The following is a 226,434-nucleotide window of genomic DNA, read 5'->3' as shown; positions in this document are numbered from 1 at the left end:
GCTTACGACCTTGATGCAGTTGGGGCTGGATTCGATGATGCTGCGGCTGAAGGCTTCGCTGCGCTCCAGGGCTTCGCGGCCGGTGCGCAGGTCGGTGATGTCCTCCACCGCCAGGGAAACCATGGAGTCGCCGGTTTCCCCAGACATGGGCGCAAGGGAAAGCCTGGCCCAGAAGATCGAGGAATCCCTGCGGCGGAGCCTGGCCTCGAAGCTTCGTCCTTCCGGTTCCGAATCCCGCGCGGACAGCCGCAATGCCAGGCTCCCCCCGCCTTCGACCATGAAATTGCAAAACCGTTGGCCGAGCAGGCTTTCCTGCACGTGTCCGAGGCAGCGCAGCAACTGATTGTTGGCGTGCAGAACGCGCCCTTCCGCGTCCAGGATGGCCGCGCCCATGGGTGCGTCGCGAAAGAACAGGCGGAAAGGATCGGCCGGGCCCTGCTCGTTTCTGTCTGGCATTTGATCCCCCTGTCAACAGCGGTGCGTCAGCGTGGTCAGCCAATTTACAGTTTAAAGGAAAAGCGCGAAGGAGGAAAGGCGGGTGCCATGAAGGCGGGGAAAGTCACGAAGAAAAAAAACCAAAAAAAACCCCGCCGTAAGGCGGGGTCGGGTGCTGAAAGAATCTTGGGGGATTCTTATTCTGCAATATTATTCAGAGACTTTGGAGACGACGGGCTTGACCACCTTGCCGGAACGAATGCAACGGGTGCAGGCCTTGATGGTCTTGACCTGACCGCCGGCCAGCTGGGTGCGCACGTTCTGCAGGTTGGGCATGAACCGCCTGCGGCTCTTGTTGTGCGCGTGGCTGACGTTGTTGCCGGTGGCAGGGCCCTTGCCGCATATATCGCAAACCTGGGACATGATGAACCTCCTCGCGTCCTTCCCGAAATTGTTCTACTCTCGATCGTGTTCGGGGGCGCGGCAGGGCGCTCCAGACACGAAGGACGCTTTACTTAGCTTCTCCCCCGGGAAAAGGCAAGCGCTTTTCCCTTGACATCGGAAAAATTTCCCATATAGGTATGCGGCCTGCGAGGAAAGCATGAACAACTGGCTGATCAACGTAAGCGATCTCCCGACGGAAGGTCGTGACTTTTCTTTTTCGGACCCGGACTTCTGGTCCGGGCGTTTCGATGCGCACGGCCTGGAAGCCGTGACCGTGAAGCCCTTCGAGGCGGAGGCCCACATCCTCCCGCAGCCCGAAGGCGCGCTGGTTCGAGGAACCCTGCGCGGATCGGTCAGGCTTTCCTGCGACCGCTGCATCGCTGATTTCGAATTCCCGGTGGACACGGACTTCGAGCTTTTCGAGTCGCTGCCCGAAGGTGACGAGCCGGAACAGGACTGCCGCGTCAGCATGGATGACGGCATTCTTTTTCTGGACATGGGGGCGCTGCTCTGGGAAGAATTCGTTCTGACGCTGCCCATCAAGCCCCTCTGCGCCGAGGCCTGCAAAGGCATCTGCCCGGAATGCGGGCAGAATCTCAACGAGGGCTCCTGCGAATGCTCGCGGGACGGGGGCGATCCTAGACTTGCGGTTTTCCGCAATCTTAAGCTAAAGTAGCGAGCTTCGCCCGCAGGGGCGACTCGAGAACAAGGAGACAACCATGGCCTTACCTAAGAAAAGAACTTCCCATTCCCGCAAGGGCATGCGCCGTTCCCACCATAAGGTGGAAACTCCCAACGTGGTCTACTGCGAATGCGGCGAACCGAGCCTTCCTCACCGCGTGTGCCCCTCCTGCGGCACCTACCGGGGACGTCAGGTTCTGAACCAGGATGATGCCTAACACACCGCGCATCGTTGTCGACGCCATGGGCGGGGACTTCGGCCCCCGCATCAACGTTCCCGCGGCGGTCACCGCCGCGGAACGTGGCGTCGACATCATCCTCGTCGGAGACGAGGACTCCATCCGAGCGGAGCTGGACAAGACCCGCGCCCCGGACAGGGACAGAAACCTGAGCATCGACATCGTCCATGCCCCCGAAGTGGTCGGCATGGAAGAAAAGCCTTCCGACGCCCTGCGCAAGAAGAAGGACTCGTCGATCATGGTCTGTTGCCGTCTGGTCAAGGAAGGCCGCGCCGACGGACTCATCTCGGCGGGCAACTCCGGCGCGACCGTGGCCGCGGCCATGTTCACCATCGGGCGCATTCGCGGCGTGGAGCGTCCGGCCCTGGCCGGCGTCATGCCCACGGAGAAGAACCCCATCGTGCTCATCGACGTGGGCGCGAACGTGGACTCCAAGCCTTTTCACCTCGCCCAGTACGGCCTCATGGCCGAAGTGCTGGCCAAGCACGTGCTGCACATTCCCAAGCCGCGCGTGGGCCTGCTCTCCATCGGCGAGGAGGAGGGAAAGGGCAACACCGTGACCAAGGAGGCCTTCGACCTCCTGAAAAGCTCCCACCTCAACTTCATCGGCAACGTCGAGGGACGCGACATCTTCACGGGCGACGTCAACGTCATCGTCTGCGATGGTTTCGTGGGCAACGTGGCCCTGAAAGTCTCCGAAGGCGTGGCCAAGAGCTTCGGCAAGATCCTCAAGGGCGAACTCAAGCGGGATTTCTTCTCCAAGCTGGGAACGCTCTTCCTGCTGCCGACCCTGACCCGATTCGCCCGCACGCTCGACTACGCGGAATACGGCGGAGCCCCGCTCCTGGGCGTCAAGGGCTCGACCATCGTCTGCCACGGCGCTTCCAACGTGAAGGCCATCACCAGCGCCATCCTGATGAGCGCGCGGTATGTCCGCAACAACGCCAACGAGCACATCGTCGAGCAGCTCGAAGCCCACGGCGACCTCTCCCGTTTCGGGCGCGCCAGCCGCAAGAGCAAGAAGAGCGAATCCTCCTGAACCTCCTACCGGGGCCTTTTCCCCCGACCGAGCACACCCCATGAAGCAAAGCGCCGTCATCAAGGGCCTCGGGTTTCACGTCCCGGAGCGGATTCTCAGCAACAAGGATCTGGAACAGCTCGTCGAGACTTCCGACGAATGGATCACCTCCCGCAGCGGCATCAAGACCCGGCACGTGGTATCCGAGGGCGAATCCCTCACCGATCTTTCCCATGGAGCCGCCCTGAAGGCGCTCGATGATGCGGGCCTCTCCCCGGAAGCGATTACCCACATACTCGTGGCGACCTTTTCCCCGGAGTCCTATATCCCCTCCGCCGCCTGCGCGCTCCAGGACCGCCTGGGCCTGCGCGGCCGCGTCGCCTACGACATCTCGGCGGCCTGCACCGGGTTCCTCTACGCCCTGGAAAACGCCCGCGCCATCCTGGCCCTGCACCCGGAATCCAAGATCCTGGTCTGCTCCGGGGACGTGGTCACCAGCCGCGTCAACTGGGAAGACCGCGCCACCTGCGTGCTCTTCGGCGACGGCTGCGGCGCGGCCGTGGTCGCGGCGGAAGACGGCGGACCGCATAGGGCCGTCATCCGCGACGTTTCCCTGGCCTCGGACGGAGCCCTCGGCGACCTGCTGACCATCCGCGGCGGCGGCTCCGGACGCCACTACCGCCTGGGCGAGCCCATCGGCGAGGATTTCTTCGTGCAGATGCAGGGCCGCGAGGTCTTCAAGCACGCGGTGCGCTCCATGACCGAGGTCTGCAACGGCCTGCTGGAAAGGCACGGCCTGACCACGGACGACGTGGACATGCTCCTGCCCCACCAGGCCAACCTGCGGATCATCGAGGCCGTAGGCAAGAAGCTCGGCATTCCGGGCGAGCGCGTGTTCATCAACGTGGACAAGTACGGCAACACCTCCGCGGCCAGCGTGCCCATCGCCCTTTCCGAGGCGGTGCACGGCGGCAGCGTCCAGCCGGGCCAGCGCGTGCTGCTGACCGCGTTCGGCGGCGGGTTTACCTGGGGCGCCTGCCTGCTCGATTTTTGACCGGATAAAAATTTGCAGTCCTCCCCGGATTGGTATATTTCAGCCCCTGTCCGTCCCGGTCTGCAACGAGGTAAGCGAATATGAGCGATCTTCCCAACGTCGCACTGGTCACAGGCGGCTCACGCGGCATCGGCCGCGCCTGCGCCGAGCGTCTCGCGGCCGACGGCTTCGAAGTCTGGCTGACCTACGTCAGCAAGCCGGAAGCCGCCCAGGCCGTTGTCGAAGGCATTGAAAAAGCCGGAGGCAAGGCCCGCGCCGTACGTCTGGACTCCTCGGACCGCGAGGGACTGGCCGCCTTCTTCAAGGACGAGATCAAGGGCAAGGTGCGCCTGGCCGTGCTGGTCAACAACGCGGGCATCACCCGCGACGGCCTGCTCATCCGCATGAAGCCCGAGGACTGGGACAAGGTCATCGACCTGAACCTGACCGGCGCGTTCACCTGCATCCAGGAAGCGGCCAAGATCATGTCCAAGCAGCGCGGCGGATCGATCATCAACATTTCTTCCGTTGTCGGACAGATGGGCAACGCGGGACAGGCCAACTACGTCGCGGCCAAGGCCGGGCTCATCGGACTGACCAAGGCCGTGGCCCGCGAGCTTTCGGGCCGCGGCGTCCGCGTCAACGCGGTCGCCCCCGGATTCATCGACACGGATATGACCAAGGAACTCCCGGAAAAAGCCGTGGAGACCATGAAAGCCATGATTCCGCTCGGCCGTCTCGGAACCCCCGAAGACATCGCGGCCGCGGTCAGCTTCCTGGCCGGCGATGGCGCCGGTTACGTCACAGGGCAAGTGCTGGCCGTCAACGGCGGAATGTATATGTAACCAGAGAACATCAACACGTGGAGGAAATATGTCTGACGTCGCGAGCAAAGTTAAGGATATCATCGTGGACCAGCTCGGCGTGAATGCCGACGAGATTACCGAAGACGCCTCTTTCGTTGAAGACCTGGGCGCCGACTCCCTGGACCTTACTGAGCTGATCATGGCCATGGAAGAAGAATTCGACATCGAAATCGATGACGAGGAAGCTCAGAAGATCGCCAAGGTCAAGGACGCCATCAACTACATCGAAAAGAACAAGTAGCGACCGGCTTTTGCCGATCAACAATAATTCAGGGGCGTTCTATACTCGGCAAGAGTGTAGGACGCTCCGTTTTTCCCGGCATGCACCAGCCGGGCCGAGAGGGAGTTTATGAACAGGGTAGTTGTTACCGGCCTCGCAGCCATCACCCCCCTGGGCAACGACCTGGCGACCAGCTGGGAAAATCTCATCGCCGGCAAGTCCGGGGTCGGGCCGATCACGTCCTTCGACGCGACCGACTTCGACACCAAGATCGCCGCACACGTCAAAGATTTCGATTGCAGCCCGTACATCTCGCACAAGGCGGCCAAGCGCATGGAGAACTTCACGCGCTACGCCGTTTCCTGCGCCCGGATGCTCATGGACGACTCGGGCTGGACCATTTCCGAAGAGGAAGCGCCCCGCGTGGGCGTGACCATCGGCGTTGGTCTGGGCGGCCTGGAAGCTATCGAGGTCTACCACCAGAAGCTGCTGGACAAGGGACCGGGACGCATCTCGCCCTTCTTCATCCCGGTGATGATCGCGAACATGGCCGCCGGTCAGGTTTCCATCGAAGCCGGCGCCCAGGGGCCGAACATCTGCACCACCACGGCCTGCGCTTCCGGCACCCACGCCATCGGCTACGGATTCACCGACATCATGCTCGGACGCATCGACGCGGCCATCTGCGGCGGCGCGGAATCCACGATCACCCCGCTGGGAATGAGCGGCTTCACGGCCATGAAGGCGCTCTCCACGCGCAACGACGCCCCGGAAAAGGCTTCGCGTCCCTTCGACGCCGAGCGCGACGGCTTCATCATGGGCGAGGGCTGCGGACTGCTGCTGCTCGAATCCCTGGAGCACGCCAAGGCGCGCGGCGCGAACATCCTGGCCGAGGTCGTCGGCTTCGGCGCTTCGGGCGACGCCTACCACATGACCGCCCCGCACGAGGACGGCTCCGGCATGGCCCTGGCCATGCGCGCGGCCCTGCGCGAGGCAGGGGTCAACCCCGAAGACGTGGACTGCATCAACGCGCACGGCACCTCGACCAAGCTCAACGACCTCTGCGAGACGCGCGCGCTGAAGACCGTCTTCGGCGACCACGCCTACAAGCTGAACATCTCCGCGAACAAGTCCCAGATCGGCCACCTGCTCGGCGCGGCCGGCGGCGTGGAAGGCGTCTTCAGCGTCAAGACCCTCGCCGACGGCGTCATCCCCGGCACGTGCAACCTGGACAACCCGGATCCCGACTGCGACCTGGACTACTGCGCCTCGGGCCCGCGCGAAAAACAGGCCGAATACGTGCTCTCGAACTCCTTCGGATTCGGCGGCACCAACGGCTGCATGCTCTTCAAGCGCTTCGCGGACTAGGCCCCGGCCCGGTCCCCCGCGCTGAACCGATCGACCTTCTGCCCGGAGATTTTCTCCGGGCATGAACCTTTTCATCAAGAGGGTATCCCCATGGAAGAGATCCTTATCCAAGACCCGGAAGTCGCCGCCGCGATTACCCGCGAAGTGGACCGCCAGGTGGGCAACCTGGAACTCATCGCCTCGGAGAACTTCACTTCCGTCGCCGTCCGGCAGGCCATGAGCTGCGTGATGACCCACAAATACGCCGAAGGCTATCCCGGAAAGCGCTATTACGGGGGCTGCGAGTTCGTGGACCAGGTCGAGGACATGGCCCGCGACCGCGTCAAGGCGCTCTTCAACGCCGAGTACGCCAACGTGCAGCCGCACTCCGGCTCCCAGGCGAACATGGCCGTGTACTTCTCCTGCCTGGAGCCCGGCGACACCATCCTGGGCATGGACCTCTCCCACGGCGGCCACCTGACCCACGGCAGCCCGGTGAACTTTTCCGGCAAGATGTACAACATCGTCTTCTACGGCGTGAACCGTGAGACCGAGACCATCGACTACGACGAGGTCGAGCGCCTGGCCAAGGAAAACCGGCCCAAGCTGATCGTGGCCGGAGCCTCGGCCTACCCCCGCATCATCGATTTCAAGCGCTTCCGCCAGATCGCCGACGAGGTCGGCGCGCTGTTCATGGTGGACATGGCCCACATCGCGGGCCTCATCGCCGCGGGCGAGCACCCCTCCTGCATCGAGCACGCCCACTTCACCACCTCGACCACGCACAAGACCCTGCGCGGACCGCGCGGCGGCCTGATCCTCGCGTCCGAGGAAAACGAGAAGAAGCTGAACTCCTCCATCTTCCCCGGCATGCAGGGCGGCCCGCTGATGCACATCATCGCCTCCAAGGCCGTGGCCTTCGGCGAGGCGCTCCAGCCCGGCTTCCAGGAATACCAGGCCCAGGTGGTCAAGAACGCCAAGACCCTGGCCAGCGCCCTGGCCGAGTCCGGCTTCCGCCTCGTTTCCGGCGGCACGGACAACCACCTGATGATGCTCGACCTCACGGACAAGGGCATCACCGGCAAGGACGCGCAGATCGCCCTGGAAAAGGCCAACATCACCACGAACAAGAACACCATCCCGTTCGACACCCAGTCCCCGTTCGTGACCTCCGGCATCCGCCTGGGCACCCCGGCCATGACCACCCGCGGCATGATCGAGGAAGACATGGTCGTGGTGGCCGAGGCCATCACCGCCGCCCTGGAGAACTGGAACAACGACGCCGTGCTGGCCGAGATCAAGGACGAGGTCGAGGAATTCGCCCGCGAATTCCCGCTCTTCGCCTGGTAGGCTTGCTCGAAACCGCATTTGCGAAGCCCGGAGGACCATCGGTTCTCCGGGCTATTTTTGCTGCGACGGGGAGCGTGATGAGCTGATCATCATGCAATGCAGGTATCATTATTGAGCATCCCCCGGAATTTCGCTCCGGTCGCCTCCCTTGTCATCCGCCCGCCGAACCGCTACCTTCTCCAAAAGCCCGCCACGCAAGGAGTCTCCATGTCCCGCATGCCCTGGCCCGAATATTTCATGAAAATCGCCCATGTGGTGGCCGAGCGTTCCACCTGCCTGCGCCGCAGGGTCGGGGCCGTGGCCGTGCGCGACAAGCGCATCCTCGCCACCGGCTACAACGGCGCGCCCACGAACATGCTCCACTGCGAAGAGGTGGGCTGCCTGCGCGAGCAGCTCAAGGTGCCTTCCGGCGAACGCCACGAGCTTTGCCGCGCGCTGCACGCCGAGCAGAACGTGATCACCCAGTGCGCGGTGCACGGCATCTCCCTCAAGGACGCGGAAATCTACTGCACCACCCAGCCCTGCCTGATCTGCGCCAAGCTGCTCATCAATTGCCAGATCAAGGCCATCTGGTACGCGGAATCCTACCCGGACAAGCTCACCGAACAGTTCCTGACCGAATCCGGCCTGGAGCACGGCCAGCTTCCCTTCGACCCCAAAGGCTAGACCATGCCCGGCAGCCCCGCTCCCAACTCGCGCGACATGGAAGCGCACGAACGGTTCATGGACCGGGCCATGGAACTGGCCCGGCTCGGCAGAGGCCCCACCGCCCCGAATCCCTGCGTGGGTTCGGTGCTGGTGCGCGGCGGGGAAATCGTGGCCCAGGGCCGGCACCGCCGGTTCGGCGGGCCGCACGCCGAGCGCGAATGCCTGGCCGACGCCCGCGCCAAGGGCGTGGACCCGTCCCTGTGCACGCTCTACGTGACCCTGGAGCCCTGCAACCACCACGGCAAGACCCCGCCCTGCACCGAGGCCGTGCTGGAGGCGCGCATTCCCCGCGTCGTGGTGGGCGCGCTGGACCCGAACCCCGTGGCCCAGGGCGGAGCCGAGCGGCTGCGCGAGGCCGGAGTGGACGTGCTCACGGGCGTGCGCGAGCGCGAATGCCTGGACCTGATCCGGGATTTTTCCCTCTGGCGCACTTCGGACAGGGCCTACTGCATCCTGAAGATGGCCTCGACCCTGGACGGGCGCATCGCCGCGCGCACGGGCCGCCCCGAAGCGGTTTCCAGCCCGGAGAGCTTTCAGGACGTGCACCGCCTGCGCGCCTTGGCCGACGCGGTCATCGTGGGCGGCAACACCTTTCTCCAGGACGACCCCAGCCTGACCTGCCGCCTGGCCGGACAAACGGACGCCCCCTCCCCTGAAAAAATGAACAATGATGAACAGCCATACGCCGTGGTCCTGACGACCCGGCTGCCCGGCACGGACTGCGATCTTCAATTGATCCGCAAACGGCCGCACCAGACCATCTTCTGGACCACGGAAGAGGCCGCCGAATCCGACACGGCCCGCGCCCTGGAAGAGATCGGCGTGCGCGTCTGGGGGCTGCCGCACCGTGGTCCCGCCCTGGAAATCGCCGCGGGGCTGACCCGGCTGCACCGAGAACTGGGCGCGCATTACGCGCTCTGCGAGGGCGGGGGCCGACTGGCCATGCGCATGCTGGAGCAGGGCTGCGCGGACGAATTCGTGCTTTACCTTGCGCCGCGCGCACTGGGCGACGAGCGGGGCGTCCCCCTGCTCGCCGGGCGCGATTGTTCCTCCATGGCCCAGGCCCTGAACCTGCGCCTGGGCCGCTGCGAGCCCTCCGGCCCGGACCTGCGGCTTACGTATTATCCCGATTAGCCTGAAGCCCCGTCTCCCGGTCCGAAGAACGCGAGGCCCGGTCCCCTGCCCATGGCGCGCTCCGCGCTGGCGGCCCGGCCCGGCCTCTGCTATGAACGCGGCGTGAGCCAATCCGACCACAGGGCCGCGAACGCGGCCGTCTACGCCTTCACGCCCCAGGGAGCGCTGCTGGGCCGCCGCATTGCCGACGCGCTGGACGCCGAGCTTTTCCTGCCGCGCCGACTGGTCGACGCCCTGGCCGACGGGCCGGACGCGCCGCACTCCTTGCGAGCCGTTCCTTTCGACTCCCTCGCCGCGCTCATGGATGCGCAATTCCACTTCCGGAAGAAGCACGTATTCGTTGCCGCCGCGGGAGTGGCCGTGCGCGCCGCAGCTCCGCATCTGCGCGGCAAGGCCGAGGATCCGGCCGTGGTCGCGCTGGACCAGGAGGGCCGATTCTGCATCAGCCTGCTTTCCGGCCACCTGGGCGGGGCCAACGCCCTGGCCCGCGAAGTGGCGGCCATGGTCGGCGCGCAGCCGGTCATCACCACGGCGACGGATTCGGCGGGGCTGCCCGCGCTGGACGAACTCGGCCCGCGCCTGGGCCTGCGCATCGCGAATCTTCATGCGGCCAAGGCCGTGAGCGCCGCGCTCCTGGCCAAGGGCCGTCCGCAACTGTTCGATCCTCTGGACCTCCTGGCCGGAGCAGGCGTCGATCCCGGACTGTTTCAACTTGTTCCCGCGCCGGAAGCCTGGACCCCGGACCGGGCCGGAGCCTGGGTTCATTGGCGCGCCGCTCCGCCGGGGGCCCTGGGGCTGCACCCGCCCTGCCTGCACGCGGGCGTGGGCTGCCGCCGGGACACTCCGGCCGAGGAAATCCTCGCGCTGATCGAAACGACCTTTGCCCAGCGCGGACTCTCCCTCGCCTCCCTGGCCGGACTGGCCAGCATCGAGGCCAAGGCCGACGAGCCGGGCCTGCTCCTGGCCGCCGAACGGCTGGGCGCGCCCCTGACCTTCTTCACCACGGACCAGCTCGCGGAAATCCGCGTCCCCTCGCCCTCGGCGCTGGTCAGAAAACACATGGGAGTGGACAGCGTATGCGAAGCAGCAGCGATGCTGGCAAGCCGGGGCAGCCTGATCGTGCCCAAGACCAGAATCCCCACGGCCACGCTGGCCGTGGCCGTGTCTTCGTGGTCGGCCTCGGCCCCGGCGGAACGCACCACCTGACCCCGGCGGCGCGCGCCGCCCTGGCCCAGGCCGAGGTAATCGCCGGATACAAGGGCTACATGGACCTCGTGGAACCGGAGCTGCTGGAAGGCAAGGAGCTGATTTCCACGGGCATGACCGGCGAAGTGGACCGGGCGGGCCGGGCGCTCGATGCGGCCCTGGACGGAAAGCGCGTGGCCGTGGTTTCCAGCGGCGATCCCGGCGTGTACGCCATGGCCGGGCTGGTGCTGGAAATGGCCGAGGCGCGGGGCCTGCTCGACGAGATCGGCATCGAAGTCGTTCCGGGAGTGCCTGCATTCTGCGCGGCGGCGGCCCTGCTCGGCGCGCCGCTGATGCACGACTTCGCCAGCGTGAGCCTGTCCGACCTGCTCACGCCCTGGCCGCTGATCGAAAAACGGCTCGACGCGGCCGCATCGGCGGACTTCGTCATCGCGCTCTACAATCCCCGCTCCAAACGGCGCACGGGCCACCTTGAACGCGCCCTGGAGATCGTGTCCCGCCACCGCGACCCGGCCACGCCCGTGGGCGTCGTGGGCCGGGCCATGCGCGCGGGGCAGAGCGTGACGCGGACCACGCTGGACGGTGTGGATCCGGAAATCGTCGACATGCAGACCGTCATCATTATTGGGAATTCTTCGACACGCGCCGCCGGGGGCTTTATGCTGACGCCGCGCGGCTACGAGGGGAAATATGAACTCGGATGAATCCGGATCGCTGCGGGCTGGACAGTTTTCGCCCAAGCCTGCTAATGTCACGAAAATTGAGCACCCAAGCCGCCTAAATCGCTCCCTTGCTTGACACGGCGCGGCTGTTCAGAGTAACGCTGACTATCGAAGAGTGTAACGGTTTTCATCGTTGAAAAGGAGGAGATAGAAGAATGAAACGGACTCTGTTTATCACGCTTCTGGCTGTCGCCCTGCTGGGCGCCTTTACCCTGTCGATCGCCATGGCCGCTGACGCCCCGAAGAACGACGTGGAGATCAAGTTCCCCGGCGACACCAAGTACGGCCCGCTGATGTTCTCCCACGCCAAGCACGCTGCGCAGAAGTGCGAGAGCTGCCACCACAAGATGGCTGAGAATCCCGACATGAAGTGCACGACCTGCCACAAGGACAACAGCGACAAGAAGGCCCCCACGTCCTTTGACAGCGCTTTCCACGCCAAGAAGAGCCCCAATTCTTGCGTCGGCTGCCACAAGGAAATGAAGAAGGGCCCGACCAAGTGTAACGACTGCCACACCAAGAAGTAAGGCCCGGACATCGCGAGGGGGCTGCTTTCAGCCCCCTTTTTTTTCAACATTTTTCAGAGGGATAGCGTATGCCCCCGGCGCCTCCGGACCAGACCTCTCCCGACGACATCCTGGAATTGTCCGATCTCGTAGAAGACAAGGACGGCCACGCGGCCGGACTGGATGCCGCCAGCGTGGACATGACCTTCGAGCAGGAGCTGGAAGAGCTTTTCTCCGAGGACCTGGCCGCGGATGACGATCGGCTGGACCCTGTGCCTCCCGCGCGGGAAGCGCCGCAGGTCCGCGCCGCCGCAGCCGAGGACGAAGCGCCCATGATCCTCGACGACCTCGCCGAAGAGGAAGAAGAGGATGCCCTGCTGCTCGACGATCTCAGCGACGACGATTCTCCCAAAGGCGCATCCGACGACATGCCCATGATCCTCGACGACATGGACGAGGAAGATTCCTCCGCCCTCACCAACGACCTCGACGGCGGCGTTTTCTCCGACGAAGAGGCGGGCGACGACGACATCGACCTGCTCCTGGACGAAGTGGTTCTGGCGGACGACGAGCCCGAGCCCGAAGAGGACGAACCCGCCCTCGACCTCACGGACCTTGCCGATCTCGGCGAGGAGGAAGAGGAAATCCTCGACCTCGGCGACATGCTCGTGGAAGAGGAAACAGCCGACCTTGACGACGAACCTCTTGAACTTTCCCTGGACGACGCCCTGGACACCCCCTCTGATGCCGCCGCTGACAATGCGGCCTCCCAGGACGCGGACGATCTCGATCTCGACATTCCCATGGACCTCGACGACATGCTCGCGGACGAGGACGAACAGCCCGCAGCCGCTCCTGCCGACGGCGACGAGGAAGAGCTGGTGCTGGGCGAGGAACTGATCCTGGACGATTCCGAGTCCCTCGACGCGGACACGCAGGCATCGGCCCTGGACGATCTGGATCTCGGCGACGCCGACGAAAGCGGGCCATCCGGAACGGATCTCGCGGGCCTGGGCCTGGAAGGCTTGGACCTGGACGACATCGACCTGGACGAAGAAGACGACGCCGTGGAAGCCGGCGCTCCCGCCTCGGACGAACCGAAGGCGGCGCAGGACGGCCTGGACCTGGACGACGGCCTGGACCTGGACGGCGACCTGGACCTGGACGGCGACCTGGATATGGACGACGCCCTGGACCTCGGCGAATTCGGCCTGGACGACGAGACAGGCGAAACGGACGAGACTGCCGAGCTTCTGCAGGACGAATTGGACCCAGCCCCCCTTGAGGACAAGGCGGACGACGACATCGACCTGGACGAGCTTGAACTTGGAGACTTTCTGAACGACGTCCCCGCCGAAGAACCTGCCGACAACGCGGTCGACGACACGATCGATGACACGATCGATGACACGATCGATGACACGATCGAAGATGCGCACGCAGAGCAGGGCGGCGACGAGGAAGCCGACGACGATCTCGACTCCGTCCTGGCCTCCACCGGAGAAGACACCGACTTCGATTTCGGCGAGCCGTTCCCCGAAGACGACGAATCCGAGGACATCGAAGCTCTTCTCGACGGAGTGGAAATCGACGTTTCCGGCCTGGACGAGGATCTCGCTCCCCTGGACGACGACCTGCCGCCCCTGGACGGTCCCCTGGATGATCTCGACGAGGATCTGGACGAGGATCTGGACGAAGGCCTCGCGCCCCAGATGGAAACCGACATGGCCGTGGTCATGGAAGGCGACGACGCCGACCTGGACGCGCCCCTGAGCGTCAACGTGGACACCCTGCTCGGCGAGATCGAGGCGGAAGGCGCTCCGGACCAGTGCGACAGCCCGATCGCCCCGGACGTGCTCGCCCGGATCGAGTCCCTGGAGCAGCGGTTCGCCGACCTCTCCTTGTCGCAGACGCCCGCGGACGAGCCAGCCGCCACGCTGCACGCCCGGCTCGACGCCCTGGAAGAACGGCTGGACGGCCTGGAGGCCATGCTGCGCGAGGAAGTGGCTCGAACGGTGCCTTCGGAAGCCGCACGCATCATCCGGGAGGAGATTCAGGCCCTGGCCGAAGACCTTTCCGAATAGACCCCGACGTTTCACGGCGCCCGCGACCCCGTTGCGGGCGTCTTTTTTTTTCGCCCATGCGCCGCTCGACGAACCAGTGCCGCGCATGCTAAAGGCCGCAAAAAAGGAAGGGGCCCTTCCGGTTCCTTTCTGTTTCCCCGCCCGGGGCTCTTGATCACGCGGTCAGGACCATTTCCCACCGGGCGGGTTTTCCAACCCGACCAGGGAGATTCACGTGGAAAAGATCGACAAGAACATTCTCCAGGTGGCCAAGGAAGTGGTGATCAAGTTCATCGAGGTCGGACGCATCTCGCCAGGCAACTTCGGCGAGAACTTCAGCCTGATCTACGACGCCATCCACGAAACCGTGGCCCGGCACGACGGCGAGGAAGCGGAGGAACGTTCCTGACCATGGGACGCCCCGACCGCGGCTTTGAGGCCGCCGCAGAGGACCACCGCACGCATGGCCGCAACGTGGCCGACATGTTCGGCCGCATCGCCCCCTGGTACGACCTGCTCAACCACGTGCTCAGCCTGGGCCAGGACTATCTCTGGCGCTACCGGCTGGCGCGCCTTGTCCGCCCGGTGGGCAGGGGGCCGCTGCTCGATCTCGCCGCCGGCACTCTCGACGTTTCCACGGAACTGCTGCGCCAATACCCGGAAAACAAGGTGCTGGCCCTGGATTTCGCCCTGCCCATGCTCGCCGAGGGCGCGCGCAAGAAAATCAAGGACGCGCGCGAGGGCCGCATCTTTCCCGTGCAGGCCGACGGGCGCTGCCTGCCCCTGCCCGACGCCAGCGTGGACGGAGCGACCATCGCCTTCGGCATCCGCAACATCAAGCCGCGCGAGGATGCCTGGCGCGAGGTGCTGCGCGTGCTCAAGCCCGGCGCGAGGTTCTGCGTCCTGGAGTTCGGTACGGGCAGCCGCCGTGTCTGGAAGGGGCTGTACAATTTTTATCTCGACAAGCTGCTCCCCGGCATCGGCCGGATCGTCTCCGGCGACAGCGGAGCCTATCGCTATCTTGCGGACACGATCAAATCCTTCCCGGACGAGCGCACCCTGGAGGACGAGATCCTCGCGGCGGGATTCGCCCGCGTGACCCACGTGCCGCTCTGCTCCGGCATCGTGTTCATCCACGTTGCGGAAAAGGCGGGCGCGGCGGAAGTGGAGCAGGAATCGAAAATAACGGCGGACTAGCTGCGGACGAGATACAGCAGCAACAGGCCGAGCAGCATGGCGAAAAAGCCCATGCCGCGCAGTGCGCCCGGTCCCTGCTCGGCCAGCATGGCGAGCATGCGGGGCATGCGCTCGGCAAAAAGGAAATAGACGGCTCCCTCCATGGCGAAGGCGAGCCCGACCGCTCCCAGCAGGAATTGCCAATCGATGTGCATTCTTCGAGACTAGCCGGGCCACGCCCGGATGTCCACAGTCAATAACGAAGCGGAGTTACCCATGACATCCATGATCACCTTCGAGGATCTCAAGAACAGGAAAGCCCCGGTGGCCGTGGTCGGCCTGGGCTATGTGGGCCTGCCCCTGGCCGTGGCCCTGTCCCGCCATTTCGACGTCATCGGCTTCGACATCTCCCAGGGCCGCATCCGCGAACTGGAGAAAGGCGTGGACCGCACCAACGAGGTGCTTCCGGCCGATCTCAAGGCCGCGAACGTGCGCTACACCCACGCGCCGGAAGACCTCGCCCAGGCCCGCGTGATCCTCGTGGCCGTGCCCACCCCCATCGACGCCCACCGCAGCCCGGACCTGCGCCCGGTGCGCGGCGCGAGCGTCACCGTGGGCAAGAACCTCCAGCCCGGCACCGTGGTCGTCTACGAATCCACGGTCTACCCCGGTCTGACCGAGGAAATCTGCGTGCCCCTGCTTGAGGAGCACTCCGGCCTGACCTGCGGCAAGGACTTCAAGGTCGGCTACTCGCCCGAACGCATCAACCCCGGCGACCGCCAGCACACCCTGGAAACCATCATGAAGGTCGTTTCCGGGCAGGACAAGACCACCACCGACCTGCTGGCCGACCTCTATTCCAGCGTGGTCAAGGCGGGCGTGTTCCGCGCCGCGAGCATCAAGACCGCGGAGGCCGCCAAGGTCATCGAGAACACCCAGCGCGACCTGAACATCGCCCTGATGAACGAACTGGCCATGATCTTCGACCGCATGGGCATCGACACCCTGGAAGTGCTCGAAGCCGCCGGGACCAAATGGAACTTCCTGCCCTTCCGGCCCGGTCTCGTGGGCGGCCACTGCATCGGCGTGGACCCCTACTACCTGACCTTCAAGGCCCAGTCCCTGGGGCTGCATCCCAAGGTCATCCTCGCCGGACGCGAGACCAACGACTCCGTGGGCAAGTTCATCGTCGAGACGGCCATCAAGTGGCTGATCAAGACCGACCACAAGATCAAGGGCGCGCGCGTGGGCGTGCTCGGCCTGACCTTCAAGGAAAACGTGCCCGACCTCCGCAACACCAAGGTCGTGGACGTGGTCAACGAATTCGAGGACTACGGCGCCCAGGTGCTCGTGCACGACGCCATGGCCGACCCGAACGAGGCCCGGCACGAATACGACATCACGCTCAGCGACCTCGACGAACTGCGCGACCTGGACTGCCTGGTGCTCTGCGTCAGCCACGAGGCCTACGCCAAGCTGCCCCTGGCCGAAATCAAGTCCTGGTTCAGCGATCAGCAAAATCCGTTGATCATCGACGTGAAAGGCTTCTTCGACCCGCGCGAGATGGAGGCCGAAGGCTTCCTCTACTGGCGGCTGTAGCAGCGCAAGACATGCTGCTCTTCGTCACGGCCACGCAGCGCGAAATGCATTCCGCGCTTGCGCCTTTCGGGGCGCTGCCGCCCCTGAGGCAGGGCGTGGCCGAGTCGTGGCGCGTGGCCGGGAGGGAGGCCGCGCTGCTGGTCGCGGGAGTGGGACTGGTCAACGCGGCCCTGGCCCTGGGCCGGGCCTTGGCCCTGCCCGGCCTGGAGGGCGCGGTCAACTTCGGGGTGGCGGGCGCGTTCGACACGGACGCGCTGCCCCTGGGGAGCGCGGCCCTGGCGGTCCGGGAAATCTGGCCGGAATACGGCCTTGCGCGCGAACACGGCGCGGGCGCGGATGCGCGGGCGCTCCGTTTTCCGCTCTGGGGGGACAGAGACGCGGAGGACGCGGTCTGGGACAGGCTGGACCTCGATCCGGACCATGCGGCCAAAGCCATGCGCCTGCGGCCCGACGCCGCCTGGAAGCGGGCCGCCAGCCTGAGCGTCAGCTCCGTGACGACTTCCCCGCAGCGCGCGGCAAGCCTGCGCCGCGAATACGGCGCCGACCTGGAAAACATGGAAGGATTCGCCCTGGCCTACGGATGCTTCCAGGCCGGGCTGCCGTTTCTGGAATTGCGGTCCGTTTCCAACCGGGTGGGCTCGCGCGCGGCGGCCGACTGGAACCTGGCCGGCGCGCTGGAGTCCCTGGGCAGGGCAGCGGCCGGGCTGCTGGGCTGAAAGCACTGGATTTCCACGCCGCGCGCAGGTAGTCTGGGCTCCCGGCTCCCGCCAGAACCACAGCAATGCGACAGGACATGAACCGACTTCTCGCCTACTTCGACGCCGAACTGCCCGGCGTGAACGAATTTCTCGATACGGAAACCGCCAAGCTGAACGGCCTGGTGCGGGATGTCTCGCGCCACGTGCTGCTCGGTCCGGGCAAGCGCATCCGCCCCGTGCTGACCATCTGCACGGCCCGCGCCCTCGGCTACGGCGGGAACATCCTGCCCCTGGCCTGCGCCCTGGAAATGCTCCACTCCGCCACGCTGATCCACGACGACATCCTGGACGACGCGGACCTGCGGCGCGGAAAAACCGCCGCGCACGTGGCCTTCGGCACCACCCAGTCCGTGCTCGCGGGCGACCTCCTCCTGGCCCTGGCCAACCGGCTCGGCGCGCAGTACGAAGTTCCGCGCGTGAGCTGGCTGCTGGCCGAGGGCATCATGGCCACGGCCGAAGGCGAGGTGCTCGAGATCGCCAGCCTTTCGGAACCGATCGTCGATCGCGACCTGTACATGCGCATCATCATCGGCAAGACCGCGCGCCTGATCGAGACGGCCTGCCGCTGCGGCGCCGCCGTGGCCAGCCCGGACCGCAGCGTGGAGGACGTCGCCGGAGCATACGGCCTGAACCTGGGCATCGCTTTCCAGCTCGTGGACGACGCCCTGGACTATGTTTCGCCCACCAGCACCATGGGCAAGCCCGAAGGCGGCGACCTGCGGGAAGGCAAGATCACCTTGCCGCTGATACATCTTTTCGAAGACATGGGGCCGCAGGATGCCGAGCCTCTGCTCGCGAGCATCCGCTCCGGCGGGCTGGACGAGGCGGGCCAGAAGCGCATCCTGGGCATGATCCGCGAAGGCGGCTACGCGGGGCGCACCCGCGACGCCGCCGCCGAGTATGTTGCCAAAGCGAAAGAATCCCTGGCCGGGCTGCCGGACTGCGAGGAGCGCCTCGTGCTCTCCCTGGCCGCGGATTTCGTCCTTTCGCGCAAGAAATAATTGATTCAGCAAACCGGGGAGAGAGCAATGCTGTTCCGGGTGGAAGTGGGACTCAAGCGGCACGTCCGCGACGTGCATGGTGAAAAGGTCGCGCGCAAGGTGCGCGAGGAGTTGGGACGGTCCGTGGAACAGGCGCGCACGGTGCGCGTGTTCACCGTGGAGGGCCTTTCCGAGCGGCAGGTCGCAACGGTGCTGGAAGCGGGCGCGCTGCACGACCCCGTTCTGCACGAAATTTCCCTTTCGCCGCTGGCCGAGGGCTTCGACTGGGTGCTGGAAGTGGGCTTCCGCCCCGGCGTCACGGACAACGAAGGCCGCACCGCCACGGAAACCGTGGCCCTGGTGCTCGGCCTCAAGGGCGAAGCGGCTGCGGCGCTGAAGATCTACACCTCGACGCAGTACCTGCTCTCCGGCGTGGACGGGGAAGAGGCCGTGCGCAGCATCGCCAAAGACCTGCTGGCCAACGAGCTGATCCAGCGCTTCGAATACAAGTCCGCCGCGCAGTGGCAGGCCGAGCCGGGCTTCGAGGCCCGCGCCGCGCGCGTCACGGGCGAATCCTGCGACGAGGTCGCCGTGATTCCCCTCTCGACCATGAGCGACGAGCAGCTCATGGCCTTCAGCCGGGCCAACACCCTGGCCCTCTCCCTGGAAGAACTGCACCGCATCCGCGACTACTACGCGGCCCCCGACATCCGCGCCGAGCGCGCCGCCCTGGGCCTGCCCGCCGACCCCACGGACGCGGAGCTGGAAGTCCTGGCCCAGACCTGGTCCGAACACTGCAAGCACAAGATCTTCACGGCGCGCATCGACTACGAGAACGCCGAACAGGGACGCCGCGGCGTCGTGGACTCGCTCTTCAAGAGCTACATCCAGGACAGCACCAAGGTGCTGCGCAAGGCCAAGGCCGAAAACGGCCCCCACGGCGACTTCTGCCTGTCCGTGTTCAAGGACAACGCGGGCGTGATCAAATTTTCGGACGATCTTTCCGTGTGCGTGAAGATGGAAACGCACAACTCGCCCTCGGCCCTCGACCCCTACGGCGGAGCGCTCACGGGCATCGTGGGCGTGAACCGCGACCCCATGGGCACGGGCCTGGGCGCGAACCTGCTCTGCAACACGGACGTGTTCTGCTTCGCCTCGCCCTTCCATGAAGGCGAGCTGCCGCCCCGGCTGCTGCACCCGCGCCGCGTGTTCGAGGGCGTGCGCGAGGGCGTGGAGCACGGCGGCAACAAGTCCGGCATCCCCACGGTGAACGGTTCCGTGGTCTTCGACGAACGCTACCTGGGCAAGCCCCTGGTCTATTGCGGCACCATCGGCACCCTGCCCGCCAAGGTCACGGGACGGCCGAGCCACGAAAAGAAGGCCGAGGTCGGCGACGTGATCGTCATGTCCGGCGGCCGCATCGGCAAGGACGGCATCCACGGCGCGACCTTTTCCTCGGAGGAGCTGCACGAGGGCTCGCCCGCCACGGCCGTGCAGATCGGCGACCCCATCACCCAGCGCCGGATGTACGACTTCCTGATGCGCGCACGCGACCTCGGCCTGTACAACGCCATCACGGACAACGGAGCGGGCGGCCTGTCCTCCTCCGTGGGCGAGATGGCCCAGGACAGCGGTGGATTCGACATGGACCTGGCCAAGGCCCCGCTGAAGTACGACGGCCTGCGCCCCTGGGAGATCCTCATTTCCGAGGCCCAGGAACGCATGACCATGGCCGTGCCGCCCGAAAAGCTGGACGAATTCCTGGCGCTCTCCGCGGAGATGGGCGTGGAGTCCACGCCCCTGGGCACCTTCGACGACAAGGGCAAATATCTCGTCCGCTACAACGACAAGATCGTGACCTGCCTGGACATGGACTTCCTGCACGACGGCGTGCCCCAGATGCGGCTCAGCGCCCGCTGGGCCAAGCCGGAGATCAAGGACGAGCCCGTGCCCGAGGTCGAGGACCACGGCGCGCTGCTCAAGCGCATGCTCGGCCGCCTGAACATCTGCTCCAAGGAATATCTCGTCCGCCAGTACGACCACGAGGTGCAGGGCCGCAGCGCGGTCAAGCCCATGATCGGCGTCAAGGCGGACGGCCCGTCCGACGCGGGCGTGCTGCGCCCCCAGCTGGACTCGGAGCGCGGCCTGGTCGTGTCCCACGGCATCTGCCCGCGCTACTCCGACATCGACGCCTACTGGATGATGGCCTGCGCCATCGACGAGGCCATCCGCAACGCCGTGGCCGTGGGCGGCGACCTGCGCTACATGGCCGGCGTGGACAACTTCTGCTGGTGCGACCCCGTGGAGAGCGAGTCCACCCCGGACGGACGCTACAAGCTGGCGCAGCTCGTGCGGGCCAACGAGGCCCTGGCGCACTTCTGCCAGGGATTCGGCGTGCCCTGCGTGTCCGGCAAGGACTCCATGAAGAACGACTACAAGGGCGGCGGCGTCAAGATATCCATCCCGCCCACCGTGCTCTATTCCGTCATCGGCGTGATCCCGGACGTGAACAAGTGCCTGACCTCGGACTTCAAGAGCGCCGGGGAGCTGGTCTATGTTCTCGGCCTGACGCGCGGCGAGCTGGGCGCCTCTGAAGTCGCCGGCGAGCTGGGCTTCTCCTCGGCCCGCGTGCCCCAGGTGGACCTGCTTTCCGCCCGCGAACGCTATCTCGCCATGTTCGAAGCGGCCCAGGAAGGTCTGGTCACCTCCTGTCACGACTGCTCGGACGGCGGCCTGGCCGTGGCCCTGGCGGAAATGGCCCTTGCCGGACGCCTGGGCGCGCAGCTCGACCTTACGGACGCGCCCGCCGAAACCGGGCTGAGCGCCACCTCCCTGCTCTATTCGGAATCCGCCAGCCGACTGCTCGTGACCGTGCGCAAGGAGAACCGCTCCGCGTTCGAGGCGCTCTTCCGGGGGCAGGCGCTGGCCTGCCTGGGCGAAACCGCGAACGGCCCCCTGCGGGTGGGTCTTTCGGGCAACGAACTCCTTTCCGAGGATGTGGCGAATTTGGCGCGCGCGTTCAAAGCGACCCTGGATTGGTAGCAAAAACGTAACGGTTTCGCGGTTCGCCCCCTTTACCGATGCCGTTAAAGCGCGTATGCTTGCGCATAATTTCACGAATCAGGAATACTTCTCATCCTGAGCAGGGGAAAATGTTCATGCATACGCATCGCAAAATCCTTGTCCGCGCGGCAGCCACCACTGCCGCGCTGATTTGCGTCCTGCTCCTGCCCGCGGGCAAGGCGCAGACCCAGACCGCCACCTACATCGGATCAACCGCCTGCAAGGACTGCCACGAGCAGGAGTACGAGAACTACAGCAAATTCTCCAAGAAGGCTCATTCGGGCGAATCCGTGAAGGCCATGGCCAAGGATCTGACGCCTGCGGAGCTTCAGGAATGCTACGCCTGCCACGCCACCGGCTACGGCAAGCCGGGCGGCTTCATCAGCTTCGAAAAGACTCCGGAGCTCGGCAACGCGGGCTGCGAGGTCTGCCACGGTCCCGGAAGCATGCATGTGGACGAGGGCGGCGACCCCGCCTTCATCAAGGTCAATCTGGACATCAAGGATTGCGAGACCTGCCACAATCCCGAACGAGTCGCCAGCTTCGGATTCAAGCCCATGCTCTTCGGCGGAGCCCACTAAGGAGGCGACATGGACCTGCTGCACATCTTCCGGCGTTCCCTCGGCATCAAGGTGATGTTCCTGACCACGGGCCTGATTCTTGCGGCCTTCATCGGACTGTTCGTCTACAACTCCTTCTGGGAGTACGACATGATCGTGGAGGACGTGCACCAGACCGCTGCCAAGACCTCGGACCTGCTCCGCCTCGGCGTGGAAAAACCCATGTCCATCGGCGACGACGAAGGCACCGTGGCCCAGTTCAACTCCCTGGGCGCGCGCTACGACGACATCCGGGCGCACATGTTCGACTACCAGGGGGAGATCGCCTACTCCACCGAGCCGGGCGCGGTCCGCAAAAGCATCTACGCCGAGGAGGATCACGACGGACTGGCCGAACTGGTGCGCAAGAGCCTCCAGAACGACATCGCCGAAGGCAAGCTCATCGAGATGAACGGCCAGCGCCTTTTCGTGCAGATCAACACCATCAAGAACGCTCCGGAATGCTACCACTGCCATGGCCGCAGCCGTGAGATTCTCGGCGGCATGGTCGTGGCCCAGCATGTCGACGACCAGTTCAACACCCTGCGCAGCAATCAGGTCAAGGCGGCGGGAATTTCGCTCGTGGGCGGGCTGGCCCTCATCGCCACCCTGCTCCTGTTCATCAAGTTCGCCGTGGTCAACAAGATCCGCGACATCGCCGAGGCCACGGAAAAGGTCAGCGCCGGTAATCTCGACGCCCAGTTCCAGGTCACGGGCGCGGACGAACTGGGCCGCCTCGGCGACGACCTCTCCGAGATGGTCCGCCAGATCAAGGACCAGCTCCAATACAACAAGAGCGTGCTTTCGGGCATCATCGTGCCCATGTTCGTGGCGGACAGCCAGGAACGCATCGAATTCGTCAACGCGCCGCTCAAGGCCATTCTCGGCAAGGGCGACAAGGACGTGCTCGGCCGGACCGTTTCCGAGGTGTTCTTCGGCGAAGGCGGCACCAGCGCCACCAATCAGGTCATCACCTCCGGACAGTCGGACAGCGGCAACATGCGCTACACCCGCGACGACGGAGTGGACTTTCCCCTGCACTACGAAGTCTCGCCCCTGCGCGACGCCAAGAACCAGGTCGTCGGGGCCATCGGCGTGCTCATCGACCTTTCCCAGGAAGAGCGGGACCGCCGGGACATCGAACAGCAGCAGGCCGCCCTGCTCCAGGTGGCCAACGAGGTCACCAGCGTAGCCATGTCGCTGGAAAAGGCCTCGGACGAGCTCCAGCGCCAGATGGACAGCCTGACCAGCGGCGTGGACTCCACGGCGGACCAGACCGGCCGGGTGGCCACGGCCATGGAGGAAATGAACTCCACGGTGCTGGAAGTCGCCCGCAACGCTTCGGAAACCGCGGAAGCCGCGGACAAGGCCAACAAGGTCGCCCAGGACGGCGGCGGCGTGGTCCAGAGCACGGTCCAGGAGATCAACGGCGTCGCCCGCACCACGGAAGACACCGCCAAGACCCTGCACGAGCTGACCCAGCGCGCCCAGAACATCGGCCAGGTCATGGCCGTGATCAACGACATCGCCGACCAGACCAACCTGCTGGCGCTCAACGCGGCCATCGAGGCCGCCCGCGCGGGCGAGGCCGGGAGAGGTTTCGCCGTCGTCGCGGACGAGGTGCGCAAGCTGGCGGAAAAGACCATGCACGCCACCAAGGAAGTGGAAGACGCCGTGGCCCTGATCCAGGAGTCCACCGCCGACGTGGTCAAGGAAATGGACACCACGCAGGGCCGCGTGGTCCGCACCTCCAAGATGGCCGAAGAGGCAGGACAGGTGCTCGGCGAGGTGGTCAGCCAGTCCGACCTCATCGCGGACATGGTCCGCAACATCGCCACCGCTGCGGAGGAGCAGTCCGCCACCAGCGACGAGATCAACAACAACGTCAACGAAATCAGCAACCTTTCCCAGGAAGTGTCGCGCGGCATCCAGGAGGCCAACTCGCGCATCCGCGAAGTGGCGAGCATGGCGACGCAACTGGCAGAACTGGTATCCGGCTTTCGCAAGTAAGCACGCTTGAGGAGTTGGAAATGAGGCCTTCAAGCTCCGCAGAGCGCAGGAAGTACCTGCGCGCCTACGGGTACAACCGCAACTGCGAAATCCGCAGAGCGAACAATTCCTGCAATGCCTCCCTGGTGGACATCAGCCGGGGAGGCATGCGCCTTCTCCTGGCACGCGACATCGCCAATCCTCCCCAGCTTTCACCCGGCGAAGACGTGACCATCCGCGTTCTCGGCATCCCCCGCGAAACAGAGCTTGCCGAGCTCACAGGCAGCGTTCGCTGGAAGGACGGAGACCAGTTCGGCGTGCAGTTCACGGAGCCGCTGCGGCACGGCACCGCCGAATTGCAGGCGCTGATCTCCTTTGAACCCGATCAAGGTTTGTTGATGATCAAACGCAATTCGTATTGAGCCCATCTCTACTTGACAGGTACGCTTAAACGTATTAGGAATTATTCCCACCAATACGGAGAGGTGTACCATGGAAGAACAAACCCAGTTCAGGCTTTCCAAGCAACGCAAAGTCATTCTTGAGGAACTCCGGAAAGTTACCTCCCATCCCACTGCTGACGAAGTCTACGACATGGTTCGGAAGATCATGCCGAGGATCAGCCTCGGAACGGTCTATCGCAACCTTGAATTTCTCTGCGCCCAGGGCCTCGCCCGCAAGGTCGGCCCGGCCGGCGCCCAGAAGCGGTTCGACGGAAACGCCATGCCGCATGCCCATATCCGCTGCAAAACCTGCCACCGGGTCGAGGACGTCCCCGTGCACCTGGAAGCCCCTCTGCTCGCGCAAGAGGACTGCATGGGTTTCGACATCGACGAATGCAACATCGAATTCGAGGGAACCTGCCCGGCCTGCGCTTCCAAGACCTGTTGATTATTTACAGCGAAAAGGTTTCCCCCCTCACGTTCTTATGCTAAAGCATGGGCTTGATCGTCCTTGCTTGAAGGAGACTATTCATGTCGCTCAAAGGAACCCGTACCGAAAAAAACCTGCTGACCGCGTTTGCGGGCGAATCCCAGGCCCGCAACCGCTACACGTACTTCGCCAGCGTGGCCAAAAAAGAAGGCTACGTTCAGATTTCGGCGATCTTCGAGGAAACCGCCGGGCATGAGAAAGAACATGCCAAACGGCTCTTCAAGTTCCTCGAAGGCGGAGAGACGGAGATCACCGCGAGTTTTCCCGCAGGCGTGATCGGCAGCACGCTCGACAATCTCAAGGCCTCTGCGGACGGCGAAGAGCACGAGCACGCAAGCATGTATCCCGAGTTCGCCAAGGTGGCCCGCGAAGAGGGCTTCGCGAACATTGCGGCCGTCTTCGAAAGCATCGCCAAGGCGGAAACCTACCACGAGGAACGCTTCCGCGCCCTGATCCGCAACATAGAGAGCGACCGGGTCTTCAAGAAGGACGAAACCGTAGTCTGGCGTTGCCGCAACTGCGGCTACAACCACACCGGCAGCGCCGCTCCGGAACGTTGTCCCGCCTGCGATCATCCGCAGGCCCATTTCGAGGTCAAAGCGACCAACTGGTAACCACAAGGAGCTAGCTCATGGGTATCAAACTCGGTGAAGTCTACAAGTGCGAAGTTTGCGGCAATATCGTCATGGCCATCCACGCCGGAGACGGCGATCTGGTCTGTTGCGGCGAGGAAATGAAGCACATGACCGAGAACACCGTTGACGCGGCCAAGGAAAAGCACGTCCCCGTCATTGAAAAGGACGGCGACAAGGTCGTTGTCAAGGTCGGCAGCGTGGCTCACCCCATGGAAGAAAAGCACTACATCGAATGGATCGAGCTGACGGTCGGCAACGTCGTGCTGAGCAAGCTGCTCAAGCCCGGCGACAAGCCCGAGGCCGAATTCTGCATCTGCGGACTTTCCGGCCCGCTCAAGGCGCGTGAATACTGCAACATCCACGGCCTCTGGACCGCCACGAAATAACCAGACACTCTCCCTTTCGGGGTCGGCTCATGGCCGGCCCCGTTTTTCCGCCCCTCCGGGGCGATAGACAGGAGCAACTGCAATGCGTTACGTATGTGAAGTCTGCGGCTACGTGTACGATCCCGAAGCGGGCGACCCCGATTCCGGCATCGCTCCCGGCACCAAGTTCGAGGATCTCCCGGACGACTGGGCCTGCCCCATCTGCGGCGCTCCCAAGAGCAGCTTCAGCCCCGAGGAGTAGGATCCGCCGAACGCGCCGAGACACCGTCACCGGCATTGAGGAGCTGCGCCCCTGGCCGGCTCCTTTTTTCGTCTGAGCAATCATACCCCGTAAAGGAAGTGAAGAATGAAGCCCGTCGAACTCATAAAAGACATCTTCTGGGTTGGAGTCGTGGACTGGAACAAGCGCAATTTCCACGGCTATTCCAAGTCCCCGCTGGGAACCACCTACAACAACTTTCTGATCAAGGACGAGAAGGTCACGCTCATCGACACGGTCGAGCGCGAATTCCTCGAAGAAATGCTTTGCAGCATCACCCAGGTGATCGGCAAGGAAGGCAAGATCGACTACGTGGTCGTGAACCACCTGGAGCCGGACCACGCGGGCTGCCTCGACGAGATCGTCAAGCGCTTCAAGCCCGAGAAGATCCTGACCTCGCCCATGGGCGAAAAGGCCATGAAGGCCCACTTCCACTACACGGACTGGCCCGTGGAAGTGGTGCCCACCGGCTCCGAGGTCTCCATCGGCAAGCACACCTTGCAGTTCATCGAGACCAGGATGCTGCACTGGCCCGACTCCATGCTGACCTATGTCCCCGAAGCCAAGATCGCCTTTTCCAACGACGCCTTCGGCCAGAACTGGGCCACCAGCGAACGTTTCGCCGACGAAGTGGACCGCTCCACCCTGGAGAAGCGCATGGCCGAATACTACGCCAACATCGTGCTGCCCTACTCCCCGGTGGTCCAGAAGACGCTGACGTCCCTGGCCGAGAAGGAACTGGAAATCGAGATGCTCTGCCCGGACCACGGCCTCTTCTTCCGGGGCGAGGACGTGGCCTTCGCCATCGACAAATACATGGAATTCGCCCGGCAGGAGCCCAAGAACAAGGCCGTGCTCGTCTACGACACCATGTGGCAGTCCACCGAGAAGATGGCCAAGGCCATCGCCACGGGCCTGGTCGACGAGGGCGTGAGCGTGCGGCTCATGAGCGTGAAGAGCAACCACCACAGCGAGATCATGACCGAGGTCTTCGACTCGGCCGCCGTGCTCGTGGGCTCGCCCACGCACAACAACGGCATCCTGCCCGGCATGGCCGACGTGCTGACCTACATGAAGGGGCTGCGCCCGCAGAACAAGATCGGCGCGGCCTTCGGCTCCTTCGGCTGGAGCGGGGAGTGCGTCAAGGTTCTCAACGAATGGCTGGAGTCCATGAACTTCGAAACGGTCGAACCCGGCTCGGTCAAGGTCAAGCACATCCCGACCCACGAGACGTACGGGGAATGCTACGACCTGGGACGCAAGGTCGGCCAGGCCATCAAGGCCAAGCTCGGCCTGTAGGCCGGCCGCAGCGGCCTTGATCCTGCTCCGCGCCCGGCGCGCGCAGCCCGGCGCCCCCGGACGCAGGAACACCGAAACACGAAAAAGCCCGGCCAACTGGCCGGGCTTTTTCGTGTTTCGTCCGTCTGTCGCGCCCCGCAGGGGAGCCGAGACATGGCGCAAGGGCGCTTGCTATTTCCAGGCGCCGTTCTTGAATTGAAAGATTTCGGAGAAGGCGCGCGCCGTTCCGGAAACCGGCACGAACTCGCCGCCGGTGCACTCCTCGCGGGACTTGCCCACGGCCTCGTAGACCGTGTCCTGGTAGCGCAGGATGCCGCAATAGTGACCGGGCTGGGACGGGGACTCCCGGACCACGCTGCTCCGCTTTTCGATGCGGTGGTAGCGGGCGCGGAACACGCCGCCGTCCTCAATGATGTTCATGTTGTTGAAACCGTTGGAATGGCTGCGGTTCAGCCGCGCAATCCAGGAATCGGAAAAGCGCGAGAAGTCGGAGTGCATTTTCAGCTGCTCCTCTTCCTTCTTCTTGGCCGCGAGTTGCTCCGGCGTGAGCTGTTCGGTGCTTTCCGCTGCGGAAACCTGATCCGCCGCGCCCTTGGCGGCGTCGCCGACCGGCTCCTCGGCAAGGGCCGAACCGGGCATGGCAAAAAGGGCCATCAGGGCGCAGGCAATGATGAATCTGTGCAGACGCATGACGGTCCGTTATGTTTGGGGGTTATTAAACACAATCAAGGTCCGGGGAATGGGCGATCCATCCCCCGGACCCATCGTTGTCTAAATTACCACCCTTTCAGGCGGCCCGCAACTCTATTTGCTGCGGATCTCCACGCGGCGGTTCTGGTAGCGGCCGTCATCCGTGGTGTTGTCGAACTTGGTGGACTCGCCCTTGCCCACGGGCTCCAGGCGGCTCTTGGCGATGCCGTGGCTGGTCAGCCAGGAGGTCACGGAGTCGGCGCGGCGCTTGGACAGTCCCAGGTTGTAGGCGTCGGTGCCGATGGAGTCGGTCCAGCCCTCGACCACGTAGTTCAGCTCCGGGCGCTCCTGCAGCAGCATCTGGGCCTGCTCCAGGATGGGAACCATCTCTTCCTTGATGTTCGACTTGTCGAAGTCGAAGTTCAGGCGGAAGACGATGGTTTCGTCCATGGCCTGCGGCTCGGCGGCTTCGGTGAAGAAGACGTCCTCGACGAACTTGTCCAGAACGGCGGCGTCCGCCACGAGGCCGCTGCCGTCGGCGGGCACGGAGCAGGAGTTCAGAGCGCGGATCTCGTCTACGATCAAGCGGCCCTGGTCCGTGTCGGCGTAGCTGATGACGTGGAAGCAGACCTTGCCCTGGTACTTGGCGTAGAGGGCCTGGGCCTGGGCGACCGGGTCGGCGCCGATGTTGGACGCGCCGTCCGTGACCATGATCACGGCGGTCTTGCCGTCAAGGCTGGCCAGGACGGGGTCGAGGTCGATCAGGCCGTTGCCCATGGGGGTGCGGCGCATGAAGATCTCGTAGTCCGTGTCAATGCCGCTGATGGCCTGACCGATGACCGCGGTCCGGTAGGGAGCGGGCTGCGCATACCCGGCAAAGGGAGCGAAGGTGTACAGGGCTCCGGTGTAGCCGAGCTCGGGGATGGCCGCGTTGAGCTTGTCCATCATGCTCTTGGCCAGTTTGATTTTGGTCTCTCCGCTGCCCATGTACTTCTGGGCCATGGAACCGGAGTGGTCCACGAAGAGAATGAAATTGTCCACCTTGGGGATCTTCTTTCCGGCGAACGCCGCCGTGGAGAAGACCATCAGTGCCGAAAGCGCCGCCAGGCAGGCGATCAGCGTGTACTTTTTGACGTTCACCATTACTTTTCTCCTTCCTTAAGATTTTTCAACTGGGTAAAGGCATTTCTGGTAATCAACCTCATTTTTAAGAGTATCGGATATCCCCCATTGAAGCAAGGGGGTATTTGCTATTTCTCATGTGCTCCGAATGATGCCTTGCCCCACGGAGTTGCATCCGGCTGCGGAAATAAGTAAGAGCCATAGTTTAGGCGCGCTCACTGCGCACAGCACATCGAAACGACAAGCACGAGGAGTGCCCGATGCATATCGTTACCGGCGGAGCCGGGTTCATCGGCAGCGCCATGGTCTGGCAACTCAACCGCATGGGCGTGGACGACATCCTGGTGGTGGACAATCTTTCCACCAGCGAAAAATGGAAGAATCTCGTTGGGTTGAAATATTCCGACTATCTGCACCGGGACGAGTTCCACAAATATCTCGTGCGCGAGCACGACCCCTTCCGCACGGACGCCATCATCCACATGGGCGCCTGTTCCTCCACCACGGAGCTGGACGCCGACTTCCTGATGGAGAACAACTACCGCTACACCCAGCTGGTCTGCCGCTTCTGCCTGAACCACGGCGCCCGCTTCGTGAACGCCTCTTCCGCCGCCACCTACGGCGACGGACGCCTCGGCTTTTCCGACGACCACGCCGGACTGCGCGCGCTGCGTCCCCTGAACATGTACGGCTATTCCAAGCAGCTCTTCGATCTCTGGGCGCTGGAATCCGGCATCCTCGACCACATCGCCAGCCTCAAGTTCTTCAACGTCTACGGACCGAACGAATATCACAAGGGCGACATGAAGAGCGTGATCTGCAAGGCGTACAAGCAGATCGGCGAAACGGGAAAAATGAAGCTCTTCAAGTCCTACCGGCCCGACTACCCCCACGGGGGCCAGAAACGGGACTTCGTCTACGTCAAGGACTGCGTCGATCTGATGTGGTGGCTGCTGGAGCACCCGGACGTGGGCGGCGTGTTCAACGTGGGCACCGGGCAGGCCCGGCCCTGGGTGGACCTCGCCAACGCCGTGTTCGCGGCCATGGACAAGACCCCGGACATCGGCTTCATCGAGATGCCCGAAGCCATCCGCGACAAGTACCAGTATTTCACCCAGGCCGACATGACCAAGCTGCGCGCGGCCGGATACGACAAGCCCTTCACCTCCCTGGAGGAAGGCGCTGCGGACTACGTAAAGAACTACCTGGCAACGGACGATATCCACCTCACAAGCTAGAGGTTTCGATTTGAAGCGCCGCCTGGTTCCGATTCTCGTCTGCACCCTCGCGCTGACCTGCTTCTTCGCAGGCCAGCCCTGGCTGCTGTTCGGCGAGAAGACGCCCATGAGCATGGAGCGGCGCTACGCCTCGGACCGCGACCTGACCTTCAACGAAACGGACCAGGCCCCGCGCGAAAAGGGCGAGTGGACCTTCACCGCGGACAAGATCATTGCGGAGCACGACAGCCAGTATGTGGAGGTCGAGGGCAACGCCACCTTCACGGACGGCACGGAAACGCTCCGGGCCGACTTCGCCCGCTACTACCGCGAAACCGGCTGGCTGCTGCTGCGCGGCAATGTCCGCGCCATGTGGCAGGGGGATTTCCTGGAGGCGGCCGAGGCCGAGTTCGACCTGAAGAAAAAGGAAGGCTGGCTCAAGGACGGCAAGGTCTTCATGGTCAAGCCGCATCTCTATTTCGAGTCTTCCTACATCCGCAAATACAGCGGGGCGAGCTACACCTTCAAGGACGCCAAGGTCACGGCGTGCAGCGGGGAGAAGCCCGCGTGGTCCGTGCAGGCCCAGGAAGGCGACATCACCCTGGACGGCTACGCAACGCTCTGGCACACGACCTTCCGCATACGCGACACGCCCGTGGCCTACCTGCCCTACATGAAGCTCCCCGCTGGCGGGGGCAAGCGGCAAAGCGGCTTCCTCATGCCCGAGGTGGGCAGCAGCTCCCGCTTCGGCTTCCGGCTGAACATGCCCTATTACTGGGCCGTCAGCGAAGAGGTGGACGCCACCTTCTACCAGCACTTCATGAGCAAGCGCGGCTACATGCAGGGCCTGGAACTGCGCCACGCGGACGACTCCTACACCAAGGGCTTCTGGCGCTTCGACTGGCTCAACGACGCCATGACCTACCGCAAGGACAGCAACGAGGACGACCCGGTGGAAGGCGACGGCCTCGTGCGGCCCAACAGCAACCGCTGGTGGTGGCGCAGCAAGTTCAACGGCTACCTCGGAACCCCGTCCTGGCGGGCCATGGTGGACGTGGACCTCGTCTCGGACCAGGACTACCTGCGCGAGTTCTCGGACGGCTACAACGGCTACCGCACCAGCCGCGACGAGATGCTCGACCAGTTCGGCCGCGACATCAACGAGGCGGACGCGGAAACGCGCACGAGCACGGCCATGCTCACCCGCGACTTCCAGTCCTTCGGCGTGGCCGGAAAAATCGAGTACAACCAGAACCCGTCCTACATGAACGGCAACGGCAAGACCGGGGACAACGACTCCCTGCAACGCATGCCCGAGCTGGACGCCTTCGCCTTCAAGGATTCCATCGGCGGAACCCCGCTCGAATTCGAGGGGCAGGCCAAGTACGACTATTTCCAACGCGAGAAGGGCACCACGGGACAGCGCCTGGAGCTGCGGCCCCGGCTGAGCCTGCCCCTGCACACGGACGCCGTGACCGTCATCCCCTACGTGGGCGCGCGCAGCGCATTCTACTCCGTGGACAAGTGGGAAACCGACGGGAACACCACCCTGGCCAACGGACAGGTCGAGGGCAACAACACCTCCGAAGACGAAAACCCCATGAACCTGACCGTGGAGGCGGGGGTTTCGCTCTTCTCCGAGGTCTACAAGACCTACAGCCTGGAATCCGACGCCCTGGCCCTGACCAAGGACAACGTGGGCCATGAGCGCTGGACCGACGTCAAGCACAGCCTCGTGCCGCGCATCGACTATTCCTACGTGCCGCGCAAGACCGGCCAGAGCGACCTGCCCTATTACGACGAACGCGACCGCGTCTTCGGCGAGGATCTCGTCACCTACTCCCTGACCAACGTCTTCGACCGCAAGCGCGAATACGTGACCCTCGGCCCGGACGGCGAAACCCCTACCCTGGCCAACGACTATCTCGACTTCGCCAGGGTGCGCGTCTCCCAGAGCTACGACCGTCTGGAAGCCTCGCGCAAGGACGAACTGGACGAATACGAACGCAGGCCCTTCTCGGACATCATGGCCGAAGTCTCGCTCCAGCCGTTCGCGGGCTGGGAGCTGACCTCCAAGTCGTGGTACTCTCCCTACCTCTCGCAGGTCACCGAGCACGAGCACACCCTGCGCTACACCCGCGAGGGAGTGGGCGACGCCTTCATATCCTACGACCTGCTCCAGAAGGTGGACGAGTACAAACGCCGCCGCGCGAGCGACATGCAGGTGCTGCACCTGGGCGGCAACATCTACGTGATGCAGAACCTGATCCTGGGCATGGAATACCGCACCGACCTCAACGAAGGCGTGGACCTGGAAAAGACCCTGCGCCTGACCTGGGTCGGCGAATGCTACGACGTGGGCCTGCAATTCACGCGGACCGACGACGACACCCGCCTGGGCCTGCATTTCAACCTCTTCAAGTTCTAGGATGCCCGGCAGAAGACCCATACGCGTCCTCCCCCCCGCTCTGATGCACCAGATCGCCGCGGGCGAGGTGGTCGAGCGCCCGGCCAGCGTGGTCAAGGAGCTGGTGGAAAACAGCCTCGACGCCGGCGCCCGGCGCGTGGACGTGCGCATCGAACGCGGCGGCGCGGGCCTCATTTCCGTTCGCGACGACGGCCACGGCATTCCCCCGGACGAACTGGAGCTGGCGGTCACGCGCCACGCCACGAGCAAGATCGCCGACCTCGCCGACCTGGAACGCGTGGCCTCCTTCGGCTTCCGGGGCGAGGCCCTGCCGAGCATCGCCTCGGTTTCCCGCTTTCTGATGAGCTCGCGCAGCGCGGGCCAGGACATGGGCTGGCAGGCCCGCGTCACCCACGGCGAACTGGCCGAGGCAGGCCCGGCCCCGTTGGACAAGGGCACCCTGGTGGAAGTGCGCGATCTCTTTTCCAACGTTCCCGCCCGGCTCAAATTCCTCAAGACCGAGAACACCGAGGCCCGGCGCTGCCAGGACGCGATCATGCGCATGGCCCTGGCCCGGCCCGACGTGCGCTTCACCCTGCACGTCAACGGCCGCGAAGCCCTGAACCTGCCCGAGGGGCAAAGCCTGCGCGAGCGCCTGGCCGCGTTCTGGCCCCCGGCGGTCATGGACGGCCTTCTGGACGTGGACCTGGAGACGCGCGGCCTGCGCGTGTCCGGCCTCGCCAGCCAGCCCCGCACGGCGCAGGGACGCGGCGACCGCATCCTGCTCTGGGTCCGGGGCCGTCCCGTGCAGGACAAGCTGCTGCTCTCGGCCCTGCGCCAGGCGTATTCGGGCCGCCTGCTCTCCAAGGAATATCCCCAGGCCGTGCTCTTTCTGGACCTCCCGCCGGAACAGGTGGATGTGAACGTGCACCCGGCCAAGCTCGAAGTGCGCTTCGCCGAGGAATCCGCCGTATTTTCCGCGGTGCGGGCGGCCGTTGCCCGCGCCCTGGACAGCGGCGGCGCGCTGCTCCGGCCCTCCGGCGTCCAGGTCGCCGGAACGGACGGCGAGACGAGTGCCGAGACGGATGCCGCGCGCCTCTCCCCGCCGCGGGAAGCCGCCTCCCTGCGCGAACCCGGCCAGGGCTTCGGCGCGGCCGGAAAATTCCGCGGCTACTCGGAGTACAAGCGCGGTCCGGGCCGGGACGACGATTTCCGGTCGCGGCAGCCCGACTTTTCCGCGAACAGGTCCGGCAGCCTGCCCCTGCCCACGCCGGAAAGCGAACGAAGCAGCCCCGGGGAGCCGTTTCCCCGTGACCACGGCGCTGACGCCGCGCCGCTCCGGGCCGAGGTGCGCGCGGCGTCGAAAACGGACGCGCCCCTGGTGGGCGGCTTCGCCTACCTCGGCCAGGTCAGCGCCACCTATCTCGTGCTGGCCCAGGGCCACGACATGCTTCTGGTGGACCAGCACGCCGCGCACGAGCGCGTGATTCTGGAGGCCATGCGCGCGCAGCGCACCCGCGGGGATTCCCAGCCCCTGGCCCTGCCCCTGGAGCTGCCCCTGCACCCGGCCGAGGCCGAGCGCCTGGAGGCCCTCTGGGACGACCTGCGCCAAGCCGGATTCCGGCTGGAGCAGCCCGCGCCGGACCGGCTTCTGCTCCGGGGCATCCCGCCCACGCTCGACAGCGGCAGGGCAAAGGAGTACCTTCGGGCGGCCCTAAATTCCGGGGCTTCCGGCCTGGAGGAACTCTGGACCATGCTTTCCTGCAAGTCGGCCATCAAGGCCGGACAGGCCCTGGCCCGCGACGAGGCCCTGGCCCTGCTGGAAACCTGGCTGGCCTGCCCGGACCGGGAATACTGCCCGCACGGACGGCCCGTGGTGCTGCGCTGGACCCCTGCCGAAATGGAAAAACTGTTCAAACGGAAGTGACCCTCCCCATGACCATCCTCTACAACAAGCTGCGCGTGCGCGTGTCCCTGGACGCCATCCGCGAGAACTACCGCATTCTCAATTCCATCAGCGGCAACGCCTTTGCCGTGGTCAAGGCCGACGCCTACGGCCACGGCCTGATCCGCGTGGCCGAGGCCCTGGCCGAGGAAGGCGCGGACACCTTTGCCGTGGGCACGGTGGACGAGGCGGTCTTCCTGCGCAAGTCCGGCTGCCGGGGCCGCATCATCGCCCTGCTCGGCCCCGTGGACGACAACGACTACAAGGCCCTGGTCCCGAACCGGATCATTCCCTTCGTGGGCAACTGGGAACAATTGGCGCGCCTGCGCGAGGCCGTGGCAGGGGCCGAAAAGCCCCTGGAGATCAGCCTCAAGTTCGATACGGGCATGGCCCGGCTAGGCTTCCGGCATTCGGACGTGCCCCGGCTGCTCTCCGTCCTGGGCGAGGAACCGCTCCTGCGTCCGGTCATGGCCAGCTCGCACCTGGCCACTGCGGACGAACCCGGCAACTGGAGCTTCGTTCAGGAGCAGTCGCGCATCTTCCAGGCCGTGCTGGACGCCCTGCGCGAAGGCGGCGTGCCCGTGGAGGGCAACATCGCCAACACGGCGGGCATCCTGGCCCACGGCGCCCTGCACCACCAGGGCCAGAGGGCGGGCATCGGTCTCTACGGCTGCAATCCCCTGGCCGGGACCGAACATGAAGCCCTGGGCGCGAAGCTGCGCCCGGCCATGCAGGTCAGCGCCCCCATCGTGGAAATCCACCCCGTGCGCGCGGGCCAGAGCGTGAGCTACGGCTGCACCTGGCGCGCCCGGCGCGACAGCGTCGTCGCCATCGTGGCCGCGGGATACGCCGACGCCTATTCGCGCGGCCTGTCCAACAAGGGCGGCATGTGCCTGCACGGCGAGCGCGTGCCCGTGGTGGGCCGGGTCTGCATGCAGCTCACCGCCGTGGACGTGACGGCCCTGGCCGAGTCCGGCAAGAGCGCGCAGGTGGGCGACGAAGCATTTCTGTTGGGGGGAGAGGGGCCGGGCCGCATCTCTCCCGAGGATCTGGCCTCGTGGTGGGGAACCATCACCTACGAGGTTTTCTGCCTGCTCGGCCTGAACCGGCGGGAATACGTCTAACAACGAGGAGAACGCCATGAGCTGGACCGTCGTCGAAAGCTACCCGCTCCACGAGATGGAGCACGAAGGGCTCACGCCCGAGAACCTCCAGGGCCGCTGGGAGGAGATCGCAGAGGACATGGCTTTGATCCCCGAACGCAACATCCGCGTGGTCGAGGACAAGGGCATCGTGCGCGTCGAGGTTTCCGAGGAACTCTACGACTGCATGCGCGGCATCTGATTCCCTTCCGGGCGTTGTCCGGCGGGTTGATGCGAAAGGGGCGGGCTTTTCCCGCCCCTTTTCTTTGCACAATAATAATTCAAGGCGCTTGCGCCGACCATGATGGCATGGCATGCTCTTGGGAATCTTATCCCTGCGTCCGCAGGGCAACGACAACCAAGGAGTGCACGATGCGCAGGCAGACACGCATGCAGGGACTGGCCCTGGCCGCGCTGGTCCTGCTGGCCGCCGCGGGATTGTCCTTCGCGGCTCCCGACGGGCCGCCCCCGGACGCCGCGAACCTCTGGAATCACATCACCACGCAGTCTCCCTACACGCAGTGGAAGAACTGGCCCGACCACCAGGGCATGCAGCCCGGAAGCTCGCCCCACGGGGCGCTGCACGTGGTCTACGTCAACGACGCGGCGCTCTCCGTGCGGCAGCCGCCCGTTCCCTACGGCTCCATCGTGGTCAAGGAGAACTACGACGAGGCCAAGACCCTCAAGGCCATCACCGTGATGTACAAGGTCAAGGGCTTCAACCCCGAAGCCGGGGACTGGTTTTGGGCCAAGTTCGCACCGGACGGCACAGTGCAGGCCTCCGGCACGCCCGGCGGCTGCATCGGCTGCCACAGCGCGGTGGCGGGCAACGACTACATCTTCCTGCACGCATTCTAGGCGGTAATCATGCTCTGGATACACCCCCTGCTGGCGGCCTTCACCACGCTGCTGGCCTTCTACGTCCTCGTTCTCGGACTCGTGCGGCTGCACGCGAACCATTTCGGCGGCACCCGCCAGTTCCAATGGAAACGGCACGTCCGCCTCGGCTACGCGGTCTACGGCCTCTGGCTGCTCAGCTTTTTCGGAGGGGCAGCCATGGTCTGGCTGCACTGGCCCGACGCCTTTCTCAAAGGCGACCACACCGAAGGCGCACTGAACATGCTCGTGCTGATCTTCGTCGGACTGGCCACGGGCTGGTACATGGACAGCCGCGCCAAAAAGCGCGTTCTTCTGCCTCTGGCGCACGCCGCCGTCAACGTCTGGCTGCTCGTTCTGGCCGTGGGCCAGGCGCTGACGGGCTGGGGAATCGTGCAGAAAGCTCTCCTGAGTTAGCAAAAGCGCTGTTTTTATGTTCAAAAACCCCGCAATAGCGGGGTTTTTTTGTTCGCCGGCGTGTTTCAACAATGTTACAATTCGGAAACAAACATGTTACAGGCTTTCGCGGACGCGCCAAAACGCCTATGGGCAATGGCGCGAAGGATGGGAGTGCTCCGGAGAATCCACAGCCGTAAGGAATCGCCATGAAATCCCGCTCGGTGTTCACCCGCATGCTGCTCTGGGCCTGGGCCGTCCTGGCCGCGGCCCTGCTGGCTCTGTTCCTGGTCACCACCTACGAGGCCAAGGACGGAGTGCTGCGCGACGCGGAACAGCGGGCGCGGCGGGAGCTGGAAACCGTGAAGTGGCTCGTGGTCAACCACGCGCCCTTCGAGGACGCCAGGGCTTTCGACGACTGGGGCAAGGAGCTTGGCGGACGCATGGGCCTGCGCGTGACCTTCATCGTGGACGGCGTCGTGCGCGCCGATTCCATGGTGCCTTTCGCGGACCTCGGCGGACTGGAGGACCACTCCACCCGGCCGGAGGTGCGCAAGGCCGAAGTCAACGTCGTGGCCACCAGCCGCAGGCACAGCGACACCCTGGACCGCGAGATGATCTACGCGGCGACCCTGCTGCCCCCGGTGAGCGGGCTGCCGCGCGGCGTGCTGCGGCTGGCCGTGCCCTTTTCCGAACTGCGCGAGCGCCTCTCCACGATCCTCAGCCGGGCACTCTGGACCATGGGGCTGGCCCTGGCCGCCAGCGGCGCGCTGCTGCTCATGGGCATGCGCAACCTGGGCAGCTCCGTGTCCGCGTTCGTGGAATTGGCGCGCGAGATCGGCAACGGCGACTTTTCCCAGCGCATCCGCGAGGTGCCGGGAAGGGAGTTCCAGCCCCTGGCCGAGGCGGTCAATGCCATGGCCAGGCGCATCGGCCGCCACGTCGGCACCATCGAGGAGCAGGGCGGCAGGCTGCGCGCCATGTTCCAGGGCATGGGCGAAGGCGTGCTCGTGCTCGACGAGCGCGGGCGCATCGAGTCCTTCAACCGCGCGCTGGAGCACCTTCTGCCCGAAGCCGCCCAGGGACTCGGCCGCCCCCCGCTGGAGGCGGGCCTCCCGCTGGAAATCCAGGACGCCTCCGACCGCGTGCTCGGCATGCGCGCCGCCGCGGCCCAGACTGCGGAGCATCACGGCGACCGGCTGCGCATCACCATGGAAAACGGCAAACACCTCGCCGTTTCCGTGCTGCCGTTCACCGGCTACAAGGGCGGCCACAAGCTCATCCTCGTCTTTCGCGACGTCACGACCGAGGTGGAACACGAACGCGCCCTGCGCGACTTCGTGGCCAACGCCTCGCACCAGTTGCGCACGCCCCTGACCAGCATCAAGGGCTACGCCGAAACCCTGCTCGACTCGCCCCCGGAAGACCGCGAAGCCGCGGCCAAATTCCTGCGCATCATCCAGCGCAACGCGGACCACATGGACGGCGTGCTCACCAGCATGCTCAAGCTCGCCCGCTCGGACCGCACGGCCCGCGCCGACGAAGCGCCCGTTGCCGTGGACGCCAGGGAGATCCTGGACGCCGCCCTCTCGGACCTTGCGCCCCGCGCCGAGGAAGCCGGGCTGCGCATCCGCACGGAGCTGCCGGAAGGTCCGCTGCTCGTGCGCGCCGAGCAGGAGGGGCTGCTGCACGTCTTCCACAACCTGATCTCCAACGCCATGCTCTACGGAGGCGACGGCGGGGTCATCGAGATCCGCGCCGAGGCCGCCCCCGAGGGCTGGGCCTTTTCCGTGCGCGACCACGGCCCCGGCATCCCCGCAGGCTTGGAGGACAAGGTTTTCGAGCGTTTCTTCCGGGGCGACCCCAATGCCATCGACGGACGCGGCGGCGCGGGCCTCGGCCTGGCCATCTGCCGGCAGATCGTCGAGAACTACGGCGGAAGCATCCGGGCAGAACGCCCGGAAGACGGGCGCGGAGCGCGCTTCACCTTCCATCTGGTGCGAGACTGAGCGAGAATGACCAAACCCGTTCGCGCAGGACACCCCCGCGAACCAGGAGCCTGATCCAACCGTCATGGACATCTACGATCTGTTTTTCTACATGTCTCTCGGGGCCGGTTTTCTCATGGCCTTCAACCTCGGCGCCAACGACGTGGCCAACAGCATGGCCTCGGCCGTGGGCGCAAGAGCCATCTCCGTTCGGCAGGCCGTGTTCATCGCCAGCATCCTCAACTTCGTGGGCGCGGTGCTGCTCGGCTCCCACGTCACGGCCACGGTCAGCAAGGGCATCATCAACGCCTCGGCCATCTCCGATCCCAAAGTGATCATGGTCGGCATGTTCGCGGCGCTGCTCGCGGCCGGGCTCTGGGTGCTCATCTCCACGCTGACGTCGCTCCCCGTAAGCTCGACCCACTCCATCGTGGGCGCGATCATGGGATTCGGCATCGTCGCGGGCGGCCCCAGCGTGGTCAACTGGCTGAAGATGGGCGGCATCGTCATGTCCTGGATCATCTCCCCCTTCTTCGCCGCGGGCATCTCCTACTTCATCTTCACGCACATCCGGCGGAACATCCTCTACAAGGCGCACTTCATCGAGCAGGCCCGCAAATGGGCCCCGCGCTGGGTCGCGCTGACCGTCTCGCTGGTGATTTTCTCCTTCCTCTACAAGACGCCCATGGGCCAGAGCCTGGGACTGCACTGGGCCGCCTCCCTGGCCGTGGCCCTGCTCCTGTCCGCGCTGGTCTGGCAGGGGGGGCGCGTCGTCATGCGGCGGCTGGTCATCAACCCCGAGGACGGCGCCGAGGCCGTGGAGGGCGTTTTCCGCAAGATGCAGGTCGGCACCTCCTGCTACGTGGCCCTCTCCCAGGGCGCCAACGACGTGGCCAACGCCATCGGCCCGGTGGCCGCCATCTACCTCATCGCCAAGCAGCACAAGCTCCTGGCCCAGGCCGACGTGCCCCTGGGCATCCTCATGCTCGGCGGGCTGGGCATCGCAGTGGGCATCACCGTGCTCGGCCACAAGGTCATGGCCACCGTGGGCGAAAAGATCACCACCCTGACCAACACGCGCGGCTTCGCCGTGGACTTCGGCGCGGCCAGCACCGTGCTCGTGGCCTCGAACATGGGCCTGCCCGTCTCCACCACCCACGCGGCCGTGGGAGGCGTGGTCGGGGTCGGCCTGGCGCGCGGATTCTCCGCCGTGGACTTCCGCGTGCTCGGAAAGATCGTGATCTACTGGGTGCTGACGGTGCCCATCGCGGCCTTCACGAGCATCGTGATCTTCGTGCTCCTGAAGTGGCTGTTCCTGTAAAAAATCAAGACCTTTCAAGAAGGAGAGAGCATATGTCCCTGCGATTGCCGCTTTTCGGACTGCTGTCCAAGAAGTCCCCCATGGAGGGACTCGTCGAGCACTACGACAAGATCAGCGAGTGCATCAACATCATCAACGAATCCCTGGAATGCTACGTCACGGGCGGCAGCTGCCGGGAGATGGAAGAGCTGGCCGAAGGCATCGCCGAGGTCGAGCGCGAGGCCGACGCCATCAAGCGGCGCATCCGCAACCATCTGCCCAGGCAGCTGTTCATGGCCGTGGAAAAGGTGCTCTTCCTGAACTACACGAACAAGCAGGACAACATCCTCGACTCCGCCGAGGACGCCCTGGAATGGCTGGCCATGCGCCGCCTGGCCGTGCCCCACGCCTTCCAGAAGGATCTCGTGAACCTGCTCGACGGCGTGGACCGCGCCGCAACCCTGCTCGGCCCCGCGCTCAAGGCCACCATCGACCTCGTGGAAGGCCGCTCCATCGACCGCGAAGGCACCAAGGACACCTACCGCCAGGTGCGCAACGTGCGCGCCGAGGTCCGCGAGATGGTCAAGAGCCTGACGCGGAAGATCTACAACTCGGACATGGACTTCAAGGACATCTACCAGCTCGTGCACTTCGTGGACTGCCTGGGCGAGATGTCCCACAACTGCTCCAGCTGCGTGGACGGCCTGCGGGCCATGATCGCGCGCTAGCGTCCTTTCCGGGGGCGCGTCCCGCCCCCGAATGCGCCCGCGGGCTCGAAGCCGCCGGACAATCCGGCGGCTTTTCCTTTTCGGCTTTCCCGCAAGCCCGGATCCGCTTCTCCCGTTCCTTGTTCGTCTTGAGAATATCGTCCCTTCGCTTGTTTTTTCACCCGACTTGTATATTATGAAACCATCCAGCTTCAGCGGCGCGAACCGCTATCCGGCTTCCGAACGCTTGTCCCGGCGTCCGGGCACATCGAGCCGGGCAGCGGCGCCCGCCCAAAGCGGCTCTTTCACACGGGGGGTGAACATGAAAATCGCTCAGGTCGCACCGCTCCACGAGAGCGTACCGCCGAAGCTCTACGGCGGGACCGAGCGCGTGGTGCACAATCTCACCGAGGAACTGGTCCGCAAGGGGCACGAGGTCACGCTCTACGCCAGCGGCGACAGCACGACCAGCGCGCGCCTGCGCCCCTGCTGCGACGAGGCCCTGCGCATGAATCCCGAATGCCAGAACACCGTGGTCCATCACGTCCTGATGCTGGAACGGCTTTTCCAGGACGCCCGCGAGTACGACATCATCCACTTCCACGTGGACTACATCCATTTCCCGCTGCTGCGCCGCCTCGACGTGGCCGGTCTGACCACCTTTCACTGGCGGCTCGACCTGCCCGACTTTCTGCCCATCGCCTGCGAATTCCGCGAACTGCCCGTTACTTCCATCTCCTTCTCCCAGCGCCGCCCCCTGCCGCAAATGAACTGGGTGGGCAACGTCTACCACGGCCTGCCTCCGGAAAGCCTGCGGTATGAGCCGAAACCGGAAGGCTACCTCGCCTTCCTGGGCCGCCTGAGTCCGGAAAAGGGCATCGAGGAGGCCGTGGAAATCGCCAAAAGGACGCGCATGCCCCTGAAGATCGCGGCCAAGATCAACGATTTCGAGCGCGACTACTACGAGGACATCCTCCGTCCGCTCTTTCGGCATTCCCTGGTGGAATTTCTGGGCGAGATCGACGATTCGCAAAAAAGCGGCTTTCTCGGCAATGCCTCGGCGCTGCTCTTCCCCATAAAATGGCCCGAGCCGTTCGGCCTGGTCATGATCGAGGCCCTGGCCTGCGGCACGCCCGTGATCGCCTTTCCCAACGGCTCCGTGCCCGAAGTGCTGCGCCACGGCGTCAGCGCCTGGATCGTGGACGACGTGGACCGCGCCGTGGACGCGGTGGGCTGCCTGGGCATGCTCAGCCGACGGCGCTGCCGGGCCGAGTTCGAGCGGCGCTTCACCAGCGAGGTCATGGCCGAGAACTACCTGCGCATCTACGAACGAATTCTGAGCCAGCGCCAGCAGCGCGCCGGAGGAGGGAAATGGACGAGATCATCAAAGTTGCCGGGGAATACTACGTTCTCGCAACGTCCTCACTAGCGGACGATCGCCGCAGGGTCGTCAAGTACGCGAACACATTCGCCGTGTTCGACCGCTTCGGCGACATCCAGCCCATCGGCCTGAGCGAGCAGGGCCTCTACCACGAGGGCACCCGCTTTCTTTCCAGCCTCGAGTTCCAGATCGAGGGCGTGCGCCCCCTGCTGCTCAGCTCCAACGTCACCCGCGACAACATGCTCGTGACCGTGGACCTGACCAACCCGGACATCCTCCTGGAAGACGGCGGCATGATCCCGCGCGGCGCAATCCACGTATTGCGCGCCAAATTCCTGCACGAGGGCGTCTGCCACGAAAAATACCGCATTTCCAACTACGGTCTCGCCGACCTGGACGTCCGCTTTTCCCTCAAATATCAGGCCGACTTCGCGGACATCTTCGAGGTGCGCGGCGAACGGCGCGAACGCCGGGGCCAGGCGGGCGACGCCCAAACCAACGGACGCGAGGTGATCCTGCCCTACCTCGGCCTGGACAACATCCCGCGCAGCACGGAGATTCGCTTTTCCCACGCCCCGGAAAGCGTCGGGGACGCGCAGGCCGATTTCGTCCTGCGCATTCCCGCGCGCGGCTCCGAGGAATTTCTGGCCACGACGCTCTGCCGCACGCCCAAGCGCGACTGGGCCGTGCCGGACCGCGACGCCGCCTGGGAGGCCGCGTCCTACGAGATGTGGAACATTTTCGAACACGAATGCGTGATCCGCACCTCCAACGAGCAGTTCAACGAGCTGATCAGCCGCTCGGTGTCCGACCTGGCCATGCTGCTCACGCGGGAGAACGGCGCGCTCTACCCCTATGCGGGCATTCCCTGGTACTCCACGCCCTTCGGCCGGGACGGAATCATCACGGCTCTGGAAACGCTCTGGCTCAACCCGGAAGTGGCGCGCGGCGTGCTCGACTATCTCGCGGAGCGGCAGGCCACGGACTTCAACGACGGCCAGGACGCGGAGCCGGGCAAGATCCTGCACGAGGTCCGCTTCGGGGAAATGGCCAACACCGGGGAACTGCCCTACGGCAAGTATTACGGCAGCGTGGACGCGACCCCGCTGTTCGTGGTCCTGGCCGGGCGCTACCTGCGCCGCAGCGGCGACCAGCAATATCTCCACCAGCTCTGGCCGTGCATCGAGCGCTGCCTGGAATGGATCGACAGGTACGGCGACCGGGACGGGGACGGTTTTCTCGAATACCAGCGCCGCACCGAACGCGGGCTGACCAACCAGGGCTGGAAGGATTCCGCGGACAGCGTGTTCCACGCGGACGGGGAGCTTGCCAAAGGCCCCATTGCCCTCGTGGAAGCCCAGGCCTACGCCTACATGGCCAAGAGCGAAGCCGCGCGCATGGCCGAGGAACTGGGCATGCGCAAGCAGGCCATGCAGCTGCACGTCCAGGCCAGGGAGCTGCGCAAGCGTTTCGAAAAGACCTTCTGGGACGATCGGATGGGAGGATACGTCTTGGCCCTGGACGGCGAAAAGCGGCCCTGCCGCGTGCTTTCCTCCAACATGGGCCATTGCCTCTTTTCCGGCATCGTTTCCCCGCGCAGGGCCGAAAGCGTCACCCGCCTGCTCATGGGCCGGGAGTTCAACTCCGGCTGGGGCCTGCGGACCATCGCCGAGGGCCAGCCGCGCTACAATCCCATGAGCTACCACAACGGCTCGGTCTGGCCCCACGACAACGCCATGATCGCCCACGGCATGGCCCAGTACGGTTTCAAGAGCGAGGCGGCGGAAATCCTGCGGATGATGTTCGACACCAGCCAGCAGGTGGACCTGCACCGCCTGCCGGAACTGCTCTGCGGTTTCGAACGGCGGCCGGGCGACGGTCCCACGCTCTACCCCGTGGCCTGCTCCCCCCAGGCCTGGGCCTCGGCCGCGGCCATCTACCTGCTCCAGGCCTGCCTGGGGCTGACCGTGCACGGCGGCCAGAAGCGCGTCTACCTGAACAGTCCCGTGCTCCCGGAATTCCTGGACACGGTGCGCGTCCAGGGCCTCAAGGTCGGAAGCGGCACCTTGGACCTGCTCTTCGAGCGGCACGAAAAGGACGTCTCCGTGCGCATCGAAAACCGCGAGGGCGACGTGGGGCTGACCCTGACCAAATGACCGCCGGCCCCGGCCCGGCACGCGCGCAGCGCCGCGATACGCCGCGATGCGTCGCGATGCGTCGCGATACGTCGCGATACGTCGCGATACGCCGCCAATAGCGGCCTGTCGGTGCGGCTGCTTTCTGCCGCAATTTTATATTGAAAATGAATCTCAAATTCATTAATGTGCCGTTGTCCGCAAGGCGAGGCTCTTTCGCGCGCCGTCCGTTCGCCTGCCCCGAACCAATACCTCCGCAAAGGAATCGACATGTTTCAAGAAAGCCTGACCTGCGCCGCCCCCAAAACCCTGAGCATCGTCACCAGCGCCCTGCACGAGTTCGCCGAATCCCTGGGCGCGGCAGTGGACGCCCGCGACCGCCACACGCGCCAGCATTCCGAGGAGGTGGCCCAGGTGGCCCACGCCCTGGCCCTGCGCCTGGGGCTGCCCGGATGCCAGGCCGACGTGATCCACGTGGCCGCGCACCTGCACGACGTGGGCAAGATCGGCCTGCCGGACGCGGTGCTCTTCAAGCCCGGGCCCCTGGACGCCGCGGAGTGGACCCTGCTCAAGCGGCACCCGGAAATCGGCGCGGACATCGTCCGGCCCGTGCGCGCGCTCTGCGACTGCGGCGTGCGCGAGATGATCCTGCACCACCACGAACGCTTCGACGGCCAGGGCTACCCGCACGGACTGCGGGGCGCGGCCATTCCCCTGGGGGCGCGCATCATCGCCGTAGCCGACAGCCTCTCGGCCATGATGCAGAACCGGCCCTACCGTCCGGCCATGCCTTTTGCCTCGGCCAGGGAGGAAATCCTGCGCTGCTCCGGGAGCCAGTTCGACCCCGGGGTGGTGGCGGCCTTCGAGCGCTGCGCGCCCATGATCGGACAGCTCATGGAAATGCTCGCCGAGTAGCGGCCCGACCCGATCCGCAGACGAGAACGGCCCGGCCTCCCGCAAGGGGAAGCCGGGCCTTCAAGCGAGGAAGGAGGGTAGTAACTCCTAATGATCGCAGGTATTGGCGCCGGTCTGGAGGGTTCCCTCCAGCCAGCTCTTGAGAACCTCTTCCGGATCCACGGACGGCGCGCCCACGAGCACCTGCACGCCCTCTTCCTTGAGCAGGGACTGGGCCTTGGCGCCCATGCCGCCCGCAAGGACGAGATCCACCTTCAGCCCGGCGATCCACTTGGGGAACACGCCCGGCTCATGCGTCGGCGGGGTTTCGTTGGTGCTCGCGACAACGCCCTTGGTCGCGGTGTCGATGTCGTAGACCGCGAACTGCTGGCAATGGCCGAAGTGCTGGCAGAGCTTGCCCTCGGCAACGGGCAGGGCCACGCGCAGGGAGCCGTTGCCCTTGGCGAGCCGCTCCAGGGTGGGCAGCTCGCTCGCGGGCTTTTCCTGAAGGCTGTCGGCCATCTTGAGCATGGGCTTGATGACCCGGTTGAACGCCTGGGCAGCCGGGCTGTCGTGCTCGACCTTGACGTAGGGGAAGCCCTCGTCCGCGGAACGGGCCACTTCCGGCTCGATGGGGATGCGTCCCAGGAAGGGCACGTTCATCTCGCGGGCCAGGGCCTCGCCGCCGCCGGAATTGAAGATGTTGTAGACCTTGCCGCAGTCCGGGCAGGCGAAGCCGGACATGTTCTCCACGATGCCCAGCACGGGGTTGCCCACCTGGCGGCAGAAGGTCACGGAGCGGCGCACGTCGTCGATGGCCACGCCCTGGGGGGTGGTCACGATCACGGCGTAGGCTTCCGGGCCGATGGTCTGGAGCGCGGAAAGAGGCTCGTCGCCCGTGCCCGGGGGGCAGTCCACGATGAGGAAATCGAGGTCGCCCCAGGCCACGTCGCGCACGAACTGCTTGATCAGGCCCATCTTGACCGGGCCGCGCCAGATCACCGCGTCGTCGCGGCTGGGCAGCATGAAGCCCAGGGACATGACCCAGAGGTTCTTGCTCCAGGAAATGGGCTCGATGATCTCGTGGCCGATGTGGGGCTGCTTGTCCTGCATGCTGAGCAGGCGGGGAATGCTGGGACCGTGCACGTCCACGTCGAGCAGGCCGACCTGCTTGCCCGCCAGGGCCAGGCCCACGGCGATGTTCGTGGCCACGGTGGACTTGCCCACGCCGCCCTTGCCGGAAAGGACCACGATCTTGTGCTTGATGCGGGAAAGGGTCTTCGTCAGTTTCTGGTCTTCCGGCTCGCAACCGGAACAGCCGCCAGCGCCCTGGTTGGACGAGCAGCTGCCGCAAGCGTCACTCATGTTCTTCTCTCCCCTTGAAGTGTATTGCAGGTCCGGCCCGCGCCTTTGCGCGGCGTTTCCCGGATTGCTTGAACTAATCACCGCAGCGCGATTGTCAACGCGCGGAATCGGCCTGCGCGGCGTCTACCAGTGGCCTTCCTTGTCCGGACCGTCCGCCGGGGCCAGCTTGCCCGCCTTGTAGGCTTCGAGATTCTCCCCCGCGCTTCCCTGCGCTCCGAGGTAGACCTTGATGCCGCCCTTTTCCAGGGCCAGGAAAGCCTTGGGGCCCATGTGCCCGGTGATCACCGCGGCCGCGCCCGCGCCCGCCACGGTCTGGGCCGACTGGATGCCCGCGCCCTGCGGCAGGCTGAGGTTCTGCTCGTTGTCCACGTATTCGGTCGTCCCTGTTTCCAGGTCGTGGAGCAAAAATCCCGCTGCGCGGCCGAACCGGGGGTCCATCCTGCTCTCCAGGCCCGGTCCCTCGCTGCTGATGGCTACTTTCATGCTTTGTTCTCCTTTTTCCGTTGCGGCGCGAGCCATGCCCTCGGCAAAACGTCGGCAGCGCGGCCCCAGTCCGGGCGGCCTTTTCTGGGATTGTCCCGGATCGGCCCGCCCGTCATCGAAACCGCCGCGACGGCATCGGCAGCCCGGCATGGACAGCCGGTCCAGCTCGTCCTTGCGAAACGCCTCCAGCACCTCGTCCACCCCGCCGCGAAGCCAGGGACGCAGGTCCATGCCGGAGGATTCCAGGGTCTTGCGCACGCCGCCGCAAACCCCGCCGCAGACGAGAAGGTTTACCCCGCAGGCCAATATGGCGGATGTCCTGTCCGTTGGGTCCTTTGAGGGAAGGGATACGTGGCCCGCGGGGTAAATATTCTTCTCGTCGTCGACGCGGTAGAGCCGGAACTCGCTGGCGTTCTCGAAAACCGAGGCTAGTCGGTCCTGATAACAGGCAAGGCATACGATCATGTTTCCGGCTCGTCGGGCTTGGCGCGGCTGCGCCGCTGTTTGGGACAGGCAAAGCATCCCGCGTGCCGCGATTGAATCTTGCAATGATTTCGCGGCGCAAAACAAATACGCCCGCAGAGCGCGGGCGCAAAAAGCTGCAAAATGAGTCGGCCCGAAAGAGGCCAGGGCGAATTATGCGCCCAGCGTGCGGCAGCGGTCGAGCATGCGGCGCAGGGTGTCCTTGGAAATGCCCAGCTCGCGGCAGGTGGCCATCTTCCGGCCCTGGTTGCGCTTGAGCGCGCGCAGAACCGCCCGGCACTTGATCTCCTCCAGGCTGCCGCCCGGCTCGTAGATGCTCTCTTCGGACGGCCGATGCGGCTGGAGGTTTTCCGGCAGGTGCTCCACCTGGATGAAGCCCTCCTGGCAGAGGATGAAGGCGTATTCGAGGATGTTTTCCAGCTCGCGCACGTTGCCGGGAAAGTCGTGGCGCAGGAAGATGGAAAGCACGTCCTCGCTGACGCCCTCCACGTTGCGGCCGAGCAGCGCGTTGTGGCGCTGGATGAAGTGGTCGATGAGCAGGGGCAGATCCTCGCGGCGCTCGCGCAGGGGCGGCAGGCGCAGCGTGACCACGTTCAGGCGGTAGAAGAGATCCTGGCGGAACTCGCCGCCGGCCACGCGCTCTTCCAGGTTGCGGTTGGTGGCGGCCACGATGCGCACGTCCGTGGGCACGGTCTTGGTGCCGCCCAGCGGCTCGAAGGACTTCTCCTGCAAGACGCGCAGCAGCTTGACCTGGAGCTTGCCCGGCAAGTCGCCGATTTCGTCCAGAAAGATCGTCCCGCCCGCAGCCAGCTCGAAACGGCCCGGCTTGTCCTTCTTGGCGTCCGTGAATGCGCCCGCCTTGTAGCCGAAAAGCTCGCTCTCCAGCAGCGTGTCCGGCAGAGCTCCGCAGTTCACGGCCACGAACGGTCCGTTGCGCCGCGAGCTGAGGTTGTGGATCGCGCTGGCGAAAAGCTCCTTGCCCGTGCCGGACTCGCCGAGCAAAAGCACCGTGGCCTCGCTCTTGGAAATCTGCGGCATGATCTGAAACACCTTGGTCAAGGCCTGGCTTTTGCCGACGATGTCCTCGAAGGTGTAAAGATCGCTGACCTTCTTGCGCATGAGGTGGATCTCTGTCAGGTCGCGGAACGTCTCCACCCCGCCGATGTGGCGGCCTTCGTTGTCATGCAGGGCCGAAGCCGAAATGGACACCGGAATCTTCTCCCCGTCGGAACGGAGGATGAACTTGGTCCGGTTGACCACCTGCACGCCCTCCTTGATGCACTCGCCAAGGGCGCAATCCCCGTCGCAAAGCCCGCTTCGCAAGACCTCCCAACACTTCGCGCCCAGGGCGTCCTCCTGGCTCGTGCCCGTGATGCGCGCCGCCGCACTGTTGAAGTAGGTGATGTTCCAGTCGTGGTCCACCGTGAACACGCCGTCCGCCAGGGAGTCGAGCACGGCTTCGCAGGGCAGGTTCTTGGGAAAAGGCATATGCGCTCCATCGGGCCGGGAGCCCGTTTTCATCATGCGGGGCAAACCCGTTGTCTGCTTTCGCGTCTGCCCGTTTGCACCTAGATAAGTGCCCCCGGCAACTTGCGCAAGGCAAAGCAGTACGATTCTCTGCCACCTTAGCGGGAGGAAATGCGGGAGTCCATGAGAATGGGGGGAACGCAAGGATGAAGAAGGAGGCGGCGCGGAGAGATTCCTGCGTCGCCTTTCTCGTTTGGATCGGAGGGAAGCGCCTCGCAGAGCGATTGTGAAACGGCTTGCGCCTTGCAAAATTCTCGACTAGGACGTATTTTCCCATTCAGGGAAACTCCCACCCAAAAAAAGGAGTGGTGAAGATGACAACTCCTCTGCCTGAACACTCCACCATCATTGATGAATTAAGAATCAGATACCACGAAGGCCCTCTGAGCGAATTTGAAATCGCCAAATACCGCTCCATGGCCCAGACGCTCAAAACCGTGGATCCTGCCAAATATCTTTGCGTTCAGGGAATGCTGGCATGCTTTTCTGGGAAATTCGACGAGATGCGGGATTTCCATCAGAGATCTATTCGTATCTCCGAAGGCAACGCCCTTTACATTTTCAACTACGCGTGCTCGTTACGCGCAGCAGGATTTGTAAATGAAGCCCTCCCCCTCGCACTGGATGCGGTGCGTGGAGATGACATGAATTTGCGGTACCTCAACACGGCCATCTGGATCGCCTCCGTCGCTGGAAGCACGTCCCTGGAGGAATTGCTTTCGCGCTGGGAGAAGCTGAATCGCGGCGAAAAGCATGCCGTTCAGGTGGAACAGGAAGAACATAGAGAGGTTACGCGCTTCTGCCTTGAGACTTCTGGACCGTCTCTCGCCCAAATATGGGATACCCCGGAGGAAGACGCTGCGTGGGCTCATTTGCAATAGGTGAAGTCGTTCTCATCCCGTTTCCCTTCACCAATCAGAACGGTTCAAAAGTCCGACCAGCCATAGTCGTCTCCGGAGTCCCAGGGGACGACAATATCCTTTGCGCCGTCACCTCGCAGTGCCCCCATGTCATTCCCGGAGTCGAGATTCTGGAACAGGACTTCGCATCCGGTTCGCTCCGCCTGGAACCAAGTTATGCCCTGCCTTCAAAACTCCTCGTCGCGGAAGACTCTCTTATCAGAAGAGCAGTCGGAACGCTCGAACCACGTAAGATTTCGGAAATCCGCGCGGCCATCAAAACTCTTTTCGAAGATTAATCCCACCAAGCCCAAACAAAAATCGCCCCCCTCCGACCATGCCGAAGGGGGGCGATTCATTCGCTCTTTACGCAAAAACGTCTATTTCTTCGCGGCGCGGGCCTTGCGCAGCCAGTCGTACCACGGCTCCAGGCCCTCGCCCGTGCGGCAGGAAACCGGCAGCACGATGAGATCCTTGTTCAGGGCCGAGGCGTGCTTTTTGGCCACTTCCATGTCGAAGTCCACGTAGGGCAAAAGGTCCACCTTGTTCAGCAGCATCACGGTGGAGATGTGGAACATCAGGGGGTATTTTTCCGGCTTGTCGTCGCCTTCGGTCACGGAAAGCAGCGTGATCTTGTAATCCTCGCCCACTTCGAATTCGGCGGGGCAGACCAGGTTGCCCACGTTTTCCACGAAGAGGATGTCGAGATCCTTGAGGTCGAGGGACTTGAGCGATTCCTTGACCTGGGCGGAGTCGAGATGGCAGCCGCCCTCGGTATTGACCTGCACGGCCTGGGCGCCCGTGGCCGCGACGCGGCGCGCGTCGTTCACGGTTTGCAGGTCGCCTTCGATGACGGCCATCTTGAACTCGCCCTTGAGGTCCGTGAGGGTCCGCTCCAGCAGCGAGGTCTTGCCCGCGCCCGGAGAGCTCATCAGGTTCAGGACGAGGATCTTCTTCTCGGCGAAGAGGGCCTTGAGTTCGTCGGCCACGCGGTCGTTGGCCTCCAGCACATTGCGTACGACGGGAATTTCCATGGTATCCTCCTCGGGCTCTCGGCCCGCTTGGTGTCTGGTCGGCGGCATTTCCGGCCTGCCCGGCCTGGGCAGGGCGGCGCGCCGCGCCTGGCTACTCTTGCCGGGCCGCGTCCTTGTTCGAGCCCTCGTCGGATTCTTCGTCCGAGTCTTCGACCTCGATGTTTTCGATCAGGAATTCCCGTCCCGAAACCACGGCGTGGCCAATTTCCTGCCCGCAGGCCGGGCAGGCGGCGAGCATGGCGCTCTGGGCTTCGAATTCCTTTTGGCAGGAGAAGCAGCGCAGCACGAGCGGCGTATCGTTGACCACGATGTCGCAGCCTTCGAACTGCGTGCCCGGAGTCAGGGCCTCCCAGGCGAAGAGGATCGAGTCCGTGACCACTCCGGCCAACCGGCCGTTCTGGAGCGTGACCTTGGTGATTTTGCCGAGGCTTTTGCGGTCCCGCTCGTCCGCGAGAATATTCATGATGCTTTCTATGAGCGACATTTCATGCATGGCAAACGGGCTTACCGCAAAACCCGCGACGCGGCAAGGCGAATGCGCCGGGAACCTGTCCGGGCGGGAATGCGGAACCGAGATCCCAGGTCCGCCGCCGAGGCTCGAGCGCGCCCGGAGAATCTTTCGATCCGTCTGGTTTTCGGCGCGGCCAAAACAGGTTGGCACGCCTCGCATCCTGGCCCGCGCAAGCCTGCCCGGCCCGGCTTCGGAGCGCTCCCCCCCTTGACTTATAACGCAATTCCGGGTTCATAAGGAATTGAGACCCTGCGAACGCCGTTCACGGGTCGGTTTACGCCGTTTACTGAAAAGAGGTCACGCTCACGCTGGGAAGTCAATAACCGGATCATTGCAGACTCGCGCAAGGAGATACGCCATGTACGTCGGACTCAAGATGCTCAAGAACTTCGTCACCGTCACCCCGAAGACCCTGGTCAAGGACGCCGAGAAGCTATTGGAGGAAAACCGCCTCTGGAAGCTCCTGGTGATGGAGGGCGACAAGCTCGTCGGCTACGTGCGCAAGAACGACATCGCGCGGGCGCTTCCCAGCCTGGTGACGTCGCTGGATCGGCATGAGCTGAACTACCTGCTCTCCAAGCTGACCATCGACAAGATCATGCGCACGAACATCGAAGTCATCTCCCCCGACGTGGAGATCGAGATCGCGGCCAAGCGCATGTCCGACGACGACCTGGCCGGGCTGGCCGTGGTCGATGAGGCCGGGGAACTCCTAGGATACATCAACCGCAACATCATGCTCGACGTGTTCGTCGAGGAGATGGGCATGAACCAGGGCGGCTCCCGCATCACCTTCGAGGTGGAGGACCGCACCGGCGTGCTGCACGAGGTATCCGGCGTCATCAAGGACATGGGCATGAGCATCATCTCGACCGCGACCTTCTACCACGACGGCATGCGCATCGTGGTGCTTCGCGTGGACTCTCCCGATCCCAAGCCCGTGGAGGCGGCCATCGCGGCCAGGGGATTCAGGATCGTGAGGGCGAAGGACTTTGAAAGCGAATGGCAACATTAGAAGACAAACGACCGCTGCTTGAAATAAAAGACGTCACCCTCACCTTTCGCGGCATCGCCGCGCTGGTCGACGTGGGCTTCGAGGTCGAGAGGGGGAGCATCTGCTCCCTCATCGGCCCGAACGGAGCCGGGAAGACCAGCATGCTCAACTGCATCAGCGGCCGGTACACCCCGGACAAAGGTGAAATCCTGCTCGACGGCGGGCCGCTCCTCGGGGTTCCGACCCACGCCCGCACCGCTCGCGGACTTTCCCGCACCTTCCAGAACATCGCGCTCTTCCGGGGCCTTTCCGTGCTCGACAACCTCATGGTCGGCCGCCACAGCCGCATGAAGTACGGCCTGTTCTCGGCCCTGCTCTACTGGGGCCGCTGCTCCCGCCACGAAGACGAGCACCGCCGCCGCGTGGAAGACGTCATCGACTTTCTCGGCCTCTCGCCCTACCGCCACACCCCGGCGGGCAAGCTGCCCTACGGCGTGCAGAAGCGCGTGGAACTGGGACGCGCCCTGGCCGCGGAGCCGGACCTGATCCTGCTGGACGAGCCCATGGCGGGCATGAACCTGGAGGAGACGGAAGACATGGCCCGCTACATCCTGGACATCTGCGAGGAGTGGGGAACCACGGTCCTGCTCGTGGAGCACGACATGGGCGTGGTCATGGACATTTCGGACCGCGTGGTGGTGCTCGACTTCGGGTCGGTGCTCGCCTCCGGCAGGCCCGAAGAGGTGCAGCGGGACGCGGGCGTCATCGCCGCCTACCTCGGCACCCAGGACGCCACCTTCGCGGGGAGATAGGCATGCGCGACTACGAAACCACCCTTCCGGCCCTGCTGCTCGGACAGGCGAGCGAGCGTCCACATCGCGACGCCATGCGCGAAAAGCAGTGGGGCGTCTGGCAGTCTTACTCCTGGGCGGACTACGCCCTCATCGCCGCGGAATTCGCCGAGGGCCTTGCGGCCATGGGCTTCGGCAAGGGCGACATCGTCATCTTCATCGGCGACAACCGCCCCGAATGGCTCTGGGGCGAGCTGGCGATCCAGTCCCTGGGCGGGCTGGCCCTGGGCCTGTACCAGGACTCCGCCGCCGAGGAGGTCGCCTACGTCTTCCAGCTCACCGAGGCCCGCCTGGTCGTGGCCGAGGACCAGGAGCAGGTGGACAAGGTGCTGGAGATGCGCTCCGGCCTGCCCCGTCTCGAACACATCATCTACCACGATCCCAAGGGCATGGCCGCCTACGAGCAGGAAGTGCCGGGACTGCGCTCCTTCGAAGCGGTGCGCGCCCTGGGCCGCGAAAACAGCGACCCGCTGGCGGGCTTCCGGCGGCGGACCGAGGCCCTCTCCCCGGACGACGCCTGCCTCATCGCCACCACGTCCGGCACCACGGGCCGCCCCAAGCTGGCCATGCTTTCCCACAAGAACCTGCTGGCCATGGCCGCGAACCTGGGCAAGGCCGACCCCAAGCGGCACACGGACGAATTCGTGTCCTTCCTGCCCCTGGCCTGGATGGGCGAGCAGATGATGGCCGTGGCCTCCAGCCTGCTTTTCGGCTTCTGCGTGAACTTTCCGGAAGAGCCGGACACCGTACGCGGCGACATGCGCGAGATCGGACCGCACCTGATCTTTTCGCCGCCCCGCGTCTGGGAAAACATGGCCGCGTCCGTGCAGGTCCGGATCATGGAAACCACGCGGCTCAAGCGCGCGCTCTACAATCTCTTCCTGCCCGTGGGCATCCGCTATGCAGACGCCCTCTTCCGGGGCGAAAAGCCCGGTCCCGGCCTGCGGCTCGGCAAGCTTCTGGCGGACGTCTGCCTCTTTCGCGCCCTGCGCGACCGGCTCGGCTTTTCGCGCGTGCGCTCGGCCACCACGGGCGGCGCGGCCCTGGGACCGGATACCTTCAAGTTCTTCCACGCGCTGGGCGTGCGGCTGAAGCAGATTTACGGCCAGACCGAAATCGCGGGCATCAGCTGCATCCACAGGGACGGCGAGGTGGACTTCGATTCCGTGGGCAGGCCCATCCACGAAACCGAGCTGCGCATCAGCGAGGAAGGGGAGATCCTTTCCAAAAGCCCGGCGGTCTTCCTCGGCTACTACAAGAACGAGGCCGCCACCGCCGAGACCGTCGAGGACGGCTGGCTGCGCTCCGGCGACGCCGGGCACTTCGACGAGCTGGGCCGCCTCGTGGTCATCGACCGGCTCAAGGACGTGATGCGGCTCGAGGACGGCACGCGCTTCTCCCCGCAATTCCTTGAAAACAAGCTCAAATTCTCGCCCTACGTGCGCGAGGCCGTGGTTCTCGGCCAGGACCGCCCACACACCGCGGCGATCCTCTGCATCGACATGGACATCGTGGGCCGCTGGGCCGAGTCCAAAATGATCACCTACACCACCTACCAGGATCTCGCGGCCAAGGAGAGCGTCTACGGCTTGCTGCGCGGCGAGGTGGAGGCCATCAACCGGACGCTGCCCCGTGAAATGCGCATCCGCCGCTTCGCCCTGCTCTTCAAGGAGCTGGACGCGGACGACGGCGAGCTGACGCGCACGCGCAAGGTCCGGCGGGGGGTCATTTCCGAGCGCTACGGCGCGCTGGTCCAGGCGCTCTACACCGACGCCTGCGCCCTGAGCCTGGAAACGGAAATCAAGTATCAGGACGGACGCTCGCGCAGCATGTGCGGGGAGATCCGCATCGAAGCAACCACGGGGGAAAGCGCCTGATGGAACAATATCTCCAACTCGTAATCAACGGCCTCGTGGTCGGCTCCATCTACTCGCTGGTGGCCCTCGGCTTCGTGATCATCTACAAGGCCACCAAGGTGGTCAACTTCGCCCAGGGCGAGCTGGTCATGGTCGGCGCGTACATCTGCTTCTCGCTGACCGTGCAGTTCCACATCCCCTTCTTCTGGTCCTTCCTGCTGACCCTCGGCTTTTCCGTGCTGCTCGGCCTGTGCATCGAGCGCCTCGCGCTCCGGCCGCTCATCGGCGAGTCGGGCATCAGCGTGATCATGGTCACCATCGGCCTTTCCTCGGTGCTGCGCTCCCTGGTGCAGCTCGTCTGGGGCCACGACCTCCAGGTCTATCCGCAGGTGCTGCCCACGGACCCCGTATTCATCGCGGGCCTGCCCGTGGCCCCGGTCTACATCGCGGCCCTGGCGCTCTCGGCCCTGCTCTTCGCCGTGTTCACGCTCTTCTTCAAATACTCCCGCCTGGGCATCGCCATGCGCGCTACGGCCCACGACCAGCAGGCCGCCCAGTCCATGGGCATCAGCGTGAAGAACATCTTCGCGCTCTCCTGGTGCATCGCCGCCGTGGTCAGCAGCATCGGCGGGCTGATCCTCGGCAACATCAACGGCATCGACCCGCACCTGGGCCACCTCGGCCTCGCGGTCTTCCCGGCGGTCATCCTCGGCGGGCTGGACAGCCTGCTCGGCGCGGCCGTGGGCGGCCTTTTGATCGGCGTCATCGAAAACGTCTGCGACGGACTGGCCGTGAACCTTTTCGGCCTGGGCGGCTTCAAGGAAGTGGCGGCCTTCGTGGTCCTGGTGATCATTCTCATGATCCGGCCCTACGGCCTGTTCGGAACCGAAGAGATCGAGAGGGTCTAAATGCAGGGCAAATGCGGACTTTACTTCACGACCTATGCGGGCGAACGACAGCTCTTCGCCACCTGGACCTCGCGCGGCTGGCTCGCGGCGCTGCTCCTGGCCCTGGCCCTGCTCCCGGCCTACGTCGGCACCTACTACGTGACCATCGTGAACACGGTGCTCATCTCGGTCATGGCCGCCGCCTCCCTGAACCTGCTCACGGGCGTGTGCGGCCAGATCAGCCTGGGCCACGCCGCGTTCATGGGCGTCGGGGCCTACGGCGCGGCCTTCGCGCTCACGCGGGGCGTGCCTTTCATTCCGGGCGTGCTCTTCGGCGGGCTTTGCGCCGCCGTGGTGGGCATGTTCTTCGGCATCCCCTCCCTGCGGCTCAAGGGCATCTACCTCGCCATCGCCACCCTGGCGGCCCAGCTCATCCTCCAGTTCGTGTTCCTGCACTGGGACGCGGTCACGGGCGGCTCCTCCGGCATCCTGCTCCAGCATCCGGTCATCCTGGGCTTCGACTTCGACACCCATGAAAAACGCTACTATCTTTTCCTGGCGGCCACCGTGCTGGTGCTGCTCCTGCTCTCCAACCTGATGCGCTCGCGCTTCGGCCGCGCCTTCGTGGCCATCCGCGACTACCACCTCTCCGCGGAAATCGCGGGAGTCAGCCTGTTCCGGTTCAAGCTCTACGCCTTCGCGGTCAGCTCGTTCCTGGCGGGCGTGGCCGGGGCGCTGCTCGTGCACCGGACCATGAAGGTCTCCCTGGACAACTTCACCATCGACATGTCCATCTCGTACCTGGCCATGATCATCGTGGGCGGCCTCGGTTCCATTTCCGGCGCGGTCATGGGGGCCGTCTTCCTCGCGCTGCTGCCCGTGGGTCTGGGCATGGCCGCGGGCTCGCTCTCCGGCGTGTTTCCGGACATCACCAGCCAGATCGCGGCGCTCAAGGAAGGCGTGTTCGGGCTCGTGGTCATCCTATTTCTCATCTTTGAGCCTGAAGGGCTGGCCCATCGCTGGCGCCTGGTCAAGGCCTACTGGAAACTCTACCCCTTCGCCCACTAGCGGCGCCAAAGGCGCACAAGGACGAAGGCCGAGATAACAAACATGGCGGACCCGGCGGGCGAAAGACCCGACCGGTCCCGCCCAAACAGCTTCGCCGCAACCCCCAACAAGAGGAGGCGTCTTATGCGTTCCATCTTCAAACGGACGGCCCTTGCCGCCCTGATCGCGGCTGCCACCCTGCTCGTCGCCTGCGGCGGCGGAGAGGACAAACCCGCCGCCAGCGCCGCGGAAAAAGCGGCTGAAGTCATGCCGATCAAGATCGGGGCCATGATCGACCTTTCCGGCCCCACCTCCGAGGTCGGCAACCCCTACGCCGACGGCATCAAAGCCTGCGTGCAGTACCTCAACGACTCCGGCGGCATTGCCGGGCGTCCCCTGGAACTGCTCCTGGAGGACACGGGCTACAAGGCCGAACGCGGCCAGGACATCTACAACCGCTTCGTGTTCCAGGAGAAGGTCGTGGCCATCCAGGGCTTCGGCACGGCCGTGACCCAGGATCTCAAGCAGTCCGTGGCCAGCGACAAGACCCCGAACTTCTCGGCCTCCTACTCCGCGGACCTCACGGACCCGAAGCAGGCGCCCTACAACTTCTTCATCGCCGCAGACTACTCCACCCAGCTGCGCGCGGCCCTGAAATACTTCCGCGACAACTGGACCGGCGAGGGCGCGCCCAAGCTGGCCTTCGTCTATCCGGACCACCCCTACGGCAAGACCCCCATCCCGGCGGGCAAGGAATACGCCGTTGAGCTGGGCTTCGAGATCGTGGGCGAGGAAAACGTCTCCCTCGGTGCCAAGGAAGCGGACGCCAACCCGGCCATCATCCGGCTCAAGGAACTCGCTCCGGACTTCGTCTGGATCGGCGGCACCACCAAATCCACCGCAGCCATCTGCAAGGCGGCCAAGGCCAACAGCTTCGCGCCCACCTTCTTCGTGGACATCTGGGGCGCGGACGAAGACCTCGTGCGGCTGGCCGGAGAGGCGGCCGAAGGCGTTGTTTCGCTCCAGGCTGCGGCTGTCTACGGGCAGGACGTGCCCGGTATGGAAATCATCAAGAAGTACACCGACAACCAGCCCAAGATGACCCACTTCGTGCGCGGCTTCGCTTCCATGCTGGTCATGGCCGAGGGGCTCAAGCTGGCGGCGGCGAACGGCGAGATCACCGGCGAATCGCTGAAGGCTTCGCTGGAAACCCTCAAGGACTTCGACCCCATGGGTCTGACTCCCAAGATCAGCTACACTCCTGAGGACCACCGCCCGAACATGGCCGTGTTCCTCTATCGCATCGAAGGCGGCAAGCTGCACTTCCTGGCCGAGCAGATTCTCGACCGCCGCCCCGAATGGCTCGGCATGTAGGACGGAGGAAATCGTGGACGTATTGCGGGTCGAAAACCTCGAGGTGGTCTACAACGACGTGGTCCTGGTGCTCAAAGGGCTTTCCCTGTCCTGTCCGGAGGGGGAGATAACCGCCCTGCTCGGCGCCAACGGCGCGGGCAAGTCCACCACGCTCAAGGCCGTCTCCGGGCTGCTCGCCGCCGAGGACGGGGAGGTCACGGACGGCGCGATCCACTACGACGGCAGTCCCATCCACGGGCTCGCGCCGGAGAAGGTGGTCCGGCGAGGCGTGTTCCAGGTCATGGAAGGACGGCGCATCTTCGAGGATCTCAGCGTGGAGGAAAACCTGCGCTGCGGAGCCTTCACCCGGCCCCGCAGCGAGTTCGCCGAGAGCCTGGAAAAGGTCTACGGCTACTTCCCGCGCCTCAAGGAACGCCGCAAGCAGCTCGCGGGCTACATGTCCGGCGGCGAGCAGCAGATGCTGGCCATCGGCCGCGCCGTCATGGCCCGGCCTCGGCTGCTGCTGCTCGACGAGCCTTCGCTGGGCCTCGCGCCCCTGCTCGTGGAGGAGATCTTCGGCATCGTCCGGCAGATCAACGAGCAGGAAAAGGTCACCGTGCTGCTCGTGGAGCAGAACGCCCGCGCCGCGCTCTCCGTGGCCGGACACGGCTACATCATGGAGAACGGCCGCATCGTGCTCGACGGCAAGGCCGCCGACCTGCTCACGAACCCGGACGTGCAGGAGTTCTACCTCGGCATGGGCGGGCAGGGCGACAAGCGCAGCTACCGCGACGTGAAGCACTACCGGCGCAGAAAGCGCTGGCTGGGCTAGGCCGAGGCAGGAAGCGGCAGAGAGAGGCAGAGAGAAAAGGAAAAGGCAGGGAGGGAACCTTTCTGAAGAAAGGTTCCCTCCCTGCCTCCCTCCAAAGACTTTCACCGCTCGCGGCTCCCGCCGCTCGACAGAATACGCGCCGAAGCGCAAACGCGGCTCGGCCCAAGGCGCGGCGACACGCTTTCGCCGCTGCATCCCATCTATACGCGGAAGTGATTTTGGCGTATGTTTGCGGCAATCTCGCGATCATACCCGGAGGGAGCCATGTACTACCACGACCTGGAGACCGAGTCCCGAGCGCGGCGGCGCAAGCGCAAATGGCTTGCGCTGGAAACCCTGCTTGAGAAGGCCTGGATGTATTCCAACGAATTCAAGGCCCGCATGGGCGCGGCCGGACTCACGGAAAAGGACATCCGGCACATGGACGACTTTTCCAGAATTCCCGTGCTGCGCAAGAAGGAGATCATCGGGCTTCAGGCCGAGCAGGGCCTGGACTGGATGCTCACACGGGAAATCGGCGAACTGCGGCGCATCTATCAGTCTCCCGGCCCGATCTTCGACCCCGAAGGCGCGGACGCGGACTACTGGGGCTGGGCCGAGGGCTTCTACGCTGCGGGATTCCGACCCCGCGACGTGGTCCAGATGACCTTTTCCTACCACCTGACCCCGGCGGGCCTGATGCTGGAAGAGCCGCTGCGCTGCATCGGCTGCGCCGTGATCCCGGCGGGGCCGGGCAACACCGAGACGCAGATCGACCTGATGCGCCGTCTGCCGGTCACGGGTTTCGTGGGCATGGCCAGCTTCCTGCGCATCATCGGCGAAAAGGCCAAGGCCAAGGGCCTGGACCCGAGAACGGATTTTTCCCTGCGCGTGGCCTTCGTGGCTGCGGAAAAGCTCACGAGCACCCTGCGGCACGCCGTGGAGGAGATGTTCGGCGCAACCGTGCGCCAGGGCTACGGCACGGCGGACGTGGGCTGCATCGCCTACGAATGCGAACACGCCGAAGGCATGCACCTTTCCTCCCGCGCCCATGTGGAGATTTGCGACCCGGCCACGGGCGAGCCCCTGCCCGACGGCGAAACCGGCGAGGTGGTGGTCACGCCCTTTACCGGCGAATACCCGCTGATCCGGCTGGCCACGGGCGACCTCTCGCGCATCGTGGAAGAGCCGTGCGAATGCGGGCGCACCAGCCGCCGCCTTGCGGGCTGGCTGGGACGCGCCGACGACACGGCCAAGGTCAAGGGCCAGTTCATCTACCCGGCCCAGGTGGGCGTGGTCATGGCCGAATTCGAGGAAATCGAATGCTGGCAGATGGTGGTCAGCAACCCGAAAGGCAAGGACACGCTCACCTGCCGACTGAAGCTGCGCTCCGGCGCGGAACTGGACCACGGGGAGTTCGCCCAGGCCTTCCAGGCGCGCTGCAAGCTGCGCCCGGCCGTCGTGCCCGTGGACGAGCTGGACGAGGACGCGCCCCGTCTCGTGGACGACCGCAGCTACGCCGAGTGAACGGGCGAATCGAAAACACGCAAAGGGCGGCCCCGCATGGAGCCGCCCTTTTTTCATGCTGGTAAAATCTTCACCCGTTCGTGATTACCTGCCAGCCTTGACATGATACTCCCGTATCGGTGTATGGTTCTCAATCAACCCGCCAACCGTGCAAAACTTCAAGGAGAGCATATGGCTGCCAAGAAAATCCTCATGCTTGTCGGTGATTTCGTGGAAGATTACGAAGTCATGGTTCCCTTCCAGATGCTGCTCATGGTCGGACACGAGGTCCACGCCGTCTGCCCGGACAAAAAAGCGGGACAGACCGTGCGCACCGCGATCCACGACTTCGAGGGCGACCAGACCTATTCGGAAAAGCCCGGCCACAATTTCCTGCTCAACGCGGACTTCGACAAGGTCGATGCGGACGAGTACGACGCCCTGGTCATCCCCGGCGGACGCGCGCCCGAATATCTGCGCCTGAACGCCAAGGTCATCGAGATCGTGCAGAAGATCGCCGCCGCCAAAAAGCCCATCGCCGCCATTTGCCACGGCCCGCAGATCCTGGTTTCCGCTGGCGTGCTCAAGGGCAAGACCTCCACGGCCTACCCCGCGGTCATGCCCGACGTCGTGGACGCGGGCAGCACCTGGTGCGAGGTCAACGCCACGGCTTCCAACGCCTGCGTGGACGGAAACCTGGTCACTGCCCCGGCCTGGCCCGCCCACCCCGAATGGATGGCCAAGTTCCTGAAGGTGCTCGGCTCCACCATCGAGCCGTAGGCCACGGCTCTTGCGGGTCTTCCTGGCCCGGAAGATAAGAAAAGGCGGCTTCCCGAAGGAGGCCGCCTTTTTGTTCAGCTTCTCGCTATTCCGGTCGGGCCTAGTGGCCGCATCCGGAGGTGGAGCAGGAGCCGCCGGAGCAGCCGCCCCCACCGCCCACGGGATTCTGGGAATCCACGGTGAAGCCGTAATAGGTCATGTCGATGCGGATGTCCCCGGTATTGGCGAAGAGGGATTTTTCGATCACCACTTCAAATCCCTGGGACTCGAACTTTTCGTCGTCGTCGTGCAGCTCATCCAGAGCCAGCGAGAGTTTCGGGCCGGCTCAGCCGCCCGAAGCAAGGTATACCCGGATGGGCTGGACTTCCTTGCCCTCGAAGTAATTGTCGAGCTGCTGCTTTGCAGCGGCGGTGATTTCGATCATGGGAGTCCTCCTTATAGCTGTTGAACCCGTGAAGTAAGGATTCGAATCGGGTTTGTCAATGACGATGCGGGCCGATACGGATTTTCCACTGGTTGACCGTCCATGCCTTGTGCGCTAATTCTGGCCCTCGACGTGCGGCGGGGGCTTACTTCCCTCCCGCCAACCATAAGGAACGAACCGTCATGAAGACCAAAGACAGGATTCTGGACATCGCCCGCACGATGATCTCCGAAATAGGCTACCACGGCACCACCACGGCCGCGCTGGCCAAGCGCGCAGGCATATCGGAAGGCACGATCTATCGCCACTTCGAGAACAAGGAGGACATCCTCCTGCACATTCTCCAGGAGCTGGACGACAAATATTCCGCTTTTCTGCAAACCCTGCGCTTGATCACGGACGGCGACCACGGCACCATCGAACGCATCCTCCGGGGCCACGTCAAGTTCGCCTCGGACAATCTCGCGGACCTCAAGATCGTGCTCAGCTCCTACGCGCTGCTCTCGCCCTCCAAGCAGTCCATGACCACCGTCATCGAACGCATGAACGATTTCTTTTCCGATTGCATGGAACGCTCCATGAAAATGGGCGTCATCCGCGAGGTCAACGTGGAACCCACGGCCAAGGTGCTCGTGGCCATGCTGCTCGGCGTGATGCAGCTCAAGGTCTACTGGCCGGACATGGAGGGCGACCTCGACCCGGAGGCCGTGCTCTTCATCCGCCGCAGCCTGATCAAGGATCTCTAGAAGCCAACCCCAGGGAGACGCCATGGAAGAATGCGGCCTGATTCTCTCCGACAAGGGCATGGAGCGCACGCTCGAACGCCTCGCCTCCGAGCTTTCGGAGCGGCGCGGAGACGACGAGCGGCTCGTGCTGCTGGGCATCCAGCGGCGCGGGGCCGATCTCGCCGAACGCATCAAGACCCGCCTGGACAAGGCGCTGGGTCGGCGCATTCCCCTGGGAAAACTCGACATCAACCTCTACAGGGACGACTGGACCACCCTGAACATCCAGCCGAGCATCAACTGCACCGAGATTCCCTTCGACATCGAAGGCGCCAGCATCGTGCTCGTGGACGACGTGCTCTTCTCCGGACGGACCATCCGCGCCGCCCTGGAAGCGCTCCTCGACTACGGCCGCCCCAAGCGGGTGGAACTGCTGGTGCTCATCGACCGCGCCGGGCTGCGCGAGCTGCCCATCCAGGCCGACTACGTGGGCAAGCGCGTGGTCACCAAAGGCGAGGAACACGTGGACGTGCGCGTGGCGGAGCGAGATGAGGAAGACAAGGTCTGCCTGGTCAAATCCTAGGCCCGCGTCCCGCGGAGCACATCGTGCCTGATATCGATACTGAAACGCGCTGCGTCACCCTCATCGGCATCGCCGGGGCGGGCAAGTCCACCGTGGGCCGCCTTCTGGCCGAGGCCCTGGGCTGGGCGCACGTGGACACGGACAAGCTGCTCGAAGCCTACTACGGCCTGCCGCTCCAGGATCTGCTGGACGGCGTGGGCCTGCCCAAGTTCCTGGAACTGGAGGAACACCAGATCGCCAACCTCGGCGTGCAGCGCAGCGTGGTCTCCACGGGCGGCAGCGTGATCTACGGCCCCCGCGCCGTGGCCCGCATCAAGGCCATCGGCCCCGTGGTCCACCTGCACGTGGAGCCCGAAACCTTTGCCGCGCGCGTGGCCGCCGCCCCGAACAGGGGACTGGCCATCGGCGAGAAGACCAAGGAAGAACTCCACGCCGAACGCCTGCCCCTCTACAGGGCGGCCGCGGACGTGGAATTCGCCACGGACGAGCCCACTCCCGAGGAAACCGTGCGGCAGATTCTCCGCTGGCTCGAAACCGAGCAGGGCATCCTGCCGGGCAAGGGATGCGCGGCATGAAGCTGACCTCCAAAGCCGCCTTCCGCAAACTCGCGGCCCTCTACAAGCGCATGGGCGACGCCTACGCCGACGCCGCGACCAGGGTGGGGCTGAGCTGCGCCGACTGCGAAGACAACTGCTGCACCAGCTATTTTCAGCACCATACCTACGTGGAATGGGCCTACCTCTGGCACGGCCTGAACGCGCTGCCCGAAGCGCGGCGGCAGGACTACCTCGCCCGCGCCGAGGACTATGCGGCCCAGGCCCGGCAGGCCCTGGACGCGGGAGAACGGCCCAGGATCATGTGTCCGCTCAACGACGGCGGCCTCTGCGGCGTCTACGAGCACCGGCTGATGATCTGCCGCATGCACGGCGTGCCCAACGTGCTCGTCAAGCCCAACGGCCAGCGCGTGCAGTTCGCGGGCTGCTTCCGCTCCCAGGCCCTGACCCGCGAGGTGGACGACGTTTTCGTGCTCGACCGCACCCCGCTGTACCGCGACCTCGCCCGCCTGGAGATGGACTACCTGGGATCGAAGCTGCGCCAGCTTCCCCGCGTGGACCTGACCCTGGCGGAAATGCTGGTGGCCGGGCCGCCGAGATTCTGACGCCGTCCGCATGGACGCCGCCCGCATGGACGCGGCCCAGAGCGCGAAAAAGGCCGGACCAGCGAATATGCACGCGGTCCGGCCTTTTTTCGCGTCCCGTGCGCCGGTTCAGCGCAGCCGCAGATAGGAAATGAGATCGTCGATGCCGAGCAGCCGCGCATCCACGTAATTCTCGGCGTAGCGCGCAAAGGTCTTGGCCTTGCCGAAAACCGGATATTCGGTGAACTCGTCCGCAAAGCCGAGCCCCCAGTGCTCGGCCACGCGCGGATGAATGGGCATGCGGAAGTCCGGATACAGCTCGCCCATGAAGGACTCCACGCCCTGCTCCGGCTCGTCCGCATCCAGGTGGCGCAGCACCTCCCGTCCCACATGGCAAAGCAGCCGCCTGCCCGGATGGTTGACCTGATTGAAGAGCATTTCCTCCCGGAACCGCTCCAGGATCAGGTCCACGTACTTGATGGGCGTGCGCGCCTCCTTGGCGCGCTCGTGGGCCAGGGAACGCATGGTCCGCTCCTCCACCTCGGCTCCGGGAACGACGTTGCCGCGCAGGTACACGCGAAGGATCTCGGACTTGGGCAGCTTGGCCGCGATCAGCCGCTCCAGCACCTCGTCCGCGAACCCGAATTTTTCCCCGCCCTGCCAGAAAGGCCAATACCCGCGAAAAAACATGCTCGGAACCGCAAGGCTCCTGGCGGTGGTCGGCAGCTTGGCCAGGAGCCTCGGCGAGGCCAGTTCGCCCCACCGCGGCCCCTCGTCCAGGTGCTGGTAGAGAAACACGTCGCAGCGCGCCAGCTCGTCGTCCGGAATGGGTTCGCGGATGTAGTTGGTGTAGAGCCGGACCTCGTGCTCGTCGCCGAATCCGGGTACGCGGCGCAGAAAATCGGCCAGAGGCTCGCCCTGGCAATTGGCGTGCACGATGCAGAGTTTTTTCGGGGCCATGCCGCCTCCTAGCACAGCCGGGGCCAGGGACTCAACCGCCCGCGCCCGGCGGAGCGCAGCAAGCGTTGTTCAATCATTGCGAAGGATTGAGGTTGCAGCGCCAGGCGCGAGTTTGCATTCGGCCTGCGGCGGGTGTACATATCCGCCACAACAATCCCCAGGAGAATCACGACATGACGGACGATTTCAAGCAGTTGATCGGGCGCATCGCGCCTGTGGACCCGGCCCTGCGCGCTCCGGGCCAGGCCCGCCTCGACAGCCTGACCAAGCCCCAGGGCAGCCTCGGCAGACTCGAAGAGCTGGCCCTGAAAATGTACATGGCCAGCGGGGGCGCAGCCCCCCAGGCAGACCCGGCCCGAATCTACACCGTGGCCGGGGACCACGGCGTCTGCGCCGAGGGCGTGAGCGCCTTTCCCGTGGAGGTCACCCGCCAGATGGTGCTCAACTTCCTGGCGGGCGGCGCGGGCATCAACGTGCTCGCGGGCACGGTCGGGGCGGAGCTTTTCGTGGTCAACGCGGGCGTGGCCGGCGATCTCTTCGAGCCTCATCCGCAGCTGATCCAGAAACGGATCGGCCAGGGCACGGCGAACATCGCCCAGGGACCGGCCATGAGCGAAGCGGACTGCGAGCGCGCCCTGCTCCTGGGCGTCGAGCTGGCGGACCGCGCCCAGGCGGACGGCGTCCGCACCCTGCTCACGGGGGACATGGGCATCGGCAACACCACGCCCTCCACCGCGCTCTACTGCGCCTATCTCGGCCTTCCGCCCGAACAGATCACCGGACCGGGCGCGGGCCTCGGCAAGGAAGGCGTGCGCCGCAAAATCGCCGTCATCGAACGCGCCCTGGCCGCCAATGCCGAAGTCGTGGCAGGCGGCGACCCCTTTGCCGTTCTCGCGGCCCTCGGCGGCTATGAAATCGCGACTCTGGCGGGCCTCGTGCTCGGCGCGGCCAAAAACCGCCAGATGATCCTGGTGGACGGCTTCATTTCCACCGCGGCCTATGCCGCCGCCTGGAAAATCTGCCCGCATGTGGCCGAATACGCCGTGCTCAGCCATGCTTCCGCCGAACTGGGCCACAAGTCCGCCGTGGCCGGCATGGGTCTTTCGCCGTTGCTGGATCTGGGATTCCGGCTCGGCGAAGGCACGGGCGCGGCCTGCGCCCTGTTCCTGCTCCGCTCGGCAGCGGACATCTTCAACAAAATGGCGACATTTGCCGAAGCGGGCGTTTCCGAGGGCGAGTAGCGTCCGAATCCGACGCGGAAAACGAAGCCGCCCGGCCGAAATCTCGACCGGGCGGCTTACCTTGCGTTGGAGCTGCTTCTAGGCTTCACCCAGACTTCCTCCCACGGCCTGAACCAGATCTCCGCTGGCGTTGTAGGTCGCAGTGGACTCCACCGCTACGAGCTTGGCCGCCAGAGACGGGTCGGCCAGCACCTGCCGTTGAAGCCGGGCCTTATGGATGCTCTTCATTGCCTCGGCCTGAGTGGTGCCGCCGGAAGCGGCCTGCTGCACCATGGGGCGATCCATATTCAGTTCCATCAAGACCTCCCTTGCTGGATTTGTCTGATAATCTTCCCTCTGCCTGACCTATCGACGGATATTGACATTTCTTTAGGCTTCATAGTTTCGTCAATATATCCGAATAGTTGCGCTGTGGATAACGAAACAGGAAAGCCGCCGGAAACGAAAAACGCTTCCGGCGGCCGCAAAAATGGCTGCTGCCCGCATTATTTCATGCGGATGTAGCGGCGCAAATCCGATTTGAGGATGGATTCAAGCTCGGAAATATCCGATTCGTCCGATTCGGCGAAGAGGAAGGCGAACGCGGAATAGCGCCGGAAGTCCACGGGGCGCAGCTCCAGGGGCTTGGCGAACGCCGCCCGGAAGGCGTCGTAGTCCACAGACTCGATGGCCGCGCGGTCCACGTCCGGGTGGATGTCCGCCACCACGAGGCTCCAGACCTTGCCTTTGCGTCCCTCAAGCACCGCGTCCCAGTCGGGCCGGGTCTGCTCCAGGTAATGCCGGTACGGGTTCAGGCCGTAGGCGAAATGGGCCAGGTCCGTGCAGCACCAGCCCGCAAAGCGCATGGGATTGATCTCGATGAAGGCGGCGCACTGCTGCCCGGCCCACTTGCACTGCCCGCCGCGCGTGTCCACGCGCAGCTCCGCATGGATGGGGAAGTCGCGCAATCCGGCCCTGCGGCCCACCTCGGCCAGCAAGGCGCGAAACTGCGGCTCCCAGGCCCGGATGATCTTTGAGGAGGTGTAGTAGACCCGGTCGCTGACGTCGTTTTCCGAGGCGAAAAGATGGGTGAAGACGTTCAGGATCACGGGTTCGCCACGGGAATCGAAATAGGCGTCCACGGCGTATTCCTCGCCCTCGATGCATTCCTCGACCACGAAGCGGCCCAGGTCGAGTACCTGCGAGGGATACATGTCGCTGACCTCGCGGACTTCCTCCTGGATGACCCGCACGGTTTCGGGCCAGTCCGCGTCCGCGTGGACCTTGTGCACGCCCAGGCTGAAAAAGCCCACGGAAGGCTTGATCACGAACGGCTTGGGAAAGGTCGCGGGGTCGAACCCGGCCAGCTCGTCCAGGCGCAGTTCCTGGTAGCGGAAATCAGGATACAGGTCGCGGAGCAGGTCGCGGAAGCGGGCCTTGTCCTTGAGCAGGGCGATGCGGCCCGGCAGCTCGGTGTCCGCGAGGTTCTCCTCGATCCACTGGATGCAGTTCTCGGAGTTGGAATACAGCCTGCCCTTGCCCGCACGCAGCAATCCGGCGAACTCGTCCGCAGGCAGCAGTCGGACACCGCTCCCGGCCAGAGCCTCGCGGGCCATGCCGTTGTCGAGCACGGGCGCGCCGCTCTCGACGACGGACCGCTTCAGGAAATCGGACACATAAGGCGCTTCAAGCAGAAACATGCTTCCTCCGGTCCGCTTTTCCGGGTCGCGTCCGCAACCCGTGGGGAACGACGTCCCCGGCTAGCCGCGTGCGTAGACGCGGTCGAGAATGACCTTGCCGCCCGCGGCGCGGACCTTGTCGGCCAGGCGAAGGCCCAGTTCCCAGGCGTTGGCGGCCTCGTCCTCGTCGCTCATGCGGATCGGGCTGGAGCCGTCCACGTCGGCCACGAATCCCGTCAGCCGCACGCGGTCGCCGTCCAGTTCGGACCAGGCCGCGATGGGCACCTGGCAGCCGCCGTCCAGCCCCGTGAGGAAGCCGCGCTCCGCGCGCACCTGCACTGCGGTGGGCTCGTGATGCAGAAAACGGATGGCGTCCAGGACTTCCGGCGCGTCCGCGCGGTACTCGATGCCCAGCGCGCCCTGGGCCACGGCGGGCAGGAACTCGGGCGGTCCCAGCTCCTGCATCTTGGGCGCGGCCAGCTCCAGGCGGAGCAGCCCGGCGGTGGCCACCACGATGGCGTCGTATTGGCCGTCCAGCAGCTTGCCCAGGCGGGTGTCCAGGTTGCCGCGCAGGTTTTCGATGTGCAGGTCGGGCCGCAGGGCCTTGAGCTGGGACTGGCGGCGCAGGCTGCTGGTGCCGACGCTCGCGCCCTGGGGCAGGGCGTCCAGGCCGTCGTATTTCACGGAGCAGAGCATGTCCGTGCAGGCTTCGCGCGGCGGGATGATCCCGACAACGAGCCCTTCGGGCAGCTCCGTGGGCACGTCCTTCATGGAATGCACCGCGATGTGGGCTCTGCCGTCCAGCAGGGCCTCCTCGATTTCCTTGACGAACAAGCCCTTGCCGCCGACCTTGGCCAGCGGCACGTCCAGGATCTTGTCGCCCTTGGTCTTGATCTTGACGAGTTCCACCTCCAGGCCCGCGTGCTTGGCGCGCAGGAGGGCGGAAATGTGTTCGGCCTGCCACAGGGCCAGCTTGCTGCCCCTGGTGGCGATGACGATCTTTTGCATGAATCGGAATCCTTGAAGCTGGAAGGAACCCGCGGCGAATCAGCCGCAGGAGGAGCAGTTGCCGCCCGAGCAGCCGGAACAGCCGGAGCCGATGCCCCTGTACTGCGGCTTGGGCGCGGCGTCCTCGCCGCCTGCCGAGGGCGCGCCCCCGGCGGACTTGTAGCAGCAGCGCGACATCAGCTGTTCCGCCGCCGTGGATTTGCATTTCGGGCAGGTAACGGTCTCATCGGCACCAAGCACGAGTTCCTCGAACTCCGCGCCGCAGTCCTGGCATTTGAATTCATAGATGGGCATGCGAACCTCCGATGCGAATTGCCACCCGGTGGTGTCCACTGAAACAAGGGCTTTGTCAACCGCGCCAGCGGACGCACGACAACGCGGCTGCCGCTGAGATAGGTCCGGCCCGTCGAATGTCAAGGGAACGCCGATTTCGCTTTCCCGTGGACCTTGAGGCACCTTTCGGTGTAAATTGACTTCTCGCAATATCCAGCAGCACGAGGACGACAATGACCAAAGACCGCATCCTGATCGTAGAGGACAGCACCTTCTTCGCCAGCATCGTGAAGAGGGCCATCAGCGAGGAAACCGGGTTCGCCGTGGACCGGGTCGGCTCCTTCAAGGAGGCCCGCGAGTACCTCGAAAACTGCGAACAAGGCCCTTTCGCCGCCCTGCTCGACCTGCACCTGCCGGACTCCCCGCACGGCGAGGTGGTCGATTACTTCGTGGGCAAGGGCGTGCCGTCCATCGTTTTCACGGGCGAGTTCAGCGAAGGCGTGCGCGACGTGGTCATGTCCAAGAACGTGGTCGACTACGTGCTCAAGGAAGGGCCGGACAGCCTCTACGAGCTGATCGCCGCCCTGGAGCGCCTGCGCCGCAATCAGGAGGTCAAGGTGCTGGTGGTGGACGACTCCGGCTCGGCGCGCAATCTCGTGGCCGGACTGCTGCGCTCCCACCAGTATCAGGTTCTGGAGGCAGAGGACGGCGAAACCGCCCTGACCGTTCTCCAGCGCAATCCCGGAACCAAGCTGCTGATCACGGACTTCAGCATGCCCGGCATGGACGGGGTGGAGCTGGTCAAGACCGTGCGCGCCGCGCACGTTCGCGAAAAACTCGCCATCATAGGGCTTTCCGCGGAAAATAATCCGCTCATCTCCGCCCGGTTCATCAAGTCCGGAGCCAACGACTTCCTGCGCAAGCCCTTCCTCGTGGAGGAATTCCACTGCCGCATCCGGCAGAACATGGAACTGCTCGAACACATGGCCACCATCCGCGACATGGCCGAGAAGGACTACCTTACCGGGCTGCACAACCGCCGCCACTTCATCCAGCGCGCGCGGACCATGCACAAGGAAGCCCTGCTGCGGAAGTTCCCCGTCCAGGCCGTGCTGCTGGACATCGACCACTTCAAGCGCATCAACGACACCTACGGCCACGACGCCGGAGACGAGGTGCTGCGCGCACTGGGCAGGAAAATGCATGAACGGTTCGGACGCAACGGGCTGGTTGCCCGCTACGGGGGCGAGGAGTTCGCCCTGCTCCTGCCGGGCCTGCCCCTGGAGCAGACCACGAAGAACCTGACGGCGTTTCTCAAGGAAGTGGAATCCAGCCCGACCATGACCAAATCCGGTCCGGTTTCCTGCACCGTGAGCGCCGGGCTTACGGGCGAGACTGGAGATTCGCTGGAGGCCATGCTCAAGACGGCCGACGAGCAGCTCTACAAATCCAAGCAGCGGGGCAGGAACTGCCTTTCCTGCGCGGAAGACTGATTCGAAGGCGCGCCAGTCTGTGCGGCGTGCGCCGGACGCGGGCGAAAGCTGATCCCGCTCCGCAAATGGCCGCGCCCGGAGATCAGGCCCGGCCCGAAGCGATCAGCTCGCCGAGCCTGCGAGAGGCCTCGGCCAGGTCGGCCACGGCCCGCGCCGAATCGTCCATTTCCTCGGCGATGCGTTCCGCCAGCCCCGTGACCTCGTTGATGGTCGCGTTGATGGAGCCGTGCTCCGCGGTCTGTTCCCGCGAGGCCGCGGCGATGTCCGCAATCTGGGCGGCGGTCTCTTCGGAAAGGCGCGCGATGCGTTCCAGGGAGCTGGCCGTGCGCTTGACCAGCTCCTCGGCCTTGTCCACGGCGCCGGCCGCCTCGCGGGTGCGGCCCACGTTGCGGCGCGACTCCTCCTGGATGGCCGCGATGTCCTGCTCCACGCGGCCCGTGGCCTGCATGGTCTTCTCGGCCAGCTTGCGGACCTCGTCCGCGACAACGGCGAACCCGCGCCCGGCCTCGCCCGCCCGTGCCGCCTCGATGGCCGCGTTCAGGGCCAGCAGGTTGGTCTGGTCCGCAATGTCGTTGATGACCTCGATGATCTCCCCCACGCCTTCCACCTGAATCTCCAAGCGGGACATGTCGTCCCGCAGCAGGTCCGAGAGCTTGCGCACCCGCTCGATGGCCTCGGCGGACTGGTCCATGATCTCCATGCCCTGCCGCGACTCCGCGACGGAATCCCCGGTGCGGCGGGCCGCCTCCTCGGCCATGCCCGAAGCCGCTGTCAGGCTGGCGTGCATCCGGACCATGGCTTCCGAGGCCCGCGCCACGCGCTCGAACTGGCTGGCGGCCCCCTGGCTGGCGGAGCCCACACGCTCGGAGAGCCGCGTGGAACCATCGGAGACGATGCTCGCGGCCTCCGCGGCCCTGGAAGTCAGCTCCACCAGGGCGGCGTTCTGCCTGCCGATGCGCTCCTCCTGCGCCCGGATGTCCGTCAGGTCCGAAACCAGGGCCACCGCGCCGATGTCCCTGCCGTCCAGGTCGTGCAGGGGGGCCGCATCCACCCGCACGCGAATCTCGCGCCCGGAAAGATCCTCCCAGGTGCGCTCCTTGCCCACCAGGGGCCTGCGCTCCTCAACGCAGCGATGGATGACGCTGCGCTCGCCTTGGGGAATGCGCAGCAGCTCGGACACGGGGTGCCCCACCACGCCGTCAGCATCGCCTGCGTATCCCACGAGATCGAGGAAAGGCTGGTTCACGAAGGAGACGCGCATTTCCTCGTCCGCCACGATGCAGGGCACGCTGACGCCCTTGAGGATGCCCTCGCTGAAGCCGAGCCGCTTTTTCAGCTCCTTGAACATGGACAGGATGTTTCCGGCCAGCTCGGCCATTTCGGACTTGAACTCGCCCTCCAGCCGGGCCGTGTAGTCGCCCGCGGCGACCTTGCCCAGAAATCCGTCGATCACCGAAAGCGGGCCCAGCAGCTGACGCCGCAAAATGCGCCAGGTGATCAATGCCAGAAAGACCACGGTCACGAATCCGAGTCCCAGAGCCGCGTAGCGCAGCCGCCAGACCGGGGCGAACGCCTCGGATGCTGAAATTTCCGCCACCAGCGCCCAGGTGGTCCCGCCCAGGGAAAAGGGCATGGACGCGGCCAGGACTTCCTTTCCGGCGTAGTTCTCCGAAACCCTGGCAAGGGTGTTTCCGGCGAGCGCGGCGCGGACCGGCTCCGTATCGACCCGGCCCTTCTCCGGATCGGCGAACGAGGCCCGGACGCCGTGCGCTTCCGGGTCGTTGCGCGTGTCCGAGCGCATCAGCAGATCCGGCCCCACCAGGTAGCACTCGCCGCTCTCGCCCATGCCCGTTCCGGTGCGCATGGCCTTGCCGAGTTCCGCCAGGGGCAGCCGCAGGATGGCCACGCCCTGGACATCGCCCACATGGCTGCGCACGGGCACGGCGATGAAGGCGGCGGGCTGCCCGTTCAGCGGGCCGAAGGGCTCCACGTCCGCGAAGGCCAGCTCTCCCTTGACCGCCTTGGCAAAGGCGCGCCCCAGGTTGCTGTCCTTGAGCGGTCCGGTCTTGAGATTTTGTCCGAGAAGCGTCGACCTGGTGTAGGAAAAAAGCACCCAGCCGTAGTCGTCGGCCAGGATGGCGTCCTCGTAGCCCAGCGTCTTGACGTAGGGCGCGAAGCTGGGACTGACGTATTCGTGGTCGCTGAGGAAGTCCGCGTCCGTGAAGTCGTCGTACATGCGGAGCATGCCGAGGGCGTTGTAGACCTCCTTGACTTCCGCGTAGATCCTGGCCTCCCCTTCCCACTTGTCCGCGAGCGCCTGCACGGCCATCTGCTTGCCGTCGCGCACGGAGAGCAGCTGCCCCAGGGCCTGGGCACGCAGGCTGTCGCTCGCGGTGTTCACGCTGTAGAAGCCCATGAGCAGCAGCGGCAGCAAACCGGCGGACATGCAGAGGACCATCATCTTGTGCTTCAGGGACATGGGGCTGACTCCGGGGGATATCGTTTCAGGGCCTGGGCTCTCCTGCACAACGGAATATCTTACGTAACAATCCCGGCGCATTGTTACGATTCCGTGACGCAGGCGCGTCTTTTCAGTCAAAGCCGGACTTCCCAGCCAACCGGCACAGGGCGCGAAGCGTAATAAAAAAGCCCCCCGCCGAAGCGGAGGGCCTTGTAACGCGAATTGGAAATGCGAACGGGAAACGCGGGACTATTCGCCCTTGGCCAGGGGCCAGATTTCCTCGACCCGCTCCACGAGCTGGATCTTGATCCGGCGGCGCAGCTCCTGGGGGATGTCCTCCAGGTCTTTCTTGTTCTGCGCGGGGATGAGCGCGAGCTTCATGCCCTTGGCCACGGCCGCGAGGATCTTTTCCTTGATGCCGCCCACGGGCAGGACGCGGCCGCGCAGCGAGATCTCGCCGGTCATGACCAGGTCGGGCCGCACGGGAATGTTGGTCAGGGCGGAGATCAGCGCCGTGACCAGGGTCACGCCCGCGGAGGGGCCGTCCTTGGGCGTCGCGCCCGCAGGCACGTGCACATGGATGTCGCGCTCCTCGCTGAACTTGGGGTCGATGCCGTACTGCTCTGCGTGGGCCCGTGCAAAGGAGAGCGCAGCCTGGGCCGATTCCTTCATCACGTCGCCGAGCTTGCCCGTGAGGGTCAGCTTGCCCTTGCCGGGCATGGTCGTGACTTCGACGTGCAGGATGACGCCGCCCACCGGAGTCCAGGCCAGGCCCACGGCCACGCCCGGAGGCAGGTCCGGTTCCTTTTCGTCGTCGAGGTAGCGCGGCACGCCCAGGATCTTGTGCAGGTTGGCCGCCGTGATCTTGAAGGGGCCTTTCTCGTTCTCGGCCTTTTTCCGGGCCATCTTGCGGCAGATGGAGCCGACCTCGCGCTCCAGGTTGCGCAAGCCAGCCTCGCTCGTGTACTCGCGGATGACCTTGGCCAGCACGCCCGGCGCCAGTTGCAGCTCGTCTTCGGTCAGGCCGTTGTCCTTGGCCTGCCGGGGCACGATGTAGCGCTCCGCGATGGTCACCTTCTCATGCTCGGTGTAGCCGGGAATGCGGATGACTTCCATGCGGTCCAGCAGGGGCTGGGGAATGGTGTCCAGCACGTTGGCCGTGCAGATGAACATGACCCTCGAAAGGTCGAAGGGCACGTTCAGGTAGTGGTCCGTGAAGGAATTGTTCTGTTCGGGGTCGAGCACCTCCAGCAGGGCGGAGGACGGGTCGCCGCGGAAGTCCGCGCCGAGCTTGTCGATCTCGTCGAGCATGATCACGGGGTTGCGCGTGCCGCAGAGCTTCAGGGCCTGGACGATGCGACCGGGCATGGAGCCGATGTAGGTGCGGCGGTGGCCGCGAATCTCGGCCTCGTCGCGCATGCCGCCCAGGGACATGCGGTGGAACTTGCGGCCCAGGGAGCGCGCGATGGAGCGGCCGAGGGAGGTCTTGCCCACGCCCGGAGGGCCGACGAAGCAGAGGATCGGTCCCTTCATCTTCGGGTTCAGCTTGCGCACCGAGAGATATTCCAGGATGCGCTCCTTGACCTTGGTCAGATCGTAATGGTCCTCGTCCAGGATGCGCGCGGCTTCCTTGATGTCCAGGCGGTCGCGGGAAATCTTCTTCCAGGGCAGCTCGATCATCCAGTCGAGATAGGTGCGGATGACCGTGGCCTCGGAGGATTCGGAATGCATGCCGTCCAGGCGCTTGAGCTGCTTGTAGGCTTCCTTGCGGACCTCCTTGGGCATGCCCGCACGCTCGATGGCCTTGCCCAGGTCTTCCAGCTCCTCGTTCTCGTTGTCTCCGTCGCCCAGCTCCCGCTTGATGGCCTTGAGCTGCTCGCGCAGGTAGAAATCGCGCTGCGCCCGGTCCATGCCCTCTTTGGCCATGGACTGGATCTTGTTCTGCATCTGCGCGACCTCGACCTCCTTGGCCAGCTGGGCTCCGGCCATGCGCAGGCGCTCCAGCGGGTCCACGCATTCGAGGATGGCCTGGGCCTCGGCCACGCTGATGCGCAGGTTCGAGGCGATCAGATCCGCGAGACGGCCCGGCTCGTTGACGTTGTTGAGCACGGCCATGATGTCCTGGGGCGAAATGCCGCGCAGGGTCAGGATGCGTTCGCTCTGCTCCCGCGAGGAGCGCATCAGCGCCTCGGCCTCGGTGGTGGGCTCGACCTCCACGGGCTCGCGCATGAGCTCGATCTCGGCCTCGTGGTAGGGCGAATCGGAGACGAAGCGGCGCACGCGGGCGCGCGCAAGGCCCTGGACCAGCACCTTGAGGCGGCCGTCCGGCATCTTGAGCATGCGCATGATCATGGCCACGGTGCCGACCTGATAGAGGTCGTCGTGTTCCGGTTCCTCCACGCCCTCGTCCTGCTGGGTCAGGATGAGAATGTGCCGACCGGCGGAAAGGGCCGCGTCCACGGCGTTGACGGATTTTTCCCGCCCCACGAACAGCGGCAGGATCATGTAGTTGAAGACGACGATGTCCCGCACGGGCAGCACGGGCAGCACCTGGGGAATGTTCTGCTCGGCCTGCTGGGAAAGCCCGTCGGCGGCGTCCTGCACGGTGAGGTCGCCGAGCCCGCCCGGCTCGTCAAAGAAATGCTGCTCGTCGATATGGCCGCCCCCTTCCGAGGCGCTGACGCGAGCCGCCTCGCGCACTCGGCGCAACCGCTTCGGCTTGATGGGAGATTTCTTCTTTTTGCTCAAAGGTCGATCCTTTCGTCGGAGTGCGTATGCGGACAGTCTTCCCGATGCGGGAAGGTATTTCCAGTATTATCCTTGATAATGCGTCCTGGCGCTTTGGCAAGAGGGGTGGAATCAATAACGTATTTCAAACGAGGAATACCGCTCGGCACGTTCGCCCGTTTCCCCCTCCACCCGGCTGACCCGCGACAGGGGGGAACCGACCTCCAGCTGGTCGGCAAAGGCCTCCAGAGCCTTGTCCGGCCCCTGGGCCACGGCTTCCACCCTGCCGTCCGGCAGGTTGCGCACCCAGCCCGTCAGCTTCAGGGAGCGCGCCAGATCCCGCGTCCAGGCGCGAAAGCAGACTCCCTGCACCAGCCCGTCCACAACGGCGTGATACGTCTTCATGTCGGCCCTCCTCCGGCTCGGCCGCCGGGCTAGAGCAGCCCGTGGCCCTGAAAGCTGTAGTGCTCGCGGTCCGTGACCACGAGATGGTCGAGCAGGCGCACGCCGAGATCGTCCGCGGCCCGCTTGATGCGCAGGGTCAAGCGCACGTCCTCGTCCGAGGGCTCCGGGCTGCCGCCGGGATGGTTGTGCACCAGGATCATGCCCGCGGCCTGGTGGCGCAGGGCCAGGGACATGACCTCGCGCGGATAGACCGCGGTCTGGTCCACGGTTCCCTTGCTGACGCATTCCCAGGAAATGACGCGGTTCTGGTTGTCCACCAGGGCCACCCAGAACTCCTCGGTGCCCTTGGCCCCGAAACGGGCCTTGGCGCCCTCGGCGACCATTTCCGGGCCGGAAAGCACCTCGCGCCGCAGGGCGGACGGCTCGCGCAGCCTGGCCCAAAGCTCGCGGTAGAGCGCCCAGGACGAAGCCAGCGCCGCGCCGAAGCCCTTGATTTCGGCCAGCTGCGCCTCCGGCGCGTAGAGCGCGCCATGCAGCGAACCGAAACGCCGGAGCAGTTCCTTGGCCAGGGGCTTGGTGTCCTGCCGGGGCAGGGTCCGGGCCAGCAGCAGCTCGAGGATTTCGTAGTCCGCGAGGCCGCGCGGCTCGCGCAGCAGCCGTTCGCGCAGCCGCTCGCGGTGTCCGTGGTAGTGCGGTTTATCCATGCGCTCTCTTCCTCGCGCCCGTGTCCGGGCAGGAGCCGATTATTTTGCCCTATGCCGCGGGGCAGGGTCAACACGCAAGAAGCGGAGTCAGGGCGTCAACCCCGGTAGATGCAGCTCAGGTCGGCCACGAGCTTGTCCAGGGCCTGATCGGTGCGGCGTTCGCCGGATTTCACGCCCAGCTCGGCGGCCATGCAGAGGTCGAAGAGGGCGGCCACGCCCTTGGGTCCAAGCCTGCGGGCCAGACCGGACTTCTTCTTGACTACGAAGGGGTGCACTTTGGCGCGGCTTTCCTCGCCCGCCAGGATCAATCCCAGGATGCGCGCCTCGCGGGCCAGGGAGCCGAGCAGCGGGAAGAGCATCTGCTCCTTGGGCTGCTTGAGGTGGTCCTGAAGCACCCGCCGCCAGACTTCCGCCGCATTCCCGCCCTGGCTGAGGGCGTCGGTGAAGGCGAAAAAGTCCATTTCCTGGCTGGCGGCCACAAGCCCGGCCAGGTCCGGGGTGACGCTGCGCGCGTCCCCGGCGGCCAGTTCGATCTTTTCCAGCTCCAGGGTGGCGGCGCGGGCGTCCAGGGGCAGGACGCGCACCAGAGCCTGCTGCGCTCCGGGAGCGAGCCGCAGGCCCCGCTCGGCAGCCCAGTCGCGCACGAAGTCGGACATGCCCTTCGCGTCCAGTCCGGGCTGCTCCCAGACCCAGCCGCGCTTCTCCGCGGCCTTCCAGAGCGGACGCCGGGCCAGGGCCGCCGGAACCGGAGCCTTCTTCTTCCACTCCCCTTCCAGGCAGAAGAACGGAAGCACGGTTTTGGGCTTGGCGGCCAGGGCCGAGGCAACGCGGTCCCAGTCGTCCACCTTGAGCAGGTGGGCGCGGCGGACCACCACGGCCTTGGGCGTGGCGAAAAGATTCTGGACCGTGATGTCCTTCCAGAAGGCTTCGGGCAGGGGGGGCTCGTCGTCGCCCCAGAAGACCTTGCGCTCGTACTCGCCCACGTCCTTCAGCACGGACTCGATCTTCCGTCCGATGAGCCGTCCGTCCGGGCAGACCAGGAAGAGCACGTCCGGCCTGGCCACGGCTCAGTACCTCTCGCTGAGCTTGTCCACGGCGCGGCGCACCGCCAGCTCGGTCACGGAATCGTCCGCCTCGGTGGAGGACGCGCCGAAGTAGCTCTCGCTGGCCGCGATGGTGCCCGAAGACCAGACCACCTCGTCCGTGGCCCGGGAAACGAACTGCACATGCATGGTCAGGCTGGCCTCGGAGCGCAGCGTCTCGTCCTCCTCGTTGCTGACCTTGGTGCTGTGGCTGAAGCGTTCGATCACGACGCGCACGAGCAGGTCGGCCTCGGACCGCCGCACCCAGCGCGTCCAGCCCCGGCGGTGCAGCTCGTCGCGCAGCTCCGAGCGCAGGCGCGGGCCGAGCCAGGTCTGGAGCGTGGGGTTCTCCACGGAATCCATGCACAAGGTGCGCTGGTCTTCGGGCAGGGCCACTGGCCCCTGGCTCGCGAGCCGATAGCCGCAGCCGGAGACGAGCGCGGCGAGAAGCAGCGCGCCGCCGAGCAGCGCCGCAACGGGGCGGATCGAGATGAAGTTTCGGGCTCCAGTATCGTGCATGGACTCTCCTGACCTGGGCTGGATGGGGTTGCGCCCTGCAAGCGAAAAAACCGGGCCGGGCGCATGCAGCATACGCCCGGACCCGGTTTTTTTAAAGCGCTTCCGGCATTGAAAATGAGCGCGGGCCGCTAGCGGACCACGATGTTCACGAGCCTGCCGGGTACGTAGATGACCTTGACCACCTGCTTGCCTTCCAGATGGCGGGCCACGTTTTCCACGGCCATGCAGGCCGCCTTGACCTGCTCCTCGGTGGCGCCGTTCGGCACGCTGACCTGGCCGCGCACCTTGCCGCAGACCTGGGCCACGACCGTGACCTCGTCCGTGACCAGGGCGGCCTCGTCGTATTGGGGCCAGGGCTGCTCGGCCACGACGCCGCCGTGGCCGATGGCCTGCCAGATTTCCTCGCAGACGTGCGGGGCCATGGGCGAAAGCAGGGTCACTGCCGTGGCCAGGGCCGACGAGAGCTGGCAGCGTCCCTGCTCCGTGCCCGTCAGGGCGTCCTTCAGCGCGTACATCTCGTTGACCAGCTCCATGATCGCGGCGATGGCCGTGTTGAACTGGAAGCTGTTCTCGATGTCGCGGGAGACGCGGCGCACGGTGTCGTGCTCCTTGAGCCGGAGCTGCTTGGCCTCGGCGGAAAGCTCGCCGGGCACGGCGTGGCAGGGCTGCACGCAGACCAGGGAGCTTTCCAGCTCCTCGGCCAGCCGCCAGAGCCTGCCGATGAAGCGGAAAGAGCCTTCGATGCCCCGGTCGGACCACTCCAGCTCCTTTTCGGGCGGAGCCGCGAAGAGGATGAACAAGCGGGTGGCGTCCGCGCCGTATTTCCTGATCATCTCGCCCGGATCGACCACGTTGCCCTTGGACTTGGACATCTTCGAGCCGTTGAGCACGACCATGCCCTGGGTCAGCAGGTGCTCGAAGGGCTCGTCCGCATCCACATAGCCCTCGTCGCGCAGCAGCTTGGTGAAGAAGCGCGCGTAAAGCAGGTGCAGGATGGCGTGCTCGATGCCGCCGATGTACTGGTCCACGGGCATCCAGTAGCGCACGGCCTGGGCGTCGAAGGGCGAGGTGTCGATGCGGGCGTCGGTGTAGCGCAGGAAGTACCAGGAGGACTCCACGAAGGTGTCCATGGTGTCGGTTTCGCGGCGCGCGGGCCGGCCGCAGCGGGGGCAGTCCACCTTGACCCATTCTTCCAGGAAGGGCAGCGGGGACTTGCCGTCCTCGCGCATGGCCACGCCCTCGGGCAGGACCACGGGGAGCTGGTCCTCGGGCACGGGGACCACGCCGCAGCCCTCGCAGTGGATCACGGGAATGGGCGCGCCCCAGTAGCGCTGGCGGGAGATGTTCCAGTCGCGCAGGCGGAAGTTCACGGTCATGGTGCCCAGGCCCTGCCGGTCCAGGTGCTCCACGATGCGCTTCTTGGCCTCCTCGTTGGGCAGGCCGTCGAATTCGCCGGAGTTCACCAGCACGCCCGCCTCGGTATAGGCCTCGGTCAGGGCTTCGGGCTGGAGGTCGCGGTCTTCGGGCCGGATGACCACCTGCATCGGCAGGCCGTACTTGCGGGCGAACTCGAAGTCGCGCTGGTCGTGGGCGGGCACGGCCATGACAGCGCCGGTGCCGTAGCCCATGAGCACGAAGTTGGCCACGTAGATGGGCATTTCCAGGCCGGTGACCGGGTTGAGGCAGTACGCGCCCGTGAACACGCCTTCCTTTTCGGTGTCCTCGGCCGCGCGGTGGAACTTGTCCATGTTCACGCACTTGTGCACGAAGGCGCGGACCTCGTCCGCCCTGTCCGTGCCCGCGATGAGCTTTTCCACCAGGGGATGCTCGGCCGCGAGGCTCATGAAGGTGGCGCCGTAAAGCGTGTCGGGCCGGGTGGTGAACACGTTCACGGACTCTTCCCGGTCCTTGACCCGGAAGGTCAGCTCCGCGCCGTAGCTCTTGCCGATCCAGTTGGACTGCATGGTCAGGACCGGATCGGGCCACTTTTCCTTCATCTTGTCGAGCCAGCCGAGCAGCTCGTCCGCATAGTCCGTGATGCGCAGGAACCACTGCTCCAGCTGCTTCTGGACCACGTGGCTGTCGCAGCGCCAGCACTTGCCGTCCTCGACCTGCTCGTTGGCGAGCACGGTCTGGCAGGTGTCGCACCAGTTCTGCATGGCGTTCTTGCGGTAGAGCAGGCCCTTTTCCAGGAATTTCTGGAAGAAGAGCTGCTCCCAGCGGTAATATTCGGGCCGGCAGGTGGCCAGCTCGCGCCGCCAGTCGTAGGAATAGCCGAGCCGCCGAAGCTGCTCGCGCATCTCCGCGATGTTGGCGTAGGTCCACTTGGCCGGATGGGTCTTGTGCTTGATGGCCGCGTTTTCCGCGGGCATGCCGAAGGCGTCCCAGCCCATGGGGTGGAGCACGTTGCAGCCCTGCATGCGCTTGTAGCGCGCGACCACGTCGCCGATGGAATAGTTCCGCACATGGCCCATGTGGATCTTGCCCGAAGGATACGGGAACATCTCAAGGACGTAGTACTTTTCCCTGGACGGGTCGGCCTCAACCTCGAAGCAGCCGCTCTCGCTCCACTTCTGCTGCCATTTCCGCTCTACGGCTTCGGGTTCGTACTTGCCTAAGGCCATGCGTGGTTCCTTTGCGCGTTAGAATTTCTTGTTCACACCCAGGGCGCCGCTGTCCACGGCCTTGGCCGCGGCGTCCAGAATGCCGTTGATGAAGTTGCGGGAGTTGCCGTCGCCGAACTCCTTGGAAAGCTCGATGGCCTCGTTCATGGCCACCTTGAGCGGAATCTCGGTGTAGAGCATCTCGAAGAGGGCGAGGCGCAGGATGGTCAGCTCCACCTTGGCGATACGCTCCAGCTTCCAGTGTCTGGAGTGCTCGGTGATGATCCTGTCCAGCTCGCGGGTGCGGCAGAACACGCCCTGGGCCAGTTCGTGGGCGAACTCGCGCGCGGCGTCGCTGCTCGTGGCCAGCACCGCCGGATTTTCGGAGAAATCGCGCTCCAGCCCGGAAACGTCGCCGGAAGGCGCGAAGCTCTGGCCGAAGAGAACCTGGAAAGCGAGCATGCGGCCGCTGCGGCGGTTGCTCTTGCGCGCCTTGCCCGCGCCCTTGCGGGGGACTTTGAAGTCTTCAGTCATGCGGCTACAGCTGCTCCATGACGCGGATGGTTTCGAGCACGGCGGAAGCCGCCTCCACGCCCTTGTTGCCTGCCTTGGAACCGGCGCGCTCGATGGCCTGCTCCAGGTTGTCGCAGGTGAGCACGCCGAAGCCCACGGGCAGACCCGTTTCCAGGCCGACCTGGGCCAGCCCCTTGATGCACTCCCCGGCCACGAAGTCGAAGTGGGGGGTGGCCCCGCGGATGACCGCGCCGAGGCAGACGATGCCGTCGTACTTGCCGCTCTTGGCCAGCTTGCGCACGACCACGGGCATCTCGAACGCGCCGGGCAGGCGCACCAGGGTGATGTCCTCCCGGTCCATGCCGTGGCGCACGAGGTAGTCCACGGCCCCGGAGATGAGGCGGTCCACGATGAAGTCGTTGAAGCGGGCGGCCACCAGGGCGAGTTTCACGCCCTTGGCTTCGAGGCGGCCCTCGATCGTCTTGATGTGAGGCATTCTATCCTCCGAAAAAAGGTTTTATCAGCTGTTGGCCTTGCTTGCGGCGTCGTCGTCAAGATGCAGCATGTGGCCCATCTTGTCCTTCTTGGTGCGCAGGTAGTCCATGTTGTAGGCGCAGGCCCCGGTCTCGATGGGCACGCGCTCCACGACCTCCAGTCCGTAGCCTTCCAGGCCGACCATCTTCTTGGGGTTGTTGGTCATCAGGCGCATCTTGGAAACGCCCAGGGCCACGAGGATCTGGGCTCCGGTGCCGTAGTCGCGCAGGTCCGGGGCGAAACCGAGGCGCTGGTTGGCCTCCACGGTGTCCAGGCCCTCGTCCTGCAGGTGGTAGGCGCGGATCTTGTTGCCCAGGCCGATGCCCCGGCCCTCCTGGCGCATGTAGAGCACCACGCCCTGGCCCTCGCGCTCGATCATGCACATGGCGTCCGCGAGCTGGTTGCCGCAGTCGCAGCGCATGGACCCGAATACGTCGCCCGTGAGGCACTCGGAGTGCACGCGTACGAGCACGGGCTGCGTGGGGTCGATCTTGCCCTTGATCAGGGCGATGTGCGTCTTGTTGTCGGCCTCGGAATGGAAGGCCGCGGTGCGGAAATGGCCGTAGCGCGTGGGCAGCTCGGCCTCGGCGGTCTTGGTCACGGTGCCGCCGCCGAAGCGCATGCGGTAGGCGATGAGATCCTTGACCGCGCAGATCTTCAGGCCGTGCTTCTCGGCGAACGGCTCCAGATCCTTCATCCGGGCCATGGACCCGTCGTCGTTCATGATCTCGCAGATCACGCCCGCGGGCTTCATGCCCGCCAGGTTGGAGAGGTCCACGCTGCCCTCGGTCTGGCCGGCGCGCACCAGGGTGCCCCCTTCGCGCGCGCGCAGCGGGAAGACGTGGCCCGGCGTGACGATGTCCGTAGGACGCACGGCGTCGTCCACGGCGGTGAGAATGGTGTGGGCGCGGTCGAACGCGCTGATGCCCGTGGTCACGCCTTCGGCGGCCTCGATGGAGAGGGTGAAGTTCGTGCCGAACTGGGACTTGTTGGACTGGGTCATGAGCGGCAGCTCAAGCCGGTCCACCAGATTGGGGGCCATGGCCAGGCAGATCAGGCCCCGGCCTTCCTTGGCCATGAAATTGATGATTTCGGGAGTGACCATCTCTGCGGCGCAGACAAGATCCCCCTCGTTTTCGCGGTCCTCGTCGTCGACCATGATGACCATGCGACCGGCGCGAATTTCCTCAATGGCTTCTTCTATGGTACAAAGCGGCATTGTCTTTCCTCGCAAACGATTTGCCCGGCGGCGAACGCAACGCTTGCGCCTCCGCCACCGGGAACCCCGTTTCATACCCTAAAGCAACGTTTAAGTTAAGCGGGAATTGTTGGACTGATAAATACAAACATTGCAGATAATTAAGCACAAAAGAAGCTCCGCCGCGTCAAAACGGCCCTGCGATTGCATCGCATTTCGTTTCGCAAACAGCTTCCGGAGGTCCCCCACCCATGTTTCGCAGCAGTTCCTCCCTGGCAACGACTGCCGCCGCCCTGCTTCTTCTTGCCGGGTGCGTCGCGCTCGCGGCCTGGCCCGGAGTTCTGAGTTCAACAAATTTGTCCAGCGGATCCCTGGCCGGTTGGCTTTTTGCCGTCGGATGCGTCGTTCTCGGCGCTCTTTTGCTCGCGCTGGCCCTTCTGCGCGCAGGGCAGGAACGCAGACGCCTGCGCGCGCTCGCAGCCTGGGCCGCGGCGCAAGCCGACAAAGACACTGCCGCAAGTGACGATTTTGCAGACTTTGACATCCTCGCCACCTGGATTCCACAAATTCGTAACCTCGCGGACGAAGTTTCCGCCTTGCGGACGCGCAGTGCGGAACTGGAAGACAAGCTCCAGCAGGAACACCGCAAGGCGCAGGATGCGCGCGGCGAAGCCCACGAAGCGCGCGATCGAGCCGTTCTCCAGCGCGAGCATGGCCTGGCGTCCACGGCCGAGACGTTGGGCGGAGCCGTGGAGGGCATTGAAAAGGCCACGGAAATGCTCCAGATCGCCGCGGCCAGGGCCGGAGACGGCGCCGAAGAGCAGCGCGGCAGGCTGGCCTCGGCCGCCTCGGCCACGGACCAGATGAATTCCACGGTGCTCGAGGTGGCCCGCAGCGCGGACCAGGCCTCGGAGGCCGCTGGCCAGGCGCGCGAACGCGCCGCGCACGGCTCCAAGGTCGTGGACCGCACCGTGCAGGGCATTCTGGCCGTCTCAAGCCATGCGGACGAACTTTCGGAAATGGTATCGGAACTCGGCAGGCAGGCCGACTCCATCAACGACATCATGGGCCTGATCTCGGACATCGCGGACCAGACCAACCTGCTGGCGCTGAACGCGGCCATCGAGGCGGCGCGGGCTGGCGACGCCGGGCGCGGGTTCGCCGTGGTGGCGGACGAAGTCCGCAAGCTGGCCGAGAAGACCATGTCCGCCACCAGCGAGGTGCACCGCACCGTGGACGCCATCCAGGGCGGGGTCACCAAGGCGCGGGCGGGCATGGTGGAAACTTCCCGGCTCGTGGACGACGCCGTGGGCCTGGCCCGCGAATCCAGGCAATCCCTGGACGAGATCGTGTCCCTTTCGGAAAGCAGCTCCAGCCGGGTGCAGTCCATCGCCGTGGCCGCGGACCAGCAGTCCAAGGCCAGCGACGAGATCAACCGGACCATCATGGACGTGAGCCGCATCGCCTCGGAAACGAGCGGGGAAATGGCCAAGGCCGGGGAGGCCGTCGCTGTCCTGGCCAATCAGGTCCGGGAACTGGCCGTAATCAACCAGGTTTTCGAACTGGTGGGCAGCGGAGCGCCGCGCGAGGTCGTCCAGGCCCTGGCCGAAAACCCGGAGATGCTTTCCCTGCGCCGCGAGCGCCAGGAGGCGACCATGCGCCGGGCCATGGAGCGTCACTCCTTCCTGGAGCTGCTCTACGCAACGGACGCCAAGGGCGTTCAGACCGTCAGCAACATTTCCCGCCCGGAACACGCCACCAACGCGGATGCCCGCGCCTACGGCAAGGACTGGTTTGCGCGCCCCTGGTTCACCGGAGCCATGGAATCAGGCGCGTTCTTCCTTTCGAGCGTCTACGTCTCCGAGACTTCGGGCGAGGAATGCATCACGGTGTCCATCCCCATGCGCGACGCGGCCGGGAAGATACTCGGCGTGGTGGCTGCGGATGTGCGTGTCGGCAACTAGTGCACGGGAAGATTTGAAGACGGGCTGACGAGAGAAGACGCGGTCCGCGCCCCTGCCCAGGCCCCGGACGCCTCTACGCCAGCAGGTGCGCGAGCTGGCGCAGATCCGCGCCGGTCAGCGGACGGCCCAGAAAGACGGACACGCCGCGGGCCGCCAGCTCTGCGCGGGGCAGCGCCAGTTCGCCGGAGTGCAGCAGCGCGACGGGCACGGCGCTCCCTTGCAGGGCGTCGAGCATCTCGACCAGGTCGCATCCCGCCAAGTCGTCCCCCAGCAGCACGAGATCAAAGGGTTCGCCCCTGGCCGCTGCGGCTTGCAGTTCCCGCAGAACCGCCGGGCCTTCGGAAACATCCTGCGTGCTCCCGCCCCAGGCCGCTATGCGTTCCGAAACGGCCCTGCGCAGGGTCTTGTTGGTTTCGGCGAAAAGAACCCGCCGCCCGGAAAAGTCCGGCGCGTCGCTCCCGCCCCGCAATTCCGCAAGCTCCAGGACCAGCCGAATGCGGAACAGGCTGCCCCCGCCCGGCGCGGCCTCCGCACGGATATCCCCGCCCATGAGCTGCACCAGCTCGCGGCAGATGGCCAGTCCGAGACCGGTGCCGCCGAACTTTCGCGTGGTGGACGAGTCCGCCTGCACGAAGCTCTCGAAGATGGATTCCCGCAGCTTGTCCGGAATGCCGATGCCCGTGTCCCGCACGGACAGGACCAAAGCGCCGGGGCGTGCGTCCTCCGGGTCGCGCTCCAGGGCCAGCTCGACCTCGCCCTCGGAGGTGAACTTGATCGCGTTGCCCACGAGATTGGCGAGCACCTGCCGCAGCCGGGTGGGGTCGCCCTTGAGCCTGGGGGGAACATCCGGGGCGACCCGGCAGACCAGTTCCAGTCCCTTTTCCCGAACCTGGGCCGTGTAGGCCTTGCAGACCCCGTCCAGCAGGTCGTTCACCTCGAAATCGACCTGTTCCAGCACCAGCTGTCCGGATTCGACCTTGGAAAGGTCGAGAATGTCGTTGATCAGCTTGAGCAGGGTTTCGCCGGACCCCACAAGTATCTTGACGAAACGTTGCTGTTCCTCGTCGAGCTTGGTTTCGCGCAGGAGATCGGCCATGCCCAGAACCGTGTTCATGGGCGTGCGGATCTCGTGGCTCATGTTCGCCAGGAAGGCGCTCTTGAAAGCCGTGGACTGCTCGGCCTGTTCCTTGGCCTGCCGCAATTCCTCCACGGTGCGCTCCAGGGCGTCGTTCTGGCGGTCATACTCCTCGGTGCGCTCCGCGACCTTGCGCTCCAGGGTCCGGCTGTATTCCTCCAGCTGCTCCTTGGCTCTCTGCAGGCTGTCGCGGAGCACCTCCGCGCCCTGCCGCGAGGCCAGCAAATTGGAGATCATCACATTGAAGGCGTCGGCCAGGACGCGCAGCTCGTTGCGGCCCGGCGTGTCCACCTCCACCCTGTGCTGCTCCAGGGTGTCGAGGTTCACGCCGGACACGGCCTCGGTCAGCTCGGCCAGAGGCCGCGAAAGGTAGCGCCGGCTGAACCAGAGAAAGATGATCCAGAGGGCTGCGGCCTTGATCACCGAGTTGATGGCTATGAAAACCATGCTGAACCAGAGCTGGCTGAGCACCACGGAAGGGGAGGACCGCAGGGTCAGCATTCCTATGGCGAACCGGTCGCGCTCCTCGGCGTAGACGATGGGCATGCGCACGGTCAGCCCCTGGATTTCGGGTTCGACCTGGGGATTTCCCTGCTCGCTGAATCCGCCGTAGGCGCTGCCCGCACGGATTTCTCCGGCCGAAAAATCACCCTGGAATTCCGTCTGGACAAGCACGCCTTCCACCGCGGGATCCTGGACCATGCCCAGGAGCATGGAGCGGACCTGCTCCTGGTCCACGTTGTAGATGGCCGTGGCCAGACCAGGGCTGAAGGTGCGTTCCATGGAGGCCAGTCGCCGGACCACGGCATCCCTGGTGTTCAGGTACTCCGCATACATGTGCACCGCTGTCAGCGCCACGGTGATGAGCACGTAGATGGAAAAGACCATCACCAGCAGCCGCGTGGCGATGGAATCCTTGATGGGTACCGTGGAGGCGGCCCTGTTCACTCGCCCTCTCCGGCAAAGTCGTAGTGCGGCAGCGGCTGGTTCCACTTGGCGAAAATGCGCTGCAGTTCCCCGCTCTCGTAGAGACGCCGCATGCCCCGGTCGTAGAGGTCCATGACCTTGGCTCCGCGTTCGCTGATGGCGAACACCGGCATGTATTGCCGGCTGCCCACAGGCTCGATGCGGAACTCGCTCATGTCGAATTGGAGCGTGGTCTTGGAAAGGGAATCGCGGATGAAGCTCTCGTCGTCCACGTAGAAGTCGGCCCGGCCGAGCACGACCATGCCCAGAGCCGCAGCCCCGGACTTGACCTCCTTGACGCGGAAGGGAACCTGGAAATTGCGGATGTCGTAATAGCCGATGCGCCAGACGACCGTGCTGCCGAGCATGCTCTGCTGGCCCTTCCAGTCCGGAAAGCGCACCCGGCTGAAGAAGACGTGGAACTGATTTTCGTACATGGCGTTTTTCGCCAGCACCAGCGGCGGCTCCACCCGGTCGTGGCAGGTCATGAAGTCTGCGCGGCCCTCGCGCACGAGGTCATAGGCCCGCTCGGAAGGCACGTACTGCCGCACGACCTTGATGCCGTAGAGCGCGAAAAGCTTTCCGAGAATCTCGTGGTAAAGCCCGGTGCCGTCACGGTTGGTGAATCCCTCCCAGGAGGGGCCGACCACGACGACCTCGTCGATTCCGTCCGCACCTGCCCAGGTTGGAGTCGCGCACGCCAAAATCAGTAATGCGGCAAGAAATCTGCTCATCCGTTCCCCTCTACTTCATGCCCCCGCACGACGTGAGCGTTCGCTTTTCGAGCAGAGAGTATGCCATGCGCAACGGACTGTCGCAAGCGGCAATGCAAACGACGAGGTCGGATACTCTTTTTTTATGCCTGAGAAAACAGGATATGGTGAGGGAAAACAGGACGACCGGACGGGGAGCGTCGCGGCAAGGCGGAAAAAGTCGTTCCCGGCGCGGTCAGAACCCATGCCTGCGCAGGAAGTCCTCGCTGAGTCCGGAAGCGGCTTCCGGCTTGCCCGTGCCCGAATTCCCGCCCGCGTAGGCTCCGAGCATGCGCTGGACATAGCGGCCGATGATGTCGGTCTCCATGTTGGCCTGGTAGCCGGGCGTCCAGCGCGCAATGGTCGTCTCGTCCTGGGTGGCGGGGATGATGTTCACGCTGAGCCAGTCCGGGCCGCAGCGGTTCACGGTCAGGCTGATGCCGTCCAGGGCCACGGAGCCCTTGTCCACCACGAGCGGCCCGAACTGCGCGGGAAACTTGAGGCGGTATTCCCTGGACTGGCCCGCGGGGCTCACGGACTCCACCGAGGCCAGGCAGTCCACATGGCCGCTGACCATATGGCCGCCGAGCCTGTCGCCCAGGGCCAGGGCGCGTTCGAGGTTGACCAGTCCCCCGGTCCGCAGCGCGCCGAGGTTGGTCACGCCCAGGGTCTCGCGGCTGGCATAGGCTGTGAACCAGCCCTGCCCGAAGGTTTCCACGGTCAGGCAGACGCCGTTCACGGCAATGGATTCGCCCTTGACGATCTCGCGAAGGTCGAAGCGCGCGCGGATGCGGAAGCGGGTTTCCCCGCCGCGCGCCTCGGCGGCCTCGATGGTTCCGACGCCCTGCACCAGTCCTGTGAACATTTCCGCTCCCGTGGAAAACCCCTCGCGGTTCGGGGGAAAGCGCCTTTCGGCGGCCAAACCGCGAGGGTACTCCCTAACGTCTAGAGTTGCGCCCGCCGTGCGGCGTCAAGGGTTTTGGCGTAGTCCTCCTCCGTATGGGCGAAGGAGGTGAACGCGCATTCGAACCCGCTCGGCGCGAGGTTCACGCCCGCCTGGCGCATCTGTCCGTAAAAACTCGCATAGGCCTTCCCGTCCGCCTTGGAGGCGCTGGGGAAGTCGGTGACCGGCCCTTCGGCCAAAAAGAGCGTGAAGATGGAGGCGATGTGGTTCAGGGTCGCGGGCAGGCCCTTGGACTCGATGATGGCCTTGAGCTCGGTGGCGAAGGCCAGGGTCCGGGCCTCCAATGCCGCGTAGTCCTGCCTGGCCAGCTCCCGCAGGGTGGCCAGCCCGGCGGCCATGGCCACGGGGTTTCCGGAAAGGGTTCCGGCCTGATAGACGTCGCCGCAGGGCGCGATGCGCTCCATGATCTCCCGCTTGCCGCCGTAGCAGCCCACGGGGAAGCCGCCGCCGATGATCTTGCCCAGGCAGGTCAGGTCCGGGGTGATGCCGAAGCGCTTCTGCGCGCCGCCGAGGTCCACGCGAAAGCCCGTGATGACCTCGTCGAACACCAGCAGGGCGCCGAACTCGTCGCAGAGCGCGCGCAGCCCCTCGTGCCAGCCCTCGCCCGGAAGCACGCAGCCCATGTTGCCGGCCACGGGTTCCACGAAGATGGCCGCCACCTCGCCGGGATTGTCCTCGAAGAGGCGTCGGACAGCCGGGAGGTCGTTGTAATGCGCGAGCAGGGTTCCGGCCACGAAGCTTTCGGGCACGCCGGGCGTGCCGGGAATGGAAAGCGTGGCCACGCCGGACCCGGCCGAGGCCAGGAAGCAGTCGCTGTGGCCGTGGTAGCCGCCGTGGAACTTGATGATCTTGTCCCGGCCCGTATAGGCGCGGGCAAGGCGCAGGGCGCTCATGGTCGCCTCGGTGCCGGAGTTGACCATGCGGACCATGTCCACCGAGGGCAGAATCTCGCAGAGCAGTTCGGCCAGATCCACCTCGGCCTCGCAGGGCGCGCCGAAGCTGGCTCCGGCCTCGACGGCCTTGATGGCGGCCTCTTCCACCGCGGGGTGGGCGTGGCCCAGGAGCATGGGCCCCCAGCTCATGACGTAGTCCACCAGTTCCTTGCCGTCGGCGGTCCACATCCTGGACCCCTTGGCGCGGGCCACGAAGATCGGGTCGCACCCGACGCTGCGGCAGGCGCGCACAGGGCTGTTCACCCCGCCGGGCAGGACGTTGACGGCGCGTTCGAAAAGGCTCTTGGAATCAGTCATCGCTCGGTTTCTCCCATTTGAAATAACGCATGGAGCTCTTCTTCAGCTCCTTGATGCTGTTGACCATCGTGTACTCCGTGATGCCCGTGATCGCGGACAGCTCCGCGGCGGTCCTGGCGCAGTCGCCGGGATTCTTGCCGTGCATCATGGTGTAGAAATCGTACTGCCATTCCGGATAGGTCCGGCGGCGGTAGACGTGGCTGATCTCGGGACGGGACGAGAACAGCTTGCCCAGCTCGTCCGGATCGCGGTCGCCCGCTTTCCAGGCCACCATGGCGTTGTGGCCGTAGCCCGCCTTCTGGTGGCGCAGGGTCGCGCCGAAGCGGCGGGCGACGCCCTCGTCCTTGAGCCTGCGGAGCAGCTCCACCACCTCGGACTCCTCCACGCCCACGGCGTCGGCGATATCCTTGAAGGGCGCGGCTCCCCGGCCGAGATCACCCCCGGCCAGAGCCAATATCCGTTGTTCGGTTTCCGTGAATTGCGGTCTGGACATGCAGCTCTCCTTACCCGCTTGCCGCCCGCGATGCAACAGCCCGCGCCGCCTTTCGAACGCGGGCGAACGCCGTGCACGGAACGCGCCGCACTTGCGCGCCCTTTCACAGCGAGGTATGCTCGCCGGATGAACACCGAAAACAGCACTGCAAAACGCGTTACCGTCCTCGGCGCCGGAGCCTGGGGAACGACCCTGGCCGACATGCTCGCCCGCAACGGCGTGCCCACCACGCTCTGGGTCCGCGAGACCGACCTTGCCGAGCGCATGCGCGCCGAGCTGGTCAACGACGTGTTTCTGCCGGGCGTCGCGCTCAGCCCCGCCCTGAACGTGGAGAGCGACCCGGCCACGGCCCTGCGCGGCGCGGACGTGTACCTGCTGGTGGTGCCGAGCCAGTTCACCCGCTCGACCCTGGCCGCGTTCCACGACCTCTTTCCGCAGCATCCGGTCATCGTCTGCGCCAGCAAGGGCATCGAGCTGGACAGCCTCGCGCCCATGTCCCGCGTGGTGGCCGAAACCCTTGAGGACAAGGCCCCGCGCTACGCCTCCCTTTCCGGCCCGTCCTTCGCGGCCGAGGTCTGCCGCGACATGCCCACCTCCGTGGCCCTGGGCTGCGCGGACCTGGACCTGGCCCGCGAGCTGCGCGAGCTGTTTTCCACCCCCTTTTTCCGCGTCTATTCCACCCCGGACTTCCGCGGCGTGGAGCTGGGCGGCGCGGTCAAGAACGTCATCGCCCTTGCTGCGGGCATGTCCGACGGCCTCGGCTTCGGCCACGACGCCCGCGCCGCGCTGATCACCAGGGGACTCGCCGAGATGAGCCGCCTGGGCGCGGCCATGGGCGCGCAGGAGCGCACGTTCATGGGCCTTTCCGGCATGGGCGACCTCGTGCTGACCTGCACGGGCGACCTCTCCCGCAACCGCCAGGTGGGCCTGAAGATCGGCCAGGGACGCAAGCTGGACGAGATCATCGGCGAGATGAAGGCCGTGGCCGAAGGCGTCAAGACCGCCGCCTCGCTGCACGCGCTGGCCAAAAAGCTGGGCGTGGAGCTGCCCATCACCGAGCAGGTCCACCGGATTCTCTATGAAGACGTGGAGCCGCGCGCAGCCGTGACGGAACTGATGAGCCGCGCGCTCAAGGACGAATAGCGCTCGACCCGGCATACTTTATAAAATCGCGTCAGTATGGTATGATTCTTGTCGGGAGAGGCCGGATTCGGCCTTTCACGAGGGGAAAACCATGACTTACGACGCAGCAGGACGCCCAGTGCGGGACGTTGCGCCCCTTCAGCAAACAATCCGCTGTTTCGGGGCCGCGGTTCTCCTGCTGTCGCTGTTCCTGCCGGTCCCGGCCTGCCCGGCTGCGGCCCAGGACGCCGAAAACCCGCCCCCAGACTCGGCCGCCCCCCTTGTCCTCGGCGTGGTCAACATCCACTACCCGCCCTTCTTCGTTTTCCGCGGCGACCGGGTTTCCGGCCTTTGCATCGAACGCCTGGACCGCGCCCTGGCCCTGCTCGGCCTGCGCGCCGAGTACCGCCCCCTGCCCTGGAACCGCATCCTGGACCTGGCCCGCAGCGGAGAGATCGACGGCGTGGCCGGGCTGCTGTGGAACCAGGAACGCCAGGAATTTCTGGAATACGTGAATGTGCCCCTGGCCAAGCAATACGACCGGCTCTTCACCCGCAAGGGGCAGAATCCGTTCTGGGACGGCACCCTGGAAAGCCTGGCCGGAGTGCCCATCTCCACGGTGCTCGGCTACTCCTACGGCCAGGAGTTCGACAGCGCGAGCTTTCTCGACAAACACCCTTCCATCAACGACGCCCGCATGGTCCGCATGGTCCTGGAGGGACGCTACCCTCTGGGAATCGGCCCGGCCAGCGTGGTCCGCTCCCATGCCCGGACCCTGAACATGGAAGACCGGCTCGTGTTCCTGGATCCTCCCGTGGCCGAGAACCCCTTGTTTCTGGCCCTTTCCCGCAAGGCCGGACGCAGCGCCCTGCTCCCGGCGCTGTTCCGGGCGCTGCGCCGCGTTTCGGACCCGGATTCGGGCCTGGATTCGGGCCTGGATTCGGGGAGGGATTCCACGGAACTCCCCGCGACTCCCTGAACGCCCTTTTCAAGACTCCCCCGGCAGGAAGCCCGACCCGGCTTCCCCTTGCACGGTTCCCATGCTAGCCTGTCCGAGTCGGCCGGTTTTTCCCGTCCGCAGGAGGATACATGAGCACGGTACTCGTCACTGGAGCGACCGGATACGTGGGCGGCAGGCTCGCGCCGCTCCTGCTGGAACGCGGCCACCACGTCCGCGCGGCGGCCCGCTCGCTGGGCAAGCTGCGGGCGCGGCATTGGAGCGGGCATGAACGCTGCGCCCTGGTCCAGGCCGACGTCTTCGACCCGCAGAGTCTGAAGGACGCCCTGGCGGGCTGCGACGCGGCCTATTACCTCGTGCATTCCATGGGCGCGGCAGGGCAGGATTTCGCCGAGCGCGACCGGGTCGCCGCGCAGAACTTCCTGGAGGCCGCCGAGGCCGCCGGAGTGGAGCGCATCATCTACCTGGGCGGGCTGGGCGACGACTCCCCGGACCTCAGCCACCACCTGCAATCGCGGGCCGAGGTGGGACGCATCCTGCAAAGCGGGACGCCCAGGACGACATGGCTCCGGGCGGCCGTGATCCTCGGCTCCGGCAGCGCCTCCTTCGAAATCATCCGCTACCTCGTGGACCGTCTGCCCGTGATGATAACGCCCCGCTGGGTGAACACGCCCTGCCAGCCCATCGCCATTTCCGACGTGCTCGCCTACCTCGCGGGCTGCCTGGAAAACCCGGCCACCGCCGGGCTGACCCTGGACATCGGCGGCCCGGAACAGCTGAGCTACCGCGAACTGTTCCGCATCTACGCCGAGGAGGCCGGGCTTCGTCCCCGGCTGATCCTGGCAGTGCCCGTGCTCACGCCCACGCTCTCGGCCCACTGGGTCAACCTGATCACTCCCGTGCCGCGCAGCCTGGTCACTCCGCTCATCGAAGGGCTGCGCAACAAGGTGCTCTGCAAGGACGAGCGCATCCTGGATCTCGTGCCCATCGCCCGGACCACCTGCCGCCAGGCCCTGCGGGAGGCGCTGAACCGGCTGGCCATGCAGACCGTGGAAACCTGCTGCTTCGACGCGGGCAATGCCTGCGCCCCGGAGTGGTCCGCCTGCCACGACGCGCCCTTTGCCGGAGGCGACACCCTGGAATCGTCCTGGAGCGTGCGCCTGGGCTGCGGGCCGGAACAGGCCTGGAAACCCGTGGCCCGCATCGGAGGCGACACGGGCTGGTATTTCGGCGACGGGCTCTGGGCCTTGCGCGGATTCTTCGACAAGATCATCGGCGGGCCGGGCCTGCGGCGCGGCAGGAGGCACCCCGTGGAGATCCGCGAGGGAGACGCCCTGGATTTCTGGCGCGTTGCCGACGTGGCCGAGAACGAACGCCTGCTGCTCGTGGCCGAGATGAAGCTGCCGGGCGAGGCCCTGCTGGAATTCCGGCTGCGGCCCGCGAACGCGGAAGAAAACGGCACGGACGCCGCGCAGACCGCCACGGACCTGGAGATGCGCGCCCGCTTCCTGCCGCGCGGACTGGCCGGGCTGCTCTATTGGTGGTCCATGTATCCCTTCCATGTGCTGATTTTCAGGAACATGCTCCGCAATCTGGCCAGGGCGGCCCAGGCCCCCGTGCTCGACGGCCCGACCCCGCTGCCCCCGGCCTCCCGGCGGGGCGGAAAGAACAAGACGGCCGGACGCGAATGAGCGGACTGCGGCAAGGCTTCACCACGGGCACGGCCGCGGCGGCGGCGGCCAAGGCCGCCCTGCTGCTTCTGCTGGAAGGGCGGAATGTGCCGGAAGTGGACACCCCCCTGCCCCGGAGCGCGGCGGTTTCCGGCGATTGCCGCCCGGAAGCGCGGCTGCGGGTGCCCATTGCCCGCGGCCATCTGGAAGACGGCGGGGCGCGGGCCGTGGTCATCAAGGACGCGGGGGACGACCCCGACGTGACCCACGGCGCGGAAATTCACGCCCTGGCGCATTTTTTCCCGGCTGAAACTCCGCTTCGCGTGGAGCTGGACGGCGGGCGCGGCGTGGGCCGGGCGACTCTGCCAGGACTGGCCGCGGCCGTGGGCGAAGCCGCCATCAATCCCGGCCCGCGCGAGCAGATCGAAAGCGCTGCCCGCGAGGCACTGGGCGACCGAAGCGGAGTGGCCCGCGTGCGCATCGAGGTGCCGGAGGGCGAGCGGCTGGCGGCAAAAACCCTCAATCCGCGCCTCGGCATCGTCGGGGGCATCTCCATCCTCGGCTCCCACGGCATTGTCCGCCCCTTCAGCCACGACGCCTGGGCGGCCTCCGTGACCCAGGCCCTGAGCGTGGCCCGCGCCGAAGGCCGCGACATGGCCGTGTTCACCACGGGCCGCAAGAGCGAGCGGCTCTACCTCGATCTTTACCCGGACACGCCGGAGCGCTGCCTTGTCCAGGCCGCGGACTTCTTCGGCCACGCCTGCCGCACCGCCTCGGAAAAGGGATTTCGCCGCATCGGCTGGTCCCTGTTCTTCGGCAAGCTGGTCAAGCAGGCCCAGGGGTTCGACAACACCCACGCGCGGCAGGCAGAAATCGATTTTTCGCTGCTGGCGCACTGGTGCGCCGAGGCCGGAGCCCCGCCGGAACTCGCCCGCGCGACCGCCGCCGCGAACACGGCCCGCCAGGTGCTCGGCCTGCTCCAGTCCGCGGGCGAAGACGCGGCCCTGCAAACGCTGCTGCGCGCCCTGACAGCGCGCGCCGGGGCCGAGGTGCGCCGCCGTGCGCCCAAGGCCGAACCCCACTTCGCGGTTTTCGACTTCAACGGCTCCGTTCTGCTCGCAACAGGGCGGGATTAGCGCCGGATCCGCTCCCGCAGACCCCGCGAATCCGAAAAGGACCGTCACCCCCTTCCCTACCGTGCCGCTTCACGGTACAAGGCCCCCATGCTCGGCCACAACGCCATACACGTCATCGGGATGCGCCCCGGCTCCCTGGAGCTGGGACCGCGCGAATGGTCCATCCTGGAGCGCGCCCAGGTCATCGCCGGAGGCAAGCGCCTGCTGGCCGCCTGCGCCCTGGCGTCCACCCCGGAGCGGCCCATCCGCCCCGAACGGCAGATTCCCATTGCCGGCCCGCTGGACGAGGTGGTCCGGCGCATCAAGCGCGAAGCGCACAAGCGCGTGGCCGTGCTCGCGGACGGCGACCCGCTCTTTTTCGGGTTCGGCAGGATGCTCGTGGACGCCTTCGGCCCGGACAGGGTCGTGGTCCATCCCAACGTGACCACCATGCAGCTCGCGGCCTCGCGCCTGCACCTGCCCTGGCATGAGATCGAAACCGTATCCCTGCACGGTCGGGACGACTTCACCCCGCTCTACGCCGCCATTTCCCGCTCGGAAAAGGTCACGGTCTACACGGACCACGTGCACGGGCCGTCCAGCATTGCCGAGGCGCTGCTCAAGCGCGGAGCCGAAGGCTTCACCCTGACCGTGATGGAAGACCTGGACACCCCCCAGGAGCGCATCCGCAGACTTACGCCCGAACAGGCCTGGGACGCGGAATTCTCGCCCCTGAACGTGGTCCTGCTGGAACGCTGCCACCCGGCGGAAACGCCGCTGCATCTGGGCGTTCCCGACCATCTGTACATGCATGAGAAGAACCTGATCACCAAGCAGGCCGTGCGCGCCACAGGACTGGGGCTGCTGGGCGTCGCCCCCGGACACACGGTCTGGGATCTCGGCGCGGGCTGCGGCTCCGTGGCCATCGAAGCCTCCCACCTGGCGGACCACGGACTGGTCTTCGCCGTGGAAAAGAACCGGCGGCGCGCGGGCATGATCCGCGAGAACGTGCGCCGCTTCAGCGCCTGGCTGGTGGAAGTGGTCCGGGGCGAGGCTCCGGCCTGCCTGGAGAACCTGCCCGAACCGGACCGCATCTTCATCGGCGGCGGGCTCGGCCCGGACTCCGGCGACGGCGACTCCCTTCTGGACACGGCCTGCGCCCGGCTCAAGCGCGGCGGGCGGCTGGTGATCCACTGCATCCTGCTCGAATCGCTGCTGCGGGCCAAGGCCAGCCTGGAAAAGCGGGGCTGGCCCTTCGGCGCCACCCAGATCATGGCCTCCACCACGGACCCGCTCGCCGGCGACCTGCGCTTCAAGGCGCAGAACCCGGTCTTCATTCTCTGGGCGGAGAAGCCCTGAGCGACCACCGGGCCGCACCTGCGGTCCGTCGAAATATCCCGCAGGGCGGGACACGGCCCGGCACCGGGGGGGCAATTCCGGGAGACGGGGTCCGAGCCGGCCTGTCCGCGCATCTTCAAACGCGGCTGTTGGGGGGAATGATGAACAAGGTGTTTTTCGTGGGCGCCGGACCGGGCGATCCCGATCTGATCACGGTCAAGGGGCGCGACCTGATTCTGCGCGCCGACCTCATACTCTACGCGGGCTCGCTGGTTCCGCGAACGCTGGTGGAACAGGCGCGGCCCGACGCCCAGGTCGTGGATTCCTCGGCCCTGGATCTGCAACAGACCCACGAGCTGCTGCGCGCCTGCGTGCGCGCCGGAGGGCTCGCCGTGCGGCTGCACACGGGCGACCCTTCGCTCTACGGCGCGACCCGCGAACAGATGGAAATGCTCGAAGCGGACAACATTCCCTACGACATCGTTCCCGGAGTGACCGCCGCGTTCGCGGCCGCTGCCGAGGCGCGGCGCTCCTTCACCGTGCCGGAGCAGACCCAGACGCTGATCATCACCCGGCGCTCCGGCCGCACTCCCGTGCCGGAGTCCGAGACGCTGCACGCGCTGGCCTCGCACCACGCGGCCATGGCCATCTATCTTTCCGCAGGCGATCCCGAAGGCCTGGAACGCGAGCTGCTCGTGGGCGGCATGGACCCGGCCACGCCCTGCGCCCTGGGCCACAAGATCGGCTGGCCCGGCGGCGAGACCGTGCACTGCGAGCTGCGCGACCTGGCGGCCACGGCCAGGGAATACGGCTTCACCCGGCAAACGGTGTTTCTGATCCTGCCCGGCGAACTGGGCGCGGGCGCGAAGTCCAAGCTCTACGACGCGGGGTTCGCGCACATGTACCGCGACGCCAAAACCGAGAGCGAGGAGTAGCCATGCGCGAATTGAGCATCCGCACCGGCGAACGCGAACAGATGATCGACATCGGCGGCGAGCTGCGCGGCTTGATCCGCGAGCAAGGCTGGAGCGACGGCGCGCTGCTCGTCTACTGTCCGCATACCACGGGGGCGGTCACGGTCAACGAGGGAGCCGACCCGGACGTGGTCCGGGACATGCTGGTCAACATGCGCAGGCTCGTGCCGCATCGCGGCGACTACCGCCACGCTGAAGGCAATTCCGACGCGCACATCAAATCCAGCCTGTTCGGCTGCGATCAGCTCGTCATCGTCGAGGGGGGCGAGCTGAAGCTCGGCACGTGGCAGAAGGTCTATTTCTGCGAGTTCGATGGTCCGCGTACGCGCACGCTCTGGGTGCAGTTCCTGCGGACGGATGCCGAATAGGGTTCGGATCCGGCCCGGCAAGAGCACGCAAAAAAGGCGGGGCCGAAGCCCCGCCTTGCGTTTTCGCGTGCGTTCGTGGTCCGTCAGCGCTGGATGCGTCTGCGCAGGCCGATCAGGCCGAGAAGGCCGGAGCCGAGCAGCCAGACCGCGCCCGGAATCGGGGTGGCCGTGCTGATGTTGTCCACGGCGTAGCCGTCGTTGCCCGCGTCGTGGAAGGTCACGCTGCTGATCAGGCTGTCGCTGCTGAAGGCGAAGTAGTTCAGCGTGCCGTTCTTCTGCGCGCCCACGAGGTCGAAGAGGTTCACGTTCACGTCTCCGCCGGCGGTGCTGAAGGTCAGCACGGTCTGCCCGCCCAGATCCTGCACGTCCGTGCCGTAGAATCCGAAGGCGCTCACCGGATTGGTGAAGGTCAGGGTGAAGGTGTTCTTGCCGCTGGTGCTTCCGGGCGTGCCGTTGCTCCAGTAGTTCAGGTCCGGACCCACGGAGAACTCGCCGGTCCCGGCCTGGGGAGTGGTGTTGTCGCCCACGTAGCCGCCGCCGGTCAGCGTGCCCACGGACAAGGCCAGGGGGCCTTGGTCATTCGCGTTGAAGCCGGAAAAATTCTCGGTGGTCACGGTGGAATACCCGCTGAAGAAGGACGCTTCCAGGTTCGCGGCGTCGGCTGCTCCGGTGGCCCAGGACGGGGTGATCACGCTGGCGGAGGCGGCGTTGCCGAGTCCCAGGGTCGCCAGGCCCGCGACAAGCAGGGCCAGGGCCATATGTTGAATCGTTCTGATGGACATGGTCGCCTCCAATGAATTGACGTTTATTGCGTTAAGGCTCTGTTGAACCTTATCGACATAATAAACATTATCATTAGAGGTGACATACGGTGAAAGTATGAATTCTTCTCATACTAAAGTATGAGATCGGCCCGCGGCCATAAAAAAGGGCGGGGCCGAGGCCCCGCCCTTCAGCGTGGTCGATGGTCCGTCTAACGGCTCATGCGGCGGTAGCCGAGCAGGCCGAGCAGGCCTGTGCCGAGCAGCCAGACCGCGCCCGGAACGGGCGTGTTCATGGCGGAGACGTTGTCGATGCCGTACTGGTCCTGGACGTTGCTGAAGGTGATGCCGGAAATAAGCTTGTCGCCCACGAAGCCGAAGTAGATGGGCACGCCGGCGCCCACGGCGGAGGTGAAGCCGTTGCCCAGATCGAAGGTTTCCACGGAGCCGTCCGCGTAGGACAGCGTCACGTTGAACGACTTGGTGGTGTCAAAGCCGGTGACGTAAAAGCCCACGGCCTCGTAGTCCCCGCCGCCGGAAGGGGTGCCCAGGGAGAAGCTGAAGTTGCGGCTCACGGAACCATTGAAATTACTGGTGAAATAGTTGCTTCCGGAAGTGGCGAACATGCCCCCGGCGGGGGTGTCGGATACGGTGCCGTATCCGCTGAAGGGTCCGACTTCACTGCCGAAGATGGTCACGCTCGACCCTGCTGCGAGCGTGTCGAAAGTTTCGGTCTGGTTCACGTAGAAATGCGTGAGCATATCCGATTCAAGCGTGGCCGCGTCGCCGCCGATGCCGTAGCTGATGACGGTAGCCGAAGCCGAAGCCGCGAAGAGCAGCATCAGCAGTCCCAAGCCAACGATGGTCATGATCTGCTTTCTCATGGACATATCCCCCTTTTGCCCCCTGGCGGTACTTGCCGCCTTGTGCGACAATTGTTGCCGTCGATTCTGATGGATGGTCAAATCTACGACTAATTTCTTATTGACACAACCACCCCCTAGAAATTTGGGGGGAAGTCCTAGGGGGCTGGGAGAGCAGATGCCGCAATGCTTTGCGGCGATCCAGAAGGATTTTTCACCCTACCTTCGTTTTTTTTTGGAGCAGTCGAAAGAAAACAGACGCCGAATCATTGATTCCGTGCCTGAACACGCGAGGAGCAGCATGAGCACCCCCAAGCCGTCCCACCGCTTCGTGAGCAACACGGCCTGCGAGTTTTTTCCCTGCCACCGGACCGACCACCCGGAGCGCTTCAACTGCCTGTTCTGCTTCTGCCCGCTCTACTTTCTGGAGGACTGCGGAGGCCGCTTCACCCTCCTGGCCAGCGGGAACAAGGACTGCTCCGCCTGCAAGCTCCCGCATGCGCCCGAAGGGTACGACTACGTGCTCGCCAAGCTGCGCGAATGCTTCCGAAGGCCCTGCCGCCTGCGCTTCGACGAGGAGCCCGGCCCGGCGGGGGAAGCCGGAACCGAATAGCGGGGGCTTTTCGGGTCAGCGCGCGGCTTCCACCACGACCACGTCCTGATAGTTGTCCGCACGGCGGCCGCACCAGGATCCCGGATACGCGCCGCGCACGCGCAGCCCAGCTCCTTCCAGCACCTTGAACGCGAAGGAGCGCTCATAGCCCACGGCCTCTTCCGGATCGTCGGGATTTTCCAGATGGCACGCGCCGAAGCGGTGCGCGAAGCGCAGGGTGCCGCCCGTCGCGGCCACGAGGCCGCGCGTCTCGTCGTCCAGCAGGAACCATGTCACGTAGGCCCGGCCGCCCTGGTCGAGAACCCGCCCCAGCTCGGCCGCATAGCCGACCACGTCTTCCGGCAGCATGTGCGTGAAGACGGAGTTGAGGATGGCCAGATCAAAGCTGTCGTCGGCATAGGGGAAACGGAAGTCGCGCGCACGCACCGTCCCGAAGGGATTATAGAGCGCGTTGAAGACGTCCGCCGTCTGGAAGCGGAAGTTGGGAAAGGCTGGGGTGATGTGCTCGCGGCACCAGTTCACGCCGAAGGGATAGGTGTCGAACCCTTCGTAGCGCCCGTGATCGGACAGGTAGGACGTCAGGGGCACGGCGGCCCGCCCGGCTCCGCAGCCCACGTCGAGCACGCGCTCGCTGGGAAGCAGCCCGCACCAGTCCACGAGCCGCCGCAGCAGCTTGCGCCCGATCTTGACGAAATCGCCGCCGCCGAAGCAAAGGGCAAGATCCTTGGGGGGCAGCAGCCCCAGGTCTGCGGCTCCGCGCTGGTCCGCGGCGTTGGATTGCAATGCGATCATCTCGGCTCCCGGAAAAGATGTCTCGTTCCTTTCCGAAAGCAGGATTCGTGCCTTTCTGCCGTTGCGCGGACGCTCCCGGCCCGTTTTCCGGCTCAGGAATCAAACACGGGCAGCTGGCCGCTGCCGAGCAGCACGCCGAGCAGATAATCCAAGCGGGACTCCAATGGGGAGTCGAACTCGATGCCCACATGCACCTGCCCTTGTTCCGAACGCGTCCAGACCACGCGGCCGGTCAGGTCTTCCAGGGGACAGCGCCCGCCGTCGTCGCCCGCAGCCACGATGCGCACGCTCGCGTCCTCCTGGAAGTCCTCCAGCACGCCCGCGTCCGGACTCTTGATGCGCATGCCGCCGCCGGAGATGTCCGACACGGCGAACACGTGCGCCCCGGAGCGCAGAGACAATTCACACATGGCCTTCGAGGTGCAGACATAGCGGACGTGCAGCCTGCGCTCCTCGAAGCGTCGTGAAACTTCTTCCGACATCCTCCCTCCTCCCTCCGGATTCGCTGCCGGGCCGGGCCGAGGCCCTAGAAGACCTCGGCTTCGAACCAATAGATGTTCGTGCCCGCCTTGCGCCAGCTGTCCTCGTCCAGCCCGGCCTTGCGGCAGGTCTGCCGCAGGAAGGTCACACGGTCCCAGCCCTGCTCCACGGGCACCTGCGGCAGGAGCAGTCCGGAATTGGACCCCCGCTGCATGATCAGGCCATGCCTGCCGACCACGACCTCGTTCACGTCGCGGCAAGGCTCCAGCGGGCTGAGAATGGAAATTTCGTACTCGATTTTCCCGAACTCCTCCCGGCTCAGAGGCGGGAAGCGCGGATCGGCAAAGGCCGCTGCGCGGGCCATCTCCCAGATGGTGCGCCAGATTTCGCCCGAGCCCTGGATGTTGCCGATGCAGCCGCGCAGGTGGCCGTCCAGGGTCAGGGTCACGAAGGCCCCGAGGGATTCGCGCAGCTTCTCCGTGGGCGGGGCGGGCGGCTCGGCTTCCTCGCCCGCGAGCTTGGAGGCGATGGAAAGGCGCACGAGATCCTTGAGATATGCTTTTTCCGCGTCGGAAAGCAAAAAGACGAATTCACGGGACATGGATTACTCCTTGGTTTGAACCGGGGGACGGATGTCCGCTGCGCGCGGCACGCCGAGCATGACGAGCGCCCCCAGGATATACATCATGATAACGGTGCTCATGCCCCAGCGCTGGCTTCCGGCCAGCAGCGTGACCCAGCCCACGAGCAGCGGGCCCGCAAAGGAGGTCAGCTTGCCCGAAAGCGCGAAGAGGCCGAACATCTGGGCGCGCAGTTCGCCCGGTGCGGTGCGGGCCAGCCAGGAACGGCTCGACGCCTGCACCGGCCCGACGAAGATACCAAGCAACAGCCCGAAAATCCAGAACACGGTCCGGGACTCGGTGAGCAGGATGACCACGCCCGGCAGGATCAGCCCGGCCAGGGACACGAGGATGGTGGCCCGCGCGCCCACGCGGTCGTCCAGCCAGGCGAAGAGCCCCGCGCCCAGTCCCGCGGTCACGTTCAGGCCGATGCCGAAGAGGATGACCTCCTTCGGGGTCATGCCGAAGGTTCCGGCCGCGTAGATTCCGCCGAAGGCGAACATGGTGGCCAATCCGTCGTTGTAGAGCATCCGGGCCAGGAGGAAGCGCACGATATGGCGGTGGGAGCGGACGTCGCGCACGGAGTCGCGGATCTGGGCGAGGGCGGAACGGACGCAGGCCCCCAGGGCGCGGCCCTTGCTCGGGGCGTCCGGGGTCCAGAGAAAGAGCGGCAGGGCGAAGACGAGGTACCAGGCCGCGCCCAGAGGGCCGATGATCCGGACATGCTCGGCCGCGGCGCGCGGCAAGGCGAACCAGGGATTTTCGTTGATGAATCCGTAGAGCGCCAGCAGCAGGCAAAGCAGGCCGCCCACGTAGCCCATGCCCCAGCCCCAGCCGGACCAGCGGCCCATGCGTTCCGGCGGAACCAGGTCGGGCAGCATGGCGTTGTAGAAGATCATGGCCGCCTCGCCGCCGATGGTGCCGAGGCAGACGAGAATCAGGGCGGGCCAGATCCAGGAAGGGTCGGGCAGCACGAACCAGAGCAGGACCGTGGGAACCGCGCAGAGCAGGGTGAAGGCCGCGATCCAGGGCTTGCGCCGCCCGGACTGGTCGGCCACGGCTCCGAGCAGCGGGCCGCCCAGGCCCACGATCAGCCCGGCCGCGCCGAGCATGTTGCCCCAGAGCGCGGTGCCCGTTTCCGGGCTCTCGGCCACGGATCGCGCGAAATAGGCCGCGAAGACGAAGGTCTGGATGGGCGTGAAGAATCCGTTGTTGGCCCAGTCGTAAAGGGCCCAGGACCAGAGCTTGCGTCGCACGTCGCCTCCCGGAAAATTCCGCGTTCTTCCGGGTGCGTAGCCCAATTCCGGGCCAGCGGCAATGCCCGAGGCCGAAGCCCGGCCCGAAGTCGCGGAAATGTCGCGGGAATGTCGCGCGGCGCGCCGCGCGGGGGCGCTACCCGGCCAGCTCGCCGCGCACCAGGGAAAAGGCGATGCTCCACATGATCAGGCAGATGGCGCCGTCGAGCACGCGCCAGGCAGCGGGACGCCGGAAGAGCGGCGCAAGGCGCGCGCCGCCCGCGCTGAGCGTGAAGAACCAAAGCGCCGAGGCCGCGACCGCGCCCAGGCCGAAAAACCAGCGCGCCTGGCCCTCAAAGGTGCCGCTGACCGAACCGAGCAGAACCACGGTGTCCAGCCAGGCGTGCGGATTGAGCAGGGTCACGCCCGTGGTCAGCAGCAGCGCCCGCCCCAGGCTCAGAGGCGCGCCCCCGTCCGCGCGCAGGCTGCCTCCGCGCAGGGCCGAGCGCAACGATCCCAAACCGTACCAGAAGACAAAGGCCGCCCCGCCCCAGGCCGCTGCCGACGCCAGCACCGGATGCGTTGCCACCAGCGCGCCCGCCCCGGCCACGCCAAGGCCGATGAGCAATACGTCGAAAACCAGGCAGAGCGCAGCCACGGGGTAGTGATGCTCGCGGCGCACGGCCTGGCCGAGCACGAACGCGTTCTGCGCGCCGATGGCCACGATCAACCCCGCGCTCATGCCGAATCCCTGCAACATCGCCGTCTGCATTCTCGCCTCCGCCCCGGAGAGGGTGTTTCTGTTGAATTGAGATTCGTTTATCCGAGGCGGCTGTCCGAGTAAAATTAATACTTTTTGAGTTCATTCGATTTTGCTAATACAGCGCATGCTCGATTACAAACTTCTGGAAGCCCTGGCCCTGGTCCTGCGCGAGGGCGGATTCGAAAAAGCGGCCCAGGCGCTGCACCTGACGCAGTCCGCCGTGTCCCAGCGGGTCCGCCTGCTGGAGGAGCGCGTGGGCAAGCCCCTGCTCGTGCGCGGCTCGCCCCCGCGCCCCACGGGAGCGGGCAAGGCGCTCTTGCGCCACTTCCGGCAGGTCCGCCTGCTGGAGGACGACCTGGCGCGCGGGCTGGAACCGGAAACAGACGCCTTCCGCACCCTGCCCCTGGCCGTGAACGCGGACAGCCTGGCCATCTGGTTTCTGGACGCGCTCGCTCCCCTGGCCCGCGAACGGCGCATCCTTCTCGATCTCGTGGTGGACGACCAGGAGCGCACCCACGCCCTGCTCGTCCAGGGCGAGGTGGCGGGCTGCCTCTCCACCCGCAGCGAACCGCTGCGGGGCACGCGCTGCACCCGCCTGGGGGTCATGCCGTACCTCTGCTGCGCCGCGCCGGAATTCGCCGGGCGCTGGTTTCCCGACGGACTCACGGAACAGGACGCGGCCAGGGCGCCCGTCGTGCTCTTCAACCGCAGGGACGAGGTCCACGACGCCTTTTTGCGCGCCGAATTGGGCCATTCCCAGGAAAACCCGCGCGGCTATCCGCGCCATTACATCCCTTCCTCGGAAAAATTCGTGGACGCGGTGCGCGCCGGACTGGCCTACGGCATGATTCCCCACCCCCAGGCAGCGCCCCATCTCGCGTCGGGCGAACTGGTCGAGCCGGAGCCGGGCCGCTTCCTGGCCGTGGAATTGTTCTGGCATCGCTGGGATCTGGAAAGCGGGCTCATGGACGCGGTGCAGGACGCGCTGCGACGCGGCGCGGAGTCGGTGCTTGGCTGAGGCGCAAAAAGAGAAGGGCCTTGCGGGTCATGCCCGCCAACCGGGATACTCTCCCGGACCGGACCGGAAAAAATGAGGGAAAAGCCCCATTGTCCAACGGCTGCGGCGTGCTAAGGCGAAAAAAAAACGCGGAGGTCGCCATGTGCCCGTTCATCCCGACATGCCCGTTCTACCGCTGCTACGCGAGAACCCAGGACGAATTCGTGCAGGACACCATAGACAGATATTGCCATGCCGACGGCGAAGGCTGCCGCCAGCGCCAGGCCAAGGAACACTACGGAACCTTTCTGGCCGTGAACCAATGCCCCGGCGGGGAATACCTTACGGCCTGAGCCCGCTGCCGGAGGTGCTTTCCCCCTCGACCCGACGGACGGCCACGCAGCCCGCGAGCATGTCGTGCAGCCCCTGCCGCCGACGGGTGAAGAAAATCATGACGTAGCCCAGGAAAAACAGCAGGCCGGAGAGGATCTTGGCGAAATGCCTGGCCGTGGCCCGCGAAAAGCTGATCCGCCGCCCGCACAGGTCCGTGACCTTGAAGCCGAGCACGAGCTTGCCGGGAGTGGCCTGAAAACGCGAGCTTTCCAGCCCGGCGTAATAGAGCAGGGCCAGGGCAAAGGGCAGCAGGTTGCCCACCGCGAGCAAGCCTCCCTCGCTCTCCAGAAGCCTGGGCATGACCAGGGCCACAACAAAGGTCATGAAAAACGTGCCCGCGCCCAGGAAGAGAAAATCAAGGACGAACGCGCCCAGCCGCTGCATGGGCGAGGCGTAGCCCACGGACGGCGTCCATTCGTCTCCCGGCCCGCCGCCCTGGCCGCCGCCCGCGCCGTTGCGCGAGACCGTTTTCCCGGAGAATCCGCCCGGCCCCGCCCCCTGCCCCTGTCCGGGCCGGGAGCCGCTGCCGGGCCGACCGGCTCCGTCCGCGAACCGGAACCCGCCGATGACCACGCCCTCTTCCCGGCTCTCGCCCTGTTCGGGGGGCGCGTCCTCGGCTGCCGCGTCTGCCGTGGAGCCGGACGCGCGCTGGCGGCCGCCGCGCGTGCCCACGGGGCCGGGATGATCGCGTCCGGGCAGCTTCGCGCCGCATTGGATGCAGTAGATCGCCTGATCGGGCATTTCGGCCTTGCATTTTGGGCAATTCATGGTCGCTCCTCGAAGCGTTCGATGGTCGAAACGGCCCCGGCGGTCATCGCGGGAGCCAAGCTCCTGCAAGCTAGTATGCGGCGACGGAAAAGTCTATACTGCGGCGAGACTTGCGCGCCCGCGCACAACGCGCGCACGAACGCCCCGCACCGCGACGAGCCAAGGAGACCCGAGCGAGAATGACCCCCCGGACCTGGATCATGCACATCGACATGGACGCGTTTTTCGCGTCCGTGGAGCAGCTCGACAATCCCGAACTGCGGGGCAAGCCCGTGGCCGTGGGCGGCGCCGGGGACCGGGGCGTGGTTTCCGCCGCGTCCTATGAAATCCGCAAATTCGGCGTGCGCTCGGCCATGCCCGGAGCCACGGCCCGACGGCTCTGCCCGCACGGCGTCTTTCTGCCCGGCCGGATGTGGCGCTACAAGGAAATCTCCAGGCTGGTCATGGCGGCCCTGTCCGAATTCTCCCCCCTGGTGGAGCAGGCCAGCGTGGACGAGGCCTACCTGGACGCCACGGGCCTGGAGCGACTCTTCGGCCCGGTGGAGGAGCTTGCGGAGCGCATCCGCGCCCGCGTCCGCGAGGTCACGGGCGGGCTGACCTGCTCCGTGGGCGCCGCGCCCGTGCGCTTCCTGGCCAAGATCGCCTCGGACCAGAACAAGCCGGACGGCGTATTCATCCTCCGGCCCGAAGACGTCGCCGACTTTCTGCGCACCCTGCCCGTGGGCAAGATTCCGGGAGTGGGCAAGCGCGGGCTGGAATCCCTGCGCCGGGCCGGGGTCCGCTTCGCCGGGGACGTGCCGCGCCGGCCCCGCCGATTCTGGGAGGAGCGCCTCGGCAAATGGGGCGGCGAGCTGCACGACCGCTGCCTCGGCCAGGGTTCCACGGAGATCGTGCCTTTTTCCGCGCCCAAGTCGTGCAGCGCGGAAAACACCTTTGCCCGCGACACCCTGGACCGGACCGAGCTGCGGCGCTGGCTCCTGGCGCAAAGCGATCGCGTGGCCGCGGACCTGCGACGCCACGGCGTGCGGGGCCGCACCGTGACCCTCAAGGCCAAGTTCTCGGATTTCCGACAGGTCACGCGGAGCCGCAGCCTGGAGCACCGCACCAGCGAAACCGACGTGATCTTCCGCACGGCCCAGGAACTCCTCGACGAACTGGCCCCCAAGACGCCCCTGCGGCTCATCGGCGTGGGCGTCGGCAACTTCGAGCCGCGCGCCCGCCAGCTCTCGCTCCTGGAGGACGAAGAAGAGAGGCCGGACCTGCGCAGCCGCGAACTGGAACAGGCCGTGGACGCCATCCGTGGGCGGTTCGGCAGCGGCGCGCTCAAGCGCGCGGAGCTGCTCGACTTCGAAGGCCGCAAGCCCAGGACCGCTCCCGGAGCCCCCCCGAAAGGCGGAAAGCCGGGAGGGGGCAAGCCCGGCTCCTGAGCCTTTCCCCGGCCCGCCTTGCCAAATATCTCCCCCGCGCTTAGCATGCGGAAGTGGTCGGGGCGCGCGCAGGCGACGGCAATCGGATTTGCCGATCGGATTCAGCACACTTTTCCCTGGAGGCGGACCATGCTGCTTACGGAAAACGAGGCCAAATTCAAGTTCTGCCCCCTGCTCAAGACCGGGGACGACAAGATGAAATTCTGCCAGGGGCCCATGTGCATGATGTGGCGCTGGAAGGACAACGAGCCCGGCGGCAAGGGCTGGTGCGGGCTTTCCGGCAGCCCGCTGGCCGCGAGCCGCTGAGCGGAATCACGATGGCCAAGCCGTTCCACTTCCCGCTCCAGCGGGTGCTCGACTACCGCGAGCAGCTGGAGGACCGGGCCAAGCTCTCCCTGGCGCGGGCCCAGGCCGCCCATGAAGAGCAGCAGAAACGCGTGAGCGAGATGGAGTCGCTGCTGGAGCGGCACGTGCGCACGGGGCTGAAAAAAGACGCGGACGCCAACGAGATGTGGCTCTGGCGGCAATACAAGCAGGCCCTGGAAGAGGACATCGCGACCGCGCGGGCCAGCCTCGCCGAGTTGGCCCTTAAATTGCAAAAATGCCGCCTGGACGCGGTCAACAAGTCAAAAGACCGCAAGCTGCTCGAAAAACTCAAGGAACAACAGGCCGCACGACACGACAATGAAGAACAACGCAGAGAAGAAAAAGAAAACGACGAAATGGCAGCGCTTCGTTTCCGGCGTGAAGATTTCTAGAGTGCTCTGGGGCCTGGCGGCCATTGCCGTGTTCAAGCTGGCCCTGCTCGGCGCGCTCGGACTCGGCGACTATTTCGCCCCTGCGGAGCGGGCTGTTCAGGCCGTTTCCGAGCAGACCGAAAGCGCGGGGGAAGCCCTTCGCGACGTGGCCGCGCAGGCCGCCAAGGTCGCGGCCCTGCCCGAAGCCCAGGCCCAGACGGCGACCCCGGCCCCAAGCGCCCAGGCCGCTCCGGACCAGCCCCCCGCGGGCATGGACCCGGCGGACTGGAAGGTGCTCAAGCGCCGCGAAGAGGAGCTGGCCGCCAAGGAACGCTCCCTGAAGGAACTGGAGGCCAACCTCAACCAGGAAGTGACCAAGCTGGAAGGACTCAAGTCCCAGCTCGAAGCTCTGCTCAAGGAAGTCAAGGGAGTCGAGGACGAACGCCTCCAGAAGCTGATCAAGGCCTACGCCAACATGAAGGCCAAGCAGGCCGCCGCCGTGCTCGAAACCATGGACAAGCAGCTGGCCGTCAAGATTCTGGCGGGACTCCAGGGACGGCAGGCCGGAGAGATTCTCAGCTTCATCGAGACGCGCAAGGCCGCCGAGCTTTCCGAGGCGCTGACCAACCTGCGCGCCCCGTTCCAGCCGTGACGCGGCCCGGCCCCGTTTCGAACACGGATTCGCGATGCCCCGCATCAAGCTGACCCTGGCCTACGACGGCACGAAATTCGCCGGCTGGCAGCTCCAGCCCGGCCAGCGCACGGTGCAGGGCGTGCTGGAAAAGGCCCTGGCCCCCATGATTCTGGGACGGGTCGGCGCGCGCCTGGCCAAGGACGGCGCCGTGCGGGTGCACGCGTCGGGCCGCACGGACAGCGGCGTGCACGCCGTGGGACAGGTGGCCCACTTCGAAGCGCCCGAATCGCGGCGCGGCTTCCCCTGGCGCATGGCCCTGAACCGCTCCCTGCCCCCGGACGTGAGCGTGCTCGACGCCGAGGAGGCTCCGCCGGGCTTTCACTCCCGTTTTTCCGTGCTGACGAAAACCTACGCCTACACCCTCTGGCTGGAACCCGCCTACGTCCTGCCCCAGCGGCGTCCCTTCGTCTGGGACTGCGGTCCCGTGGACCTCGCAGCCATGGACGAGGCCGCCAATATCTTCCTGGGCCAGCACGACTTCGCGGCCTTCCGCAACACCGGGTCCGACGTGGAAAGCACGGTGCGGACCCTGCTCGAAATCCGGCGCTCGCACGGCCCCCTGCCCCACGAATGCGTCTGGCGCTTCCGGGCCACAGGCTTTCTCAAGCAGATGGTCCGCAACCTCATGGGCTGCCTCGTGGCCGTGGGCCGGGGCAGGGTGAACGCCGACGACGTCCGGTCATTTCTGCATGCAGGGGACAGGACCGCCGCGCCTCCCACGGCCCCTGCCCAGGGGCTCTGCCTTGAGCGCGTCGAGTACCCGGACTTTCCCCCCGAGAGAGTATAAAAAATCTCAGGGAAAATATGCACAATCTGCTTGCGGCGGGTAATACTTTGGGATACTGCCGAAAATAGTGGTGTTACTTGCAGCGGGGAGCGGCATGCCGAGGCTTTGCGGTCTCCCGGAAGCAAGCATGGTGTTCATTTTTTTTATGTTTCAGGAGGCGACGATGAAGTCCATTTACGTGGGGAACCTGCCGTTCCGCGCCACGGAGGACGAAGTGCGCGAGATGTTCGCCGCTTACGGCGAAGTGCACGAGGTCAAATTTGTCATGGATCGCGAGACCGGCCGTTTCCGCGGCTTCGGTTTCGTGCGCATGGATGACGCAGCCGCTCTGGAAGCCGTCGAGGCTCTGGACGGCAAGGAGCTGGGCGGCCGCGCCCTGCGGATCAACGAAGCCCGCGAGCGGGCTCCACGTCCGCCGCGCTCGGGCGGATACTAGATCATCCCCACCTGCAAGGTTTGAAAAACCCCCGCTTCGGCGGGGGTTCGACGTTTCTGGAAGGGCGCGGCTAGAAATTGCGGATCAGGATGGCGCGGGACTCGTAGTCCCAATAGATCTGGCTGTGGTCCACGGGCTTGTCGATGCGCAGCACGCGGCCTCCGATCTTGATGGTCACGCCCGGATGAATCCTGCTCCGGACCTTGATCCGGCAGCGGGAAAGCGCCTTCTGGCGGCGCTGCACGTCCTTCTTCATGAAGGCGTTGATCTTCTCGAACTTCCGCTCCAGGCGGATGCGGTACTTGAGCACCTCGGCCACGGCCGGACGCTTGGCCGCGGGCGCGGCCAGGAGGATGCTTTTCGGATCGCCGTTGCCGAGCCGCTCGGCGATGCGCTCCAGCTCGTGCTTGATCTTGCCGCGCACCTTGAGCATGGGCAGCTGGTCGCGCTGCCGCTGGCTGATGTTCACCTGCGTGGCCACGCCCATCTCCGTGCCCAGCTCGTTGACCTCGACGTTCTGGTGGCTGGTGATGCTGCCGCCCTGGATCACGCCCTTGCCCTTCACGGCCAGGAACGAGCCTTGCGTCTCGATGCGGCTGTTGGTCACGTTGTTGCCGATGATCACGTCGCCTCCGGCCTCGATGCGGGCGTTGGTGGCGAACTGGGCCATGACCTTGCCCCCGGCGCGGACCAGGCCGCCGTCCGGCATGAGAATGCCGCCGCGCACCTCCACGTCGCCCCCGGCTTCCACAAAGGCGCTCTCCACCGCGTCCAGCACGACCACGTTCTGGGGCGCGCTGACCTGCATGCCCGAAGTCACGCTGCCGCGCACCTGCACCGAGCCGAACTCGGCGCGGATATGGCCGCTGGAAAGGCCCACGTCCCGGTTGACCACGAGCACGGGGCTGACCATGATCACGCCCTTCTCGTAGACGAGGATGCCTTCCTCGGTGGCCTCGAAGCCGTCGCGGCCCTTGCGCTTCACGCCGGGTCCGGGCGCAACGTGCAGGGGCTTGCCGCCCTTGGCCGGAATGGTCTTTTCGTAGAGGTCGATGCCGCCCTTGCCCGGTTCGGGGTCATGCACCCGCGCCAGCATGTCGCCCACGCGGGCCATGGGCATGCTGGCCCGGTGGCGGTAGTCGATGCGGCCCTGGTCGTCCTCGCGGGCGTCGTCCACCTCGCGCTTCAGGAGCACTTCGAGCCAGCCGTCGTTGCCGGGTTCCGGCTCCTTGCCCTGCGCCACGATCACGTCGCGCTGGAGCTGCCGGGTGGACTGCGCCTTTTCAAAGGCTTCGGCCAGCGTCTCCTCCGAGGGAGGCACCTGCACGCCGAGGCGGTCCAGCTCGGAAACGAACATTTCCGAAGTCACGGTGTTGCCGAGATGATCCTTGTGGAAGATCACGCCCAGGACGTGGATTTCCTCGTCGTCGATGTGCAGGCCCGGCTTGATGGAGACTTCCCCGTCGCGGATGGTGGCCAGGCCGTAGGTCTGGGCGGTGAAGGTCAGGTCCGTGGGATCGAAGGCCACGTTGGCTCCGGCCTTGGCCTTGACGTCCTGGAGCTTGCCTTCGATCTTTTCCGTGGGTTCGATGATGCGCCCGTCGATGGTCCTGCCGGGCTTGCCGGGATTGGGCGCCACCTTGCGGGCGATGATCTGGCCGGTGAACACGGGCATGCGCAGATCGCCCACGGGTTCCACGCGGCCATGGGTGGGGTTTTGCGGCTGCTCCCCCCGGACGAGGACGATCTTGCGGTAGTCCTGCCCGGAGCGCAGCCGCTCCAAAATCTTCTCCGCCGCGCCCGGTTCGGGTTCCAGAGCCACGCCGGCGGCCTCGAGCTGCTTGCGGATGCTCTTCGGCGTCAGCGGTCTGCCGCCCGCTTCCGGAGGCAGATACCGGCTCACGCCGAGCTTCATGCCGTCCGTGGAAAGGCAAAAGCGCAGTGCGGCATCCGGGCTCTTGCGCCCGCCGTCTTTCTGTTTCGCTCGCTCGGCCATGATCCCGTGCCCCATGCGCTCAACGCGCGGAATGTCTCCTTACCGTTACGATGAATACTTGAAGCGTGGCGAATTGGCAACCGCTTCGACGGAAACACAACAATCCGGACACGTTGCGCCGCGGATTGCTTCTGTTTCAGGAGGAAATGAAAACAATACGAGTGCGTTATCAAAGCCGCCAGAGCAGCTCCTCCAGCAGGGACTGGAGCTGGCCGTGCAGGCCGCCGCCCGCGGGGGGCGTCCCGAAAAGCGCTTCCCGCTGCTCCCGCAGGCCGGGGAGGGCTTCGGGCGAGGAGGAGTACACCGTCATGGCCAGACGCTCGGCCAGCAGATAGCCCGTCACCCCCTGGGCGAAGATCTCCATGCCCTGGGAGAATTCCGGGCCTGCGGATCGCCACCAGGCGTGCGCCGCTTCGGTATCCGCCGTGGCCAGGGCCTCGCAGACCATGCAGAGCAGGCTGTTCAGCGCGGCTCCGGGCAGCCCGCGCCGCCAGCCGAGCAGCCAGGGCGTGCGCCAGAAGAGCAGCAGGTTGTCCACGCCTGTCTGGACCAGGCGGAAAAGCTGCTCGCGGGCGGTCTGAAGATGGGGATCGGAGCGCAGCACGGGCAAAGCGGCGAGATCCCAGGCCGGGAGCGGCGAGGAAGGCGCGTCCAGCCCGCCCAGCTCGCGGAGCAGGTGCGCCAGCCAGCGGTTCGCGTCCGGCGAGGCCGGGGTTTCCAGGTGGGCGTAGCTGAGCACGTAGCGCCCCTGGCCGTGGCGGCCCTCCACCATGCTGGGCTGGTCTCGGAAGGCAGGGCGGATGCGCACGCCGTACAGCGCCTCCCAGTCGCCGAGCGTGCCTTTCGGCAGGCTTTTCAAGGCCAGGTCCGCGACCCAGAAATCCGGCCCCGGCTCGCCGTAGGACGCCAGCACCCGGACGTCGCCCCCGTTCGGCTCGAACCGGCCCGGCCACCAGACGGGAAGGAGCGCTCGCTCGCGCAGCTCCTGGGGAACCAGGGGACTCTCCTGGTCGGGCCGGACCTGGACATGGCCGGAAAGGAAATGCTGCATGCGGTCCTTGAAGCCGCGCCGGCTCCACGGACACAAGCCCAGCCCGCCGCCCGTGAGCGCCAGTCCGGCCCCGCCGCAGAAGCCGAGATAGGCCCCGCCGCCCGCCACGTAGGCGCGCACGGCCTCCACGCCCTCCGGGCCGAGCCGCTCGGCCTTGCCGCGCGCCCAGCCGCCCGGCACGAGCAGAAGCGCTGGGGGGTTGTCAGCAAGCAGCCCGTGGGCTATCTCATTGCCTCGCACGAGTCGGTGCTCCACGCCCCAGGAAAGGAGCGCGCGCCGGGCCATCAGGCCCCAGAAGTGAGATTCGTCCCAGTATATGTAGATGATTGACATGTCGGCGTCCCGGATTAGACTCTGACGACGCTATCAGGCCCGGACGCGGCCTGGCAAGCCGGATAAGGTTTTTTTCGAAAACCCGCCCCCAGCGGCCGCTGGCCAGGGGCGGCATGATACGGCCAGAAACCGGGTTTCCCGGATCAAGGCGATATTTCAAGGAGCGAGAATGGGCAAGCCGGAGTTGGCCAAAGGCTACGAGCCGAAGGACGTGGAAACCAAGTGGCGTGAACACTGGGAGAACGACCAGACCTTCACCCCCGACCCCAAGGCGGAGGGAGAGCCGTATTCCATCGTCATTCCCCCGCCGAACGTCACCGGCGTGCTGCACATGGGCCACGCCCTGAACCAGACCATCCAGGACGTGCTCGCCCGCTTCCACCGCCAGCAGGGCCGCAACGTGCTCTGGGTGCCCGGCACGGACCACGCGGGCATCGCCACGCAGAACGTGGTCGAGCGCGAACTGAAGAAAGAGGGCCTGACCCGCGACGACCTGGGCCGCGAGAAGTTCCTCGAACGCGTCTGGGCCTGGCGCGAGGACAAGGGCGGCACCATCCAGAACCAGATCCGGCGCATGGGCTCCTCCGTGGACTGGACCCGCGAATGCTTCACCTTCGACGACCAGCGCGCCAAGGCCGTGCGCAAGGTCTTCGTGGAGCTGTTCAAGCAGGGGCTGATCTACAAGGGCAACTACATCATCAACTGGTGCAACCGCTGCCACACGGCCCTGGCCGACGACGAGGTCGAACACGAGCCGAAGCCCGGCAAGCTCCACCATATCCGCTATTCCCTGGCGGACGGGTCCGGCGACATCGTCATCGCCACCACCCGGCCCGAAACCATGCTCGCGGACACGGCCATCGCCGTGAACCCCGAGGACGACCGCTTCAAGCACCTCATCGGCAAGACCGTGCTCCTGCCCCTGGTGGGCCGCGAGCTGCCCGTCATCGGCGACGCCTACGTGGACATCGAGTTCGGCACGGGCTGCCTCAAGGTCACCCCGGCCCACGACATGAACGACTGGGAGCTGGGCCGCAAGCACGGCCTGGAGGTCATCGCCATCCTGGACGAGGACGGCTACGTCAACGAGAACGCGCCGGAGAAATATCGCGGCATGTTCAAGGAGGAGGCCCGCGCCGCGGTCATGGCCGACCTGGAAGCCGAGGGCCGCGTGGTCGAGGTCGCGGACCACGACCACAGCGTGGGCGTCTGCTACCGCTGCAAGTCCGTGATCGAGCCGCACGTCTCCACCCAGTGGTTCGTGTCCATGAAGCCGCTGGCCGAGAAGGCCCGCGCCGCCGTGCCCGCCAAGACCCGGATCTACCCGGAGCACTGGACCAAGACCTATTACGAGTGGCTGGACAACATCCGCGACTGGTGCATCTCCCGCCAGATCTGGTGGGGACACCGCATCCCGGCCTGGACCTGCCTGGACTGCGGCGAACTGATCGTGCCGGAAACCGATCCCACGACCTGCCCCAAGTGCGGCTCCGCCAACCTGGAGCAGGATCCGGACGTGCTCGACACCTGGTTCTCCTCGGCGCTCTGGCCCTTCTCCACCATGGGCTGGCCCGACAAGACCCCGGAACTGGACAAATATTACCCCACGGCCGTGCTCGTGACCGGCTTCGACATCCTCTTCTTCTGGGTCGCCCGGATGATGATGATGGGCCTCCAGTTCATGGACGAGGTGCCCTTCCGCGACGTGTACATCCACGCCCTGGTGCGCGACGAGCAGGGCAAGAAGATGTCCAAGTCCACGGGCAACGTCATCGACCCCATGGAAATGGTCGACAAGTACGGCACGGACGCCACGCGCTTCACCCTCTGCGCCTTCGCGGCCATGGGCCGCGACATCAAGCTCTCCGAGGCGCGCATCGAGGGCTACCGCCACTTCGTGAACAAGATCTGGAACGCGGCCCGCTTCGCGCTCATGAACCTGCCCGAGGAGCTGCCCGCCATGGACCCGGCCGCGGCCGGAGGACTGGCGAACAAGTGGATCCTGCATCGGCTGGAAGAGGTCAAGGACGAGGTCCGCGCCGCCGTGGAGGGCTACCGCTTCAACGAATACGCCCAGACCCTCTACCGCTTCATCTGGAACGAGTTCTGCGACTGGTACCTGGAGATGATCAAGCCCGCGCTCTACGGCGAGGACGAGACGGCCAAGGCCGCCACGCAGAAGGTGCTGGCCGCGGTGCTGGCCGAAACCATGATCCTGCTGCATCCGGTCATGCCCTTCGTGACCCAGGAAATCTGGTCCGTGCTGCCCGGCACGCCCGGCGAGGACATCGCGACCACGCCCTTCCCGGCCGCGCGGCCCCAGTGCCGCGACGCCGGAAGCGTTGCCGCCATGGAGCTGTTCCAGGGCCTTGTTTCCGCCGCCCGCAACATCCGCACCGAGCTGCACATCGAGCCGCAGGTCAAGCTGGACATGCTCGTGCGCACCGCTTCGGACGAGGACCGCGCCATCATCGAAGAAAACGCCGGGCTGATCCGCTTCCTGGCGCGCATCGAAGGCATTCAGGCCGGACCGGACGAGAAAGGTCCGCGCGCTTCCGGCTCCGCCGTGGTGCGCGGCAACGAACTCTTCGTGCCTCTGGAGGGCAAGGTGGACTTCGAGGCCGAGCTGGCCCGGCTGGACAAGAAGCTGGCCAAGCTGGAAAAAGACCTCACAGGCGTGGAAAAGAAGCTCGCCAACCAGGGCTTCGTCAGCAACGCGCCCGCCGAAGTCGTGGAAAAGGAAAAGGAAAAGCTGGCCGCCATGCAGGAAGAGCGCGACAAGCTCGCGGCCCTGCGCGGACGCATCCAGAGCGTGATGGGCTAAGGGCCTCGCCTCGGTCCATTCATGGGTCCGCGTCTTTCGCGCGGGATCGCCGAAGATATTTGGCAGATCGGCCTGAACAGGATAGAAACGATCCTGTTCAGGCCATCATCTACCAAGGAGACACGCCATGAAGATCAGCATCCGGGACTTCGCCCCCATCAGGGAAGCGGATATCGCCCTGGACGGCCTGACCGTGATCGCCGGTGACAACGACACCGGAAAGAGCACCGTGGGCAAGCTGGTCTATGCGTTTTTGGAGGCAGCTAAGCGGCAGCGGCAGGGGGAACGCTCTCTTTCATATGAGTTCCCCAATTCCTACTGGAACGCCCTTGGTCTTGACTGTCGTCCCGGGCATTTCAACGTCTTGGACGAGCACGGCATTCAGCTATTCAAGGTTGAGTTTTTAAAGGACAGCACTGGAGCCCGTAACGCCTTCTTAATGAACGGGCCGGCTCCCCAATCCACTTTGAAGTTCAAGGATGTACTTTTCTTAGAGACACCCTTGATTTGGCAACTCTTTGACACCTTTCAGGGCATCGCCTCCGAAACCGCGAAGGCGCAAGCCAGAAATGAGCAATACCCCATCAAATTTCCCTATACCTATTTCGACGCCTATTCCCGGCTTAACGGCTCGGTAAAGCCACTGGAAGGCGACGCAAAAGGGCTTTTGCTGTCCATCGAAAAGACCGTTAACGGCAAGATTGTCTTCGAGAACAGCTCGCCCCGCTTCCAGCGCGGCGACGTATCCATCCCCATGCCCAGCGTGGCCACGGGCATCCAGGCCTTCGGCTTCATCCAGCGCATCCTGGAACTCGGTCTGGCCCGCCCCGGCTTCCTGCTCATCCTCGACGAACCCGAGGTGCACATGCACCCCAAGTGGCAGCTCGAATACGCCAAGCTGCTCGTGAGCATGGTGGACGAACTCGGGCTGAACGTGCTCATGACTACGCACAGTCCGGTGTTCGTGGAGGCCATGGAATTCGTGGGCAAAAAGAAGCTCGGCGAAAAGTGCCATTTCTATCTTAGCGAACGCACTGCCGACGGCCCCGTGGTCATGCGGGACGTGACCGACGATCCGGAACCGATCTACAAGCAGCTCGCGCTGCCGCTGATGCAGCTTTCCCTGCACCAGGGGGATGCATGAGCCTTGCGGCCACGTTGGATGCCGCCTGCGCCAAGGGGAAACTGTCCCGCTCCCCCATCGGGGAGTTGGACAAGTCCTGCTGCACGGAAAGCACGCTCGAAGTCTTCGACCTGGACACCTATGCGCATTCCCTGGGAGGCGTAACGCCCGCCACTACGGACGGTGCACGCTGTGATGCGGTCAAGGGCATGGACTTGCTCTCGCTGTTGGAAATGAAGGGCCTGAGGGACACGGAACTCAACTTTCACCACCAAGTCTGCCCAAAGACCAAACGCGGAGCCACCCCCGCCGAAACCACTCGGCTCTGCCTGGAGCGGTATCAAGAATTCCTCGACGCCAAGATCCAGTCGTTGCGGCTTGCGGACAAGCTCAAGGGCTCGCTGATTGTTCTCGAAGGACTCTATCCGGCGCTCTCTCAAGATTTTTCCCAGGAGAAGCTCTCCGGTCGCTATTTGTTAATCGTCAACTTCAGCTACCGGGAAATTATCAACCACCGTTACGCATTCCGAACGGCGCTCAAGCCGCTGGCCGCAGCGCACTGGGGCGAGCCAGACGTTCTCCCCTGCGATATCGTCAACAACGAAGAGTCATTTCACCAATTCCTCGGCGCATGACTCAACGCAAACGAACGAGCACGACCATGACCACAGCTACCGTCTATCTCATCGGCGCCGGCCCCGGCGATCCCGGCCTGCTCACCGTGCGGGCCAAGGAACTCATCGAAACCTGCGACGTGGTGGTCTACGACTACCTCGCCAACAAGGAATTCCTCAAATACGCCCGCAAGGACGCCGAGATCATCTATGTCGGCAAGAAGGGCGGCGACCATACCCTGCCCCAGGACAAGATCAACGAGCTGATCGTGGAGCTGGCCAAGAGCGGCAAGAGCGTGGCCCGGCTCAAGGGCGGCGACCCCTACGTGTTCGGGCGCGGCGGCGAGGAGGCCGAAGAGCTGGTCGAGGCTGGCGTGCCCTTCGAGGTCGTGCCCGGCGTGACCGCGGGCGTGGCGGCCCCGGCCTATGCGGGCATCCCCGTGACCCACCGCGACCACACCACCAGCGTCTGCTTCATCACCGGGCACGAAGACCCCACCAAGGAAGAAAGCGGCCACAACTGGGACGTCTACGCCAAGAGCACCAGCACCCTGGTCTTCTACATGGGCGTGAAGAACCTGCCCATGATCTCCGAGCGGCTCATCGAGGGCGGGCGCGACCCGCAGACGCCCGTGGCGCTCGTGCGCTGGGGCACCCGCGCGGAGCAGCAGAGCTTCGTGTCCACGCTGGCGGAAGTGGCGGCCGAGGCCGAGCGCCGCAAGTTCGCGGCCCCGTCCATCATCGTGGTCGGCGGGGTCTGCGGCCTGCACGACAAGCTCGCCTGGTTCGAAAAGCGGCCCCTGCTCGGCAAGGGCGTCGTGGTGACCCGCGCGCGCGAACAGGCCAGCGGACTGGTGCGCACGCTCTCGGACCTGGGCGCGCACGTCTACGAATTCCCGACCATCACGATCGAGCCGCTGGACAGCTACGAGGAGCTGGAAACCGCCATCCTGCGCCTGCCCATGCAGGATTGGGTGGTCTTCACCTCGGTCAACGGCGTCAAGTTCTTCTGGGACAAGCTCGGCGAGATCGGCCTGGATTCGCGCATCTTCGGCGGCATCCAGATCGCGGCCATCGGCCCGGCCACGGCGGACGCCCTGCGCGAGCGCGGCATCAAGCCGGACTTCATTCCGGAGAAATACGTGGCCGAGCATGTGGTGGCGGGGCTGCTGGAACGCGGCATCGTGGGCAAGAACGTGCTCATCCCCCGCGCCAAGGTCGCCCGCGAGGTGCTGCCGGAACAGCTGGCCGAGGCCGGAGCCCACGTCCAGGTGCTGCCCGTGTACGAAACCAAGCTGGCCCAGGAAGACGGCGCGGAGATCATGGACGCGCTGACCAAGGACAAGCTGGACTACGTGACCTTCACCAGCTCCAGCACCGTGGACAACTTCTTCGAGCTGGTGGACGCGGACGCGCTCAAGGACTACAAGGCCGCCAACCCCGGCAAGGCCCGGCTGGCCTGCATCGGCCCGGTCACGGCCAAGACGCTGGAGAAGCACGGTCTGCGCCCGGACCTTCAGCCCGAGGACTACACCATCCCCGCGCTGGTGGAGGCGCTGCTCAAGGCCGAATAGCCTCGGAGCGGACAGAAAGAACTCACCGGCCCCGGCAGCGTTCGCGTTGCCGGGGCTTTTGCGTGCGGCGTTCTTGAACTCGCGGCGCGAAATGGTATGCTTGGGGGAATCCGCACCCCGAACCAAGGAGCAGCCATGTCCGACCACACTCCCGCCACCGCCGACGACATCCGCGCCCTGGCCTCGGCCTTTCAGCGCAGCCGGGTGCTGCTCACGGCCTCGGACCTGGACCTGTTCACGCATCTGGGCCGGGAGTGGCGGCGCGCCTCGGACCTCGCGCCCAGGCTGACGGCGCCGGGGAGCGATTCGCCCGGAGTGGACGTTCGCGGCCTGGACCGGCTTCTGGGCGCGCTCGCGGCCCTGGGCCTCGCAGCCAAGAAGGACGACGCCTACCGCGCCACGGACACGGCCTTTGAGCTGCTCTCCGCCGAGAGCCCGAAACAGATGTCCCTGGGACATCTCTCCAACCTCTACGCCAACTGGGGCACCCTGACCCAGGCCGTGCGCCGCGGCGGAAGCGTGCTTGATCCGCACTTCGACGACGACACGCGGCGCAGGCATTTCATCGCGGCCATGCACTCCAGGGCCAAGGCAGGAACGGACGCCCTGGCGTCCAGGCTGCCGCTGGCGGGAGCGCGCCGCGCGCTGGACGTGGGCGGCGGTTCCGGGGTCTATTCCATGGCCATGTGCCGGGCCGAACCGGGACTGCACGCCGTGGTCCTTGATTTGCCGGAAGTCGCCCGGCTGACCGAGGACTATGTGCGGGAGGCCGGTCTTGCCGGGCGCATCTCCGCCCTTCCCGGCGACATGCTCGTCCCGGACTGGACCGCTGCGGACTGGATTCCCGGCGGCGAGCTCGGAGAAATGGACCCGTCCGGCGGTTTCTACGACCTCGTCTTCGTCTCGGCCATCGCGCACATGTTCGGCCCGGAGCAATGCGCGGAACTGGTCCGGCGCTGCTTCGCGGTGCTGCGTCCCGGCGGCTCGCTGGCCCTCGTGGACTTCCTCATGGACGAAAGCCGCACCGAGCCGGCCTTCGGCGCTGTTTTCGCGTTGAACATGCTCGTGAACACCGAGGCGGGCGACGCCTATACCGAAACCGAAGCGCGCGGATGGCTCACGCGGGCGGGCTTCACGGACCTTCGCAGCCTGCCTGCTGGCCCGGAAACGCGGATGCTCCTGGGGCGCAGGCCGTAGGGCAGCGGAAATCGCCCGGCCCGGCGCGGGAAACTGCTCCTGGCGACTCTTGCGGCCCTGGGGCTTGACGGGTAAGAGGAAGCGGCAACGTCAACGCAAGGAGCGAACATGGCCCTTCCCATCGCCGTCCTGGTTTCCGGCAGCGGCTCGAACCTGCAATCCATCATCGACCGCATCGAATCCGGAGCGCTGGACGCCGAGATCAAGCTCGTGCTCTCCAACAAGCCGGACGCCTACGGCCTGCTGCGCGCGCGCAACCACAACATCCCCGCCCTGGCCCTGGATCACACGGACTATCCCTCGCGCGAAGCCTTCGACGCCGAGATGGTCCGGGCCATCCGCGAAGCCGGAGCCGAAACAGTGGTCTGCGCCGGGTTCATGCGCATCCTGACGACGGAATTCCTGAACGCCTTTCCGGGCCGCGTCGTGAACATCCATCCCGCCCTGCTGCCCAGCTTTCCGGGCGTGCACGGCCAGGCCGACGCCGCGGACTACGGCGTGCGCATTTCCGGCTGCACCGTGCATTTCGTGGATGAGAAGATGGATCATGGCCCGGTGATCATTCAGGCGGCGGTGCCCGCCTTTCCCGGCGAAGGCGGCGATGCCCTGGGCGGGCGCATCCTGGCCCTGGAACACCGCATCTACCCCCAGGCGATCCAGTGGCTGGCCGAGGGCCGCCTGCGGGTGGAAGGCCGCCACGTCACGCTCCGGGACGCGGGCAGGCCTCCGGCGCCCGCGCCGGAAAACGCGCTTGTCAGCCCCGCGCTGGAACAGGGCTTCTAGCAAGCGCCATGTTCGCGCTGCTGGTCATCGACATGCAGGCGGGATTGTTCTCGCCGCAGACGCCGCGCTTCGACGCGCGGGGCGTGGTGCGCCGCATCAACGAGCTGATCCGGGCCGCCCGGAAAAGCGCCACGCCCGTCGTTTTCGTTCGCCACGCGGGCAGACCGGGGGAAAGCCTGGAACCGGGAACGCCCGGCTGGGAAATCCTGCCGGACCTGGACCGCGCGGACAGCGACCCCGTGGTGGACAAGGCCGCCTGCGACGCTTTCTGCCGCACCAATCTGCACGCCGTGTTGCAGGGACTCGGCGCGAGCCGGCTCGTCCTGGCCGGATGCTGCACGGACTTCTGCGTGGACACGACCCTGCGCGCCGCCGCGAGCCTGGGCTACGAGGTCTTTGCGGCCTCGGACGCCCACACCACGGCGGACCGCCCGCATCTCGACGCCGAAGAGGTCATCCGCCATCACAACTGGGTCTGGGAAGAATTGATCACGCCGGAATCGGCGATCCGCGTCCTGCCGACGGCGAAACTGCTCCCGCTGCTCGAGGTGCGCTGAGCCGCACCGCATCTCCAGGCGCCCCGGCAGCCTCCCTTCCGAAAATCATCCCTTCTCGCTCCGCAGCCATTGCAACGCTTCGGAACGGTCGAAAAACACCTTGAAGTCGTGCCCCGCGTTCTTGGCCGTGGCTTCATAGTAGAGCGAATAGTCACGGTACGCGGGCCGGTCCAGAAACGCGCAGCGGTAGTGCTTTTCCAGTGCGGGAACGTTCCGCACGAAGAAAAAGGCGTCGCCGACTTCCAGCCGTTTCTCAACGCTTCCCATGTCGATGAGCACCCGCGTCTTTCCACTGGCCCTCATCAGCGCCCGGTTCTCTTCCAGCAGGCGTTCGGAGGCAGCGTACGTGCTCAGATCACCGCTGACCTCGATGACCAACACGTTCTCTTCGATATGATGCCGCACTTCAAAGCGCACGCATTGTCTCCGGGAGCAGCATTACAAGTAAAGCACACATCTGCCGTTCGGTCGCCTTTATTCATCAGCAAAAAGCATAGTTGCGATAGCATTGCTTTATTCAAGAGGTGCTTGTCAAGCGAAGAAACGTAGTCTTTCACAAGCGGAAACCGTGCACCGCCCATAGAATAGAAGCTGTTGTACGGCAGCATAGTGCGGTCCGGCCGAACCGTCCGCCCAGAAAAGAACATGGATGACAGGTGCTTCGCCCTGCACGGGGCGCGTCAGCAGCAGCCCGAAAGAGCGACGCCGCGCCCAGGGGCAATCCCCTGCAACGCGGACAAGACCTCATGCACGCCCGGTACGGCGGCGTTGTTTCGGAAAACCGGGGTTATGCGTCGTTGCCCGCGCAGCGCCTGACGAACACCTCCGCGAGCAACGGGTTGGATCCGAAATGCAGATGCACGTAAGAGCCGAGCACGTTGCCGCCCGGTCCGGCGAGCCAGCCGCCCGCTTCCGTGCGGCGTCCCAGGCGGTCCGCGACCGCGTAGGCGCTCCGCCCTCCCGGCTCCCCGTCCAGCTCGGAGTAGTGGAACTCGTGCCCCCGCGCGATCGATCCGGCCCGGCCCAGCGGCGTGTCCAGGGTCAGGCGCGCTTCGCGGTAGCCCAGGGCGCGAAAACGGTCACGCATGACCGCCCGGCCGGGATAGACGCCGCACATGGCGCGCGTCGGGCCGACTCCGGCCTCCCCCAGCTCCGCCAGCAGGTAGAGAAACCCGCCGCATTCCGCATAGACCGGCCGCCCCGCTGCGCAGAAAGAACGCACGTCGTCGCGCATGGAAGCGTTGGCCTCCAGCTTGTCGGCATGGAGTTCGGGGTAGCCCCCGGGCAGGTAGAGCCCGTGCAGCCCGAAAGGCAGTCGCGTTTCCCGCAGGGGGGAAAAAAAGACGATCTCCGCGCCCGCCCGCTCCAGCAGGCGCAGGTTTTCCGCGTAGCAGAAGCAGAAGGCCTCGTCCCTGGCCACTCCCAGGCGCACCTTGCCTGTTGTGCCCGCGCCTTCGGGTTCCGCATCGCGCCGCGCGGGCTTGAGGCCCGGAAGTCCCGCCAGGAGGGCGTCCAGGTCCAAATGGGCCTCGACCCAGTCGGCCAGCCGTCCATAGACCCCTGCATCCCATTCCTGCCCCGCATCGCTGTTCCCGCGTTCCGAAGCATTCCGTCGCCCCGCTCCCTGCGCCGGAAAATCCGGCGTGACCAGCCCCAAATGCCGCGACGGCAGCTCCAGTCCCTGCGCGCGCGGCAGGCAGCCCAGGAGCGGCAGTTCGGGCACGGACTCCAGGGCCTCGCGCAGGAGTTCCTCGTGGCGGGCGCTGCCCACGCGGTTGAGCACCACCCCGGCGAACCGCAGGTCCGGGTCGAAGCGGGCGTAGCCGCCGACCAGGGCCGCGGCGGAACGCGCCAGGGAGGAGGCGTCGGCCACGAGCAGCACGGGCAGGCCGAGCCACTTTGCGAGCTGAGCCGAGGAGCCGCTTTCGTCCCGGCCCGAAGCCCCGTCGAAAAGGCCCATGACGCCCTCGACCACGGCGGCGTCGCCTCCGCGCGCGCCACGGGAAAAAATGCCCCGCACGCAATCGCGCGTGAGCATCCAGCCGTCGAGGTTGTGCGAGGGGCGTCCCGCGGCGGCTCCGTGGTGCAGGGGGTCGATGAAGTCGGGTCCGGCCTTGAAGGGCCGCACGTCCAGGCCGCGCCGGGCCAGGGCGGCCATGATGCCGAGGCTGACCGAGGTCTTGCCGCAGCCGGAACGGGTTCCTGCGATGAGCAGGCCGCGCGGCCCCGGCGTCGGGGATTCTGCGAAAAAACGGTCCGCGCCGGACGCGGGATGGGCCGGAGCGTTGGCGGACATGGCGACCAGCTAGGCCAGCCCGCGCTTTTGCAGGCTCGCCAGGAAGCTCTTGGCTTCCGCGTGCTGCGGATTCATGGCCAGGCAGGCGTTGAGGTGCCGGGCCGCGTGGGGATGGTCGCCCTTCTCGTAGTAGGCCCGGGCCAGGTTGTAGTGCAGGTTCTCATCGCTGGCGGCCAGCTCCAGCGCCCTGCGGTAATAGCGAACCGCGTCGTCGAAAAGCCCGCTCTTGCGCAGGTTGATGCCGAATTCGTTGAAAAGGTGCTTGTGGTCGTCCTCGAAGGCCGCTTCGATGCCCACGACCCGTTCGAAGACTTCGTGGGCCTTTTCCGCGTCGCCGCGCTCCAGGTAGACGAGGCCGATGCCGAAGTTGGCGCGCACGTTGCGTTCGTCCAGGCGCAGGGCCTTGTTGTATTCATACTCGGCGGTGAAGGTTTCGCCCCGCTTGCGGTATTTGTCCCCCCTGGCCAGGTGCTTCTGGATCTCGCGCATCTTGGGCAGGACTTTTTCCTGCCAGAGCGCGGGCTCCGGCATGTAGTCGGCCAGAAGCCGCTCGCGGTCGATGATCTCCCGGTTGCCCAGGGGAACGTAATCCTCGCCCAGGGGCTGGATCTCGATGTTGCCGTCCTCCAGCTCGCGCACAAGATAGTTGAAGCTCTGCTGCACGCGCTTTTGGGTGGCGCCCGTGCCGATCTTCATGGACTTGCGGATGGAAAAGACTCCGCAAAGCTCTTCGTTGCCGTTCTGATCCGGTCCGTTCATATTTCGTCTCCGGCTTTTTCGTCCATTCTCCCGGCCTCGACCGCCTCACGCATGGAGCCGCCCTCGGCCAGCATGCGCTCGGCCTCCTCGGCGGAAACCGGCTGCGAAAACAGGAATCCCTGGGCGAAGCGGCACCCCGCCTGCCGAAGAATGTCCAGTTGCTGCGGCGTTTCCACCCCCTCGGCAACCACCTTGAGCCCCAGGGCGAGGCCCAAGGAGATCACGGTATTGACGATGGTTCGGCTGTCCCGGTCGTTCTCCAGGCCCATGACGAAGCTGCGGTCGATCTTGACCACGTCGATGGGGAATCGTTGCAGGTAGGAAAGGGAGGAATAGCCCGTGCCGAAGTCGTCGATGCACAGGCCCACGCCCACTTCCTTGAGCTTGTTGAGCATCTCTCCCGCCTGGGCCGGGTTGTCCATGAGCGTATGTTCGGTGATTTCCAGGTTCACGATGCCCGGATCCAGGCAATGGCGCGTCAACGCCTCGTCCACGCGGGAAATGAGCACAGGCTGCTTGAGGTGCTTGCCCGAAAAGTTCAGGGAAATGCGCAGGGGTTCCTCCGCGTCGAAGAACCGCCCGGGAAACCGCTCCTTCCAGCGGGCCGCCTGGGCGCAGGCCGTCTCCAGCATGCAGAGGTCGATGCCGTAGACCAGTCCGGTGTCCTCGGCCAGGGGAATGAAGCTGTCCGGGTTGATGATTCCATGCGTGGGGTGCAGCCAGCGCACCAGCACCTCGAATCCCGAAATGCTCATGTCTTCCAGAGAGACGATGGGCTGATACACGGCGGCGAACTCGTCCTGATCCAGGGCCTTGCGCAGGTCGGTCTCCAGCTCCATGAGATGGAGCGCCTGCTCGTGCATGCGCTGGTTGAAGACCTTGAAGCGCGACTTGCCCAGCTCCTTGGCGCGATACATGGCCGTGTCCGCGTCGCGCAGGAGCGCTTCGGGCCGCTCGTAGTCCTGGGTGTGCAGGACGATGCCCAGGCTCGCCGAGGTGAAGACCTCGTTGCCCTCCAGGTTGAAGGGCTTGGAGGTCTCGTCGAGGATGCGCCGGGCGATCTTGATGGCGTCGCGGGGCGCGGCGATCTCCTCCAGCAGGATGGCGAACTCGTCCCCGCCGAACCGGGCCACGGTGTCCATGGTCCGGGCGCAGTTCACCAGCACCTGGGCCACGGTGCGCAGCAGGCTGTCGCCGATGTCGTGCCCCAGGGAATCGTTGATGATCTTGAAGCGGTCCAGGTCGAGATAGATCACGGCGAAGAGGTAGCCGGGCCTGCGCCGGGAACGCTCCATGGCCATCTGAAGATGGTCCTGGAAAAGAAGACGGTTGGGCAGGTTCGTCAGGGGATCGTGAAACGCCTGGTGCATGAGCTGGTCTTCGGTTTCCTTGCGCAGGGTGATGTCTTCCAGCGATCCTTCGTAATACAGGGTGCGCCCCCGCGAATCCACGATGCGCCGCGCGTTCTCGGAAATCCAGATGACCCTGCCGTCGCCCCGGCGGACCCGCGACTCGAAATTCTTGACCTCGCCCTCCTGCTCCAGGGTCTGGTAAAACTCCTCCCGGCGGCTCTCGTCGAAATAAAAGCTCTCCGGAGAGGCGTTCATGCCCGCCATGAATTCCGCCGAGGTGCCGAAGCCGTAGATGCGCGCCAGGGAAGGGTTGGCGCTGATGAAATGGCCGTCCCGCCCGACCTGATAAATGCCCTCCACCGCGTTTTCGAAGATGGAGCGGTATTTCTGTTCGGTCTTGCGCAGGGCCTCGCCCACGACCTTGCGCTCGGCCACCTCGATCTTGAGCTGGATGTTGGTGCGGGAGAGTTCCCTGGTGCGCTCGGCGACCTTTTCCTCCAGTTCGTCCTTGGCCTGTTGCAGCTCGCTGGTGGCCTGGCGCACGCGCTCCTCGAGATGGTCCACCAGCTCCCGGATGTCCACGGCCATGGAGGACATGGCCTCGGCCAGATCCCCCACCTCGTCCTTGGAATCGATGTGGATGGGGGTGCTGAAGTCGTGGCGGGCCACGCGCTTGGCGTAGTCGCGCAGGCTCATCAGCGGACGCGAGATGTTGTTCATGAACGCCCAGGCCACGGCCACGCTGGTGAAGAAGAGCACCAGCGTGATGACCTGCTGCTTGACGATGGCCGAACGGATGAAGGCCGTGATGAGGCCCATGTCCATGCCGATGTGGATGTACCCCACCAGCCCGGTGAGTATGGGCATGGTCACGTGCAGGGACTGCACGTTCCCGTAGCGCACCTTGCGGATGTCGTATTCCCCGCCCTCGAAGGTGCGCTTGGTTTCCAGGGCCACGATCTCGCGGATTTCCTTCGGAATGGTCGGGGTGAAGGTGTGGGCGATGACGTCGCCCTTGTCGTCCGTGACCAGCACGTAGGCCACGCCGTCGATGCGCAGGTATTGGTCGATGCGCGACTGCACGGCCGCGGCGTCCCGGTCCAGGATGCTGTCCAGGTCGGACTGGGCCATGCTGTAGGCCAGGGCCAGGGCCTTGGACTCGTATTCCTCGGTGAGCTGATTGTGCGTCTGCCAGCCGGAAAGCACGGAGGTCGCCGTGGCGATGACGCCGAAGATGACCACCATGAAGCCCAGGGTCTTGGCGAACAGGCCGGGACGTCTCACTTGCTCCACCTCGACCAGTCCTGGATCGGCACGAAGCGGCCCTCGTCCACGGTCACGTAGTATACTTCGTCCAGGCCCTGGCGGCATTGGCCGCTGAAGAGCAGGGCATGGTCCAGGCCGAGCGACTCCCCACCCAGCGCGTTCATGGCTTCCGGAATCCCCTCCGGCGAGGGGTTCGGGCCGAGGTTTTCGACCATGCGGACCAGGAGCATGGCGTTGAGAAAGCCCTCGAGGCTGACGAAGGAATAGCGATGCGGCATGTAGGGCTCCCGCAACAGACTGTCCGGAGGCATCTGCGCGAACTTGTCCATCATTTCGCGGTAGAGCCGGACCACGGGCAGTTCGAGATCTTCGTAGCTCGGAACCACCTGGGAGCAGACCAGATCATGCGTGTAGTCCCTGCCCACGCGCTTGCCCACGGCGTCGAGCAGCCGGAGCATGTTGTCCGAGTCGGAAAAGGAAACCGTGGCCACGGGCACGTCCAGGCCCTTGTCGCGGGCGTCGCGGATGAAGGCCGCTGTGGCCGCGTAGGAGCCCACGGTGATCACCGCGTCGGGATCGCCCTGCTTCAAGAGCTCCACCTCCGCGCTGAAGTCCGACGAGAAACGTGCGCCGCGACGGTATGCCGCCTCGGAGACGATGTTCAGCCCTTCGTCGGCAAGGGCCCGCCGCACGCCGTCCCAGCCGTTCCGGCCGTAGGCGTCCGCCTGGTAGAAAACCGCCACGCGCTTTCGGCCCAGGGCCGTGAAATGCTGCACCAGCCCGCGCGTTTCCTCGAAGTAGGAGGCCCGCAGATTATAGACGTAGCTGCCGTAGGGCGGCTCGCGCAGGGGCTGGGCCCCGCTCAGCGGGAAGAGCAGATAGACGTGCTCGTTCTTGAAGCGCTTGAGCAGCGGCAGGATGCGCGTGGCCGTGGGGGTTCCGATGTAGGAAAACAGGGCGAAGACATGGTCGTCGCGCACGAGGCGGATGGTGTTGCGGATGGTCGGAATGGGGTCGTAGCCGTCGTCGTAGGCGACGACGCGCAGCCTGCGGCCGTGGACGCCGCCGAGCTCATTGACGCTGTTCAGCCATGCGCTCACGCCCCGGTAGTATTCGATGCCCAGGCCGCGCGAAGCCCCGGAAAAAGCCGCGGACATGCCGAACACCAGCTCGTCCGGCTCCTGGGCCAGGCAAGCGTTCGGATGCTGGAGCAGCAACACTCCCAGCAGCAGAATCAGCAGTTTTCCCTTCATGCGCATGATTTTTGGATATAGCCACGAGAACACGATAAAATCAATGCCTGACTGCGCGTCTGTACTTGGGCGGCCGCCTCATGCTATGCGCTCTGCATGACGTGGAATGCAACGTTCGCGGCGCAAGCGCCCGGAGACACCATGAGAGAAAAGACGAGTCCCCTCTCCTGTCTGCTGTTCAGGCTTCTGTCGGCCCTGCTCCTGGCGGGCTCCCTGCTCCCGGCCCCGGCGCGCGCCGCCGCCCTGCCCGACCTCGCGCTCACGCGCCTGGCCCCTTCGCTCGCGGCCCAGGAACCCGGCGGCAGGCTGCTGCTCGACTTCAGCCTGGAGAACACGGGCACGGCTCCCGCCGAGAATTTCTACGTGCGCTTCTACTTCACCACGGGCAACCTGCCCGGGCCGGGCGACGCGCCGCTCACGGACAAGCTCGTGCTCCGGCTCGCTCCGGGCGAACGCCTGGACGGCAGGGTTGCCGTGCGCCTTCCCCAGGGCCTGCCTGCGGGACCGGGGCAGTTCGTGGCCGTGGCCGACGACGCCGACGCCGTGCGCGAACTGAACGAAACGAACAACGCGCTCGGCGCGGCCTTCAGCGTGGGGCGGCAGGCAGCAACGGGACTCGCGGTCCAGCCCCAGGCTCCGGCGGCTCTTTCCGCCCAGGCTACGGCAGCGGCCCCTTCCGCGCCCGCGAGTCCCAAAGAACGCTACTACGGCACGCCCGGACAGACCGCCTCCGGGCAGGAGCCCGCAGCGGCCGGGCATCCCGGAGGGGTGGACCTCGTGCTCACGAGCGCCGTCATCCCGCCGGAGCAATACCTGCCGGGCCAGACCGTGCTGGTCGATTTCGAGATCAAGAACCAGGGCGGCGAACCCGCCGGGCGGTTCTTCATGGCCTTCTGCCTGCTCGACGGCACGAACACGGCCCGCCCGGAGACCTGCCCGGACCGCCAGATGATCCAGGGCCTCGCGCCGGGCACGGCCAAAGGGGACAGGGGCTCGGTGCTGCTGCCCATGCACCTGCCCGCCGGAAGGCACACCCTGGCGGTGATCGCGGATTTCGACGACCAGATTTCGGAAAGCGACGAGACGAACAACGCCCTGAGCGCGACCTTCACCTCGCTGCCCCCGGCCAAGACCGAAGATTTCTAGGAAGGGAAGGCCCGGCCGGAAGAGCCGGGCGCGCTCAGGACTCCGCTCCCCCGGAGCCCGCGATGCCCGCCTTGCGCGCGGCCCAGCGCACCTGGCGGCAGACGCCCATGAGCATGTTGAACTCGCCGCGCTTGAGGTCGATGCGGCCCAGCAGGCGGCGCAGCCCCATCATCTTGTAGTCCGCGTCCTGCTCGCGCAGGAAATCCACGTCCAGCAGGGCGCGCTTGATCTCCTCGTTCAGGGTCTCGCGCTCGGCCACGCTGCACCCGCGCTCCACGGGCTGATGCGCGGGCTCGAAAGGCTGCTCCAGCGCCTTCCTGAAGCATTCGTAAAGCAATATGACCACGGCCTGGGCCAGATTCAGGGACGTGCCCTGGAAGTTGGTGGGAATGGTGCAGAGCGCGGTGCAGAGCGCGGTTTCCGCGTTGGTCAGGCCCTTGTCCTCCGGGCCGAAGACCAGGGCCACGCGCGCCCGGCGCAGCAGCCGCTCGTGCACGGCTCCGGCCAGGGTCGCGGGCGACATGATGCCCCTGCGCCAGCCCCCCGTGCGCGCCGTGGCCCCGTAGGCCGCCTCGCAGCCCTCCAGCGCCTCGGCCAGGGTGCCCGCAATCCGGGCGGACGCGAGTATGTCCGCCGCGTGGGCCGTGGCCAGGGGCAGGGCCTTGTCCAGATCGAAGTTGTGCGGCTCGACCAGCACCAGATCGGATACGCCCATGTTCAGGCAGGCGCGGGCCACGGACCCGACGTTTTCCGGAAACTTTGGCTCGAAAAGCACCACGCGGACATCTGCAAGCATGCGATCACCTCCGGCCCGGCAATAGGCCAGGGCGCGGGGTTCTGTAAAGTCCGGACCTCCGAAGGCGAACCGCCGCGCCTCCGGTTCCCCCCGGAGCGCTTTTGCGCTATTCCATTGCCGGACCCGCAACCGGAGTGCCCATGAAGCTGCGCATGATCCTCCTGGCCCTGAGCCTGCTCGTGCTCGTCTCCACCTCGGTGGGCGGCTACCTCTACTACGCCTCGCTCAAGGAGGCGACCCTGCACGAGGCCAAGATCGAGGCGGACTCCCGCGCCCGGATGATCACGGACCAGCTCTCCTCGTACCTCTCGGCGAATCTCCAGCCCGTGCAGGCCCTGGCCGGGCTGCCGGAGCTGCGGCGCGCCCTGGCCGACAAGGGCGCGGGCGCCCTGACCGACGCCAACACCCTCCTGGACACCTTCAAAAGCGTGCTGGCCGTGGACGTCTGCTATCTCATGGATACCAGCGGCCGGACCGTGGCCTCCAGCAACCGCTACGAGCCGGACTCCTTCGTGGGCCAGGACTTCGGCTACCGTCCCTACTTCACCGAAGCCATGAAGGGCTTCTCCGCCACGTACATGGCCCTGGGCGCGACTTCCGGCGTGCGCGGGGCCTATTACAGCCATCCGGTCTACGCTTCCGGCTCCGGCACGATCCTGGGCGTGGCCGTGATCAAGACGCCCATCGGCGTCATCGAAGACGAATTTCTCCAGGCCTACCCCGGCACGGTGCTGCTGGTTTCGCCGGACGGCGTGATCTTCGGCTCCAGCAGGCCGGAATGGCTCTTCCGCAGCCTGAACCGTCTGGAAACGGACGAGATCGAGGCCCTGGCCACGTCCCGACAGTTCGGGGACGGCCCCTGGCCCTGGTCCGGGCTGGAACTCGAACTCTCCAAAGGCCGCGCCCGCGACACGGACGGGCGGGAGATGCTCGCTTCGAGCATGGAGCTGCCCCGCTTCCGGGGCTGGCGCATCTATTACCTGCGCGACATCGACGCCATCCCCACGGGCGTGCCCACGGCGTCGTTCCGCGCCTCCGGCAGCGTGGTCCTGGTGCTCTGCCTGCTCGTCGGGCTGATCGTCTCCGCGCTCTACCTCCTGGCCAGCAAGGACATCGCCCTGCGCAAGCGCGCCGAGGCCGAGCTGCTGGAGAGCAAGGAGCGCTATCGCTCCCTCTACCACAACACCCCGGCCATGCTGCACTCCATCGACGCCGAGGGCCGCCTGCTCTCCGTCTCGGACTCCTGGGTGGAAATGATGGGCTATTCCCGCGAAGAGGCGGTGGGCATGCGCATTCTCGACTTCCACACGGACAAGTCCCGCGACTTCGCCAAGGAGCAGGCCCTGCCCGAATTCTTCCGCACCGGCGAAATCCGCGACGTGCCCTACCAGTTCGCCACCAAGGACGGGCGCGACCTGGACGTGCTGCTCTCGGCCACGGCCGAGCGCGACGCGGAAGGCAACGTGATCCGCTCCGTGGCCGTTTCCGTGGACATAACGGCCCGCAAAAAGGCCGAGGAAGAACTGATGCGCGCCAAGGAGCTGCTCGCGCGCTACTCCGAAGACCTGGAGCGCCAGGTGGCGGAACGCACCCGCGAAATCACCTCCATCCTGCGCCACACCCCGGCCATCGTTTCCATCAAGGACGCGCACAGCCGCTTCGTGCTCGTGAACCCGCACTACGAGGAGGTCTTCGGCGTGCGCAGCGAGGCGATCATGGGTCGGTCCGCCCGGAACGTGCACGCCCCGGCCACGGCCCGCACCCTGGAGGAGAGCGAGCGCGAGGCCCTGGAAACCCGGCGGCCCGTGCGCGTGGAGGAAAGCTTCCGGCTGGAGCGCGGCGACCGGACCTATCTTTCCGTCAAGTTTCCGATACTCGACGACCAGGGCGACGTCATCCGCGTCTGCGGCATCGGCATCGACATCAGCGAGCTCAAGGACGCGCAGGACAAGCTGCGCCGGGTTTCCGGCTCCGTGCTCGCCAGCCAGGAGCGCGAGCGCGCCGCCATTGCCCGGCGGCTGCACGACGAGCTGGGCCAGGTGCTCACGGTTCTGCGCATGGACGCGGTCTGGCTGCGCGACCGGCTGCGGGCGCGGGGCGCGGCAGCGGCCCAAAACGCGCATCCCGTTTCGGACCCGGCCCTGGCCGAACGATCCGAAGGCATGTGCGAGCTGATCGACGCGACCATCTCGGACGTGCGCCACATCGCCACCCGCCTGCGCCCGGCCGTGCTCGACGACCTCGGCCTGCACGACGCCCTGGAATGGTACGCCGCGGATTTCGAACGGCGCACCGGCATCCGCTGCCGCCTGGAGAGCGCCGGAGTGGAGGAAACGCCCGAACGCCTGGCCACGGCGGCCTACCGCGTGACCCAGGAGGCGCTGACCAACGTGGCCCGGCACGCCGACGCCAGCGAGGCGGTGGTCAGGCTGGCCCGCACGGAAGGACATATCGAACTGCGCGTGCGCGACGACGGGCGCGGCTTCGATCCTGTTCTGGCCGCCTCGCGCGACACGTTGGGGCTGGCCGGAATGCAGGAGCGCGCCGGGCTGGCCGGGGGCGTGCTGGAAATCCGCTCCGCTCCGGGCCGGGGCACGGAAATCCGGCTTCGCCTGCCGCTGGATGAAACGGAACAGGCCGCCCCGCCGGGCACGAAGCACTCGCCCCCCCCGCCGGCGGCGGGTGGAAAAGACAGGACCCGGCGTCCGGAAACCAGGAGGAACTTCACATGATCCGCGTGCTGCTGGCCGACGATCATTCCATCGTGCGCGGGGGGCTGCGCCGCATCATCGAGGATTCCGGCGACATGAGCGTCGCCTGCGAGGCGGCGGACGGGCCGGAGGCCATTGCCAAGGCCCGCGAGGTGCGGCCGGACGTGGCCGTGGTGGACATTTCCATGCCCGGACAGGACGGGCTCGAAGTCATCGCCCGGCTCCAGGAGGAGATGCCCGCCATGCCCATCCTGGTGCTGACCATGCACGAGGAGGAGCAATACGTGGTGCGCTCGCTCTCCGCGGGCGCGCGCGGCTACCTGACCAAGCGCTCCGCGCCGGAAGAGCTGGTGGGGGCCATCCGCAAGGTCATGGCGGGCGGGCGCTACCTCGGCCCGGAAGTGGCCGAGCTGCTGGCCCAGCGCATGGCCCGCGGCGGGGACCACCGCTCCCGGCTGGAATCCCTGTCCCAGCGCGAGATGCAGGTCTTGCGCGCCCTGGCCCTGGGCCGGACCAACCGCGAGGTGGCCGAGGCCTACAGCCTGAGCGTGAAGACCGTGGACACCTACCGCCTGCGCCTGCTCAAGAAGCTCGGCCTGCGCAACAACGCCGAGCTTTCCCGCTTCGCCATCCAGCACGGACTGGTGGAGGTCTGAGGGCCGGATCAGCGAAGCTCGGCCAGCTTGCTGCGCAGGGCTTCGGGGGTCGGCTCGATGCGCGGCTGGAAGGTCTGCGCGCTTTTCTCGTACAGCCCGAAGCCCACGTCCGGCAGATCCGGATCCCAGCGCACCGGATAGACGGTTTCGGGATTCCGCTTCCAGAACACGCCCAGGCCGAAATCCGTATCCGCGACGAAAAAGCCGATGTCGGGATAGTGAAGATGCACGTCCAGAGAGACTTTCCAGACGTCGCCGTTCCATTCCGTGGAGGTCCGTCGGCGTCCGGCCGCGACGGCGCTGCGGGGGCACATGTCGTGCAGCACCACGAACCCGCCGGGCCGCAGCAGATTGAGGGCGTTGAGCAGGTCGCGCATGGCGAACTCGTAGAGATGCATCCCGTCCACGAACACGAGGTCGAAGCGTTCGCCCGTGTTCGCGAAATATTCGTCGCTGGTGCAAAGATAGAGCGACACCCCTTCCAGGCCGGGGCGGTGCTCCGGCTTGGCCTCGTGCAGCATGGGCTGCGGGTCCACGCCCACGCGGTTCGGGGTGCGGATTCCGCTGAGGCACGCGCCGAAGCGCACCCCCACTTCCAGGTAGTCCTTCGCGCCGATGTGCTCGCCAATGATGTTGATCAACTCCACCCGGTTCATGAGCGTCGTCCTCCGTGTCAATGATTTGTCGGGGCTGCGGAACCGCCGCGCAGCCCGGCATGGAAATGAAGCACCTCGCGCGCGGCCTTGGAGAACAGTTCCATCAGCTGCTCCGTGCTTCCGGCCTCCCGCAGGTTTTGCAGCAGCGCGGGCAGCACGTCCGGCTGAAAGCTGCCCGGCCTGCGCTGGACGAGCCGGGCCAGCTGCTCGGCGCAGCCCGCGACGTCGCCCCGCTGGGCGGCCTCGAACATGGGCAGGTAGCCCGCGTCCTCGGCGGCAAAGGCCTGGGGTTCCGAAGGCCTCGCCCCCGGTATGCCGGAAATTGAACGCTCCAGGGTGCGCCGGGGCAGATAGAGTTTGGAAAACAGCGAGACCGGCGCTATTCCTTCCCAATTCTCGTGGGGAACCACGTAGTGCAACCGCTCCGCGTGGTGGTAGAGCATGTTCGGCAGGTTGGAATGGAATCGGCCCGACTCCAGATAGACCACCTCGGGCCGTTTCGCGAACATGGCCCCGCACAGGGCCGAGCCTTCTTCCCCGGCCACGACCCGGGCGCGCTGGAGCATGCGTACCTGGGCCGGGAAGGAGTGCCGCTCCGGGTGGACCACGCTGTAGCCGAGGTCCGCGAAGGCGCGGTCCACTTCGGCGCCGTTGTAATACGTCCTCCGCTCTCCCGGCAGGGCGCTCCTGCTGAGAAATACGTGCTCTCCGGCTCCGGGCACGTCCGCCTCGGGATGCCGCTCGAGCACATGCTCGGCCAGACGATCATACAGGGAGGCGACCTCGGGACGCGAGGCGACAGGGTAGTCGTTCAGCGGCGTGGGGGCGAAGACCGTCTCGTACTCGGCCTCCCTGTCCACGAACTCGACCCGGTCCAGGGGCACCCCGAACGCCCGGCAGATCATCTGCATGATCTCGCGCGAAAAGCCCACGCCCTCGCGCCACCAGTTCTGGTGCTCTTCGCGGGCCTGGACCAGAAACCGCGTCTCCGGGCCGAACATGGCCGGATCGAACCACATGCGCGAAAGAAATTCCGTAAGCAGATGCCCGTAATGCATGAGGACGAAGCCGAGGTACACGAAGCGTCCTGGGCGGAACACGGGATCGCGGTACGCGCGGGGCCGGAGCGCGTCCGGGGTGATCCGGGGCAGGATCTCCCGTGCGGGCCGTCCCTGGGAATCGTGAATGCGGACCCACTCCGGATACTTCCGGGCATGGGGCACCAGCGGGGTCATGCGCAGACGTTGATACCGGAACATCCTGCACGCGGGCAGAAGGATCGCTCCTCCTGTGCCGTGCAGCACGCGCGTCCTGAAGCAGCGCAGCGGCACATTGGAACGGAACCGCTCCGCGTCGAGCGCGCCTTTGGCGGGCTGCAACCAGGTCCAGAACAAATCGCGGCCGCTCTCGTCCTTCAGCAATTCCTCAAGGCTCGGCACTTCAATCATCAACGACACCTCGCTGGATTCGCCCGACTGGCGAGGCCGAACCGGGCCAGCAGGGAAAAGTAGATCTCGCCGCCAAGCCTTGCAAATTTCAGGCCGCCACGCCAGGATCATCACGGCCCGCCGCGCCTGCCCTCCGGGCGGCCGTCCCCCCAAGGGGTCGCCGCTCCGGCTTGTAGGTTTTTTTCTTACACGAAAATCAGCAACCTTCTCGTTTTCCTCGGCTCTGGTCTTTGCTACATAAGCCCGGTAGGCTGGATGCTTCCCTCATGGGACAGCGGCCCCGTCCGCATCGGTGCGGGCGGCGAGGCCCGGCCTATTTCAAAACGTCTTGTCCGGGGGCGTTATTCAAAACCCCGGAACCAGGAAGGAGGGATTTCATGAAACGGTTTCTGAACCTGGCATTCGTACTGGCGCTCGTGCTCGGCCTGCTGGCCCTGACCGGCTGCGGCGAGGAGAAAAAGGCCGAACCCAAGGCCGAGCAGGCCACGGAGCAGGCGGCCCCGGCCAAGGAGAAGCAGTTCCTGGCCTTCGGCGGCGGCCCCACCGGCGGCACCTTCAACTTCTTCGCCAACAAGATGTCGAGCATCATCAGCCACACCTACGACTACCTCGACGTTTCCCCCAAGGGCTCCGGCGGCTCCGCCGAGAACCTGCGCACCCTGGACAAGGCCTCCGTGGACTTCGGCATCGTCTACTCCGGCGACGCCTACCTCGGCCGCATGGGCAAGCTCGTCAACGATGAAACCAAGTATGAGAACGTCCGCGCCATCTCCTTCCTCTACGGCGCTCCGGCCCAGCTCGTGGTCCGCAAGGATGCGGGCATCGCTTCCGCCTACGACCTCGAAGGCAAGATCGTGGCCATCGGCAACCCCGGCTCCGGCGCGGCCCTCTCCGCCGAGCGGTTCTTCAAGCACCTCGGCATCTGGGAAAAGATGGAGCCCCGCAACCTGGGCTACTCCCAGGCCGCGGCCGACTTCTCGGACAACAAGATCGACGCCTTCTGGGTGTTGGTCGGCTACCCCAACTCCTCCATCATCGAAGCGGCCACCCGCACCCCGGTCACGCTGCTGAACGTGAACATGGACGCCGAAAAGTCCGGCTTCTATGACGCCTATCCCTTCTACACCCCCACGGAAATCCCGGCCGGCACCTACGAGGGCCAGGACGAAGCCGTGAAGACCTTCCAGGACTCCGCGCTCTGGTGCACCAACGGCAAGGTCGCCGACGACGTGGTCTACGACGCCCTCACCGCGGTCTACGCCGAGCAGGGCCTCAAGGACATGGCCACCGCGCACAAGGCCGCCAAGGCCATGAGCATCCAGAGCGGCATCGACGGCGTGTCCGTGCCCCTGCATCCCGGCGCCGTGAAGTTCTGGGAAGAGAAGGGTCTGAGCATCCCGGCAAAACTCAAGTAACGATCCGAATCCGGGGCGCGGCCCGTCCGCGCCCCGGACCCTTTCGGAATCCGTTCGTCGGAAGGTCTCTTTACAGCGGAACCGTGCGGGAACGCCTCGTCGCCGCGCAGCGCCAGGATCTCAAGTCCGAGCGCAGCGCGCCGTGCCCGCCGCAGCGGATCTTTTGCGCCATCTTTTCATCCTTATCCCCGTCATGGAGGGATGATGTCCGAAGACACTACTCTTGTTGAAAAAGGCTTGAGCGCCGAGAACAAAGAGCAGCTCAAGAAGATAATGGAAAAAGACGCCAAGGCCGCGCGCAAGCTGCACGGCTTCTGGGGCCTGTTCATCAGCGTCCTCGGCGTTTTCATGGTCTCGTTCTACTACTTCAACGCGGGCGTGCAATCCACCGCGACCAACTACTACCGCGGCATCTACGTGCTCATCACTTACGTGCTGGTCTTTCTCTGCTATCCCATGCTGGCCAGCTCCAACCGCGAGCGCCCCACCGCGCTGGACATCCTGCTCGCACTGGTTTCCGTGGGCTGCATCGGCTACTGGATCATCGAGTTTCCGGACCTGAACTACCGCATGGGCGCGGAAACCCAGCTCGACCTCGCTGTCAGCCTCGTGGGGCTGGTGGTCTCCCTGGAGGTCTGCCGCCGCGTTCTGGGCTGGTCCATGACCATCGCGGGCCTGCTCTTCCTCTTCTACGGCTACTTCGGGCCGTATTTCCCCGGCCCGCTGGCCCACCGGGGCCTGACCGTGCACGACATCGGCATCACCCTGTTCATCTCCCTGGACGGCGTGTTCGGGATCATGGCCAACGTGCTCGTGACCTACGTGATCCTGTTCATCTTCTTCGGTTCTTTCCTGCACAAATCGGGCGTGGGCAAGTTCTTCATCGACTGGCCCCTGGCTCTGGCGGGCAAGACCACGGGCGGCCCGGCCAAGGTGGCCGTCGTGGCCTCGGCCTTCTTCGGCTCGGTTTCCGGCTCGGCCATCGCCAACACGGTCTCCACCGGAGCGTTCACCATCCCGCTGATGAAACGCGCGGGCTTCCGGCCCCACGTGGCGGGCGCCATCGAACCCGCCGCCTCCATCGGCGGCATGTTCATGCCCCCGATCATGGGCGCGGGCGGCTTTCTCATGGCCGAGCTGACCAACACGCCGTATGTGGAAATCATGAAGATGGCCATTTTCCCGGCCTTCCTCTACTTCCTCTCCGTGTTCGCCATGATCCACTTCGAGGCCAAGAAGCACGACATTCGAGGCCTGGAGGATGAAGACCTGGGCCGCGCGCGGGACATCTTCAAAAAGCATTGGTACAAGTCCCTGCCGCTGGTGATCATCGTGGCCATGATGCTCAAGGGCTACTCGCCGGGCGCGTCCGCGTTCTGGGCGACGGTGTCCTGCATCGTGATCTCCTGGTTCGACCCCGAATACCGCATGGGCCCCAAGCAAATCTGGGACGCCATCGTGGTCGGGGCCAAGAACACCCTGGTCATCGGCGCCACGGTCGGCGTCATCGGCATCATCGTCGGCACCATCGCCAAGACCGGCATCGGGCTGAAGTTCTCGGACATCATCATCGCCATGGCCACCAGCGTGCCGGACATGATGCAGCTGCCCATCGCCATCCTGCTCATCGGCATCGCCTCGCTCGTGCTCGGCATGGGCGTGCCGGTCACGGCTTCCTACCTCATCGTGGCCGTGCTCGCGGTGCCCGCCCTGAACGAGCTCTTCGTGCTCTCCGGCGTCTACCCCGACGCCCTGCCCGGAGAAATCGCCTACGGGCTCATAGCCGCGCACATGATCGTCTACTGGTTCAGCCAGGACTCGAACATAACGCCGCCCGTATGCGTGGCGGCCTACGCCGGCGCGGCCATCGCCGGGGCCGACCCCTGGAAGACGGGCTGGACCTCGTTCAAGTTCGCCAAGCTGCTCTACGTGGTTCCCTTCCTCTTCGCCTACGAACCAGGCATGCTCCTGCACGGTTCGTTCATGGACGTGGGCATGACCTTTGCCAGCGCCATCATCGGAACCATCGCCTTCTCCTCGCTGACCATGGGCTATATGATACGCAGAACGACCTGGTACGAGTGGCTGCTCTTCGCCGTGGGCACCTTCATGTGCTACCACCCGAACCGCATCACGGACGTGCTCGGCATCGGCGTATGCCTCGGCGTCTACGCCATTCAAAAAACGAAAAACGTCCGCGAGGCAAAGCTCGCGGCCGCATGATCCTCCAAGCCGCGCGGGGGGCCGGATCGGCCGGTCCCCCGCAAAGTTTCTTCCGCACTTGACGGCGTTCGCGGCGCGCACTACGCAGAAGCATTTGTTTCCACCAATCAATATTCCAACGGAGGCCGCATCCAATGGCGCTGTTCACCAAAGAGGAAGCTCTCGAATACCATCGCGCAAAGCGCAAAGGTAAGCTCGAAGTCATTTCCATCAAGCCCTGCAAGACCCAGAAACACCTCTCCATGGCCTATTCCCCCGGCGTGGCCGAGGCCTGCCGGGCCATCCACGCGGACGAGGAAAAGGTCTACGAATACACCAACAAGGGCAACCTCGTGGCCGTTGTTTCCAACGGCACGGCCGTGCTCGGCCTGGGCAACATCGGCCCCAAGGCGGGCAAGCCCGTCATGGAAGGCAAGGGCGTGCTCTTCAAGATCTTCGCGGACGTGGACGTCTACGACCTGAACATCTCCGCCAAGACTCCGGACGAGGTCGTCAATTTCTGCAAGCTGCTCGGCCCCACCTTCGGCGGAATCAACCTTGAGGACATCAAGGCTCCGGAGTGCTTCGAGATCGAACGCCGTCTCATCCAGGAGATGGACATTCCGGTCTTCCACGACGACCAGCACGGCACGGCCATCATTTCCGGCGCGGGCCTGTTCAACGCCCTGGAAATCGCGGGCAAGAAGATCGAGGAGATCAAGGTCGTGGTTTCCGGCGCGGGCGCCGGTGCCATCGCCTGCACGCGCTTCTACGAGGCCATGGGCGTCAAGCGCGAAAACGTCTTCATGTTCGACTCGCGCGGCCTGATCCATAAGGGACGCACCGACCTCAACGAGCACAAGGCCTACTTCGCCCAGGAAAAGGACCACGGCAGCCTGGAAGAGGTCATGAAGGGCGCGGACTGCTTCCTGGGCCTCTCGGTCAAGGACAAGATCAACGCCGAGATGGTCAAGTCCATGGCCCCCTCGCCCATGATCTTCGCCTGCGCCAACCCGGACCCGGAAATCCCCTACGACGTGGCCAAGGCCGCCCGCCCGGACTGCATCATGGCCACGGGCCGCTCGGACTTCCCCAACCAGGTCAACAACGTGCTCGGCTTCCCCTTCATCTTCCGCGGGGCGCTGGACTGCCGCGCCACGACCATCAACGAGGAAATGAAGATCGCCGCGGCCCAGGCCCTGGCCGCCCTGGCCAAAGAGCCCTGCCCGAAGGAAATCGCCGCGGCCTACGGCGTGGACAACCTGGAATTCGGCATCGACTACATCATCCCCAAGGCGCTCGACCCGCGCGTGCTGACCTGGGTGGCTCCGGCCGTGGCCCAGGCCGCCATGGACACCGGCGTGGCCACCATCAAGCTGGACATGGAGCAGTACAAGAAAGAGCTGCGCGCCCGCATGGACGCCTCCATCGCCCGCACCGCCGGCGTGGTGGACTCCTTCGACTACGGCTTCTAGCCGCCTTTCTCCGACCGAATCAAAGGCTCCGGATTGCGTTCCGGAGCCTTTTTTTTATTCGCCGTTGTCAAGAGCCGGAAAAATTCGTATCAATGCCAACTGGTCACAACACCGTTTCCAAGGGAGCTTTGATGCCCGCCTATCCCCCCGATCAACTCCGCAGCGCGCTTTTCGTGGATTTCGACAACATCTTTTCCTCGCTGAACGAGCAGGATCCCGAATTCGCGCAGATTTTCGCGCGCTATCCGACCCAATGGCTGAACTGGCTGATCCGCCACGCCACCGGCCCGGCGCAGTCCCAGGGCGACGCCCGGCGCATCCTCGTGCGCAAATGCTACCTCAACCCCCAGGCCTACCACGAGTATCGGCCCTTCTTCATCCGCGGTGCCTTCGACGTCATCGACTGCCCGCCCCTGACGCAGCGGGGCAAGACCAGCACGGACATCCACATCGTCATGGACATCATCGAGGCCCTGAACTTCCCGATCCACTTCGACGAGTTCATCATCCTCTCGGGCGACGCGGACTTCACCCCCCTGCTCATCAAGCTGCGCGAGCACGACCGCATGACCACCGTGCTCTCCACGGGCTTCACCTCCCTGGCCTACATCTCGGCCAGCACCAACCTCATCGACCGCATGCGCTTCATCAACGGCGGGCTCGGATTCGGCGACTCCGACGCGGAACCGGAACCCGTGAGCGAGGCGGACCTGAGCAAGGTCTACCCGGAGGCCGCAAGAATCGTCCACGAGATGGTCGCGGAATACCAATACCCCGTTCCCTTCGCCCCGCTGGCGCAGGAGGTCCAGACCACCCTGGAGGAAACCTTCGGAGCCACCACGGACTGGTACGGGCACGACAAATTCTCCTCCCTGCTCCAGAGGCTCGACCTCGGCGATCTCCAGGTCTTCTGGACCTTTCCCGGCTACGTCTACGACCCGGCCCGGCACGACTTCAACGCCTCGGGCCGCTTCGACGCGCTCCAGGACACCTACCCGGACATCGCGGCCATCGCCCGCAAGGTCCATGAGCTGACGGACACCCCCTACCTCATGCCCGAACACTACCGGGGCCTGTTCGAGTCCATCGCCGAAGAGGTCACGGAGAACGCCTTCAGCCTGACGCGCACCTCCAAGAACGTGCGCGACCGCTGCCGCGCCAAGGGGCTGCCCATTTCCCGCTCCCAGGTCAACTTCGTGCTCATCGGCATCGGCCACACCGGCTACCGCTACGGCGAGCACGTGCCCGAAAGTCCGCTGGAACTGGCCAAGGCCTTCGCCCAGAACGTCAACTACCTCTGCCGGACGGCCCAGTACATTCTCGAAGGCGACGACATGAAGCTGTTTTTGCGCTGGCTCGTGCCCAAATACGCGGGCGCGCCCGCCGTGGCCGCGAAACGCCCGCCCATGGTGCAGGAGCCTCGCCCGGTCCCGGCAGTGGAGCGTCCCGGCGCGGCAGCGCCCGCGGTTCCCGCGCCCCAGGAGCAAGCCGCGGAAAACCGGGAACAGGAGCAAGCCGCTCCCGCCCCGGCGGGCGACCCGGCTCCTTCGGAATAGTCCGCTACGCATCTCGCAGCCGCCGCGTCTTCATATCGAGGCGGCATTTGAAAGCCCCCGACGGATGGATATCCGCCGGGGGCTTTTTGCTCCATCGAACCGGGGCGGCGCGAGGCGTTCTAGACGCGCTTGCCGAACACGCGCACCACGGCGAAGACCGCCAGGATGCCCATGGGCAGGACCAGCAGCACGGGCAGTCCCAACCCCGCCGGAATGTAGCCGAAGAGGATCGAGATCAAGGCCACGGACACGGCGTAGATCAGCTGGGTCTTGGTGTGGTCGATGTGGTCGCAGGCCGAGCCCATGGACGAGAGGATCGTGGTGTCCGAGATGGGCGAGCAGTGGTCGCCGAAGATCGCTCCCGTGAGCACCGCGCCCACGTTGAGCACCACGTAGCCGTGGGCCGGGTCCACGGCAAAGGCCAGGGGAATGGCCAGGGGCATGAGGATGCCCATGGTGCCGTAGGAGGTGCCCGTGGCAAAGGAGATCAGCGAACCGAGGATGAAGATGATGCTCGGCAGCAGCCAGCTCGGAATGGCGTCCGAAAGCACGGCCACGAGATAGGTGGCGGTGCCCAGCTCCTTGATGACCCCGGAGAGGGACCAGGCCAGCAGCAGGATCACGGCGGTGATGTTCAGGGACTTCACGCCCTGGACCCAGACGTTCAGCGCCTTTTCCAGCGTGAGGATGCGCCGGGCCACGGCCATGAACATGGCCACGAGGCCCGCGATGAGCGCGGCCTGGAAGAGCACCACCGAGGCGTCGGAGGCGCCGAAGGCCTCGCGGATGGCCGTGAAGCTCAGGGGCGAGTCGTTCAGGAGCGCGACCATGCCCGCGTCGCCCCCGGCCATGAGCGCGTTGTAGCCGTTGAAGTAGAACCCAAGAAAGGCCGCGGCAATGAGCGTGCAGATGGGAACCACGGCGTTCCAGACGCTCAGGCGCACATCCGCTTCGGGCTCCAGGCCGGTGGCCTCGTCCGCGATCATGGGCTTGGCGTCGTCGGCAAGGAGCTTGCCCGTGGTCCGGGCGCGGTGCTCGGCCTTGTGCATCGGCCCGAACTCGCGCAGCAGGAAGATGGTCGCCAGGATGAAGACCAGGATGAGGATGTTGTAGAAGCGGTAGGGGATGGTCTCCACGAAAATGCCGTAGGCGTTGGTCTGGATGCCGATGTTCTGGAATCCGTCGCGGATCAGGCCGATCTCGTAGGCCACCCAGGTGGAAATCAGGGCGATGCCCGCTATGGGCGCTGCCGTGGCGTCGATGATGAAGGCCAGCTTTTCGCGGGAGACGCGCATCTTGTCCGTCACGGGCCGCATGATCGGCCCGACCGTCAGGGAGTTGGCGTAGTCGTCGAAGAAAATCAGCAGGCCCAGCACCCAGGTCACGAACTGGGCGCTGCGCGGGGTCCGGGCGCGCCGGGCCAGCGCCTCGGCAATGGCCTTGGCCCCGCCCATGCGCGAGACAAGCGCGATGAGCCCGCCGATGGCCAGACACTGGAGCACGATGCCCGCGTTCCACGGGTCGGCCAGGGAGGAGAGGATTTCACCCGTCAGACGCAAAAAGCCCTGCACGAAGCCGTTGTAGAGATCGAATCCCTTGGCTTCGAGCATGAAGGTGCCGGAGAACACGCCGATGAACAGGGAAAGGATCACGTTCTTGGTCAGGAAGGCCAGGGAAATGGCCACCAGGGGCGGAACCAGGGTCCAGAAGCCGAAGATCTCGGCATTGGCCGGGCCGAGCGAGGAATCCCCGGCCAGGGCCGGGACGCAGGTGGAAAACAGCAGCAAAGCCGGGAGCAGGAGCCGCGACGCAAAGGGACGCATGAAAGACCTCTCAATGAAAAGTGTTAAAAATTAAACGATTAAAGAAAAGTGAATTGCAATAAGGCAAGCGACCCGGATTTGCAACAGAAAAGACATTCGCGCTGAAAACCAATCGGATATTTCTTCTCAAGGGGTCACGAAAACCATGTTCACGCTGAAAATCGTGCAGTTCGGTCCATTTCTCAACTTACCCAGCACAAGGACAAGGGCAAGGACAAGGGCAAGGACAAGGGCAAGGACAAGGACAAAAGGCGGACAACAAAAAAGGCCGCCCTTGGGGGGCGGCCTTGCTCTTGCCGGGCCAAGCGCGGCGCGTTCGTTTATGCGTCGATCTCAACGCCGATGGGACAATGGTCCGAACCCATCACGTCCGCGTCGATCCAGGCGGACTTGACCCGCGCGCGCAGTTCCTCGGAGACGAAGAAATAGTCGATGCGCCACCCCGCGTTGTTCTTGCGGGCGTTGAAACGGTACGACCACCACGAATACTTGTGCGGTCCCTGGTCGAACATGCGGAAGGTGTCCACGTAGCCCGCGGCCACGAATTTGTCGATCCAGGCGCGCTCCACGGGCAGGAACCCGGAGCGTTCCTCGTTGGCCTTGGGATTCTTGAGGTCGATTTCCTTGTGCGCGGTGTTGAAGTCGCCGCCGACCACGATGGGCTTGTCGCGGCGCAGCTCTTCGGCATAGCGCAGGAACTCGTCGTAAAAGGCCATCTTGAACTCCAGACGTTCGTCGCTCATCTGGCCGTTGGGGAAATAGATGTTGAAGAGATGGAAATCCTCGAATTCAAGGCGCTGCACCCTGCCCTCGCCCTGGAAGCGCTCGTCCGGCAGGCTCGTGCCCATGCTCAGCGGGGCGCGGCGCGAAAACACCGCTGTTCCCGAATAGCCCTTCTTGCCCTTCGACCAGTTCCAGAAGCTGTGCCAGCCTTCGGGTTCGCGGTGTTCCTCGGGAATCTGGTCCGGGTGGGCCTTGGTTTCCTGCAGCATGACCACGTCCGCGCCGCAGCCCGCCAGCCATTCCGGAAACCCCTTGCCGAGCACGGCCCGAAATCCGTTCACGTTCCAGGAGAGTATGCGCATCGAGCCTCCGTTTTCGCTTTGCTTGGAAAACCGCAGGCTATCAGCTACAAGGGGACACCTCAAGCCGAACGGAGCCTCCCCATGCGCCTGAAATCCCTGGCCGCCAACCTCGCCCTGCTGCTCGCCAGCCTGCTCTTCACGGCGCTCCTGCTGGAGTTCGGCGTCTTCCGGCTGCTGCTTCCGGCCTCGGACCTGCCGCATCTGGCCTGGGAGAACGGCGTCATCAAGCACCGGCCCGGCGATACGGGCGTGTACCGCGTGCGCGACGAAATCGCGGCCCGCTTCCGCATCAACGCCCAGGGCTGGAACTCCGGCCACGCCGCCTACCAGCGCCCGCGCACGCCCGGCACCAAGCGCATCGCGATCATCGGCGACTCCTACGTGGAGGCGCTCCAGGTGGACCACGACAAGAGCCTGGCCGAGCGGCTGGAGGCGCGGCTCTCCGCACCGCGGCACCCCGTGGAGGTCTACCGCTTCGGCATCGGCGGCGCGCCCCTGTCCCAATACCTGCACATGCTCCGCAGGGAAGTCCTGGCCTACTCCCCGGACATGGTCGTGCTCAACCTCGTGCACAACGATTTCAGCGAATCCTACCGCTTCAAGCCCGGCGCCTACACCAGCTCGTTCCTCAAGCTGGACGTGCGAGGCGGCGTCGTGCGCGGGGAAATCACCCCCCGCCCCTGGCGGCCCGCATGGTACGAGCCCCTGCGCCGCAGCGCCACCTGGCGCTATCTGGCCGTGCGGCGCGGCTTCTCTTTCGGGCTGCTGCGCGATCTCATCCTCGGGAAAACGCAGCCTCCCGAAGCGTACCAGGCCAACATCGACGTCCGCAGCCTGGACGCAGACGCCGCCGGAAACAGTGCGGGAGCCGCCGCCCCGCAGGGCCTTTCCCCCGACCTCGTGGCGGCGACGCGCTTCCTCCTGGCCCAGTTCCAGGATCTGGCCCGCGCCCACGGCTTCACCCCCGTGGTGCTCATGGACGGGAACCGCTCGCTCATCGAAAGCCGATCCCCGGACGCCCTGGACTACGACCAGGGAGCGCTGCGGCTGAACAAGCTCGTGCGCACGCTCTGCTCCGAGCTGAAGCTGCCCCTGCTCGACCTGCACCCCGTTTTCCTGGGCGAATTCGCCGTGCGCCACCGCGCCTTCGGCCATGTCCACGACGCCCACTGGAACGCCTACGCCCATGATCTCGTGGCGGAATCTCTGGCCGATTTCCTGCGTGAACAGCGGATTGCGTACTGATCCTTCCGCGCGCCGAAAATGAAAAAACGGCCCCGAAGGGCCGTTTGCGACAGCTTCTGGAGCCGTCCGGAAAAACATGCTTGCGCCGGATTCGTCCCGGCGCCTGACGGCCACGTCCCTGTACCGCTCACCCCGAAGGGATGCGGCGGGGAAACGGGGCTTCGCTCTTGTCCGGCCGAAGCCGAAGGTTCAAGGCTTCCCTAGTCTTCCAGGCTGGAACACTTGATGAAGGCGATGACGGCCATGGTCATCACAAGACCGATGAAAAACCAAAAATAATCCATGAGTTCCTCCTTCTCCTCAATCTGCATCCGAATGCCGCTTCCGCAGGATGCGGCTTCCGGGCTGCGTACCAGATTCCAGGCCCAAAGGGAATAGCTCTGGACAGCCGAGCACCCTTCGGTTACTCCCCCGGCATGTTGCAAAGCGATGTCGTCATCCTCGGAGCCGGGGCTTCGGGGCTTTGCTGCGCTCTTGTCGCAGCCCGGCGCGGGCGCGGCGTGCTCGTCCTGGACCACGGCCCGGTGGCGGCCCGCAAGCTGCGCATCTCCGGCGGGGGGCGCTGCAACTTCACGCACCTCGACGCCCGGCCCGACCGATACCTTTCCGATAATCCGCATTTCACCAAATCCGCGCTCTCGCGCTTCTCCCCCTGGGATGCCGTGAGCCTTTTTGCGGAGCTGGGCCTCGGCTACGAGGAAAAGAATCCGGGGCAGCTCTTCTGCGCCCAGGGCGCGCCCGCCCTGGCCCGCGCCCTGGAAGACGCCTGCACCGCCGCCGGGGCGCGGCTCCAGCTGCGGACGCGCATCCTCGGCGCGGAACGATACGGCGAAGGATTTCTCGCACGCACCAATCAGGGCGACTTCGCCTGCCGTTCGCTGGTCATCGCCCTGGGAGGCCCGTCCTGGCCCACGGCCGGAGCCACGGACCTCGGCTTCTCCCTGGCCAAGAGCTTCGGCCTGCGCATCGTGCCGCCCCGGCCCGCCCTGGCTCCCTTCGTGCTCGACGCGCCCGGCCAGAAGCTCTGCGCAACACTTGCCGGCGTAAGCCTGCGCGCCCGGCTGCAAAGCGGACAGACCGCCGTCGAGGACGATCTGCTCTTCACCCACAAAGGCATCAGCGGCCCGGCCGCCTTGCAGCTCTCGCTGCACTGGGAACGAGGCCGCGAAATCGTCGCGGATCTCCTGCCCGGCCTGGACCTCGCCGCGCACCTGCGCAGCGAACGCCGCAGCAAGACCCAGCTCAAGAACCATCTCTCCAGCCTGCTTCCGGGCCGCATCCCCGCGGCGCTGCTGCCTTCCGGGCTGGCAGGAAAGCCCCTTTGCGACCTTTCCAACGCGGACATCGACGCCGCCGCCGAACGGCTGCTCGCCCTGCGGCTCCGGCCCACCCGCACCGAAGGACTCGGCAAGGCCGAGGTCACGGCCGGAGGCGTGGACACCTGCCAGATATCCTCCAAGACCATGCAGTGCGACGCCCTGCCCGGACTCTTCGTCATCGGCGAAGCCCTGGACGTGACCGGACAGCTCGGCGGGTACAACCTGCACTGGGCCTGGGCCTCGGCCCACGCAGCCGGACAATTCATCTAGAAAGGCATGCCTCCGGCGGCCAAGGGGCCCGCGGCCCCTTGGAACCCCGTTCTGCGGGGCGGGCCGATGCTGCGCATCCGCCCCGCCCCGCGAAAGGGGCTGCCAAGTCGTGGAAAACCACCGGAAACAAACCAGGGCTCGGAAGTCCCTTCCGCGCCGAAGCCCTTTGCCGAGCGCCAGCGCGGCAAAAGGCTTCGGCGCAGAAAGGGAGTCCAGAGGGCCGCGGGCCCTCTGGCCGCCGGAGGCGATTCTTTCGATGGCCTGCGCCCTGCGCACGAAAAAGGGAGCCTTGGAAGGCTCCCTTTTGATTGTCGCGCGGCCGGATCGGCCGTGTGCGTCGGGGTTAGTATTCCATGTCGTCCTTGCCCACGGGTTCGGTGGCGAAGGTCTTGTAGGCCCAGGCCTGGTAGGCGATGACGATGGGCACGAAGACCAGGGCCACGCCGAGCATGATCGACAGGGTCAGCTGCGAGGAGGCCGAGTTGTGGATGGTGACGCTGTACTGCGGGTTCGGGCTGGCGGGCATCAGAGCCGGGAACAGGCCGATCACGCCGAAGAGGGTCGTGCCGATGATGAACGCCAGGGACGAGAACCACGCCTTCCACCAGCTTCCAGCGGCCATGAACCAGCGCATGGCCAGCAGCCCGCCCACGGGCAGGAGCAGCAGCACGAACAGGATCGGGTACTGGAAGTAGTTGCCGAAGAGCTGGGTGCCGACGAAGCTCCAGGCCAGGAAGGCGAGCACGAGCACGAGCAGCACGGGCCAGAGGGTCTTGGCCGTCTTGACGGCGCGGGCCTGAAGCTCGCCCTCGGTGCGGATTGCCAGCCAGATGGCGCCGTGGGTCAGGAAGATGACCAGGAAGAGCACACCGCCCGCCAGTCCGTAGGGGTTGAGCAGTTCGAGCGTGCCGCCGGGGTTCACGTAGTCCGCGTTGAAGGGCAGTCCCTGGAAGATGTTGGCGAAGGCCACGCCGAGCAGGATGGCGGGCACGGCGCTGCCGAGGAACTGGCAGGTGTCCCAGAGTTTCTTCCAGCTGGGGTTTTCGATCTTGCTGCGGAACTCGAAGGACACTCCGCGCAGGATGAGCGCGAAGAGCAGGAGCAGCAGCGGCGTGTAGAGCCAGCTGAACATGACGGAATAGGCGAAGGGGAAGGCCGCGAAGGTCACGCCGCCCGCCGAGATCAGCCAGACCTCGTTGCCGTCCCAGAACGGGCCGACCGCGTTGAGCATGATGCGTTTTTCCTCTTCGGTTTTGGCCAGGAAGGGCGCGAGCGTGCCCACGCCGAGGTCGAAGCCGTCCAGGGCGAAGTAGACCGCCCAGAGGACGCCCCACAGTATGAACCAGATGCTCGCAAGATAAAGATGCGTGCTTTCAAGCATTGCGTTTCTCCTTGTGTTCGCCGTGAGCGGTTAGGCCTTGGACGGTCCCTTCTTGGCGGCGCGGGCCATGAGATAGATGCCCGCCGCGCCGAGAAGCGTGTAGATCAGGACCATGGCCACCAGGGACGTGCCCACCTGTCCGGGCTGCACCGGGGAAACCGCGTCCGAGGTACGCATCAGGCCGTAGACGATCCAGGGCTGGCGTCCCACCTCGGCCACGATCCAGCCCGCCTGGATGGCGATGTAAGGCAGCGGGATCATGAACGGCAGCGCCCTGAGCAGAAGCTTCTGGTCGTCGATGTTGTTGCGCTTGAGCCAGGCCAGGCCCGCCACGAGAATCATCAGGGTTCCGATGCCGACCATGATCCGGAAGCTCAGGAAGGTGATGACCACCGGGGGCCGCTGGTCTTCGGGGAAGTCGTTGAGCCCCTTGACCACGGCGTTGGGATCGTTGAAGGCCAGGATGGAGAGCAGCGAGGGGATGGGCAGCGCCTCCAGCACGTTGCCGTCCTGCCCGGGGATCTGGAGCAGATACATGGGCGCGTTGGCCTGCGTCTCGAAGTGGGCTTCCATGGCCGCGAGCTTGGCGGGCTGGATTTCGGCCACGTGGTTGCCGTGCAGGTGCCCCTGGACCGCCACCACCAGGGAGGCGACGATGGCGAAGCCTGCGGCGATGCGGAACGAGCGGCGGAAAAGGTCCATTTCGTTCTTGCGCAGCAGGTGCCAGGCGCTGACGCCGAGCACGAAGAACGCGCTCAGGGCGATGGCGCCGGATACGGTGTGCACGAACTCGTTCCAGGCGAACGGGTTGAAGAGCACGGCGAAGAAATCGACCAGTTCGGCCTTGGGACCGTTGGGGGTGTCCACGATCTTGTAGCCCAGCGGGTTCTGCATGAATCCGTTGGCGATGAGGATCCAGACCGCGGAAAGGTTGCCTGCGCCCGCCACGAGCCACGCGGCGATACAGTGCATCTTCGGCGAAAGCTTGTTCCAGCCGAAGGCCCATACCGCCACGAAGGTGGATTCGAGGAAGAAGGCCGCTGTGGCCTCGATGGCCAGCAGCGAACCGAAAATGTCACCCACGTAGGCGGAATACTTGGACCAGTTCGTGCCGAACTGGAATTCGAGCGTGATTCCCGTGACCACGCCCACCGCAAAGTTGATCAGGAAGATGTGTCCCCAGAATTTGGCCATGCGTTTGTAGACCTCGTTCCCGGAACGCACGTACATGGTCTCCATGACCGCGACGAGAATCGAGATTCCCAGCGTCAGCGGCACGAAGATGAAGTGAAACATGGTTGCTGCGGCAAATTGCAGCCTGGACAACATAATAACGTCCATACTCCTAAACCCCCTTTTTTATTGCCTCGTCATGCTTCGAGTTTTCGGCAAGATATCAAAGCGGACGAAAAAATCAATAAGAATTATCATTCTTATTCAATGTCAATAGAGTAGCGCGAAACGAGGATCTTGGGCAAGGGAAAAGCCAGTAAGATGAGTTAGTTTGACAGGAAAGCGGCCCCGGACGGGCGCTGCGTGCCGATTCCCTCGTCTCGCCGCGGCGACCCCGCGCAGATGCGCGGCACGACTGCGCGCTTCAGCGAGGCCTACGGAGTACGGATATCATCAATGCAAAGCCGCGCGCGCAGTTGCTGCGCGCGGCCCAGGATGCCTGGAAACGCGCGGAAATGCGCGGGAACGCGCGCGGACGACGGAACAGGGAGCCCTATTCGGATTCCGGAGCGCGCAGCGAGGCCGGCTGCCCCGTGGCTTCGAGCACGGCGCGCCAATAGTTCGAACGGGTGTTGATGTTCTTCTTCCCGCGCTTGATGAGCGAGAAGGGAATGTGCACGAAGCGGCCGTTCCACTTGCTCACGACCATGCCGGTCCGGCCGCTCATGGCCGCGTGCACGGAATGTGCGCCGAGGAAGCCGCAGTAGATTCCGTCCGCGCTGTTGGCCGGAACGGAACGGATGATGTAGCTCGGATCGATGTATTTGAGATTGATTTCCATGCTCTCGGCCTTGAAAAAGCTCTTGATCTCGGAGCAGAGCAGCGCGCCGATGTCGCCGAGCTTGGTGTTTCCGGAGGCGTCCGTGCCGGAAATCTCCTTGAAGAGATCCTGGCCCGCGCCTTCCGCCACCACGATGACCGCGTGGCCCCGGCTGTGGATGCGGCGCTTGAGCGCTTCGAGGAAGCCGTGCTCGCCATGCAGATCGAAAGGCTGCTCCGGCACGAGCACGAAGTTCACGTCGCGCAGGGCCAGGCAGGCCTCGGCAGCGATGAACCCGGCGTTGCGGCCCATGAGCTTGACCACGCCGATGCCGCCGGGCGCGCCCAGGGCCTCGGTATGGGCGCAGCGGATGGCCTCGGTAGCCTTGGCCACGGCCGTGTCGAACCCGAAGGTCTTGGCCACGAAGCTGATGTCGTTGTCGATGGTCTTGGGCACGCCGACCACGGCGATGCGGTCGCCCCGGCGGGCGATCTCGTCCTGGACCTTGGAGGCCGCGCGCATGGTGCCGTCTCCGCCGATCATGAAGAGAATCCCGATGTTCATGCGCTCCAGCGCGTCCACGATTTCCTCCGGGGCCTGGGGACCGCGCGAGGAGCCGAGCACCGTGCCCCCGAACTCGTGGATGTCGCGCACGCTTTCCGGCGTGAGCTCGTCGAAATTGTAGCCGTGTTCCGGGATGAACCCGGCCAGGCCGTAGCGCACGCCGAACACGGCGGGCACGTTGTAGAAGTGGTGCGCTTCGAGCACGATGGAGCGGATCACGTTGTTCAGGCCGGGGCAGAGCCCGCCGCAGGTGACGATGGCGCACTTGGTCTTGGACGGCTCGAAAAAGAGCTTGGCGCGCGGCCCGGCGTGCTCGAAGACCACGGGCTCCGGCGTGCCGTCCGCGCCGATGTTGCAGTAGCGCGCGTCCTTGTAGACCTCCACGAAGATGGAATCTTCGTCGTCGATGTACCGATCGAGAATCAGGGGCGAATCGATGGTCGCGGGGCCCAGCGTGGAGATATGGGTGTCCTCGTTGCTCAGCGGCACGAAATCGAAGTTTCTGACATGCACCTGGCGGCTCCTTTTCATGGTCCAAAAAAAGATGTATGCACGGTCTGGAACGTTATTTTCTACCTTGCGGCCGTCGGAATGACAAGGCCGGAAGAACCCTCGAGGAAAAACGAAAACGCATGGCCAACAGGAACTGGAAGCCGTGGGTCCATCTCAGCGATCCTCAGGACGCGCTGGAACGGCTCATGGATACCGGGACAGGACTTGACCGGGCCGGCAAGGCCTATGTCTGGACTCCCCCCGCGGATGTTTTCGAGGACGAGTCAGGTCTTGTTTTCCGCATCGAGCTTCCGGGAGTGCCCCTGGAACACGTGCAGGTCGAGGTCAGGCAAGGCGCGCTGAACATCCGCGGCGAGCGGCCCTTTCCCGGCGGCGACGTGGCCTACCACGCTCTGGAACTGACCTACGGTCCCTTCAGCCGCAGCTTCATGCTCCCCTCGGACGCCGCGCAGGAGAGCGTTTCCGCCGTGCTCAAGGACGGCATCCTGACCCTGACCGTGCAGCGCCGGGGCGGAACGCAGCGGCGCATCGAACCGGAATAGGCCGCTCTTGACTCCGGGAGCGGAGTCGCTATCTTCTGCCTGCTTCCCCTCCCCCTTCTCCGCCGGCGCTCCGGGCGCTGCGGAGGCAACAGGAGACGTTCCAAAGGAACCCGCATGAGCAGCCAGATCAAAACCCTCATTCTCCTGGCGGCCCTCTCCGCCATCATCCTCTTCCTGGGCGCGGCCATGGGCGGGCGCGTGGGCCTGGTCTTCGCGCTGGTCCTGGCCCTGGGCATGAATTTCTTCAGCTACTGGTACTCGGACAAGATCGTCCTGCGCATGTACAAGGCGCAGATGCTGGAGCCGCACGAGGCCCCGGAACTGCACGCCATCGTCGAGGATCTGGCCCGGAACGCGGGCATTCCCAAGCCCCGCGTGGCCCTGATCCCCCAGGAGGCGCCCAACGCCTTCGCCACGGGCCGCGACCCGGAACACGCCGTGGTGGCCGTGACCAGCGGCATACTGCGCATTCTCAAGACCGACGAACTGCGCGGAGTGCTGGCCCACGAACTCGGCCACGTGGCCAATCGCGACATCCTGATCCAGTCCGTGGCCGCCGTGCTGGCGACGGCCATCATGTTTGTGGCCAACATGATGCGCTTCGCCGCGTTCTTCGGCGGGGGCATGCGCGACGACAACGGCAACAGCAACCCCATCGGCGCGCTGCTGCTCTCCATCCTCGCGCCCATCGCGGCCATGCTCATCCAGATGGCCATTTCCCGCTCGCGCGAATTCCTGGCCGACGCCACGGGAGCGCGCATCTCCGGCCAGCCCCTGTCCCTGGCCTCGGCCCTGGCCAAGCTCCAGCGCGGAGCCGAGCAGACGCCCCTCCAGGGCAACCCGGCCACGGAGAACATGTTCATCGTCAACCCGCTTTCCGGCCGCGGCCTGTCCGGGCTCTTCAGCACCCACCCCCCCGTGGAGGAGCGCATCGCCCGGCTCAAGGAAATCGCCGCGGGGTTGTAGCCTCGCCCCGAACACCGACCCAAAGAATACCGGAGTGCCCATGACCCGTCGTCTTCGCCTTTTTCCGTTCTTCCCCGGCCTTGCCAGGGGAACCGGCCTTGCCCTGGCCGCGCTGCTGCTCCTCTTCGGCCAGGCCCTGGCCCAGACCGCGCCAGCCGCGCAGGCCGCGCAGGACGCCGACCCGCGCCGCACCCCGGTGGTCCGCGCGGTGGAAGAGGCGGCCCCGGCCGTCGTGAACATCACGGCCACCCGGCAGGTCCGGGGCCAGGTCCGCCTGGGCTTCATGCTCGAGCCGCCCCGCACCGGCGGCAGCATGGGCTCCGGCGTGATCATCGACGGGACCAAGGCCCTGGTCCTGACCAACGCCCACGTCATCGACAACGCCTCGGACATCGAGGTGCGGCTGCTGGACGGGCGGGAATTCAAGGCAGAGCTGGTCGGAGCCGACCCGGACTTCGACCTGGCCGTGCTCAAGCTCCAGAACGCCCACGACCTGCCCCAGATCCAGATGGGCGACTCCTCGGACATCCTCATCGGCGAGCCCGTCATCGCCATCGGCAACCCCTTCGGCTACGCCCATACCGTGACCACGGGCGTGGTCTCGGCCCTGAACCGCTCGCTGCGGAGCGAGGCCGGAACCTTCACGGACTTCATCCAGACGGACGCGGCCATCAATCCCGGCAACTCCGGCGGTCCGCTGCTGAACATCCTCGGCCAGCTCATCGGCCTGAACACCGCCATCCTGGCCAAGGGCGAAGGCATCGGCTTCGCCATTCCCATCAACAAGGCCCGGCGCGTGGTGGACGAATTGCTGCTCACGGGCTACGTCGCGCCCATCTGGCTCGGCATCTACGGAACGGATCTCGATCCGCAGACCGCCAGCGCCCTGAACCTGAAGACCCCGGAAGGACTGCTCGTGACCGAGGTCTACCGGGGCACTCCGGCGGAGGCCGAGGGCATCCGGCCCGGAGACGTGCTCCTGCGCATGAACAACACCCCCGTGTCGGACCGGCGCACCTACCTGGACCTGCTGCGCAACCATACCCGCAACGAGTCCCTGCGCCTGACCCTGCTGCGCAAGGGCAGCGAGCTTTCCGTGCAGATCAGGCCCCAGGCCCTGGAGCTGGCCCAGGTGCTGGAGCTTTCCGAACGGCTCTGGGGCATCCAGATCGCGCCGCAACCCGCCGGACCGCGCGGCGGCGCGCTGGTCAAGCTCGTGCTGCCGGACAGCCCGGCCGCGCGGCTGGGACTCCAGGCAGGGGACATCATCCACCGCGTGGGCAACGTGCTCGTGCGCGAGCCGCGCGACTTCGGCACGGCCTTCCTGCACTACCGCCTCCAGCACACCCTGCTGATGCGCGTGCAGCGCGGCAACGGCCTCTACTATGTAAAGATGAGCCTGCAACCATGAAGAACGGCGCCGCGCCTGCGGAACCAATGGAGCCGCGCGCATACTGGGACAAGGTCGCGCAGGAGAAGAGCTTCACCACGCCCCTGCCCCTGGACGAGCTGCGGGCCCGCCTCGCCCCGCAGGCGCGCATCCTGGACTACGGCTGCGGCTATGGCCGCGCCATGCGCCAGCTCGCGGACGCGGGCTTCACCAATCTGCTGGGCATGGATTTTTCGGAACGCATGCTCGCGCGGGGGCGCGCGCTCTGGCCGGACCTGCGCTTCGCGGCCTGCGGCCCGGAGGGACTGCCCCTGCCGGACGCGGGCACGGACGCTGTCCTGCTCCTGGCCGTGCTGACCTGCATCCGCCGCGATGCGGACCAGGACGCGCTGCTGGCCGAGCTGCGGCGCGTGCTGCGGCCGGGCGGGCTGCTCCTGGTCAACGACTTCCTGCTCGCGCCGGACGCGCGCAACCAGGAGCGCTACGCCCGCTTCGAGCCGAGATTCGGCACCTTCGGCGTGTTCGAGATTCCGGGCGGCGGCGTCATGCGCCACTACGCGCCCGAGCGCCTGCGCGCCCTGCTGGGCGGGTTCGAAATTCTCTCCTGGGACGAGCAGACCTTCACGACCATGAACGGCAACAGCGCCCACGGCGTGACCGTGCTGGCGCAACGCCCGCAGGGCTGATTCGCCTCGGGCCGGGCCGCGCGCAAGGCGGCACCCTGCCCGGCTTCGCCCTTAGGCCGCCAACCCCGCGAGCAATCCGCCCGCGAGCCAGCCGTACGCAAGCAGCGCAGCGACAAGAAGCGCCCGCTCCATGGCTTCGCCCTTTTGGCCGCCGTGTTCATGACCCGCGTGCCCGCCGTGCCCGCCGTGGTCATGCCCGGCCGCGTTCTGCCGCGCCAGCCAGGCCAGCCCCATGCTGACAGCCAGGAACACCAGGTTGAGCACGAACCCGTAGTCCAGCGGGAACCGCGCCGCATCCGCGCGGGACGCGGCCACGGCCACGCCCGAAGGCGGCAGCAGCCCCGCCGCGCCGAAGGTCCAGTGCAGCACCAGGGCCGAACAGGCCAGGGCCGCCAGGAAGATGGCGGCGATGAGCAGGGCCATGCGCCAGCCGTAATAGCGCGCATGGATGCGGATGACGGGAAAGACCACGAGATCGCTGAAGATGAAGGCCATGACCCCGGCAAAGGACACGCCCGAACCGTAGAGCACCGCGGCCAGGGGGATGTTGCCCATGGAGCCGATGAAGGTGAAGAACGCGGCCACCGGTCCCACCAGCACGTTCTGGATCGGCGCCCAGAGCGAACCGCTCTCGCCGGAGAGGAACAGGGCCTGGAAAAAGCTCGCGGGAACGAAGACCGCGATGATCCCCGCCGCGGTGAAGCCGATGGTCACGTCCTTCCAGACCATGCCCCATTCCATGAAATAGGTCCGGGCCACGCGCTGCCAGCCCGCCCGGCTGAACACGCCCGGGCGCGGCGGCGGGCCGTGCTCCTCTCCGGAGTGCCCTTCCCGGCCGGAATCGCCGTGCGCTGCGGCATGGCCGGAGCCGCCCGCCCCCTGGCCGCCGCCCAGGCGTTCGCGCACCTCGCGCACCAGTCCCCAGGGCGCGAAAAGCCGCACGAAGAGCCACATGAAGAGGATCAGGAGCAGCCCGCCGAGATACTCTCCGAGCACGAACTGCCAGGAGAGGAACACGGCGATGACGAAGCCGAGCTCGATGACCAGATTCGTGGAGGCCAGCAAGAAAGCCAGGGAGGAGACGAAGCCCGCGCCCTTGCGGAACAGCGACTTGGTCGTGGCCAGGGCCGCGAAGCTGCACGAGCTGGAAAGAAAGCCGAACAGGGTCGCGAGGGCCACGCTGGAGGCGTCGTCCTCGCCCATGACCCGGCGCATGCGCTCGCGCGTCACGAAGACCTGAATGCAGCTGCTGACGACGTAGCCGAAGACGAAGGCCCAGAGCGCCTTCCAGAAAAAGCTCAGCGAGGTGAGCGCGGCCTCATGCCAGGAAAGAAGAAATGATGCAGTGTCCATCCGTTGCGCATAGCACATCGGACGGATTTTGGGAATTGCGCCTGCGGTGGCGGCAGCTCCTTGAAGCCGGGAGAGGTGAGGCTACCCGCCGACGCGCTCCCGCACCGCGCTGAGCAGCAGGGCCGCGACCTGCTCTTTATTGATGTGCGTGGTGTCCACGAGCACGGCGTCCTCGGCCGGGCGCAGCGGGGCCACGGCCCGGTTGCGGTCCTGCTCGTCGCGCGCGCGGATGCTCTCGGCCAGATCGTCCATGTCCGCGGGCTCGTTCATTTCCCGCAGCTGCTCGTAGCGCCTGCGGGCGCGCTCGCGCACGTCCGCGTCGAGAAAGAACTTCACCGTGGCCCGCGGAAAGACCACGCTGCCCATGTCGCGCCCTTCGGCCACCAGGGAGGAGCGCTCTCCGATGGCGCGCTGCGCCGCCTTCATGTACTCGCGGACCACCGGGAGCCGGGCCACGTTGGAGGCCCACATGCCAACCCGCTCGGAACGGATCTCGTCGCCGATCAGCGCTCCGTTCAGGCTCAGGCCGGACGAGCCGCCGGAGCCGTGCAGCTCGAAGGAAACGTCCTTGAGGGCCGCGCGCAGCCGCTCCTCGTCCCAGTCCCAGGAGCCTTCGCCCAGCTTCCAGGCCACGGCCCGGAACATGGCCCCGGTGTCCAGGTAGGGAATGGCCAGGGCTTCGGAGAGTTCCCTGGCCATGCTGGACTTGCCCACGCCCGCAGGCCCGTCCAGGGTGACGACGATGCGCTCCATTACAGCAGCTCCTTCAGCGCGGCAACGAATGCCTTATTTTCCCTGTCCGTGCCCACGTTCACGCGGATGCGCTCCGGCAGGCCGAAGCTCTTCAGGGGCCGGACGATGATGCCGCGCCGCAAGAGCCCCTCGAAGAGCTCGTTCGCGTCGCACGGCGGCTTGAACATCAAGAAGTTGGACTGGGAAGGCGTGACCTCGCAGCCCAGGGCCGCAAGCTCTCCGGCGAGGTAGTCCCGCCCCTCGAAGACCACGCGCAGGGTTTCGTTCAGGAAGACCGTGTCCTCCAGCGCGGCCAGCCCGGCGGCCTCGGCTGGCAGATTGACCGTGAACGGAATGCGCGCGCGGCGGAGGTAGGAGGCCAGCCAGGTCGGCATGACCCCGTAGCCCAGGCGCAGCCCGGCCAGGCCGTAAGCCTTGGAGAAGGTCCGCAGCAGGACCACGTTTTCCAGGTCGGCCAGCCGCCCGGCCAGCTCGTATTCCTCGGCGGGTCGGGCGAATTCCGCGTAGGCTCCGTCCACCACGAGCAGGGTTCCGTCCGGCAGGGCGCGGGCCAGCTTTTCCAGCTCGTCGGCCGTGGCGGCCAGGCCCGTGGGATTGTCCGGGCTGGTCACGATGACCAGGGCGGTGTTCTCGTCGGCGGCCTCGGCCAGGGCGTCCAGGGGCAGGTTCAGTCCCGGCGCGCGCGGCGCCTCGCGGTAGTCCACGCCGCAGAGCTTGGCGCACATGCGGTACATGCTGAAGCAGTGCTCGTAGCAGAGCACGCTGTCGCGCCCAGGCTCGGCCACCACGCGGAAGAGCATGTCGATGATCTCGTCCGAGCCGTTGCCGACCACGACCATTTCCGGGTCCACGCCCAGCAGCCCGCCCAGGGCCGCGCAAAGGCGCGGGGAATGGTTCTGCGGGTAGCGGAAAGCCTCGGCCGCCTTGCGGCCCAGGATTTTCTGCACCACGGGCGAAACCCCGAGTGGGTTTTCGTTGCTGGCCAGCTTGATGACCTGTTCCACGCCGTACTTCTCCCGGATGTCCTCCAGGGTCAGCCCCGGCGCATACGGCTTGAAATCCAGGATCTGCCTGCGCACGCGCTCTTTCATGCTCCGTCCTCCCCATAAAAAAATACGGCCCTGATCGGGCCGTATCTCATATAATCTTTCAGGCGCAGCGTAAAGCCGCCCTGTCCGGAGGCGCGCCGGAGCCGCTAGGCAACGGCCAGGCTGGGCCGGACCGTGACCACCGGGCACTTGGCGGACTTGACGACCTTCTCGGCCACCGAGCCGAAAAGAATGCGGTCGATGCCCTTGCGGCCGTGGGTGCCCATGACGATCATGTCCACCTTCTCCTCCAGGGCGTACTGCAGCACCTCTTCGGCGGCGTAGCCCGTGGCGACCTTGCCCGCGGCGTTCAGCCCGGAGAAGTGCTTGCCGAGGAATTCCTCCATGGTGGATTCGGCCCCGGAAACGATCTCGCCCACGAACTCGTCGATGGAGCTGGCGGGAACCTTGAATCCCACGTACTGGCTCAGGCTCGGAGCCACGTAGATGCAGACGATGTCCGCATCAAAGGCCTCGGCCAGGGTGCGGGCATAGGCGGCCACATTGCCGCTGTGCTCGGAAAAATCCACCGCACAGAGAATCTTCTTGATATCGGGCATGGCTTTCCTCCTAGATGCAACATGTTCCAATGCTTATTTTTATTCGTACCACAACCCAAACCGGACGGCCATGATTTTCCGCCGTCAAATTCGGCGGGACGCTGCCCGGACCGCCGCCGACGCCGCACCATTTGCGCCCTGCGGCACGATGGCGTATTCTTCGATAACGCCTGGGGCGCGCAGGCGGCAAAAAATGCCGCTGCCTTTTCAGCAATATGCAACGAGAACAGTGTGTTAACATAAATTAACATCTTGGCAAACTCCTTGCAGATTGTGAGCAAACCCCAGGATAGGAGTACGAGAATGAAGATCCATCCTGATCAGATCGAGGGCGTCCGCCAATCGCAGCAACAGCAGCAGGCGGACAAGGCCAAGCAGACCACCAAGGCGTTCGGCGACGTGCTCGGACAGGAGGTGGCCAAGACCGGGGAAGCCTCTTCGGCTTCCGGGGTCATGTCCCTCGCCCCGCTTGCGGGCGTCAATCCGCTCCTGAACGTCCAGGCCGTGCAGCAGGTTCAGTCCGTGGACACCGAGCAGGCCGCCGCCAAGGTGGACGACGTGCTCGACCGGGTCGAGGACTACGCGGCCAAGCTGCGCGGAGTGGCTCCGGACGGCAGCGGGCTGCGCGAGGCCCACGCCGCGCTCCAGGACATGCAGGGACAGGTGGACGGACTCAAGGACGTCGCCAAGAACCAGCCGGGACTGCAAAGCATCGTCAACGAACTCGATGTGCTCACGCGAACCGAGCAGTTCAAGTTCAACCGGGGGGATTACCTGGTTTAGCGGGCCCCCCCGCCCTCGATGGCAAGAAAAGGCCGCCGCTCCGAATGGGGAGGGGCGGCTTTTTTCATGCGCGGTGCGGCATTGCGGCCCGGAAACAGTTTCGCTTATACGTTGCAGAGCTTCGAAACACTCTTAAACAGCCGCTCCTCGTTAGCCCAAAAGCCAACATCAGAATCAATCTCGTGCTCCCCAAACATGAGAGTATAGAGGCCAATCAGCAATTTTTCCACTATAGCAAACCGCTCTGCACATTCAGGATGGAATGCAACAATATCCGTTTGTGAATATGACATGCTTGCAGCATATAGCCTTTCGTAGGAGAAAAAGAATATTTTCAACACTGCGCGCATAAAAAACAACAGTTCAAATCTTTTACTGGCAATAACATCTTTAAATATTTGCAATACTGCGTAGATGTCAGCATCAAATTCGCAAGCCACTCTCTGTTCGATAAGGCTACAACTCGCCCCGACGCCAGAAATCTTCAACGTATTCTCACAATGCCCAAGTGCAATATGTCCAAGCTCATGACAAATCATAAAATCATAAATTATTGCTTTCGCCGCAGACAATTTGCTTCTACTTTTCATTGAATTGTCAATTCGTAAAAGCCGCTTTCTCTGTGCGTTTAGCACCGTCTCGATGTGTTCATAAAATTTCGCAAATATACCTGCATGCACAATAGCTTCGTTCACTTCACTTCTAGAATCTAAATACAAATCACCCATAAAGATTTCAAACACGCCTTCGACAAAATACATCAATCCACTATTGATGCAGAAGTAATAACGTCCATCGTCAATTTTTTGTGTAAGAGCATTCGGGTCATTAGAAAAACAAAATAACCCCAGAACCTGTACACGATCAACCATAGGCATGGAATTAACATGGACATTCCAATCATCAAAATCTGAAAGAACATCCCTTGAACGCAGTAAAAAACTATCTAGCACATCAGCATTCAATAGAAACTGTTTATAATTATCTCCTTCTATCAATTTGTCTCCATCCTGTACTGCGGAAAAATCCATATTTTCTCGCAGTATCTCCCGGATGTCTTCCTCAGAGAAACTTAACATGTTCATTTTTTTGAAAATGTCACTCGGACTGTATTATTGGCTTCTATGCCTCCGGACGCAGACAAGATACCGACCTTCCCCTCCACAGATACACCGATGGCACACTCGAGACTTTGTACCTCGTATCCTCCTTCTTCTTGAATTGAATTCAACATTTCCAGAAACGATTCAATAACGTCTTTAACAGAATCGGTATCGATTTCAGTTTGTTTGACCACACTCGATAGCCTGGGCAGGGCCGTCATTGTCCTTGAAGACGCCGACACGGGCTTGCTTTGCTCAATAAAAACTGTAATTCGGCCACGAGACGGCATGGTGCCCCCCCCTTTCGCTGAATGATTTTTAGCTATTCGTTTCGCCTTCCCACTGAACCATGATGTCGGCTTTATCCATTTTCAAACATGCGGACAACAAATCTTCCAGTCTCGAAAACAGCTCTTCAACAGAGAATTTATCGATATCAACATATGAGTTTTGACAATCCTGATCAAGGTTGACCCCAACCTCATTAAACAACTCGTTAAGCACTTCAAATCCTCGCGACCCGTTCAAGGCAAACAAAAAGCCTGCGTAATTCAGCATAGTGTTGCTATCCTGCACCAGAGCAAGCATTCTGAAATATATGTAACTTATCTTTCCAGCATTAAGATAAGTAATCAATCCGGCAACGAGAAATAAACAAAATTCATCCTCCAATGGAACAATACACTTAGCACTCCCGGTATTAAGAAATTCTACTTGCTTCCCCACATAAGCATTGAACACATTTTCTACCATTAGGTCCGCTTGACTACCCCAATATTCTTGCGTTTCCATGACGTCCTCACAATGCTACTTTGCGCGATGTTCCCTCAGCCGGACATTCCAACAAAGGCGTATAAACCGGCCCGCCCGGTCCCAGCTCGGACTTCCAGAGCACGAAACGCGACACCAGCATTTCCGGCCAGGCGCATTCCGCCACCATGCGCCGCGTCTCGGCCCAGTCCGCGGTTCCCTGCTCGCGCACGCGCCCCAGGGTCAGATGCGCTCGGTAGGGCCTTTTTTCCGGGGCGAAGCCCAACGGCGCGAGAGCCTCGTTGACGCGCGCGGCCAGGGCCGCCAGGCGTGCGGCCCCCTGGGCGACTCCCGCCCAGAGCACGCGGGGCCGGGTCATGTCCGGAAAAAATCCGGCATCGGCCAGGGAGAGGGCAAAGGGCGTGAAATCGACCGCGCCCAGGACCGCGAGCACGGATTCGATCCGGCCGCCCGGCGTGTCGCCGAGAAATTTCAGGGTCAGGTGCTGTTTTTCCGGCGGCGGGCAGGAAACGCGCGCCCCCCGCAGCGGCCCGCCCGGCTCGCGCAGCCTTTGCAGCAGCTCCGCGGAGACGGCTTTGCATTCGTCGGACAGGGGCACGCCCGCGAACAATCTGAACACGGCGGTCTGATCGGTCATGGCAGCCTCCTTCGGCTCGGGGGTTTTCGGACACGAAAAAAACCGGACCCGAAACGCGGCATGCGCGTCGAAGGCCCGGTCCTGTCGGATTCGCTCTGTCCGGCCTTGCGGCGGCGAACCTAGCGCAGGAAGGAGCGCAGCCCTTCCAGGGCCGCGACCACGGCTTGCTCGCGCACCTGTTCCCTGTCGCCCTCGAAGTGGAACAGTTCGGTCCGCAGCTCGCCTTCCTGGTTGGCCCAGGCCATCCAGACCGTGCCCACGGGCTTGTCCTCCGTGCCACCGTCCGGCCCGGCAATGCCGGACACCGCGATGGAGACGTGCGCACCCACCGTGCGCATGACCGCCGGGGCCATGATCGTGACCACTTCCTCGCTGACCGCGCCCACGCGGGTGAGCAGGTCTCCCGCAACGCCGAGCAGGGCCATCTTGACGTTATTCGAATAGGCCACCACGGAACCGGCGAACCAGTCCGAGCTGCCCGGCACGCTCGTGCAGGCGGCCGCCACGAGCCCGCCCGTGCAGGACTCGGCAGTGGCCAGTTTCCAGCGCTTTTCGCGCAAAGTGTCGCCGACTTCGGCGACCGTTTCCATCAGGTCGACATTCATCTTGCACCTCGCCTTGGCGACATCATACCAACCCTGCCCCGGTGTTGCAATTGAAGTCAGCCGAGCCTACAAATTCCTTCATGAAGCAGCATGCGAACGTCTGGAGCACCGTGTGGCGGCGGCATCAGATCCCCTGGAACTGGCTGGTCCAGGCCCTGGGCGGACTTCTGCTGCTGCTGGCGTTCTGGCAGCGCGGCGCTGTGGAAGCCTGGGCCGGAGCGGGGCTGATCCTCGCGGGCGCGCTGGACTTTCATCTTCCGCCGTTTCCGGAAAACACCTGGGCGGCCAGGCTGGTCTGGCGCATGATCCGGGCCGAAGTCGTCTGGATCAACAGCCCCTGGAACCGGCGCAAGCGGATCGGGGCGGTCTACCTGACGCTCGGCTCGATCCTGGTGCTGCTGGCGTTCTGGGCGAGCAGCCTGCCCGGCCTGGGGCTGACCGTGGGCTTTCTCGTGCTGCTCCGGGTCCGCGTCGCCAACAAGGACGCGGGCATCGACCCCTGATTGCGAAAATCTGATTCCCGGCTCGCCCTCCGCCCCGGCTTCCCCTTTGCCAGCCGGAGCGAAATCCGGTAGTTGCTGCGGGGAACGACGAATATCGAGGAGTGGACCATGCTGGACCTGAAATTTGTTCGCAACAACCTGGACACCGTGCGCGAGGCGCTCAAACGGCGCAACGCCAAGCTCGACGTCCAGGAATTCGCCTCCCTGGACGAGAAGCGCCGCGCCCTGACCCAGGACGTGGAGACGCTCAAGGCCGAGCGCAACCAGACCTCCGCCGAGGTCGCCCAGAAGAAGCGCGCCAAGGAAGACGCCTCCGAACTCATCGCGAGCATGTCCGCCGTGGGCGAGCGCATCAAGGAACTGGACGCGGCCCTGGCCGAGGTCGAGGAACTGGAAACCCAGTGGCTGCTGACCTGCCCGAACATTCCCCACGAGTCCACCCCGCTGGGCGCGAGCGAGGAAGACAATCCGGAAGTGCGCCGCTGGGGCACGCCCCGCGCCTTCGACTTTCCCATCAAGGAACACTGGGAGCTGGGCGCGGACCTGGGCCTGCTCGACTTCGAGCGCGCCGCCAAGCTCGCCGGAGCGCGCTTCGCCGTGACCTACGGCTCCCTCGCCCGGCTGGAGCGCGCCCTGGCCATGTGGATGCTCGACGTGCACGTGACCGAGAACGGCCTGATCGAGGCGGTGCCGCCGTTCATGGTCAACCGCGCCACCATGCAGGGCACGGGCCAGCTGCCCAAGTTCGAGGAAGACCTCTTCCGCGTGGACTTCAAGGATTTCTACCTCATCCCCACGGCCGAAGTGCCCCTGACCAACCTCTACGCGGGCGAGGTCATGGACGAGGCCGACCTGCCCAGGGGCTTTTGCGCCTGGACCCCCTGCTTCCGTTCCGAGGCCGGCTCCTACGGCAAGGACACCAAGGGCCTGATCCGCCAGCACCAGTTCCACAAGGTCGAGATGGTCTATTTCGCGCACCCGGACAATTCCTACGAGGTGCTGGAAAAAATGACCGCCCAGGCCGGAAGCCTCCTGGAACGGCTGAACCTGCCCTACCGGGTCATCACCCTCTGCACCGGGGACATGGGCTTCTCCGCCACCAAGACCTACGACCTGGAAGTCTGGCTGCCCGGCCAGGACAAATACCGAGAAATCTCCTCCTGCTCGAACACCGAGGATTTCCAGGCCCGACGCGCGAACATCAAGTTCCAGCCCAAGGACTCCAAGAAAAAAGCCTACGTGCACACCCTGAACGGATCGGGTCTGGCCGTGGGCCGCACTTTGGTGGCCGTGCTGGAGAACTACCAGCAGGCCGACGGCTCCGTCGTGATCCCGGAGGCGCTGCGCCCGTACATGGGCGGGCTGGAGTGCATCGAGCCGAAGTAGCGCCGCGCGCATTGCGCGAACGCATCAAGGCCGGGAGCGACGCTTCCCGGCCTTTTTTTTCGCATTCCTGCGTTCACGCGACCTTGCGGGCGCGCACTTCACTTCCAGAATTCCCACCACCGTTTTCCCGGCGTTCTGCGCGGGGCGGCAGGCGAGGCTTGAGATTCGGGATACGGCGTGGCCGACTGCCGCACCTGCCGCCGCGCCCCTGTGGCCGGACCATTTCCCGGCGCGGCCGGGGAGGTCGCCGCCGCGCTCGGAGCGGGCATGCTCTGCGCCTTGGCCACGAGCTGGCGGCACAGCTGCGCGAACTCGTCCGAAGCCTTGCGGCATTCCGCGGAAACGGAGCGCGAATCCAAAATGCTCAGCAGCTTCGGACCAGCGGCGCCGAGCACGGGAACGTCCGCCAGCTTGAAGCGCGCATCGATCACCTTCGTGTTGATTTCCATTGCATCGTGCAGCTCGCCGGCTTCGAGCAGGCGCAGGGACACGTATTGCGTCAGCGCACCGAGCATGTAGTAAAAAAGCCTGCTTTCCTTGTCTATGTCCGCAAACCGTTTTCTGTTCAGCTCCTGCTGTTCTTCCAGCGTGTAGGCGGCAACGCCCTGAAACGAACGCCAATAGTACCATGCGGGCTGCAAATCAGGATTGTCGGCTTCGGGAGGGAGCCAATTCGGGTTCAACTCGGTAAGGCTCATGCTTTTTCTCCTTTGTTCGGAAGAGCTGCGTCCGCTTCGCACGCAACGGAGTCGATGCAAATGCAAAACGAGTAGCATCATGCGGACTGCATGTCACCAGCATCTTTCGTCCTGCATGGGAGGCTGCGCCGCATCTCTCCGCAGACTCGCTCCGGACGAGCCTTGACCGCGGCTGCGGGCCGCTATAGGACACGCACATGGCATTGCTTAGCGCAAAGAATCTCGGCATCTCCTTCGGCGGCCCCCTGCTCCTCGACAACGTCTCCTTCCAGATCGAGGAAGGGCAGCGGGTCTGCATCGTTGGCCGCAACGGCCAGGGCAAGTCCACCCTGCTGCGGCTGCTCTCCGGCGACCTGACCCCGGACAGCGGCGAGATCGTCCGCTCCCAGGGCGTGAGCGTGGCCCGGCTTTCCCAGAAGGTGCCGGAAAACGTCACCGGCTCGGTGTACGAGGTGGTCACGGGCGGCCTGGGCGAGCTGGGCCGGGCACTGGCCGACCACCACGCCGCCAGCGAACGCATCGCGGACCCGGACGCCGGAGAGCTGGAACGCGAAACCGCCCTGGCCCGGCTGCCGGAAATCGAATCCAGGCTGGAACGGCTCGGCGGCTGGGAGGCCCTTTCCACGGTGGACGCGGTGCTCTCGCGCCTGAGCCTGGACCCGGCCCCGCGCTTCGAGACGCTTTCCGGCGGGCTCAAGCGCCGCACGCTGCTGGCGCGCTGCCTTGCGGGCGCGCCGGACGTGCTCCTGCTGGACGAGCCCACCAACCACCTGGACATCGAATCCATCGCCTGGCTGGAGCAGTTCCTGCTCCGCCACGTGCGCACGCTCGTCTTCATCACCCACGACCGCATGTTTCTGCGCCGCGTGGCCTCGCGGATCATCGAACTGGACCGGGGCCGTCTCGCGGACTGGACCTGCGACTACGACACGTTTCTGGAGCGACGCGACGCGCTCCTGGAGATCGAGGAGAAGCAGCAGGCCGAGTTCGACAAGAAGCTCGCCCGCGAGGAAGCCTGGATCCGGCAAGGCATCAAGGCCCGCCGCACGCGCAACGAAGGCCGGGTGCGCGCGCTGGAACAGCTCCGGCGCGAACGCAGCCAGCGCCGCGAGCGCCTGGGCAAGGCCGACATCCAGGTTCAGGAGGCCGGGCGGTCCGGCAAGGTCGTGGCCAGGGCCGAGGATGTTTCCTTCTCCTGGGGCGAAAAGCCCGTGTTCGCCCACCTGACCACCTCGATCATGCGCGGCGACCGGGTGGGCCTCATCGGTCCCAACGGCGCGGGCAAGACCACGCTGATCCAGGTGCTGCTGGGCAAGCTCGCGCCCACTTCCGGCAGCGTGCGCCTGGGCACCGGCCTGGAAATCGCCTACTTCGACCAGCACCGCGAGGAGCTGGACCCGGACAAGACCGTGCGCGACAGCGTGGCCGACGGCAACGACTTCGTGACCATCGGCGAGAACCGGAAGCACGTCATGGGCTATCTGAAAAGCTTTCTCTTCGAGCCGGACCGCGCCAACTGCCCGGTGCGGCTGCTCTCCGGCGGCGAGCGCAACCGTCTGCTCCTGGCCCGGCTCTTCACCCGGCCCGCCAACCTGCTGGTCATGGACGAACCCACCAACGACCTGGACGCCGAAACCCTGGAGCTGCTGGAAGACCGGCTCCTGGAATTCCAGGGCACCGTGATCATCGTCAGCCACGACCGCGCCTTCCTGAACAACGTCGTCACCAGCACCCTGGCCCTCGAAGGCGAAGGCCGCGTGGCCGAATATGTGGGCGGCTACGACGACTGGCTGCGCCAGCGGCCCCAGCCCGAAGCGGAAAAGGCCAAGGCCGCAAAGGCCGAGGCCAAGGCCGCGGCAAAGACCGCTGCGGACGCGGACAAAGCCAAGAGCGAGGGCAAGCCGCGCAAGCTGAGCTTCAAGGAACAGCGCGAAAAGGTCGCCCTGGCCGAGGAGCTGGCTGCCCTGCCCGGACGCATCGAGGAATTGGAAGCGCGCATCGAGGCCGCCCACGCCGAGATGTCCTCGCCGGAGTTCTACAAGCGCCCTGCGCAGGAAATCACCCAGGCCCAGGACGGGCTGGCCGCGCTGGAGGCGGAGCTGGAAACCGCCTTTGCCCGCTGGGAAGAGGCCGAGGCGCGGCAGGCCGAGCTGGGCGGAGAATAACAGCGCGCCCGGTTCCCGCATCCCCCCCGACGACTTCCATCCTTCCGCTCCCATCCCGTTGAGAGGACCATCCTGACGGCAGCCGCTGGAAAGGAACGGATTCCCCCTCCCGTCAACGCCGCGTCTCCCCGGCACGGCCCCTGCAACCTCCCTCCAGGCGGAAAAAAGTGCCTGGCCCGGAGTTCGCTTCAATCCATTGCTCCGGCTCATACTATTTACTGACCGCGCATCGACGCCCTCTATGGAAGCGCCATCCCTGCCGCGACGACATCGCCAGCGTTTGCGGACAGTTGCGGTCTTGCGGGAACATGTTTCAGCCAACAGGTTGAAATCATACTTTCGCTCGATTCTTTTCCGCCCTCCCGATCCCTATGCTGTAGGCGAAGATCGAAAAAAACCGGAGGGAACCGCCATGACCGCCAGAACGAACCGCAACATCGCCATGAACGACACGGCCCAGGTCTCGACGATGGATCTGGACCAGGGTTTTGTCCGCATCCTCGCCACTGCCGCCCTTGTCGCGGCGCTGGTTCTGTTCGCGGGCCAGGCCAGGGCCGCCACCTTCGGGTTCCAGGCCGTGGAAGGCCTGTTCCCCACGGACGCCATCAGCCTGGACGTGAGCCAGGGCGCGGGCGGCCTGGCCACCTTCACCCTGAGCAACAGCGGGACGGACTCCGGTTCCATCACGGCCATCTATTTCGACTGGGGCTCCCTGGCGTCCCTGTTCTCGAATCCGGCGAGCATCGACGACAGCCTCGCGGGCGTGGACTACACGGACAACAGCGGCAACTGGTTCGCGGCCACTCCTTCGAACATGCCCGGCGCGGCCACCCTTTCCAATCCGTTCTACGCCGACTTCGGCATCAGCCCGGACAAGAAGGGCGGCGTGAGCGGCAACGGCGTGGGCAGCGGCGAATACGTGAGCATTTCCTGGGCGCTCGGCGGCACGGACTACGCCAGCCTGCTCGCGGCGCTCGGTTCCGGCGACGTGCGCGTGGGCCTGCATGTCCAGAGCCTTTCGGACGGCTCCAGCGCCACGGGCGTGAGCACCTCGGCCACCCCCATCCCCGGCGCGGTCTGGCTGCTCGGTTCCGGCCTGCTCGGCCTCGTGGGCCTGCGCAGCCGCATCCGCCGCTAACGAAACAATCTCCCACCCACACGCAGGAAGCGGCCCAGGTTCTGGCGGGAACCGGGGCCGCTTCCTCACGTTCGCGGCTTGATCGAATGCGGCTTTCCGGCCGAGGCGTTCTAGATCAGGGCCACCAGATCATAGGTCTTGGCCTCCTGGACCTCGGCCTTGACGATGCGGCCCGGCAGGAACACGTCGCCCGGCTCGGCGCTGACGTAGACCACGCCGTCCACCTCCGGAGCCTGGAACCAGGCCCGGCCCGTGTACAGTCCCGGCCAATCCTCGTGCGGCGCCTCCACGAGCACGTCGATGCTCTCGCCAACGTATTGCTGGAGATTCTCCTCGCTGATCCCGGCCTGGATGCGCATCAGCTCCTCGCGGCGCGCCTCCATGACCCCTTCGGGCACGGGGTTCGGCAGTTCCGCAGCGGGAGTGCCTTCCTCGGCCTCGTAGGCGAAGACGCCCAGATGCGTGAAGCGCGTCTCGCGCACGAAATCGCAGAGCGCGTCGAAGTGCGCGTCCGTCTCGCCCGGATAGCCCACGATGATGCTCGTGCGCAGGGCCGGGGCGTCGAAATGCTTGCGGACCCGGTCGATGACGCGGCGCGGGTCGCGCGCGAAGGGGCGGCCCATGCTCTTGAGCACGTCCGGGTGGGCGTGCTGGAGCGGGATGTCGAAATACGGCAGCAGCGGGCGGCCCGCCGAGGCCAGGAAGGCGAGCAGCTCGTCCGTGAGCCCCGCGGGGTAGAGATACATCAGCCGCAGCCACTCCAGGCCCTGGATGGGCAGGAGGCGGTCCACCAGGGCGCGCAGATCCCATTGCAGCCGTGCGGGCAGGTCGCTGCCGTAGGCGGTCACGTCCTGGCCCACGAGCACCAGCTCCGGCACGCCCTGCTCCACGAGATCCTCGGCCTCCATGACCAGGCTCTCCAGTCCGAAGCTGACGTGCGGCCCCCGGATGGAGGGAATGGTGCAGAAGGCGCAGTTGTGGGAGCAGCCCTCGCCGACCTTGAGGTAGGCGTAGGCCGGGCCTGTGGAGAGCCGGCGCGGCATGTCCGGGTCGGCCTCGCGGGCCAGGGCCTCGCGCACGAGGTCGGGCCAGCGGTCGAGCTCGCGGGTGTTCAGCCAGATGTCCACCTCGGGCATCTCGCGCATCAGCTCCTCGCCGTAGCGGCTGACGAGGCAGCCCGCCACGGCCAGCACGGGGCGCGGGTCCAGGTCCGCGATGTTTTCCTGCACGGCCAGGATGGCGTCCACGGACTCCTCCACGGCCGGGCGGATGAATCCGCAGGTATTGATGAGCACCAGGTCGGCGAATTCCGGATTGCCCGCCGGAACCACGGCCGGGCCGAGACTGCCGAGAAGCCGCTCCGTGTCCACCCGGTTCTTGGGGCAGCCGAGACTTACCGCATGCACTTTCAGGGTTTCGCTGTTCATGCCCCCACGTCTACTCCAAAGCCGTGCGGGTGAAAAGCCCGGCCCTTTTGCCATTCCCGGCTTGCACTCCTGTGCCCTTGGGGTATAGTGGGTGCTCCCTGCTGCGGGAGGCGCACATGAACGAGTTGGGATCCATCATTTCCGAAACACCCTACCTGGTGGGGATCGTTGGCGACCGGAGTTCCCTGGGGGCCTTTTGGGAGCAGTTCGGCAGCGCGCTGGGGCCGGGCGCCTTTTCCCGCGTCACCCTCGTGGCCGCCGCCCTGCCCGACGGACAGGACAACGCGGACAAGCCCCTGCTCGACCTTCCCGTGTTCCCCAACTTCCGGGACATGCTCTACATGCATCCGGAGATCAACCTCGTGGTGGAAACCAGCGGCGTGCCCAAGCAGATCAAGGAACTGCGGGAGCTGCTTCCGCCCCACGTCATCCTCGTGGAGCGCGCCGCGGCCAGCTTCTTTCTCCATCTGCTCTCCACGGAGGAGATGTGGAAAGCCTGCCAGGTGGATCTCACGGCCACCCAGTCCATGCTCAAGACCGTCATCGACCAGCTCCAGGAGGACATCCTCTTTCTGGACACGGACGGACTCGTGCTCGGTGCGAACAATTCCGTGATCCAGCGCACCGGCCTGGAGCGGAGGGAGCTGGTGGGCAGGCGGCTGGACGAAATTTTCGAGCACATGGAGCTGCGCCCGCCGCGCGGCTGCGGCGAGTGCGAAAACCCCTTCGAGAGCACCCTGCGCACGGGCGAGCCTTCCGAGGCGCTCGGCACCAGCGTGGACCCCTTCGGGCGCATGCACTACTACCGCCTCTACACCTACCCCATCCATGAAAACGGGCGGCTCGCCCGCGTGGTGGCCATCCGCCGCGACATCACCAGCCGCACCGAGATCGAAAACAGGCTTCAGCAGTCCGAAAAGCTGGCCTCCATCGGCGAGCTTTCCACGTACATCGCCCACGAGATCCGCAATCCGCTCTTCGCCATCTCCGGCTTCGCCAACTCCCTGCTGCGCACCGAGAATCTGGACCACGGCGCGCACGAAAAGCTGGACATCATCCTGGCCGAATCCCGCAGGCTGGACGAAATCCTCAAGAGCATCCTGAACTTCACCCGGCCCATGGAACAGCGCGAGGGCCAGTGCGACCTCAACGAAGTGGCCCGCGACACCCTGGAGTTCATGAGCATCGCGGCGCGCTCCCAGCATGTGGATACCGCCCTGGACTGCTCCGAGAGCCTGCCCAGGGCCCAGGCCGACCCGGAGCTGATCAAGCAGTGCCTGATCAATCTGATCAAGAACGCGCTGGAGGCCATGCCCCAGGGCGGAGCCATGCGCATCGCCACCACCATGCGCGGCGAATTCGTGGCCCTGGAGGTCGCGGACACCGGGCCGGGAATTCCCGTGGACATCCGCGACCGCGTGTTCAGCCCCTTCTTCAGCACCAAGGGCAAGGGCGCGGGCCTCGGCCTGGCCATGATCCGCAAGATCATGGACGACCTCGGCGGCGACGTGCACCTGGCCAGCCGCGAGGGCGAGGGAACGCGCGTGAGCCTGCTCCTGCCGCCCGTGCTCGCGGTTGCGCAAAGCGAATCGAACGAGTAACACCTCCCCATTCCACCCGTCCTTTCCGACGCGTAATCGCAACCAAGGAGGCCCCTTGCGCGCTGTTGTTCTGGCGACCCGCAACCAAGGCAAGATCCGCGAATTCTCGGCCCTGCTCGCCGACCTCGGCGTGGAGGTCAGGGGCCTGGACCAATATCCCGAAATCGCGGACATCCCCGAAACCGGGGACACCTTCCTGGAAAACGCCCGCATCAAGGCCGTGGCCGTGGCCGAGGCCACAGGGCTCGTGGCCGTGGCCGACGATTCCGGCCTGGCCGTGGACGCGCTGGACGGCGCTCCCGGCGTCTACTCGGCCCGCTATGCGGGCGAGCACGGCGACTCCGACGCGAACAACGCCAAGCTGCTGGAGCGGCTGCGCGACGTGCCCGACGAAAAGCGCACGGCCCGGTTCATCTGCTGCATGTACGCGGCCGCGCCCACGGGCGAGGCCATCCACGCCCAGGACGCCTGGGAAGGCGTCATCGTACGCGGCTACCAGGGCAAGAGCGGCTTCGGCTACGACCCGATCTTTTTCGACCCGGAACTGGGCATGACCGCCGCGGAAATGGCTCCGGAGGTCAAGAACGCCCGCTCGCATCGCGGCAAGGCCCTGGCCCGGCTGCGCGAGGCCTGGCCCGCGTTCCTGGCCAGGCTCGGCGACTGAGCGCGGACCGCCCTGCCCCCGAATCCGGCGCGGGATTTGCATCGATCTCCCGCGAAGTAGGCAAGGCCGCCTTGCCCGCTCCGGACGGCTTCCAGGCCGTTTCCGCCGCTCCCCTTGCTCCGCGCCCTGTTCACGGGGCTTTTCGGCGGGGCTGCGGCGGCGACGCCCGCCTCGGCAATCCGCCGGACCGGAATCCAGCGCGGCCCAAGGCATGTTTTTGACGCCCTCCGGGGCGCCTGAACGTCAATCTTACCGCTCCGCCCTGCCCGGCTTCCCTGCGCGTCCTCGCGCCCGGAAGTCCGCCAGGGTCGCCGGAGGCCGCGCATGAGCACCTCGACCAGCAACAACGGCACGACCAACTACGCCGTGATCCTCGCCGCGGGCAGCGGCGAGCGCATGGGCTTTTCCACCCCCAAGCAGTTCCTCAAGCTCGCGGGCAGGACCGTCATCGAGCACACCCTGGCCGTGTTCCAGGCCCACCCGCAAATCCACGAGATCTTCATCGTGGTCTCGGCCAAGGACCGCCTCTACCTGGAAGAGCTGCTGCTCAAGAATCCCGTGCCCAAGGTCACCAAGCTGCTCAACGGCGGAGCCACGCGCAAGGACAGCTCCTGGGCGGGCATCTGCGCCGTGCCCTCGGACAGGCTTCCGAACGCCAACCTGCTCATGCACGACGCGGTGCGCCCCTTCGTCACCCGCAGGATCATCTCCGAGACCATCGACGCCCTGGGCCGCCACGCGGCCGTGGACGTGGCCGTGCCCGCCGTGGACACCATCGTTTCCGTGGACGGCGAGGACTTCATCCGCGACATTCCGGACCGCTCGGCCCTGCGCCGGGGCCAGACCCCCCAGGGCTTCCGCGCCGCCGTGCTCAAGAAGGCCCACGAGCTTTCCCACGGCGACCCGCACTGCGAGGTCACGGACGACTGCAAGCTGATCCTGAACTACAACCTCGGCGACATCTACGTGGTGCGCGGCGAGGAAAAGAACATCAAGATCACCTATCCCGAAGACCTCTTCCTCGCGGACAAGATCTTCCAGGTCAATTCCTCGACGCTGGAGGACGGCCCGCCCCTGCGCCGCGTCCAGGACAAGGTCGTGGCCGTGTTCGGCGCCACCAAGGGCATCGGCGAGGCGCTGATGTTTCTGGGCCGGGAATACGGGGGCCGCATGCACGGCTTTGCCGCATCCACGGGCTGCGACGTGTCCGACGCCGAAGCCGTGGAACGCGCCCTTGCCGGAGTGCTCCAGGCCGAGGGCCGCATCGACGCCGTGGTCAACACCGCGGGCGTGCTCCGCTCCGGGCGGCTCGCGGACCGCGACCCCGCGGACATCGAACGCGAGATCGCCGTGAACTATCTCGGCTCCATCAACGTGGTCCGGGCGGCCCTGCCCCACCTGGAAGCCACGCGCGGCGGCATCTGCCTGTTCACCTCCAGCTCGTTCACGCGGGGCCGGAGCCTGTATTCGGTCTATTCCTCGACCAAGGCCGCCATCGTCAACCTCGTGCAGGGCATCGCCGAGGAAACCGCGCCCCAGGGCGTGCGCATCAACGCCATCAACCCGGAACGCACGGCCACGCCCATGCGCGTGGAAAACTTCGGGCCGGAGCCGCCCGAATCGCTGCTCACGGCGCGCGAGGTGGCCGAAGCGACCATCAAGACCCTGTTCGCGGACTTTTCCGGCACGGTCGTGGACGTCCGCCGCAAGTCGGCAACCCTGTAGCGGCCCGAAAACGCCATGGACATCGACCAGAAGACATTGGCCATGCTCGCGCGCATCCGCGCGCTGACGCCCAAACAGCCACGCACCGTGGCCGTGATCGGCCGGGGCAGCGGACTTTTCGGCGGCAACGCCAAGTATTTCTATCTGCACTGCCGCGCCCACGCGCCGGAGCTGGACTGCTTCTTCCTGACCCTGAACCCCGCCGTGCACCGCGAACTGCGAGCCGCCGGACTGCCCTGCGAACTGTTTCCGGAAGGCGACTCCGTGCGCCGGGCCGCCTCGGCCGGAACCCTCGTGGCCGACGACTTCCACTACAAGGATTCGCCCATCGCCCCGCTGGTGGACGGCGCGCGCATCGTGCAGCTCTGGCACGGGGTGGGCTTCAAGAAGATCGGCTACCTGGAAGCGGAATCCGGCATCGGGCTCACGGACGAACGCCGCGACTATCTCCGGCGCATGTATTCGGGATACGACGCCGTGCTTTCCACCTCGCCCTTCTACACCGAGAACCTCTTTGCCACCTCCTTCGGCGCGAAGGAGATCGTGGAGGCGGGCTACCCGCGCAACGACGTGTTCTTCCGCCCGCCCACGCGCCAGGACATGGTCGCCTCGGACCCGCAGCTTTACGGAACCGTGCGCAGGCTGGCCAAGGAGCGCACCGTGGGCCTGTTCGTGCCCACCTTCCGGGACGGCGGCGGCGATTTCATCAGCCAGGGAGCCCTGGACCTGCCCGGGCTGGACGCCGAACTGGAGCGGCTGAACGCGGCCCTGGTGGTCAAGATGCACAGCTTCAGCAATTTCTACAAAGGCTTCGCCTTCCGAAACATCCTGCACTGCCCCAACCACCTGGACGTGTATCCGCTCATGCCCCTGTTCCACTGCATGATCACGGACTATTCCTCCATCTTCACGGACCACCTGCTGCTGGACAAGCCGCAGATCTTCTTCCCCTACGACTGGGAGCTGTACACCTCGCAAAACCGCGAGCTGCAATTCGACTACGACTGGATCACGCCCGGCCCCAAGCCCCGCGACCAGCACGGCCTGCTGGAGTGCCTGCGCGACGTGGCCGAGGGCCGCGACAGCCACGCGGAGCAGCGCCGCGAGATCGCGAACCTGGCCTTTGCCCGCCGCGACGGCGAGGCCGGGGCGCGGCTGCTCGATTGGCTGCGCGGAAAGATCGCCCAGGATGCGGCAGGCCGCGACGAACGGCCCGAAGTGTAAGCCCTTTCGCCTTTTCCCCTTTTCCCTGAATCTCGTTCCAGGCTCCGTTTTCCCCGCTTTACGGCGGGCTTGATTTGTGACACGTGACCCCCTATGAATCGGGAGCGCCTGTGCGCTTCCAACCGCTGACGAAACCGGAGTGAACCATGTGCGGCATTATCGGTTATTGCGGCCACCGTCCGGCCGTTCCCGTTCTTGTTGAGGGGCTGCGCCGCCTCGAATATCGCGGCTACGACTCCGCCGGAGTCGGATTTCTGCATACCGACGGGCTCAAGGTCATCAAGGCCAAGGGCAAGCTCTGCGAGCTGGACAAGAAGCTCGCGCAGGAAAACGTCTTCAACGCCACCTCGGGCATAGGCCACACCCGCTGGGCCACCCACGGCGAACCCAACGAACCCAACGCGCATCCCCACGTGGACCACACGGGCCGCTTGGCCATGATCCACAACGGCATCATCGAGAACTACCAGGAAATCAAGAAAGAGCTGCTGGCCGAAGGCGTGACCTTCAAGTCCGAGACGGACACCGAAGTGCTCCTGAACCTGATTTCCAAGTATCTCCAGGAAGAGGGCGAGATGCTGCCCGCGCTTTCCCGCGCGCTGAACCGCGTGGAAGGCGCCTACGCCATCGCTGTCTTCGACGCGCAGAACCCCGGCGTGGTGCATGCGGCGCGCGTTTCCAGCCCGCTGGTGCTCGGCGTGGGCACGGGCGAAAACTTCCTCGCCTCGGACATTCCGGCCTTCCTGCCCTACACCCGCGACGTGGTCTTCCTGGAAGACGGCGAGCTGGTACGCATCGACGCCTCGTCCTGGCAGGTCATGCGCGTGCGCGACCTCTCCCCGGTGGAGAAGAAGGTGGACACCATCACCTGGGACGTGCAGGCGGCCCAGAAAGGCGGCCACAAGCACTTCATGATCAAGGAGATCTTCGAACAGCCCAAGGTCATCCAGGACTGCCTCTGCGGCCGTCTGGCCACGGACCTGGACGAAGTGCGCCTGCCGGAGCTGGACTGCCTGGAAGGCGCGCCCAAGCGCATCCATATCGTGGCCTGCGGAACCTCCTTCCACGCCGGGCTCTGGGGCATGTACCTGCTGGAACAGTGGGCGCGCATCCCCGTGCAGGTGGAAATCGCCTCCGAGTTCCGCTACCGCGACCCCATCCTCGACCCGGACACCCTGATCATCGCCATTTCCCAGTCCGGCGAAACCGCCGACACCCTGGCGGGCATCAAGCTGGCCAAACAGCAGGGCCTCAAGGTGCTCGGCCTCTGCAACGTGGTCGGCTCCTCCGTGGCCCGCGAGTCGGACTACGTGGTCTACACCCAGGCCGGCCCGGAAATCAGCGTGGCCTCCACCAAGGCCATGTGCTCGCAGCTCACGGCCCTGCTCCTGCTGACCCTGCACTGGGGCAGCAAGACCGGGAAGCTCGATCCCAAGATACATCGCGACACCCTGCACGGCCTGCGCTCCCTGCCGGAGCTGCTGGAAAAGACCCTGCCCGCGCTGCGCGACAGGGCCTTTGAGCTGGCCCGCGAGTATTCCGACGCGGACAGCTTCCTCTACCTCGGCCGCGGCCTGTACTACCCGCTGGCCCTGGAGGGCGCGCTCAAGCTCAAGGAAATCTCCTACATCCACGCCGAGGGCTACGCCGCAGGCGAGATGAAGCACGGCCCCATCGCGCTTATCGACCCCAAGTTCCCGTCCTTCGCCATCGCGCTGGACGACGACCTCTTCCCCAAGGTCAAGTCCAACCTCGTGGAAGTCCAGGCGCGCAGCGGCGAGATCATCGCCCTGACCAACGTGGGCCTCGACCTCGAAGTGGACCACCGCTGGGACGTGCCCCGCGCCAGCGGCCCCCTGGCCACCTTCCTGGCCCTGCCCGCGCTCCAGCTCTTCGCCTACGAGGTCGCCGACTACCTCGGCAAGGATGTGGACCAGCCGCGCAACCTGGCCAAAAGCGTGACCGTGGAATAGCTGAACGCCGCATCAGACGCTGACTTGTGGGAGAAAAATAAAGTCGTATACCGTAAAATAAAGTTGTATACTGAAAAATAAAGTCGTATACCGAAAGCCGTTCCAAGTCTCCCTCAACGAGCGACCAGGAGCGGCTTTTTCATGTCCAGAGACAAGCACACGAACGCGGACCTGAAATTCGCGAGATGGATCAAGGAAGGACGTGGTTCAGGTCGGGGTTCCGACTACAAGCCCTGGCTCACGGTACGCGACGTCCCCTCCAAAGGGCGCTCGCATCGCGTCTTCGGGCACAAGTCCCAACGCACGCATCACCTCCTCTCCGACCTCGAACTTGCCGTTTTCCTCTTCCTGGAGTGGCACCCTCGATCCACGGACATCCGAGAACAATTCCCGCTCCCCCTCAAAGCCACCCTCGCGGCGGCGGAAGGGGCAGGCATCCGGCACCCCGCTGTCTCCGGCGTCCCTCAGTACATGACCACGGATTTCCGTGTCAGCACATCTGATTCCGACCAACCGGAGTTCGCCTTACAGGCGAAGTACCAGAGCGAATTTGCATTTCCGCGAGTGGTTGAGAAGCTTGAACTTGAACGAAGGTACTGGGCTTCCCAAAATATCCCCTGGTTCATCATCACGGAAAAAGATTTGCCTGCCGGGATCATAAACAACATAAAATGGCTGTACCCAACGCAGGGGGACCACATCCCCACGATGGAGCTCCATGAGCGCCTGTCTTTTTACACAGAATCCTTCCAAAGCAATCCGAAGCTGACGGTCATCAGCCTCGCCAAGAAACTGGACATTGCGTACCATTTGACCCCTGGCGAATCCCTTTTGGAAATTCGGCAACTCCTTGCCCAACGTTTTTTCATCTTCGACATCCGAATTCCTCACATCAAACTTACTGCGGCCCACCTCGCCCCCATGAAAATCATGTCCATGCCGGGAGGCCGAAATGTTTCGAGTGAATGAAACCTTGGCATGCAACGGTTCGATTTATCGCATCCTGCATCTGACACCGGAATATGCCACATGGATCAGCCTGGACGATCCTTCCGCGTTCCCAGTGCAAGTGTCTCTTATGGAATTGCGGGCGGGCCTGGAGGACGGGACAGTGAAGCGGGAGGAAGACCCCTTCGCGAAACTCGCATTGCTGACGCCCGAAGAAGGAAGCACGGCGCGAATCAAACGCGACAAAAACCATGCGCTGATCCTCCCAATTATAAACGACCCACGCTGCTACGAGCCCAAAATGCGGGGAGCAGCGATGAGACGAATAGTTGATTCAGGAGAAGCGACCAAACGCCATTTGTTCACGCTGATTCGCCGCTATTGGCAACGAGGGCAGACCCCCAACGCTCTTCTACCGGATTATCGGAACTCGGGCGGTCGGGGGAAAAGTCGAAAAGCGGAAAACAAGTTGGGCAGACCTCGAATGCATAGTCCAGGCATTGGAGCGATCATCGACGCCCAAACTGAGCGGCTCTTTCGTATAGCCCTCGATCGTCACTACCTGAAGGAAACCACGGCGGGCTTCCCTTATGCGTACCGCCGATTTTTGGATCTGTATGAAAACATGTTTCCGGACACCCCAAAATCGGAAATGCCCACCAAGGGGCAGATGTACCATTTCTACAGACGAGAATACGGGCAAGCGGATCGTGTCAAAAAACGCATGAATCCGTTGGAATACAACAAAGACGGCAGACCGCTGACTGGCACTGCCGGTGCCGATGTCGCCGGCCCAGGCTCGCGATTTGAAATCGACGCCACCATAGCGGATATCTATCTGGTGTCCGATAGTGACCGGCGCAACATTGTTGGGCGCCCTGTCGTCTATCTTGTGGTCGATGTATTCAGCCGCATGATTGCGGGGCTGTACATTGGATTCCGGGCACCGTCGTACGCAATGGCAATTCAGGCCCTTGCAGTGGCCATGACAGACAAGGTTGCATGGTGCCAAAAGCATGGTCTTGAAATTACTCATGAGCAATGGCCAGTCTCAGGAATTCCAGACGCAATACTTGCTGACCGAGGAGAACTCTTGGGCAGCCAGATTGAAGCCTTGGAAAACAGCTTCTCGGTACGGATTGAAAACACCCCTCCCTATCGTGGCGACGCTAAGGGTATTGTTGAGCGCTATTTCAACACGATTCAAGCTGGCTTCAAGCCGTACGCGCCTGGCGTGGTGAACGGAACCCTGGTCAAAAAACATGGAGGAAGGGACTATCGACTGGACGCCGTTCTGACACTCCGCGATTTCCGTGAAATAATCATCGCCTCGGTCCTGATGCATAATCAGTCCCATCCCCTGGACAAATACGACCGAACAGCAGACATGCCTGCCGACCTGCCTATGACGCCGTTAGCCATATGGAACTGGGGCATACAGCACAGGACGGGAAGACTCCGCTCGGCCCCCGAAGACGCGCTACGTATCAGCCTGCTGCCTCGGACCAGTGCAAGGATATCGGAACTGGGAGTTTCAGTCTTCGGTCTATACTACTCCTCTCCGGAAATTGTGCAGCAGGGATGGCTTCACAGAGCCAAGGGAATTTGTCGACCGACAGGTCTGTACGCAGCCTACGACCCTGCCAATGCGGATTGCATCTATTTATTCCCGGAAAAGGGCGGCTCCACCGTCTGGAAGTGCCAACTGACAACACGCTGCCGCGAATTTTCTGGCTGCTCGTTCTGGGATGTATGGGAAACTCGGGCCGTACAAAAGAAAACCCAAGCCACGACACACATGACGGCTGAGGGGGAACAAAGGCGTCTGGACCGTTTCGTGGAAGAGAAGATTCAATCCGCTCAGCGCCAAGCAGACACCACTGAGAAGCTGAGCAACAGTGCTCGAATCCGCGCCATACGGAACAATAAATCCCAGGCAATAAAAGAAGAGCAACGCATTCCGTTCTACCTTCCGGAGACGTCCCCTAAGGGTAACCCAGCAAAGATAGTTCATATCCATAATGTGCCGGGCGAGGATTGCGAATTTCCGAGCTTCATAGACGAGCTCTATGACGAGGACGAATAAATGCCACTGCCAACCAACATCGTCCGGGCTCTTTACCGGAAATCCGACATCCCGGGCTACAGGGACAACCCGCTTATTGAGGCCCTCCCCCCAATGCTGACCATGGAGCAGTGCAAGCTGGCTCTGAAGGGTACCGCGCCTTTGCCCCCAAAGGATGCCTTGGGGGACGGTCGCCAGAGGGCCCACATTGTCTCTTCTCTTTTAGACGACTTTTTTCAACCGCTCGGTGAACATCTGCAGCTTGAAGAGCGCCTTTCGATCATGATCCGGCGCGGGTATGTCGGCCGAAACCTAAACGACGGCACCTTGAACACTCAGCTTCAGAACGGTTACGAACGGGTCATGCAGGGGGATCTTAACGTCTACCGCTTTCAGCAAGCCGAATCGACGGCACGTAGCCTGTCTCTCATCGGCTGCTCTGGAAGCGGAAAGACTTCGACGCTCAATCGCATTCTCGCCACTTACCCCCAGGCCATTTACCACGAGCAATATAATTTCAAGCAGGTCACTTATCTCAAGGTGGACTGTCCCCACGACGGCTCTCTCAAGAGCCTTTGCATCCAATTTTTTCGAGCCTTGGACCGAGTACTTCAGACGGATTTCGAGCGCAGATACACGCGGAAACGTCACGGCATTGAGACGTTGCTGGCCCTGATGAGCCAAACGGCCAACGCCTGCGGCGTAGGTGTTCTGGTGATCGACGAGATACAGCATCTCAGCCGTCATCGCTCGGGCGGGGTCGAGAAGATGCTCAACTTCTTTGTCACCCTGGTCAACACAATCGGACTTCCTGTTGTATTCGTTGGGACGCCAAAAGCGCGCCCCATTTTTGAGATGGACCTGCGATCCGGCAGACGAGGTGCAGGGTTTGGCGCCCTGCTCTGGGAACCCATGAGGGCGTGGACTAGAGAAAGCCCAGGAGGCAGATCAGCGAGAAGTCCCGAATGGGTTGCGTTCTCAAATCAGCTTTGGAAGTACCAGTGGCTCAAAAAACGGGAAGAAATACTCAGCGACGAGATCAGAGACTGCTGGTACGACCTTACGCAAGGGGTGCTTGATATTGTTGTCAAGCTGTTCGTCCTTGCCCAATTGCGGGCTATCGTGACCCGCTCGGAACGCATCACGCCAAAGCTGCTCAGAACGGTATACGACGATGAGCTCAAACCCGTACACCCCATGCTGGGTGCCCTGCGTTCTGGCGACCCGCAGCGTATCGCCGAATACTCAGACTTGACTTTGCCTGGTATTGATGGCCGGATTTTGGAGCTCTCCACCGCCATATCCCAGGCAGCGGTCGAATTACCAGAACCTTTGCCCTATGCAGGAAACGAGCAGGCCATCAGACTTCACGAACTGCTGGTGTCGATGGACTGCGATCCCACAAGAGTGGTCCCACTTGTTGAGCAAGCCGTTCTGGAACATCCGGCCCTGTCATTCCAGAAACTCATCCCCATAGTGCTCGAATGGTATAACGACAGGGAAGAACATACGCCTCGACAGCCAACGAAGCGCATCCCGGAAAAAGAATGGGATGCCCTTGATCCAACCGACATTCGCCACGTTTTCGCCCAAGGTGAAGACAAATCTATGCATTTGCGCCTATCGAGCTGCGGCTACATCTTCAACGTCGAGGGTTGGATGGGAAAGGTGGGGTAAATATCCGTGCTCAACTTTCCCATGCCCTACCCCGACGAGCTGATTTACAGCACAATAGCCCGAGCAGGAGTACGCCTGGGAATAACAAGCCCCAAGGAACTGCTGGATGAGGTCTTCGATGACCGACGAGTTGTGGCCACATGTGACCTTACCGGCCACCTTGCTGCAATCGCTCGCCACTACCCTGCAGGCGCTGAACTCTCCGTCGAAAAATTAGCATACCGGCACACGCTCTTTCCCCTCTACGCCCCATTCGTGCCGGAGAAACGCCGGCGACAGTGCCTTCAACTCATGGGGGGACGCACCCGAGGCGCAGTTCATCTTCTTCTTGGGGTGGCCGCCTCGCGCACCAGGCAAGCGGACGTGCTACGTGCTTGCCAGGATTGCGTTATTGAGCAGATCACACGTTACGGGGAACCGTATTGGATGCGCTGCTGGCAAGTTCGTGGAGCGGAGATATGCTTGCGTCACGGCAAACTCGCCCCTACGCGGCTCGCACGACACCCCGCTCACCGCCATGCCTTCGTCTCCCTCGCCCCCGATCTGATCACCACCTCACGACCGCCTGCATGCACTGTGGAAGACACCCGCATGACCGAACGCATTCGAGAGCTTCTCGCCATACCTCCGGGGATTTCCCCCACCCTTGACCAGTGGAGCCAATTCTATGCAGCCATGGCCGCTGATTACGGATGCTCTGCGGGGCGGCACATGAAGCACGATCAGATCTTGGACAAGCTTTATTCCACTTGGTCAACACGTTGGCTCGAGAGCATGGGCCTTCAGATGAACGACTCTCCTCCGCACTGGCTCCAAGGCATCTTCAGAAAGCATCGCAAGGCGTTCAGCTACTTGGAGCACCTCACCGTGCTGGAAGTCTTCATGGGACGGGAATGGAACCTCCAGGACATTCTGCGGTTGGTGTCACAATTCCCCAAGGTCCGAAAGCCGATTACTGCGCCCCCTGCTCAGCCGGATCGCTTAAGCAGGGAGGTCTTGGCCAAGCGTAAGGCATGGCGAACTCTCCTGAATCGGTATGGAGTCAAACAGGCACGCCTCCATGGGGGGCAAGCCGTTTACGCAGCTCTGTATCGTTGCGACAGAGCGTGGTTGCTTCAAATCAACAAAACCCACCAAGCGAGCCTGCGCCGCCGCCCCCAGCGAGTGGACTGGCCCCGCCGCGACCAGGAATTCTACGTGCGGCTATGCGACATCAGAAAGACGGAAAACTTGTCTGCCAATAAACTGCGGCGTTCCAGGCGCTGGTATCTGACGCGGCTGGGGCCGATGACCACGATCACGAAAAACATGGCGCGACTCCCGCTCACATCCTCCTTTCTTGATCAACACGCCGAAACTGTTTCACAATATCAAGTCCGTCGTATTTATACAGCCATACAGACCCTGTCAGCCAACCATCTGCCTCTCAAACGTTGGCGGATACTTCGCGCTTCGGGTTTAAGCGATCTCCGTCTTCAACAAGCCGCGCGAGAACTTCTCGATAAGGTGAAATAATGCCCAGCTACCAACTGCGAGGTATTGTCCCCGATACCCGTATCCAGGCAATCGGCCAGCTCTTCAAATCCATGCAGGATTCAACTTGGACGGTAAGCATACAGTTCCGCCCGACACAGAACAAACGTACCCTGACGCTTTCACAAGGTCCGATACTCTATCGCAAAAGCCTGCTGAATTCGACAACGGAACAGAAACAGGGAGGATGGGAGCAAGACTTCTCCATCGAAGACACTTCTGACTGGGAAGAACGACAAATCAAGGATTGCCCCATCATGGGTTGCCGCAACAGGTGGGACGGGGATCAGTTTTGCTTTGTTTTCCCGATTGAAGGACAGAAAACCGTCTATCTTCCCGAATTTGAGCTGGCCAGGGCGCTGTTTTTTCATGACGGCTACCTGGCGCGCACCTCACTGACATCCAACGCATTGAATCTGGAGTTCGACATTCAGACTGACGAGGATTCGAATTCGGCATTGGTCAATGTCCTGCCTTCTTCCGGCTACACTCTGCGACATCTCAATGACCCACGAAGCAGGGAAACCCTGGCCTGGATCCTCCTTGACCACGATGCGCGTACCGCATTCGAGAGCATTGGCAACGCCCAGCTCCTTCAGGGGCGAAATCGTGGAACAAACCGAGTCTGGGATTTCCGTTTCAGCCCTCCTCCACTGCCGGGAGCGTCATTTGGGGTACGCGGCCAGTTCGATAAGCAGACGGGCACGCTTTTCGTCTACAAAATAGACAAAATTCAGAATGTTCAGGCGAATGTACCCACGAATATCATCTTCGAGCATCCCGATTTCAAGCATCCGGTGCGCCCCGACGGCCCTGGCGAGTCCCCTATACCGATCAGACCACAAGGCAGCCTTGAAATTGATGATGATACGTCACCAAATGTAAACACCCTTACCACCATCATCAACAGCGCCAACATGAGCATTGATTTCAGCAATCCCTTCACAACGACCAAACGAACCAGCAAGACGAAAATCACGCCCTACGGAAAACCTGGTGAAGGACGGCCTGTGAATGGGAACTTCATCGTCAGCACGGATGAGGCTGTAGCAGGAGAAGAACTGGCCAGTGCTGACTGGAACAACCTCAACGACGACTCTCACAACGGACACCTATTCGATAATAAATTCAGTGTCTTCATGCGTTTGATCCAAACATTGACCCAGCGGCACGGCTGCCGCCTGTTAGGCAAAAACGTTTACCCGCTACCTCCAATTGCACGCTGCACAAAACATCTGCTGGCCAATGGAGACCCACGGTGCATTGCTGTCGCATACATTTCTGCACATAATTATTTTGTTCGCCTGCTCGAAGTAGACACATCTGATGCTGCGACGTCGCTCTCAACTCAGCTTGTGCGTGCATCTCATCCCACTCGTTGGCCGCGTGATTTAGAGCAAATAACCAGCCAACTTGTTAAGCGCTCTCTCAGTTGGCCAACAGACCTGCTCAAGTCGCTCTACGGACGAGATGGGCATCAGGGCATCCCTCATCCACAGACCCCCTCCAACAACAAGGGCATCCTCACGGCAGAGTCCATCTCTAGCTGGGCTGAACGTGTGGCTGGCTGGATAAAACGCGTATACTAGGCTGGCTCGCCGCCAGAAGTGGCCTCGGTTCTTCGGATCATTCGGCGGAGTTTTCAAGGTAGACAAGTTATCAGGCTATGCCGCCTTTCTCGGGCGCAAGGCATCGATCGTGTTGACCAAAACCACCGGCATCATCGTGGGGGCCATGTCGTTCAAGGAGAACATCTTCGATGGTCACACCCTTCCGCAGGTCCTGTGGAACAGACCTGGCAGGTGACCGGAATCTGTCCGACCGTGGCGATCTGCGACCGGGGCTACCGGGAGACCAATCAGGTCGGCGACACAAGGATCCTGAGGCCTTGTCGGCCAAAGAAGACCGACACTCCGTATGAACGGCGCAAAGCCAGACAGCGATTCCGGCGCAGGGCAGGGTTCGAGCCGGTGATCGGTCATCTGAAGCATGACCACCGCATGGCGCGGAACTACCTGAAAGGCGTCATCGGCGACGCCATCAACCTGTTCATGGCCGCTGCGGCGTTCAACTTCAAAAAAAGGATGCGGGCGGTGCGGCATTTTTGGGCTCAAATGCTGCTCTGGATGTTTTCCTAGATCAGATGCAGGCAGACGTGCAAGGCGGCCCCATAGCGGTAAAAGGGCTTTTTCAGGACTGACTAACTATCTGACTCGCATCTGGCCCTTGCATATTGAACGCCGCCTAGGTTATGAAAATTTCCTTTGTAAACTTCAATCAAGATAGATCAATATGCCGCTCGCACTCGTCACCGGAGGCAGTTCCGGGATCGGGGCCGCTATCGCCCGACAGCTCGCTTCCGATGGCCATGACATCTGGCTGAACTACCGCTCCAACCATGCTGCGGCCAACGAAGTGGCCGGAAGCATCACCGCATGCGGCCGCAGTTGTCGCCTGCTGCCCTTTGACGTCGCCTCCTACAAAGAGACGGAGACAGTGCTGGGGCCCCTTCTCCGAGAAGAAACGCCGGATGTACTCGTGAACAACGCCGGGTACGCCCGGGACGGTATCATGCTGCTCATGAGCTCTGCCGACTGGCAGGACGTGATCAACGTCCACCTGAACGGCTTCTTCAACGTCAGCCGAGTGGTGCTGCCCGCAATGCTTCGCAGGCGTCGGGGACGGGTGGTGAACATTTCCTCCACTTCCGGTGAAACAGGCGTGGCCGGACAGACCAACTATTCCGCGGCAAAGGCGGGAGTCATCGGAGCCACGCGTTCTCTCGCCAAAGAGGTCGCCCGGCGCGGAATCCTTGTGAACGCCGTGGCTCCCGGCTTCATCGACACCGGAATGCTTGAGGGCCTTCCTTTGGATGAAATCAAAAAACAAATCCCCCTCGGGCGAATCGGCTCTCCCGAAGAAGTCGCCGGCGTGGTCTCCTTTCTCTGCTCACCAGCCGCCTCGTACGTGACGGGCCAGGTCATCGGGGTCAACGGCGGCATCCACACCTGAAGCGTATGCATCAAGTCGTCATCACTGGCATAGGCCTGGTCTCCTGTCTTGGCATCGGCGTAGATGCCGTGGGCGAATCCCTGCGCAAAGGGCGCAGCGGCATTGTCGTCGATGCCGAAAGAGCCGCTTTGGGCTTTCAGAGCGCATTGACCGGACGCATTTCCGGATTCGACCCGCAGGAATACCTTTCCCGAAAACAGCGCAAGACCATGCCTGACTTCGCCATCCAGGCGCACACCGCCGCGATGGAGGCCATTGGGATGTCCGGCCTCGCCCCCGAAGACCTGCAAAACGACCAGAGCGGTCTGATTTTCGGTTCGGACTCCAGCTGCCTGGCAGCGACGAATCAGGTCGAGCGGCTGCGGGAGTGCGGCGAGACCCGCCTGATCGGCAGCGGCCTGCTCTTCCAATCCATGACTTCGACCATCACCATGAATCTGAATACGATTCTGGGGACGAGAGGTGCCTGTTGGACCCTTAGCGGAGCCTGCGCCAGCGGAGGCCACGCCGTGGGCCAGGCTGCGGACCTGATCGCCTTGGGACGCCAGGAAAGGATGCTCTGTGGCGGCGCTCAGGAAATCAACTGGCAGTCCATGTGCAGTTTTGACGGGCTCGGTGCGTTCTCCAAGCGCATGCACGCCCCGCATCAGGCCTCCCGCCCCTTCGACGCCTCGCGGGACGGGCTCGTGCCGAGCGGGGGGGCCGCCGCCCTGCTGCTGGAACAACGAGATCTGGCGGAGAAGCGCGGAGCACGGATTCTCGGCACCATAGCGGGCTACGGTTTTTCCTCGGACGGAGGCAGCATTTCCGTCCCCAGCGACACAGGCTTGGCCGCAGCCATGCACAACGCCCTTCGAAGCGCCGGGCTCTCGCCCGGGGAGATCGACTATCTCTGCGCCCACGCCACCTCCACGCCCGCCGGGGATGGAGCCGAAGCGCGGAACATCCACGCCGTCTTCGGCGAATTGCGCCCACGCATCTCCGCGCTCAAAGGACTCACCGGCCATGAATTCTGGATGGCCGGTGCCGCGCAGGTGGCCTACACGACTATCATGCGCCAGCAAGGCTTCACGGCTGCAAGCGCCAACTTCGAGACCCCGGACGAACATTCCGCAGGCCTGAACATCCTCACCGAGGCGGACACCACGCCTCCAACCCTGGCCCTCTGCAATGCCGCAGGCTTCGGTGGAACGAACTCCTCCCTTGTTCTGAGGTTTTCGTGATGCGATACGAAGCGGTCGTTGTCGGCGGAGGAATTTCGGGCATGACATCCGCGCTTATCCTGGCGCGGCGCGGCATGCGCGTCGCCCTGGTGGAACGCGATCATCGGCTTGCCCCGGTCCTGCGCGGATTCCGGCGCAACGGCCTGCGCTTCGACACTGGCCTGCACTACACCGGCGGCCTGGGACCGAACGGTCCTCTGCTGCGCTATTTCCTGCACCTGGGGATCCTCCCCGGCCTGGAACTCAAGCCCTATCCCGAGGACGGCTTCGACGAACTGCGCTTCCGGGATACGGGCCTCGCCTTTTTGCAGCCCTTCGGCCGCGAACGTTTTGAAGAAGCGTTGAACCGCAGCTTTCCCGGCAACGGTGATGCGATCAAGGCCTACTTTCAGGAACTGGACCGGGAGTGGGCAGACTCACCTTATCTCAACCCGGAACGTTCCTTCCCGGACGAACCTCTGTCGCTGGCGCACGACGAGCGGTCCCTGCTCGGATTCCTGGACCGCCTTACCCGCGACGACGCCCTCAAGGCGGTTCTGAGCGCACACTCCATCCTCTACGGAGTCCCGCCTGAACGGGCCCTGTTACGTGTGCACGCCCAGGTGGCGGGATCGTATCTCCACGCCGTCCACGGCATCTCCGGCGGCGGGCTCGCCCTGACGCGGCGATACGAGGAGCGCATCGCCGAACACGACGTCGCGCTTTTCCTGGGACGGCAAGCTCGGCGGCTTTGCTTCGATTCCGCCGGGAACCTAGCCGGGCTGCGCCTTGACAACGGAGAGGAACTCTACACGGCAAGGTGCGTATTCACGGCCCCTCCGGCCTCCCTGCCGGGGATGACCCCGGAGACCGTCTTCCGCCCGGGCTATAGGAAACGCATGCGCGGCCTACGCAACTGCCACTCCTCGGCCATGCTCTTCGGCAGATTGCGCCGCACGCCGGATGCGCTGCGCAGACGAAACATCCTTGAATTCCCCACCAGTGACCCGCGCACCATGTACCCCGCGCCAGGGAGGCTGGACGACTCTCCCGTATTCCTCGGCCGGGCGGGAGAACAAGGCGAAATGACGGCCATGATCTGCGTCCCCGAAGAGGTTCGAGAAGAATGGCTGACGGAATCCGGTCGACGCACGAAGGAATATTCCCACTATAAAGAGGGCCTGCGAACCCGGTTTCTGGACATTCTCGTCCGCCGATTCCCGGAGGTCGCGGAGACGCTGGAACCGATGGATTTCGCCACGCCCCTGACCTTTCGGGACTTCGGCTGCCTCCCCCGCGGCGGAATTTACGGTGCGGAGCATGCAGCCGGTCAGTACCCGGTCCTGCCTATGACCAAAGTCGAAGGACTGGTTCTCGCCGGGCAGTCCGTCATCGCCCCTGGGGTTCTGGGTGCCGTAATCTCCGCCTATGTGGCCTGCGGCATCCTGGTCGGCCGGGAAACCCTTCGCAAAGAGGTGCTCGCATGCAGCTGAAGCGGGTCGTGGTCACGGGCATGGGTGCGGTCTCCCCCTATGGTATCGGAGTCGAAGCCCTCTGGGAGGGCGCCTCCAGCGGACAAAGCGCCTTGCGCGCCCTGCCGGGACTCGAGGAGGTGGGCGGTCTGAGGCCGCGCGTTGGCGGCATTGTCCCCGACCTGGATGCGAAACAAATTCCCCGCCAGCAGCGCCGCTCCATGTCCCCCATGTCGATCTTCGCCCTTTTCGCCACGCAGCAGGCCCTGAAGGATGCGGACGCGGAAGTGGACTCTTTTGAGGCGGCCCGCCTGGGGCTCACCCTCGGCAGCACCACGGGCGGCCCCACGGCCCTGGAGGAGTTCTTCCGCAGCTATTTCGCCGAAGGGGGCATCACCAGCATCCGTTCCACCCACTTCTTCAAGGTCATGAACCACTCCGCCGCCAGCAACGTGGCCCAGGCCCTGAGAATCACCGGCCGAGTCGCGGCCCCGTCCGCAGCATGCGCCACTGCGGTGCATGCTCTGATCCAGGGATATGAAGCAATCGCCGGCGGGTGGCAGGACGCGATGCTTTGCGGAGGAACCGAGGAGTTCCACCCCCTCACGGTCAGCACCTTCGACATCATGGAAGCGGCGTCCCATCACTTCAACGACCGCCCCGACGCGGCGTCCCGTCCTTTCGATGCGGACCGCGACGGCGTGGTCTGCTCCGAAGGATGCGGCATGCTGCTCCTGGAGTCCCTGGACAGCGCACGGGACCGGGGAGCGCGCATCCTGGGGGAGATCGTCGGGACGGGCATGAACACGGACCCCTCCAGCGTGGCCAACCCGGACTACGGCTCCATCCGAACCTGCATGGCGCTGGCTCTCGACTCCGCAGGACTCGGCCCCGGAGACATCGACCTCGTCAACGCACACGCCACCTCCACGCCCGCAGGCGACCGGGCCGAGGCCGCAGCGATTCGCGAGCTATTCGGCTCGCGCACGCCTGTGGTCAGCTACAAGGGCTATCTCGGCCATACCCTCGCCGCCTCCGGAGCCCTGGAAACCATTCTTGGCATTCGCGGGGCCAGAGAAGGCAAACTCCTGCCGAACTGCAACCTCGACCGCGTCGACGACGAGTGCGCCGGGATCAACCTGCCCGTCACCTCCGGGGAGCTTTCGGTACGACATTTCATCAAAAACAGTTTTGGCCTGGGAGGAATGAACGCCTCTCTGGTCCTGAGGAGCTACGAATGACCGAACAGGAAATCATCCGGACCGTCAACGACGCGCTCGCCGCAGAGTTCGAGCTTGATCCGGCGAAACTGGTGCCCACGGCAAACTTCAATCCGGACCTCGGGCTGGACAGCCTCGATGCGGTGGACATGGTGATCGTGCTGGAGCAGGCCTTCGGGTTCAAGATCCGCCAGGACGAATCCATCCAGTCGATTCGCACACTGGGAGACCTGCACCAGTTCGTGATCGCCAAAAAGAACACGGTGGAAACCGCTCCGGCGGAACTGACCGAGGTCTCATGAGCACCGCTGCGGCGAACGTCTGCGAGCCCCGCCCCGCGCCCTTGTTCACGGTCTACGTGTATGCCTTCATGCTGCTCTGGACGTTGTTCAGCGCCGTTGCCGGGCCCGTTCTCGCCGTGCTCATCACGACTCTCACCTGGAAGAATCCGCGTCGGACCATGCGCCAGCTCATCGTCGTCTACGGACGGGTCTGGATGTTCTTCATGTCCCTGATCATCCGCATCCGGGTCAGCGGCGACCGCAGCGCCATCAGCGCCCCCTGCATCTATGCGCCGAATCACGCCTCCTTTTTCGACGTCTACCTGCTCGGGGCAAGCCCGATCATGGACATCACGCTCGTGGTCAGGAGCTGGCCATTCCGGATTCCGATCTATGGACCATTCATGAAGTTCGCTCGCTACATCAACAGCGAATCCGCCACCCAGGAGAGCTTCCTGAAGGCCGGGAAGACCGCCCTGAGCGGCCCGACGGCCCTGGTTCTCTTTCCAGAGGGGCACCGCTCCCGCGACGGCGAACTGGGGCGCTTCTACTCTGGAGCCTTCAAACTCGCACTGGAGGCGGGCGTGCCCGTGGTGCCGCTCTGCTTCCACGGCACGTACGACCTCATGCCCCCGGGCAGAAAGAGCCTCCGGCGGCGAAACATTGAAATCCGTTTTCTGGAGCCGGTCCACCCCGACCGTTATCTTGGCCTGCCCGATGGGCACATCCAGATGCGAAAGGATGTCAAGCAAAGGATCGCGGCGGCGCTCGCGGAAATGGACGAAACCAACCCCGCATAGCAACCCCAACAAGGTCGGTGCAATATGGTCTACGAATCCTCGAAGAGACGAATCCTTCTGGCGACGACGGTTCTCTGCCTCGCGGTGCTCATGCTCGCGGGCTGCAAGAGGCAGGTGGTCCACAACGTCATGGACGCCTATGTGCCCAAAAGCTCCACCCACCAGCTGAGCATGGAGCAGATCGAACACGCCATCATCGAAGCCGGTGCCGGGCGCGGTTGGGTCATGTCCACGCAGGAGCCGGGTCTGATCATCGGCACCCTGAACATCCGCGCGCACCAGGCCGTGGTGAAGATCACCTACGACCAGAACTCCTACAACATCACGTACCTGAACAGTACGAACCTCAAATACGACGGTGAAAAGATCCACCGGAACTACAACAACTGGATCAATTACCTGGAGCGGGACATCAACGTCCGCCTGGCCGCAGAACTCTCAAGCAGCAAATAGCCGCCGTGCGGCGCGGGGACGCCCGGGGGGGGGGACGGAGGCACAGGCCGTTGCGCTCCCCAGGGTTCCCGAGCCAGGCCTGCGGGCCTGCCGCACGAACCCGGAGCACGACCATGAACACATCCATTCTTCTGCCCGCCCTGGCTGCGGAGTTTCTGCCGCACGAGGCTCCCATGGCGCTCATCGACCAGCTCGTGGTAGCGGCAGGAGAATCCGGCCGGGCCTCGGCGATTCTCGGGCCGGACCACCTCTTCCTGACCGAGGCCGGAGAGCTCGACGAAGTAGCCTTTCCCGAACTCGTGGCCCAGGCCTACGCCGCATTGCGCGGTCACGAACTTCGTAGCGCAGGCCTTCCGCTCCAGCCGGGCTTCCTCGTCGGCATTCAGAAATGCGACGTCCTCACACCGGCCCGCCGTGGAGATCGACTGGAAATCGACGTGCGGACCGTCGGCAAGTTCAGCGGATTCGCCGTTGTCGAGGGAAACGTGACCCGCGAGGGGAACATCCTGGCCACGGCGAAGATCAAGCTCTATATCCCCGGCGAGGCGGAAGAAGGCCATGACGCATAGACCGTCCAGGGCTCTTCTGCTCCTGCTTCTGCTCTTGCCTGTGCTGGCGGCCAACGCCCCGGCCGGCGAGAATTCCGACATGCTGGAATCCCTGCGCAGGGAGGCCATGGGCGTCACCACCATTACCAGCAGCTTCACCCAGGAAAAACACCTTTCGGTCTTCAACGACACGGTGATCTCGGAAGGCCATTTTTTCTTCCAACGGCCCGGCAGGCTGCGCTGGGAATATACCCGCCCCTTCCGCTCCGGGTTCGTGCTCGACAGGGACAAGGGACGCCGCTGGGATGATCTCGGCGGTGACCGGGACGTGGACCTGGAGCATGATCCCATGCTCCGCGTCGTGGCCGAGCAGATCCTGGCCTGGACCGCCTTCGACCTCGACACACTGAGGAAGCAGTATGAAATCGAGGTGCAGGACACCGGGCCGATCTCTCTGCGGCTCGTCCCGAAGAGTCCGGCCCTGCACGAAATCGTCAGCCACCTGCTGATCCTCTTTTCCGACGACGGCCGGAGCATCGCCCGCGTGGAAATCCATGACGCGGACGGCGACTTCACTCGTCTTTCCTTCCACGACACCCGACTCAACCCGGACATTCCGGAGGGGACGTTCTAGCCATGCGCGGGACGTGGACTTTTCCGGCCTTCCGCGACGGTTGCCGCAAGCACTTGTTCGCGTTGCTGGTCTGCACGGCCCTGGTCCTCGTCGTCAGCGTCTATGCCACGGCCACGGCCCCTCTGCGCAACGACGCCCAGGTCCTGATCCCGGACCGCGGCGGCCTCGCAGTAGATTTCGCGCTGCTTCAGAAGGCCTCCCTCGCCGGGAAGATTCTCATCAATCTGCACGCGGATTCCCGAGACCGAACCGATTTTCTGGCTCCCGCTGCGGACCGGCTGGCCGAAACCCTTCCGGGCCCGCTCATCAGCAAGGTCATCAGCGCTCCCAACGCCGGACTGGCCCGAGAGTTGCCCGAATGGCTCGCGGCCCATGCGCCGATACTGTTCGACCAAACGGATCTGCCGCGACTGGCCGATCTGACGACGCCGGAAGCGGTACGCAAGGCGATCCAGACCGACTACCAGACGCTGCTTTCCCCCCAGGGCGCAGCGTTCAAGGAACTCGTCCGCCTGGATCCTCTCGGCCTGCGCAGCCTGCTGCTCCCACGCTTACGCGGCCTGCAGAGCCTCGCCAAGGCAAAGGTGGACAGCGGCCGTTTTCTCTCCGAGGACGGACGCAACCTGCTCGTCATCGCGGAAACTCCGGTTCCCCTGACTGACGCCGAAGGCGCGGCGCAACTGGACGCTGAACTGCGGGCCGCTTTCCAGAGACTGCCGGAAGGCGTCAGCGGCACCTACGCCGCCGGACAGCGCCACACCCTGGCCAACGCCGAAACAATTCGCTCGGACGTGTCACTCGCCCTCGGCGTTTCCCTGCTCCTGCTGGCGGGCATCTTTCTGCTCTTCCTTCGCTCCCTCCGGTCCATCGCCGTGTTTCTCGTCCCCTGCGGGGCCCTGGTCTTTGCCCTGGCCTGCGTGAGAGCGACGTTCGGCAGCATCTCCGGCGTCGTTGCGGGGTTCGGCGCCGTCCTGGTAGGCATTTCCATCGACTACGCCCTGCATGTGCACTTCGCCTGCGGCACTTCGGGAGAGGATCGCGGAGTCGCGCTCGCGGGCCTAGCGCGCCCGCTGCTTTTCAGCGCATTGACCTCGCTGGGGGCCTTTGCCGCACTGCTTGCATCCTCCATCCCTGCGATCCGTCAGCTCGCCGTATTCAGCATCAGCGGCCTGGCGTTCTCCTTGTTCGTCTCGCTCATGCTGCTTCCCCAGCTTCCGCTCGGGGCACATGCCCGGCCCGCCCCATCCTTATCCTCCCCCACCCGGGAGGACACCTCCCGGCGAGGCTCTTTCAGGCTCCTCGCACCCTACGGGGCCTTCCTGCTCGTCTGCTTATTCTTCGCGCGAGGTGCCCGGGTGGACGGCGACCTGCATTCCCTGGGATACATGGATCCCGACATCGTGGCGCAAGAGCAGGCCATCCACGAAACCTGGGGCGGGGGAAACTCTGGAACCTTGCTCTTTACGCCTCCCGCCCCCCTGGAAGAGGCCCTGCTCTCCAACGACGAGGCCTATGCACTCCTGCGCAACGCGGCTCCGGGCCTGGATTGCGCCAGCTTGGCCGCCCTGATCCCGGCCAGAGAGACCCAGCGGGTTCGGCTGGGAGGCTGGAAAACCCACTGGGAATCAGGACCCGGAAAACAGCTCCGGGACGCCCTGCAAGCGGAGGCGTCGCATCTCGGGTTCGCCCCCACCGCATTCGCCCCTTTCGAAGCCGTTCTGAACGGCGACGTGGCGACCGCAACGCCGAAAGGGGCGCGGGAAGCCGGCCTTGGGGATCTCTTGAACCTTTTCCTGATGCCCGAGGGGAAGGCCTACCGCGTGCTGACCTTTCTGCCCGGCGGTCTGCCCTCCCCGGAGACGCTGGGCCCCGCGCTGGCCCGACGGAGCATGCGGGCCGTCTCCGCTGCAGGAGTCAAGTCCGAGCTGGAGCAGGATGTCCGCAACGACACGATCCGATTTCTGGGAATCTCCGCCCTGACCGTCCTGCTTCTTCTCGTCCTGCTCTTTCGGAATTTCCGCGACGTGGCCGCAGCCGCAGCCCCGCCGCTCTGCGCGGGGCTGGCCGTTGCCGGATTTTCCGGCATGGCCGGAGGCGGGCTGAATCTTTTCTCCATCACCGCGTTCCCCATTGTGCTCGGTCTCTGCACGGACTACGGCATCTTCATGGTCCACGTCAGCCAGGGCCGGGCCGACGCCTCCGCATGGAAGGCCACTTTCGTTTCGGGCCTGACCACCCTGGCGGGTTTCGGCACCCTGATCCTGGCCCGCCACCCGGCTCTGCACGCCATGGGATCCTCCGTCCTCTTCGGCGTCGGGGCCGCCCTGCCCTCTGCGCTTTATGTAACCCCCCTTCTCGCCCGGAGGACGCCATGAATCTGCGGCGCGCCCTCGGAATCCTCGGGCTGTTGCTGTTGTTCGGCTGTGCGGCCCAAGGCACGGGATGTCTGGATGGAACCGCGCCCTCCGGCACCGCGACAGCCCCCAATACGGCCATTGGGTTCTGGACCGCAGGGAACGGGATCGTCATCCTGCAACAGGCCGCAGTGCTCTCCACCAACGGCGCCGAGATGCAGATGGACTGCATGGTGCGCCTCGACTTCTCCGCCCGCACCGCCCGCCTGGTGGCCCTGGCGGGCTTCGGGATGAAGCTCTTCGACATCGAGGCGACCCCGACAACACTGACCGTTCATTCGGCGCTGCCCGTCCTCGACCGCTTACCCCATTTTCTCCAGCACGCCGCCGAGGCGCTCCGCCGGCTGTATCTCACGCACCAGCCCGCTCCCGAAGCCCCCGCTTTCGAGCAGGGCACGGGTCTTGTCCTGGTCACCCGGCTGGAAAACGGGGAGGATCGACACCGCCTTGACCGCACCGGCAGACTGCTTGAAACCCAACATTGCGGGCGCGACGGGCAGTGGACCATCGCCTACGAATACTCGGACAGCGCCCCCGGCGGGCCGCCCAGGACCTCCCGGCTTGATGACACCGCCGCCGGATACCGGCTCACCCTGCAACTCACGAGCGTACGACATCATGAGTAGCCCTCTTCGACAGGCCATTCGCAAAGCCATGACCTCGCATTGCGTCGACGACTCCGGAGTCGCGATCAGCAGATATCGTTTCTCTGCGGATTTTCCAGGATTCCAGGGCCACTTCCCCGGAAATCCGATCCTGCCAGCCGTGGTTCAGGTCCTTCTCGGGGCCGAATCCTCCGGCCAGCCCCACGCCCGTATTCGGTCCCTCAGCCGCGCCAAGTTCACGCGGATGGTTCGTCCGGAAGAAGAGATCGATGTCCGTTGCGAATGCTCGGACACAGCGGAAGGGCTGAGCGCGTCGGTGCAACTTTCGGTCGATGGAGAGCCCGCTTCCTCCTTTCGGCTCGTGCTCGCGGAGGACGGTGGCAATGGCTAAGCCCTACTTTAAACCGGTACCCGGCGCTCCGGCCCCGTTGCGGATCACAGTGCAGCGCACGGTCCGCTTCGAGGAGGTGGACCCGCTCGGTGTGGCTTGGCACGGTCGGTATGCGAGCTACCTGGAAGATGCCCGAGTTGCTCTGGGCGACACGTACGGATTCGGCTACCTGGATCTGCGTGACAACGGCATCATCACGCCCATCAAGCAGCTGCACATTGATTATCTAAAACCCCTGCGCTATGCGGAGCCCTTCACCATCGAGGCCCTGCTGCACTGGACCGAAGCCGCACGCATCAACATCGAATACATCCTTCGCAACCAACGCGCGGAAGTCACCACCACGGCCTACAGCGTACAGATGCTGGTGGATACGGAAGGCGAGCTGATCATCGTGCAGCCCGAATTCTGTAGGGGTTTCTTCACCCGCTGGAAAGAAGGGAAATTGGACAACGCATGAGCCCTAAGGAGCCGGAAATCCGCCCCCTGGCCGTCATCCCGGTCTACAACCATGCGAGTACCCTGCGGCAGGTGGCGGAACAGACCCTTTCGCAGCTTGCGGACGTTCTCGTGGTGGACGACGGCAGCACCGACAACGGCCTGGACGTGCTGCGCGGCCTCGACGTGCATACGCTGCGGCATCCAACCAACCAGGGCAAGGGTGCGGCCATCCTCACCTCCGCGAAGTACGCTGCGGAGCACGGTTTCACCCACATACTGACCCTTGATGCCGACGGCCAGCACGATCCCGCGGATCTGCTCCTCTTTCTCCCGCTCCTGGCCGAGAATCCGGATGCGGTCATCGTGGGCTGCCGCGACTTCTCCTGCCCCAATGTCCCCGGCGCCTCGAAATTCGGGCGCAGCTTCTCCAACTTCTGGCTCCGCGTCCAGACCGGCGTCCGCCTGACCGACGTGCAGAGCGGATTCCGGGCCTATCCCGTAGCCGTGTTGCGCGCCCTGCATCTGCGGGAAAGACGCTACTCCTTCGAAGTCGAGGTGCTGGTAAAGGCGGCCTGGGCAGGATTCCAACTGCGTGAAGTAGGCATCAGTGTGCATTACCCGGAGAAATCAAAACGCATTTCCCACTTCCGGGCGCTGCATGACAACCTGCTCATCACCCTGCTGAACACGAGGCTCACGGCCCGCGCCTTTCTGCCCCTACCGCATCGCCAACTCGGCAGGGACGAGACCGGGGCCATTTCCGCGCTCCACCCGATCCGCTCGCTGCGTCTCCTTCTGGCCGCGCAGAACACGCCGCGCACCCTGGCCCTGGCCAGCGGCCTCGGCGTGTTCGTAGGCGCCTTTCCCATCCTGGGTTTCCACTGCCTGACCCTTGTTTTGCTCACCGGGTTGCTGGGCCTGTCAAAGATCGCGGCCCTGGCTGCCAACCAGCTCTGCATCCCGCCCTTCATGCCCGCAATCTGCATCGAGGTTGGCTACTTCCTCCGCCATGGCCGCTGGCTCACCGAGATCAGCTTCCAAACCCTTGGCTACGAGGCCCACATCCGGCTTCTCGAATGGCTTCTCGGTGCGTTCGTCGTGGGCCCGACAGCGGGCCTGGTCATGGCCCTTGTAGTCTACGCCCTGGCCAGGCCGCTCCAGACGGCGCTCGCCCGCAAGGAGCGGACATGAGCGGTTGGAACAGCGCAAGCCTTGCCTCCTCCTTTCATCATCGGATCTTTTTCCTGGCCATCCGCTACGGCGGCCGCCCCGTAGCCTACGCCATGCTCGTCTTCGTGGTCTTCTGGTACACGATGATGCCGAAAGTCCGCAGGCGCTCGGCCCCCTACATCGAGAGACGCTTCCCCGGCTCCGGCGCGTTTCGCCGCTGGCTGCGCGCCTATCGGCTGAATCTGAACTTCGGGCTCAATCTTGTCGACCGAGCCGCCCTGGGAATCCTCAATGATACCGAGTTCACGGCCAGCGAGCATGACAAAACCCGGATCGCCGACCTTCTCTCCCGGGGACGCGGCGTCATCCTGCTCACCGCCCATGTGGGTTCGTGGCAGACGGCGCTGGCCGCCCTGGACTTCCTCGACCGCCCCCGCAATGTCGTGCTCTACCGAGCCGAAGGCGACGTGGATCGGCACTACTTCGACCACCGACCGGACCGCTCCCCGATCCAGGTCATCGATCCTGCGGGACCGCATGGCGGAACCCTGGAAATGTATGCCGCTCTCCAACGGGGCGAAGCCCTCTGCATCTCGGGCGACCGAATTCTTGGCAGCGACCGGCGCAACGTGTCGGCGAACTTTCTCGGTGATCCCATCGCCCTGCCCACCAGCATATACCGCTTGGCCTCCCTGACCGGAGCGCCCGTGATCGTTGTTTTTTCCCGCCGTGTGCACGGCAAGCGGACGCATATCTGGGTGGAGGACGTTATTGAGGTACCCGCCGATATCGATCCGCAGCCCGAGGCCTGCCGTCCCTACGCCCAACGATTCGCCCTCGGCCTGGAGCGCTACGTCGCCGCCTTTCCGCACCAGTACTTTAATTTCTACAACATCTGGGACAAAGAGAACTGACATGGACACCTCCCAAAAACTGAAGGAAATCCTCATCACACATCTCCAGCTCACGGACCTCGGCCCGCAGGACATCGAACCCGACGAACCCCTGTTCGGCGAAGGGCTCGGACTGGATTCGCTTGATGCAGTCGAACTGGTCGTGCTGCTGGAAAAGCATTTCGGGCTGAAGATAAAAGATGTCGCCGAGGGCCAGCAGGCCTTCAAGACCTTCCGTACGCTGGTGGACTTCATCGAGGCGAACGGCAAGTCATGACGGATCGTCCCGTGGCCGTCACCGGGCTGGGGTGCGTCAGCGCCTGCGGCCTGAATCTCGCCGAGAACACGGCGACGCTCTTCGGCGCGCCTCCCGCGCCCAGGCCGCCGGAGCGGTTCACATGCGGGCACGAGACATCCTACCCGGTCTTCGCAGTGCCTGAGGCTTTCTTCGAGCGGCATCCGCGCGAACCAGAGCTGTTCGACACCTCGCTCTTCGCCTTGGCAGCCGCCCAGGAGGCCTTCAATTCCGCAGGGCTTCCCCAAAGCCGGCTCCCCGGACTGCGGGTGGGTGTCTGCATCGGCACCACGGTCGGCGCGTCCCTCAATTTCCAGGAATACTACCGGCGGTTCAAGTCCGGCGAAAATCCCGGTCCGGTTCACATCCGCCGTTATCTGGAGTCCAACCCGGCCCGGGTCCTGGCTACCCGCTTCGGACTCAGCGGTCCTGCCCAAACCGTTGTCAACGCCTGCTCTTCCGGCACCGACGCCATCGGCATCGGCGCGGGCTGGATCCGACAGGGGCTCTGCGACATCGCCCTGGTCGGCGGTGCCGACGAACTCACCCCCATCACCTACAACGGGTTCATCAGCTTGCAAATTACTTCCGAAGGGCCTTGCAGGCCCTTCGACGCCCTTCGCAATGGCCTGAACCTCGGCGAAGGAGCCGGAATGCTGGTTCTGGAATCCCAGAAACACGCCGCGTCACGCCGAGCCCCGCTTCGGGGCGGGGTGCTCGGGTACGGCACCTGCGCCGACGCCCACCACCTGACCGCTCCCCGGCCCGACGGACAGGGACTGTGCTCGGCCCTGCGGGACGCCGTGCAGCGAAGCGACATCGAGCCCCGGGAGATCGGATTCGTGAATGTCCATGGCACTGCGACCACGAACAACGATGTGGCCGAGGGAGCTGTCCTTTTCGATCTCTTTCCGCACACACCCCTCTCCGCGACCAAGGGCTGCACCGGCCACACCCTGGGGGCTGCGGGTGCGCTGGAAGCAATCTTCACCCTCGTCTGTCTCCATCGGGAAGAACTTCCGGCCAGCAAAGGCTGCGAGCAGCCGGACCCGGCCTGCCGCGTGAGCCCTGTCCGCGAGCGGACGGCCTGCCCGGCGAGGTATGCCCTGAGCCAATCCCTTGCCTTCGGCGGAAACAACTCCGCCTTGGTTTTCCGCCGGGAGGACGCATGAATCTTGCCGTTCAGGGGATCGGCGTAGCCGGAGCATTCGGCAGCACACTGGACGCCCTGCGTGCTGCAATCCGCCCCTGCCCTCCATCGGGCGAACCGCGACTGACCGATGTCGACGCGCTCCAACGCTTTCTGCCGGCGCGAGCCCTGCGGCGCATGGATCACTTCAGCCAGCTCGCCCTGCTCGGTGCCCATCTCGCCCTGGAGGATGCGGCGCTTTCCCCGGACGCTTCCGGAAGCACCGGCATCGTCCTGGCAACAGGATACGGTCCCGTCGCAACCACGTTCCAGTTTCTCGACGGGCTCATCGACGACGGCCCCGCCCTGGTATCCCCACTGGCGTTCGCCCAGTCCGTGCACAACATTCCGGCGGCGACGATCGGCATTCAGCTCAAGATGCCCGGGCCATGCTGCACAGTCAGCCGCTTCCGGGGCTCGGTAGTCGACGGACTCGCCACCGCCCGGCTTTGGCTTGCGGAAGGACGGGTCGAGCGCGTCCTGTTTGGAGCCGTGGACGAATATTCGCCCGTGCTTCCCCATTGCCGCGCACAGCTTGCAGAGCCTTCCGATCCTCACCTGCCCCAGGGCGAAGGAGCGGCCTTCTTGCTTCTCGAACAGGACACCGGCAAGGCAAAACGCGGACGGATCAGAGAAATCCACACAATTGGCGCTCGGGAACTGAAGAACCGGACGCATGAGCAGACGGTGTTCGCCGACCGACCGCCCAAAGACCATGAAATCCGTGCTTCCTGTCATGTCCCGCACTGGGGAGACATGCCCGTGGCCCAGGCCTTCGAGTTGGCTCTGGCCCTGATTTTGCCTGAAAACCCTTCCACGCTCTGCGTCAGCTGCGACCGAGAGGACCAGGTCCACTGCATCGGAGCGACCCCCTCCCAGGAGCAACCATGAGCCTCCAGCTGACCAGGGACGGCATCCTTTCCGTGCTGCAAAGCATGCTCGAAGCGCACGTGGGCCTGGGCGCGGCAATGGGCGGAGATCGCCTACCGCTGTCCCCGCCCCCGGCCCTCGCCTGTTCCGCCGCCGAGTTCTTCGATCTGCCCGAATCGCTCCTCCAGACCGCCCGGCCAGACCTCGCTGCTTGGGCCGAGGCGATCGCGGCCAACCTTCAGGGCAGACCCGAAAAACTTTTCTTCCGCACCTCCGGCTCCACGGACAGGCCCGTCCGGGTTCCGCAAAGCTACGATCTGTTGGAGCAGGAAATCCTCGCACAGGCCAAGCTCTACAAAAATCGCACCCGCGTCTTCAGCGTGGTTCCGCGTCACCACATCTACGGATTCCTTTTCGGAGTCATGCTTCCCCTCGCCCTCAGCGCCCCCACCCGATACGCCCCGCCGCTGCCCCTGCCCACATTCGCGGACAATCTCGCCTCCGGAGATCTCGTCATCGGCTTCCCGCTCTTCTGGTCCGCACTGGCGGAAATCAAGCCGCTCTTCCCGGACGGCGTCCATTGCGTCACCTCCAGCGGACCATGTCCTGCGGACACGATCCGGACCTTGCAGGCCTGCGGCGTTGAGCGATTTTATGAAATCTTTGGATCATCGGAGACCGGAGGTCTGGGCTGGCGCACCTCCCCCTCGAACGCCTACCTTCTCTTCGAATACTGGCGGTCTACCCCGGAACAAGACGGTGTCACGCGGCTCATGCCCGACCAAAAAGAGCGATTCTACCCACTCCAAGACGCGGTGAACTGGACCGAACCGGGCCGCTTCAAGCCCATGCGGCGCAAGGACAAGGCCGTGCAGGTCGCTGGGGTCAACGTGTACCCCGAGAAGGTTGCACAAGCCATCCTTGAACATCCTTGGGTGCGGCAGTGCACCGTAAGGCTGGACGCGAATCACCCAGGAGGACGCCTCAAGGCCTTTCTTGTTCCGGAGCTGCAGGCCCCGGCGCGGCAGGAATTGATCGCCTCGCTGCGCGCCTTTCTTGCGGATCGGCTCACCGCCCCGGAAACACCCCGGAGGCTGACCCTCGGGGACTCGCTCCCCATCAACGCCATGGGCAAATTGTGCGACTGGGACTGACCCTTCCTTCAAGATGAAACGCCCCGGAAACCCGGGGCGTGAAATCACATCTTCCAAACGCCTACTGCGCATTGAGCGTCGTAACCACGCCATCCGTCGGATTCAGCCGGGGCTTTTCCATTTCCGGCTTCGCCTGCCATTTGAGATAATATTCGACCCGCTTCTGCTGAATATCGAGGGCATTTTCCTGCGCCCAGAGCAAAGAGGCCGCCGTGTTCTTCACGTATCCGCACTGGCGAAACCAGTCAGCGGGGTCTGAAGCCCAATGGAACGAAAAACCACGCTAAGCACTTATGAGCATCTCAACCGGCTGATTCAGAGGTCTAAGTTTTCCCTTCATGACAGTTTCCGCCAAAGTAAAGGAATAATGCCCCAGCATATTGACATGGCCATGCACCAAGGGGGAAAGTCTGGCTTCGTCATCCTCATGGATCACAACGGACTGTTGGCGAAGATGATCGAGCGCTGCCTGCATATAAATGGTGTTCCATAAAATCAGAGCGTTGGTGACCAGCCCCAGGGCCCCCAGTTGATCCTCCTGCCCTTCACGGTAACGCTTACGGATCTCACCGCGCTGTCCATAGCAAATTGCACGGGCGACTGCGTGGCGTCCTTCACCACGATTCAATTGGGTGAGGATGCGACGGCGGTAATCTTCGTCATCAATGTAGTTAAGCAGGTAGAGGGTTTTGTTGATACGGCCCGCTTCAATAATGGCCTGCGCAAGGCTCGATGGCCGTTCACTTTTCAGCAACGAGCGGATCAACTCAGAGGCTTGAACAGTTCCAAGCTTCAAGGAACCGGCGATCCTCATCATGTCATCCCAGTGTTGTTCAATCTTCGAGACATTCACCCGACCGCGAGCCAAATCATTCAAAGGTCCGTAATCAGCATCCTTATCAACCCGCCAGAAGACCGCTTCCCCGGCATCGGCCAAGCGTGGGGAGAACTGATAACCCAGCAGCCAGAACAGGCCAAAGACCATGTTGCTGGTGCCGCTGGTGTCAGTCATGATTTCTGTTGGGTTCAGGCCGGTCTGCTGTTCCAGCAGTCCTTCTAAGACAAAGATGGAATCCCGCAATGTTCCAGGAATAACAATGCCGTGGAAACCGGAGTATTGATCAGAAACGAAATTGTACCAGGTGATCCCCCGCTGTGAGCCGAAATACTTTCGGTTGGGGCCGGCATTGATGGTTCGGATGGGGGTCACAAATCGCATCCCATCGGCGGAGGCGACTTCACCGCCACCCCACTTCCTTGCTAAGGGTAAGAGGGCCTGGTAATCAACCAACCGTGCATTGGCTCGGATGAGCGTTTCTGAGCGAAGGTAGTTCTGTTTCGCCCAACTGAGACGGTGTCGCGTCAAAGCCGGAACCTGATGTTTGATCAAAGGTTCCAGGCCGATATTACAGGCTTCTGCTAACAAAACCGCACAGATACTGACATTCAGATCTTCGGCGCGGGCATTGGCTTCACTCACATGCGTGAACTCGTCAGCAAAACCGGTATGGGCATGGATTTCCAGTAGCAGTTCAGTGAGGTCCACCGCAGGCAACAGGCCAATGACCTGCTCGCTCAGTCTGCTCAAGCTTTCAGGCTCTTCCAGCTTTTCCAGGTTGGTAATGGTCAGAGAAGGAGTCTTGCCATTCAGATCAAGGTTCACAGCAGTATTTTGGTCAAAATTGGATGCGACCTGTTTGTAGGTTGCATCCAGTTGATGGACCAAGCCGGCAATTGCTTCTTTGGGTTTGATGGGATGACCGAGTGAACGGCAAACCTGAACGCGATTGGCCTGCCACTCAGCTCCTTGCAGGAGTTTGGCTCTGGGATCGCCCCAGCGATCACTCTGTTCAACGTAAATGTCCCGTCTGCGCAGAGCATCCTGCAGCTTATCCAGAAGACAGAGCGTGTAGCCGCGCCGGGTCACACGGCCCTCCTGGTCAAAGACCAGGCGTTTCCAGGGGCCTGAAATTATATCAAGAGGTGGATTATCCAGGTATTGTGTTCGCTTAATGCCATCTACAGCCAAGTAATTCAAGGCGTCCAGGGTCGCTTGCCCTGCGGGAGCAGCGTTGAAAACGATATCGCTGAGCAGTTTTGGGAGAAAGCGCCGCACCCGGCCATATTGTTCCATCATCTCCTTCTGAAAGCTCTCATCCGAGGGCCTGGCCAGGTCGTGAACTGTCAGGATGGTTTTCGCCAGATCCTCTTTCGAAATCCTGGAATATATCGCCTTCCTCAAACGGCCATCTTCCGTTTCGTCATTGAGAATCATGGCACAGACTTCAGCCAGGGTCAGGGCCGATTGGTCCAGATCTTTCAAGGAACGTAAGCGTTTTTTCTGGCCGACCTTTTTCGCCTCACCGGCAATGTTGGCAATCAACAAATCCAACACATCCAAGGCATCGTCAAGGGCCATGGTTTCAAAGGCTTTGACAAAAGCGACCAGAACACCAGTGCGCTTGTCGTCCGCCATGCGAGCGATCTTATACATAGAGATCATCCCGGCATGTCGCGCAAGGCTTTTCAGGCGAGCTGGAGGGACATGCGAAAAATCGAGGTTCGTGACCCCAAATCCTTCTAGTTCTTTGTAGCGATTCACCGCTTCGTTAAATGCAGGGCCGCTGATGGTGACAGGGCCTTTTCGAAATCGGTCAAATTGGGAGTTGCGCTGCCCCTCTGGAATTTCCAAAAGACCATCAAGTTGGTTTTTCTGCTCATCCGATGGCAGTGATGATAGTCGCCGCCATAGGCGGTTGGTAGCTCGTTCGCGGATTTCCGAAATCAGGCGTGTGAGTGTTGTCGCGCCGGGGAGAAGCACCTTGTGCTGAATCAGCCAAGCAGTGGCAAAGTCGAACATCAGACTGGGCCTCTCGTTGCTGATCCAGGCACGAGAGTAAAGCAGTCGGCTCAGCCGAAACGACCAGGGTGGGCTGCCAAAGTCATGGTAACCATATTGGCTGCGGATCAGGGCCATGTGTTCCCATCGAGTGTTTCCCCGCTTGGCGTAGCCAGATAATACCTTGATGTCTTTTATCGATAATTGGTTTGCTACGAAGACCTGAACGTTTTGCGGAACAACGGTGAGGTCAGAAAGGAGGGTTCCTAAAAACCGGGCAACCGTAATTTGCAAGGCAAACCCGAGCCGATTCGGTTCTCCCCGCCGCTCAGAGATAAAGGCATGGTCGGCTTCATCGAGAAGAAAGTAACGCGCAAGCTGTGCTTCGTTTGGCTCCCCTGAAAACTGGCCGTACCCGGACTTCTGCTCTTCGGTTAAAAAATCGACAGGCATCAAATCCCCCGCTGAAAATTATCACAGTTAAAAATGTCTACTATTTTATAAATTGATAGACATTGTAATAGCATTAGAATACCGTGTCTATTAAATCGTTTTTGTCATTTTAATAGATATTTTTTCTACCAATTGATTTAGGAGACAGTTCTGATCAATGCGCCTCTTTGGTTATGCTCGGGTGTCTACGAGCCAACAATCCCTCAGCATTCAGGTTAAGGCCCTTAAAGAAGCCGGAGTCAAGGCAAGCCGCATCTATACTGACAAGATGTCCGGTAGTCATGTGGATCGTGATGGATTACATCTGTTGCGAATCAAAGTCGAAGAAGGTGATGTTATTCTAGTCAAGAAGCTGGATCGGCTCGGTCGAGATACCGCAGATATGATCCAGCTCATCAAAGAGTTCGATGATATGGGCGTTGCCATCCGTTTCTTGGATGACGGCATCAGCACAGAAGGTACGATGGGGAAAATGGTCGTCACAATTTTGTCCGCCGTAGCCCAGGCGGAACGCCAACGCATTCTTGAGCGCACCAACGAAGGTCGCGTGGAGGCAAAAGCAAAAGGGGTGAAGTTTGGCCGCAAGCGCACCATCGATAGAAAGCAGTTACAGGCTTTGCATGAAAAAGGTATGGGGGCTACTGACATTGCCAGGAAAATGAGTATAGGCCGTTCAACAGTATACAAATTACTGAATGAAAAATTTAGTGATTGAAGAGGGGCAATGCGGGAGTTGTAGGCCCTAAACTCACCTTCTTTTGACCGCCCCCAAACAAATTGAAACAACTTATTGGACAAAAGTTGTGTCCACCACTTTTCCTGGTTCAACAGCCCCACAGCTTAGGAATTATGGGAGAATGTGAACAACGGCTTGCCAAGATAAGAACCTACTGGGGAAAGCTCTTAAAGAGCCTATTCTGGAGGGCCAAACTTCTGAATCCGGTCATTCCCGAAATCCACGACATACACATTCCCACCCTCGTCTACGGCCATGTCCGTCGGCAACTTGAGCTGGCCGGGGTCGCTACCCTCGTTTCCGAGACGCACCAAAAAAGTGCCATCTGAAGAAAACTTTTGCACCCGGTGATTGTAAAAATCCGCAACAAAGATGCTTCCTTGCCGGTCTATCGCCACTCCAGTAGCGACTTTGAACCAGCCGGGGGCACTGCCCGGAATGTCGATGGCGAAGGGGCCGCCCCACTTGTGCAGAAACTTTCCGTTTGGATCGAAGACCTGGACACGGTCGTTATAGGCGTCCGCCACAATGAGGCGGCCATTTGGAAGGAGTTCGACGTCGGTGGGGTAATTGAAAAGAGCTGCCCAGATGCCTTTTTCTCCAGTTTTGCCGAATTGCTTGATAAATCTTCCCTCGGCGTCGAGGACTTGCACTCGGTGGTTGAAAAAGTCGACCACATAGAGCAGTCCCTCATCATCAACCGCCATCCCGGAGGGAGCATCGAACTGGCCGGGTCCAGACCCGGGACTTCCGATCGTTCTTAACGGTTTTCCGTCCAAGGAAAAGACCTGAACCCTGTCGTTCAGGTAATCCGCCACGTACAGCTTTCCGCCTTTTGCTTCCATGTGCATTGGCCGCCCCAGTTCGCCCAGCCGGGCCCCCTGATGGCCGAAGGAAAACAGGAAGTTTCCTGCCCGGTCGAAAACCTGGATGCGATGGTTTCCTGCATCGCTGACGAAAACCCGGTCGCCCGCGATGGCGATACCGATCGGATTATGAAATTCACCGGGACCGCTACCCGATTTTCCCCAGGAAAGGATAAAGCGGTAAGGGGCTTCCTGCGGACGGGGAAACCACTGGCGGCTTGACAAAACAGCTAGAATGACGAGCAAAACCACTATGGTGAATATCAGGAAGGCACGCTTTGTCCGCACAAGCCGTCATCCCCTAGAAGTTGAGACGAAAACTCAGGGTCCAGATGAAATCATTTTCCAGTGCGTTGCCTTTGAGGTCCTGGATGAGGGGGAGCTGCACCGCCGATTCAAGGACAGTTCGTTTCGTTACCCACTGGATTCCCGGGGCCAGATAGAGGGTTGTGCCACCGGAATCGGAATCTTTTTGGCCGCCGACCTCGTTCTGGTCCTGCCAGATCAGGTTGCTTTCCAGCACGCCGTAAAGAAAAGCCGGAACTCCGGGACCCAGCTTACGGGGCCACAGCCGGTGCTGGTAGGAGAGGTCGAAGCGGGCCACGTCGCCGAACTCGAAATCGTTCGCCTCTGTGTTGGCCTTGTAGGAGAGGGCGGCATCGACCTGCCGCTCCAGGGTCTGCCAAGTGGTCACGACTCCCAGCAGGGGGTCCCAGGAACCGGAACCGAGCTGTAACGGCTGGGGCAGACGGCCCAGGGAGTCGTTCTCGTTATCCTTCCCCGTCGGGGTCTCGATGCCGACAAAGGGGGCGATGCGGAAGGTCTGCCCAGGTCGGTCTTGCTGGAAAACCGTGTAGCGGGCCAGAAGGGTGGTATCCCCAAGTCCTGAAACATCTCGGGTGCGCCTGCCCGAAGGGGTGTTTACTTCCAATTCCTTGTCCAGATAGGGGAAAATGCCGAACAGTGCCCATTTTTCGGTCAGGCCATACACTCCGACCAACGGAACCATCCCGACCGTAAGGTCTCGATTTCCGGGACCGTCATCCGAGGCGGTTAAATACTTGAATTGGGCGCGGAAGATCCCTTCTCCCCGGGCGACCGGCAAGGCGGTATTGAAGGTGATAGGGGCGGCAAGAACCGGGGCCGTCAGGCCGCTCAGCAGCAAAGCCGGAAACACTGCCCGCAGGACTCGTTGAACAAAGCTGAGCCAGGTTCTCTGCTGACCGGTTTTCATGGCGTGACCTCCAGAACAGTTTCCGGCGTCATGGCCGGCAAGTCGTCCACGTGCTCATGCACGGTTCCGGAAAGACTCGCCACTGCTCCGGATTTCACCAGGGCCAGCAACTGCTGTTTGAGCGGCAGCGGCAGGTTGAGCAAATGGATGGTCAGAGATGAGTTGCGCACGACCAACAACAGGTTCTCATTCTCTTGCTTCACCACGCCGATGGCAGTGATTCTCAGGCGGCCAGGCGTAAATCCAGCAGTCCGGACCGCTTGGCCGATCTGGCCGATCTCAAGAGACTTGCCGTCTTTGGCAACCAGGGTAGCGGTGCCGCCTTTCATGTCCACCTTCACTTCGCTTGTGCCATCGACGGTCTTGAGTTTTTTCTCGACCCCAAAGGCGCAGAAGGGGCAGGACATCCCCTCTACAGAGACCACGGCCTGGGTAACTTCGGCTGCTGCTGTCACCGGGAGCAGGACAAGCAACACGACCAAGATAGTGTTAAGCGTTCGCCATACCATTTTACATTTCTCCCTTCTACCGACCCTGCGGGACTGGACTGGTTGCGGGGGCCGGCTTCAACTATCGGTTCATCTCAGGACAGCGGCTGACCGATTCCGGCGGCCCTGAGCTTGCTCTCGTCCAGTCCGCGTCCAGAGCAACAGTCTGCGAGCTGGCCGTTAATGGCAACGGCGGGCAGGGAACGGATGCCCAGTGTCTTTGCCCGAGCGGCGACAGCCGTGTCCTGCATGTCAAGGACCTGCACCTCGCAGGAAGGACAAGCAAGTTGTTCGACCTGTTCGACGGCCTGCTGACAGACCTGACAACCGGCAGTGAAAACTTCGATTTTACGTTTCGCGGTCATAATTTTTCTCCTTTCGTATCTGTTAGGTTTCCCGGATTCATTCTTCCATTTCCACTTGGACGCAGGCCGGGCAATTACTTTTACTTCTGGGCCATGAGTTCCAGATTGAGGCCCCAACCAAGGCGGCGACTCCTGCGTTCTGCATGGCGATCGAAGCGACCGTAAAATTCCCCAGCAGGATGGTCCCGCTCCCCACTAAACCGAGGAGAAGCGGTCCATATCCCTGCCGCTTTTTCGCCCCGTAAGCGAGCGATGCCGTTACCAGAAGCAAGCTCAGTAGAGTCAGGGGGAAGAGATAGGGGATGGAGGCAAAGCCAGCCACGCCGGTCGAGCCGAGCAGGGCCGCATAGGCTGACCAGCAGGCGGGGCAGGTGAGCTTAACGGCCACCGCGCTGAGCAAAGCCGTAACAACGGCCATTGCCCTATTCCAGCGACTCTGGGGGCCGGTCTGCGCAGGAGGTTCAACAATTGGCGGCATCGTTTCGGTATTGTCATCCAGAATCATCTTCCTCCTTTTCATCCAGGGCACCCAGAATCGGGCATTCGCTGAGCGGCCCCTGGCCCTGACAGGTCTCGGCCAGTTGCCGCAGGATTGTCTCCATCCTCTCCAGATCCCTCTGTTTCTGTTGGATGTCGGCGAGTTTGGCTTCGGCCCGGGCCTTGATCTCGCGACAACTTGTCCCTGGAGCAACCCGCAGGCTGAGCAGCTCGCTAATTTCCTGCAAAGAGAATCCGAGTTCCTTGGCGCGGCGGATAAAGCGGATCTGCCGCACCGTCTCAGGTGAGTATTTCCGGAACCCTGATTCAGGGCGAGGCGGCTGCTGGATGAGTCCGCGACGCTGGTAGAATTTGACCGTTTCCACTTGCACTCCGGACTGTTGGGCCAGTTGGCCAATGGTCAACCCTTTCATGGGCATTCTTCCTTCCTTTTCATACAGGATAGGGGCGGTACCATGGTACCGAGTCAAGGGTTTATGTTTAAAGTTCTACCCGAATTCTGTCGCGACGGAAGGAAGTTTCTAAGTTTCACGATTGCCCCTGTTAAACTGATACCGATACCTTCGGTTTACGAAATGAGGGCAGTCGCCAGAAGAAAGGAATAAGCCATGATGCACGGTAATGGAATGATGGAAGGAATGCCTATGATGGGCGCCGCCGGCTGGATTTTCATGATACTGCTCTGGGGGTTCGCCATTGTCGGGTTCATTTTCACGGTGCAATGGCTTCTTTCCAAGAGAAAATCCGAAAAGGAAGAGAGGCCTCTCCAGTCGCCTCTCGACATTCTCAAGAGCCGATACGTCAGAGGAGAGATCACTGAGGAGGAATATAACCGGATAAAAAAAGATCTGGAGTAAGGAGAACCGCCATCAATAGGCTACATAAACATCGCGGTTCTCTAACAGTTCCACCATATTCTTCAAGCCGATGGGGGTCACCGTCTGTTCGATTTCATCCTCGCCGATCTTGTAGAGCAGCATCATGGTCCGGTTGGCGTAGAGTTCGACCCCTTTCGCCTTCAAAAAGCGGATGTACTGCCCGTAGTCGTGGGGGACGTTCTCCAGCGGCACCCCGAGCTGTTCGGTCAGAGACAGGCGTTCGCGCTCCGGAAGCGCCGCCTTGTCCAGCGGCGTCTGGTCGCCGCCGAACAGACCCCCCTTCTTGATCGCCGTCACGCCGCTGGCGTCGAACAGGATGACAACCTTGTATCCCTCTTGCAGGGCGGTCCAGGCGACATTGGGCACGGCGCAGATCTGGGCGTCGTCCAGATCCATTGAGGTTTTGGCGTGGATGAGAAAGGTTTTGCCGTCACCTGCTCCGGCCATGGCGGGGGCTGTGAGCAGAATCAATCCGGTGATCAGTAAAAGAATCCGTTTCATCATGGGCTCCTTTCCAGGGTGGGGTTTCACCCTACTCTTGGGATGCTTTCCATTTCCGATAGGAACGCACGGCGATGATGATCAGAATGAGCAGGGCCGGCAGGAGCACCATATCGAGATAGGGGGTCAGAGAACTCAGGCCCAGGCCTGCGAGCAGCAGAACCAGGGCCAGCGTGAAGCAGCAGAGCGCCACCGCGACCGTACCGGCCAATGCGGCGAAAAAGCGGTTACGGTACTGTTTGCCGGGTTTGCTCATCACCTCTTCTCCCTATTCCACACAGCAGCTCATGGTTGAGATGTTCCGGCGGAAGGCCTGAGCGGCGATCTTGATCGCCTCGCTGTAGGTCGGAAAGACGTGCACGGTATCGATCAGGTCGTCCACACTCAAGCCGTGTTTGACCGCCAGCACCGCCTCGTGGATCATCTCCGAGGCGTTGGGGGCCAGGAGGTGTACTCCCATCACCTGCCCCGTTTCGTGATGTGCCACCATCTTCAAGAGACCCCGCGTATCCCTGACCGCAACGGCGCGGGGAACCCGGTCGAGGCTGACCGTCCGGCAGGAGCAGGTGCCGTAAATGGCCACATACTCCGCTTCGGTCATGCCGACGCTGGCTACTTCCGGGTCGGTGAATACGGCATAGGGGATGCTCTGGAAATCGAGGACTTTGCCCGCATCGGCGAAGGCATTCTCAACGGCTATTTTCCCTTCCTTGGCCGCGACAGTTTCCAGTTGTATTCTGCCGGTGACGTCACCGGCGGCATAGATATGCGGCACGCTGGTCTGCAGATGTTCATTCACTGCGATCCGCTCGCCATGTTCGGTGGCAACGCCGACCTGCCCCAAACCGAGTCCGTCGATATTGCCACGGACGCCGGTGGCGACCAGAATTTCTTCGGTTTCCAACCGGCGCTCCCCACTGGGAGTGGTCAGGGCCACTTGTTTGCCGTTTTGACCTTTGCAGATCTCCTGCACCCCGGCTTCGGTGACAATCTCGATCCCCTCCGCTTCAAAATAGCCGCGCAGGGCAACGGATATTTCTGGTTCCTGGATACGCAGGATGCGCGGGGCTCGCGCCACCAGGGTCACCCGAGTTCCCATCCGGTTGAAAATCTGGGCAAATTCCAGGGCGAGAAATCCGGCCCCAAAGATGACCAAAGACGCAGGGAGTCGCTGCAATTCCAAGGCCTCGATGTGGGTCAGGTAGCCGGTTTCTTCCAGACCTTTAAAAGGAGGAATTTTGGTGGAGCTGCCGGTGGCGATCAGGATCTTGTCGCCGGTCAGTTTTTTCCTGGCGGCCTCGACCATATGGGCATCAATCAACTTGCCGCGTCCTTCCAAATATTCAACCTGTTGAAAACTGTCCAGAACATCCTGATAGTTCTGCTGCCGCAACGCATTGACCAGTGCATCCTTGTCGGCCATGGCCCGTGGGAAATCGAAGGATGGAGTGACCGCTTCGACACTGGGAAAATCGGGATGAGCCGGATGATGCAGGTTTTTCCCCAGCGCCAGCAGGTGCTTGCTCGGCACGCAGCCGACGTTGACGCAGGTACCACCCAGGGGAAGACCGGCATTAATGATGATCGTACGCAGATTTTGGCGATCAGCTTCAGTCGCCGCAGCAAAAGCTGCCGCGCCGCCACCGAGGATGATGAGGTCATAGTTGCTTGTCGTCACAATCAGCCTCCTTGTGGTTTATCAGCTCTTTTCTGGCGGCATCCACAACACGGTGGACGTCTCCCAGGCATCAGCGTCTCTCCGGATGCTTTTCGGCACATTGACAGGCCCCTTGCTTTTTGGCGGCCAAAATGGTCTCCAGGATTTCGCTGTGGCCGGCGTGTTCCAGCACGTCGGAACGAATCTCAGCTTCGGTATGTTCGAAGCAGTAGCAGATAAATGGCATCAAGATTTCCCCCGTTGGTGGTAAAAGGTCACTTTTCGTCCGCTGATGATCGAAGTTCCGCATGGAAGCCGGTCGCATTGACCGCATCGACCAGTTGCTGCGGCGTCACTTTCTCGGGATCGTAAACGACCGTAGCCTTGCGTTCTTCATAGTTGACGTCCACCTGCTCAACCCCGTCCAAACGTTTCAGCGCCGCCTTGACCGCAAATTTGCAGGATGCGCAAGTCAGCCCCTCCAGAGCCAAATCGACGGTCTGGCTTTCCGCCGCATGGGCGCTTGTCACGCCACAGGTGGTTGAACAACCGCAGGAGGCAGGCAAGGTCATGGGGGCTATGGTCAGGTCGCCCAAGAGGATCGTGGTCGCAGCAATTTGCCAGACTTTTTTCATGATGCGCATCTCCTTTCAGTCAAGCAGAGCCAGCAGAATCTGCGGGGAAAACAGCATGGCCAAGGCAAACACGGCGGCAATCCACAGCATGATCTTCTGGAATTTCCTGCCGCCGTTTTTGCAGCAGGCTTCACTTTCTTCGCATCCGGCGGCTTTCGGTTTGCGATAGGTAAAATAGAACGCCCCGCCGAGGAACAGAAAGGTCAGGGCCATCATATATGGGCGGTACGGTTCAAGGGCGGTCAAGGCACCGGCGCTGCCGATTCCGAGAAAGACCAGCAGAAGCGGACCGATGCAGCAGGCCGAGGCGAGAATGCCGGACACCACCGCGCCGATAAGGCCAAAGCCGATGAGTCTTTTTCCTCCCGACGGGTCAGTTTTCATGGAAGTCTCTCCTTTCAGGGCTGTCATTTAGGTCACCTCCTGCAAAAGGGGCATGAAGAATTGCGCGGCGATCCGGGCCGCCTCCTGAGGCCCGAACAGTTCCCTGACCTCGGGGGCTATCTTCTGCCAACGCATGGCGGCATCGAGGTCTTTCAGAAAAACCATCTCCCGACACAGGCTGTGGGCGGCACAGGTTGTGGCCTCCTGCCAGTGGATGCCCAGCAGCAGATCCTCCGACGGTTCCATCTCAAGCAGCTCAAGGTCCCGCTGCAGTAGGCGGATCGGTACTTGGCTCGATGCACAACGGGAATGGATCTGCACCTCCAAATCGAACATCGGACTGACCGCCAGGGCATCGAGAGCGCACATGGCCTGAAGTCGGTGGCCGTTGACCTCCACCACGTGATGGGTCTTTTCTATGGTGAAGGGGTAGGCTCCGACCACCTCTCCTCGGCCGTCAAGGACGACCAGGTCACAGGCACGCAGGCGATCCAGAAGGGTATCGGGGTTCGCTGCATCTAGCGACCGGGAGATTTCCCCCTTCGCCAAGGGCCGGCCCCGCTCCACGAAGGAGTGCAGGATCGCCTGGTGCAATTTCACCTCGATCTGCGAAAGGCGTAGCTGGCGTTCCTTCAAGGGCAGCAGGCCGTGCAAACGATAAAGAGTTTCGGCCGTCGTCATGCTTGTTCCTTCCTCAGTAGTCCTCGGCCAGGGTTTCCAGAATGGGGCACTCGCCCTCCCGGGTTCCGCATTCATCGACCAGGGCCTGCAGGGCGGTCTTCATTTTTCCCAGGGCAGCAATTCTGGCCTCCATATCGGCGATCTTGATCTTCGCTTGATCCCGGACGTCTTCGCAGCTGGTTTGCGTATCGAAATAAAAACCGAGCAATTCATGAATCTCCCGGAGGGAAAAGCCGATCTCCTTGGCCCGCCGGATGAAGCGGATTTTCCGGACCGTTTCCGGAGGGTAGCGGCGGAAGCCGTTGTCTGGTTTGGGCGGTTGTTCGATGAGTCCCTGGCGCTCGTAAAAGCGGATCGTTTCGACGCCGACGCCGGAGAGCTTTGCGGCCTGGCCGATTGTCAGCTGGTTCATTCACTCCTCCTTGTCTAAAAGGATAGGTACCGTACCATGGTACGGTGTCAAGGGTATTATAGGGGGCGTCTCAGAAAACGGAAAATAAAGCACGTTAAGGCCGGGCGACTGAATTAGGGGCATTGACCGAGTAGCTACGAAAATTGCCCTCTTGAGCGTTCTATAAATCCCAAGGCAATGCAGAACAACTTTCAGGAAAGCCAGCCTGAAAAACAGGTTGGGCCTTTCTGTGTCTTGGATTCAGTGGTTTCTGGGATTGATTGACAAAATATATAAGCTCTGTATTATATAGTGACATTATTATCCAGTTATGCAGGATATGGAGAAACCGATGAAAAATCTGAATATTCGAGACAAGGCGGAACTGTTGCGGCAACTCGCACATCCGGTTCGACTACAGATCCTGGAGGAGCTGGCAAGCGGAGTGAAATGTGTCACCGACATTCAGGATCTCTTAGAGATCCCCCAACCGAATGTCTCCCAGCACTTGCTGGTTCTGCGCCGGAACCGAATTGTCGATTTCTACGAGGACGGTCAGTTGCGCTGCTACTACCTGTTGCGTCCGGCCCTGGTAGCTGAGTTGTTCCATTTGCTTTCTGGTGAATACCCTATTGTTGAACGGGATCGTGAGGAAGTTAGACAGGAAGGCCGTCTACGAGAACAACGAAATAACCAGAAAACTGCCTGTTGATCTGCACCAAGGGAGAGGCCGGAATGAAACGAAAAAAGCTGGTACTCCTTCTTTTTCTCATTGTAGCCGTTTCCTTCTTTTTCATCCTCGATTTAGGACGGTTCTTGACTCTCGATGTGCTGAAAACCAACCGGGAGGTCCTGACGTCATTCTATATTGAGCACCGCTTGGTAACCGTCCTCGGATTCATGCTCCTTTACATCATCCAAACAGCTCTGTCTCTTCCTGGCGCAACGATTTTTTCCCTATCCGCCGGACTTCTGTTCGGGGCCATCATGGGCACAGTATATGCGGTGACCGCCGCGACCATTGGTGCCGTTCTTGCCTTTTTGGTGGCCAGGTATCTTTTCCACGATACGGTGCAGAGAAAATTTGGATCGCAAATGGTAAAGCTGAACCTCGCCCTTGAACGGGAGGGATTGCACTATCTACTCTTTCTCCGCCTAGTTCCGCTTTTCCCCTTTTTCCTAATCAATTTAAGTGCGGCACTGACCAGGCTGCCGCTACGCACATTCTTCTTGGGCACCATGATCGGCATTATCCCCGGCGGCTTTGTTTATGTGAATGCAGGAGCCAGCCTCGCTACCATAAACAGCCTCAGTGACATCGCCTCTCCCCGGGTTCTTGGCTCTTTTGCACTACTGGGGCTTTTTGCCTTGGTGCCGGTTTTCTATCAAAGGTTTAAAAAGAAGCAACCTGTCAGAGACAGTTAAACAGCTTAAAGGGAGGAATGCTATGGCACCTTGGCATGAGTTCTGGTCAGGCGGATTCTGGGTTTTCCCGATCATCATGATGACCTTCATGCTGGTCATTGTGATCGTCGTTTTGTTTTTGGTGCGAAGTTTTTGGGGCCGGGTGGGGCGGGATTTCAGGCCACCTTGGTCTGGTAAGGAAGAGCGGCTATGTGAAGAAAGAGATTCTCCTTTGGAAATCGCCAAGGGTCGTTATGCAAGGGGAGAGATCACCAAAGAGGAGTTCGAAGAGATAGCGAAAACGATTGGCTGATCTGGCCTAGGTAGGAAAGTGCATCAATTAATTCCCATCCCTTAAGGAGATGTCGATGGACCCGAAAACAATGATGGACAAATGCATGAGTAAGATGCGGCAGGCAGGAATGCCGGAAGAAAAAATCGACCGCTGGCAAGCCATGATGCAAACCCCTGTCGCCCTCGACAGTCCTGGCGCGATTTACCGCAGAGCCGAAGAACTCGGTCTTTCCGAAGAACAAATAAAACAACTTCAGGATATTGAAGCCGAGACTCGCGAAAAGGCACTGGCCGTACTGTCCGACAAACAACGCGAGCAGGTGGGAGAAACTCCCACAGCACCAGAGCCGATGATGAACATGTGCAAAGAGATGATGCCAAAGATGATGGAGATGATGCAGGGCATGATGGGCGGTTCGGCTTCGCAGGATACCAGTGGCGAGTCCGGCAAATAAGTTTATAGGGAAAATTATCATGACACCGGAACATAAGCCGAAAAAGGAGCAGAAATCCCACTGGGATGAAGTCTTCACCGAGTCTGGAGCGTTTTTCGGTGAGGAACCGAGTCAGTTTGCCAAAGTATCACTGAATCTCTTTCAGCAAAATAACGTGATATCGCTGCTGGAACTGGGTTGTGGCCAAGGGCGCGACAGTTTTCTCTTTGCTCAAAATGGACTTAATGTGACCGGTCTCGACTACTCGGAATCCGCTGTTGCAGAGGTGAGTGAAAAAGCGGCAAATATCGGGCTATCTTCTCGACTCCGCACGCAGGTTCAAGACCTGAGGGAACCGCTTCCGTTTACTGACGAATCCTTTGATGCTTGCTACTCGCACATGTTGCTCTGCATGGAGCTTTCAACTGCCGAAATCGCCTTTATTTTACGTGAAACTCACCGCATCCTCAAACCAGGGGGGCTAGCTGTTTACTCGGTTCGCAGCAGTTTTGACAAACACTATCGAACTGGTACCCACCTTGGTGAAGACATTTACGAAATCGGCGATTTTGTCGTTCACTTCTTTACCGAAGGGAAAGTTCGACAACTAGCTAAAGGCTACGAAATTCTGAAAATCGAGCGCATGGAGGAAGGGGGCCTGCCCCGTGATCTGTTTTGCGTCAGCATGAAAAAGGGATCGGTTCCGTCAACCTGGGACCTCGACCCTTGTGAGGAGACGTCGATGAGTGACCCACTAGATAAGTTTCAGGCGTTTATGGACGCCTCCCTGGCACCAGGAGCCCTTGACCACAAAACCAAACAACTGGTTGCTCTGGGGGCGGCCCTGGCCGCAGGGTGTGATCCCTGAACCGATTTTGGCCTCGCAGTTGCGGGGCAATCCGGGGCATCAACTAAAGAGTTGAAGGAAGTTGCAGCGATCGCCATGACCGTCAATGCGTTCAAAACTCGGGCTCTGTTCGATGGTAAAATCAACAAAGTCGATCAGGACTCTCCATCAACAGACAAGGAGAACCCGGAGCCTGCCCCGGGAAAAACTTGAGGCGCGTAAACTGATGCTTCAGTTGAAGCATTAACCTTAAGCCTTCGGCCTATTCTGCTAGCCGATATGAGGCATGATATGTCCAGCAAAAAAGTACTGCTCTTCCTAGGCGAAGGATTTGAAGATCTGGAGGCGGTTTCAATTCTCTCTGTCTGCGGATGGACAGATTATTACCAGCATCTTGCCAAGGTCGAAGTTGTCACTACGGGGCTACACCCCGTGGTCAATGGCCGCTTCGGGCTACAAATAAAAACCGATCTACTGGTGAGTGAGATCGAACCTCAGGATTATACAGCCTTGGCTGTTCCCGGTGGATTTCATTTCCACGGCTTTGATGAGGCCTATTGCCAGCCGTTGCGCGATCTGGCCAACGCCATTCATGTTCAAGGTGGAACCATCGCAACTATGTGTGTCGGCGTACTGCCTATCGCTGAAGCTGGCCTGCTGCAAGGGCAAAAAGCAACTAGCTATGCCTTCAGTCGTAATCGTGACAATTTGGGGCGCATACAGGAGCTTGGTGGGATCCCTACCCCAGGGCCAATTGAGATCTCAAACCGTATTATTTCCTGCGCCGGTCCTGCTCAGTCTATCCAGGTTGCCAAACTGCTGTTGGAATCAGTTATCGGCACCGATAGCGCTGAAGAGGTCTTCAGGTTTATGAATGGGACAGCTCAAAATACTTGAGCGAGGCTCAGTAAATTGATCGGCAAGAAACTAAGCGACTAGGCCGTTGAGGTGAACCCGGTCATTGTGCCTATGGGCTTAGCGTACGTTTTTGTACCGTTGGGCTTCAAGCCCCGTAAACTGGGAACACTTACAAAAGCAGTAAGTTTCGAAAAAACTCCCACCCGGCTCCTTAGCGTGGTTTTTCGTTCCATTGGGCTTCAGACCCCTCAGCGAAATCCTTGCCGTCCAATTGTTCCCGCATCAGGGGACGAAGGGAAAAACGCGCTTTCCACCACCCCATGCGTGGCGTCACGAGGACGTAATACGTTTTCCCGGCCTCGACGTCGGCCTTTGCAAAGTCTGCGGCTTCGCTGACCACCATGAACGTCTTTTCGCCTGGCGAGACAGCGTACGCGACTTTAGTGTTGCTTGAAACGATACCAACGAGCTTGTTTTCATCCGATGTCACATCGAAAACCGAAGACTGGACGCCTCCTCCCCAATCAGAAGGGCGCATGAACACGACAACAGCTTCGTCCGCACTGGCGATGACGGGCTTTTCAACGTCAAGAACTGGGGCCATATGCTTTGAAGCACAAGCAGATAGCAACAGGACCGAACAGCACAACAACAATTTCAATTTCATATTCTACTCCACAATAATAATGCAACGTCTTTACACAAACCAACACCAAATTCCGACGCTATCCAATAACGACGCGCCGAACAATAAAAACCTGCAACGCCCTACCATTACGGGCTTCCACACCCCGATCAACCCTATGCAATTTTTCTACACACTGTTGTGGACGACCTATGCGGCTACAAGATAGGAGATCCACCGAATAACTTGGAACGACACGGCAGGGAGTATCTATGAAGTAAATTTCATTGGGATCGGATATACCATCCTAGAGCATCAGAAACAAAACGGATTTATCTGTAATCGAATACCACGGTTCTCACACATATACAGCGCCACCCTTTGCAGCTCCTACATGCTTTTGTATACGCCCGGCAGGTAGTATGGCATCGCCTGGATCGGGATGGCTACGCGAAGCGGTGCTCGCTGGCTGCCGGACTCCACGAGTCGTTTTTGCGTAAGCTGACGCAATACCCTTCTGTATGTGGATTCGCTGACGTTGAGGATGGCCGGTCCTTCTCCACGCTGGATGCTCCCGCGCATGAAGAGCGCACGCAGCAAGCGGGATGACGCAGGATGAAGCGGCGTCTCCCCTTTGGCCTTGGCCGTTTTGATCTTGCGTTCGACAATCCATTCGATCCTGTCCTCTACTTCTTTCATGCGCAGCAAGTTCTGCATGAACTGGATTTGATCCAGGCACACTTCAATGAAAAACCGGCAGAAATCGCCAATCCGCCTGCTTTCGGGAATGGATTGAGGCTTCAACGCATGAGGGTCAGGGTCTGCCGCTTTAAGAATGGTCATGTATTCGCTCTTGGCTCGATGCAAGCCGCGCGAGAGGGACCAAAGGTTCGCGCGGTTGACGCCGCTGCGAGCCATGTAGAGACAGGAATAGAGACGGCAGACCCTGCCGTTCCCATCCCGGAAGGGATGAAGCCAGGCAAGCCGGTGATGACTGGCGGCCATGGCGATAAGCCGTTCATCTCCGTGGAAATTCGCGGAATCATATACGCGGCCAAAATTCTCCATGTAATCAGGCAGTTCTTCGGGAGTGGGGCCGATGGCATTCCCCTGCCCCACTTCGACCCTGCAATCCCGTAACATGCCCGGCAGGACCGGATGCCGCGTGAATCCGTTGATGTCATGTGTGAAGAGGTGTCGTGCTGACAGGCCATCATAGAGTGCCTTGTGAATTGTGCACAGATTGTTCACCCCTGCCACATTGGCATTTGATTCCTGCTGCATTTTCGCCATCAGGGCTTTCTCGGCGTTTACGTGTGCAACGCAAAGCTCCTGAGCGTAATGCGTGGATTCACCCGAAGCAAAATTTCCTTCAAGTGCCTGCTCAATCTCAACGATGCCCGCTCGATATCCTTCAATGCGATTGGAATAATAGCTGTTGGTCAGACGCAGGTGATCTCCGATGACGCGGGCAGTCTCGGAAGGCAAACATCCTTCCAGGCGAGCGGAAGCGTCAATGACCTCCATGGCCAAGTCCTTGAGTTCTCCAAACGCCTTCCAGTCGCACAGCATTTCTTTGTCCCTAATAAATCCATTTTGGCGGTTTTGAAAACCAGCCCTTGGCAGTCTCAACTTGCTAATATATCGGCTTTAAGCAACATATAACGGCAGACAATCTCAAGATTATGGCGGTTTTCTTGGCGGGTTTGACAAGCCCACCAGCCCTGATCACTCGCTTCTTTTCATACCCTTAGCAGGAGTTCCCCAGGGTGTATCCCTCTCTGCCCCCACCATGTTCGCCAGAAACCCCTGACAATCAAATTCCCGAGCCCAATCAACAGTGCGCTTTCCCCCGAAATTCGGACCACCGGTTAAGGTGGAATCAGCGTCCTTAAACCGATAAGGAAGGGCGTATGACAAAGAGCAACAAAAGACGGAAGCATTCGGACAAGTTCAAGGCCAAGGTCGCGCTTGAGGCGATACGTGGCGTGAAGACGCTGGCGCAATTGGCTGCTGAGTACAAAGTGCACCCAAACCAGATTTCTACGTGGAAAAGACAGCTCCTTGAAAATGCCGAAGGCATTTTCTCCGGCGACAAGAAAGCCAAGAGCCAGGAAGAGGTCACCGCTCCGCTGTTTGAAGAGATCGGGCGGCTCAAGATGGATATCAAGTGGCTTGAAAAAAAGTTGTAAGCCTGCCGCCTAAACTGCGCCGCCAGTGGATTAAACCGGATCGGGAATATTCCATCCGACGGCAATGCAGGTTGGCAGGTGTTTCCCGTTCAGGCTTTTACTACAGACCTGTATCCGAATCGAATGAGAACTTGGCTCTGATGCGGCAGATTGACGAGCAGTACCTGCGTCAGCCGGACTACGGCTCGCCGCGTATGACAGACTGGCTGAAGACGCAAGGCTATCAAGTGAATCACAAACGAGTTGAGCGACTGATGAAGCTGATGGGGCTTCAGGCGATCACTCCGGGGCCGCATACGAGCATGCCCAACCCTGAACATCCCGTGTATCCGTACCTGTTGAAAGGAGTTGCCATTGAACGAAAAAATCAAGTCTGGAGTGCTGATATCACGTATATCCCCATGCAGCGCGGCTTCTTGTATCTCGTAGCTGTAATCGACTGGTGGAGTCGATTCGTCGTGGCCTGGGAGTTGTCAAACTCCATGGACAGTTCCTTTTGCGTGGATGCGTTGAACAAAGCGTTGCGTGTCGCCACGCCAGAGGTGTTCAATACGGATCAAGGGGCGCAGTTCACGAGCCACGAGTTTACCGGTGTCCTGCGAAACAATGGCATCGCCATCAGCATGGACGGCAAAGGGCGAGCAATCGACAATGTGTTCATTGAGCGGCTGTGGTGGACGGTGAAATACGAAGATGTTTACCCCAAGGCGTATTCCGATGGGATCGAGCTATATCATGGCCTGACACGGTATTTTCACTACTACAATGAGGAACGCAGACATTCGTCGTTGGACAAGAGGACTCCAGCGGATGTATACAGGGGCAGTTTCAATGTTCATTGACTTGGCTCGTATCCGTTGTTCCGCTCCGCCCTCGGCCCTTCGGGCCGCCCCTACGGGGACGGGCTACGCTCCACAACGGATACGGCAAATCGCCTCCTCGGAGGCTCGAACTCGGACGCCGGGCTCCACCTTAAAATGACCGCTCAGTGGTCCAAAGGATGGGGGAAGGCGCA

At 63.9% G+C, this 226,434-nt stretch carries 221 protein-coding genes and 2 pseudogenes (1 of these 223 only partly in view); 140 read left to right on the top strand and 83 right to left on the bottom strand.

All coding sequences use genetic code 11. The annotated features are described in order from the left end of the window. A protein-coding gene (locus G452_RS20455) for a PAS domain S-box protein (protein WP_022661301.1) crosses the window boundary here: on the bottom strand, positions 1–456 show its beginning. Its footprint begins 3,171 nt before the window's first position; 456 of the gene's 3,627 nt are visible here — the first part of the coding sequence; the start codon lies at positions 454–456; its stop codon lies off the left edge, out of view. Between the two features lie 189 nt (positions 457–645). Beyond that, positions 646–858, bottom strand: a complete 213-nt coding sequence (rpmB, locus tag G452_RS0105700; RefSeq protein WP_022661300.1) for a 50S ribosomal protein L28 — start codon at positions 856–858, stop codon at positions 646–648. Positions 859–1,036: 178 nt separating this feature from the next. Here rpmB and G452_RS0105695 point away from each other — a divergent pair, with 178 nt between their 5' ends. The 16 genes from G452_RS0105695 to G452_RS18210 all read left to right on the top strand — a co-directional run bounded on the left by G452_RS0105695 (position 1,037) and on the right by G452_RS18210 (position 15,169). Then, entirely contained in the window at positions 1,037–1,555 is a 519-nt protein-coding gene (locus G452_RS0105695; protein ID WP_022661299.1) for a YceD family protein, read from the top strand. 43 nt (positions 1,556–1,598) lie between these two features. Beyond that, the gene (rpmF, locus tag G452_RS0105690) at positions 1,599–1,778 is read left to right on the top strand and encodes a 50S ribosomal protein L32 (RefSeq protein ID WP_022661298.1); all 180 of its coding nucleotides are present in this window, start codon (positions 1,599–1,601) and stop codon (positions 1,776–1,778) included. Further along, on the top strand, positions 1,771–2,838 hold the full coding sequence (gene plsX, locus G452_RS0105685; RefSeq protein WP_022661297.1) for a phosphate acyltransferase PlsX: 1,068 nt from the start codon (positions 1,771–1,773) through the stop codon (positions 2,836–2,838). Before rpmF ends, plsX begins: the two co-directional genes overlap by 8 nt. A gap of 40 nt (positions 2,839–2,878) precedes the next feature. Beyond that, on the top strand, positions 2,879–3,871 hold the full coding sequence (locus tag G452_RS0105680; RefSeq protein ID WP_022661296.1) for a beta-ketoacyl-ACP synthase III: 993 nt from the start codon (positions 2,879–2,881) through the stop codon (positions 3,869–3,871). Between the two features lie 80 nt (positions 3,872–3,951). Beyond that, positions 3,952–4,695, top strand: coding sequence for a 3-oxoacyl-[acyl-carrier-protein] reductase (fabG, locus tag G452_RS0105675; RefSeq protein WP_022661295.1), 744 nt, complete (start codon positions 3,952–3,954; stop codon positions 4,693–4,695). Between the two features lie 28 nt (positions 4,696–4,723). Further along, positions 4,724–4,957, top strand: coding sequence for an acyl carrier protein (locus tag G452_RS0105670; RefSeq protein WP_027189044.1), 234 nt, complete (start codon positions 4,724–4,726; stop codon positions 4,955–4,957). Positions 4,958–5,065: 108 nt separating this feature from the next. Next, positions 5,066–6,304 (top strand): beta-ketoacyl-ACP synthase II, encoded by a 1,239-nt coding sequence (fabF, locus tag G452_RS0105665; protein WP_022661294.1) that lies wholly within the window; start codon positions 5,066–5,068, stop codon positions 6,302–6,304. A gap of 90 nt (positions 6,305–6,394) precedes the next feature. After that, the gene (glyA, locus tag G452_RS0105660; RefSeq protein ID WP_022661293.1) at positions 6,395–7,633 is read left to right on the top strand and encodes a serine hydroxymethyltransferase; all 1,239 of its coding nucleotides are present in this window, start codon (positions 6,395–6,397) and stop codon (positions 7,631–7,633) included. Positions 7,634–7,840: 207 nt separating this feature from the next. After that, positions 7,841–8,299: a deoxycytidylate deaminase gene (locus G452_RS0105655; RefSeq protein ID WP_022661292.1), complete on the top strand. Its 459-nt coding sequence runs from the start codon at positions 7,841–7,843 to the stop codon at positions 8,297–8,299. Positions 8,300–8,302: 3 nt separating this feature from the next. Next, positions 8,303–9,475 (top strand): bifunctional diaminohydroxyphosphoribosylaminopyrimidine deaminase/5-amino-6-(5-phosphoribosylamino)uracil reductase RibD, encoded by a 1,173-nt coding sequence (gene ribD / locus G452_RS0105650; RefSeq protein WP_022661291.1) that lies wholly within the window; start codon positions 8,303–8,305, stop codon positions 9,473–9,475. Between the two features lie 51 nt (positions 9,476–9,526). After that, positions 9,527–10,681 (top strand): cobalt-precorrin 5A hydrolase, encoded by a 1,155-nt coding sequence (locus G452_RS18215; protein ID WP_022661290.1) that lies wholly within the window; start codon positions 9,527–9,529, stop codon positions 10,679–10,681. Then, positions 10,645–11,385, top strand: coding sequence for a precorrin-3B C(17)-methyltransferase (gene cobJ, locus G452_RS0105640; protein WP_022661289.1), 741 nt, complete (start codon positions 10,645–10,647; stop codon positions 11,383–11,385). Before G452_RS18215 ends, cobJ begins: the two co-directional genes overlap by 37 nt. A gap of 173 nt (positions 11,386–11,558) precedes the next feature. Next, positions 11,559–11,930 (top strand): cytochrome c3 family protein, encoded by a 372-nt coding sequence (locus tag G452_RS0105635; protein WP_022661288.1) that lies wholly within the window; start codon positions 11,559–11,561, stop codon positions 11,928–11,930. Between the two features lie 68 nt (positions 11,931–11,998). After that, positions 11,999–13,993: a hypothetical protein gene (locus G452_RS0105630; RefSeq protein WP_022661287.1), complete on the top strand. Its 1,995-nt coding sequence runs from the start codon at positions 11,999–12,001 to the stop codon at positions 13,991–13,993. Between the two features lie 214 nt (positions 13,994–14,207). Further along, on the top strand, positions 14,208–14,381 hold the full coding sequence (locus G452_RS21725; RefSeq protein ID WP_022661286.1) for a hypothetical protein: 174 nt from the start codon (positions 14,208–14,210) through the stop codon (positions 14,379–14,381). 2 nt (positions 14,382–14,383) lie between these two features. Then, on the top strand, positions 14,384–15,169 hold the full coding sequence (locus G452_RS18210; RefSeq protein WP_051141994.1) for a ubiquinone/menaquinone biosynthesis methyltransferase: 786 nt from the start codon (positions 14,384–14,386) through the stop codon (positions 15,167–15,169). Here the strand turns inward: G452_RS18210 and G452_RS0105615 are convergent. Continuing rightward, positions 15,166–15,363 carry a DUF2065 domain-containing protein gene (locus G452_RS0105615; RefSeq protein WP_027189041.1) on the bottom strand — a complete coding sequence of 66 codons (198 nt, stop codon included), beginning with the start codon at positions 15,361–15,363 and terminating at the stop codon, positions 15,166–15,168. The two genes, G452_RS18210 and G452_RS0105615, sit on opposite strands and share 4 nt — an antisense overlap. A gap of 70 nt (positions 15,364–15,433) precedes the next feature. Between G452_RS0105615 and G452_RS0105610 the strand changes: the two genes are divergently transcribed. From G452_RS0105610 to G452_RS0105555, 12 genes are all read left to right on the top strand, one after another. Beyond that, positions 15,434–16,747 carry a nucleotide sugar dehydrogenase gene (locus G452_RS0105610; protein WP_027189040.1) on the top strand — a complete coding sequence of 438 codons (1,314 nt, stop codon included), beginning with the start codon at positions 15,434–15,436 and terminating at the stop codon, positions 16,745–16,747. An 11-nt stretch (positions 16,748–16,758) separates the two neighbouring features. Continuing rightward, positions 16,759–17,463 carry a futalosine hydrolase gene (mqnB, locus tag G452_RS0105605; RefSeq protein WP_022661284.1) on the top strand — a complete coding sequence of 235 codons (705 nt, stop codon included), beginning with the start codon at positions 16,759–16,761 and terminating at the stop codon, positions 17,461–17,463. Between the two features lie 77 nt (positions 17,464–17,540). Then, entirely contained in the window at positions 17,541–18,506 is a 966-nt protein-coding gene (locus G452_RS0105600; RefSeq protein WP_027189039.1) for a polyprenyl synthetase family protein, read from the top strand. A gap of 27 nt (positions 18,507–18,533) precedes the next feature. Next, positions 18,534–21,527: an AIR synthase-related protein gene (locus G452_RS0105595; RefSeq protein WP_022661282.1), complete on the top strand. Its 2,994-nt coding sequence runs from the start codon at positions 18,534–18,536 to the stop codon at positions 21,525–21,527. A 116-nt stretch (positions 21,528–21,643) separates the two neighbouring features. Further along, a complete protein-coding gene (locus tag G452_RS0105590) occupies positions 21,644–22,129 on the top strand; it encodes a cytochrome c family protein (protein WP_211213485.1) in 486 nt (161 codons plus the stop codon). 9 nt (positions 22,130–22,138) lie between these two features. Then, positions 22,139–24,157: a methyl-accepting chemotaxis protein gene (locus G452_RS0105585; protein ID WP_022661280.1), complete on the top strand. Its 2,019-nt coding sequence runs from the start codon at positions 22,139–22,141 to the stop codon at positions 24,155–24,157. 20 nt (positions 24,158–24,177) lie between these two features. After that, on the top strand, positions 24,178–24,558 hold the full coding sequence (locus G452_RS18205) for a PilZ domain-containing protein (protein ID WP_022661279.1): 381 nt from the start codon (positions 24,178–24,180) through the stop codon (positions 24,556–24,558). Between the two features lie 70 nt (positions 24,559–24,628). Next, the gene (locus G452_RS0105575) at positions 24,629–25,027 is read left to right on the top strand and encodes a Fur family transcriptional regulator (RefSeq protein ID WP_022661278.1); all 399 of its coding nucleotides are present in this window, start codon (positions 24,629–24,631) and stop codon (positions 25,025–25,027) included. Between the two features lie 83 nt (positions 25,028–25,110). Further along, a complete protein-coding gene (gene rbr, locus G452_RS0105570; protein ID WP_022661277.1) occupies positions 25,111–25,683 on the top strand; it encodes a rubrerythrin in 573 nt (190 codons plus the stop codon). Positions 25,684–25,700: 17 nt separating this feature from the next. Then, the gene (locus G452_RS0105565; RefSeq protein ID WP_022661276.1) at positions 25,701–26,090 is read left to right on the top strand and encodes a desulfoferrodoxin; all 390 of its coding nucleotides are present in this window, start codon (positions 25,701–25,703) and stop codon (positions 26,088–26,090) included. An 82-nt stretch (positions 26,091–26,172) separates the two neighbouring features. Then, the gene (gene rd / locus G452_RS21060; protein ID WP_022661275.1) at positions 26,173–26,331 is read left to right on the top strand and encodes a rubredoxin; all 159 of its coding nucleotides are present in this window, start codon (positions 26,173–26,175) and stop codon (positions 26,329–26,331) included. A gap of 105 nt (positions 26,332–26,436) precedes the next feature. Beyond that, the gene (locus G452_RS0105555) at positions 26,437–27,648 is read left to right on the top strand and encodes an FprA family A-type flavoprotein (protein WP_022661274.1); all 1,212 of its coding nucleotides are present in this window, start codon (positions 26,437–26,439) and stop codon (positions 27,646–27,648) included. Between the two features lie 171 nt (positions 27,649–27,819). On the opposite strand, the gene G452_RS20450 is transcribed toward G452_RS0105555, so the two are convergent. Together G452_RS20450 and G452_RS0105545 are read right to left on the bottom strand one after the other, a co-directional pair. Then, positions 27,820–28,338: a hypothetical protein gene (locus G452_RS20450; RefSeq protein WP_022661273.1), complete on the bottom strand. Its 519-nt coding sequence runs from the start codon at positions 28,336–28,338 to the stop codon at positions 27,820–27,822. Positions 28,339–28,452: 114 nt separating this feature from the next. Then, positions 28,453–29,481, bottom strand: coding sequence for an OmpA family protein (locus tag G452_RS0105545; RefSeq protein ID WP_022661272.1), 1,029 nt, complete (start codon positions 29,479–29,481; stop codon positions 28,453–28,455). Positions 29,482–29,720: 239 nt separating this feature from the next. On the opposite strand from G452_RS0105545, the gene rfaD reads away from it, so the two are divergent. The 13 genes from rfaD to G452_RS18190 all read left to right on the top strand — a co-directional run bounded on the left by rfaD (position 29,721) and on the right by G452_RS18190 (position 45,869). After that, positions 29,721–30,698 (top strand): ADP-glyceromanno-heptose 6-epimerase, encoded by a 978-nt coding sequence (gene rfaD, locus G452_RS0105540; RefSeq protein WP_022661271.1) that lies wholly within the window; start codon positions 29,721–29,723, stop codon positions 30,696–30,698. 10 nt (positions 30,699–30,708) lie between these two features. Further along, complete coding sequence (locus G452_RS18195) at positions 30,709–33,105, top strand: LPS-assembly protein LptD (protein WP_022661270.1); 2,397 nt, start codon at positions 30,709–30,711, stop codon at positions 33,103–33,105. A 1-nt stretch (position 33,106) separates the two neighbouring features. Then, entirely contained in the window at positions 33,107–35,011 is a 1,905-nt protein-coding gene (gene mutL, locus G452_RS0105530) for a DNA mismatch repair endonuclease MutL (RefSeq protein WP_022661269.1), read from the top strand. 8 nt (positions 35,012–35,019) lie between these two features. Next, positions 35,020–36,153: an alanine racemase gene (alr, locus tag G452_RS0105525; RefSeq protein ID WP_022661268.1), complete on the top strand. Its 1,134-nt coding sequence runs from the start codon at positions 35,020–35,022 to the stop codon at positions 36,151–36,153. Between the two features lie 16 nt (positions 36,154–36,169). Continuing rightward, positions 36,170–36,373, top strand: a complete 204-nt coding sequence (locus tag G452_RS0105520; RefSeq protein ID WP_022661267.1) for a hypothetical protein — start codon at positions 36,170–36,172, stop codon at positions 36,371–36,373. 170 nt (positions 36,374–36,543) lie between these two features. Continuing rightward, positions 36,544–37,029 carry a cytochrome P460 family protein gene (locus G452_RS0105515; RefSeq protein ID WP_022661266.1) on the top strand — a complete coding sequence of 162 codons (486 nt, stop codon included), beginning with the start codon at positions 36,544–36,546 and terminating at the stop codon, positions 37,027–37,029. A gap of 9 nt (positions 37,030–37,038) precedes the next feature. Next, complete coding sequence (locus G452_RS0105510; protein ID WP_022661265.1) at positions 37,039–37,464, top strand: DUF4079 family protein; 426 nt, start codon at positions 37,039–37,041, stop codon at positions 37,462–37,464. A 188-nt stretch (positions 37,465–37,652) separates the two neighbouring features. Continuing rightward, the gene (locus tag G452_RS0105505) at positions 37,653–39,452 is read left to right on the top strand and encodes a sensor histidine kinase (protein ID WP_022661264.1); all 1,800 of its coding nucleotides are present in this window, start codon (positions 37,653–37,655) and stop codon (positions 39,450–39,452) included. A 64-nt stretch (positions 39,453–39,516) separates the two neighbouring features. Beyond that, positions 39,517–40,752: an inorganic phosphate transporter gene (locus tag G452_RS0105500; RefSeq protein WP_022661263.1), complete on the top strand. Its 1,236-nt coding sequence runs from the start codon at positions 39,517–39,519 to the stop codon at positions 40,750–40,752. Positions 40,753–40,784: 32 nt separating this feature from the next. Next, positions 40,785–41,459 carry a DUF47 domain-containing protein gene (locus tag G452_RS0105495; RefSeq protein ID WP_022661262.1) on the top strand — a complete coding sequence of 225 codons (675 nt, stop codon included), beginning with the start codon at positions 40,785–40,787 and terminating at the stop codon, positions 41,457–41,459. Between the two features lie 301 nt (positions 41,460–41,760). Continuing rightward, positions 41,761–42,867, top strand: coding sequence for a glycosyltransferase family 4 protein (locus tag G452_RS0105490; protein ID WP_022661261.1), 1,107 nt, complete (start codon positions 41,761–41,763; stop codon positions 42,865–42,867). Continuing rightward, positions 42,810–44,975 (top strand): amylo-alpha-1,6-glucosidase, encoded by a 2,166-nt coding sequence (locus G452_RS0105485; RefSeq protein WP_022661260.1) that lies wholly within the window; start codon positions 42,810–42,812, stop codon positions 44,973–44,975. Before G452_RS0105490 ends, G452_RS0105485 begins: the two co-directional genes overlap by 58 nt. A gap of 249 nt (positions 44,976–45,224) precedes the next feature. After that, on the top strand, positions 45,225–45,869 hold the full coding sequence (locus G452_RS18190) for an HD-GYP domain-containing protein (RefSeq protein ID WP_022661259.1): 645 nt from the start codon (positions 45,225–45,227) through the stop codon (positions 45,867–45,869). Positions 45,870–45,956: 87 nt separating this feature from the next. On the opposite strand, the gene G452_RS0105475 is transcribed toward G452_RS18190, so the two are convergent. From G452_RS0105475 to G452_RS0105460, 3 genes are all read right to left on the bottom strand, one after another. After that, entirely contained in the window at positions 45,957–47,213 is a 1,257-nt protein-coding gene (locus G452_RS0105475) for an iron-sulfur cluster carrier protein MrpORP (RefSeq protein WP_022661258.1), read from the bottom strand. A gap of 123 nt (positions 47,214–47,336) precedes the next feature. After that, positions 47,337–48,161 (bottom strand): NifB/NifX family molybdenum-iron cluster-binding protein, encoded by an 825-nt coding sequence (locus tag G452_RS21910; RefSeq protein ID WP_327077702.1) that lies wholly within the window; start codon positions 48,159–48,161, stop codon positions 47,337–47,339. 171 nt (positions 48,162–48,332) lie between these two features. Beyond that, positions 48,333–49,667, bottom strand: a complete 1,335-nt coding sequence (locus G452_RS0105460; RefSeq protein WP_022661257.1) for a sigma-54 interaction domain-containing protein — start codon at positions 49,665–49,667, stop codon at positions 48,333–48,335. A gap of 353 nt (positions 49,668–50,020) precedes the next feature. Here G452_RS0105460 and G452_RS0105455 point away from each other — a divergent pair, with 353 nt between their 5' ends. After that, entirely contained in the window at positions 50,021–50,587 is a 567-nt protein-coding gene (locus G452_RS0105455; protein WP_022661256.1) for a hypothetical protein, read from the top strand. Further along, positions 50,542–50,904: a type II toxin-antitoxin system PemK/MazF family toxin gene (locus G452_RS21940; RefSeq protein ID WP_081650502.1), complete on the top strand. Its 363-nt coding sequence runs from the start codon at positions 50,542–50,544 to the stop codon at positions 50,902–50,904. Before G452_RS0105455 ends, G452_RS21940 begins: the two co-directional genes overlap by 46 nt. Before the next feature lie 81 nt (positions 50,905–50,985). Here the strand turns inward: G452_RS21940 and hypB are convergent, their stop codons facing one another. Together hypB and G452_RS21650 are read right to left on the bottom strand one after the other, a co-directional pair. Then, positions 50,986–51,639, bottom strand: coding sequence for a hydrogenase nickel incorporation protein HypB (hypB, locus tag G452_RS0105450; RefSeq protein ID WP_022661255.1), 654 nt, complete (start codon positions 51,637–51,639; stop codon positions 50,986–50,988). Positions 51,640–51,730: 91 nt separating this feature from the next. Next, a complete protein-coding gene (locus tag G452_RS21650; RefSeq protein WP_022661254.1) occupies positions 51,731–52,123 on the bottom strand; it encodes a hydrogenase maturation nickel metallochaperone HypA in 393 nt (130 codons plus the stop codon). Positions 52,124–52,508: 385 nt separating this feature from the next. Between G452_RS21650 and G452_RS0105440 the strand changes: the two genes are divergently transcribed. The 9 genes from G452_RS0105440 (at position 52,509) to G452_RS0105400 (ending at position 62,235) form a co-directional block, all read left to right on the top strand. Further along, entirely contained in the window at positions 52,509–53,165 is a 657-nt protein-coding gene (locus G452_RS0105440) for a CBS domain-containing protein (protein WP_022661253.1), read from the top strand. Then, entirely contained in the window at positions 53,153–53,956 is an 804-nt protein-coding gene (locus G452_RS0105435; RefSeq protein WP_022661252.1) for an ABC transporter ATP-binding protein, read from the top strand. The genes G452_RS0105440 and G452_RS0105435 overlap by 13 nt, the downstream gene beginning before the upstream one ends. Before the next feature lie 2 nt (positions 53,957–53,958). After that, positions 53,959–55,872, top strand: a complete 1,914-nt coding sequence (locus tag G452_RS0105430; RefSeq protein WP_022661251.1) for an AMP-binding protein — start codon at positions 53,959–53,961, stop codon at positions 55,870–55,872. Further along, entirely contained in the window at positions 55,872–56,759 is an 888-nt protein-coding gene (locus tag G452_RS0105425) for a branched-chain amino acid ABC transporter permease (protein WP_022661250.1), read from the top strand. The genes G452_RS0105430 and G452_RS0105425 overlap by 1 nt, the downstream gene beginning before the upstream one ends. Then, complete coding sequence (locus tag G452_RS0105420; protein ID WP_022661249.1) at positions 56,760–57,806, top strand: branched-chain amino acid ABC transporter permease; 1,047 nt, start codon at positions 56,760–56,762, stop codon at positions 57,804–57,806. A gap of 123 nt (positions 57,807–57,929) precedes the next feature. Continuing rightward, positions 57,930–59,159, top strand: a complete 1,230-nt coding sequence (locus G452_RS0105415) for an ABC transporter substrate-binding protein (protein WP_022661248.1) — start codon at positions 57,930–57,932, stop codon at positions 59,157–59,159. 10 nt (positions 59,160–59,169) lie between these two features. Next, complete coding sequence (locus G452_RS0105410) at positions 59,170–59,970, top strand: ABC transporter ATP-binding protein (RefSeq protein ID WP_162141288.1); 801 nt, start codon at positions 59,170–59,172, stop codon at positions 59,968–59,970. A gap of 264 nt (positions 59,971–60,234) precedes the next feature. Continuing rightward, positions 60,235–61,476 carry a phenylacetate--CoA ligase family protein gene (locus G452_RS0105405; protein WP_022661246.1) on the top strand — a complete coding sequence of 414 codons (1,242 nt, stop codon included), beginning with the start codon at positions 60,235–60,237 and terminating at the stop codon, positions 61,474–61,476. A gap of 171 nt (positions 61,477–61,647) precedes the next feature. After that, the gene (locus tag G452_RS0105400; RefSeq protein WP_022661245.1) at positions 61,648–62,235 is read left to right on the top strand and encodes a DJ-1/PfpI family protein; all 588 of its coding nucleotides are present in this window, start codon (positions 61,648–61,650) and stop codon (positions 62,233–62,235) included. Positions 62,236–62,335: 100 nt separating this feature from the next. Here G452_RS0105400 and G452_RS21815 read toward each other — a convergent pair whose 3' ends face one another. Continuing rightward, positions 62,336–62,659: an IscA/HesB family protein gene (locus tag G452_RS21815; protein WP_081650500.1), complete on the bottom strand. Its 324-nt coding sequence runs from the start codon at positions 62,657–62,659 to the stop codon at positions 62,336–62,338. A 182-nt stretch (positions 62,660–62,841) separates the two neighbouring features. On the opposite strand from G452_RS21815, the gene G452_RS0105385 reads away from it, so the two are divergent. From G452_RS0105385 to G452_RS0105370, 4 genes are read left to right on the top strand one after another with little or no spacing between them, the layout of a single operon-like run. After that, the gene (locus G452_RS0105385; protein WP_022661244.1) at positions 62,842–63,405 is read left to right on the top strand and encodes a TetR/AcrR family transcriptional regulator; all 564 of its coding nucleotides are present in this window, start codon (positions 62,842–62,844) and stop codon (positions 63,403–63,405) included. Between the two features lie 22 nt (positions 63,406–63,427). Then, on the top strand, positions 63,428–63,967 hold the full coding sequence (gene pyrR / locus G452_RS0105380) for a bifunctional pyr operon transcriptional regulator/uracil phosphoribosyltransferase PyrR (protein WP_022661243.1): 540 nt from the start codon (positions 63,428–63,430) through the stop codon (positions 63,965–63,967). A 23-nt stretch (positions 63,968–63,990) separates the two neighbouring features. Further along, positions 63,991–64,542 carry a homoserine kinase gene (thrB, locus tag G452_RS0105375; protein WP_022661242.1) on the top strand — a complete coding sequence of 184 codons (552 nt, stop codon included), beginning with the start codon at positions 63,991–63,993 and terminating at the stop codon, positions 64,540–64,542. Next, positions 64,539–65,126, top strand: a complete 588-nt coding sequence (locus G452_RS0105370; protein WP_022661241.1) for a hypothetical protein — start codon at positions 64,539–64,541, stop codon at positions 65,124–65,126. Before thrB ends, G452_RS0105370 begins: the two co-directional genes overlap by 4 nt. A gap of 108 nt (positions 65,127–65,234) precedes the next feature. On the opposite strand, the gene G452_RS0105365 is transcribed toward G452_RS0105370, so the two are convergent. Then, entirely contained in the window at positions 65,235–66,065 is an 831-nt protein-coding gene (locus tag G452_RS0105365) for a WcbI family polysaccharide biosynthesis putative acetyltransferase (protein ID WP_022661240.1), read from the bottom strand. 173 nt (positions 66,066–66,238) lie between these two features. Between G452_RS0105365 and cobT the strand changes: the two genes are divergently transcribed. Continuing rightward, the gene (gene cobT / locus G452_RS0105360) at positions 66,239–67,306 is read left to right on the top strand and encodes a nicotinate-nucleotide--dimethylbenzimidazole phosphoribosyltransferase (RefSeq protein WP_022661239.1); all 1,068 of its coding nucleotides are present in this window, start codon (positions 66,239–66,241) and stop codon (positions 67,304–67,306) included. Between the two features lie 78 nt (positions 67,307–67,384). Here the strand turns inward: cobT and G452_RS0105355 are convergent, their stop codons facing one another. The 4 genes from G452_RS0105355 to G452_RS0105340 form a co-directional block, all read right to left on the bottom strand. Beyond that, positions 67,385–67,603, bottom strand: coding sequence for a hypothetical protein (locus G452_RS0105355; protein ID WP_022661238.1), 219 nt, complete (start codon positions 67,601–67,603; stop codon positions 67,385–67,387). A 188-nt stretch (positions 67,604–67,791) separates the two neighbouring features. Further along, positions 67,792–68,985, bottom strand: coding sequence for an ATP-grasp domain-containing protein (locus G452_RS0105350; protein WP_022661237.1), 1,194 nt, complete (start codon positions 68,983–68,985; stop codon positions 67,792–67,794). A 60-nt stretch (positions 68,986–69,045) separates the two neighbouring features. Next, the gene (hemC, locus tag G452_RS0105345) at positions 69,046–69,972 is read right to left on the bottom strand and encodes a hydroxymethylbilane synthase (RefSeq protein ID WP_022661236.1); all 927 of its coding nucleotides are present in this window, start codon (positions 69,970–69,972) and stop codon (positions 69,046–69,048) included. 39 nt (positions 69,973–70,011) lie between these two features. After that, positions 70,012–70,266 (bottom strand): FmdB family zinc ribbon protein, encoded by a 255-nt coding sequence (locus G452_RS0105340; RefSeq protein ID WP_022661235.1) that lies wholly within the window; start codon positions 70,264–70,266, stop codon positions 70,012–70,014. 212 nt (positions 70,267–70,478) lie between these two features. Between G452_RS0105340 and G452_RS0105335 the strand changes: the two genes are divergently transcribed. Then, positions 70,479–71,738, top strand: coding sequence for a diguanylate cyclase (locus tag G452_RS0105335; RefSeq protein ID WP_022661234.1), 1,260 nt, complete (start codon positions 70,479–70,481; stop codon positions 71,736–71,738). 82 nt (positions 71,739–71,820) lie between these two features. On the opposite strand, the gene G452_RS0105330 is transcribed toward G452_RS0105335, so the two are convergent. From G452_RS0105330 to G452_RS21645, 11 genes are all read right to left on the bottom strand, one after another. Continuing rightward, complete coding sequence (locus G452_RS0105330) at positions 71,821–74,217, bottom strand: methyl-accepting chemotaxis protein (protein WP_022661233.1); 2,397 nt, start codon at positions 74,215–74,217, stop codon at positions 71,821–71,823. Positions 74,218–74,448: 231 nt separating this feature from the next. Continuing rightward, positions 74,449–76,803: an endopeptidase La gene (gene lon / locus G452_RS0105325; RefSeq protein WP_407636017.1), complete on the bottom strand. Its 2,355-nt coding sequence runs from the start codon at positions 76,801–76,803 to the stop codon at positions 74,449–74,451. Positions 76,804–77,058: 255 nt separating this feature from the next. Then, positions 77,059–77,331, bottom strand: a complete 273-nt coding sequence (locus G452_RS0105320) for an acylphosphatase (RefSeq protein WP_022661231.1) — start codon at positions 77,329–77,331, stop codon at positions 77,059–77,061. A gap of 29 nt (positions 77,332–77,360) precedes the next feature. Next, positions 77,361–78,035, bottom strand: a complete 675-nt coding sequence (gene radC / locus G452_RS0105315) for a RadC family protein (protein WP_022661230.1) — start codon at positions 78,033–78,035, stop codon at positions 77,361–77,363. Between the two features lie 95 nt (positions 78,036–78,130). Beyond that, on the bottom strand, positions 78,131–79,099 hold the full coding sequence (holA, locus tag G452_RS0105310; protein WP_022661229.1) for a DNA polymerase III subunit delta: 969 nt from the start codon (positions 79,097–79,099) through the stop codon (positions 78,131–78,133). 3 nt (positions 79,100–79,102) lie between these two features. Continuing rightward, entirely contained in the window at positions 79,103–79,636 is a 534-nt protein-coding gene (gene lptE / locus G452_RS0105305; protein WP_022661228.1) for an LPS assembly lipoprotein LptE, read from the bottom strand. A 128-nt stretch (positions 79,637–79,764) separates the two neighbouring features. After that, positions 79,765–82,260, bottom strand: a complete 2,496-nt coding sequence (gene leuS / locus G452_RS0105300) for a leucine--tRNA ligase (RefSeq protein WP_022661227.1) — start codon at positions 82,258–82,260, stop codon at positions 79,765–79,767. Between the two features lie 18 nt (positions 82,261–82,278). Next, positions 82,279–82,773, bottom strand: coding sequence for a transcription antitermination factor NusB (gene nusB / locus G452_RS0105295; protein ID WP_022661226.1), 495 nt, complete (start codon positions 82,771–82,773; stop codon positions 82,279–82,281). 4 nt (positions 82,774–82,777) lie between these two features. After that, positions 82,778–83,248 (bottom strand): 6,7-dimethyl-8-ribityllumazine synthase, encoded by a 471-nt coding sequence (gene ribH / locus G452_RS0105290; protein WP_022661225.1) that lies wholly within the window; start codon positions 83,246–83,248, stop codon positions 82,778–82,780. A 24-nt stretch (positions 83,249–83,272) separates the two neighbouring features. Then, positions 83,273–84,505, bottom strand: coding sequence for a bifunctional 3,4-dihydroxy-2-butanone-4-phosphate synthase/GTP cyclohydrolase II (locus G452_RS0105285; protein WP_022661224.1), 1,233 nt, complete (start codon positions 84,503–84,505; stop codon positions 83,273–83,275). A 326-nt stretch (positions 84,506–84,831) separates the two neighbouring features. Continuing rightward, positions 84,832–85,197, bottom strand: a complete 366-nt coding sequence (locus G452_RS21645) for a hypothetical protein (protein WP_162141275.1) — start codon at positions 85,195–85,197, stop codon at positions 84,832–84,834. Positions 85,198–85,233: 36 nt separating this feature from the next. Between G452_RS21645 and G452_RS18170 the strand changes: the two genes are divergently transcribed. Then, entirely contained in the window at positions 85,234–86,448 is a 1,215-nt protein-coding gene (locus G452_RS18170; RefSeq protein ID WP_162141274.1) for a methyl-accepting chemotaxis protein, read from the top strand. Positions 86,449–86,521: 73 nt separating this feature from the next. Here the strand turns inward: G452_RS18170 and G452_RS20445 are convergent, their stop codons facing one another. From G452_RS20445 to ahbB, 5 genes are all read right to left on the bottom strand, one after another. Next, on the bottom strand, positions 86,522–88,531 hold the full coding sequence (locus tag G452_RS20445; protein WP_022661222.1) for an ATP-binding protein: 2,010 nt from the start codon (positions 88,529–88,531) through the stop codon (positions 86,522–86,524). Further along, on the bottom strand, positions 88,528–89,283 hold the full coding sequence (locus tag G452_RS18160) for a substrate-binding periplasmic protein (protein ID WP_081650498.1): 756 nt from the start codon (positions 89,281–89,283) through the stop codon (positions 88,528–88,530). Before G452_RS18160 ends, G452_RS20445 begins: the two co-directional genes overlap by 4 nt. 214 nt (positions 89,284–89,497) lie before the next feature. Then, on the bottom strand, positions 89,498–90,166 hold the full coding sequence (locus G452_RS0105265; RefSeq protein WP_027189028.1) for a riboflavin synthase: 669 nt from the start codon (positions 90,164–90,166) through the stop codon (positions 89,498–89,500). Positions 90,167–90,246: 80 nt separating this feature from the next. Further along, positions 90,247–91,515 carry a glutamate-1-semialdehyde 2,1-aminomutase gene (hemL, locus tag G452_RS0105260; protein ID WP_022661219.1) on the bottom strand — a complete coding sequence of 423 codons (1,269 nt, stop codon included), beginning with the start codon at positions 91,513–91,515 and terminating at the stop codon, positions 90,247–90,249. Beyond that, the gene (ahbB, locus tag G452_RS0105255) at positions 91,508–92,008 is read right to left on the bottom strand and encodes a siroheme decarboxylase subunit beta (protein ID WP_022661218.1); all 501 of its coding nucleotides are present in this window, start codon (positions 92,006–92,008) and stop codon (positions 91,508–91,510) included. Before ahbB ends, hemL begins: the two co-directional genes overlap by 8 nt. A gap of 126 nt (positions 92,009–92,134) precedes the next feature. Here ahbB and G452_RS0105250 point away from each other — a divergent pair, with 126 nt between their 5' ends. From G452_RS0105250 to G452_RS0105220, 7 genes are all read left to right on the top strand, one after another. Then, positions 92,135–93,151 carry an NAD(P)H-dependent glycerol-3-phosphate dehydrogenase gene (locus G452_RS0105250; RefSeq protein WP_022661217.1) on the top strand — a complete coding sequence of 339 codons (1,017 nt, stop codon included), beginning with the start codon at positions 92,135–92,137 and terminating at the stop codon, positions 93,149–93,151. A gap of 91 nt (positions 93,152–93,242) precedes the next feature. After that, a complete protein-coding gene (locus G452_RS0105245) occupies positions 93,243–94,109 on the top strand; it encodes a substrate-binding periplasmic protein (RefSeq protein ID WP_081650497.1) in 867 nt (288 codons plus the stop codon). Between the two features lie 110 nt (positions 94,110–94,219). Further along, entirely contained in the window at positions 94,220–95,779 is a 1,560-nt protein-coding gene (locus tag G452_RS0105240; protein ID WP_022661215.1) for an SDR family oxidoreductase, read from the top strand. Then, on the top strand, positions 95,776–96,894 hold the full coding sequence (cbiD, locus tag G452_RS0105235; protein ID WP_022661214.1) for a cobalt-precorrin-5B (C(1))-methyltransferase CbiD: 1,119 nt from the start codon (positions 95,776–95,778) through the stop codon (positions 96,892–96,894). Before G452_RS0105240 ends, cbiD begins: the two co-directional genes overlap by 4 nt. 87 nt (positions 96,895–96,981) lie before the next feature. Continuing rightward, complete coding sequence (locus G452_RS0105230; protein ID WP_022661213.1) at positions 96,982–98,232, top strand: bifunctional cobalt-precorrin-7 (C(5))-methyltransferase/cobalt-precorrin-6B (C(15))-methyltransferase; 1,251 nt, start codon at positions 96,982–96,984, stop codon at positions 98,230–98,232. 140 nt (positions 98,233–98,372) lie between these two features. Further along, positions 98,373–99,146: a precorrin-4 C(11)-methyltransferase gene (gene cobM, locus G452_RS0105225; protein WP_022661212.1), complete on the top strand. Its 774-nt coding sequence runs from the start codon at positions 98,373–98,375 to the stop codon at positions 99,144–99,146. 2 nt (positions 99,147–99,148) lie between these two features. Next, a complete protein-coding gene (locus tag G452_RS0105220; protein WP_022661211.1) occupies positions 99,149–99,553 on the top strand; it encodes a secondary thiamine-phosphate synthase enzyme YjbQ in 405 nt (134 codons plus the stop codon). Positions 99,554–99,636: 83 nt separating this feature from the next. On the opposite strand, the gene G452_RS0105215 is transcribed toward G452_RS0105220, so the two are convergent. Continuing rightward, entirely contained in the window at positions 99,637–100,335 is a 699-nt protein-coding gene (locus G452_RS0105215; RefSeq protein ID WP_155887561.1) for a hypothetical protein, read from the bottom strand. A 191-nt stretch (positions 100,336–100,526) separates the two neighbouring features. Continuing rightward, positions 100,527–101,198 carry a hypothetical protein gene (locus G452_RS0105210; protein WP_155887559.1) on the bottom strand — a complete coding sequence of 224 codons (672 nt, stop codon included), beginning with the start codon at positions 101,196–101,198 and terminating at the stop codon, positions 100,527–100,529. Positions 101,199–101,478: 280 nt separating this feature from the next. Between G452_RS0105210 and G452_RS0105205 the strand changes: the two genes are divergently transcribed. Then, positions 101,479–101,790, top strand: coding sequence for a cysteine-rich small domain-containing protein (locus tag G452_RS0105205; protein WP_022661208.1), 312 nt, complete (start codon positions 101,479–101,481; stop codon positions 101,788–101,790). A 15-nt stretch (positions 101,791–101,805) separates the two neighbouring features. Here the strand turns inward: G452_RS0105205 and G452_RS0105200 are convergent, their stop codons facing one another. The 5 genes from G452_RS0105200 to G452_RS0105180 all read right to left on the bottom strand — a co-directional run bounded on the left by G452_RS0105200 (position 101,806) and on the right by G452_RS0105180 (position 105,689). Next, on the bottom strand, positions 101,806–102,582 hold the full coding sequence (locus G452_RS0105200) for a class I SAM-dependent methyltransferase (protein ID WP_022661207.1): 777 nt from the start codon (positions 102,580–102,582) through the stop codon (positions 101,806–101,808). Positions 102,583–102,674: 92 nt separating this feature from the next. Continuing rightward, positions 102,675–103,064, bottom strand: a complete 390-nt coding sequence (locus tag G452_RS0105195) for a PilZ domain-containing protein (protein WP_022661206.1) — start codon at positions 103,062–103,064, stop codon at positions 102,675–102,677. A gap of 44 nt (positions 103,065–103,108) precedes the next feature. After that, complete coding sequence (amrA, locus tag G452_RS0105190; RefSeq protein ID WP_022661205.1) at positions 103,109–103,663, bottom strand: AmmeMemoRadiSam system protein A; 555 nt, start codon at positions 103,661–103,663, stop codon at positions 103,109–103,111. 3 nt (positions 103,664–103,666) lie between these two features. Continuing rightward, on the bottom strand, positions 103,667–104,938 hold the full coding sequence (locus tag G452_RS18155) for an MFS transporter (RefSeq protein WP_022661204.1): 1,272 nt from the start codon (positions 104,936–104,938) through the stop codon (positions 103,667–103,669). Positions 104,939–105,074: 136 nt separating this feature from the next. After that, the gene (locus G452_RS0105180) at positions 105,075–105,689 is read right to left on the bottom strand and encodes a LysE/ArgO family amino acid transporter (protein WP_022661203.1); all 615 of its coding nucleotides are present in this window, start codon (positions 105,687–105,689) and stop codon (positions 105,075–105,077) included. Between the two features lie 115 nt (positions 105,690–105,804). On the opposite strand from G452_RS0105180, the gene G452_RS0105175 reads away from it, so the two are divergent. Then, complete coding sequence (locus G452_RS0105175) at positions 105,805–106,698, top strand: LysR family transcriptional regulator ArgP (protein WP_022661202.1); 894 nt, start codon at positions 105,805–105,807, stop codon at positions 106,696–106,698. Between the two features lie 140 nt (positions 106,699–106,838). Then, complete coding sequence (locus G452_RS0105170; RefSeq protein WP_022661201.1) at positions 106,839–107,030, top strand: hypothetical protein; 192 nt, start codon at positions 106,839–106,841, stop codon at positions 107,028–107,030. Here the strand turns inward: G452_RS0105170 and G452_RS20440 are convergent. Further along, positions 107,020–107,838: an RDD family protein gene (locus G452_RS20440; protein ID WP_022661200.1), complete on the bottom strand. Its 819-nt coding sequence runs from the start codon at positions 107,836–107,838 to the stop codon at positions 107,020–107,022. The two genes, G452_RS0105170 and G452_RS20440, sit on opposite strands and share 11 nt — an antisense overlap. A 179-nt stretch (positions 107,839–108,017) precedes the next feature. Between G452_RS20440 and dinB the strand changes: the two genes are divergently transcribed. From dinB to G452_RS0105135, 6 genes are all read left to right on the top strand, one after another. Continuing rightward, positions 108,018–109,265, top strand: a complete 1,248-nt coding sequence (dinB, locus tag G452_RS18145) for a DNA polymerase IV (RefSeq protein WP_022661199.1) — start codon at positions 108,018–108,020, stop codon at positions 109,263–109,265. Positions 109,266–109,394: 129 nt separating this feature from the next. Next, positions 109,395–109,571 (top strand): hypothetical protein, encoded by a 177-nt coding sequence (locus G452_RS21720; RefSeq protein ID WP_022661198.1) that lies wholly within the window; start codon positions 109,395–109,397, stop codon positions 109,569–109,571. Between the two features lie 11 nt (positions 109,572–109,582). Next, on the top strand, positions 109,583–110,023 hold the full coding sequence (fliJ, locus tag G452_RS0105150; RefSeq protein ID WP_022661197.1) for a flagellar export protein FliJ: 441 nt from the start codon (positions 109,583–109,585) through the stop codon (positions 110,021–110,023). Next, positions 109,950–110,654 (top strand): MotE family protein, encoded by a 705-nt coding sequence (locus G452_RS0105145; RefSeq protein WP_162141273.1) that lies wholly within the window; start codon positions 109,950–109,952, stop codon positions 110,652–110,654. Before fliJ ends, G452_RS0105145 begins: the two co-directional genes overlap by 74 nt. A 34-nt stretch (positions 110,655–110,688) precedes the next feature. After that, positions 110,689–111,483 carry a tRNA pseudouridine(38-40) synthase TruA gene (gene truA, locus G452_RS18140; RefSeq protein WP_022661195.1) on the top strand — a complete coding sequence of 265 codons (795 nt, stop codon included), beginning with the start codon at positions 110,689–110,691 and terminating at the stop codon, positions 111,481–111,483. A gap of 163 nt (positions 111,484–111,646) precedes the next feature. Further along, entirely contained in the window at positions 111,647–111,919 is a 273-nt protein-coding gene (locus G452_RS0105135; protein ID WP_027189026.1) for an RNA recognition motif domain-containing protein, read from the top strand. Positions 111,920–111,989: 70 nt separating this feature from the next. On the opposite strand, the gene G452_RS18135 is transcribed toward G452_RS0105135, so the two are convergent. Together G452_RS18135 and G452_RS0105125 are read right to left on the bottom strand one after the other, a co-directional pair. Beyond that, a complete protein-coding gene (locus tag G452_RS18135; RefSeq protein ID WP_162141272.1) occupies positions 111,990–113,915 on the bottom strand; it encodes a FapA family protein in 1,926 nt (641 codons plus the stop codon). A gap of 169 nt (positions 113,916–114,084) precedes the next feature. Continuing rightward, positions 114,085–115,299: a BPL-N domain-containing protein gene (locus G452_RS0105125; RefSeq protein WP_022661192.1), complete on the bottom strand. Its 1,215-nt coding sequence runs from the start codon at positions 115,297–115,299 to the stop codon at positions 114,085–114,087. A 169-nt stretch (positions 115,300–115,468) separates the two neighbouring features. Here G452_RS0105125 and G452_RS0105120 point away from each other — a divergent pair, with 169 nt between their 5' ends. The 7 genes from G452_RS0105120 (at position 115,469) to G452_RS0105090 (ending at position 123,971) form a co-directional block, all read left to right on the top strand. Further along, the gene (locus G452_RS0105120) at positions 115,469–118,123 is read left to right on the top strand and encodes a valine--tRNA ligase (protein ID WP_022661191.1); all 2,655 of its coding nucleotides are present in this window, start codon (positions 115,469–115,471) and stop codon (positions 118,121–118,123) included. Positions 118,124–118,250: 127 nt separating this feature from the next. Further along, on the top strand, positions 118,251–119,267 hold the full coding sequence (locus G452_RS0105115; protein ID WP_022661190.1) for an AAA family ATPase: 1,017 nt from the start codon (positions 118,251–118,253) through the stop codon (positions 119,265–119,267). Further along, positions 119,264–119,881 carry a hypothetical protein gene (locus G452_RS0105110; protein WP_022661189.1) on the top strand — a complete coding sequence of 206 codons (618 nt, stop codon included), beginning with the start codon at positions 119,264–119,266 and terminating at the stop codon, positions 119,879–119,881. The genes G452_RS0105115 and G452_RS0105110 overlap by 4 nt, the downstream gene beginning before the upstream one ends. A gap of 26 nt (positions 119,882–119,907) precedes the next feature. Next, a complete protein-coding gene (cobA, locus tag G452_RS0105105; protein ID WP_022661188.1) occupies positions 119,908–121,434 on the top strand; it encodes a uroporphyrinogen-III C-methyltransferase in 1,527 nt (508 codons plus the stop codon). Between the two features lie 135 nt (positions 121,435–121,569). Further along, positions 121,570–122,631 (top strand): methyltransferase, encoded by a 1,062-nt coding sequence (locus tag G452_RS0105100; RefSeq protein WP_022661187.1) that lies wholly within the window; start codon positions 121,570–121,572, stop codon positions 122,629–122,631. A gap of 108 nt (positions 122,632–122,739) precedes the next feature. Next, positions 122,740–123,414: a phosphoribosylglycinamide formyltransferase gene (purN, locus tag G452_RS0105095; protein ID WP_022661186.1), complete on the top strand. Its 675-nt coding sequence runs from the start codon at positions 122,740–122,742 to the stop codon at positions 123,412–123,414. Positions 123,415–123,422: 8 nt separating this feature from the next. After that, on the top strand, positions 123,423–123,971 hold the full coding sequence (locus G452_RS0105090) for a cysteine hydrolase family protein (protein ID WP_022661185.1): 549 nt from the start codon (positions 123,423–123,425) through the stop codon (positions 123,969–123,971). 45 nt (positions 123,972–124,016) lie between these two features. On the opposite strand, the gene G452_RS0105085 is transcribed toward G452_RS0105090, so the two are convergent. From G452_RS0105085 to G452_RS0105065, 5 genes are all read right to left on the bottom strand, one after another. Then, the gene (locus G452_RS0105085; RefSeq protein ID WP_022661184.1) at positions 124,017–124,388 is read right to left on the bottom strand and encodes a hypothetical protein; all 372 of its coding nucleotides are present in this window, start codon (positions 124,386–124,388) and stop codon (positions 124,017–124,019) included. Positions 124,389–124,758: 370 nt separating this feature from the next. Continuing rightward, a complete protein-coding gene (locus G452_RS0105080) occupies positions 124,759–126,267 on the bottom strand; it encodes a cobyrinate a,c-diamide synthase (RefSeq protein ID WP_022661183.1) in 1,509 nt (502 codons plus the stop codon). 9 nt (positions 126,268–126,276) lie between these two features. Further along, complete coding sequence (locus G452_RS0105075; protein WP_022661182.1) at positions 126,277–127,026, bottom strand: tetratricopeptide repeat protein; 750 nt, start codon at positions 127,024–127,026, stop codon at positions 126,277–126,279. Further along, on the bottom strand, positions 127,023–129,662 hold the full coding sequence (locus G452_RS18130; protein ID WP_022661181.1) for an EAL domain-containing protein: 2,640 nt from the start codon (positions 129,660–129,662) through the stop codon (positions 127,023–127,025). The genes G452_RS0105075 and G452_RS18130 overlap by 4 nt, the downstream gene beginning before the upstream one ends. After that, the gene (locus G452_RS0105065) at positions 129,659–130,897 is read right to left on the bottom strand and encodes an ABC transporter substrate-binding protein (RefSeq protein ID WP_155887557.1); all 1,239 of its coding nucleotides are present in this window, start codon (positions 130,895–130,897) and stop codon (positions 129,659–129,661) included. Before G452_RS0105065 ends, G452_RS18130 begins: the two co-directional genes overlap by 4 nt. A gap of 141 nt (positions 130,898–131,038) precedes the next feature. On the opposite strand from G452_RS0105065, the gene G452_RS0105060 reads away from it, so the two are divergent. Then, entirely contained in the window at positions 131,039–132,043 is a 1,005-nt protein-coding gene (locus G452_RS0105060) for a CARDB domain-containing protein (RefSeq protein ID WP_022661179.1), read from the top strand. Positions 132,044–132,077: 34 nt separating this feature from the next. Here G452_RS0105060 and G452_RS0105055 read toward each other — a convergent pair whose 3' ends face one another. Then, positions 132,078–132,839 (bottom strand): RNA methyltransferase, encoded by a 762-nt coding sequence (locus tag G452_RS0105055; RefSeq protein WP_022661178.1) that lies wholly within the window; start codon positions 132,837–132,839, stop codon positions 132,078–132,080. 140 nt (positions 132,840–132,979) lie between these two features. Between G452_RS0105055 and G452_RS20435 the strand changes: the two genes are divergently transcribed. After that, the gene (locus G452_RS20435) at positions 132,980–135,571 is read left to right on the top strand and encodes a sensor histidine kinase (protein ID WP_022661177.1); all 2,592 of its coding nucleotides are present in this window, start codon (positions 132,980–132,982) and stop codon (positions 135,569–135,571) included. Next, a complete protein-coding gene (locus G452_RS0105045; protein WP_022661176.1) occupies positions 135,568–136,206 on the top strand; it encodes a response regulator in 639 nt (212 codons plus the stop codon). The genes G452_RS20435 and G452_RS0105045 overlap by 4 nt, the downstream gene beginning before the upstream one ends. Before the next feature lie 8 nt (positions 136,207–136,214). Here G452_RS0105045 and G452_RS20430 read toward each other — a convergent pair whose 3' ends face one another. Both G452_RS20430 and G452_RS0105035 read right to left on the bottom strand, forming a co-directional pair. Continuing rightward, the gene (locus G452_RS20430; protein ID WP_022661175.1) at positions 136,215–136,862 is read right to left on the bottom strand and encodes a class I SAM-dependent methyltransferase; all 648 of its coding nucleotides are present in this window, start codon (positions 136,860–136,862) and stop codon (positions 136,215–136,217) included. A 17-nt stretch (positions 136,863–136,879) separates the two neighbouring features. Beyond that, positions 136,880–138,310: a glycosyltransferase 61 family protein gene (locus tag G452_RS0105035; protein ID WP_022661174.1), complete on the bottom strand. Its 1,431-nt coding sequence runs from the start codon at positions 138,308–138,310 to the stop codon at positions 136,880–136,882. 377 nt (positions 138,311–138,687) lie between these two features. Between G452_RS0105035 and G452_RS0105030 the strand changes: the two genes are divergently transcribed. The 4 genes from G452_RS0105030 to G452_RS18110 all read left to right on the top strand — a co-directional run bounded on the left by G452_RS0105030 (position 138,688) and on the right by G452_RS18110 (position 144,958). Further along, the gene (locus G452_RS0105030; protein ID WP_022661173.1) at positions 138,688–139,725 is read left to right on the top strand and encodes a TAXI family TRAP transporter solute-binding subunit; all 1,038 of its coding nucleotides are present in this window, start codon (positions 138,688–138,690) and stop codon (positions 139,723–139,725) included. A 204-nt stretch (positions 139,726–139,929) separates the two neighbouring features. Beyond that, positions 139,930–141,948: a TRAP transporter permease gene (locus G452_RS18115; RefSeq protein ID WP_022661171.1), complete on the top strand. Its 2,019-nt coding sequence runs from the start codon at positions 139,930–139,932 to the stop codon at positions 141,946–141,948. 134 nt (positions 141,949–142,082) lie between these two features. After that, positions 142,083–143,402 (top strand): malic enzyme-like NAD(P)-binding protein, encoded by a 1,320-nt coding sequence (locus G452_RS0105015; RefSeq protein ID WP_022661170.1) that lies wholly within the window; start codon positions 142,083–142,085, stop codon positions 143,400–143,402. A 131-nt stretch (positions 143,403–143,533) separates the two neighbouring features. Next, on the top strand, positions 143,534–144,958 hold the full coding sequence (locus G452_RS18110; RefSeq protein ID WP_022661169.1) for an NYN domain-containing protein: 1,425 nt from the start codon (positions 143,534–143,536) through the stop codon (positions 144,956–144,958). Positions 144,959–145,077: 119 nt separating this feature from the next. Here G452_RS18110 and G452_RS0105005 read toward each other — a convergent pair whose 3' ends face one another. Both G452_RS0105005 and G452_RS0105000 read right to left on the bottom strand, forming a co-directional pair. After that, on the bottom strand, positions 145,078–146,781 hold the full coding sequence (locus G452_RS0105005) for a Na+/H+ antiporter NhaC family protein (protein WP_022661168.1): 1,704 nt from the start codon (positions 146,779–146,781) through the stop codon (positions 145,078–145,080). Between the two features lie 320 nt (positions 146,782–147,101). After that, entirely contained in the window at positions 147,102–147,866 is a 765-nt protein-coding gene (locus tag G452_RS0105000; protein ID WP_022661167.1) for an exodeoxyribonuclease III, read from the bottom strand. 81 nt (positions 147,867–147,947) lie between these two features. On the opposite strand from G452_RS0105000, the gene G452_RS0104995 reads away from it, so the two are divergent. Continuing rightward, positions 147,948–149,111: an SGNH/GDSL hydrolase family protein gene (locus G452_RS0104995; protein WP_022661166.1), complete on the top strand. Its 1,164-nt coding sequence runs from the start codon at positions 147,948–147,950 to the stop codon at positions 149,109–149,111. A gap of 416 nt (positions 149,112–149,527) precedes the next feature. Continuing rightward, positions 149,528–150,700, top strand: a complete 1,173-nt coding sequence (locus tag G452_RS0104985) for a BaiN/RdsA family NAD(P)/FAD-dependent oxidoreductase (RefSeq protein ID WP_022661164.1) — start codon at positions 149,528–149,530, stop codon at positions 150,698–150,700. Positions 150,701–151,043: 343 nt separating this feature from the next. Here the strand turns inward: G452_RS0104985 and cydB are convergent, their stop codons facing one another. From cydB to G452_RS0104970, 3 genes are all read right to left on the bottom strand, one after another. Continuing rightward, on the bottom strand, positions 151,044–152,081 hold the full coding sequence (gene cydB / locus G452_RS0104980) for a cytochrome d ubiquinol oxidase subunit II (protein ID WP_022661163.1): 1,038 nt from the start codon (positions 152,079–152,081) through the stop codon (positions 151,044–151,046). A 30-nt stretch (positions 152,082–152,111) separates the two neighbouring features. Further along, positions 152,112–153,422 (bottom strand): cytochrome ubiquinol oxidase subunit I, encoded by a 1,311-nt coding sequence (locus G452_RS0104975; protein ID WP_022661162.1) that lies wholly within the window; start codon positions 153,420–153,422, stop codon positions 152,112–152,114. Between the two features lie 385 nt (positions 153,423–153,807). Beyond that, a complete protein-coding gene (locus G452_RS0104970; RefSeq protein WP_022661161.1) occupies positions 153,808–155,151 on the bottom strand; it encodes an ATP-dependent 6-phosphofructokinase in 1,344 nt (447 codons plus the stop codon). Between the two features lie 119 nt (positions 155,152–155,270). Between G452_RS0104970 and G452_RS0104965 the strand changes: the two genes are divergently transcribed. From G452_RS0104965 to G452_RS0104950, 4 genes are all read left to right on the top strand, one after another. Beyond that, positions 155,271–155,693, top strand: coding sequence for an Hsp20/alpha crystallin family protein (locus G452_RS0104965; protein WP_022661160.1), 423 nt, complete (start codon positions 155,271–155,273; stop codon positions 155,691–155,693). 114 nt (positions 155,694–155,807) lie between these two features. Beyond that, the gene (gene htpX / locus G452_RS0104960) at positions 155,808–156,659 is read left to right on the top strand and encodes a zinc metalloprotease HtpX (protein WP_022661159.1); all 852 of its coding nucleotides are present in this window, start codon (positions 155,808–155,810) and stop codon (positions 156,657–156,659) included. A gap of 40 nt (positions 156,660–156,699) precedes the next feature. After that, on the top strand, positions 156,700–158,070 hold the full coding sequence (locus tag G452_RS0104955; RefSeq protein ID WP_022661158.1) for a trypsin-like peptidase domain-containing protein: 1,371 nt from the start codon (positions 156,700–156,702) through the stop codon (positions 158,068–158,070). Then, positions 158,067–158,735: a class I SAM-dependent methyltransferase gene (locus G452_RS0104950; RefSeq protein WP_022661157.1), complete on the top strand. Its 669-nt coding sequence runs from the start codon at positions 158,067–158,069 to the stop codon at positions 158,733–158,735. The genes G452_RS0104955 and G452_RS0104950 overlap by 4 nt, the downstream gene beginning before the upstream one ends. A gap of 51 nt (positions 158,736–158,786) precedes the next feature. Here the strand turns inward: G452_RS0104950 and G452_RS0104945 are convergent, their stop codons facing one another. The 4 genes from G452_RS0104945 to G452_RS0104930 all read right to left on the bottom strand — a co-directional run bounded on the left by G452_RS0104945 (position 158,787) and on the right by G452_RS0104930 (position 162,489). Further along, complete coding sequence (locus G452_RS0104945; RefSeq protein ID WP_027189020.1) at positions 158,787–160,088, bottom strand: permease; 1,302 nt, start codon at positions 160,086–160,088, stop codon at positions 158,787–158,789. A gap of 81 nt (positions 160,089–160,169) precedes the next feature. Continuing rightward, the gene (gene cmk, locus G452_RS0104940) at positions 160,170–160,841 is read right to left on the bottom strand and encodes a (d)CMP kinase (RefSeq protein WP_022661155.1); all 672 of its coding nucleotides are present in this window, start codon (positions 160,839–160,841) and stop codon (positions 160,170–160,172) included. Then, positions 160,841–161,932, bottom strand: coding sequence for a histidinol-phosphate transaminase (gene hisC, locus G452_RS0104935; RefSeq protein WP_022661154.1), 1,092 nt, complete (start codon positions 161,930–161,932; stop codon positions 160,841–160,843). The genes cmk and hisC overlap by 1 nt, the downstream gene beginning before the upstream one ends. A 104-nt stretch (positions 161,933–162,036) precedes the next feature. Beyond that, on the bottom strand, positions 162,037–162,489 hold the full coding sequence (locus G452_RS0104930) for a universal stress protein (protein WP_022661153.1): 453 nt from the start codon (positions 162,487–162,489) through the stop codon (positions 162,037–162,039). Between the two features lie 303 nt (positions 162,490–162,792). Here G452_RS0104930 and G452_RS0104925 point away from each other — a divergent pair, with 303 nt between their 5' ends. Then, a complete protein-coding gene (locus G452_RS0104925; RefSeq protein WP_022661152.1) occupies positions 162,793–163,272 on the top strand; it encodes a flagellar assembly protein FliX in 480 nt (159 codons plus the stop codon). A gap of 104 nt (positions 163,273–163,376) precedes the next feature. On the opposite strand, the gene G452_RS0104920 is transcribed toward G452_RS0104925, so the two are convergent. The 5 genes from G452_RS0104920 to G452_RS0104900 form a co-directional block, all read right to left on the bottom strand. Next, positions 163,377–164,303: a hypothetical protein gene (locus G452_RS0104920; RefSeq protein ID WP_155887555.1), complete on the bottom strand. Its 927-nt coding sequence runs from the start codon at positions 164,301–164,303 to the stop codon at positions 163,377–163,379. Between the two features lie 50 nt (positions 164,304–164,353). After that, positions 164,354–164,665, bottom strand: a complete 312-nt coding sequence (locus G452_RS21390; protein WP_155887553.1) for a hypothetical protein — start codon at positions 164,663–164,665, stop codon at positions 164,354–164,356. 28 nt (positions 164,666–164,693) lie between these two features. Continuing rightward, positions 164,694–165,167, bottom strand: a complete 474-nt coding sequence (locus G452_RS0104910; RefSeq protein ID WP_040368281.1) for a hypothetical protein — start codon at positions 165,165–165,167, stop codon at positions 164,694–164,696. A 7-nt stretch (positions 165,168–165,174) separates the two neighbouring features. After that, a complete protein-coding gene (thpR, locus tag G452_RS18105) occupies positions 165,175–165,783 on the bottom strand; it encodes an RNA 2',3'-cyclic phosphodiesterase (protein ID WP_022661148.1) in 609 nt (202 codons plus the stop codon). 119 nt (positions 165,784–165,902) lie between these two features. Beyond that, complete coding sequence (locus G452_RS0104900) at positions 165,903–166,388, bottom strand: CinA family protein (RefSeq protein ID WP_022661147.1); 486 nt, start codon at positions 166,386–166,388, stop codon at positions 165,903–165,905. Positions 166,389–166,468: 80 nt separating this feature from the next. Between G452_RS0104900 and G452_RS0104895 the strand changes: the two genes are divergently transcribed. Both G452_RS0104895 and serS read left to right on the top strand, forming a co-directional pair. Beyond that, on the top strand, positions 166,469–166,891 hold the full coding sequence (locus G452_RS0104895) for a hypothetical protein (RefSeq protein WP_022661146.1): 423 nt from the start codon (positions 166,469–166,471) through the stop codon (positions 166,889–166,891). A 108-nt stretch (positions 166,892–166,999) separates the two neighbouring features. Then, positions 167,000–168,277: a serine--tRNA ligase gene (gene serS, locus G452_RS0104890; RefSeq protein WP_022661145.1), complete on the top strand. Its 1,278-nt coding sequence runs from the start codon at positions 167,000–167,002 to the stop codon at positions 168,275–168,277. A 98-nt stretch (positions 168,278–168,375) separates the two neighbouring features. Here the strand turns inward: serS and G452_RS0104885 are convergent, their stop codons facing one another. Next, positions 168,376–168,975 (bottom strand): hypothetical protein, encoded by a 600-nt coding sequence (locus G452_RS0104885; RefSeq protein WP_022661144.1) that lies wholly within the window; start codon positions 168,973–168,975, stop codon positions 168,376–168,378. A 197-nt stretch (positions 168,976–169,172) separates the two neighbouring features. Here G452_RS0104885 and G452_RS0104880 point away from each other — a divergent pair, with 197 nt between their 5' ends. Together G452_RS0104880 and G452_RS0104875 are read left to right on the top strand one after the other, a co-directional pair. Next, positions 169,173–171,140 (top strand): ATP-binding cassette domain-containing protein, encoded by a 1,968-nt coding sequence (locus tag G452_RS0104880; protein ID WP_022661143.1) that lies wholly within the window; start codon positions 169,173–169,175, stop codon positions 171,138–171,140. A 412-nt stretch (positions 171,141–171,552) separates the two neighbouring features. Next, complete coding sequence (locus tag G452_RS0104875; protein WP_022661142.1) at positions 171,553–172,278, top strand: hypothetical protein; 726 nt, start codon at positions 171,553–171,555, stop codon at positions 172,276–172,278. Between the two features lie 110 nt (positions 172,279–172,388). Here the strand turns inward: G452_RS0104875 and rimO are convergent, their stop codons facing one another. Next, a complete protein-coding gene (rimO, locus tag G452_RS0104870) occupies positions 172,389–173,705 on the bottom strand; it encodes a 30S ribosomal protein S12 methylthiotransferase RimO (protein WP_022661141.1) in 1,317 nt (438 codons plus the stop codon). A gap of 116 nt (positions 173,706–173,821) precedes the next feature. On the opposite strand from rimO, the gene G452_RS0104865 reads away from it, so the two are divergent. From G452_RS0104865 to G452_RS18075, 30 genes and pseudogenes are all read left to right on the top strand, one after another. Then, a complete protein-coding gene (locus tag G452_RS0104865) occupies positions 173,822–175,306 on the top strand; it encodes a two-component system sensor histidine kinase NtrB (RefSeq protein WP_022661140.1) in 1,485 nt (494 codons plus the stop codon). A 55-nt stretch (positions 175,307–175,361) separates the two neighbouring features. Then, complete coding sequence (locus G452_RS0104860; RefSeq protein ID WP_022661139.1) at positions 175,362–175,970, top strand: XTP/dITP diphosphatase; 609 nt, start codon at positions 175,362–175,364, stop codon at positions 175,968–175,970. A 324-nt stretch (positions 175,971–176,294) separates the two neighbouring features. Then, positions 176,295–177,695, top strand: coding sequence for a 2-C-methyl-D-erythritol 4-phosphate cytidylyltransferase (gene ispD, locus G452_RS0104855; protein ID WP_022661138.1), 1,401 nt, complete (start codon positions 176,295–176,297; stop codon positions 177,693–177,695). Between the two features lie 15 nt (positions 177,696–177,710). Continuing rightward, positions 177,711–178,919 carry a CDP-glycerol glycerophosphotransferase family protein gene (locus tag G452_RS18100; RefSeq protein WP_022661137.1) on the top strand — a complete coding sequence of 403 codons (1,209 nt, stop codon included), beginning with the start codon at positions 177,711–177,713 and terminating at the stop codon, positions 178,917–178,919. Between the two features lie 146 nt (positions 178,920–179,065). Further along, positions 179,066–180,892: a glutamine--fructose-6-phosphate transaminase (isomerizing) gene (gene glmS, locus G452_RS0104845; protein ID WP_022661136.1), complete on the top strand. Its 1,827-nt coding sequence runs from the start codon at positions 179,066–179,068 to the stop codon at positions 180,890–180,892. 141 nt (positions 180,893–181,033) lie between these two features. Beyond that, positions 181,034–181,861 (top strand): heteromeric transposase endonuclease subunit TnsA, encoded by an 828-nt coding sequence (locus tag G452_RS0104840; protein WP_022661135.1) that lies wholly within the window; start codon positions 181,034–181,036, stop codon positions 181,859–181,861. Continuing rightward, positions 181,845–183,926 carry a DDE-type integrase/transposase/recombinase gene (locus G452_RS0104835; RefSeq protein ID WP_022661134.1) on the top strand — a complete coding sequence of 694 codons (2,082 nt, stop codon included), beginning with the start codon at positions 181,845–181,847 and terminating at the stop codon, positions 183,924–183,926. Before G452_RS0104840 ends, G452_RS0104835 begins: the two co-directional genes overlap by 17 nt. Further along, on the top strand, positions 183,927–185,582 hold the full coding sequence (locus G452_RS0104830; protein ID WP_022661133.1) for an ATP-binding protein: 1,656 nt from the start codon (positions 183,927–183,929) through the stop codon (positions 185,580–185,582). 21 nt (positions 185,583–185,603) lie between these two features. Beyond that, positions 185,604–186,044: pseudogene (locus tag G452_RS21935) on the top strand (TniQ family protein); the annotation flags it as partial. A 129-nt stretch (positions 186,045–186,173) separates the two neighbouring features. Beyond that, complete coding sequence (locus tag G452_RS21810; protein ID WP_051141991.1) at positions 186,174–187,097, top strand: TnsD family Tn7-like transposition protein; 924 nt, start codon at positions 186,174–186,176, stop codon at positions 187,095–187,097. Further along, positions 187,097–188,704, top strand: coding sequence for a Tn7-like element transposition protein TnsE (locus G452_RS0104820; RefSeq protein ID WP_022661131.1), 1,608 nt, complete (start codon positions 187,097–187,099; stop codon positions 188,702–188,704). The genes G452_RS21810 and G452_RS0104820 overlap by 1 nt, the downstream gene beginning before the upstream one ends. A gap of 91 nt (positions 188,705–188,795) precedes the next feature. Beyond that, positions 188,796–189,253: pseudogene (locus G452_RS18095) on the top strand (transposase); the annotation flags it as partial. Between the two features lie 154 nt (positions 189,254–189,407). Next, entirely contained in the window at positions 189,408–190,127 is a 720-nt protein-coding gene (gene fabG / locus G452_RS0104805) for a 3-oxoacyl-ACP reductase FabG (RefSeq protein ID WP_022661128.1), read from the top strand. A gap of 5 nt (positions 190,128–190,132) precedes the next feature. After that, positions 190,133–191,350, top strand: a complete 1,218-nt coding sequence (locus G452_RS0104800) for a beta-ketoacyl-[acyl-carrier-protein] synthase family protein (RefSeq protein ID WP_022661127.1) — start codon at positions 190,133–190,135, stop codon at positions 191,348–191,350. Then, positions 191,350–192,822, top strand: coding sequence for a phytoene desaturase family protein (locus G452_RS0104795; protein WP_040368277.1), 1,473 nt, complete (start codon positions 191,350–191,352; stop codon positions 192,820–192,822). Before G452_RS0104800 ends, G452_RS0104795 begins: the two co-directional genes overlap by 1 nt. After that, positions 192,813–194,042, top strand: a complete 1,230-nt coding sequence (locus G452_RS0104790; RefSeq protein ID WP_022661125.1) for a beta-ketoacyl-[acyl-carrier-protein] synthase family protein — start codon at positions 192,813–192,815, stop codon at positions 194,040–194,042. Before G452_RS0104795 ends, G452_RS0104790 begins: the two co-directional genes overlap by 10 nt. After that, entirely contained in the window at positions 194,039–194,323 is a 285-nt protein-coding gene (locus tag G452_RS0104785; RefSeq protein WP_022661124.1) for an acyl carrier protein, read from the top strand. The genes G452_RS0104790 and G452_RS0104785 overlap by 4 nt, the downstream gene beginning before the upstream one ends. Beyond that, entirely contained in the window at positions 194,320–195,102 is a 783-nt protein-coding gene (locus G452_RS0104780; RefSeq protein ID WP_022661123.1) for a lysophospholipid acyltransferase family protein, read from the top strand. Before G452_RS0104785 ends, G452_RS0104780 begins: the two co-directional genes overlap by 4 nt. Before the next feature lie 24 nt (positions 195,103–195,126). After that, complete coding sequence (locus G452_RS0104775; protein ID WP_022661122.1) at positions 195,127–195,555, top strand: hypothetical protein; 429 nt, start codon at positions 195,127–195,129, stop codon at positions 195,553–195,555. 113 nt (positions 195,556–195,668) lie between these two features. Continuing rightward, positions 195,669–196,124: a hypothetical protein gene (locus tag G452_RS0104770; RefSeq protein ID WP_022661121.1), complete on the top strand. Its 456-nt coding sequence runs from the start codon at positions 195,669–195,671 to the stop codon at positions 196,122–196,124. Then, complete coding sequence (locus G452_RS0104765) at positions 196,114–196,737, top strand: outer membrane lipoprotein carrier protein LolA (protein ID WP_022661120.1); 624 nt, start codon at positions 196,114–196,116, stop codon at positions 196,735–196,737. The genes G452_RS0104770 and G452_RS0104765 overlap by 11 nt, the downstream gene beginning before the upstream one ends. Positions 196,738–196,739: 2 nt before the next feature. Then, positions 196,740–199,112 carry an MMPL family transporter gene (locus G452_RS0104760; RefSeq protein ID WP_022661119.1) on the top strand — a complete coding sequence of 791 codons (2,373 nt, stop codon included), beginning with the start codon at positions 196,740–196,742 and terminating at the stop codon, positions 199,110–199,112. A gap of 32 nt (positions 199,113–199,144) precedes the next feature. Beyond that, positions 199,145–199,777, top strand: coding sequence for a DUF3261 domain-containing protein (locus G452_RS0104755; RefSeq protein ID WP_162141271.1), 633 nt, complete (start codon positions 199,145–199,147; stop codon positions 199,775–199,777). A 362-nt stretch (positions 199,778–200,139) separates the two neighbouring features. Then, positions 200,140–200,607, top strand: coding sequence for an acyl-CoA thioesterase (locus tag G452_RS0104745; protein WP_022661116.1), 468 nt, complete (start codon positions 200,140–200,142; stop codon positions 200,605–200,607). Then, complete coding sequence (locus tag G452_RS0104740) at positions 200,604–201,779, top strand: DUF2062 domain-containing protein (RefSeq protein WP_022661115.1); 1,176 nt, start codon at positions 200,604–200,606, stop codon at positions 201,777–201,779. The genes G452_RS0104745 and G452_RS0104740 overlap by 4 nt, the downstream gene beginning before the upstream one ends. Further along, positions 201,776–202,672 (top strand): LpxL/LpxP family acyltransferase, encoded by an 897-nt coding sequence (locus G452_RS18085; RefSeq protein WP_040368275.1) that lies wholly within the window; start codon positions 201,776–201,778, stop codon positions 202,670–202,672. The genes G452_RS0104740 and G452_RS18085 overlap by 4 nt, the downstream gene beginning before the upstream one ends. 1 nt (position 202,673) lies before the next feature. After that, positions 202,674–202,928 (top strand): phosphopantetheine-binding protein, encoded by a 255-nt coding sequence (locus tag G452_RS0104730; protein WP_022661113.1) that lies wholly within the window; start codon positions 202,674–202,676, stop codon positions 202,926–202,928. Then, positions 202,925–204,118 (top strand): beta-ketoacyl-[acyl-carrier-protein] synthase family protein, encoded by a 1,194-nt coding sequence (locus tag G452_RS0104725; RefSeq protein ID WP_022661112.1) that lies wholly within the window; start codon positions 202,925–202,927, stop codon positions 204,116–204,118. Before G452_RS0104730 ends, G452_RS0104725 begins: the two co-directional genes overlap by 4 nt. Continuing rightward, entirely contained in the window at positions 204,115–205,026 is a 912-nt protein-coding gene (locus tag G452_RS20420; RefSeq protein WP_022661111.1) for a beta-ketoacyl synthase chain length factor, read from the top strand. Before G452_RS0104725 ends, G452_RS20420 begins: the two co-directional genes overlap by 4 nt. Next, positions 205,023–206,159: an AMP-binding protein gene (locus G452_RS18075; protein ID WP_022661110.1), complete on the top strand. Its 1,137-nt coding sequence runs from the start codon at positions 205,023–205,025 to the stop codon at positions 206,157–206,159. The genes G452_RS20420 and G452_RS18075 overlap by 4 nt, the downstream gene beginning before the upstream one ends. 61 nt (positions 206,160–206,220) lie before the next feature. On the opposite strand, the gene G452_RS21385 is transcribed toward G452_RS18075, so the two are convergent. Both G452_RS21385 and G452_RS0104705 read right to left on the bottom strand, forming a co-directional pair. Beyond that, positions 206,221–206,382 carry a hypothetical protein gene (locus G452_RS21385; RefSeq protein ID WP_155887549.1) on the bottom strand — a complete coding sequence of 54 codons (162 nt, stop codon included), beginning with the start codon at positions 206,380–206,382 and terminating at the stop codon, positions 206,221–206,223. A 60-nt stretch (positions 206,383–206,442) separates the two neighbouring features. Continuing rightward, on the bottom strand, positions 206,443–209,451 hold the full coding sequence (locus tag G452_RS0104705; protein WP_022661108.1) for a Tn3 family transposase: 3,009 nt from the start codon (positions 209,449–209,451) through the stop codon (positions 206,443–206,445). Positions 209,452–209,608: 157 nt separating this feature from the next. On the opposite strand from G452_RS0104705, the gene G452_RS0104700 reads away from it, so the two are divergent. After that, positions 209,609–210,166, top strand: coding sequence for a recombinase family protein (locus tag G452_RS0104700; RefSeq protein WP_022661107.1), 558 nt, complete (start codon positions 209,609–209,611; stop codon positions 210,164–210,166). Positions 210,167–210,363: 197 nt separating this feature from the next. Here G452_RS0104700 and G452_RS0104695 read toward each other — a convergent pair whose 3' ends face one another. From G452_RS0104695 to G452_RS0104670, 6 genes are all read right to left on the bottom strand, one after another. Next, positions 210,364–211,341 carry an NHL repeat-containing protein gene (locus G452_RS0104695; RefSeq protein ID WP_022661106.1) on the bottom strand — a complete coding sequence of 326 codons (978 nt, stop codon included), beginning with the start codon at positions 211,339–211,341 and terminating at the stop codon, positions 210,364–210,366. A 13-nt stretch (positions 211,342–211,354) separates the two neighbouring features. Then, complete coding sequence (locus G452_RS0104690) at positions 211,355–212,287, bottom strand: transporter (RefSeq protein WP_022661105.1); 933 nt, start codon at positions 212,285–212,287, stop codon at positions 211,355–211,357. Continuing rightward, the gene (locus G452_RS0104685) at positions 212,284–212,796 is read right to left on the bottom strand and encodes a heavy-metal-associated domain-containing protein (protein WP_022661104.1); all 513 of its coding nucleotides are present in this window, start codon (positions 212,794–212,796) and stop codon (positions 212,284–212,286) included. The genes G452_RS0104690 and G452_RS0104685 overlap by 4 nt, the downstream gene beginning before the upstream one ends. Before the next feature lie 74 nt (positions 212,797–212,870). Further along, positions 212,871–213,140, bottom strand: coding sequence for a thioredoxin family protein (locus G452_RS0104680; RefSeq protein ID WP_022661103.1), 270 nt, complete (start codon positions 213,138–213,140; stop codon positions 212,871–212,873). A 37-nt stretch (positions 213,141–213,177) separates the two neighbouring features. Then, positions 213,178–213,645, bottom strand: coding sequence for a hypothetical protein (locus G452_RS0104675; RefSeq protein ID WP_022661102.1), 468 nt, complete (start codon positions 213,643–213,645; stop codon positions 213,178–213,180). Further along, complete coding sequence (locus tag G452_RS0104670) at positions 213,632–214,051, bottom strand: MerR family transcriptional regulator (RefSeq protein ID WP_027189013.1); 420 nt, start codon at positions 214,049–214,051, stop codon at positions 213,632–213,634. Before G452_RS0104670 ends, G452_RS0104675 begins: the two co-directional genes overlap by 14 nt. A gap of 195 nt (positions 214,052–214,246) precedes the next feature. Between G452_RS0104670 and G452_RS0104665 the strand changes: the two genes are divergently transcribed. Then, entirely contained in the window at positions 214,247–214,495 is a 249-nt protein-coding gene (locus G452_RS0104665; protein ID WP_022661100.1) for an SHOCT domain-containing protein, read from the top strand. A 12-nt stretch (positions 214,496–214,507) separates the two neighbouring features. Here the strand turns inward: G452_RS0104665 and G452_RS0104660 are convergent, their stop codons facing one another. The 3 genes from G452_RS0104660 to merA are packed head-to-tail and all read right to left on the bottom strand — an operon-like array spanning position 214,508 to position 216,695. Next, positions 214,508–215,017, bottom strand: coding sequence for a DsrE family protein (locus tag G452_RS0104660; RefSeq protein WP_022661099.1), 510 nt, complete (start codon positions 215,015–215,017; stop codon positions 214,508–214,510). Positions 215,018–215,048: 31 nt separating this feature from the next. Further along, the gene (gene merF / locus G452_RS0104655) at positions 215,049–215,273 is read right to left on the bottom strand and encodes a mercury resistance system transport protein MerF (protein ID WP_022661098.1); all 225 of its coding nucleotides are present in this window, start codon (positions 215,271–215,273) and stop codon (positions 215,049–215,051) included. Between the two features lie 12 nt (positions 215,274–215,285). Next, complete coding sequence (gene merA, locus G452_RS0104650) at positions 215,286–216,695, bottom strand: mercury(II) reductase (protein ID WP_022661097.1); 1,410 nt, start codon at positions 216,693–216,695, stop codon at positions 215,286–215,288. Here merA and G452_RS21380 point away from each other — a divergent pair. After that, complete coding sequence (locus G452_RS21380; RefSeq protein WP_155887545.1) at positions 216,682–216,945, top strand: hypothetical protein; 264 nt, start codon at positions 216,682–216,684, stop codon at positions 216,943–216,945. The two genes, merA and G452_RS21380, sit on opposite strands and share 14 nt — an antisense overlap. Positions 216,946–216,949: 4 nt before the next feature. Here G452_RS21380 and G452_RS18070 read toward each other — a convergent pair whose 3' ends face one another. Genes G452_RS18070 through G452_RS0104625 form a run of 4 tightly spaced genes read right to left on the bottom strand, consistent with a single transcriptional unit; the run spans position 216,950 to position 218,786 of the window. Continuing rightward, a complete protein-coding gene (locus tag G452_RS18070; protein ID WP_211213484.1) occupies positions 216,950–217,309 on the bottom strand; it encodes a metal-binding (seleno)protein in 360 nt (119 codons plus the stop codon). Positions 217,310–217,324: 15 nt separating this feature from the next. Further along, on the bottom strand, positions 217,325–217,720 hold the full coding sequence (locus G452_RS0104635) for a mercuric transporter MerT family protein (RefSeq protein WP_022661095.1): 396 nt from the start codon (positions 217,718–217,720) through the stop codon (positions 217,325–217,327). Next, the gene (merB, locus tag G452_RS20415; RefSeq protein ID WP_022661094.1) at positions 217,721–218,374 is read right to left on the bottom strand and encodes an organomercurial lyase; all 654 of its coding nucleotides are present in this window, start codon (positions 218,372–218,374) and stop codon (positions 217,721–217,723) included. It lies immediately after the preceding gene. Between the two features lie 13 nt (positions 218,375–218,387). Further along, positions 218,388–218,786 carry a MerR family transcriptional regulator gene (locus G452_RS0104625; protein WP_022661093.1) on the bottom strand — a complete coding sequence of 133 codons (399 nt, stop codon included), beginning with the start codon at positions 218,784–218,786 and terminating at the stop codon, positions 218,388–218,390. 331 nt (positions 218,787–219,117) lie between these two features. On the opposite strand from G452_RS0104625, the gene G452_RS0104620 reads away from it, so the two are divergent. The 6 genes from G452_RS0104620 to G452_RS21045 all read left to right on the top strand — a co-directional run bounded on the left by G452_RS0104620 (position 219,118) and on the right by G452_RS21045 (position 222,641). Continuing rightward, entirely contained in the window at positions 219,118–219,477 is a 360-nt protein-coding gene (locus G452_RS0104620; protein WP_022661092.1) for an ArsR/SmtB family transcription factor, read from the top strand. 23 nt (positions 219,478–219,500) lie between these two features. Continuing rightward, positions 219,501–220,190: a TVP38/TMEM64 family protein gene (locus tag G452_RS0104615; protein ID WP_022661091.1), complete on the top strand. Its 690-nt coding sequence runs from the start codon at positions 219,501–219,503 to the stop codon at positions 220,188–220,190. A 22-nt stretch (positions 220,191–220,212) separates the two neighbouring features. Then, complete coding sequence (locus tag G452_RS18060) at positions 220,213–220,482, top strand: SHOCT domain-containing protein (protein WP_022661090.1); 270 nt, start codon at positions 220,213–220,215, stop codon at positions 220,480–220,482. A 55-nt stretch (positions 220,483–220,537) separates the two neighbouring features. After that, entirely contained in the window at positions 220,538–220,918 is a 381-nt protein-coding gene (locus G452_RS0104605; RefSeq protein WP_022661089.1) for a hypothetical protein, read from the top strand. A 19-nt stretch (positions 220,919–220,937) separates the two neighbouring features. After that, positions 220,938–221,957 (top strand): methyltransferase domain-containing selenoprotein MduS, encoded by a 1,020-nt coding sequence (gene mduS / locus G452_RS18055; protein WP_407636016.1) that lies wholly within the window; start codon positions 220,938–220,940, stop codon positions 221,955–221,957. Between the two features lie 78 nt (positions 221,958–222,035). Then, positions 222,036–222,641, top strand: coding sequence for a DJ-1/PfpI family protein (locus tag G452_RS21045; protein WP_027189007.1), 606 nt, complete (start codon positions 222,036–222,038; stop codon positions 222,639–222,641). Positions 222,642–222,813: 172 nt separating this feature from the next. On the opposite strand, the gene G452_RS18045 is transcribed toward G452_RS21045, so the two are convergent. Both G452_RS18045 and G452_RS0104585 read right to left on the bottom strand, forming a co-directional pair. Continuing rightward, positions 222,814–223,269, bottom strand: a complete 456-nt coding sequence (locus G452_RS18045) for a hypothetical protein (RefSeq protein ID WP_022661086.1) — start codon at positions 223,267–223,269, stop codon at positions 222,814–222,816. 348 nt (positions 223,270–223,617) lie between these two features. Further along, complete coding sequence (locus tag G452_RS0104585) at positions 223,618–224,799, bottom strand: Fic family protein (protein ID WP_022661085.1); 1,182 nt, start codon at positions 224,797–224,799, stop codon at positions 223,618–223,620. Positions 224,800–225,140: 341 nt separating this feature from the next. Here G452_RS0104585 and G452_RS21375 point away from each other — a divergent pair. Continuing rightward, positions 225,141–226,261, top strand: a protein-coding gene (locus G452_RS21375) for an IS3 family transposase (RefSeq protein ID WP_155887543.1) whose coding sequence is annotated in 2 segments (ribosomal slippage) — positions 225,141–225,417 and positions 225,417–226,261 — 1,122 coding nt in all. Because the reading frame shifts where the segments join, the coding sequence is not laid out codon by codon here. Positions 226,262–226,434 lie beyond the last annotated feature (173 nt).

Source organism: Paucidesulfovibrio longus DSM 6739 (assembly GCF_000420485.1).
GTDB lineage: Bacteria > Desulfobacterota > Desulfovibrionia > Desulfovibrionales > Desulfovibrionaceae > Paucidesulfovibrio > Paucidesulfovibrio longus.
The sequence above is the reverse complement of the archived record's forward strand: the minus strand, read 5'-3'. Positions and strand labels throughout refer to the sequence as shown.

Excerpts from the sequence above, each read along its gene's own strand:
- G452_RS0104620 (WP_022661092.1), top strand. The coding sequence starts at position 219,118 with ATGAAAAATCTGAATATTCGAGACAAGGCGGAACTGTTGCGGCAACTC.
- cobA (WP_022661188.1), top strand. The coding sequence starts at position 119,908 with ATGACCACAGCTACCGTCTATCTCATCGGCGCCGGCCCCGGCGATCCC.
- G452_RS0105610 (WP_027189040.1), top strand. The coding sequence starts at position 15,434 with ATGATCACCTTCGAGGATCTCAAGAACAGGAAAGCCCCGGTGGCCGTG.
- G452_RS0105145 (WP_162141273.1), top strand. The coding sequence starts at position 109,950 with ATGAAGAACAACGCAGAGAAGAAAAAGAAAACGACGAAATGGCAGCGC.
- G452_RS0105555 (WP_022661274.1), top strand. The coding sequence starts at position 26,437 with ATGAAGCCCGTCGAACTCATAAAAGACATCTTCTGGGTTGGAGTCGTG.
- G452_RS0105330 (WP_022661233.1), bottom strand. The coding sequence starts at position 74,217 with ATGTCCCTGAAGCACAAGATGATGGTCCTCTGCATGTCCGCCGGTTTG.
- G452_RS0105340 (WP_022661235.1), bottom strand. The coding sequence starts at position 70,266 with ATGCCCATCTATGAATTCAAATGCCAGGACTGCGGCGCGGAGTTCGAG.
- ahbB (WP_022661218.1), bottom strand. The coding sequence starts at position 92,008 with ATGTCCAGACCGCAATTCACGGAAACCGAACAACGGATATTGGCTCTG.
- G452_RS0105455 (WP_022661256.1), top strand. The coding sequence starts at position 50,021 with ATGACAACTCCTCTGCCTGAACACTCCACCATCATTGATGAATTAAGA.
- G452_RS0105135 (WP_027189026.1), top strand. The coding sequence starts at position 111,647 with ATGAAGTCCATTTACGTGGGGAACCTGCCGTTCCGCGCCACGGAGGAC.
- cydB (WP_022661163.1), bottom strand. The coding sequence starts at position 152,081 with ATGCTTGAAAGCACGCATCTTTATCTTGCGAGCATCTGGTTCATACTG.
- leuS (WP_022661227.1), bottom strand. The coding sequence starts at position 82,260 with ATGGCCTTAGGCAAGTACGAACCCGAAGCCGTAGAGCGGAAATGGCAG.
- G452_RS0105400 (WP_022661245.1), top strand. The coding sequence starts at position 61,648 with ATGGCTGCCAAGAAAATCCTCATGCTTGTCGGTGATTTCGTGGAAGAT.
- fabG (WP_022661128.1), top strand. The coding sequence starts at position 189,408 with ATGCCGCTCGCACTCGTCACCGGAGGCAGTTCCGGGATCGGGGCCGCT.
- G452_RS0104975 (WP_022661162.1), bottom strand. The coding sequence starts at position 153,422 with ATGGACGTTATTATGTTGTCCAGGCTGCAATTTGCCGCAGCAACCATG.
- glmS (WP_022661136.1), top strand. The coding sequence starts at position 179,066 with ATGTGCGGCATTATCGGTTATTGCGGCCACCGTCCGGCCGTTCCCGTT.
- G452_RS0104670 (WP_027189013.1), bottom strand. The coding sequence starts at position 214,051 with ATGAAAGGGTTGACCATTGGCCAACTGGCCCAACAGTCCGGAGTGCAA.
- G452_RS0104765 (WP_022661120.1), top strand. The coding sequence starts at position 196,114 with ATGACGCATAGACCGTCCAGGGCTCTTCTGCTCCTGCTTCTGCTCTTG.
- G452_RS0105030 (WP_022661173.1), top strand. The coding sequence starts at position 138,688 with ATGAAACGGTTTCTGAACCTGGCATTCGTACTGGCGCTCGTGCTCGGC.
- G452_RS0104840 (WP_022661135.1), top strand. The coding sequence starts at position 181,034 with ATGTCCAGAGACAAGCACACGAACGCGGACCTGAAATTCGCGAGATGG.
- G452_RS18115 (WP_022661171.1), top strand. The coding sequence starts at position 139,930 with ATGTCCGAAGACACTACTCTTGTTGAAAAAGGCTTGAGCGCCGAGAAC.
- G452_RS0105510 (WP_022661265.1), top strand. The coding sequence starts at position 37,039 with ATGCTCTGGATACACCCCCTGCTGGCGGCCTTCACCACGCTGCTGGCC.
- htpX (WP_022661159.1), top strand. The coding sequence starts at position 155,808 with ATGAGCAGCCAGATCAAAACCCTCATTCTCCTGGCGGCCCTCTCCGCC.
- G452_RS18060 (WP_022661090.1), top strand. The coding sequence starts at position 220,213 with ATGGCACCTTGGCATGAGTTCTGGTCAGGCGGATTCTGGGTTTTCCCG.
- G452_RS0104830 (WP_022661133.1), top strand. The coding sequence starts at position 183,927 with ATGCCACTGCCAACCAACATCGTCCGGGCTCTTTACCGGAAATCCGAC.
- G452_RS0104635 (WP_022661095.1), bottom strand. The coding sequence starts at position 217,720 with ATGACAGCCCTGAAAGGAGAGACTTCCATGAAAACTGACCCGTCGGGA.
- G452_RS0105695 (WP_022661299.1), top strand. The coding sequence starts at position 1,037 with ATGAACAACTGGCTGATCAACGTAAGCGATCTCCCGACGGAAGGTCGT.
- G452_RS0105545 (WP_022661272.1), bottom strand. The coding sequence starts at position 29,481 with ATGGTGAACGTCAAAAAGTACACGCTGATCGCCTGCCTGGCGGCGCTT.
- G452_RS0105670 (WP_027189044.1), top strand. The coding sequence starts at position 4,724 with ATGTCTGACGTCGCGAGCAAAGTTAAGGATATCATCGTGGACCAGCTC.
- G452_RS18215 (WP_022661290.1), top strand. The coding sequence starts at position 9,527 with ATGGCGCGCTCCGCGCTGGCGGCCCGGCCCGGCCTCTGCTATGAACGC.
- hemL (WP_022661219.1), bottom strand. The coding sequence starts at position 91,515 with ATGACTGATTCCAAGAGCCTTTTCGAACGCGCCGTCAACGTCCTGCCC.
- G452_RS0104835 (WP_022661134.1), top strand. The coding sequence starts at position 181,845 with ATGTTTCGAGTGAATGAAACCTTGGCATGCAACGGTTCGATTTATCGC.
- G452_RS0104770 (WP_022661121.1), top strand. The coding sequence starts at position 195,669 with ATGAACACATCCATTCTTCTGCCCGCCCTGGCTGCGGAGTTTCTGCCG.
- G452_RS0105355 (WP_022661238.1), bottom strand. The coding sequence starts at position 67,603 with ATGGAACTGAATATGGATCGCCCCATGGTGCAGCAGGCCGCTTCCGGC.
- G452_RS0105520 (WP_022661267.1), top strand. The coding sequence starts at position 36,170 with ATGAGCTGGACCGTCGTCGAAAGCTACCCGCTCCACGAGATGGAGCAC.
- G452_RS0104660 (WP_022661099.1), bottom strand. The coding sequence starts at position 215,017 with ATGAAACGGATTCTTTTACTGATCACCGGATTGATTCTGCTCACAGCC.
- G452_RS0105210 (WP_155887559.1), bottom strand. The coding sequence starts at position 101,198 with ATGAGAAAGCAGATCATGACCATCGTTGGCTTGGGACTGCTGATGCTG.
- G452_RS21810 (WP_051141991.1), top strand. The coding sequence starts at position 186,174 with ATGACCGAACGCATTCGAGAGCTTCTCGCCATACCTCCGGGGATTTCC.
- G452_RS0105475 (WP_022661258.1), bottom strand. The coding sequence starts at position 47,213 with ATGAGTGACGCTTGCGGCAGCTGCTCGTCCAACCAGGGCGCTGGCGGC.
- rpmB (WP_022661300.1), bottom strand. The coding sequence starts at position 858 with ATGTCCCAGGTTTGCGATATATGCGGCAAGGGCCCTGCCACCGGCAAC.
- G452_RS0105230 (WP_022661213.1), top strand. The coding sequence starts at position 96,982 with ATGCTCGGCCACAACGCCATACACGTCATCGGGATGCGCCCCGGCTCC.
- G452_RS0104900 (WP_022661147.1), bottom strand. The coding sequence starts at position 166,388 with ATGAATGTCGACCTGATGGAAACGGTCGCCGAAGTCGGCGACACTTTG.
- G452_RS0105065 (WP_155887557.1), bottom strand. The coding sequence starts at position 130,897 with ATGAAGGGAAAACTGCTGATTCTGCTGCTGGGAGTGTTGCTGCTCCAG.
- G452_RS21650 (WP_022661254.1), bottom strand. The coding sequence starts at position 52,123 with ATGTCGCTCATAGAAAGCATCATGAATATTCTCGCGGACGAGCGGGAC.
- G452_RS0105500 (WP_022661263.1), top strand. The coding sequence starts at position 39,517 with ATGGACATCTACGATCTGTTTTTCTACATGTCTCTCGGGGCCGGTTTT.
- G452_RS0104895 (WP_022661146.1), top strand. The coding sequence starts at position 166,469 with ATGAAGCAGCATGCGAACGTCTGGAGCACCGTGTGGCGGCGGCATCAG.
- G452_RS0105055 (WP_022661178.1), bottom strand. The coding sequence starts at position 132,839 with ATGCTTGCAGATGTCCGCGTGGTGCTTTTCGAGCCAAAGTTTCCGGAA.
- G452_RS0105285 (WP_022661224.1), bottom strand. The coding sequence starts at position 84,505 with ATGCCGCTTTGTACCATAGAAGAAGCCATTGAGGAAATTCGCGCCGGT.
- G452_RS0104700 (WP_022661107.1), top strand. The coding sequence starts at position 209,609 with ATGCGCCTCTTTGGTTATGCTCGGGTGTCTACGAGCCAACAATCCCTC.
- G452_RS0104790 (WP_022661125.1), top strand. The coding sequence starts at position 192,813 with ATGCAGCTGAAGCGGGTCGTGGTCACGGGCATGGGTGCGGTCTCCCCC.
- G452_RS0105595 (WP_022661282.1), top strand. The coding sequence starts at position 18,534 with ATGCTGTTCCGGGTGGAAGTGGGACTCAAGCGGCACGTCCGCGACGTG.
- G452_RS0105655 (WP_022661292.1), top strand. The coding sequence starts at position 7,841 with ATGTCCCGCATGCCCTGGCCCGAATATTTCATGAAAATCGCCCATGTG.
- G452_RS0104690 (WP_022661105.1), bottom strand. The coding sequence starts at position 212,287 with ATGAAAACCGGTCAGCAGAGAACCTGGCTCAGCTTTGTTCAACGAGTC.
- nusB (WP_022661226.1), bottom strand. The coding sequence starts at position 82,773 with ATGACTGAAGACTTCAAAGTCCCCCGCAAGGGCGCGGGCAAGGCGCGC.
- G452_RS0105370 (WP_022661241.1), top strand. The coding sequence starts at position 64,539 with ATGAAGCTGACCTCCAAAGCCGCCTTCCGCAAACTCGCGGCCCTCTAC.
- G452_RS0105615 (WP_027189041.1), bottom strand. The coding sequence starts at position 15,363 with ATGCACATCGATTGGCAATTCCTGCTGGGAGCGGTCGGGCTCGCCTTC.
- G452_RS18110 (WP_022661169.1), top strand. The coding sequence starts at position 143,534 with ATGCCCGCCTATCCCCCCGATCAACTCCGCAGCGCGCTTTTCGTGGAT.
- G452_RS0104875 (WP_022661142.1), top strand. The coding sequence starts at position 171,553 with ATGACCGCCAGAACGAACCGCAACATCGCCATGAACGACACGGCCCAG.
- G452_RS0105430 (WP_022661251.1), top strand. The coding sequence starts at position 53,959 with ATGCGCGACTACGAAACCACCCTTCCGGCCCTGCTGCTCGGACAGGCG.
- G452_RS0105125 (WP_022661192.1), bottom strand. The coding sequence starts at position 115,299 with ATGTCAATCATCTACATATACTGGGACGAATCTCACTTCTGGGGCCTG.
- G452_RS0105000 (WP_022661167.1), bottom strand. The coding sequence starts at position 147,866 with ATGCGCATACTCTCCTGGAACGTGAACGGATTTCGGGCCGTGCTCGGC.
- G452_RS0105175 (WP_022661202.1), top strand. The coding sequence starts at position 105,805 with ATGCTCGATTACAAACTTCTGGAAGCCCTGGCCCTGGTCCTGCGCGAG.
- rimO (WP_022661141.1), bottom strand. The coding sequence starts at position 173,705 with ATGAACAGCGAAACCCTGAAAGTGCATGCGGTAAGTCTCGGCTGCCCC.
- mqnB (WP_022661284.1), top strand. The coding sequence starts at position 16,759 with ATGCTGCTCTTCGTCACGGCCACGCAGCGCGAAATGCATTCCGCGCTT.
- G452_RS0104685 (WP_022661104.1), bottom strand. The coding sequence starts at position 212,796 with ATGGTATGGCGAACGCTTAACACTATCTTGGTCGTGTTGCTTGTCCTG.
- G452_RS0105075 (WP_022661182.1), bottom strand. The coding sequence starts at position 127,026 with ATGAACGGACCGGATCAGAACGGCAACGAAGAGCTTTGCGGAGTCTTT.
- G452_RS0105215 (WP_155887561.1), bottom strand. The coding sequence starts at position 100,335 with ATGTCCATCAGAACGATTCAACATATGGCCCTGGCCCTGCTTGTCGCG.
- G452_RS0104965 (WP_022661160.1), top strand. The coding sequence starts at position 155,271 with ATGGCCAACAGGAACTGGAAGCCGTGGGTCCATCTCAGCGATCCTCAG.
- G452_RS0105170 (WP_022661201.1), top strand. The coding sequence starts at position 106,839 with ATGTGCCCGTTCATCCCGACATGCCCGTTCTACCGCTGCTACGCGAGA.
- G452_RS20430 (WP_022661175.1), bottom strand. The coding sequence starts at position 136,862 with ATGAACCGGGTGGAGTTGATCAACATCATTGGCGAGCACATCGGCGCG.
- ispD (WP_022661138.1), top strand. The coding sequence starts at position 176,295 with ATGAGCACCTCGACCAGCAACAACGGCACGACCAACTACGCCGTGATC.
- plsX (WP_022661297.1), top strand. The coding sequence starts at position 1,771 with ATGCCTAACACACCGCGCATCGTTGTCGACGCCATGGGCGGGGACTTC.
- G452_RS18100 (WP_022661137.1), top strand. The coding sequence starts at position 177,711 with ATGGACATCGACCAGAAGACATTGGCCATGCTCGCGCGCATCCGCGCG.
- G452_RS0104780 (WP_022661123.1), top strand. The coding sequence starts at position 194,320 with ATGAGCACCGCTGCGGCGAACGTCTGCGAGCCCCGCCCCGCGCCCTTG.
- G452_RS0104680 (WP_022661103.1), bottom strand. The coding sequence starts at position 213,140 with ATGACCGCGAAACGTAAAATCGAAGTTTTCACTGCCGGTTGTCAGGTC.
- G452_RS0104745 (WP_022661116.1), top strand. The coding sequence starts at position 200,140 with ATGGCTAAGCCCTACTTTAAACCGGTACCCGGCGCTCCGGCCCCGTTG.
- G452_RS18160 (WP_081650498.1), bottom strand. The coding sequence starts at position 89,283 with ATGAGCAGATTTCTTGCCGCATTACTGATTTTGGCGTGCGCGACTCCA.
- G452_RS0105100 (WP_022661187.1), top strand. The coding sequence starts at position 121,570 with ATGTCCGACCACACTCCCGCCACCGCCGACGACATCCGCGCCCTGGCC.
- G452_RS0104795 (WP_040368277.1), top strand. The coding sequence starts at position 191,350 with ATGCGATACGAAGCGGTCGTTGTCGGCGGAGGAATTTCGGGCATGACA.
- ribD (WP_022661291.1), top strand. The coding sequence starts at position 8,303 with ATGCCCGGCAGCCCCGCTCCCAACTCGCGCGACATGGAAGCGCACGAA.
- G452_RS0105435 (WP_022661252.1), top strand. The coding sequence starts at position 53,153 with ATGGCAACATTAGAAGACAAACGACCGCTGCTTGAAATAAAAGACGTC.
- G452_RS0105490 (WP_022661261.1), top strand. The coding sequence starts at position 41,761 with ATGAAAATCGCTCAGGTCGCACCGCTCCACGAGAGCGTACCGCCGAAG.
- G452_RS0105220 (WP_022661211.1), top strand. The coding sequence starts at position 99,149 with ATGCGCGAATTGAGCATCCGCACCGGCGAACGCGAACAGATGATCGAC.
- fliJ (WP_022661197.1), top strand. The coding sequence starts at position 109,583 with ATGGCCAAGCCGTTCCACTTCCCGCTCCAGCGGGTGCTCGACTACCGC.
- G452_RS18135 (WP_162141272.1), bottom strand. The coding sequence starts at position 113,915 with ATGGCCGAGCGAGCGAAACAGAAAGACGGCGGGCGCAAGAGCCCGGAT.
- G452_RS0105060 (WP_022661179.1), top strand. The coding sequence starts at position 131,039 with ATGAGAGAAAAGACGAGTCCCCTCTCCTGTCTGCTGTTCAGGCTTCTG.
- G452_RS0105630 (WP_022661287.1), top strand. The coding sequence starts at position 11,999 with ATGCCCCCGGCGCCTCCGGACCAGACCTCTCCCGACGACATCCTGGAA.
- radC (WP_022661230.1), bottom strand. The coding sequence starts at position 78,035 with ATGGATAAACCGCACTACCACGGACACCGCGAGCGGCTGCGCGAACGG.
- amrA (WP_022661205.1), bottom strand. The coding sequence starts at position 103,663 with ATGTCCCGTGAATTCGTCTTTTTGCTTTCCGACGCGGAAAAAGCATAT.
- G452_RS18075 (WP_022661110.1), top strand. The coding sequence starts at position 205,023 with ATGAGCCTCCAGCTGACCAGGGACGGCATCCTTTCCGTGCTGCAAAGC.
- G452_RS18085 (WP_040368275.1), top strand. The coding sequence starts at position 201,776 with ATGAGCGGTTGGAACAGCGCAAGCCTTGCCTCCTCCTTTCATCATCGG.
- G452_RS0104945 (WP_027189020.1), bottom strand. The coding sequence starts at position 160,088 with ATGGACACTGCATCATTTCTTCTTTCCTGGCATGAGGCCGCGCTCACC.
- cobM (WP_022661212.1), top strand. The coding sequence starts at position 98,373 with ATGAACAAGGTGTTTTTCGTGGGCGCCGGACCGGGCGATCCCGATCTG.
- G452_RS0105180 (WP_022661203.1), bottom strand. The coding sequence starts at position 105,689 with ATGCAGACGGCGATGTTGCAGGGATTCGGCATGAGCGCGGGGTTGATC.
- G452_RS21390 (WP_155887553.1), bottom strand. The coding sequence starts at position 164,665 with ATGCCGTCTCGTGGCCGAATTACAGTTTTTATTGAGCAAAGCAAGCCC.
- serS (WP_022661145.1), top strand. The coding sequence starts at position 167,000 with ATGCTGGACCTGAAATTTGTTCGCAACAACCTGGACACCGTGCGCGAG.
- G452_RS0105335 (WP_022661234.1), top strand. The coding sequence starts at position 70,479 with ATGACCAAAGACCGCATCCTGATCGTAGAGGACAGCACCTTCTTCGCC.
- G452_RS0105365 (WP_022661240.1), bottom strand. The coding sequence starts at position 66,065 with ATGGCCCCGAAAAAACTCTGCATCGTGCACGCCAATTGCCAGGGCGAG.
- G452_RS0104950 (WP_022661157.1), top strand. The coding sequence starts at position 158,067 with ATGAAGAACGGCGCCGCGCCTGCGGAACCAATGGAGCCGCGCGCATAC.
- ribH (WP_022661225.1), bottom strand. The coding sequence starts at position 83,248 with ATGCCTCACATCAAGACGATCGAGGGCCGCCTCGAAGCCAAGGGCGTG.
- G452_RS0105250 (WP_022661217.1), top strand. The coding sequence starts at position 92,135 with ATGAACACCGAAAACAGCACTGCAAAACGCGTTACCGTCCTCGGCGCC.
- G452_RS0105015 (WP_022661170.1), top strand. The coding sequence starts at position 142,083 with ATGGCGCTGTTCACCAAAGAGGAAGCTCTCGAATACCATCGCGCAAAG.
- G452_RS0104925 (WP_022661152.1), top strand. The coding sequence starts at position 162,793 with ATGAAGATCCATCCTGATCAGATCGAGGGCGTCCGCCAATCGCAGCAA.
- fabF (WP_022661294.1), top strand. The coding sequence starts at position 5,066 with ATGAACAGGGTAGTTGTTACCGGCCTCGCAGCCATCACCCCCCTGGGC.
- G452_RS0105035 (WP_022661174.1), bottom strand. The coding sequence starts at position 138,310 with ATGATTGAAGTGCCGAGCCTTGAGGAATTGCTGAAGGACGAGAGCGGC.
- thpR (WP_022661148.1), bottom strand. The coding sequence starts at position 165,783 with ATGACCGATCAGACCGCCGTGTTCAGATTGTTCGCGGGCGTGCCCCTG.
- alr (WP_022661268.1), top strand. The coding sequence starts at position 35,020 with ATGACCATCCTCTACAACAAGCTGCGCGTGCGCGTGTCCCTGGACGCC.
- G452_RS0105505 (WP_022661264.1), top strand. The coding sequence starts at position 37,653 with ATGAAATCCCGCTCGGTGTTCACCCGCATGCTGCTCTGGGCCTGGGCC.
- G452_RS0105405 (WP_022661246.1), top strand. The coding sequence starts at position 60,235 with ATGTACTACCACGACCTGGAGACCGAGTCCCGAGCGCGGCGGCGCAAG.
- G452_RS0105045 (WP_022661176.1), top strand. The coding sequence starts at position 135,568 with ATGATCCGCGTGCTGCTGGCCGACGATCATTCCATCGTGCGCGGGGGG.
- rd (WP_022661275.1), top strand. The coding sequence starts at position 26,173 with ATGCGTTACGTATGTGAAGTCTGCGGCTACGTGTACGATCCCGAAGCG.
- G452_RS0104585 (WP_022661085.1), bottom strand. The coding sequence starts at position 224,799 with ATGCTGTGCGACTGGAAGGCGTTTGGAGAACTCAAGGACTTGGCCATG.
- G452_RS18210 (WP_051141994.1), top strand. The coding sequence starts at position 14,384 with ATGGGACGCCCCGACCGCGGCTTTGAGGCCGCCGCAGAGGACCACCGC.
- G452_RS0105680 (WP_022661296.1), top strand. The coding sequence starts at position 2,879 with ATGAAGCAAAGCGCCGTCATCAAGGGCCTCGGGTTTCACGTCCCGGAG.
- G452_RS0105080 (WP_022661183.1), bottom strand. The coding sequence starts at position 126,267 with ATGTCCGCCAACGCTCCGGCCCATCCCGCGTCCGGCGCGGACCGTTTT.
- G452_RS0105495 (WP_022661262.1), top strand. The coding sequence starts at position 40,785 with ATGTCCCTGCGATTGCCGCTTTTCGGACTGCTGTCCAAGAAGTCCCCC.
- G452_RS0104885 (WP_022661144.1), bottom strand. The coding sequence starts at position 168,975 with ATGAGCCTTACCGAGTTGAACCCGAATTGGCTCCCTCCCGAAGCCGAC.
- G452_RS0105515 (WP_022661266.1), top strand. The coding sequence starts at position 36,544 with ATGCGCAGGCAGACACGCATGCAGGGACTGGCCCTGGCCGCGCTGGTC.
- glyA (WP_022661293.1), top strand. The coding sequence starts at position 6,395 with ATGGAAGAGATCCTTATCCAAGACCCGGAAGTCGCCGCCGCGATTACC.
- G452_RS0104865 (WP_022661140.1), top strand. The coding sequence starts at position 173,822 with ATGAACGAGTTGGGATCCATCATTTCCGAAACACCCTACCTGGTGGGG.
- G452_RS0104665 (WP_022661100.1), top strand. The coding sequence starts at position 214,247 with ATGATGCACGGTAATGGAATGATGGAAGGAATGCCTATGATGGGCGCC.
- cbiD (WP_022661214.1), top strand. The coding sequence starts at position 95,776 with ATGAGCGGACTGCGGCAAGGCTTCACCACGGGCACGGCCGCGGCGGCG.
- G452_RS20420 (WP_022661111.1), top strand. The coding sequence starts at position 204,115 with ATGAATCTTGCCGTTCAGGGGATCGGCGTAGCCGGAGCATTCGGCAGC.
- hypB (WP_022661255.1), bottom strand. The coding sequence starts at position 51,639 with ATGGAAATTCCCGTCGTACGCAATGTGCTGGAGGCCAACGACCGCGTG.
- dinB (WP_022661199.1), top strand. The coding sequence starts at position 108,018 with ATGACCCCCCGGACCTGGATCATGCACATCGACATGGACGCGTTTTTC.
- G452_RS0104730 (WP_022661113.1), top strand. The coding sequence starts at position 202,674 with ATGGACACCTCCCAAAAACTGAAGGAAATCCTCATCACACATCTCCAG.
- G452_RS0105350 (WP_022661237.1), bottom strand. The coding sequence starts at position 68,985 with ATGTTTCTGCTTGAAGCGCCTTATGTGTCCGATTTCCTGAAGCGGTCC.
- G452_RS0105195 (WP_022661206.1), bottom strand. The coding sequence starts at position 103,064 with ATGTCGGAAGAAGTTTCACGACGCTTCGAGGAGCGCAGGCTGCACGTC.
- G452_RS18070 (WP_211213484.1), bottom strand. The coding sequence starts at position 217,309 with ATGAAAAAAGTCTGGCAAATTGCTGCGACCACGATCCTCTTGGGCGAC.
- G452_RS0105090 (WP_022661185.1), top strand. The coding sequence starts at position 123,423 with ATGTTCGCGCTGCTGGTCATCGACATGCAGGCGGGATTGTTCTCGCCG.
- rbr (WP_022661277.1), top strand. The coding sequence starts at position 25,111 with ATGTCGCTCAAAGGAACCCGTACCGAAAAAAACCTGCTGACCGCGTTT.
- G452_RS20440 (WP_022661200.1), bottom strand. The coding sequence starts at position 107,838 with ATGAATTGCCCAAAATGCAAGGCCGAAATGCCCGATCAGGCGATCTAC.
- G452_RS0105205 (WP_022661208.1), top strand. The coding sequence starts at position 101,479 with ATGAGCACCCCCAAGCCGTCCCACCGCTTCGTGAGCAACACGGCCTGC.
- mutL (WP_022661269.1), top strand. The coding sequence starts at position 33,107 with ATGCCCGGCAGAAGACCCATACGCGTCCTCCCCCCCGCTCTGATGCAC.
- G452_RS0105565 (WP_022661276.1), top strand. The coding sequence starts at position 25,701 with ATGGGTATCAAACTCGGTGAAGTCTACAAGTGCGAAGTTTGCGGCAAT.
- cmk (WP_022661155.1), bottom strand. The coding sequence starts at position 160,841 with ATGGAGCGCATCGTCGTCACCCTGGACGGGCCTGCGGGCGTGGGCAAG.
- G452_RS0105240 (WP_022661215.1), top strand. The coding sequence starts at position 94,220 with ATGAGCACGGTACTCGTCACTGGAGCGACCGGATACGTGGGCGGCAGG.
- rfaD (WP_022661271.1), top strand. The coding sequence starts at position 29,721 with ATGCATATCGTTACCGGCGGAGCCGGGTTCATCGGCAGCGCCATGGTC.
- rpmF (WP_022661298.1), top strand. The coding sequence starts at position 1,599 with ATGGCCTTACCTAAGAAAAGAACTTCCCATTCCCGCAAGGGCATGCGC.
- G452_RS0105590 (WP_211213485.1), top strand. The coding sequence starts at position 21,644 with ATGCATACGCATCGCAAAATCCTTGTCCGCGCGGCAGCCACCACTGCC.
- G452_RS0104785 (WP_022661124.1), top strand. The coding sequence starts at position 194,039 with ATGACCGAACAGGAAATCATCCGGACCGTCAACGACGCGCTCGCCGCA.
- G452_RS0104775 (WP_022661122.1), top strand. The coding sequence starts at position 195,127 with ATGGTCTACGAATCCTCGAAGAGACGAATCCTTCTGGCGACGACGGTT.
- G452_RS0105575 (WP_022661278.1), top strand. The coding sequence starts at position 24,629 with ATGGAAGAACAAACCCAGTTCAGGCTTTCCAAGCAACGCAAAGTCATT.
- G452_RS0104760 (WP_022661119.1), top strand. The coding sequence starts at position 196,740 with ATGCGCGGGACGTGGACTTTTCCGGCCTTCCGCGACGGTTGCCGCAAG.
- G452_RS0105635 (WP_022661288.1), top strand. The coding sequence starts at position 11,559 with ATGAAACGGACTCTGTTTATCACGCTTCTGGCTGTCGCCCTGCTGGGC.
- G452_RS0104705 (WP_022661108.1), bottom strand. The coding sequence starts at position 209,451 with ATGCCTGTCGATTTTTTAACCGAAGAGCAGAAGTCCGGGTACGGCCAG.
- G452_RS0105425 (WP_022661250.1), top strand. The coding sequence starts at position 55,872 with ATGGAACAATATCTCCAACTCGTAATCAACGGCCTCGTGGTCGGCTCC.
- purN (WP_022661186.1), top strand. The coding sequence starts at position 122,740 with ATGGCCCTTCCCATCGCCGTCCTGGTTTCCGGCAGCGGCTCGAACCTG.
- G452_RS0105120 (WP_022661191.1), top strand. The coding sequence starts at position 115,469 with ATGGGCAAGCCGGAGTTGGCCAAAGGCTACGAGCCGAAGGACGTGGAA.
- fabG (WP_022661295.1), top strand. The coding sequence starts at position 3,952 with ATGAGCGATCTTCCCAACGTCGCACTGGTCACAGGCGGCTCACGCGGC.
- G452_RS0105585 (WP_022661280.1), top strand. The coding sequence starts at position 22,139 with ATGGACCTGCTGCACATCTTCCGGCGTTCCCTCGGCATCAAGGTGATG.
- G452_RS0105600 (WP_027189039.1), top strand. The coding sequence starts at position 17,541 with ATGAACCGACTTCTCGCCTACTTCGACGCCGAACTGCCCGGCGTGAAC.
- G452_RS0104995 (WP_022661166.1), top strand. The coding sequence starts at position 147,948 with ATGCGCCTGAAATCCCTGGCCGCCAACCTCGCCCTGCTGCTCGCCAGC.
- G452_RS0104800 (WP_022661127.1), top strand. The coding sequence starts at position 190,133 with ATGCATCAAGTCGTCATCACTGGCATAGGCCTGGTCTCCTGTCTTGGC.
- G452_RS21940 (WP_081650502.1), top strand. The coding sequence starts at position 50,542 with ATGGGATACCCCGGAGGAAGACGCTGCGTGGGCTCATTTGCAATAGGT.
- truA (WP_022661195.1), top strand. The coding sequence starts at position 110,689 with ATGCCCCGCATCAAGCTGACCCTGGCCTACGACGGCACGAAATTCGCC.
- G452_RS18190 (WP_022661259.1), top strand. The coding sequence starts at position 45,225 with ATGTTTCAAGAAAGCCTGACCTGCGCCGCCCCCAAAACCCTGAGCATC.
- G452_RS0104910 (WP_040368281.1), bottom strand. The coding sequence starts at position 165,167 with ATGGAAACGCAAGAATATTGGGGTAGTCAAGCGGACCTAATGGTAGAA.
- G452_RS21045 (WP_027189007.1), top strand. The coding sequence starts at position 222,036 with ATGTCCAGCAAAAAAGTACTGCTCTTCCTAGGCGAAGGATTTGAAGAT.
- G452_RS21910 (WP_327077702.1), bottom strand. The coding sequence starts at position 48,161 with ATGATCGTATGCCTTGCCTGTTATCAGGACCGACTAGCCTCGGTTTTC.
- G452_RS0104725 (WP_022661112.1), top strand. The coding sequence starts at position 202,925 with ATGACGGATCGTCCCGTGGCCGTCACCGGGCTGGGGTGCGTCAGCGCC.
- G452_RS0104675 (WP_022661102.1), bottom strand. The coding sequence starts at position 213,645 with ATGATTCTGGATGACAATACCGAAACGATGCCGCCAATTGTTGAACCT.
- G452_RS0104920 (WP_155887555.1), bottom strand. The coding sequence starts at position 164,303 with ATGGATTTTTCCGCAGTACAGGATGGAGACAAATTGATAGAAGGAGAT.
- G452_RS0104740 (WP_022661115.1), top strand. The coding sequence starts at position 200,604 with ATGAGCCCTAAGGAGCCGGAAATCCGCCCCCTGGCCGTCATCCCGGTC.
- hemC (WP_022661236.1), bottom strand. The coding sequence starts at position 69,972 with ATGCAAAAGATCGTCATCGCCACCAGGGGCAGCAAGCTGGCCCTGTGG.
- G452_RS20450 (WP_022661273.1), bottom strand. The coding sequence starts at position 28,338 with ATGCGTCTGCACAGATTCATCATTGCCTGCGCCCTGATGGCCCTTTTT.
- G452_RS0105110 (WP_022661189.1), top strand. The coding sequence starts at position 119,264 with ATGAGCCTTGCGGCCACGTTGGATGCCGCCTGCGCCAAGGGGAAACTG.
- pyrR (WP_022661243.1), top strand. The coding sequence starts at position 63,428 with ATGGAAGAATGCGGCCTGATTCTCTCCGACAAGGGCATGGAGCGCACG.
- G452_RS0105485 (WP_022661260.1), top strand. The coding sequence starts at position 42,810 with ATGGACGAGATCATCAAAGTTGCCGGGGAATACTACGTTCTCGCAACG.
- G452_RS0105440 (WP_022661253.1), top strand. The coding sequence starts at position 52,509 with ATGTACGTCGGACTCAAGATGCTCAAGAACTTCGTCACCGTCACCCCG.
- G452_RS0105420 (WP_022661249.1), top strand. The coding sequence starts at position 56,760 with ATGCAGGGCAAATGCGGACTTTACTTCACGACCTATGCGGGCGAACGA.
- G452_RS18045 (WP_022661086.1), bottom strand. The coding sequence starts at position 223,269 with ATGAAATTGAAATTGTTGTTGTGCTGTTCGGTCCTGTTGCTATCTGCT.
- G452_RS20435 (WP_022661177.1), top strand. The coding sequence starts at position 132,980 with ATGAAGCTGCGCATGATCCTCCTGGCCCTGAGCCTGCTCGTGCTCGTC.
- G452_RS0105415 (WP_022661248.1), top strand. The coding sequence starts at position 57,930 with ATGCGTTCCATCTTCAAACGGACGGCCCTTGCCGCCCTGATCGCGGCT.
- G452_RS21645 (WP_162141275.1), bottom strand. The coding sequence starts at position 85,197 with ATGCTCGCGCTGGAGAACGGCTCGATCGCGCGCTTCGTGGGCTTCGCC.
- G452_RS0105460 (WP_022661257.1), bottom strand. The coding sequence starts at position 49,667 with ATGCCTTTTCCCAAGAACCTGCCCTGCGAAGCCGTGCTCGACTCCCTG.
- G452_RS0104880 (WP_022661143.1), top strand. The coding sequence starts at position 169,173 with ATGGCATTGCTTAGCGCAAAGAATCTCGGCATCTCCTTCGGCGGCCCC.
- G452_RS0105320 (WP_022661231.1), bottom strand. The coding sequence starts at position 77,331 with ATGAAGACGTATCACGCCGTTGTGGACGGGCTGGTGCAGGGAGTCTGC.
- G452_RS0105115 (WP_022661190.1), top strand. The coding sequence starts at position 118,251 with ATGAAGATCAGCATCCGGGACTTCGCCCCCATCAGGGAAGCGGATATC.
- G452_RS0104615 (WP_022661091.1), top strand. The coding sequence starts at position 219,501 with ATGAAACGAAAAAAGCTGGTACTCCTTCTTTTTCTCATTGTAGCCGTT.
- G452_RS0104930 (WP_022661153.1), bottom strand. The coding sequence starts at position 162,489 with ATGCCCGATATCAAGAAGATTCTCTGTGCGGTGGATTTTTCCGAGCAC.
- merF (WP_022661098.1), bottom strand. The coding sequence starts at position 215,273 with ATGAGCAAACCCGGCAAACAGTACCGTAACCGCTTTTTCGCCGCATTG.
- G452_RS0104820 (WP_022661131.1), top strand. The coding sequence starts at position 187,097 with ATGCCCAGCTACCAACTGCGAGGTATTGTCCCCGATACCCGTATCCAG.
- G452_RS0105005 (WP_022661168.1), bottom strand. The coding sequence starts at position 146,781 with ATGCGTCCCTTTGCGTCGCGGCTCCTGCTCCCGGCTTTGCTGCTGTTT.
- G452_RS0104605 (WP_022661089.1), top strand. The coding sequence starts at position 220,538 with ATGGACCCGAAAACAATGATGGACAAATGCATGAGTAAGATGCGGCAG.
- merB (WP_022661094.1), bottom strand. The coding sequence starts at position 218,374 with ATGACGACGGCCGAAACTCTTTATCGTTTGCACGGCCTGCTGCCCTTG.
- G452_RS0104955 (WP_022661158.1), top strand. The coding sequence starts at position 156,700 with ATGACCCGTCGTCTTCGCCTTTTTCCGTTCTTCCCCGGCCTTGCCAGG.
- G452_RS0105385 (WP_022661244.1), top strand. The coding sequence starts at position 62,842 with ATGAAGACCAAAGACAGGATTCTGGACATCGCCCGCACGATGATCTCC.
- G452_RS18205 (WP_022661279.1), top strand. The coding sequence starts at position 24,178 with ATGAGGCCTTCAAGCTCCGCAGAGCGCAGGAAGTACCTGCGCGCCTAC.
- G452_RS0104625 (WP_022661093.1), bottom strand. The coding sequence starts at position 218,786 with ATGAACCAGCTGACAATCGGCCAGGCCGCAAAGCTCTCCGGCGTCGGC.
- lptE (WP_022661228.1), bottom strand. The coding sequence starts at position 79,636 with ATGCACGATACTGGAGCCCGAAACTTCATCTCGATCCGCCCCGTTGCG.
- G452_RS0104985 (WP_022661164.1), top strand. The coding sequence starts at position 149,528 with ATGTTGCAAAGCGATGTCGTCATCCTCGGAGCCGGGGCTTCGGGGCTT.
- G452_RS0105200 (WP_022661207.1), bottom strand. The coding sequence starts at position 102,582 with ATGATCGCATTGCAATCCAACGCCGCGGACCAGCGCGGAGCCGCAGAC.
- G452_RS0105265 (WP_027189028.1), bottom strand. The coding sequence starts at position 90,166 with ATGTTCACAGGACTGGTGCAGGGCGTCGGAACCATCGAGGCCGCCGAG.
- G452_RS21720 (WP_022661198.1), top strand. The coding sequence starts at position 109,395 with ATGCTGCTTACGGAAAACGAGGCCAAATTCAAGTTCTGCCCCCTGCTC.
- cobT (WP_022661239.1), top strand. The coding sequence starts at position 66,239 with ATGACGGACGATTTCAAGCAGTTGATCGGGCGCATCGCGCCTGTGGAC.
- hisC (WP_022661154.1), bottom strand. The coding sequence starts at position 161,932 with ATGAAAGAGCGCGTGCGCAGGCAGATCCTGGATTTCAAGCCGTATGCG.
- G452_RS0105245 (WP_081650497.1), top strand. The coding sequence starts at position 93,243 with ATGACTTACGACGCAGCAGGACGCCCAGTGCGGGACGTTGCGCCCCTT.